The 230,686-nt window shown below is 67.6% G+C and carries 185 protein-coding genes and 1 tRNA gene (2 of these 186 only partly in view); 89 read left to right on the forward strand and 97 right to left on the reverse strand.

The window, feature by feature from the left end; all coding sequences use genetic code 11:
* From GJV26_RS00500 to GJV26_RS00510, 3 genes are all read right to left on the reverse strand, one after another.
* Positions 1-130, reverse strand: partial view of a beta-glucosidase gene (locus GJV26_RS00500; protein ID WP_155706701.1) — the beginning only. The gene continues 2,255 nt to the left of window position 1, outside the view; 130 of the gene's 2,385 nt are visible here — the first part of the coding sequence; the start codon lies at positions 128-130; its stop codon lies beyond the left edge, outside the window.
* 27 nt (positions 131-157) lie between these two features.
* Positions 158-1,252 (reverse strand): LLM class flavin-dependent oxidoreductase, encoded by a 1,095-nt coding sequence (locus GJV26_RS00505; protein ID WP_155706703.1) that lies wholly within the window; start codon positions 1,250-1,252, stop codon positions 158-160.
* A 214-nt stretch (positions 1,253-1,466) separates the two neighbouring features.
* Complete coding sequence (locus tag GJV26_RS00510; protein ID WP_229419122.1) at positions 1,467-2,375, reverse strand: FRG domain-containing protein; 909 nt, start codon at positions 2,373-2,375, stop codon at positions 1,467-1,469.
* Between the two features lie 129 nt (positions 2,376-2,504).
* On the opposite strand from GJV26_RS00510, the gene GJV26_RS00515 reads away from it, so the two are divergent.
* The 4 genes from GJV26_RS00515 (at position 2,505) to GJV26_RS00530 (ending at position 10,239) form a co-directional block, all read left to right on the forward strand.
* Positions 2,505-4,046: an MBOAT family O-acyltransferase gene (locus tag GJV26_RS00515; RefSeq protein ID WP_155706705.1), complete on the forward strand. Its 1,542-nt coding sequence runs from the start codon at positions 2,505-2,507 to the stop codon at positions 4,044-4,046.
* 1 nt (position 4,047) lies between these two features.
* Complete coding sequence (locus GJV26_RS00520; RefSeq protein ID WP_155706708.1) at positions 4,048-5,325, forward strand: hypothetical protein; 1,278 nt, start codon at positions 4,048-4,050, stop codon at positions 5,323-5,325.
* Positions 5,326-5,686: 361 nt separating this feature from the next.
* Entirely contained in the window at positions 5,687-8,596 is a 2,910-nt protein-coding gene (locus GJV26_RS00525; RefSeq protein ID WP_216643083.1) for a TonB-dependent receptor, read from the forward strand.
* Positions 8,597-8,628: 32 nt separating this feature from the next.
* The gene (locus GJV26_RS00530; RefSeq protein ID WP_216643084.1) at positions 8,629-10,239 is read left to right on the forward strand and encodes a family 43 glycosylhydrolase; all 1,611 of its coding nucleotides are present in this window, start codon (positions 8,629-8,631) and stop codon (positions 10,237-10,239) included.
* Between the two features lie 70 nt (positions 10,240-10,309).
* On the opposite strand, the gene GJV26_RS00535 is transcribed toward GJV26_RS00530, so the two are convergent.
* The 11 genes from GJV26_RS00535 to GJV26_RS00585 all read right to left on the reverse strand — a co-directional run bounded on the left by GJV26_RS00535 (position 10,310) and on the right by GJV26_RS00585 (position 22,310).
* Positions 10,310-12,532 (reverse strand): family 1 glycosylhydrolase, encoded by a 2,223-nt coding sequence (locus GJV26_RS00535; RefSeq protein ID WP_155706712.1) that lies wholly within the window; start codon positions 12,530-12,532, stop codon positions 10,310-10,312.
* 164 nt (positions 12,533-12,696) lie between these two features.
* Positions 12,697-14,055: an MFS transporter gene (locus GJV26_RS00540; protein WP_155706714.1), complete on the reverse strand. Its 1,359-nt coding sequence runs from the start codon at positions 14,053-14,055 to the stop codon at positions 12,697-12,699.
* Positions 14,056-14,109: 54 nt separating this feature from the next.
* Positions 14,110-15,330 (reverse strand): benzoate/H(+) symporter BenE family transporter, encoded by a 1,221-nt coding sequence (locus tag GJV26_RS00545; protein ID WP_155706716.1) that lies wholly within the window; start codon positions 15,328-15,330, stop codon positions 14,110-14,112.
* A gap of 7 nt (positions 15,331-15,337) precedes the next feature.
* Positions 15,338-16,132 carry a 3-oxoadipate enol-lactonase gene (pcaD, locus tag GJV26_RS00550; protein WP_155706718.1) on the reverse strand — a complete coding sequence of 265 codons (795 nt, stop codon included), beginning with the start codon at positions 16,130-16,132 and terminating at the stop codon, positions 15,338-15,340.
* On the reverse strand, positions 16,129-16,944 hold the full coding sequence (locus GJV26_RS00555) for a 1,6-dihydroxycyclohexa-2,4-diene-1-carboxylate dehydrogenase (RefSeq protein WP_155706720.1): 816 nt from the start codon (positions 16,942-16,944) through the stop codon (positions 16,129-16,131). Before GJV26_RS00555 ends, pcaD begins: the two co-directional genes overlap by 4 nt.
* Position 16,945: 1 nt before the next feature.
* Positions 16,946-17,959, reverse strand: a complete 1,014-nt coding sequence (benC, locus tag GJV26_RS00560; protein ID WP_155706722.1) for a benzoate 1,2-dioxygenase electron transfer component BenC — start codon at positions 17,957-17,959, stop codon at positions 16,946-16,948.
* Between the two features lie 89 nt (positions 17,960-18,048).
* Positions 18,049-18,540, reverse strand: a complete 492-nt coding sequence (benB, locus tag GJV26_RS00565; RefSeq protein WP_155706724.1) for a benzoate 1,2-dioxygenase small subunit — start codon at positions 18,538-18,540, stop codon at positions 18,049-18,051.
* Positions 18,537-19,916: a benzoate 1,2-dioxygenase large subunit gene (gene benA / locus GJV26_RS00570; protein WP_155706726.1), complete on the reverse strand. Its 1,380-nt coding sequence runs from the start codon at positions 19,914-19,916 to the stop codon at positions 18,537-18,539. The genes benB and benA overlap by 4 nt, the downstream gene beginning before the upstream one ends.
* Positions 19,917-19,928: 12 nt before the next feature.
* Positions 19,929-20,849, reverse strand: coding sequence for a catechol 1,2-dioxygenase (gene catA / locus GJV26_RS00575; RefSeq protein ID WP_155706727.1), 921 nt, complete (start codon positions 20,847-20,849; stop codon positions 19,929-19,931).
* A gap of 21 nt (positions 20,850-20,870) precedes the next feature.
* Positions 20,871-21,161, reverse strand: coding sequence for a muconolactone Delta-isomerase (gene catC / locus GJV26_RS00580; protein ID WP_155706729.1), 291 nt, complete (start codon positions 21,159-21,161; stop codon positions 20,871-20,873).
* Positions 21,162-21,200: 39 nt separating this feature from the next.
* The gene (locus GJV26_RS00585; RefSeq protein ID WP_155706731.1) at positions 21,201-22,310 is read right to left on the reverse strand and encodes a muconate/chloromuconate family cycloisomerase; all 1,110 of its coding nucleotides are present in this window, start codon (positions 22,308-22,310) and stop codon (positions 21,201-21,203) included.
* A 102-nt stretch (positions 22,311-22,412) separates the two neighbouring features.
* Here GJV26_RS00585 and GJV26_RS00590 point away from each other — a divergent pair, with 102 nt between their 5' ends.
* Entirely contained in the window at positions 22,413-23,327 is a 915-nt protein-coding gene (locus GJV26_RS00590; protein WP_155706733.1) for a LysR family transcriptional regulator, read from the forward strand.
* A 773-nt stretch (positions 23,328-24,100) separates the two neighbouring features.
* Here the strand turns inward: GJV26_RS00590 and GJV26_RS00595 are convergent.
* The gene (locus GJV26_RS00595; RefSeq protein ID WP_155706735.1) at positions 24,101-24,910 is read right to left on the reverse strand and encodes a cyclase family protein; all 810 of its coding nucleotides are present in this window, start codon (positions 24,908-24,910) and stop codon (positions 24,101-24,103) included.
* 157 nt (positions 24,911-25,067) lie between these two features.
* On the opposite strand from GJV26_RS00595, the gene GJV26_RS00600 reads away from it, so the two are divergent.
* Positions 25,068-26,030, forward strand: a complete 963-nt coding sequence (locus GJV26_RS00600; RefSeq protein ID WP_155706737.1) for a LysR family transcriptional regulator — start codon at positions 25,068-25,070, stop codon at positions 26,028-26,030.
* Between the two features lie 31 nt (positions 26,031-26,061).
* On the opposite strand, the gene GJV26_RS00605 is transcribed toward GJV26_RS00600, so the two are convergent.
* The 5 genes from GJV26_RS00605 to GJV26_RS00625 form a co-directional block, all read right to left on the reverse strand.
* Positions 26,062-28,497 (reverse strand): efflux RND transporter permease subunit, encoded by a 2,436-nt coding sequence (locus GJV26_RS00605; protein WP_155706739.1) that lies wholly within the window; start codon positions 28,495-28,497, stop codon positions 26,062-26,064.
* Entirely contained in the window at positions 28,494-29,582 is a 1,089-nt protein-coding gene (locus GJV26_RS00610) for a WD40/YVTN/BNR-like repeat-containing protein (RefSeq protein ID WP_155706741.1), read from the reverse strand. Before GJV26_RS00610 ends, GJV26_RS00605 begins: the two co-directional genes overlap by 4 nt.
* The gene (locus GJV26_RS00615) at positions 29,582-30,940 is read right to left on the reverse strand and encodes a DUF1329 domain-containing protein (RefSeq protein WP_155706743.1); all 1,359 of its coding nucleotides are present in this window, start codon (positions 30,938-30,940) and stop codon (positions 29,582-29,584) included. Before GJV26_RS00615 ends, GJV26_RS00610 begins: the two co-directional genes overlap by 1 nt.
* Before the next feature lie 17 nt (positions 30,941-30,957).
* Entirely contained in the window at positions 30,958-32,637 is a 1,680-nt protein-coding gene (locus GJV26_RS00620) for a DUF1302 domain-containing protein (RefSeq protein ID WP_155706745.1), read from the reverse strand.
* A 474-nt stretch (positions 32,638-33,111) separates the two neighbouring features.
* On the reverse strand, positions 33,112-34,449 hold the full coding sequence (locus GJV26_RS00625; RefSeq protein WP_155712157.1) for a transposase: 1,338 nt from the start codon (positions 34,447-34,449) through the stop codon (positions 33,112-33,114).
* Between the two features lie 167 nt (positions 34,450-34,616).
* Between GJV26_RS00625 and GJV26_RS00630 the strand changes: the two genes are divergently transcribed.
* The 9 genes from GJV26_RS00630 (at position 34,617) to GJV26_RS00670 (ending at position 41,063) form a co-directional block, all read left to right on the forward strand.
* Positions 34,617-35,039, forward strand: coding sequence for a hypothetical protein (locus GJV26_RS00630; RefSeq protein WP_155706747.1), 423 nt, complete (start codon positions 34,617-34,619; stop codon positions 35,037-35,039).
* Between the two features lie 139 nt (positions 35,040-35,178).
* Positions 35,179-35,580, forward strand: coding sequence for a hypothetical protein (locus GJV26_RS00635; RefSeq protein WP_155706749.1), 402 nt, complete (start codon positions 35,179-35,181; stop codon positions 35,578-35,580).
* Positions 35,581-35,715: 135 nt separating this feature from the next.
* The gene (locus GJV26_RS00640) at positions 35,716-35,937 is read left to right on the forward strand and encodes a hypothetical protein (protein ID WP_155706751.1); all 222 of its coding nucleotides are present in this window, start codon (positions 35,716-35,718) and stop codon (positions 35,935-35,937) included.
* Positions 35,938-36,074: 137 nt separating this feature from the next.
* Positions 36,075-36,371 (forward strand): hypothetical protein, encoded by a 297-nt coding sequence (locus tag GJV26_RS00645; protein ID WP_216643085.1) that lies wholly within the window; start codon positions 36,075-36,077, stop codon positions 36,369-36,371.
* A 152-nt stretch (positions 36,372-36,523) separates the two neighbouring features.
* A complete protein-coding gene (locus GJV26_RS00650; RefSeq protein WP_155706753.1) occupies positions 36,524-36,844 on the forward strand; it encodes a hypothetical protein in 321 nt (106 codons plus the stop codon).
* Between the two features lie 1,391 nt (positions 36,845-38,235).
* Complete coding sequence (locus GJV26_RS00655; RefSeq protein ID WP_155706755.1) at positions 38,236-38,610, forward strand: SMI1/KNR4 family protein; 375 nt, start codon at positions 38,236-38,238, stop codon at positions 38,608-38,610.
* Between the two features lie 110 nt (positions 38,611-38,720).
* Positions 38,721-39,122: a VOC family protein gene (locus GJV26_RS00660; protein WP_155706757.1), complete on the forward strand. Its 402-nt coding sequence runs from the start codon at positions 38,721-38,723 to the stop codon at positions 39,120-39,122.
* Positions 39,123-39,254: 132 nt separating this feature from the next.
* Entirely contained in the window at positions 39,255-39,839 is a 585-nt protein-coding gene (locus GJV26_RS00665; protein WP_155706759.1) for a DUF6624 domain-containing protein, read from the forward strand.
* 60 nt (positions 39,840-39,899) lie between these two features.
* The gene (locus GJV26_RS00670; RefSeq protein WP_216643086.1) at positions 39,900-41,063 is read left to right on the forward strand and encodes a DUF1176 domain-containing protein; all 1,164 of its coding nucleotides are present in this window, start codon (positions 39,900-39,902) and stop codon (positions 41,061-41,063) included.
* 30 nt (positions 41,064-41,093) lie between these two features.
* On the opposite strand, the gene GJV26_RS00675 is transcribed toward GJV26_RS00670, so the two are convergent.
* From GJV26_RS00675 to GJV26_RS00705, 7 genes are all read right to left on the reverse strand, one after another.
* Positions 41,094-42,032, reverse strand: coding sequence for an NAD-dependent epimerase/dehydratase family protein (locus tag GJV26_RS00675; RefSeq protein WP_155706761.1), 939 nt, complete (start codon positions 42,030-42,032; stop codon positions 41,094-41,096).
* A 10-nt stretch (positions 42,033-42,042) separates the two neighbouring features.
* The gene (locus tag GJV26_RS00680; protein WP_155706764.1) at positions 42,043-43,032 is read right to left on the reverse strand and encodes a fumarylacetoacetate hydrolase family protein; all 990 of its coding nucleotides are present in this window, start codon (positions 43,030-43,032) and stop codon (positions 42,043-42,045) included.
* Positions 43,029-43,622: a cupin domain-containing protein gene (locus GJV26_RS00685; RefSeq protein ID WP_229419123.1), complete on the reverse strand. Its 594-nt coding sequence runs from the start codon at positions 43,620-43,622 to the stop codon at positions 43,029-43,031. The genes GJV26_RS00680 and GJV26_RS00685 overlap by 4 nt, the downstream gene beginning before the upstream one ends.
* Positions 43,622-44,773, reverse strand: a complete 1,152-nt coding sequence (locus GJV26_RS00690) for an FAD-dependent oxidoreductase (RefSeq protein ID WP_155706766.1) — start codon at positions 44,771-44,773, stop codon at positions 43,622-43,624. Before GJV26_RS00690 ends, GJV26_RS00685 begins: the two co-directional genes overlap by 1 nt.
* Positions 44,770-45,129 carry a Rieske (2Fe-2S) protein gene (locus GJV26_RS00695; protein ID WP_155706768.1) on the reverse strand — a complete coding sequence of 120 codons (360 nt, stop codon included), beginning with the start codon at positions 45,127-45,129 and terminating at the stop codon, positions 44,770-44,772. Before GJV26_RS00695 ends, GJV26_RS00690 begins: the two co-directional genes overlap by 4 nt.
* A complete protein-coding gene (locus GJV26_RS00700) occupies positions 45,129-46,076 on the reverse strand; it encodes a VOC family protein (RefSeq protein ID WP_155706770.1) in 948 nt (315 codons plus the stop codon). The genes GJV26_RS00695 and GJV26_RS00700 overlap by 1 nt, the downstream gene beginning before the upstream one ends.
* Before the next feature lie 61 nt (positions 46,077-46,137).
* The gene (locus tag GJV26_RS00705) at positions 46,138-47,310 is read right to left on the reverse strand and encodes an alpha/beta hydrolase family protein (protein ID WP_155706772.1); all 1,173 of its coding nucleotides are present in this window, start codon (positions 47,308-47,310) and stop codon (positions 46,138-46,140) included.
* 326 nt (positions 47,311-47,636) lie between these two features.
* Here GJV26_RS00705 and GJV26_RS00710 point away from each other — a divergent pair, with 326 nt between their 5' ends.
* Both GJV26_RS00710 and GJV26_RS00715 read left to right on the forward strand, forming a co-directional pair.
* The gene (locus GJV26_RS00710) at positions 47,637-48,833 is read left to right on the forward strand and encodes a porin family protein (RefSeq protein WP_155706774.1); all 1,197 of its coding nucleotides are present in this window, start codon (positions 47,637-47,639) and stop codon (positions 48,831-48,833) included.
* A 9-nt stretch (positions 48,834-48,842) separates the two neighbouring features.
* Complete coding sequence (locus GJV26_RS00715; protein ID WP_155706776.1) at positions 48,843-49,250, forward strand: type 2 periplasmic-binding domain-containing protein; 408 nt, start codon at positions 48,843-48,845, stop codon at positions 49,248-49,250.
* A 188-nt stretch (positions 49,251-49,438) separates the two neighbouring features.
* Here GJV26_RS00715 and GJV26_RS00720 read toward each other — a convergent pair whose 3' ends face one another.
* Positions 49,439-50,338, reverse strand: a complete 900-nt coding sequence (locus tag GJV26_RS00720; protein WP_155706779.1) for a LysR family transcriptional regulator — start codon at positions 50,336-50,338, stop codon at positions 49,439-49,441.
* A gap of 169 nt (positions 50,339-50,507) precedes the next feature.
* On the opposite strand from GJV26_RS00720, the gene GJV26_RS00725 reads away from it, so the two are divergent.
* The 7 genes from GJV26_RS00725 to GJV26_RS00755 all read left to right on the forward strand — a co-directional run bounded on the left by GJV26_RS00725 (position 50,508) and on the right by GJV26_RS00755 (position 59,688).
* A complete protein-coding gene (locus GJV26_RS00725; protein ID WP_155706781.1) occupies positions 50,508-51,680 on the forward strand; it encodes an ABC transporter substrate-binding protein in 1,173 nt (390 codons plus the stop codon).
* An 11-nt stretch (positions 51,681-51,691) separates the two neighbouring features.
* Positions 51,692-52,792 carry a Rieske 2Fe-2S domain-containing protein gene (locus GJV26_RS00730; RefSeq protein WP_155706784.1) on the forward strand — a complete coding sequence of 367 codons (1,101 nt, stop codon included), beginning with the start codon at positions 51,692-51,694 and terminating at the stop codon, positions 52,790-52,792.
* Complete coding sequence (locus GJV26_RS00735; RefSeq protein ID WP_155706786.1) at positions 52,789-53,727, forward strand: PDR/VanB family oxidoreductase; 939 nt, start codon at positions 52,789-52,791, stop codon at positions 53,725-53,727. The genes GJV26_RS00730 and GJV26_RS00735 overlap by 4 nt, the downstream gene beginning before the upstream one ends.
* 277 nt (positions 53,728-54,004) lie before the next feature.
* Entirely contained in the window at positions 54,005-54,712 is a 708-nt protein-coding gene (locus GJV26_RS00740; RefSeq protein WP_229427993.1) for an ABC transporter ATP-binding protein, read from the forward strand.
* Positions 54,709-56,151 (forward strand): ABC transporter permease, encoded by a 1,443-nt coding sequence (locus GJV26_RS00745; protein WP_155706788.1) that lies wholly within the window; start codon positions 54,709-54,711, stop codon positions 56,149-56,151. Before GJV26_RS00740 ends, GJV26_RS00745 begins: the two co-directional genes overlap by 4 nt.
* Positions 56,148-57,512: a DUF3526 domain-containing protein gene (locus GJV26_RS00750; protein ID WP_155706790.1), complete on the forward strand. Its 1,365-nt coding sequence runs from the start codon at positions 56,148-56,150 to the stop codon at positions 57,510-57,512. The genes GJV26_RS00745 and GJV26_RS00750 overlap by 4 nt, the downstream gene beginning before the upstream one ends.
* Before the next feature lie 76 nt (positions 57,513-57,588).
* Positions 57,589-59,688: a TonB-dependent receptor gene (locus GJV26_RS00755; protein ID WP_229419125.1), complete on the forward strand. Its 2,100-nt coding sequence runs from the start codon at positions 57,589-57,591 to the stop codon at positions 59,686-59,688.
* Positions 59,689-59,742: 54 nt separating this feature from the next.
* Here the strand turns inward: GJV26_RS00755 and GJV26_RS00760 are convergent, their stop codons facing one another.
* Positions 59,743-59,940, reverse strand: a complete 198-nt coding sequence (locus tag GJV26_RS00760) for a hypothetical protein (RefSeq protein WP_155706794.1) — start codon at positions 59,938-59,940, stop codon at positions 59,743-59,745.
* 382 nt (positions 59,941-60,322) lie between these two features.
* Here GJV26_RS00760 and GJV26_RS00765 point away from each other — a divergent pair, with 382 nt between their 5' ends.
* The 4 genes from GJV26_RS00765 to GJV26_RS00780 all read left to right on the forward strand — a co-directional run bounded on the left by GJV26_RS00765 (position 60,323) and on the right by GJV26_RS00780 (position 62,828).
* Positions 60,323-60,925, forward strand: a complete 603-nt coding sequence (locus tag GJV26_RS00765; RefSeq protein WP_216643087.1) for a response regulator transcription factor — start codon at positions 60,323-60,325, stop codon at positions 60,923-60,925.
* 163 nt (positions 60,926-61,088) lie between these two features.
* On the forward strand, positions 61,089-61,703 hold the full coding sequence (locus tag GJV26_RS00770; RefSeq protein ID WP_155706797.1) for a response regulator transcription factor: 615 nt from the start codon (positions 61,089-61,091) through the stop codon (positions 61,701-61,703).
* Between the two features lie 382 nt (positions 61,704-62,085).
* Positions 62,086-62,466 (forward strand): TetR/AcrR family transcriptional regulator, encoded by a 381-nt coding sequence (locus GJV26_RS00775; protein WP_155706799.1) that lies wholly within the window; start codon positions 62,086-62,088, stop codon positions 62,464-62,466.
* A 2-nt stretch (positions 62,467-62,468) separates the two neighbouring features.
* The gene (locus GJV26_RS00780) at positions 62,469-62,828 is read left to right on the forward strand and encodes a hypothetical protein (RefSeq protein WP_155706800.1); all 360 of its coding nucleotides are present in this window, start codon (positions 62,469-62,471) and stop codon (positions 62,826-62,828) included.
* Positions 62,829-62,885: 57 nt separating this feature from the next.
* On the opposite strand, the gene GJV26_RS00785 is transcribed toward GJV26_RS00780, so the two are convergent.
* Positions 62,886-63,350 carry a hypothetical protein gene (locus GJV26_RS00785; protein ID WP_155706802.1) on the reverse strand — a complete coding sequence of 155 codons (465 nt, stop codon included), beginning with the start codon at positions 63,348-63,350 and terminating at the stop codon, positions 62,886-62,888.
* A 389-nt stretch (positions 63,351-63,739) separates the two neighbouring features.
* Between GJV26_RS00785 and GJV26_RS30420 the strand changes: the two genes are divergently transcribed.
* Positions 63,740-63,973, forward strand: coding sequence for an acyltransferase family protein (locus GJV26_RS30420; RefSeq protein ID WP_260114792.1), 234 nt, complete (start codon positions 63,740-63,742; stop codon positions 63,971-63,973).
* A gap of 20 nt (positions 63,974-63,993) precedes the next feature.
* The gene (locus GJV26_RS00790) at positions 63,994-64,899 is read left to right on the forward strand and encodes an acyltransferase family protein (protein ID WP_260117450.1); all 906 of its coding nucleotides are present in this window, start codon (positions 63,994-63,996) and stop codon (positions 64,897-64,899) included.
* A gap of 70 nt (positions 64,900-64,969) precedes the next feature.
* On the opposite strand, the gene GJV26_RS00795 is transcribed toward GJV26_RS00790, so the two are convergent.
* The 5 genes from GJV26_RS00795 to GJV26_RS00815 form a co-directional block, all read right to left on the reverse strand.
* Complete coding sequence (locus GJV26_RS00795) at positions 64,970-67,516, reverse strand: beta-glucosidase family protein (protein WP_173346106.1); 2,547 nt, start codon at positions 67,514-67,516, stop codon at positions 64,970-64,972.
* Positions 67,517-67,541: 25 nt separating this feature from the next.
* Positions 67,542-68,813, reverse strand: coding sequence for an MFS transporter (locus GJV26_RS00800; RefSeq protein ID WP_155706806.1), 1,272 nt, complete (start codon positions 68,811-68,813; stop codon positions 67,542-67,544).
* Positions 68,810-70,513 carry an alpha-L-rhamnosidase-related protein gene (locus GJV26_RS00805; RefSeq protein ID WP_216643088.1) on the reverse strand — a complete coding sequence of 568 codons (1,704 nt, stop codon included), beginning with the start codon at positions 70,511-70,513 and terminating at the stop codon, positions 68,810-68,812. The genes GJV26_RS00800 and GJV26_RS00805 overlap by 4 nt, the downstream gene beginning before the upstream one ends.
* 34 nt (positions 70,514-70,547) lie before the next feature.
* The gene (locus GJV26_RS00810; RefSeq protein ID WP_155706808.1) at positions 70,548-73,226 is read right to left on the reverse strand and encodes a TonB-dependent receptor plug domain-containing protein; all 2,679 of its coding nucleotides are present in this window, start codon (positions 73,224-73,226) and stop codon (positions 70,548-70,550) included.
* Between the two features lie 149 nt (positions 73,227-73,375).
* Entirely contained in the window at positions 73,376-74,224 is an 849-nt protein-coding gene (locus GJV26_RS00815; RefSeq protein WP_229419126.1) for a DeoR/GlpR family DNA-binding transcription regulator, read from the reverse strand.
* A gap of 273 nt (positions 74,225-74,497) precedes the next feature.
* Between GJV26_RS00815 and GJV26_RS00820 the strand changes: the two genes are divergently transcribed.
* From GJV26_RS00820 to ppk2, 7 genes are all read left to right on the forward strand, one after another.
* The gene (locus GJV26_RS00820) at positions 74,498-75,187 is read left to right on the forward strand and encodes a response regulator transcription factor (protein ID WP_155706811.1); all 690 of its coding nucleotides are present in this window, start codon (positions 74,498-74,500) and stop codon (positions 75,185-75,187) included.
* A 1-nt stretch (position 75,188) separates the two neighbouring features.
* Positions 75,189-76,604, forward strand: a complete 1,416-nt coding sequence (locus tag GJV26_RS00825; RefSeq protein WP_229419127.1) for a sensor histidine kinase — start codon at positions 75,189-75,191, stop codon at positions 76,602-76,604.
* 95 nt (positions 76,605-76,699) lie between these two features.
* On the forward strand, positions 76,700-77,977 hold the full coding sequence (locus tag GJV26_RS00830; RefSeq protein WP_308807609.1) for an ABC transporter substrate-binding protein: 1,278 nt from the start codon (positions 76,700-76,702) through the stop codon (positions 77,975-77,977).
* A gap of 304 nt (positions 77,978-78,281) precedes the next feature.
* On the forward strand, positions 78,282-80,189 hold the full coding sequence (locus GJV26_RS00835; protein ID WP_189442239.1) for a pectate lyase-like domain-containing protein: 1,908 nt from the start codon (positions 78,282-78,284) through the stop codon (positions 80,187-80,189).
* A 201-nt stretch (positions 80,190-80,390) separates the two neighbouring features.
* On the forward strand, positions 80,391-81,722 hold the full coding sequence (locus tag GJV26_RS00840; protein WP_155706815.1) for an MFS transporter: 1,332 nt from the start codon (positions 80,391-80,393) through the stop codon (positions 81,720-81,722).
* 129 nt (positions 81,723-81,851) lie between these two features.
* Positions 81,852-82,889: a patatin-like phospholipase family protein gene (locus GJV26_RS00845; RefSeq protein WP_229419128.1), complete on the forward strand. Its 1,038-nt coding sequence runs from the start codon at positions 81,852-81,854 to the stop codon at positions 82,887-82,889.
* 85 nt (positions 82,890-82,974) lie between these two features.
* Positions 82,975-83,895, forward strand: coding sequence for a polyphosphate kinase 2 (gene ppk2 / locus GJV26_RS00850; RefSeq protein WP_155706819.1), 921 nt, complete (start codon positions 82,975-82,977; stop codon positions 83,893-83,895).
* 172 nt (positions 83,896-84,067) lie between these two features.
* Here the strand turns inward: ppk2 and GJV26_RS00855 are convergent, their stop codons facing one another.
* Positions 84,068-84,616: a hypothetical protein gene (locus tag GJV26_RS00855; RefSeq protein WP_155706821.1), complete on the reverse strand. Its 549-nt coding sequence runs from the start codon at positions 84,614-84,616 to the stop codon at positions 84,068-84,070.
* Between the two features lie 331 nt (positions 84,617-84,947).
* Here GJV26_RS00855 and GJV26_RS00860 point away from each other — a divergent pair, with 331 nt between their 5' ends.
* A complete protein-coding gene (locus tag GJV26_RS00860; RefSeq protein WP_155706824.1) occupies positions 84,948-88,679 on the forward strand; it encodes an SdrD B-like domain-containing protein in 3,732 nt (1,243 codons plus the stop codon).
* Positions 88,680-88,747: 68 nt separating this feature from the next.
* Positions 88,748-89,434 (forward strand): PEP-CTERM sorting domain-containing protein, encoded by a 687-nt coding sequence (locus GJV26_RS30030; RefSeq protein WP_155706826.1) that lies wholly within the window; start codon positions 88,748-88,750, stop codon positions 89,432-89,434.
* A 140-nt stretch (positions 89,435-89,574) separates the two neighbouring features.
* On the opposite strand, the gene yghU is transcribed toward GJV26_RS30030, so the two are convergent.
* Entirely contained in the window at positions 89,575-90,417 is an 843-nt protein-coding gene (gene yghU / locus GJV26_RS00870; protein ID WP_155706828.1) for a glutathione-dependent disulfide-bond oxidoreductase, read from the reverse strand.
* A gap of 198 nt (positions 90,418-90,615) precedes the next feature.
* Entirely contained in the window at positions 90,616-91,842 is a 1,227-nt protein-coding gene (locus tag GJV26_RS00875) for an ROK family transcriptional regulator (RefSeq protein WP_155706830.1), read from the reverse strand.
* Between the two features lie 570 nt (positions 91,843-92,412).
* Between GJV26_RS00875 and GJV26_RS00880 the strand changes: the two genes are divergently transcribed.
* A complete protein-coding gene (locus GJV26_RS00880; protein ID WP_229427961.1) occupies positions 92,413-95,466 on the forward strand; it encodes a TonB-dependent receptor in 3,054 nt (1,017 codons plus the stop codon).
* A gap of 207 nt (positions 95,467-95,673) precedes the next feature.
* Positions 95,674-96,861 carry a GGDEF domain-containing protein gene (locus GJV26_RS30645; protein WP_173346107.1) on the forward strand — a complete coding sequence of 396 codons (1,188 nt, stop codon included), beginning with the start codon at positions 95,674-95,676 and terminating at the stop codon, positions 96,859-96,861.
* 7 nt (positions 96,862-96,868) lie between these two features.
* Here the strand turns inward: GJV26_RS30645 and GJV26_RS00890 are convergent, their stop codons facing one another.
* Complete coding sequence (locus GJV26_RS00890) at positions 96,869-97,792, reverse strand: sugar kinase (RefSeq protein ID WP_155706834.1); 924 nt, start codon at positions 97,790-97,792, stop codon at positions 96,869-96,871.
* Between the two features lie 173 nt (positions 97,793-97,965).
* Between GJV26_RS00890 and GJV26_RS00895 the strand changes: the two genes are divergently transcribed.
* On the forward strand, positions 97,966-99,591 hold the full coding sequence (locus tag GJV26_RS00895) for a methyl-accepting chemotaxis protein (RefSeq protein ID WP_371866433.1): 1,626 nt from the start codon (positions 97,966-97,968) through the stop codon (positions 99,589-99,591).
* A gap of 15 nt (positions 99,592-99,606) precedes the next feature.
* Here GJV26_RS00895 and GJV26_RS00900 read toward each other — a convergent pair whose 3' ends face one another.
* Genes GJV26_RS00900 through GJV26_RS00915 form a run of 4 tightly spaced genes read right to left on the reverse strand, consistent with a single transcriptional unit; the run spans position 99,607 to position 104,632 of the window.
* The gene (locus tag GJV26_RS00900; RefSeq protein WP_155706836.1) at positions 99,607-100,260 is read right to left on the reverse strand and encodes a MarR family winged helix-turn-helix transcriptional regulator; all 654 of its coding nucleotides are present in this window, start codon (positions 100,258-100,260) and stop codon (positions 99,607-99,609) included.
* 31 nt (positions 100,261-100,291) lie between these two features.
* Positions 100,292-102,163 (reverse strand): putative bifunctional diguanylate cyclase/phosphodiesterase, encoded by a 1,872-nt coding sequence (locus GJV26_RS00905; RefSeq protein ID WP_155706838.1) that lies wholly within the window; start codon positions 102,161-102,163, stop codon positions 100,292-100,294.
* Positions 102,160-102,654 (reverse strand): YfiR family protein, encoded by a 495-nt coding sequence (locus tag GJV26_RS00910; protein WP_173346108.1) that lies wholly within the window; start codon positions 102,652-102,654, stop codon positions 102,160-102,162. The genes GJV26_RS00905 and GJV26_RS00910 overlap by 4 nt, the downstream gene beginning before the upstream one ends.
* Positions 102,644-104,632, reverse strand: coding sequence for a TonB-dependent receptor plug domain-containing protein (locus GJV26_RS00915; protein WP_229419129.1), 1,989 nt, complete (start codon positions 104,630-104,632; stop codon positions 102,644-102,646). The genes GJV26_RS00910 and GJV26_RS00915 overlap by 11 nt, the downstream gene beginning before the upstream one ends.
* A 302-nt stretch (positions 104,633-104,934) precedes the next feature.
* Between GJV26_RS00915 and GJV26_RS00920 the strand changes: the two genes are divergently transcribed.
* Positions 104,935-108,258, forward strand: a complete 3,324-nt coding sequence (locus tag GJV26_RS00920) for a DUF8487 domain-containing protein (protein WP_155706842.1) — start codon at positions 104,935-104,937, stop codon at positions 108,256-108,258.
* A 316-nt stretch (positions 108,259-108,574) separates the two neighbouring features.
* Here GJV26_RS00920 and GJV26_RS00925 read toward each other — a convergent pair whose 3' ends face one another.
* The 7 genes from GJV26_RS00925 to GJV26_RS00955 form a co-directional block, all read right to left on the reverse strand.
* Positions 108,575-109,045 (reverse strand): hypothetical protein, encoded by a 471-nt coding sequence (locus GJV26_RS00925; protein WP_155706844.1) that lies wholly within the window; start codon positions 109,043-109,045, stop codon positions 108,575-108,577.
* A 344-nt stretch (positions 109,046-109,389) separates the two neighbouring features.
* Positions 109,390-110,013, reverse strand: a complete 624-nt coding sequence (locus GJV26_RS00930; protein ID WP_173346109.1) for a hypothetical protein — start codon at positions 110,011-110,013, stop codon at positions 109,390-109,392.
* A gap of 1,102 nt (positions 110,014-111,115) precedes the next feature.
* Positions 111,116-111,475: a hypothetical protein gene (locus GJV26_RS00935; RefSeq protein ID WP_155706847.1), complete on the reverse strand. Its 360-nt coding sequence runs from the start codon at positions 111,473-111,475 to the stop codon at positions 111,116-111,118.
* 315 nt (positions 111,476-111,790) lie between these two features.
* Positions 111,791-112,411, reverse strand: coding sequence for an XAC2610-related protein (locus tag GJV26_RS00940; RefSeq protein WP_155706849.1), 621 nt, complete (start codon positions 112,409-112,411; stop codon positions 111,791-111,793).
* A gap of 682 nt (positions 112,412-113,093) precedes the next feature.
* Positions 113,094-115,820 (reverse strand): glycoside hydrolase family 3 C-terminal domain-containing protein, encoded by a 2,727-nt coding sequence (locus GJV26_RS00945; RefSeq protein ID WP_216643089.1) that lies wholly within the window; start codon positions 115,818-115,820, stop codon positions 113,094-113,096.
* 183 nt (positions 115,821-116,003) lie between these two features.
* On the reverse strand, positions 116,004-116,366 hold the full coding sequence (locus GJV26_RS00950) for a DUF4406 domain-containing protein (protein ID WP_155706851.1): 363 nt from the start codon (positions 116,364-116,366) through the stop codon (positions 116,004-116,006).
* Positions 116,367-116,593: 227 nt separating this feature from the next.
* Positions 116,594-118,294 carry a sensor domain-containing diguanylate cyclase gene (locus GJV26_RS00955; protein WP_229427962.1) on the reverse strand — a complete coding sequence of 567 codons (1,701 nt, stop codon included), beginning with the start codon at positions 118,292-118,294 and terminating at the stop codon, positions 116,594-116,596.
* A 248-nt stretch (positions 118,295-118,542) separates the two neighbouring features.
* On the opposite strand from GJV26_RS00955, the gene GJV26_RS00960 reads away from it, so the two are divergent.
* Entirely contained in the window at positions 118,543-122,469 is a 3,927-nt protein-coding gene (locus GJV26_RS00960) for a CHASE domain-containing protein (protein ID WP_155706855.1), read from the forward strand.
* A gap of 92 nt (positions 122,470-122,561) precedes the next feature.
* Here the strand turns inward: GJV26_RS00960 and GJV26_RS00965 are convergent, their stop codons facing one another.
* Entirely contained in the window at positions 122,562-123,266 is a 705-nt protein-coding gene (locus tag GJV26_RS00965; RefSeq protein ID WP_155706857.1) for a GntR family transcriptional regulator, read from the reverse strand.
* 145 nt (positions 123,267-123,411) lie between these two features.
* Between GJV26_RS00965 and GJV26_RS00970 the strand changes: the two genes are divergently transcribed.
* From GJV26_RS00970 to GJV26_RS00980, 3 genes are all read left to right on the forward strand, one after another.
* Entirely contained in the window at positions 123,412-124,998 is a 1,587-nt protein-coding gene (locus GJV26_RS00970) for a sialate O-acetylesterase (protein WP_155706859.1), read from the forward strand.
* A gap of 113 nt (positions 124,999-125,111) precedes the next feature.
* Positions 125,112-128,105, forward strand: a complete 2,994-nt coding sequence (locus GJV26_RS00975; RefSeq protein WP_155706862.1) for a glycoside hydrolase family 2 protein — start codon at positions 125,112-125,114, stop codon at positions 128,103-128,105.
* Between the two features lie 77 nt (positions 128,106-128,182).
* Positions 128,183-129,421 carry a YbfB/YjiJ family MFS transporter gene (locus GJV26_RS00980; protein WP_155706864.1) on the forward strand — a complete coding sequence of 413 codons (1,239 nt, stop codon included), beginning with the start codon at positions 128,183-128,185 and terminating at the stop codon, positions 129,419-129,421.
* 18 nt (positions 129,422-129,439) lie between these two features.
* Here GJV26_RS00980 and GJV26_RS00985 read toward each other — a convergent pair whose 3' ends face one another.
* Together GJV26_RS00985 and GJV26_RS00990 are read right to left on the reverse strand one after the other, a co-directional pair.
* Positions 129,440-130,384 (reverse strand): LysR family transcriptional regulator, encoded by a 945-nt coding sequence (locus tag GJV26_RS00985; RefSeq protein ID WP_155706866.1) that lies wholly within the window; start codon positions 130,382-130,384, stop codon positions 129,440-129,442.
* A gap of 97 nt (positions 130,385-130,481) precedes the next feature.
* Positions 130,482-130,817 (reverse strand): hypothetical protein, encoded by a 336-nt coding sequence (locus GJV26_RS00990; RefSeq protein ID WP_155706867.1) that lies wholly within the window; start codon positions 130,815-130,817, stop codon positions 130,482-130,484.
* Positions 130,818-131,093: 276 nt separating this feature from the next.
* On the opposite strand from GJV26_RS00990, the gene GJV26_RS00995 reads away from it, so the two are divergent.
* Together GJV26_RS00995 and GJV26_RS01000 are read left to right on the forward strand one after the other, a co-directional pair.
* The gene (locus GJV26_RS00995) at positions 131,094-131,987 is read left to right on the forward strand and encodes a phosphate/phosphite/phosphonate ABC transporter substrate-binding protein (RefSeq protein WP_155706869.1); all 894 of its coding nucleotides are present in this window, start codon (positions 131,094-131,096) and stop codon (positions 131,985-131,987) included.
* 8 nt (positions 131,988-131,995) lie between these two features.
* Positions 131,996-134,851 carry a putative bifunctional diguanylate cyclase/phosphodiesterase gene (locus GJV26_RS01000; protein ID WP_155706871.1) on the forward strand — a complete coding sequence of 952 codons (2,856 nt, stop codon included), beginning with the start codon at positions 131,996-131,998 and terminating at the stop codon, positions 134,849-134,851.
* Between the two features lie 63 nt (positions 134,852-134,914).
* Here the strand turns inward: GJV26_RS01000 and GJV26_RS01005 are convergent, their stop codons facing one another.
* Entirely contained in the window at positions 134,915-135,622 is a 708-nt protein-coding gene (locus GJV26_RS01005; protein ID WP_155706873.1) for an SOS response-associated peptidase, read from the reverse strand.
* A gap of 145 nt (positions 135,623-135,767) precedes the next feature.
* On the opposite strand from GJV26_RS01005, the gene GJV26_RS01010 reads away from it, so the two are divergent.
* Complete coding sequence (locus tag GJV26_RS01010; RefSeq protein ID WP_155706875.1) at positions 135,768-137,732, forward strand: MHYT domain-containing protein; 1,965 nt, start codon at positions 135,768-135,770, stop codon at positions 137,730-137,732.
* A gap of 13 nt (positions 137,733-137,745) precedes the next feature.
* Here GJV26_RS01010 and GJV26_RS01015 read toward each other — a convergent pair whose 3' ends face one another.
* The 4 genes from GJV26_RS01015 to fdhD form a co-directional block, all read right to left on the reverse strand.
* Entirely contained in the window at positions 137,746-140,208 is a 2,463-nt protein-coding gene (locus GJV26_RS01015; RefSeq protein WP_155706877.1) for an ABC transporter permease, read from the reverse strand.
* Between the two features lie 200 nt (positions 140,209-140,408).
* Complete coding sequence (locus GJV26_RS01020) at positions 140,409-140,660, reverse strand: hypothetical protein (protein WP_155706879.1); 252 nt, start codon at positions 140,658-140,660, stop codon at positions 140,409-140,411.
* A gap of 88 nt (positions 140,661-140,748) precedes the next feature.
* The gene (locus tag GJV26_RS01025; RefSeq protein WP_155706881.1) at positions 140,749-142,791 is read right to left on the reverse strand and encodes a DUF4132 domain-containing protein; all 2,043 of its coding nucleotides are present in this window, start codon (positions 142,789-142,791) and stop codon (positions 140,749-140,751) included.
* Positions 142,792-142,857: 66 nt separating this feature from the next.
* On the reverse strand, positions 142,858-143,706 hold the full coding sequence (fdhD, locus tag GJV26_RS01030; RefSeq protein WP_155706883.1) for a formate dehydrogenase accessory sulfurtransferase FdhD: 849 nt from the start codon (positions 143,704-143,706) through the stop codon (positions 142,858-142,860).
* A 333-nt stretch (positions 143,707-144,039) separates the two neighbouring features.
* On the opposite strand from fdhD, the gene fdnG reads away from it, so the two are divergent.
* The 8 genes from fdnG (at position 144,040) to GJV26_RS01070 (ending at position 155,231) form a co-directional block, all read left to right on the forward strand.
* On the forward strand, positions 144,040-147,111 hold the full coding sequence (fdnG, locus tag GJV26_RS01035) for a formate dehydrogenase-N subunit alpha (protein ID WP_155706885.1): 3,072 nt from the start codon (positions 144,040-144,042) through the stop codon (positions 147,109-147,111).
* Between the two features lie 23 nt (positions 147,112-147,134).
* A complete protein-coding gene (gene fdxH / locus GJV26_RS01040) occupies positions 147,135-148,058 on the forward strand; it encodes a formate dehydrogenase subunit beta (RefSeq protein WP_155706887.1) in 924 nt (307 codons plus the stop codon).
* Positions 148,045-148,722: a formate dehydrogenase subunit gamma gene (locus GJV26_RS01045; RefSeq protein WP_155706889.1), complete on the forward strand. Its 678-nt coding sequence runs from the start codon at positions 148,045-148,047 to the stop codon at positions 148,720-148,722. Before fdxH ends, GJV26_RS01045 begins: the two co-directional genes overlap by 14 nt.
* A gap of 160 nt (positions 148,723-148,882) precedes the next feature.
* Positions 148,883-149,911 (forward strand): formate dehydrogenase accessory protein FdhE, encoded by a 1,029-nt coding sequence (gene fdhE, locus GJV26_RS01050; RefSeq protein ID WP_155706890.1) that lies wholly within the window; start codon positions 148,883-148,885, stop codon positions 149,909-149,911.
* Positions 149,908-151,320, forward strand: coding sequence for an L-seryl-tRNA(Sec) selenium transferase (gene selA / locus GJV26_RS01055; protein WP_155706892.1), 1,413 nt, complete (start codon positions 149,908-149,910; stop codon positions 151,318-151,320). Before fdhE ends, selA begins: the two co-directional genes overlap by 4 nt.
* Positions 151,317-153,218: a selenocysteine-specific translation elongation factor gene (selB, locus tag GJV26_RS01060; protein ID WP_155706894.1), complete on the forward strand. Its 1,902-nt coding sequence runs from the start codon at positions 151,317-151,319 to the stop codon at positions 153,216-153,218. Before selA ends, selB begins: the two co-directional genes overlap by 4 nt.
* Positions 153,219-153,239: 21 nt before the next feature.
* Positions 153,240-153,335 (forward strand) — tRNA-Sec (locus GJV26_RS01065).
* Positions 153,336-153,434: 99 nt separating this feature from the next.
* The gene (locus GJV26_RS01070) at positions 153,435-155,231 is read left to right on the forward strand and encodes a vWA domain-containing protein (protein ID WP_155706896.1); all 1,797 of its coding nucleotides are present in this window, start codon (positions 153,435-153,437) and stop codon (positions 155,229-155,231) included.
* A gap of 23 nt (positions 155,232-155,254) precedes the next feature.
* Here the strand turns inward: GJV26_RS01070 and GJV26_RS01075 are convergent, their stop codons facing one another.
* Positions 155,255-155,752, reverse strand: a complete 498-nt coding sequence (locus GJV26_RS01075) for a hypothetical protein (protein WP_155706898.1) — start codon at positions 155,750-155,752, stop codon at positions 155,255-155,257.
* A 126-nt stretch (positions 155,753-155,878) separates the two neighbouring features.
* Positions 155,879-156,928, reverse strand: coding sequence for an MBL fold metallo-hydrolase (locus tag GJV26_RS01080; protein WP_155706900.1), 1,050 nt, complete (start codon positions 156,926-156,928; stop codon positions 155,879-155,881).
* 180 nt (positions 156,929-157,108) lie between these two features.
* Here GJV26_RS01080 and GJV26_RS01085 point away from each other — a divergent pair, with 180 nt between their 5' ends.
* Positions 157,109-157,930, forward strand: a complete 822-nt coding sequence (locus tag GJV26_RS01085) for an alpha/beta fold hydrolase (RefSeq protein WP_229427963.1) — start codon at positions 157,109-157,111, stop codon at positions 157,928-157,930.
* Positions 157,930-158,622 (forward strand): YoaK family protein, encoded by a 693-nt coding sequence (locus tag GJV26_RS01090; RefSeq protein WP_155706904.1) that lies wholly within the window; start codon positions 157,930-157,932, stop codon positions 158,620-158,622. The genes GJV26_RS01085 and GJV26_RS01090 overlap by 1 nt, the downstream gene beginning before the upstream one ends.
* Before the next feature lie 154 nt (positions 158,623-158,776).
* Here the strand turns inward: GJV26_RS01090 and GJV26_RS01095 are convergent, their stop codons facing one another.
* Entirely contained in the window at positions 158,777-159,355 is a 579-nt protein-coding gene (locus GJV26_RS01095) for a TMEM175 family protein (protein WP_155712168.1), read from the reverse strand.
* Positions 159,356-159,690: 335 nt separating this feature from the next.
* On the reverse strand, positions 159,691-160,497 hold the full coding sequence (locus tag GJV26_RS01100; protein WP_155706906.1) for a PEP-CTERM sorting domain-containing protein: 807 nt from the start codon (positions 160,495-160,497) through the stop codon (positions 159,691-159,693).
* Between the two features lie 713 nt (positions 160,498-161,210).
* Between GJV26_RS01100 and GJV26_RS01105 the strand changes: the two genes are divergently transcribed.
* Entirely contained in the window at positions 161,211-163,028 is a 1,818-nt protein-coding gene (locus GJV26_RS01105; protein WP_155706909.1) for a putative bifunctional diguanylate cyclase/phosphodiesterase, read from the forward strand.
* 93 nt (positions 163,029-163,121) lie between these two features.
* Positions 163,122-164,048 carry a DUF72 domain-containing protein gene (locus GJV26_RS01110; RefSeq protein WP_155706911.1) on the forward strand — a complete coding sequence of 309 codons (927 nt, stop codon included), beginning with the start codon at positions 163,122-163,124 and terminating at the stop codon, positions 164,046-164,048.
* Here the strand turns inward: GJV26_RS01110 and GJV26_RS01115 are convergent.
* The 4 genes from GJV26_RS01115 to GJV26_RS01130 all read right to left on the reverse strand — a co-directional run bounded on the left by GJV26_RS01115 (position 164,008) and on the right by GJV26_RS01130 (position 168,833).
* The gene (locus GJV26_RS01115) at positions 164,008-165,282 is read right to left on the reverse strand and encodes a voltage-gated chloride channel family protein (RefSeq protein WP_229419130.1); all 1,275 of its coding nucleotides are present in this window, start codon (positions 165,280-165,282) and stop codon (positions 164,008-164,010) included. The two genes, GJV26_RS01110 and GJV26_RS01115, sit on opposite strands and share 41 nt — an antisense overlap.
* A gap of 51 nt (positions 165,283-165,333) precedes the next feature.
* Positions 165,334-166,710 (reverse strand): multicopper oxidase family protein, encoded by a 1,377-nt coding sequence (locus tag GJV26_RS01120; RefSeq protein WP_371866546.1) that lies wholly within the window; start codon positions 166,708-166,710, stop codon positions 165,334-165,336.
* Positions 166,711-166,718: 8 nt separating this feature from the next.
* Entirely contained in the window at positions 166,719-168,284 is a 1,566-nt protein-coding gene (locus GJV26_RS01125; protein WP_155706915.1) for a TolC family protein, read from the reverse strand.
* 63 nt (positions 168,285-168,347) lie between these two features.
* Positions 168,348-168,833, reverse strand: coding sequence for a hypothetical protein (locus GJV26_RS01130; protein ID WP_155706918.1), 486 nt, complete (start codon positions 168,831-168,833; stop codon positions 168,348-168,350).
* Positions 168,834-168,958: 125 nt separating this feature from the next.
* Between GJV26_RS01130 and GJV26_RS01135 the strand changes: the two genes are divergently transcribed.
* Complete coding sequence (locus GJV26_RS01135; protein ID WP_155706920.1) at positions 168,959-169,843, forward strand: EamA family transporter; 885 nt, start codon at positions 168,959-168,961, stop codon at positions 169,841-169,843.
* Between the two features lie 21 nt (positions 169,844-169,864).
* Here the strand turns inward: GJV26_RS01135 and trbK are convergent, their stop codons facing one another.
* Together trbK and GJV26_RS01145 are read right to left on the reverse strand one after the other, a co-directional pair.
* Positions 169,865-170,110, reverse strand: a complete 246-nt coding sequence (gene trbK / locus GJV26_RS01140; protein ID WP_173346110.1) for an entry exclusion lipoprotein TrbK — start codon at positions 170,108-170,110, stop codon at positions 169,865-169,867.
* A gap of 119 nt (positions 170,111-170,229) precedes the next feature.
* Positions 170,230-171,669, reverse strand: a complete 1,440-nt coding sequence (locus GJV26_RS01145; RefSeq protein ID WP_155706932.1) for a M20/M25/M40 family metallo-hydrolase — start codon at positions 171,667-171,669, stop codon at positions 170,230-170,232.
* 134 nt (positions 171,670-171,803) lie between these two features.
* On the opposite strand from GJV26_RS01145, the gene GJV26_RS01150 reads away from it, so the two are divergent.
* Both GJV26_RS01150 and GJV26_RS01155 read left to right on the forward strand, forming a co-directional pair.
* Positions 171,804-172,334, forward strand: a complete 531-nt coding sequence (locus GJV26_RS01150; RefSeq protein ID WP_155706933.1) for a GNAT family N-acetyltransferase — start codon at positions 171,804-171,806, stop codon at positions 172,332-172,334.
* 167 nt (positions 172,335-172,501) lie between these two features.
* Positions 172,502-172,933, forward strand: coding sequence for a glycine zipper 2TM domain-containing protein (locus tag GJV26_RS01155; protein ID WP_155706935.1), 432 nt, complete (start codon positions 172,502-172,504; stop codon positions 172,931-172,933).
* A gap of 63 nt (positions 172,934-172,996) precedes the next feature.
* Here the strand turns inward: GJV26_RS01155 and GJV26_RS01160 are convergent, their stop codons facing one another.
* On the reverse strand, positions 172,997-173,689 hold the full coding sequence (locus tag GJV26_RS01160; RefSeq protein ID WP_155706937.1) for a histidine phosphatase family protein: 693 nt from the start codon (positions 173,687-173,689) through the stop codon (positions 172,997-172,999).
* A 198-nt stretch (positions 173,690-173,887) separates the two neighbouring features.
* On the opposite strand from GJV26_RS01160, the gene GJV26_RS01165 reads away from it, so the two are divergent.
* From GJV26_RS01165 to GJV26_RS01185, 5 genes are all read left to right on the forward strand, one after another.
* A complete protein-coding gene (locus tag GJV26_RS01165) occupies positions 173,888-174,898 on the forward strand; it encodes a protein kinase domain-containing protein (protein ID WP_229419131.1) in 1,011 nt (336 codons plus the stop codon).
* Positions 174,895-177,300, forward strand: a complete 2,406-nt coding sequence (locus GJV26_RS01170; RefSeq protein ID WP_155706939.1) for an FtsW/RodA/SpoVE family cell cycle protein — start codon at positions 174,895-174,897, stop codon at positions 177,298-177,300. Before GJV26_RS01165 ends, GJV26_RS01170 begins: the two co-directional genes overlap by 4 nt.
* Positions 177,301-177,303: 3 nt before the next feature.
* Positions 177,304-178,947, forward strand: coding sequence for a hypothetical protein (locus tag GJV26_RS01175; protein WP_155706941.1), 1,644 nt, complete (start codon positions 177,304-177,306; stop codon positions 178,945-178,947).
* 12 nt (positions 178,948-178,959) lie between these two features.
* Positions 178,960-179,442 carry an SH3 domain-containing protein gene (locus GJV26_RS01180; protein WP_155706943.1) on the forward strand — a complete coding sequence of 161 codons (483 nt, stop codon included), beginning with the start codon at positions 178,960-178,962 and terminating at the stop codon, positions 179,440-179,442.
* A gap of 171 nt (positions 179,443-179,613) precedes the next feature.
* Positions 179,614-181,275 (forward strand): FHA domain-containing protein, encoded by a 1,662-nt coding sequence (locus GJV26_RS01185; RefSeq protein WP_155706945.1) that lies wholly within the window; start codon positions 179,614-179,616, stop codon positions 181,273-181,275.
* Between the two features lie 62 nt (positions 181,276-181,337).
* Here GJV26_RS01185 and GJV26_RS01190 read toward each other — a convergent pair whose 3' ends face one another.
* From GJV26_RS01190 to GJV26_RS01235, 10 genes are all read right to left on the reverse strand, one after another.
* Positions 181,338-181,655: a YdhR family protein gene (locus GJV26_RS01190; protein WP_155706947.1), complete on the reverse strand. Its 318-nt coding sequence runs from the start codon at positions 181,653-181,655 to the stop codon at positions 181,338-181,340.
* A 47-nt stretch (positions 181,656-181,702) separates the two neighbouring features.
* Entirely contained in the window at positions 181,703-182,596 is an 894-nt protein-coding gene (locus GJV26_RS01195) for a pirin family protein (protein ID WP_155706949.1), read from the reverse strand.
* A gap of 4 nt (positions 182,597-182,600) precedes the next feature.
* Positions 182,601-182,999 (reverse strand): OsmC family protein, encoded by a 399-nt coding sequence (locus tag GJV26_RS01200; protein WP_155706951.1) that lies wholly within the window; start codon positions 182,997-182,999, stop codon positions 182,601-182,603.
* A 129-nt stretch (positions 183,000-183,128) separates the two neighbouring features.
* Positions 183,129-185,573 carry an SUMF1/EgtB/PvdO family nonheme iron enzyme gene (locus GJV26_RS01205; protein WP_155706953.1) on the reverse strand — a complete coding sequence of 815 codons (2,445 nt, stop codon included), beginning with the start codon at positions 185,571-185,573 and terminating at the stop codon, positions 183,129-183,131.
* Positions 185,574-185,591: 18 nt separating this feature from the next.
* Positions 185,592-187,874: an SPFH domain-containing protein gene (locus tag GJV26_RS01210; RefSeq protein ID WP_155706955.1), complete on the reverse strand. Its 2,283-nt coding sequence runs from the start codon at positions 187,872-187,874 to the stop codon at positions 185,592-185,594.
* Positions 187,875-187,993: 119 nt separating this feature from the next.
* Positions 187,994-189,046 carry a hypothetical protein gene (locus tag GJV26_RS01215; RefSeq protein WP_155706957.1) on the reverse strand — a complete coding sequence of 351 codons (1,053 nt, stop codon included), beginning with the start codon at positions 189,044-189,046 and terminating at the stop codon, positions 187,994-187,996.
* Entirely contained in the window at positions 189,043-190,104 is a 1,062-nt protein-coding gene (locus tag GJV26_RS01220; protein WP_155706959.1) for a hypothetical protein, read from the reverse strand. Before GJV26_RS01220 ends, GJV26_RS01215 begins: the two co-directional genes overlap by 4 nt.
* Entirely contained in the window at positions 190,101-190,634 is a 534-nt protein-coding gene (locus GJV26_RS01225) for a hypothetical protein (RefSeq protein WP_229419132.1), read from the reverse strand. Before GJV26_RS01225 ends, GJV26_RS01220 begins: the two co-directional genes overlap by 4 nt.
* Complete coding sequence (locus GJV26_RS01230; RefSeq protein ID WP_155706963.1) at positions 190,621-191,856, reverse strand: hypothetical protein; 1,236 nt, start codon at positions 191,854-191,856, stop codon at positions 190,621-190,623. Before GJV26_RS01230 ends, GJV26_RS01225 begins: the two co-directional genes overlap by 14 nt.
* Before the next feature lie 170 nt (positions 191,857-192,026).
* Positions 192,027-195,107: a penicillin-binding transpeptidase domain-containing protein gene (locus tag GJV26_RS01235; protein ID WP_155706965.1), complete on the reverse strand. Its 3,081-nt coding sequence runs from the start codon at positions 195,105-195,107 to the stop codon at positions 192,027-192,029.
* Between the two features lie 253 nt (positions 195,108-195,360).
* Here GJV26_RS01235 and GJV26_RS01240 point away from each other — a divergent pair, with 253 nt between their 5' ends.
* Together GJV26_RS01240 and GJV26_RS01245 are read left to right on the forward strand one after the other, a co-directional pair.
* A complete protein-coding gene (locus GJV26_RS01240; RefSeq protein WP_155706967.1) occupies positions 195,361-195,999 on the forward strand; it encodes a YXWGXW repeat-containing protein in 639 nt (212 codons plus the stop codon).
* A gap of 94 nt (positions 196,000-196,093) precedes the next feature.
* Positions 196,094-196,630: a ribonuclease HI family protein gene (locus GJV26_RS01245; protein ID WP_155706969.1), complete on the forward strand. Its 537-nt coding sequence runs from the start codon at positions 196,094-196,096 to the stop codon at positions 196,628-196,630.
* Here GJV26_RS01245 and GJV26_RS01250 read toward each other — a convergent pair.
* Both GJV26_RS01250 and GJV26_RS01255 read right to left on the reverse strand, forming a co-directional pair.
* Positions 196,627-198,363 (reverse strand): methyl-accepting chemotaxis protein, encoded by a 1,737-nt coding sequence (locus tag GJV26_RS01250; RefSeq protein WP_155706971.1) that lies wholly within the window; start codon positions 198,361-198,363, stop codon positions 196,627-196,629. The genes GJV26_RS01245 and GJV26_RS01250 overlap by 4 nt on opposite strands.
* A 7-nt stretch (positions 198,364-198,370) precedes the next feature.
* Positions 198,371-198,847: a chemotaxis protein CheW gene (locus GJV26_RS01255; RefSeq protein WP_155706973.1), complete on the reverse strand. Its 477-nt coding sequence runs from the start codon at positions 198,845-198,847 to the stop codon at positions 198,371-198,373.
* A 181-nt stretch (positions 198,848-199,028) separates the two neighbouring features.
* Between GJV26_RS01255 and GJV26_RS01260 the strand changes: the two genes are divergently transcribed.
* From GJV26_RS01260 to GJV26_RS01270, 3 genes are read left to right on the forward strand one after another with little or no spacing between them, the layout of a single operon-like run.
* Positions 199,029-199,688: an HD domain-containing protein gene (locus tag GJV26_RS01260; protein ID WP_155706975.1), complete on the forward strand. Its 660-nt coding sequence runs from the start codon at positions 199,029-199,031 to the stop codon at positions 199,686-199,688.
* Positions 199,689-199,706: 18 nt separating this feature from the next.
* Entirely contained in the window at positions 199,707-201,620 is a 1,914-nt protein-coding gene (locus GJV26_RS01265) for a DUF3857 domain-containing transglutaminase family protein (RefSeq protein WP_155706976.1), read from the forward strand.
* Between the two features lie 32 nt (positions 201,621-201,652).
* Complete coding sequence (locus GJV26_RS01270; protein ID WP_371866434.1) at positions 201,653-202,927, forward strand: TCR/Tet family MFS transporter; 1,275 nt, start codon at positions 201,653-201,655, stop codon at positions 202,925-202,927.
* A 33-nt stretch (positions 202,928-202,960) separates the two neighbouring features.
* Here GJV26_RS01270 and GJV26_RS01275 read toward each other — a convergent pair whose 3' ends face one another.
* On the reverse strand, positions 202,961-203,581 hold the full coding sequence (locus GJV26_RS01275; RefSeq protein WP_173346111.1) for an SDR family oxidoreductase: 621 nt from the start codon (positions 203,579-203,581) through the stop codon (positions 202,961-202,963).
* Positions 203,582-203,784: 203 nt separating this feature from the next.
* Between GJV26_RS01275 and GJV26_RS01280 the strand changes: the two genes are divergently transcribed.
* Complete coding sequence (locus GJV26_RS01280) at positions 203,785-204,756, forward strand: AraC family transcriptional regulator (protein ID WP_155712171.1); 972 nt, start codon at positions 203,785-203,787, stop codon at positions 204,754-204,756.
* A gap of 13 nt (positions 204,757-204,769) precedes the next feature.
* Here GJV26_RS01280 and GJV26_RS01285 read toward each other — a convergent pair whose 3' ends face one another.
* Positions 204,770-206,731 carry a CocE/NonD family hydrolase gene (locus GJV26_RS01285; RefSeq protein WP_155706982.1) on the reverse strand — a complete coding sequence of 654 codons (1,962 nt, stop codon included), beginning with the start codon at positions 206,729-206,731 and terminating at the stop codon, positions 204,770-204,772.
* Between the two features lie 152 nt (positions 206,732-206,883).
* On the opposite strand from GJV26_RS01285, the gene GJV26_RS01290 reads away from it, so the two are divergent.
* The 3 genes from GJV26_RS01290 to GJV26_RS01300 all read left to right on the forward strand — a co-directional run bounded on the left by GJV26_RS01290 (position 206,884) and on the right by GJV26_RS01300 (position 208,949).
* Positions 206,884-207,342: a YXWGXW repeat-containing protein gene (locus tag GJV26_RS01290; RefSeq protein WP_155706984.1), complete on the forward strand. Its 459-nt coding sequence runs from the start codon at positions 206,884-206,886 to the stop codon at positions 207,340-207,342.
* Positions 207,343-207,582: 240 nt separating this feature from the next.
* Positions 207,583-208,635 carry a tryptophan--tRNA ligase gene (trpS, locus tag GJV26_RS01295; RefSeq protein WP_155706986.1) on the forward strand — a complete coding sequence of 351 codons (1,053 nt, stop codon included), beginning with the start codon at positions 207,583-207,585 and terminating at the stop codon, positions 208,633-208,635.
* An 80-nt stretch (positions 208,636-208,715) separates the two neighbouring features.
* Complete coding sequence (locus tag GJV26_RS01300) at positions 208,716-208,949, forward strand: DUF1294 domain-containing protein (RefSeq protein ID WP_371866547.1); 234 nt, start codon at positions 208,716-208,718, stop codon at positions 208,947-208,949.
* Here GJV26_RS01300 and GJV26_RS01305 read toward each other — a convergent pair.
* Positions 208,931-210,280 (reverse strand): erythromycin esterase family protein, encoded by a 1,350-nt coding sequence (locus GJV26_RS01305; RefSeq protein ID WP_155706988.1) that lies wholly within the window; start codon positions 210,278-210,280, stop codon positions 208,931-208,933. The two genes, GJV26_RS01300 and GJV26_RS01305, sit on opposite strands and share 19 nt — an antisense overlap.
* Before the next feature lie 85 nt (positions 210,281-210,365).
* Between GJV26_RS01305 and GJV26_RS01310 the strand changes: the two genes are divergently transcribed.
* Positions 210,366-211,319: a DMT family transporter gene (locus tag GJV26_RS01310; protein ID WP_155706990.1), complete on the forward strand. Its 954-nt coding sequence runs from the start codon at positions 210,366-210,368 to the stop codon at positions 211,317-211,319.
* 20 nt (positions 211,320-211,339) lie between these two features.
* Here GJV26_RS01310 and GJV26_RS01315 read toward each other — a convergent pair whose 3' ends face one another.
* A complete protein-coding gene (locus tag GJV26_RS01315; RefSeq protein ID WP_155706992.1) occupies positions 211,340-211,948 on the reverse strand; it encodes an LON peptidase substrate-binding domain-containing protein in 609 nt (202 codons plus the stop codon).
* Positions 211,949-212,090: 142 nt separating this feature from the next.
* Between GJV26_RS01315 and GJV26_RS01320 the strand changes: the two genes are divergently transcribed.
* Positions 212,091-212,477 (forward strand): VOC family protein, encoded by a 387-nt coding sequence (locus tag GJV26_RS01320; protein ID WP_155706994.1) that lies wholly within the window; start codon positions 212,091-212,093, stop codon positions 212,475-212,477.
* A 237-nt stretch (positions 212,478-212,714) separates the two neighbouring features.
* Here the strand turns inward: GJV26_RS01320 and GJV26_RS01325 are convergent, their stop codons facing one another.
* The 3 genes from GJV26_RS01325 to GJV26_RS01335 all read right to left on the reverse strand — a co-directional run bounded on the left by GJV26_RS01325 (position 212,715) and on the right by GJV26_RS01335 (position 216,285).
* Positions 212,715-212,966: a hypothetical protein gene (locus GJV26_RS01325; RefSeq protein ID WP_155706996.1), complete on the reverse strand. Its 252-nt coding sequence runs from the start codon at positions 212,964-212,966 to the stop codon at positions 212,715-212,717.
* A gap of 126 nt (positions 212,967-213,092) precedes the next feature.
* Complete coding sequence (locus tag GJV26_RS01330) at positions 213,093-213,389, reverse strand: H-NS histone family protein (RefSeq protein WP_155706998.1); 297 nt, start codon at positions 213,387-213,389, stop codon at positions 213,093-213,095.
* 655 nt (positions 213,390-214,044) lie between these two features.
* Positions 214,045-216,285: a TonB-dependent receptor plug domain-containing protein gene (locus GJV26_RS01335; RefSeq protein ID WP_155707000.1), complete on the reverse strand. Its 2,241-nt coding sequence runs from the start codon at positions 216,283-216,285 to the stop codon at positions 214,045-214,047.
* A gap of 174 nt (positions 216,286-216,459) precedes the next feature.
* Here GJV26_RS01335 and asd point away from each other — a divergent pair, with 174 nt between their 5' ends.
* Positions 216,460-217,305, forward strand: coding sequence for an archaetidylserine decarboxylase (gene asd, locus GJV26_RS01340; protein WP_189442150.1), 846 nt, complete (start codon positions 216,460-216,462; stop codon positions 217,303-217,305).
* Positions 217,306-217,412: 107 nt separating this feature from the next.
* Here asd and GJV26_RS01345 read toward each other — a convergent pair whose 3' ends face one another.
* On the reverse strand, positions 217,413-218,312 hold the full coding sequence (locus GJV26_RS01345) for a LysR family transcriptional regulator (RefSeq protein ID WP_155707002.1): 900 nt from the start codon (positions 218,310-218,312) through the stop codon (positions 217,413-217,415).
* Between the two features lie 110 nt (positions 218,313-218,422).
* On the opposite strand from GJV26_RS01345, the gene GJV26_RS01350 reads away from it, so the two are divergent.
* The 4 genes from GJV26_RS01350 (at position 218,423) to GJV26_RS01365 (ending at position 221,251) form a co-directional block, all read left to right on the forward strand.
* The gene (locus GJV26_RS01350; RefSeq protein ID WP_155707004.1) at positions 218,423-219,019 is read left to right on the forward strand and encodes an FMN-dependent NADH-azoreductase; all 597 of its coding nucleotides are present in this window, start codon (positions 218,423-218,425) and stop codon (positions 219,017-219,019) included.
* A gap of 54 nt (positions 219,020-219,073) precedes the next feature.
* Positions 219,074-219,958 carry a pirin family protein gene (locus tag GJV26_RS01355; protein ID WP_155707006.1) on the forward strand — a complete coding sequence of 295 codons (885 nt, stop codon included), beginning with the start codon at positions 219,074-219,076 and terminating at the stop codon, positions 219,956-219,958.
* 37 nt (positions 219,959-219,995) lie between these two features.
* Positions 219,996-220,460, forward strand: a complete 465-nt coding sequence (locus tag GJV26_RS01360) for a hypothetical protein (protein ID WP_155707008.1) — start codon at positions 219,996-219,998, stop codon at positions 220,458-220,460.
* 146 nt (positions 220,461-220,606) lie between these two features.
* On the forward strand, positions 220,607-221,251 hold the full coding sequence (locus GJV26_RS01365; RefSeq protein WP_229427981.1) for a PEPxxWA-CTERM sorting domain-containing protein: 645 nt from the start codon (positions 220,607-220,609) through the stop codon (positions 221,249-221,251).
* A gap of 12 nt (positions 221,252-221,263) precedes the next feature.
* On the opposite strand, the gene GJV26_RS01370 is transcribed toward GJV26_RS01365, so the two are convergent.
* Positions 221,264-222,403 (reverse strand): acyltransferase family protein, encoded by a 1,140-nt coding sequence (locus tag GJV26_RS01370; RefSeq protein WP_229419133.1) that lies wholly within the window; start codon positions 222,401-222,403, stop codon positions 221,264-221,266.
* Positions 222,404-222,487: 84 nt separating this feature from the next.
* Between GJV26_RS01370 and GJV26_RS01375 the strand changes: the two genes are divergently transcribed.
* The gene (locus GJV26_RS01375; protein ID WP_155707012.1) at positions 222,488-223,441 is read left to right on the forward strand and encodes a M14 family metallopeptidase; all 954 of its coding nucleotides are present in this window, start codon (positions 222,488-222,490) and stop codon (positions 223,439-223,441) included.
* A gap of 79 nt (positions 223,442-223,520) precedes the next feature.
* Here the strand turns inward: GJV26_RS01375 and sugE are convergent, their stop codons facing one another.
* The gene (gene sugE / locus GJV26_RS01380; protein WP_155707014.1) at positions 223,521-223,841 is read right to left on the reverse strand and encodes a quaternary ammonium compound efflux SMR transporter SugE; all 321 of its coding nucleotides are present in this window, start codon (positions 223,839-223,841) and stop codon (positions 223,521-223,523) included.
* A gap of 222 nt (positions 223,842-224,063) precedes the next feature.
* On the opposite strand from sugE, the gene GJV26_RS01385 reads away from it, so the two are divergent.
* Together GJV26_RS01385 and GJV26_RS01390 are read left to right on the forward strand one after the other, a co-directional pair.
* Complete coding sequence (locus GJV26_RS01385) at positions 224,064-224,369, forward strand: ArsR/SmtB family transcription factor (RefSeq protein WP_155707016.1); 306 nt, start codon at positions 224,064-224,066, stop codon at positions 224,367-224,369.
* A gap of 36 nt (positions 224,370-224,405) precedes the next feature.
* Complete coding sequence (locus tag GJV26_RS01390) at positions 224,406-225,461, forward strand: alkene reductase (protein WP_155707018.1); 1,056 nt, start codon at positions 224,406-224,408, stop codon at positions 225,459-225,461.
* 136 nt (positions 225,462-225,597) lie between these two features.
* Here the strand turns inward: GJV26_RS01390 and GJV26_RS01395 are convergent, their stop codons facing one another.
* The 6 genes from GJV26_RS01395 to GJV26_RS01420 form a co-directional block, all read right to left on the reverse strand.
* Positions 225,598-226,593, reverse strand: a complete 996-nt coding sequence (locus tag GJV26_RS01395) for an MBL fold metallo-hydrolase (protein ID WP_371866435.1) — start codon at positions 226,591-226,593, stop codon at positions 225,598-225,600.
* A gap of 121 nt (positions 226,594-226,714) precedes the next feature.
* A complete protein-coding gene (locus GJV26_RS01400; protein ID WP_155707020.1) occupies positions 226,715-228,193 on the reverse strand; it encodes an acetate kinase in 1,479 nt (492 codons plus the stop codon).
* A 27-nt stretch (positions 228,194-228,220) separates the two neighbouring features.
* Entirely contained in the window at positions 228,221-228,709 is a 489-nt protein-coding gene (locus GJV26_RS01405) for a hypothetical protein (protein ID WP_155707022.1), read from the reverse strand.
* Between the two features lie 111 nt (positions 228,710-228,820).
* A complete protein-coding gene (locus GJV26_RS01410) occupies positions 228,821-229,489 on the reverse strand; it encodes a C39 family peptidase (RefSeq protein ID WP_173346315.1) in 669 nt (222 codons plus the stop codon).
* A 119-nt stretch (positions 229,490-229,608) separates the two neighbouring features.
* Positions 229,609-230,097: a hypothetical protein gene (locus tag GJV26_RS01415; protein WP_155707024.1), complete on the reverse strand. Its 489-nt coding sequence runs from the start codon at positions 230,095-230,097 to the stop codon at positions 229,609-229,611.
* Positions 230,098-230,196: 99 nt separating this feature from the next.
* Positions 230,197-230,686 carry the final stretch of a hypothetical protein gene (locus tag GJV26_RS01420; RefSeq protein WP_155707025.1) on the reverse strand. It continues 1,469 nt past the right edge of the window, so only the last 490 of its 1,959 coding nucleotides appear in the window; its start codon lies beyond the right edge, outside the window; the stop codon is at positions 230,197-230,199.

A 230,686-nucleotide genomic window follows, 5' to 3' on the forward strand; every position in this document is an offset into this window, starting at 1 on the left:
CGGCCACGCCCATCGGGCCGTCGGCCATCGAAAGCGCCGGGATGCCGGCCTCCGGCACCGCGGCGGTCCGCCACATCGATGCGCCGGCGGTCAGCATCGCCAGGTCGGCCAGGCTCAGTTCAGTCGTCATTGTCGTCTCCTCCGCGCCGCGACGCCGTTACCGGAACGCCGGCAGGACCTGCGTGGCCAGCAGCCGCAGCGTCTGGTCCGCCCAGGCGAGGCGCTGCTCCGTCAGCGGACCGGTGACGGTGCCGCACAGGATGTTGCCGATGCCGACCTCCTGGTAGGCGCGCAGCTTGCCGATCACCGTCTCGGGGCTGCCGTACAGGCACCACGTTGCCATCCAGTCCTCGGTCAGCGCGTGGCCCGTGCGGTCGGTCTTCCTGTTGGCGTCGTCCGCCTCGGCCTTGGCATTGAACGCGCTTTCGCGGTCGATGGCTTCCTGGTACGAGGTCAGGATTTCCAGCACTTCCTTGTGCGCCTGCTCGTCGGTGGGCGCCAGGTGCACGCACTGGTAGCTGTGCGTGGTCCACGACAGCGCGTCGGCCACCGTTTCCTCCGGGTGGCCGGCGGCCAGCAGCTGCTCGTGGTAGCTGGCGAAATACTTCTTCACGTGGCTGAGCGGATCGGTGCCGCCGATCTTCGGCGGCGTGAAGGCCGGAATGAAGGCGGGCCAGCCGTTGACGGCGGCACGCGTGGTGCTGCTCTCCTTCATCGCCACCGGCATCAGGCGCGCATGCTTCGCGCCGTACGGCGCCGGCGCGATGCGCTGCAGCACGCGGCCCTTGTGGAAGCCGTCGAGTTCCACCGGCGCATCGTCGATCTTCTTGTTCCACAGCGTCTCGGCCGCCTGCAGGTTTTCCTCGGCGATCCGCCCCGCATCCTTGTAGTTGACGCCGAAACCGATCATTTCTTCCGGCGTGGTGCCCGAGCCGATACCGACCAGCAGCTTGCCTTTCGTCAGGTGATCGAGGATGTTGATGCGCTCGACGAATCGCACCGGGTGATGCAGCGGCACCGACGTGACCGAGAAGCCGAAATGCATGTCCGGCAGCTTCGCGGCCAGATAGGCGGCGAACATGTAGCTGTCGCTGGCCACCGGCATGTAGCCGTTGAAATGGTGGTCCGGCAGGAAGATGGCGTCGAAGCCCAGTTTCCCGGCCAGCAGCGCGTGCTGCTCCAGGTCGACGATCAACTGTTTGTCCGCGTCCGCGGTCATCGTGCGGGCGTTCAGGAAGACGGAGAAGCGCATGGTAAATCCCGTAGTGAGGGTTGAGGGCTGGCACCGGCCCACCCGGGACGGCCGCGCCGCCCGGTCGGATCGCTGATAAGAATCAGAATTCGGATTATGATATGGCGCGAAAGGGACGAAGTCAAACAAAAGCTGCTGGCGTTAAAAGCTGCGGGTCAAAAGCTGCGGGTCGAAGCTGCGGGTCAAAAGCTGTCGGTCAAAAGCTGTGCTCGTTTCAAAGGTCGCCGCCCGTGCCGCCGCCGGCGATGCCCGGCCACTCCATCTCGAGTTCCATGCCGATCGAGCGCGCCAGCCCGTCCAGGTCGGGGAACAGCGTGGCGTTCGTGATGTTCATCCGGTACAGCGCCTTCATCGCCTCCTCGCGCACGCCGATCGGCAGCACGATCTTCTTTAGCAGCGTGCCGCTGTCGGCGTAATGCCCCAGGATGTCGTCGAGCGGCTTGTCCACCATGCCCGGCACCACCAGCGTGCCCGACTGCGCCACCAGCCGCCGGTCCATCTCGGTGGGTTCGCCGATCCAGATGATCGCGTTGGTATTGGGCAGGAACAGGCGGGCGAAGTTGCCGGACAGCCGAGGATCGATGCCGTTGCGGTCCATGCCCGGTTGCCCGCGCGGCGCGGCCATCCACAGCCGCGGCGTGTTCAGCGCATGGATCGCCGCGTCGCGCGTGGCCCGCTCCAGCGCGAAGAACACGGCCACGAACGGCGACTTGGTGAAGTCCAGCAGCCGGGTGGGCGCGCCGTGGTGCTGCATCAGCGCCAGGCAGCGCAGGGCGTTATCGAGCACGGCCGGGTTGTCGAGATAGTTGTGCGCCTTGCGGCGGAAGATGCGGATCGCCCGTTCCTCGCGCAGCCGCCAGCTTGCCTTGTCCGGCACATAGGCGTGCAGGTAGCGCGACAGCGACGTCTGCAACGGCCACCGGGCGTCCTGCTGGCCGCGGAAGGCCCAGCCGTCGAGCGCGGCGCTCAGGGCAACGAATTCATTCCAGCTGGCGACGACGATTTCTTCCATGGCGACGGGCTCGTGGTGGGAAACGGTGCGAGTGTAGCCGAATGCCGCGTCCGGCAGCGAACCGCAGCGTGCGGCCGGAGTACCCACCCGGCCGTATCGCAAAGGCAACATTCACGACGCAAGCCGCGGCGAAATCCACTAAAAGCCGAGAACGGATAAGCAACCGACAAGTTGCCGAAGTTATAATTCCCCGCAGCGGGCACGCGGTGCCCGCCTCACATCGACGGCGGAACGAGACCGATGCTGTTCAATTCCCATGCATTCCTGTTCGGCTTCCTGCCGGTGGTGCTGCTGGCCTACTTCGCCGCGGCGCGGCGCGGGCGCGAATACGGCAACCTCGTGCTGGCCCTGGCCTCGCTGTTCTTCTATGCGTGGTGGGACGTGCGCTACCTGCCGCTGCTGCTGGCCTCGATCGCTGGCAATTACGCCTGCTCGCTGCGGATCCGCGCCGCGCAGGGGCCTGCCCGCCGGCGCTGGCTCGTGGCGGCGCTGGCCGCCAATCTTGCGCTGCTGGGCTGGTACAAATACGCCGGCTTCTTCGCCGCCGGCGTGGCACAGGCCACCGGCTGGCACTTGCCGGCCCTGCACATCGTGCTTCCGATCGGCATCTCGTTCTTCACGTTCACGCAGATCGCGTTCCTGGTGGACACCGCGCGCGGCCATGTCAGCGAGAGCCGCTTCCTGCACTACCTGCTGTTCGTCACCTATTTCCCGCACCTGATCGCCGGCCCGGTGCTGCACCACGGCGAGATGATGCCGCAGTTCGGCGACGACCGGAACCGCTGGCCGCGCGCCGTCAATTTCGCCGTCGGCGGCTCGGTCTTCTTCATCGGGCTGGCCAAGAAAGTGCTGGTCGCCGATAACCTGGCGCCGTACGCGAACGTACTGTTCGCCGACCCGCAGGAGGTCTCGCTGCTGGTGGCATGGGGCGGCGTGCTGGCGTATGCATTCCAGCTGTACTTCGATTTTTCCGGGTATTCCGACATGGCGATCGGCCTGTCGCGCCTGTTCGGCGTGCAGTTGCCGCTGAACTTCGCGTCGCCCTACAAGGCCGCGTCGATCATGGAGTTCTGGCGCCGCTGGCACATGACGCTGTCGCGCTTCCTGCGCGACTACCTGTACATTCCGCTGGGCGGCAACCGCAGGGGGCCGGCACGCCGGTCGGCCAACCTGATGGCGACGATGCTGCTGGGCGGCCTGTGGCACGGCGCCGGCTGGAACTACGTGATCTGGGGCGGGCTGCACGGCCTGTACCTGGTGACCGGCCAGGCGTGGCGCGGCCTCGCGCAGCGCATGGGCTGGCGCGGCGGGCCCGCCGGCCGGCTGGCCGGCTGGGCACTGACGTTCGCCGCGGTGTGCGTGGCCTGGGTATTCTTCCGCGCACCGGACCTCGATACGGCGCTGGCCATCCTGGCCGGCATGGCCGGCGAGCACGGCGTGCAGCTGCCGGCCACGATCGGCGCTCACCTGGGCGCGCATCTCGGCGGCCTGAAGGCGGCTCTGGACGGACTCGGCATCGGCTGGTACCAGGGCGGCACCGCGCGCTTCGTCGAGACATGGGGCTGGGTCGCGGCGGCCGCCGTGGTGGCCTTCGCCATGCCGAACACGCAGCAGATCATGCACCGCTTCGCACCGGCGCTCGATGCGGGCGGCCCGCGCGAGGCGGCGGTGCGCCTGGCGTGGCGGCCGGCGCGCCGCCACGCGGTGCTGATCGGCACGCTCGCCGTGCTGGGCGTGCTGTCGCTGAACCGGCCCACCGATTTCCTGTATTTCCAGTTCTGACATGAGCGCACACCGCAATTACCTCCGCTGGATGCTGGGAACGATCGCCGGCGCCAGCCTGGCCGTGGCCGGCTTCGTGCTGCTGGTCGACCCGTACGGTCTGTACACACTGGCCGACATGCCGGGCGTGAACCGGATAAAGCCGCCCGTCGAGCGCTACCGCAACGAGATCCGCCTGGCCCGCGCCGACCGGCTGCGGCCGCGCATCGTCATCACGGGCAATTCGCGGATGGAAGCCGGCGTCGACCCGGACGGCCCGCAACTGGCCGGAAAGAACGCCTTCAACCTCGGGCTGGCCGGTACCAGCGCGGCGATGGCGGTCGGCCAGCTGCGCCACCTGGCCGCGGGCGCCGCGCCCCCCGAACGCGTGATCGCCGGCCTCGAATTCGTCGATGCGCTCACCGAGCGGCCGGTGCATGCCGCCGCGCTGCCGCCGCCACTGCCGGCGCCGGATCGGGGCTGGCGCAGCCACCTGTGGCGCGCCGACGCGCTGTACTCGTTCGCGTCGCTGAAGGATGCTCTCGTCACGGTGGCGATCCAGCACGACCCGGATGCCGCGACGGCCACGCTGCGAGGCCACAATCCCCTGCAGCAGTATCACCAGGCGGCGCGCACGGAAGGCTATTCCGCGCTGTTCGGCCAGCGCGCCGCCGAGAACACCCGCAAGCTGGCCGCCGCGGCCGATGGCGGCCTGGATACGCCGGCCGTGCGCGCCCAGGTCGCCGCGCTGATCGACGGCGCCGCGGCAGGCAACCCCGGCGTGGCGGTCGACATGGTGATCTACCCGTATCACGCGCAACTGCTGGCCCTGTTCGAGGGAGCGAAACTGTGGCCCCGCTTCGAGGCATGGAAGGCGCTCCTGGTGGCCGAGGTCGAGGCGGGCCGGCAGCGCCATCCGCACGCCCGCATCGCGGTGCACGACTTCTCCGGCTACGGGCCGGTCCAGTGCGAGGCGATCCCCGCCCCCGGCAGCGCGGCGCGCACGCGCTGGTACTGGGAAGCCGGCCATTTCAAGCCCGCGCTCGGCGAACTGATCGTGGCGCGGGTGCTGGGGACGACAGACGACGGCATGCCGGCCGGCTTCGGCGTACGGCTCGAGCGCGACACGCTCGCCGCGAACCGCGCACGGATCGCCGGCGAGCGGGCCGACTGCATCGCGCGCCAGGCGAGCGTGTTCGACGGCGTGACACGCGACGTGGCACGCGAACATGCGCGGCGGACCGGATTGCGCGCGATGGCTGGTCACCATGCGGGCATCGCTCCCGCCGCGATCGAATAATCATTGCAAGCCGCAGCGGAGCTGACTTGCGGCGGCGGCCCCGCGACACGATCGGTCCTCATTACCAAGCTGGCCTGACCAATCGTTGCAAAAACACGTCACTGGTCTGACAGAATTGCACTTGGCCCGACCACATTCGAAATTACGCCGCACGTCTCAGCCGCGCTAGCGCGCAAATAAGCGCGCATTTGAGCGAAGTTAGCGACAGATGATCATTAGGTTATCGTTTTCCTTCGCACCTATACGTTTTTGTTATTTGTGTAAGCCAGGAGGCTCCGCAATGATGGAGCCCGCGCACGTTCGAGACCGTGCGCGCCACCAGGCGTAGAGATCCGGAACAAAATCAGACCAGGAGACTTGGATGCACAGCAGCAAAACCGCTTTGAAACTGACGGCGATCGCGTCGGCAGTACTGGCCATGGCCCACATCACCGCGCAGGCGCAGGAAGCCACCGAGCCGCAGACCGTGGTCGTCACCGGCCTGCGCGCATCGCTGGAGAGCGCGCTCAATGCCAAGCGCACCGAGAACAGCATCGTCGACGTCATCAAGGCCGAGGATATCGGCAAGTTCCCTGATACGAACCTGGCCGAATCGCTGCAGCGCGTGCCGGGCGTGGCGATCGACCGCGATGCCGGCGAAGGCCGCAGCATCACCGTGCGCGGCCTGGGCCAGGACTTCACCCGCGTGCGCATCAACGGCATCGAGGCGCTGGCCACCACCGGCGGCAGCGACAACAGCGGCGGCACCAACCGTGGCCGCGGCTTCGACTTCAACGTGTTCGCCTCCGAACTGTTCTCTTCGCTGACGGTGCGCAAGAGCTCCGCCGCCGACGTGGAAGAAGGCTCGCTGGGCGCCACCGTCGACCTGCAGACGATGCGTCCGTTCGACTTCGCCAAGCGCGGTTTCAACGCCACCGCGATGATCAAGGGCCGCTACAACGACCTTTCGAAGAAAACCGATCCGCGCGGCGCGTTCATGTTCTCGGACACGTTCAACAACAACACGATGGGTTACCTCGTGTCCGTCGCGTACAGCAAGCGCAACCTGTTCGAGGACGGTTTCTCCACCGGCCGCTGGGACAACGGCCCGTCCGTCGGCGGGTGGTGCGCGCCGATGGGCGTGGGCCCGTCGACGTCGCCGAACTGCAGCACGAGCGCGCCGGGCTTCCCGGTGGCCACGCGCCTGCCCGGCACGCCCGAGAACATCGCCGCCTACAATGCCGCCAGCAGCGCCGCCAACTATCACCCGCGCTTCCCCCGCTACGGCCGCATGGTGCACGACCAGGACCGCCTGGGCGTGACCGCGTCGTTCGAATGGAAGCCGCAGCGCGGCACGCGCCTGTCGCTGGACCTGCTGTACGCCGACCTCGATGCGACGCGCGAGGAAAACTATATCGAAGGCTTCTCGTTCTCGCGCAACCTCAGTTCCGGCGGCAAGCCGCAGACCTCGGTCGTCAACGCGCAGTACGACTCGCTGGGGCGCATGGTGTACGGCGTGTTCAACGGCGTCGACATCCGGTCCGAGTCGCGCTACGACGAGATGCAGACGAAATTCGTGCAGCCCACGCTGAACCTGTCGCACCAGATCAGCGAGGACCTGCGCCTGACCGCCGCGCTGGGCCACGCGAAATCCAAGTTCGACAACCCGATCCAGACCACGGTCACGCTCGATGCCCCGAACGTGAACGGCTACGTGGTCGACTTCCGCCAGAACGACCGGCTGCCCATCATCACCTACCCGTTCGACGTCACCCAGGCCGGCGTGCTGAACATCTATGGCGTGCCGGCCGGCGCGACGTCGGCGGCGAACGCGCTGCCGAGCGAAATCCGCATCCGCCCGGCGGGCACCGAGAACACCAACGACGTGTTCAGCAGCGACCTGGCATGGCGTGCCAGCGACACGTGGACCTTCAAGGGCGGCGTGAACGTGAAGCGCTACAAGTTCAACACGTGGGAATCGCGCCGCGCCAACACGGCCGAGACGATCTACGGCCTGCCGGCCGGCACCGCCATCGGCGGCCTGGCGACGCAGCTGACGGGCTTCGGCAGCGGCCAGGACATGCCGGCCGGGAACGCGACGGGCTGGGTGATGCCCAACATCGGCGCCATCACGGCACTGTACGATGCCTACTGCAACTGCCTGAAGTCCGGCCCCGCGGGCGGCCCGGGCGACTTCACGCTGACGTCGCTGTCGAACGCGAGCGCGCGCGGCAACAACCGCGCGATCAAGGAGCAGGACAACGGCGTCTACCTGCAGGGCGACTTCGATGCCGAACTGTGGGGCCTGCCGGTGCGAGGCAACGTGGGGGGCCGCTACGTGAAGACGAAGCTGACCGCCACCGGCTACGTGGCCACCGGCGGCGGCATCCCCGTCACCGTGGAAAACGAGTACAACGACTTCCTGCCGGCGCTCAACGTGACCGCCAACGTCACGCCGGACTTCCTGGTGCGCCTGGCCGCGGCCAAGGTGATGTCGCGGCCGCCGCTGGGCAACCTGAACCCGGGCGGCACCGTCAGCACCGTGGGCGCGCTGGGCATCTCGTCCGGCAACCCGCTGCTGGAACCGTTCCGCGCCAAGACGTTCGACGCGTCGTTCGAGTACTACTTCCCGAACAAGGCCTTCGTCGGCCTGGGCCTGTTCCAGAAGAACATCGCCAGCTACGTGCAGGGCGTGCGCGAATCGATGCCGTACAACCAGACCGGCCTGCCGCTGTCGCTGCTGCCGTCGAACTTCACCGGCACCGAGATGTTCGACGTGACGAGCTTCCGGAACACGCCGGGCGGCAAGCTGCGCGGCGTGGAACTGAACTACCAGCAGCCGTTCACGTTCCTGCCGGCGTGGGGCCGCAACTTCGGCCTGATCGCCAACTACACGAAGGTGTCGTCGAAGATCGACTACATCATCTCGGCCAACACCGCCAACAGCGGCACCGTGCGCAACGAGCTGGTGAACCTGTCGCCGAAGTCGTGGAACACCACGTTCTACTACGATGACGGCCGCTTCAGCGCACGCCTGACCGGCGCCTACCGCTCCGCCTACCTGCAGACGGTACCGGCGCAGAACAACAACGACGTGGCGGGCAAGAACGAAACCACGAACATCGACCTGTCGCTGTCCTACAAGATCAACGACAAGCTCGAACTCACGTTCGAGGGCGTCAACCTCACCAACGAGGCCAGCGACCAGTACGTGGGCAGCACGCGCAACAGCGTGAACGTGCTGAACGTGACGGGCCGCGAGTACCTGCTCGGCGCCCGCTACAAGTTCTGAACGGGACCACGATGGTATCGCGACGCGACGCAATGAGAACCGCCGGGTTCGGCACGCTGCTGCTGGGGGCCGGCGCGCCCTCCTCCGCGGCTGCCGCGCCCCCCTGTGCGAAGACCGCCGTTCCCCCATGGGGCACCGGCTTCGAAGGCCAGCGCAAGCCGGACCTGGGCAACGGCACGTTCCTGAACCCGATCGTGGCGGGCGACCGCCCCGATCCGTCGATCCTGAAGGACGGCGACGATTACTACATGACGTTCTCCACCTTCGACGCCTATCCCGGCCTGGTGATCTGGCATTCGAAGGACCTGGTGAACTGGCGGCCGGTGACGGCCACGCTGCACCGGAACATCGGCTCGGTGTGGGCGCCGGAGCTGTGCAGGCACAAGGGGCGGTACTACCTGTACATCCCGACCAAGAAGACGGCGGTGCCCGGGTCGAAGACCACGTCGTGGGTGATCTGGGCGGACAGGATCGAGGGCCCGTGGTCCGAACCGATCGACCTGGACCTGCCGCGGCACATCGATCCCGGCCATGCCGTGGGCGAGGACGGCTCGCGCTGGCTGTTCCTGTCCGGCGTGGACCGGGTACGGCTGGCCGACGACGGCCTGAGCACGGTCGGCAAGCCGGAGAAGGTGTACGAGCCGTGGCGCTACCCGGACGACTGGGAGGTGGAAGCCTTCTCGCCGGAAGGCCCGAAGGTGCTGCGCCACGACGGCTACTACTACCTGATCCTGGCCGTGGGCGGCACTTCCGGCCCGCCGACGGGGCACATGGTGATCGCGGCCCGCTCGAAGTCGATCAACGGGCCGTGGGTGCATCACCCGCGCAATCCGCTGGTGCGCACGGTCGACGTGGCCGAGAAATGGTGGTCGCGCGGCCATGCCACGCTGGTGCAGGGCCCGGCCGGCGACTGGTGGAGCGTCTACCACGGCTACGAGAACGGCTTCTGGACGCTGGGGCGGCAATGCCTGCTGGCGCCCGTCACCTGGTCGGCCGACGGCTGGCCCGATTTTGGCGGCGGCGACCTGTCGCAGCCGATCCGCAAGCCCGCCGCTGCTGCTGTTACCGCTTCCGCCAACGCGGTGCACGGCATGGCGCTGTCGGACGACTTTTCCACCGACAAGTATGGCGTGCAGTGGAACTTCTTCAATCCGGCGCCGGACGAGGCCAGGCGGCTGGCGCGACGCGACGGGGTGCTGCACCTGAAGGCCGCCGGAAAACAGCCGTCGGATTCGTCGCCGCTGGTGTTCGTGGTGCCGGACCAGGACTACGAAGTGGAATGCGAGATCGAAGTCGACCCCGGCACGCGCGCCGGCCTGCTGGTGTTCTACGACCACAAGCTGTATTGCGGCATCGGCTTCGACGACAGGAACCTCGTGCTGCACCGCTACGGCACCGAGCACGGCCAGCCGGCCAACCCGTACGGCAAGCGCATGTTCCTGCGGCTGCGCAACCGCAGGCACGTGGTCAGCATCCACCTGTCCGGCGACGGCAAGAACTGGGTGCGGGGGCCGCGGGGGTATGAAGTCTCCGGCTACCACCACAACGTGCGCGGCGGGTTCATGTCGCTGAAGCCGGCGCTGTACGCCACGGGCGACGGCGAAGCGCGGTTCCGCAACTTCCGGTACCGCGCCTTCGGCTAACACTACGGCCGAGCCCGTGTCACTCTGGTGCCAGGCACCAGAGTGACACGGGCTCGCCAATGCGCCAGATCTAGCCGCGTCCCTGGCGCGGCACGCTGCGCCGGTCCACGGCGGCGGCCTGGCTGGCGGCGGCGAAGCGCGCGAGCGCGTAGTCGAGGGCCGGCAGCAGCTTGCCGCGCCGCGTTTCCAGCGCGGGCTCGGTCCGCAGGTCGTCGACATCGTGCTGCACCAGCAGCGTGCCCAGGCCCAGCAGGGCCGCGGCACGGCCCACCAGGTCGATGGCGGGAATGCCGCCATCGTTGTACAGGTGCCAGATGCCCTGCTCGCCGTCGACGGCGAGGTCGAGGCAGGCGTCCACCAGGTCCGGCAGGTAGGTCGGCGCCAGCGTCAGCTCGGGCGGCAGCGCCACCGGCTCGCCGTCGCGCAGCGATGCCAGCGCCTGGCCGAGCAGGCCCATGTCGCCGTCGGCACTGAAGAACTGGCCGCTGCGCACGACCAGCGCATTCGGATTGGCGCGCAGCACGCGCCTCTCGGCCTCGGCCTGGCAGCGGCCGAATGCGTCCACCGGGGCCGGGGCAGCCGATTCGTCGCGCGGGCCGGTCGCGCCGGCCAGCACCGCCGCGCTGGAAAACACCAGGTACGGCAGGCCGTGGCGCGCGGCGGCCAGCGCCAGCACCGTGGCGCCGGCGATGTGGGCACGGTACTGCTCGTCCGTCTGGCGCACGTCCGATACGCCGGTCGACGGCGGCCGGGCACCGGCCGCGTTGACGATGGCCCACGGCCGGTGCTGGCGGATCATCCGCTCGACCGCTTCGGCATCCGTCGCATCCATCGTGTCGCGCCCGGCCAGCACGCAAGGCAGGTTGCGAGCCTTGCAGCGGGCCGCGAACGCCCGCGCCAGCGCACCGCTGGCGCCCGCCACGAGGATCGGCCGCATCGGCGCGCGGGCCAGCTGGCGCTCGGTCAGCGATACCGTCACGGCGGGCGCCGCGACGGGGCGGCACAGGAAGCGCCCCGGCCGGTGCCACCAGCCGGCGCCGCGCAGCACCGGGTGGTCGAGCTGGCGGCCGCTCGACAGCCGCTGCATCAGCTCCGCCACGGCCGTGGGCCGGGGCTGCGCGCCGCGCACGTCGAACGGTCCCGGCTCGTAATAACCGTGGCAGGCGGTCACCAGGCAGTTCCAGTCGTAGGAGCCCAGCAGCGCCCACACGGTGACGGCGCGGATGTCCGCTCCCGCATCGCGCTGGGCTTGCGCGGCCTGCCAGATCTCGCGCAGCCAGCGCAGCTGGTCTTCGCGGTGCGCGTCGATGTGCGCCTCGGTGATCGCCACCGGCAGCCTGTAGCGCTCCCACACTTCGGCCAGCAGCGGGCCGATGCCGCGCGTCGGGTTGGCCAGCACGCGCGCGGTTTCCATGTCGGCATGGCGGATGCCGTTGTACTCGTGCACGTGGCTGTCCGGGAACCGTCCGGTGCGGTGATCCAGCCAGCGCTCGCTGGTGACGTAGTAATTGACGCCGATAATGTCCGGCGGGCACGGATTATCCTGGAACCACTGCAGTTCGACGGGATCGGCGCCGGATTTCACCATGAAATCGTACAGCGCGTGCTCCGGACCGACCATGCCGCACAGCAAGTCCCACGACAGCCAGCGGCGCTCGTTGAAGAAGTCCACCAGTTCCGCCATCTCGGGCGTGCCGTAGGTGCGGCTCAGGTCGTCCGTCTGCACCAGTTTCGCATCCGGATTGACTTCGCGGATCGCCCGCATCGCCAGCACGGTGGCACGGCACTGGTTCAGCAGTGCGCGCACGAACGACGCTTCAGACTTCGCATGCGGATACCACACGCCGGACAGCGCGGAAAAGCGCGCCGTCGTCAGCGGTTCGTTGACCGGGGTGTAATACGTCAGCCACGGATACCGGCATGCCACGGCGCCGGCGTATTCCGCCAGCTTGTCCGCGAAGCACGGCGACAGCAGGTTGGTATGCTGCGGCCCGCTGCCGTGGTGCACCAGCCCCGCGATCGGTTCCACGCCCAGGTCGCGCAGGCGCGGCAGGCGCGCATCGGACCAGGACCAGTCCGCGTTGCCGACGCCGTCCGGCGCCGTGTGCTCCCACAATACGGGATAGCGCACGGCACGGATGCCCAGCGAGGCGAAGCGGTCGATATCGTCGAGGCGGTCGAGGTGCCCGTTGCGTTCTATCTGACTGAAATACTGGTCCGACACGCGGTTGATCGTGCATTCGAGGCCGCCCCACAACTCGAGCGTTGCGGAACCGTTCACGTCTTGACTCATGTTTTATCTCCAGTGTTGACCCGCCCCCAGCTTAGGACTTTATGGTCCAGGCCGCCGTGGGCGAAGGGACAACACGCTTGTCGGACAAAACCTCGTAATGACGGAAGAATAGTTCCCATTCTGCCTACAAAAACCGCCGCTTACCCGACGGCGGTGCCGGATGGTTACACCGATGCTTCGCGCGCTGCAGGCGTTACCCGCGCGTCGTCCGGGACGGCCGACGCGGATCTGCCATGCCGGATCAGCGACACGGCCACCGTGGCAATCACCGCCGGCACCGCGATCGCCGCGAAATTGTGCTGCAGCGGCAGCGCCATGCCCACCAGCGTGCCGATGACGATCGGCGCCAGGATCGCCCCGCTGCGGCCCACGCCCGACGCCCAGCCGATGCCGGTGGCACGCACCGCCGCCGGGTAGAACTGGCCGGCATAGGCATAGGTGACGATCTGGGTGCCGATCGTCGACGCCCCGGCCAGGCCCACCAGCAGGAACAGCACGGGCGCCGGCACCGGATAGCCCAGCAGCGTGATCGACACGGCGGCCAGCGCGTACATCCCCACCAGCACGTACTTGATATGGAAGCGGTCGGCCAGCCAGCCGCCGCCGACGGCACCGATCACCGCGCCGAAATTAAGCACCAGGACGAACGTCAGGGCCGAGCCGAGGCTGTACCCCGCCCCGGCCATCAGCTTGGCCAGCCAGGAGCTCAGCGCATAGACCATGAACAGGCACATGAAGAACGCGATCCAGAACATCGCGGTGGAAAAGCCGCGGCCGTCCCTGAACAGCTGGCTGATCGGCGTGCCGGCGGCGGCATCGGCCGATTGCAGCGCATAGCTGTCGCCCGGCCGCGGCACGAACGACGGTTCCAGCCTGCGCGCGATGGCCGCCACTTCATCGAGCCGGCCGGCGCGCGCCAGGAACGCCATCGATTCGGGCAGCGATTTCAGCACGAACGGGATCAGCAGCACCGGCACGCCGGCGGCCAGGAACACCGATTGCCAGCCCCATGCCTCCAGCATGCCCTTGCCCAGCAGCGCGGCCAGCATGCCGCCCACCGCGTAGCCGGAAAACATCAGCGTGACGAGCGTGGCGCGGATCTTCTTCGGCGAATACTCCGTCATCTGCGCCACCACGTTCGGCATCACGCCGCCGATGCCGAGGCCGGCCAGGAAGCGCATCGCACTGAACACATAAGGATCGTTCGTCATGCCGGCGGCGGCGGTGAAGCACGAGAACAGCGCCAGGCAGATCGCGATGGCGGCGCGGCGGCCGATCCGGTCGGCCACCGTGCCGAGGAAGATCGCGCCGAACATCATGCCGAACAGCGCCGAGCTGACCATGAAGCCGGCGCTCTGCGCTGTCACGCCCATCTCCTTCATGATGGACGGCAGCGCGATGCCGGCCACCGCGAGATCGTAGCCGTCGCAGATGATGATGACCGCGCACCACGCCAGGATGCCGGCGTGGAAGCGGTTGAACCTGGCGTTATCCGCCAGTTGTTGCAGGTCGATTTGCCGCATGATGCGTGTCTCCTTGATTTATGGATGGATGCTGTTTCGAATCCTGGTGCGGGTTTAGCCGGGCGTCGGTGCTCCTTGTTCGCGGGTGAGCAGACAATGCGCCGCGATACCGATCGCGATGCCCCAGAACGCCGACCCCAGCCCCAGGAACGTCATGCCGGATGCGGTGGCGATGAAGGTGATCAATGCCGCCTCGCGTTCCCGTGCGGCCATCATGGCGCCCAGGTTCGCTCCGATCGGTCCGAGCAGCGCGAGCCCGGCGACGGTGGCGACCAGCTCTTTCGGCAGGGCCGCGAACAGGGCGACGATCGAGCCGGCGCACAGCCCGGCCAGCAGGTAGAACACGCCGTTGGCCACCCCGGCCATGTAACGCTTGCCGGGATCTTCATGCGCGTCGGGCCCCGTGCACATCGCGGCCGTGATCGCGGCGATCGCGATCGTGATGCCGCCGGTGGCGGCAACGAGCAGCGATACGACACTGTTGGCGACCATCACCGGCCTCGCGGGCAGGCCGTAGCCGGACGCTTTGAGCAGCGCCATGCCGGGCAGGTACTGCCCGGTGAGCGTGACGAGCACCAGCGGCAGCGCCAGGCTGAACGTGCTGCCCACGGACCATTCCGGCGCGACGGGCCGCGGTATCGCCAGCGCGAAGGCCACGTGGCCGAAATCCGTCCGGCCCGTGCCGAGCGCCAGCGCGATGCCGGCAGCCAGCACGGCCACGACCGTGTACCGGGGAAGCATGCGCCGGCAAAACAGCCAGGCCGCGATCATCCCGATTGCCACCGCGGGCAGGCTGCCCACGCCCCGAAAGGCGTTCAGTCCGAACGGCAGCAGGATGCCGGCCATCATGCCGGCGGCCACGCCCTGCGGGATATGCCGCATGATGCGGTCGACGCCACCGGTCAGCCCGAGCACCAGCAGGATCGCCGCCGCCGTGATGTAGGCGCCGATCGCCTCGGCCACGGACAGCGCCGGGAACAGCGTGATCAGCAGCGCCGTGCCGGGCGCCGACCACGCGGTGATGACGGGCACGCGGTAGCGGACGCTGAGCCAGATCCCGGCAACCCCGGCGCCGATGGCGATGCTCCACACCCACGAGGCGAAGGTGGCGGCATCCACCCCGGCCGCCTGCGCGGCCTGGTAGAAGATCGCCAGCGGCCCGGCAAACGACACCAGCACCGCCAGGAAGCCCGCGACGATCGCGGGCAGCAGCGTCGTCAGCGGCGCGCCCGTGCCTGCCGGTTCCGTGACGACCGGCCGAAGCGTATCGGTCATGGTGGCCTCAGGAGTGGAGGAACGACTGCAATTCCCGCGTGAAGGCGGCGGGCACTTCGATGTTCGACAGGTGCGACGCCGGCAGCGTGACGAGCCTGGCGTCGCGGATGCGCGTGCACAGCGCCACGCCGTCCGCCACCGTCGTGACCGGGTCGGCATCGCCGGCCATCACCAGCACCGGCGCCGCGATCGACCGGATGTCGTCGCGCAGGTCGGCATCGGCCAGGGCGTCGCAACAGGCCGCGTAGCCTTCCGGCGATTGCGCAAGCAACCCGCGTTGCAGCGGCTCGATGACGGCCCGGTACTCCGCCGCGAACGCCGGCGTGAACCAGCGCGCGGGCGAACTGTCGGCGATATCGGCAAGGCCCTCTTGCCGCACGGTTTCGGCGCGGCCGCGCCAGGCCGCCGCGGTGCCGATGCGGGCCGCCGTGTTGGCCAGTACCATCCGGTTGACCCGGTGCGGCGCGTAAATGGCCAGGCATTGCGCGACCAGGCCGCCCATCGACAGGCCGACCACGTGCGCGCCGGCGATGCCGAGATGGTCCAGCAGCGCCAGCGCATCGCTGGCCAGCATCTCCAGGCTGTACGGTCCGGGCGGGCTGCCCGATTCGCCATGGCCGCGCGCGTCGTAGCGGACCACGTGGAAGCAACGAGACAGCATGTCGGCCTGCGCGTTCCACATCGTGTGGTCCGTGCCCAGCGAATTGCACAGCAATACCGCGGGGTTGCGCGGATCGCCATCGAGCCGGTAGCGGCACGCCGCGCCGTTGAGGGTCGCCGTGTCGATGTCCGGGCCGTTCATCCCTGGTCCCCTCCGCCGACGGGCAGTACGGTGCCGGTGATGTACGACGCCTCATCGGATGCCAGGAACAGGATCGCGCCCACCTGCTCGCCGATGGTGCCGTAGCGGTGCATCGGGCTGCTGGCGATGGTCTGGTCGACGATGCCCCGGTACCACGCCAGTTCCTGCTCGCTGAGCGGCTGCGGGTTGCGCGGTACCACGCGCGGCGGCGCCTCGGTGCCGCCGGTCGCCACGGCGTTGACGCGGATGCCGTCCTGCGCGTGTTCCAGCGCCAGGCTGGCCGTCAGCGCGTTGACGCCGCCCTTCGCCGCCGAATAGGGAATCCGGTAGATGCCGCGCGTGGCGATCGACGACACATTGACGATGGCGCCGCGGCCCCGTTCGATCATGGCCGGCAGCACGGCGCGGCAGCACCACAGCGTGGGGAACAGCGAGCGGCGGATCTCGGCCTCGATCTGCTCTTCCCCGTATTCCTGGAAGGGCTTGGCCCAGATCGTGCCGCCCACATTGTTGACCAGCACGTCGACGCGGCCGAAGTCCGCCAGCGCCGTGGCGATCACCGCCCGGGCGCCGGCATACGTTTCCAGGTCGGCCTGCGCCACCGCCACCTGCGCCTTCAGGTCGCGGCATTCGGCGGCCACCTGCTGCACGAGGTCGGCGCGGTCGGCCAGCACCAGGTGCGCACCTTCGCGCGCGGCGGCGAGCGCCACGCCGCGGCCGATGCCCTGGGCCGCGCCGGTCACCACCACTACCTTGTCGCGGAACCGGCCGCCTGCCGTCCGGGTTGCATGTTCCAGGGTTGCATGGTTCATTTCAAGCTCCGGTCGACGAGAATTTCTCGAAGTGGAAACCGGCCGGCGACACACCAGTTTCGGTAAACCAGCCGCGCACCGCGTCCACCATCGGCACGGGGCCGCACAGGTAGACGTCGACATCGCCGCCGTTCATCCAGGCCGGCTCCACGTGCGCCGTCGCATAGCCCTTGCGGTGGTGAGCGCTATCCGCCGCGGCCACCGTGGTGACGTAGCTGAACTGCGGATGCGCGGCGACGATGCGGTCCAGCTGTTCGATGCCGACCAGGTCGCGGTCGTTGGTGACCGCGTAGACCAGCCTTACCGGGTGCGGGAAACCGTTGGCGGCCAATACGTCCAGCATCGACAGGAACGGCGCGATGCCGGTGCCGCCGGCCAGCAGCAGCAGCGGACGCTCGACGGGACGCAGGTAGAAGCTGCCGTACGGGCCGCTGAAGGAGATCGCCTGCCCCGGCGCCGCGTTGCCGGCCAGGAATCCGCTCATCCGCCCGCCCGGCACGTTGCGCACCACGAAGCGCGCCTGCGCGGCGCCCGGCGCCGAGCTGAACGAATACGAGCGGGTCAGCGCCGTGCCGGGAATGGCCACGTTGACATACTGGCCGGGCAGGAAGTCCGGCGTATCGCCATCGAGGTCGATGGCGAACGCGATCGTCGATGCGGACAGGTGCTCGACGGCGGCGATCCTGCCGCCGAAGGTGGCGGGGCCGGACTTGCACGACTGCGACGTGGCGGGAATGCGCACCACGCAGTCGGACGTGGGCCGGCACTGGCACGCGAGGATGAAGCCGGCCGCCGCGTCTTCCGGCTCCAGCGCATCCTCGATATAGCCCGATTCCGGCATGTCGTAGCTGCCCGATTCGCAGAACGCGCGGCAGGTGCCGCAGGCGCCGTCGCGGCAGTCGAGCGGAATGTTGACCTTTTGCCGGTAAGCGGCATCGGACAGTTTTTCGTTGTCGTTGCAGGCGATGAAGCGGGTGATCCCGTCTTCGAACTGCAGGGCGATGCGATGGTTCATTACTGGTCTCCTTTGTTGTGCGGGTCGCCGGTCGGAAAAACCGGTGTCACCGGTGTCGGACACCGGTTTTCGCCGACCTTCCCCATCACCTAGATGTGATACACATCGATCACCTGGTTGATATAGTCGTTCTTCAGCACGACATACTTGTCCAGGATCCGCGGCTGCTCGCCGCCGAAATCGATCACGTAGCGCGACATGCCGAAGTACGCGAAGTCCGTCTGGTAGCGGTGGCTCAGCGTGTGCCAGTTGAAGCGCACGGTGGCCGTGCTGCCATCTTGCGATTCGATCTCGATGTTGGCGATGTTGTGGCTCGTGCGCGTATCGGGAATCGTGGCGCTCGAGCGTTCCGTCTTGATACGGAACACGCGGTCTTCCAGGCCCTGGCGGGACGGATAGAAGATCAGCGAAATCTCCCGCTGCGGGTCCGTTACCAGCCTGCCGTCGTCGTCCCAGGACGGCATCCAGAAACGCGCGTCCGGGTGATAGCATTCGAGCCAGTCGTCCCACCGCTCGTCGTCGAGCAGGCGCGCTTCGCGGTACAGGAACGCGGCAACGCCCTCCATCGTCACGTCGCTCATGGCTGCGCCTCCGTGGTCCTGATTGCCTTCTGCATCACGTCCAGCCAGTAGCGGTGCTGCACGGTATACAAACCTTCGTCCTCGGTGCGCACGCCGGACATCACGGGCGCCAGGCCGATCTCCTTTGCCGCGTCGTCCGGGCCGGCGATCCAATGCTTCGCGCCGCGGCACATGTCGTTCCATGCCATCGCCGCGCCGGCATAGCCGGCCTGGCAGGCGCGGAATTCCTCCAGGTCGTCCGGCGTGGCCATGCCGCTGACGTTGAAGAAGTCCTCGTACTGGCGGATGCGGCGGGCACGCGCCTCGTCCGATTCCCCTTTCGGCGCGATGCAGTAGATCGTCACCTCGGTCCTGTCCACCGAGATCGGGCGCAGCAGCCGGATCTGCGATCCGAACTGGTCCATCAGGTACACGTTCGGGTACAGGCACAGGTTGCGCGAACGCTCGATCATCCAGTTCGCCGTCGGCTTGCCGAATTTTTCCGCGTACTCGGCGTGCCGCGGGTAGTTGGGACGGTCCTGCGGATTCGACCACTGCGTCCACAGCAGCATGTGGCCGTGCTCGAACGCGTAGAAGCCCCCGCCCTGCCGGCCCCAGGTGCCCGCATCCATCGCGCGGATCTTGTCCTCGCGGCCGGGCTGCGCTTCCTGCTCCTTGCGGTGATTCGTCGTGGCCGCATAGTTCCAGTGCACGGCCGACACGTGGTAGCCGTCCGCGCCGTTCTCGGCCTGCAGCTTCCAGTTGCCGTTGAACGTGTAGGTGGACGAGCCGCGCAGCACTTCCAGGCCGTCGGCGGACTGGTCGACGATCATATCGATGATCTTGCCCGCTTCGCCGAGGAAGACTTCCAGCGGCACCACATCCGGATTCAGGCTGCCGAACAGGAAGCCGCGGTAGCTGGCGAACCTGGCCACCTTCTTCAGGTCGTGCGAGCCTTCCTTGTTGAAGCATTCCGGATAGCCCGCGCCTTCCGGGTCCTTCACCTTCAGCAGCTTGCCGTTGTTGTTGAACGTCCAGCCGTGGAACGGACACGTATAGGTGGCCTTGTTGCCGCGCTTGTGGCGGCACAGCTGCGCCCCGCGGTGGCTGCACGCGTTGATGAAGGCATTGAGCTCGCCCTGCCTGTTGCGCGCGATGAACACCGGCTGGCGGCCGATATGCGTGGTGTAGTAGTCGTTGTTGTTCGGCACCTGGCTCTCGTGGGCCAGGTAGATCCAGTTGCCTTCGAAGATGTGCTTCATCTCCAGTTCGAACAGCGCCGGGTCGGTGAAGGCGCTGCGGTGCAGGCGGTAATCGCCCTTCGCTTCGTCTTCGATCAGCAAGCCGTCGACGCTCGGCCTGGCGGGGTGGATCGGAATGGTCATGCTCGGATTCATGGCGACTCTCCTTCAGGCGGCAGCGCGGCTGCGTTCGACTTCGGTGGCCGGCGCGGCGGCGCTGTCCGCATGCAGGTGGAAATCGAAATCGATCGACGCGAACGGTTTTTGCAGGTCCCTTGCCGCGATGGCGGCAGGGTCTTCTACACGCACGACCGGCGGCACCAGGCCCTCGCGGCTGGCGAACGCGAAGTCGTCCCACAGGTATTCGTCGCCGTCGATGTTGATCTGCGTGGTCAGCTTGCGGTGGCAGTCCGCGGAAACAAAGAAGTGGATGTGCGCGGGGCGCTGGCCGTGGCGGCCCAGCAGGTCGAGCAGCGTCTGCGTGCTGCCGCCCGGAGGGCAGCCGTAGCCCTTCGGCATGATCGTGCGGAACCCGTAGCGGCCATCGGCATCGGCGATGATCGTGCGGCGCAGGTTGAACCGCGACTGCGTCTGGTCGAAGTGCGAGTAATTGCCGAGCAAATTGGCGTGCCACACTTCCACCTGCGCGCCGGGAACCGGCCGGCCGTCTTCGCCATACACGGTGCCCTGCATGAACAGCACTTCGGCCCGGTCGCTCTCGGTGCCGTCGTCGAGCCTGGCGGAGCCCTGGCAGACCGGCGCGCCGGCCACGTACAGCGGGCCCTCGATGGTGCGCGGCGTGCCGCCTTCCAGCCCGGCTTTCGCATCGGCTTCGTCGGCGCGGATGTCCATGAAGCGTTCCAGGCCCAGGCCCGGCGTCAGCAGGCCCAGTTCGTTGGCGGCGCCGGCGGCCGAGAAGTACTCGATGCCTTTCCAGAATTCGTTGGGCTGGATGTCCAGGTCCTCGATCGCCTTGCACAGGTCGCTCACCAGGCGCACGGTGATTGCCTGCACGCGCGGGTTGGCCGGGCGGATCGCCGATTCCACGATCCAGCTGTTGACCAGTTTGTCGATGTCGTTGTGCGTCATGATTGTCTCCTTGTGTTTTGCTTACAGATCGGTGGTGCGGATCGAGGACGGGTGCCGGCACAGCGGCGTGACATCGATCTTCATGTAGGGGAACAGCGGCAGCGACATCAGGAGCGCGTGCAGCTCTTCGTTGCCGCCCACGTCGAAGATGCTGACGTTGGCGTATTGCCCCGCGATGCGCCACAGGTGGCGCCACTTGCCCTCTTCCTGCAGGCGCCCTGCCAGCGCCTTCTCGTCGGCCTTCAGTCGTGCGGCCTGCTCGGCCGGCATGGCCGGCGGCAGCTGGACATCCATTCGGACATGGAACAGCATGGTCTCTCTCCTCGTTTGCTGGTTTTTATCTGCGCCGCATCACTTTCGGCACATGAAGCGCAGCCTGTCGGTATCGACGGCGACGCCCAGGCCAGGCCCGGTCGGCACCTGCAGCATGAAGTCGCGGTACACCAGCGGCTCGCGCAGCACTTCCTCCGTCAGCAGCAGCGGGCCAAACAGCTCGGTATCCCACGACAGGTCGGTGAACGTGGCGCACAGCTGAGCCGTGGCCGCGGTGCCGATGCCGCCTTCGAGCATCGTGCCGCCGTACAGGCCGATGCCGGCCAGCTGCGCCACCGCGGCCACCTGCTGCGCCGGTACCAGGCCACCGGACTGCGCGATCTTCACGGCGAACACGTCGGCGCCTTCGGTGCGGGCGATGTTGTACGCATCGACGGGGCCGTGCAGCGACTCGTCGGCCATGATCGCCACGTCGAAGCGGCGTGCCAGGCGGCGCATCGCGTCGCGGTTGTCGAAACGCACCGGCTGCTCGACCAGGTCCACGCCGCCATCCTGCAGCGCGGCGATGCCGCGCATCGCCTGCAGCTCGCTCCATGCCTGGTTGACGTCGACACGCACGCTGGCCGTGTCGCCCAGCGCGCGCTTGATGGCCAGCACGTGGGCCACGTCTTCATTGACGGAGCGGGCGCCGATCTTGAGCTTGAAGATGCGGTGGCGGCGCAGTTCCAGCATCTTTTCGGCTTCCGCGATATCTTTCGCCGTGTCGCCGGATGCGAGCGTCCAGGCCACCGGCAGGCTGTCGCGCACCCGGCCGCCCAGCAGTTCGCTGACGGGCACGCCGAGGCGGCGGCCCTGCGCGTCGAGCAGCGCGGTTTCGATCGCGCACTTGGCGAAGCGGTTGCCCTGGATGACCTTGCGCACCCTCGCCATCGCCTTCGCCACGGCGCTTGCGTCCATGCCGGCCAGCAGCGGCGCGATGTGCGTGTCGATGTTGGCCTTGATGCTTTCCGGGCTTTCCTCGCCGTAGGCCAAGCCGCCGATCGTGGTGGCTTCGCCCCAGCCCTCGATGCCGTCGGCGCAGCGGATGCGCACCAGTACCAGCGTCTGCGTGTTCATTGTGGCCACCGACAGCTTGTGCGGCCGGATCGTGGGCACGTCCACGAGGAAGGTTTCAATGTTCGAGATCATATGTATTCAGTATGGTTCGCGTCGATATGAGTACAATATTCCCCACAGAACCCGTCGTCCAACACTGAATTGGTATATTTTCGATACCTGAAAGGTATAGTTATGGAACTGCGCCACCTGCGCTATTTCGTCGCCGTCGCCGACGAGAAAAACTTCACGCGCGCCGCCGAGCGGCTCAGCATCGCGCAGCCGCCGCTCTCCCGGCAGATCCAGCAACTGGAGGAGGAACTGGGTGTGGTGCTGATCGAGAAAGGCTCGCGGCCGCTGCGGCTGACCGAGGCCGGCCGGTTCTTCCACGCCCACGCGCAGGAGCTGCTCGACAAGGCGCAGGACCTGAAGGCGATGACGCAGCGGGTGGGCAAGATCGAGCGCAAGCTGTCGATCGGTTTCGTGGCATCGACGCTTTATGGTTTATTGCCGGAGATCGTGCGGCGCTTTCGCGAGCGGTACCAGGCCGTGGAAATCAATTTCCACGAGCTGACGACGCTGGAGCAATTGAAAGCCCTCAAGGAAGGCCGGATCGACGTCGGCTTCGGCCGGCTGAAGGGCGAGGACGCCGCGATCCGCCGCATCGTGCTGCGCGAGGAACCGCTGATCGTGGCTTTGCCCGTTGGCCACCGGCTCACGCGCGTGCCGGGGCCGCGCAAGATGTCGGACCTGATGGACGACCCGCTGATCGTCTACCCGAAATCGCCCCGCCCCAGCTTCGCCGACCAGGTGCTGGCCACGTTCCGCGAGCGGATGCTGGTGCCGCGGCAGGTGATCGAAGTGCGCGAACTGCAGATCGCCATCGGCCTGGTCGGCGCCGGCCAGGGCATCGCCATCGTGCCGGACAGCCTGCAGGGCATGATCCGCACGGACGTCGTCTACCAGGGCATCGACGACCGGCAGGCCGTCTCGCCGATCATCTTCAGCACCCGGGCGATGGACCGCGCGCAGGAGCTGGCGGGCATGCTCGCGGTGATCTACGAGATTTATGACGAGCGGGGAATTGCGTACGTGGCGGAGAGTTTATAGATTACGGCTTGATGCCTGCGCCGCGGATGCTGCTGGTGTCGGACACTATTTTCCGAGCGGTTCATCCGGAAAATAGTGTCGGACACCGGTTTTCTCCTGCGCCACCGCTACGTTCCGACAGCATCAACAGAAAGCCGGTGTCCGACACCAGAATGCGAGCACTGCCGGGAACATCTGGCACAGGCTTATCGCGGTAGTGCATGCAAGGCAGCGTGATCTACCAAATTTATGACAAGCGGGGAATGCCTACGCGGCGGAAAGGTTGTAGCGCACTGATGGAGTTCACTTTGTACAGGAAAGCGGGTTTTTACGGACGTTGGGCAGGGCTCGATGTCTACCTGAATGACAGACATACAGGCAACATTCCGGCCGGTGGATGCTTGAAGATTTCCGATGCCAGCCCCGGAGATATATTGCAGGTCCGGATGCAAAACGTAGCGAGGAGCCCTGGATTCTTGATAACCAAGGAAGATGACAGGGCAACCCTGGTGTGCGGTTCGAATCTTTGGGCGGAATTGGACTTACTGAATTTGTCGTTTCTGCCGGTATTGCAAGACAAGGTTTTTTATATCAGACGCCCGATAAAAGACTGATGCTGGAAACCGGTTGATCGGAAGCAGTGCCATTCCGGATGATGCCGAGTGCAGTCCAGCGCCACGTAAGACTCTGGTGTCGGACACCGGTTTGCCGTTGATGGTGCCGGAACGTAGCGATAGCCGGGGAAAACCGGTGTCCGACACCAGATCGCCATTGCTGCGGGTTGCATCTGAACTTCAGCGCGGCAGCGCCAGCAACGCATCATCGACAATGGCGACCGCGCGCGTCCACCCCGCCGAGCCGCGCCGCACCTTGTGCGGGAAGCAGCTGATGTAGAAGCCGTGCGCAGGCAGCGTCTCCAGCGCGTGCAGCTTCTCCAGGTGGCAGTAGCCGATATCGCGTCCCGCCTTGTGTCCCTCCCAGATCAGCGCCTTGTTGCCCGTCTCGGCGATCTTCTTCGCCGTGTACGAGAACGGCGCATCCCAGCTCCAGGCGTCGGTGCCGGTCAGCCGCACGCCCCGCTCCAGCAGGTACATCGTGGCTTCGTAGCCCATGCCGCAGCCGGCGGACACGTAGTCGTTGTGGCCGTAGCGGCTGCCGGCACGGGTATTGACGACGACGATGTCGAGCGGCCGCAGGTCATGGCCGATGCGGTCGAGCTCGGCGGCCACGTCCTCGGCCGTGGCCACGTACCCGTCCGGGAAGTGGCGGAAGTCCAGCTTCACGCCCGGCTGGAAACACCATTCCAGCGGTACTTCGTCGATCGTGATCGATGCCTTCTTCTCGCCATTCTTCGCGTCCATCGTCGAATGAAAATGGTATGGCGCGTCGAGGTGCGTGCCGCTGTGCGTCGTCATCGTCACCCACTCGGCGGCGGCGGCCTCGCCGTCCGGGTAATCCTCGGCGGTGGTGCCCGGAATCATCGCCATGAATTCGTGCAGCGTGTCCGTGTGTTTTTGATAAGTGATCTTCGGCGCCAGCGGCGGCGGGTCGGACAGCACCTCGTTCTCGAGGAAGATGGACAGGTCGATGAAGCGTCGGGTCATGAAGGTCTCCAGTAATTGTCGCGTGAAGCGTACTGCCCCCGGACCCGGCCGCAAAATGGATTGTATCGATCACAGGTATCCACAAAACCGATGCCCCGGCCGACTTGCGGCGCCGGTGGATGTGGCATCATCCAAAAATAAAAATGAAGGAGACACCATGCGTTTCAACCGCCTCGACCTGAACCTGCTGGTCGCGCTCGACGCCCTGCTGAGCGAAAAAAGCATTACCCGGGCGGCAGGCCGCCTGAACCTGAGCCAGTCGGCCACCAGCGGCGTGATGGCCCGCCTGCGCGAGTATTTCAAGGACGAGCTGCTGGTGCCCGTCGGCCGCACGCTGATCCTCACCCCGCTGGCCGTCAGCCTGGCCGACCCGGTGCGCAAGGTGCTGCTGCAGATCCAGGCCACGATCGACATCCGCCCCGAATTCGATCCGCAGACCGCCACCCGCGCGTTCCGCATCCTCGCCTCCGACTACATCTCCACGGTGCTGCTGGGCGACCTGGGCCAGCGCTTCGCCTGCGACGCGCCGAACATCACGCTCGACGTGCTGCCCACCACGGTGAACCCGATCGACCTGCTGGAACGCGCCGAGGTGGACCTGATCGTGCTGCCCCGCAAATTCATCGCCGAGACGCACCCGGTGCAGGTGCTGTTCGAGGAAACCTATACCTGCATCGCCTGGACCGGCAACACGCTGGTGGGCGAGACCCTGAGCCTGGACCAGTACATGGGCCTGGGCCACGTGTCGTCCCGCTTCGGCAACGCGGTGACGAGCTTCGAGGAATGGTTCATGAAGGTGAGCGGGTACGACCGCCGCATCGAAGTGACCACCACCAATTTCACGAGCATGCCGCACTTCGTGATCGGCACCAACCGGATCGCCACGATGCACACGCGGCTGGCCCGCACGCTGGCGCGCTACTACCCGATCCGCCTGCTTCCGCCGCCGCTGGAAATCCCGGCCCTGGAAATGTGCATGCAGTGGAACCATTTCCTGGACCGGGATCCTTCGCACATCTGGCTGCGCTCCGTGCTGGCCGATATCGCCCGCGTCGACCCGTTTGGCTCGCCTCGCGGTGCCGGCGTGCCCACGCAGCACGCGGCCGTGCTGGCCGCGTGAGCTGACGACGTGGGTGACTGCCTGGCCTGACTCAGTCGGCCAGCACCGGCCGGGCGGCAATGCCCGCCGGCGCGGCCTGCCCCTGCCGCCGCGCCGACGGCATCAGGAAGCTTGCCAGCGCCGGCAGCAGCACCAGGGCACCCACCATATTCCACAGGAACATGAACGCCAGCAGGATGCCCATGTCGGCCTGGAACTTGATCGGCGACAGCGCCCAGGTGGCCACGGCGATCGCCAGTGTCACGCCGGTGAGCAGCACGACCTTGCCCGTGAAGCGCAATGCGTGACTGTAGGCTTCGCGCAGCGTGTCGCCGGCCTTTTGCCGTGCCAGCAGGATGCTCATCACATACAGCGCGTAGTCGATGCCGATGCCCACGCCGAGCGCGATCACGGGCAGCGTGGCCACCTTGATGCCGATGCCGAGCCACACCATCAGCGCCTCGCACAGCACCGAGGTCAGCACCAGCGGCACCACCGCGCAGACCACGGCGCGCCAGGAGCGGAACGTGACCAGGCACAGCACGATCACCGCCGCATACACCCAGTACAGCATCGCGCGGCTGGCGTCGCGCACGACGATGTTGGTGGCCGCCTCGATGCCCGCGTTGCCGGCCGCCAGCAGGAACTTCACGTCCTTCGTGTCGTTGTCGCGGGCGAAGTCCTCGACAACCTTCACCACGCCGGCCAGCGTGTCGGCCTTGTGGTCGGTCAGGTAGGCGTACAGCGTAAGCAGGTTGCAGGTGTCGTTGTACAGCCCCCGAGGCGCACCGGCCGTGACCATGTTCAGCGCGTCCTGGTTCTGCAGCAGTTCATACCATTTCAGGCTGCCCTCGTTCAGGCCCGTGATCACGCGGCGGTTCAGCAGCGCCAGCGAACCGGTCGTCTCCACCGCCGGGAGCTGCGACAGGCGGTACTCCAGCGCATCGACCCGCATCAGCGTGTCGTAGGCCGCGCAGGCATTGTCCGGCGTCTTGACCATCACGGCGAACACGTCGCTGCTGGCCGCGTAGTGGCCCACCACGTAGGCGTTGTCGCGGTTGTAGCGCGAATCCGGCCGCAGTTCCGGCGCGCCCGGATCGAGGTCGCCGATCTTCACGTGCAGGCTGGCGTAATAGCCGCCGGCGCCCAGCACCGCCGCGACGGCAATGGTCGCGGCCGCGGTGCGCCGTTCGGTGAAACGTTCCAGCAGGTGCCAGCCCCCTTCCCGGCCGCTTTCATTTGCACCTTCGGCTTCCTCGGCGCGCAGGCTGCGCCGCGCCGCGTCGCCATCGACGCCCAGCCACGACAGCAGGATCGGCAGCAGGATCAGGTTCGTCAGGATCAGCGCGGCCACGCCGATGCTGGCCACGGCGGCCAGGTCCTTGATCACCTTGATGTCGATGATCGCCAGCACGGCGAAGCCGACGGCATCGCACAGCAGCGCGGCCAGGCCGGCCAGGAACAGCCGCCGGAACGTGTAGCGCGCCGCCACCAGCCTGTGGGTGCCGCGGCCGATGTCCTGCATGATGCCGTTCATCTTTTGCGCGCCGTGACTCATGCCGATCGCGAACACGAGGAACGGCACCAGCATCGAGTACGGATCGAGGCCGTAGCCGAGCAGTGGCAGCAGACCCAGCTGCCATACCACGGCGACCAGCGAACAGGCCACCACCAGCAAGGTGCTGCGCGCGCAGCGCGTGTACCAGTACAGCATCGCCGCCGCGATCAATGTCGACGCGGCGAAGAACAGCAGCACCTGCCGCAGTCCCTCGATCAGGTCGCCTGCTACCTTGGCGAAGCCGACGATATGCAGGTCGACCTGGCCGCCGGCATACTTGGCGCGCAGCTGTTCCAGGCGGGCGCCGAGCGCCGCGTAGTCCAGCGCCTTGCCATCCGCGCCACGGTCCAGCAGCGGCACGTAAAGGATGCTGGAACGCCCGTCCACGGCCACCAGCTGGCCGATCTCGCCCGAGCGCGCCACGTTGTCGCGCACCTGGGCCACGCTGCGCGCCGAACCGTCGTAGTCGTTCGGGATCACGGGGCCGCCTTCCATGCCGTCCTCGGTGACCCCGACCCAGCGCGTGGATGGCGTCCACAGCGACTTCATGTAGGTGCGGTCGACGCCGGGGATCAGGAACAGCTCGTCGCTGATCTTCTGCAGCGTGGCGAGATACCGCGCGTCGTACACGGTGCCGTGCTTCGCTTCCACGGCGATGCGCACAGCGTTGCCGAGGCCGCTCAGCTGGTCGCGGTGCTGCAGGTAATTGGCGATGTACGGATGGCTGGACGGGATCATGTCCTCGAAGCTGGCGTTCAGCTTCAGGCGCGTGGCCTGCCAGCCCAGCACCAGCGTCGCCAGCAGGCACGCCAGTGCGACCAGCAGCCGGTGGTTGAACAGCAGCCGCTCCAGCGCGCTGCCCGAACGGGTATCGAACTGCGACAGGTCGCGGACCACGGCCTGTTCGCTTGCGGAAGCGCCGAAGCTCATGGCGCACCTCCTTCGATGACCGCGGCGGGAATGCGCGACACGCCCCGCACGCCGGCGACGAGCACATCGCCCCCGGCCGTCGTCGCCAGCGCCGCGATCGGTGCCGGCGGCATATCCAGTTTCACCATCCGCGCCGCCTGGCCGCCGATACCCGCGCGGTACAGGTGGCCGGCCTGGTCGGCCAGCAGCACACCGCCCCTGCCGGCGGCCGATGCGCTCAGCGATACGGGCGCGTAGCCGGGCAGCTGGTCGAAACCCTGCCCGTTCCACCTGAAGGCGTTGCCGCGCAGGCCTGCGAACAGCATGCCGCCATCCGGCAGCGGCCTGGCGGTGAACCACGTCCCACGATAAGGCGCGGGTACCCGCGTGAACGTGCGCCCGCCATCCAGCGAACGGGCGATATATCCCTGCTCGCCCGCCAGCCACGTCTCGTCGCCGCGGGCGGCGATGGCGTACACGTGCAGCCCGTCGGGGTTGTCGATCGCGCCATTGAGCACCTGCCACGTGGCGCCGCCATCGTCGGTGCGCAGGGCCAGGCCGTAGGCGCCGGCCACGATGCCACGCCTGGCGTCGTAGAAATGCAGGTCGAGCAGCGGCTTGTCCGGGCCGTCGGCCGCGAACTGCCGCGCGGTGGCGGCCAGCGCCTCGTTGCCGCCCGCCGCCGCTTCCAGCAGGCGGATGATGCCGCGTCCGTCCAGCTGCCGGCGCCAGGTGGCGCCGCCGTCCGCGCTGTGCAGGACCACGCCGCCATGGCCGATGGCCCAGGCCTGCTCCGGCGTGACGAAGCGCACCGCCGTCAGCGTGACGCTGACGGGCACCCGCGCCTGGCGCCATGCCTTGCCGCCGTCGTCCGACAGCAATACCAGGCCCCGTTCGCCCACGGCGATCGCGCGCCCGCCCATCCGGTCCAGGCCCAGCAGCACGCGGCGCGGCGCCTGCCGGTCCTGCGCGGCCGGGCGGTCCAGCACGTCCGGCACCGGCGCAACATCGGCAACTGCATCGGCCTCGGCAACCGCGCCCGCGGCGGCCATGCAGGCGACCAGCATCATGCCGGCGCCCTTCCATCGATCGAAACCGCGGGCCATCACCGCAGCCCCGAGCCGGACAGCGCTTCCTGGCTCCACGTGGCTTCGGGCCAGCGCGGCACCTGCTTGTACTGCACCGCTTTCTCGGTAACCAGGTCGCTGACGAACCACGTGCCGGACACCAGGTCGTAGAAGCCGAACGTCACGCTGGTGGTGGCCGGCAGGTCGGGCATCGTCACCGGCAGCGACCACAGCGTCTTCCACAGCTGGCCGTTGGCATCCCAGCGGTCCGCCAGGGCGCCGGTCCAGGAATCCTCGTCGATGTAATAGACGCTGCGCGGCGCCAGGTGGCGCTGGCCGGACTTCAGCTTCGCCTCCACCACCCACACGCGGTGCAGTTCCCAGCGCACGCCGTCCGGATTCAGGTGGTTCGCCTGCAGCAGGTCGGCATCCTTGCCCTTCAGCGAACGGTTGGTGTTGTAGGGGATGTATATTTCCTTCTTGCCGAGGATCTTCCAGTCGAAGCGGTCCAGCCGGCCGCCGAAGATGTCCACCTCGTCGAAGCTCATCACGCCCGCAGTGGCCGGCGTGGGCGTGTCGCAGCAGGCGTTCGGCAGCTTGCGGGTGCGGCGCTGGCCCGGCAGGTAGACGTAGCTGGCATCCTTTTCCGGATCGAGATTGAGCTTGCCGTTGATCGCCTCGCCGGCGCGGATCGGCGGTCCCGAATTGACGAGGCGGATGGTCCAGTAAGTGCCGCCGGATTTCTCCGGCGCCGCGTCCTTGTAGTAGTAAGGCATGCTGCCGTCGGCCGTGCCGTCCACCGTCATCACGGGCTTGCCGGCCGCCGTCGTCAGGTAGGAGCGGAACGGCTTTTGCCAGTCGGTGCCGCGCCAGCGCAGCAGGTGGTTCCACATCACTTCCGCGCCGCTTTTCGGAATCGGAAACGGAATGCCGGCATGCGCGCCTTCCGGCATGAGCCTGTCGCCCAGCTTCGCGCGGGTGGCGTTCTTCGCGGTATTGGCATACACCCAGTCCGGCGCAGCCGCGGTGCGGTGGGTCGGGTACACGTCGATGCGGTACGACGGGTATTTCTTCAGCATCGCCTTGCTGCCGTCGGACAGCTTGTCGGCATACTGCTCCATGTTCTTCGCGGTGATCGACACGACCGGCTTTTCCGCGGCGAACGGGTCCTGGTCGCGCCGGCCGCCATTCGTGAAGCCGGCGGCGGCCTTGGCGATGCCGCCATCCCATGCGGGAATCGTGCCATCCTTGTTGCCGGCCTTTTCGGCGCCCAGCGGCGTCAGGTTCTTGCCCAGTTGCGCAGCCTCTTCGGCGGTGACGGCGTGGACGGCGCCAGCGAATGCCAGCGTGCCGGCAAAGGCCGCGAACGTTGCGGCCAGGTGGTGTTTAGGTGTCATGCATGTCTCCGTTCTGATTAAAATGTGCGGCGCACGGACAGCGAGATGAAGTCTCGGTCCTTCATCGCCTGGCCGTAGGTGTAGCCGGTTTGCGGCAGTGTTTGCGCCGCGTGCGTGAGCACGGTCGGCGTATCCTCGCGGCCGAAGTAATGGGTGTAGTTCAGCGACAGGTACCACGCGCTTTCGTAGACGGCGTTCAGGCCGGCGCTGAGGTCGCCGCCGTGCTGCACGCCGAAGCTATTGCCCAGCGCCAGCGAGCGCCCGGCCGGCGCGTAGCCCAGGCCGATGGGCACGGAAAGATCGAGCCCGCTGCCTACCTGGCGGTAGCTGGGTTCATAGACCACGCGCACGGCGGTGCCCTCGCGGCGCGCGTTCGGATCGATCATCGAAGCGTTCTTCGTGATGCTGGTCACCCGGTTCCACGCGATCTCGCCGACCAGCGACGCTTCGCGGGCGATGAAGCTGGGGCCCAGCGACGCCAGCATCGATATGTTCAGGTGCGCGGTGCGGCCCACCGGGTAGACGGGGTTGCCGCTGTTGTCGGAAGCCGCGGCCGGGCCACCGAACGCGGCGGGCACGAGGCCGAACAGGTCGGCCGTGCCGGCGTTCGACAGCGGCGCGTTGTGCCGCACCGAAGCCTCGGCCGCGAAGTTGAACTCGCCCAGCGTGGTCGTCGCGCTCGCGCCGTAGGTGCGGATGCCTTCGTGGTAGTACAGCGAATACGTGTGCAGGCCCGGCGCGAGCACCACCTGCGGCGTCTTGTCGTGGTAGCGCGCCGCGTAGAAGCCGAAGTCGACGCCCAGACCTTCCGGACTCCATTTCAGCTGCACGCCGCCCTGCCCCGCATCCTTCGCGTGGCGATCGTGCGCACGCGCCAGTGCGACCGGGCGGCCAGTGGCATCGACGCCGGTGTACAGCCGCTCGCCCCCCTCGTCGAGGAAATCGACAGTCGAGAAATAGCTGCCGGCGGCCGGCAGCCGGCTCTTCTCCCAGCGGTACTGGTAATAGGCGCCCACGCTGGCGTTGGCGCCTGCCTGCACCTGGCCGGACACCTGGCCGACGGGGCGCAGCAGCTCCTTGAACTGCGTGCCCGGCACCGACAGGCCCTTCACCACGTCGATCGGCTGCTGGGCGCCGGCGATGCCGTTCATGCCGAAGAACAGGGTCTCGCCATACACCAGTGCGTGGCGGCCGGCCCGCACGGTGAACGGCATTTCCCCTACCGTGCCCTTGGCGAACACGAACGCGTCGAGCAGCTCGGCCTTCCTGCCGTGCAGCTTGCGGGTGGCTTCCGTGAATTCGCCGGCGGGCACGGAGGCGGCGTTGTAAGTCGGCTGGAATGCGTTGTCGGTAGCGCGGTTATATACGCCGTCGTACCAGGCCGCGCCACTGACCCTCACGCCGAAATTTCGATACGCCACATCGAGTTCGGACAGCAGGTCGGCGCGGTTCGAGACTGGCCCCTTGCCGAAGTTGCGGTCGCCATCATCCGTGTTGATCGTGTTCTCGCCGGGGGTGACCTGCATGGCGGATGGGTGCTTCAGCCGGTATGCCGCGCTGTACTTGACCGTGTTGTCCCAGCGGACCGTCAGGTCGGGGACTGGTGTGGCGATTTCGGCTGCCTGTGCGGAACCGGCGCACAAGGCCGCGGCGATGGCGGCTGACAGCGTGGCCATGCGGGGCATGGTTTGGTTCATGGTTGTCTCCTCTGGTTTTTATTGGGGCGAAACTCGGGGCGAACGGGCCCCCCGCGCATGGCGTGTGCGCGTCGGTGCTTGCTGCTCGGGTGGAGCGTTGCCCTGGATGGGCGGGAGGGGTCTCCGGTTTTTCTTGTTGGTCAAGAATAACCAGATGGGGGCTTGCCGAAAAATGGTTTATGGCGATTCGATGTATCGGCGAAAGCGATGGAGCGGGCCATCGATCGTCATGCGCAGGGCGCTGTCGATTCCTTTATTTGCCAAGACTGAGCATGGAAAGAGTGATTAGTTCATCAGTTGCCATGGCGATGGTCTTTGCCTGGCGAAACTTCGCTCGTGTACACTCGATCTGTCGAACTTCCGCTATCGGCCTATTGTGTTGAAAAACCCGTAGGCAAGAGAAGTGCTGGTGGAGTAACTGTACAGTAAAAATTGGCGATACAGTTACTGCTGGGTTCTTACCGATCACTGCTTTCATATTTGATATTTATAAAAACAGCTTTTTGCCATTCGCCGAAGATTTTGGGCGGTTGCCGCCAAAAGAAACTCGTCATGGGCACCGCTGGGACCACGCAGACGTAACTGGCCGAGTTTCAGGATGCGTTTGAGGTGGGCAAACAGCATTTCCACTTTCTTTCGTTCCCGCCGTGACTGGCGATATGCGTCGGTCTTGCCGATAGCACGAGCAACATCGCGTGCAGGTTCTTGAGGGCTTCGGTCGATCTTGCGGATAACCATGTTGGGGCAGCACTTCGGTTTTAACTCACAAAGCTGACAGTCGTACTGGCTGGCTCGATAACGAAACGGATTTTTCTGCTGACTACGTTGAGCCGGTTTCAGGTGTTTCCCGGCAGGGCAAACGTAGCGGTTGTTTTCAGCATCGAAGATGAAGTCGGCACGACTGAAAGTGCCGTCGTGATGCTCGGATTTATCCCATACCGGGACGTGAGGAGCAATGCTTTTTTCGTTGACCAGCCATCCCAGCATTGCAGCAACACCGTAGTTCGTGTCACCCACCAGACGACGCGGTTTGATGGCGAACTTTTCCTCGACACGATCAATCATGGTTTTGGTCGCTTCGACCTCTGCTGTTTTGTTCACCGCTGAAGCCTCGACATCGACAATCATTCCAGCCTTCAAATCGATGAGGTAATTGGTGCAATAGGCAAAAATCGCCGGTCCTGCAGCAGCAGTCCAGGTTGCGGCCGGGTCGGTTAGAGAAATTCTTTTCGGTGTTGGCGGCACCGGATTGGCCTGTTCCAAGGCTGTCAAATACTCGCGCACTGGCCGACTTGCCTGTGCTGGGTCCCCCCAATCGATTCCGGCATCGCCTGGACGAGATCGTTGACGCTGGGCGTCAGCCTTGATCATGCTGGCATCAGTCGCAAATCCCTCACCCTGCACTAAACCTTCAGCCATACAACGCCGAAGAACGGAATCGAACAGCTGGCGGAAAGCGTCGTGATCACGGAAACGGCCATGCCGGTTCTTGGAAAAACTCGAGTGATCCGGGACCTTGTCTTTCAGACCGAGCCGACAGAACCAGCGGTACGCCAGGTTCATGCTGACTTCTTCGCATAGCCGTCGTTCTGAACGGATACCGTAGGAGTAGCCAATAATCAGCATCCGTGCCATCAACTCAGGATCAATCGATGGCCGTCCGGTATGGCTGTACGAATCAGCCAGGCACAGCCGAAATTCGCTCAGGTCGAGATATCGGTCCACTGCTCTCAACAGATGGTCTTCAGGAACATATTCCTCTAGACTGATCGATACGAACAGTTCCCTCTTGGTTGCTTGACGTCCCATCATCGCAGCCTCCCGCTTTGAACCGTCTTCATAGACAACGGTAGGCCGCAACATGGCTGCAATCAAGGGGCGTTTTTCAACACAATAGGCCAGGAGCAGACGATCAGATATGCATTTCTGAGCACAGATAGAGGGATAAATAGATTGTGACGTCAAGAACGCTGACTGACATGGCTGACCTGCTGAACTCCGACGGCATCAACTATTCGGTGTTTCTCCGCGTGTACTCGGGCTTGCCGGAAAGTACCGATGACATCCATACTATCGTCACCAGATTAATTGGTCATGAAGCCGTGCTTGCTGGCGTGCGCGACGTGGGCGTGAGCGAGGTCGTAGAGACGCTGCTTCAAAGCCTCGGCTATGTTGGCGACGAAGGCGCCGGACCTGGTCCAAACGTCCTTAGGTCGCCAGATTTCTCCCGGCTGTTGGGAAACATTCGCGATAACGTCGTACAGTTGAGTCAAACAGTCTACGGAATCAAGTCGTTTGTATTTGCACGGGGGCATCCCGCCTACCCAGTGTTCTGGGATTTTGCATATCTTTTCCTTGGGAATCACCAGCATGTCTTATTACTCGGGTCCAGTTCGGATTAGGTCCGCTTCGGGCAAGAGCAGCCTGTCCTGGCAGTCCGTGTTTTTCCGGTTTCCGCGACCAAGTATGCTGCGTCGAACGGCCGAGTTCGACCGGGAGCGAACGCTGATGCATGACTGCCGTTTCGCAACAAGATGAGATATGGATAGCCTGAGCGAATTGCTGAACAAGTTGAAAACTGCGAACAGCAGCGTTGAAAGAAACGCTCTTGCGGTCAAGGCAGCGGAAACTAGTGATCCGGCAGTGCCGAAGATCTTGGTCGAACTAATTGACCGGCCCGAACTGGCGAATGAACGTGGCTCATTAGTCAATTGTCTCGGGAGCTTCGACTGTTCAGAGAAGTTTCTGTGGCTAGTGAAGCTTGTTTGCCATGGGAACTGGAAGGTTTCACACGAAGCAATGCGCATTCTGGAAAAGATTGACTATCTGGATGCGAGGGAAGTTAAACAAGGATACCACCTTATCCTAATGACCGCTGATGCCGGCATGAAAGAAGTGTGGCGGATTGACCTAATAAGCGATCTGTTAGCGATGTTTGACTGATGAATCTGTCGCGCTGGCTCGCTCTAAACGAAGCGTAATGGCGCAGTGAACACTCGCCCGCAAATGTCCGCTTCAGGGCGAAACCGGCCGGTCTCGACAGGCCGGTTGCCGCCGCTAAGCGGACATTACAGGAGAATGAAAATCAACGACGAGGACGTTATACAAGCACTGACGCAAAAAGGTATTCCTCTGAGCAGCTGGCTTGCACTTGGCAGTCATCTCGTAGGTTATATTGATGAGAGTGGGCGTCTTATGGCCCAGGTGTTCGAAGATGACGCTCTCGCCGCAGCTGCGTCAAAGCTGCTCCAAAAGCGCGGTCAGACCCTCCAAGCTAATGTGAGCGACAAGCTTGGTTAACTACGTCCGCTTCGGGGCGGGAGCTGCCCGTCGTGACAGTCTGTGGCTTTCCTGGTTCGGCAACCTGCTATGCTGCGGCGAACGGCCGAGTTCGGCCAGAAGCAGACATTATCGATAACGCGTTTCAGTTAAAACTTATGAACTTCAATACATATTTGATTTGCGCAGTGCTATCTGCGCAGCTTTTTCTTACTGGAGCTGCTGTGGCCGAACAAGTCGATTTCCGAAATCTGAAGCCCACACCAGAGTTGATTTCGGAAGCAAAAAAGCATCCGAATGGATGGGTGTACGTCATTACGGGTAACTACGGTCCCAAGGACGCCGTGCCTCCTGAAGCAATAGCCGGCGCTTGGAAGGTGGATTCAACCGGAAATATCGTTCCAGACAGCTTTCAACCTAATCCAAAGCATACGCCGAAGGAAGGCAACAGATAGCATCTGAACTTCCGCTATGGGCGGAAGCTGTCGTACACTGGACGTCATTAAACGGGCAGAAGCAGCCGAGGACAGTTTGTATGGCCGATTGCCGATTGAGTCTACAGAGCAGCTATACTGAGAAATAAAAGATTTCGTTTAGGATCACTAGAATGCGAAGCAATCGCGTAGCGAGTACTTTTGGGATTTTGATGCTCATCGGCAGTGCACCGTGGGTACTTGCCATTGCGACAGTCATCCAGATCATGATAGCCCACGATGAGGGAGAGTCTTCCGGTGGCAATGCGCTCGGACTGATGATGATGTCCCTTTCGGCATACGGAATAGCACTGGTGAGTTGTTTTGCAGGAATTATCTACTTTGCCTATGCGGCACTCAGGCAAAAGGCATTTCCCAAGATATGGCATTGGGTGGCCATTGGATATTCGATTTGTTTGCTGATAATTCCGATTATTTACTTCATTTTTCAATAATTTTCTGATACACCGAGTTTCATACGATCAGGCCGTAGTACTGATTGAGACGCTATGCGACGATTGATCTTCGCAGTCGCGAACGACCGCTTCGGGGCGACAGCTGCCTGTCGTGACAGTCTGTGACTTTTCCGCTTTGGCAACCTGCTATGCTGCGCCAAACAGCCGAGATCGGCCAAGAGCGGTTATTCGCGACCGGCTCAGATTTGCCAGGAGCGGCCAGTTGGATTCCTGAATCGCCATTAGATATTTGCGGACAATCCAAGTTCGGAAACAGAAAAATATGCCGAGTGTTCATCGATTCAATATTTTTGCAGACTACTTTCAATTTATTGTTCAAGACGAAAACTCTGAGGACGATTTCAGCTCAATTTGGACTGAGGAAGCTCTTCACTCCATGGTTGCAGTAGGCGAGACCGCGATATGCCCTGGAACGTTACGAAACGTGGATGTCCCTGTCGAAGTTCACGTGTTAGAAGCCGAACCGGCAGTCGTGCTTGAGAGATATGACCACATCGTGGAAGGGGCATTTAGGTCGCCGACTGGCAGACTAGTGGCTATGGGGTGCACGGAAAATTTTCTTGACGCGCCACGATTTCAGATCGCGCCCGGCAATTGCCGTTTCCTCTACTTAATAAGCGGTGCTCAGACAATTACGACTGAATGGGAATCTGCCGAAGACTTATACTGCCTCTACATATGGCCCGGAGAAGCGAGAGATCCACACCTCCTGAAACACTGGAAGGTACCGACTGACACTATTGGCGTATGACCGCGTTTGGCCAGTAGCGGTCATTTTCGACGCTACGCCGTCTTCCAAGTCGCACGATAGTTCCTACTCAAGCAGAAAACTGATGAAGAAACTCACTGTAATTTTAGTGGACCCGCCCAATGATGAAGCGGCGTCAGTCACGCTCCGAAGCGAACGAGGCGAGGTTATCGCGTTTTGCCACCCATGCAGTCTCAAGGTAGGGGATGTCATCGAAAATCGACTATGAGTGTTAGATGCAGATGTTCGTATGGCCTATTTTTCGGACTAGCCTGAGCATGAAAAAGAGGCGCTGTCCGTAGAGCACCTAGATAGGACTGGGCAGTACGCCTATCGCGGGCGAGGACACGTAATCGATTCGGAGGAAGGTCTAATCGAAGTGCAGGGCTTTTTGATCGAGTTGAGGAATGTTTATGATGGCTATGTCGATTTCGAAATCAGTCGGCTCGATATAGGCCCTTAGCGGCGCACGGCAAGGTCTGCTATGGGGCGACAGCTGCCTGTCGTGACAGTCTGTGACTTTTCAGGTTTGGCAACCTGCTATGCTGCGGCGAACGGCCGAGTTCGGCCAAAAGCGGTCACTCATCACTGAAAATCTGGCCACGCAACGTGAACACACGATATGACTTCAGAAATTGATTCTTTTCGTCCTCCAACCGATGAGGAAATTACCTCTGCGGAAGCCCAGTTAGGGGTCGTGTTCCATCCTGACTACCGGGCTTTTCTCAAAGGTGGAGGCGATGTCGGCAACGCCGTATTCGACCCAGCCGTAGTGTTGCCGGGATCAGGCTACTGCGACCTCTTTGAAATAGCCCAGTATGCGTGGGAAAACGCGGGAGTGCCTCGCGATCTCGTTCCCTTCATCGAAGACAATGGGGACTACTTCTGCATTTCTCCCTCAGGTGAGGTCTCCTATTGGTCTCATAATGGTGCAACGCCGGAACGTTGGCCGAGTCTGTCGAGCTGGTTCCAGCAGGTTTGCGTTGCGCGTCAATGAACATATAGCGACGCGAGTTCGACGAAAGTCAGCGTCTGCTTCGGGGCCAGAAGCAGACCTCCGCTGACGAATGTCCCAATCACAGCCCCACAACGAAAGCCCAATAGACGATGAGCTTGTCATTTCACATTGACTTCGACGGCGAGTGCGAAGAGGCATTCAACTTCTATGCAGCGTGCCTCGGAGGGAGGATTGGTACGATGCTCAGGATCGCAGACTTACCGATCCCAGCATCGACGACTCGTCCGGGACGTCACATTGTTCATGCCAATATCTGTATCGATGGGGTTGATCTGGCCGGTGCCGATGTTGAAGCACACAACTACAAAAGACCAACGGGCTTCTATGTGTTGCTCGGTGTCGATTCGGAAGAAAAGGTCGATTCTTGCTTCAGTGCGCTGCAGACCGATGGCCAGGTGATCCTGGCGCCGCAGCAGACTTTCTGGTCTTCCCGCTATGCCATTGTGATCGATAGGTTTGGCGTACCCTGGAAGATCAATTGCGGAACGTGACAAGGTTCGCTGTGGGGGCGAAAGTGGTCGTCTGAGTTGATCTATTGTGACGTCTACACAGTGCGGTAATCTCTATCGTGTTCAGACAACTTCTGGCAGACTTGCGCAATAAATTTCCAGAAAGCCACTTTCATGAAGAAAGCGTCGATATTATTTTCGGTTCTATGGCTTGCCACGCTCGCACATGCCGCTGACATGCCGGCCCGGCCCGACCTGCGGGACGAATTGCTGAGAATGCGCGTGGAAGACCAGCGCGCACGCGGCGAGGGAGGCACCATCGATCCGCAGGCAATGGGACGGGTCGATGCCGCGAATACGGCGCGGCTCAAGGAAATCGTTGCACAGGTTGGCTGGCCGACCATCTCGATGGTCGGTGGCGACGCCGCGGGAGCTGCCTGGCTGTTAGCCCAGCATGCAGACCGGGACCGGGCATTCCAACAGGATGTACTGGCGCGGATCGAGAAACTGCTCCCCTCTGGCGAAGCCACCCGCAAGGAATATGCTTACCTGTACGACCGTGTCAATGAACCGCAGCGTTACGGCACCCAAGGCACCTGCCTGGACTCGGCTCACTGGGCGCCACGCCCGATCGAGAACGAAGCCGACGTCGACAAACGTCGCGCCGAAGTCGGCCTGCCGACGATGGCCGAGTACATTGCCATTATCTCCAAAATGTGCGGGGAGGCCTTTTTGCCGACTGCGCGGCCGAGCAATTGAACCTCCAGATGGCCAGGTCGCGCCATCAGCGAACTCCATTCGATCAGATAATCGAGAATATTGAAAACAGCCGAAGCCGAATCAGTGGCACTTTTCAGCCCCCTGCCCCATTATTTTCGGACCATGAGCTCGCGCCTGTATGTGGCCATTGTCTTGCTCGCATCGGGCAGCACCGTCATGGCGGGCACTCCCCGCGGCATCGCTTTCACCCACCACGATTGGGAACTGGCCTGCGATAACACGCGCACCTGCCGCGCCGCCGGCTATCAACCCCTGTCGAACGACGGGGACGATGGTGACGACAGAGACGACAGCAACAACGGCCAAGAGGCATTGCCGGTCTCGGTCCAGCTGACCCGGCAAGCCGGACCGAACCAGCCTGTCCGCGGCGAGCTTCATATCGGCCACTACGGAGAGGAGACGACGGACACATTTCCCGCCAGGCGATCGTTGACGATGCTGATCGATTCCAGGCCAGTGGGAGACGTCGCGATCGCGCAGGGGCACTGGTTCGAAGGACTGACACCCGGACAAACGGATGCGTTGCTGGCCGCCCTTCCCCATCGCAGCAAGATCGAGTTCACGGATGGCAAGCGGACGTGGAAACTGTCGAACAGGGGCGCCGCCGCCGTGCTGCTGAAGATGGACGAATTCCAGGGGCGGCTGGACACGCCTGGAGCCCTCGTGAAAAAGGGCCGCAGGGACGAACGCGATGTGTTACCTGCCGTGCCGGCGCCCGTCGTCATCGCAGCCGGCGTGCCGGTTGACGATAGCGTCCAGTTGTCCACGCCCGCCATGGCGACTCTCCGGAAAGCCCTGGTCGCGTCCGTTGGCGACGAATGCCCCGCACTTTCCGAACCTGGAGAATCGCCTGATGCCATCCATGTGCGCAGGCTGTCCGGTACCAGGCTGCTGGCATCCACCACCTGCTGGAGGGGAGCATCCACCACCGCGGAAGCGTACTGGACGATCAACGCGGCTCCACCCTTCGCGCCCAGGATCGTGACGACCATGGGTGGAGAATATTCGAAAGGGCAAATCGACGCCTCGAGATGGGCCGGCGGGTTCGATTGCATGCATCTCGACGAATGGACTTGGGACGGCGAACGCTTCGTGCAGACCAAAAAGGGCACCACCGGCATGTGCCGGCAGATCGACATGGGCGGCGGCTGGTCGTTGCCGGTGATCGTGACCGACGTGCGGCGCTCCGCGGTCCGGCCTTAGCGGCGCAGCCGCTGCCCGCGTGGCTGCGCGCTACAGCGCCCGTTCGACCAGCAAATCGACGTTCCCGTCATGCGCAAAACCCAGCCGTTCCGCGATGCCGGGCACCAGCGCGGGCATGCGTCCGAACACCCGTTCGATGTCCGCATCCGGTTGCCAGCGGATGCCGGCGACCGCCTGCGCGCCGAAGCGCCGTGCCAGCGCGGCGACCACCTCTTCCACCGTCAAGCGCAATACCGGCAGCGTGACGGTGCGCGCTGCGGGCAGCAACGACGTGTCCAGCGCCGCCGCATGCGCCAGGTTGCCGACACAGCCCTGCAGGGACATCCACCAGCATGCCGCGGCCGGCGACACCGGGCACGTGTAGTGTTCCCCGGCCTGCGCCGCGCGCAGGATGGCGCTCATGAACGCCGAGCCATGTCCGGCCGAGAACCCCGGCCGCGCCACGATGCCGGGCAGCCGCAGCGAGATACCGTTCACCAGGCCGCGCCGGCTCAGGTCCGCCAGCACGATCTCCCCCACCTGCTTGTGCGCGCCGTAGCTGATGCCCGGTTTCGGCGGCGTGGCGTCGTCGACCGTTGCCGGCAATGCGCTGCCGTACACGGCGATGCTGCTGGCATACACGATGCGGGCGGTCCGCTCCTGCGACGCGGCGCGTTCGAACAGGGCCAGCGGCGCCATCAGGTTGACGCGGTAACCCAGCGCGCAATCGCGCTCGGCTTCGGCACCCGGTACGCTGGCCAGGTGGAACAGCACATCCACCGGCGGATCGAACATCGCATCGAGCACCTGCTCCACGCCGAAATCGCCATGCAGCAGGCGCACCCGCGCGTCGTCTGGTGGATCGTCGAACCGGCGGTCCACCAGGGTCAGGCGGGTAACGGCCGGTTGCCCCGGCAGGCCGCAGGCAACGATATGGCGCGCCAGCGCCGCGCCGACGAAACCGCCGGCGCCTGTGATCACGATATGCATGGCAATCCCCTTAGTCCGCCGCCGGTGCGCGCACCACGCGCTGGTCGATGGCGCCGAACGGCGTGTTGCCCTGCCCATCCTGCGCCGCCATCCACACGCGGTCGCCGAACTTCATGAAATCCGTGCGCGGCTCGCCATGGTCGATGATCTCGATCACGCGGCGCTCGGCGATGCAGGCGGAGCCGGCGGCCCGGCTTTCGTTCGATACGGTGCCGGAACCGATCACCGTGCCGGCGGACAGTCGCCGCGTACGTGCGGCATGGGCGATCAGCTCGCCGAAGCTGTAGTTCATCTCGGCGCCGTTCGGATGGCCGAACCAGGCGCCGTTCCACTGCACGTGCAGGTCCAGCTTCACGCGGCCATCGGCCCACGCGCCGCCCAGTTCGTCTGGCGTGACGGCCACCGGCGCAAAACTGGTGGACGGCTTGCACTGGAAGAAGCCGAAGCCCGTCTTCATCTCGCGCGGGCCCAGCTTGCGCAGGCTCCAGTCGTTGATCTGCACCAGCAAGAGTACCTGCTCCAGCGCGGCAGCGGCGCCCGTCCCCATCGGCACCGGGCCGGTGATCACGCCGAACTCGCCTTCGAAGTCGATGCCCAGGCTTTCGTCCGGCAGCGGCACATCGTCGCGCGGGCCGAGGAAATCGTCGGAACCGCCCTGGTACATCACGGGGATCGTGTCGAAGTCGGGAATCGGCTCCGTGTTGAAGGCCCGTTCCATCAGGCGGCCGTGGTTCAGGAACGCGGAGGCGTCGCACCACTGCCAGGTGCGGGGCAGCGGCGCCGCGCATGCGGCCGGGTCGAAGTCGAAGGCGTCTTGCGCGGTACCGGCATTCAATGCGTCGTACAGCGCCTGCAGCGGCGCCCGTACCTCGTCCCAGCGCTCGACGGCCTCGCGCAGGCTCGGCGCGATGGCGCCGGCATCGGCCGCGCGCGACAGATCGCGCGACACGACGACCAGCCGGCCATCCGGGTGGCCGGATTTCAGGGTTGCGAATTTCATCGGTTCTCCTCGCGTGTCGCCAGCGCGGCGCGCAGTTGCGGATCATATTCTCCGTCGAGCAGCACGAACAGCATCCGGCACACGGCACCGGAGCGGTTGGCCCACGCGTGGTTGGTGCCGCGCTGGATCACGATGTCGCCCTGGGCCAGCGTCACTTCGCTGTCGTCGAGCACCAGCGTCATCGCGCCTTCGAGCACGATGCCGTAGTCGACCGATTCGGTGCGGTGCATCAGCGGGTGCGGCGAGCCGGCCTTGACGGTGGACGCGGCGGCGTCGCCGATCTGCGTGAACGCATCCTTCATCCGCGCGGCGCCATGCGCCAGGAACTCGTCGGTATCGGGCGGGATGTCGACGATGCGGATGCGCGAGCCGTGGCGCGGCGGCGGCAGCACCAGCGGGCCCGGCGTGGGATCCGCGCCGTTGCCCACCGGTGCCGGCGTGGCGGCCGTCGACCAGATCTCGTGGAAGACGGTGCCGGGGATTTTCTCGATCGGTACCACGGTGGGCAGCGGGCCCGCTTCGATGACGATCGCCTTGCCGGCATCGTCGTGGCCGGTGACGATGCGGCGAACGGGTTTCATGTGGCTCATCAGATCTCTCCACTGAGCGCGACCAGCGTGTCGCGCATGATGCGGCCGTGTTCGGCCTTGTCGCCGCCGGCGATCTCGATCTCGCCCAGGCGTCCGGAGTTCTCGACCACCATGCGGCAGCGTTCCCAGCGGCGTTCCTCGAACGCGTCCAGTGCCGCCATGACGCCGGTGCCGGCGTGGCGCTCCACCTCTTCGGCCAGCACGATCGCATCCTCGATGCCGATACAGGCGCCGGACGCCATGTGCGGCGTGGTCGCGTGCACGGTGTCGCCGATCAGCACGATGCGGCCGCGATGCCATGGGCGCGGCAGCAGCAGGCCTTCCAGCGGCCGGTAGATGATCTGCGAATCCGCGCCCAGCCCGGCACGGATGTCCTGCAGCGCCGGCACGTTGAACGGCGCCAGCAGTTCCCGCAGCATCGGCACGAAGCGTGCGGGGTCCACATGGACGCGTTCGGCGCGGTCTTCCGTCACGTACAGGTACATCTCGGTATCGGATACCGGCGCCACGCCGGCCTTGATCTTCGGCCCCAGCCACATCATCGCGTGGTCGATCCCGGCCGGCCGCGGCAGCACCGCGCGCCACACGCCCTGTCCCGTATATCGCGGCGCCGGCGCGTCGGGGAACAGCGCCGTGCGCATCGTCGAATACAGGCCGTCCGCGCCGATCACGAGGTCATAGCGGCCGGTGCCGCCATCGGTGAACGTGACGTCCACGCCGCCGTCGTCCTGCGTGAACGAGGCGAAGGTGCACCCCAGGCGCACATTGGTCCCGGATGCGCGGGTGGCTTCGGCCAGGATCGCGGCCAGCACGGGACGCATGATGGCGCCGCCGCCCGGCACGTCCGGTCCCGCGATGCGAGGCGTGGGCAGGGTGGCGAGGTGGTGGCCGCCGGAGGTGTGCAGGTCCACGTCGTCATGGGCGGAACCGCGGCGCACGAACTCGTCGAGCACGCCCAGCGTACGGAAGGCGCGCAGCGTGGCGCCGCCCAGGCTGATGCCGGCGCCGTAGGAGCGCCAGCCCGCATCGATCTCGACGAGGTCGACGTCGATGCCGCGTTTTTTCAGTTCGATGGCGGCGGCCATGCCGGAAAAGCCGCCGCCGACGATCAGCGCGCGCCGTACGGCGGCGCGGTTGCCGGAATTACTCATGTTGGTCTCCCTCCGCCTGGCGGCGGCATATAAATATTGTTATCGGGTGTCAGCGCCAGCTCCACTCGCTGCAATCCCTGCCCCAGGCAGGGTCCCAGCGTGCAAATGCCGGTCGCGATGTCGAACTGGGCGCCGTGCGCCGCGCACACGATGCGCGTGCCGTCGGCATTCAGGTAGGCGTCCTTGCGCCAGGCCATCGGCGTGTCGCCGTAATGGGGGCACGCATCCCGCCAGCCGTGGACGGCGTCCCCCTGCCGAACCACCAGCACCGTGTCGCGCCCCGCGCCGCAGGGATCGAAACCGCGCGACGCGCCGTCCGGGATCTCTTCCAGGCGGCACAGGAACACGGCCGCCATCAGTGGCGTTCCGCGGCCCCCGCGGCGCCGGGCGGCGGGCCACCGGGCGCCCACTTGTCGCGCTTCTCGAACAGGAACATCTGCGATGCGTCGGCGCTCATCGTGGCTTCGCGCGCCACCCACTGTTCATCGTGCAGGTCCATGTCGGCGTCGTATTCGACGTGGCAACCCAGCGGGCTGTTGAAGTACCAGAACCAGTTCGAGCCCATCTTGTGCCGGCCGGGACCCCAGAACGACTGGTAGCCCTTCTCCACGAAGCGCGTGCCGGCCTGCATCACCTCGGTCGGACCGCCCATGTGGAACGTGAAGTGTTCGATGCCCTTCATGAACGGCGGCGTCTGGATCAGGAACAGCGTGTGGTGGTCGAGCGTGCCGGCCGGGCGCAGGAAGGGGCCGGCGCCCAGCAGGCGGTCGGTGCACCGGAAGCCCAGCCGCTCGACATAGAATTGTTCGGCGCGCGCCACGTCCGGCACGAAATACACGACGTGCGACAGCGTGCGCGGCAGGGCCGGCGCGTTTTCGTCGACGGCGACCGCGTTCGGCTTGCGCTGCGGCGGCGCGCCGGGCGCGTTGATTGGTTCTGCCGGCATGTCCAGCGTGCGGCGCACGGTGACCTGGAAGCCGAGCACGAAGCCCATGTCGTCCAACGCTTCGATGCTGCCGTCGGGCAGCCGCTTCACTTCGCGGTCGCGGCCCAGTTCCTCGGCAATGGCGCCGAGCGCGCGCTCGTCCGCCACGCCGTAGATGGTCTTGCGCAGCATGCTGGCCGTGCCCATCGGCGGCGGCAGGCCCGCGTCGTCCTTGTGGGCCAGCACGACGGCCGTGCCGTCGAGCGCTTCGAAGCGGCCGTTGCCGGCCGGTTTCAGGCCGTAGTCCGTCAGGTATTGCGCGCAGGCGGCGATGTCGTCCACGCCGAAGACCAGCGCGTCGGGTCCGATGATGTTCATGGTGTCTCCTGGTTTTTTCCGTGACATTTGATGTCACCGTGAGAGTTCTGGTATTTCGTCTTCAGACAGCGGTCCGCCCGCCCAGCGTCTCCGCCACCCAGTCCGCGATATACGCGCCGGCATTGGCCGAATTGTCGAAGCTGGAGTGCTGCACGCCGCCTTCGCGTTCCGTGAAGATCTTCAGCTCGCGCCGCGGGCTGTTGACCAGCTGGTCATACGTGCGCTGCGCCCAGTGCAGCGGGATCTGCGAATCCTTCTCGCCGTGCGTGACGAGGAACGGCACCCTGATGCGGTCCAGCACGCCATCGAGGTGCACGTTTTCGGCGATGCGCATGAAGTCGTCCTGGTCCTTCGCGCCCCACACCCAGCGCACGTGTTCCCAGTAATGGGGCACCGGGAAGCTGCCTTCCTTCGCCAGCCGCTTTTTCTGCACGTCGCGCCAGTCGTGGTTCGCGCCCCATACCACGCCGCAGGCGAAGCGTGGCTCGAACGCCACGGCGCGCGGGCAGTAATAGCCCCCCAGCGACACGCCTTCCAGGCCGATGCGCTTCGGGTCGAGTTCCGCACGGCGCTCCGACTCCGATTCCAGCCAGTCGACCACCTTGCTCGCCCACCGCTCGCTGTCGAACACCGCCGTCATGCCTTGCAGGCGCAGTGCCTCGCCGGTGCCCGGCTGGTCGATCACCAGCGACGACACGCCCCTCTGCGCCAGCCAGCGCGGCAGGCCAACGCGGTATTTCATTTCCTTGGTGGAGTCCAGGCCGTTGACCTGCACGAGGATCGGGGCCGGGCCATCCACGCCCTCGGCGCGCACGTAGAGCCCGGAGATGTGCGAATCGCCATACGGGATTTCCACGCGCTCGCAGTTTTCGCCGGCCAGGCGGATGCCGCGGGCGAACACGTCGAGGAAGCGCCTGTACAGCTCGGTGCGGCCCGGCGCGCCGTGCGCCTGCAGGCGTTCGGCCGTCAGGTAATAGGTGGCGGCGCGCCCGTACTTGTCGCCGGCGGAGATGAGCCGGCCGCGGCGCTCGTCTTCCTCGGCCAGGCCGCACAGCTTGTCCGCCATGTTCGCCCACGTGGCGCGGAAAGCCCGGGTGCCGTCGGCATCGGGCTGGCGGGCCGCTTCCTGCAGCGGCGCGCACATCTCTTCGATCTCGCCCATCTTCGCGCCCATTTCGATGGCCAGGTCGACCGACAGGTTCCAGACGTAGTTGGTCGGGAAGTACTTGAACATGCTGATTCCTTGTATTGATTGAGGTTGCGGCGCGGCTCGCGGATCGAGGCCGCGCCGGCAGAACGCCTGTCAGCAATATAAGGAAACGGCACCCTGCCGAAAAATGGATTATTTCCATGGCAGCCATCCGCCGGATCGATACCTGGCCCCGAATCCGGGCCAATTGTTGAAATAAGGCGACAGTAAATTGTTAAACGGCTACGCAAGAAAGAAATATATTTGATGCCTCATGGCAATCCGCCTATCGTTCATTCCGCAACGGCAGCCGCCACCCACTTCGCGGCAACATCGAACAACAACGGACAACACACAGAATGAAACTCAACTTGTTAGCTGCAGCCGCCATCGGCGCGCTTGGTATCTCCCATGCCGGCGCGGCGGATCTCGGCGGCGAAAACCTCAGCATCACGGGCTTCGGCACGCTGGCTGCGGCAAGGAGCAATACCGAAGAAGCACGCTACGTGCGCTCGAACCAGCGCGAAGGCACGGCCGGTACCACGACCATCGGTCTCGATTCCAACCTGGGCCTGCAGGCCACGTACAAGTTTTCGGACAAGCTGTCGGCCACCACGCAGATCCTGTCGCGCAAGTCGACCGGCGACAGCTTCACCACCGAACTGATGTGGGCATTCGCGAAGTACCAGGTCAACGACGATATCGCGGTGCGTGTCGGCCGCGTGGTGATGCCGACCTTCCTGATTTCCGATTACCAGAACGTTGGCTATGCCAACACGATGATTCGTCCGCCGACGGAGCTGTATGGCTCGAACTTCCTCGAAAACCTCGATGGCGCGGATGTGACGTGGCAGCACAGCGTGGGCGACACGACCTTCACGGTGCAGGGCGCCGCGGGCATCGTCCATGGCAAGGTCTACAGCCGGTCGGCCGGCAAGGCCGAACGCTTCCAGTCGCCGCACGCGGCGATCGCCTTCACCGCCGAGCACGGCCCCGTCACGTTGCGCGTGGCCCACGTGCGCGGCAAGCTGACGGTCAACGAGCCTGCGCTGGACGGGCTGGCGGATGCCGTGGCCCATGCCGGCTTCGGCCAGTTCGCAAGCGACTTCAGCATGCGTGAAGAGAAAGTGATTTCGTTCACGTCGGTCGGCCTGATGGCGGACTGGAACAACATCGTGGTGCAGTCCGAATACGGCATGCGCCGCGGCGTCGACAAGATGTTCCTGGCCGATGCGGACGCGTGGTACGTGATGGCGGGTTACCGCTTCGGCAAGGTGCTGCCTTACTACGCGCACGGCAGCTTCAAGTCGAAGCCGTCCGTCGGCATTCCGGCGGGTCTCGCCAATATTCCGGCGCTGTACGGCGCGATGTCGGGCGTGCTCGCGCGCACCGCCCAATCGTCGGACACGATCGGCGTGCGCTGGGACTTCGCCAAGTCGGCAGCCCTGAAGGTGCAGGTCGACCGCGTGAAGCCGGGCGTGAAGAACGCCCTGCTGCAGGACGTGACCGCTGCCGGTGTCGGCAAGAACGTCACCGTGTTCGCTGCCGGCGTCGACTTCGTCTTCTAAGGATCAGCCATGAAAAAAGTACTGCACATACTGACCGTTGCGGCGTTCGCGGCGGCCGCCACCCCCGCGGCCGCGGAGACGGTGGTGATCGTCAGCGCCAAGAACCCGGCCACCCGCATGTTCTCCGAACAGGCGGCCCAGTTCTTCCTCGGCAAATCGACGATGTTCACGCCGGTCGACCAGGCCGACGGCTCGGCGATCCGCAACGAGTTCTACAAGAAGGTGACCGACAAGGACGCCGCCCAGGTGAAAGCCATCTGGTCGAAACTGGTCTTTACCGGCAAGGCGCAGGCGCCGAAGGAATTCAAGACGAGCGCCGAGGTGAAGAAGGCCGTGGCCGACGATCCGAAAGCCATCGGCTACATCGAGAAATCGGCCGTCGACGATACCGTCAAGGTCATCCTTACGCTGCAGTAAATGGCTTGAACAGGCATCGGACGCCGATGCCTTTCAGTCAGCGGCGTTCGACGCAGTCGATGCCGGCAGCGGATTTCCCGGCCGGCAACGCAGGCGAAAACCGGTGTCCGCCCCCTGGCGGTGTCCGACACCGGCGGCGCTGGCGGTATTTCCAACGTCGATAACTGCCTGACCGCGCAGCGTCGGCATCAGGCGCCGAACAGCTCGACGAGCAGCGCGCGCAGCCAGGCATTGGCACCGTCCTTGTGGTATTTGCGGTGCCAGTGCTGCTTCAGGTCGAACGGCGGAATGTCCAGCGGCGGCTCCAGCAGCCGGATGTCCGCCAGCTTCGCGAACGATTCTCCCACTGCCCGCGGCACCGTCACCACCAGGTCGCTCGAAGCGATCAGGAACGGGATCGACATGAAGTGCGGCGTCGACAGCACCACCCTCCTCCCGATCTTTTGCCGGCCCAGGAACTGTTCGAACACTTCCTGGCTGCGCCCTTCCGCCTTGATCACGGCATGTCCCATGTCCAGGAACGCATCGAGCGTGAGCCGGCGCGCCCGGTAAGGGTGGCCTTGCCGCAGCAGGCAGATGAAATCGTGCGAGAACAGCCGCTGCTGGAACAGGTTGCGGTGGTGCAGGTCGGGAAAATAGCCGACCGCCAGGTCGACGTCGCCGCTTTCCAGTGCCCGAGCCAGGTCTTCCGGCGGCATGCTGACGGAGCTGATGGCCGCGTCCGGCGCATCGCGCTGCAGCCGGTCCAGCAGCTTCGGCAGGAACGTCATTTCGCCGATATCGGACAGCGCGAGCGTAAATCGCCTGCGCGTGGTGGCCGGATCGAAGTCGCGGCGGGCCAGCACGTCCGTCTCCAGCCGCTGCAGGATATCGCGCGTGGGCGCGATCAGGTCCAGCGCGCGCGGCGTGGGCTGCATGCCCTGCGTGGTGCGCACGAACAGCGGGTCGCCCAGTGCCGTACGCAGCTTGTTCAGCGCCACGCTGACGGCCGGCTGGCTCATGCCCAGCCGGCGGGCGGCCCCGCTGACGCTCTTTTCCTCGAATACCGCCAGCGCCACCGGCAGCAGGTTCATGTCGAAAGCCTTCATGCCCGCACTCCATTACATTTTCGAATACAGATTATGCGATAAATTCTATTTTCAGATACGCGGCGTTGCGTGAAGATCCTTCCACGACGGGCCGGTCCAGGCCCGCGACCACAAGGGAACGCCGCAAACCCGCATCGGGTCGACCGGCGTCCCCGCAAAGGAGACGATCTTGCGCAACCTTATTGCCGGCAGCGCGCTGCTTGCCCTGTCTTTCACGTTGTCCGCCGCCGAACCCGAAAAAGCCGCCGTGCGGATCGGCGTCATCACTTCCCTTTCCGGCCCCGCCGCGCACAGCGGCGCGCAGATGAAGGCCGGCATCGACACCTGGCTGCGGCTCAACAATGCGACCGCCGCCGGCCGCCGGATCGAAGTGCTGTACCGCGACGATACCGGCCCGCAGGCCGACGTTGCCAAGCGCCTGGCCACGGAACTGGTCAGCCGCGACAGGGCCGACATCCTTGCCGGCTTCATCTTCACGCCGAACGCGATGGCCGCCGCCAGCGTGGCCGACCGCGCGAAACGCCCGCTGGTGGTGATGAACGCCGCCGCCTCCGGCATCACGAAGCGTTCACCCTACGTTACCCGCACGTCGTACACGATCGCGCAATCGGTCGTGCCGCTGGCGCAGTGGGCGCACAAGACGGGCTCGCGCAGGGTGTACTCGATCGTGGCCGACTACGCGCCGGGCCTTGACGGCGAGGAATGGTTCGACAGGACGTTCAGGGCGGCCGGGGGCACGATCGCCGGCTCGGTGCGGGCGCCACTCGCCACCGTCGACTACAGCGCCTTCGTGCAGCGCATCAAGGATGCGAAACCGGACGCCGTGCACGTGTTCCTGCCGAACGGCCAGCCGATGGTGTCGTTCATGAAGGCGTGGCGTGACAAAGGAATGGACAGGGCCGGCATCCGCTTCCTGGGTGGCGAAGGCTGGGCCGACCAGGATGTGCTGGCGCAGGCCGGCGAGGGTTTGCAGGGCATCCATACGGCCGGCTTTTATACCTACTCGCGCCCGGGCGCCGACAACGCGCGCTTTCGCGAAGCGTTCGCGAAAACCGTGGGCGGCCGCTTCGAACCGAACTTCCTCGCCGCATCCGCCTACGACGGCATGGCGCTGATCGCCGCCACGCTGGAGAAGACACGCGGCAGCACGGACGGCCCGGCATTCATGCGCGCCGTGAAAGGCTACAGCGCGGCCAGCCCGCGCGGCACCGTGACCATCGACGCCGCCACCAACGACATCGTGCAGACGATCTACATCCGCCGCATCGACAAGGTGAACGGCGCGTTCGTGGCCAATGAAATCGACCGCTACGACGCGGTCAAGGACCCTGTCAAAAACTAAAGGAGACCATCATGACATTCGCGGACACTTCCCCCGGCATTTCCACTCCCGGCATTTCCACTCGCATCTTCCCGCTCGACCGCTGGTACGTCGCCGGCTTCGACTGGGAGGTGCAGGATGCGCCGCTCGGCCGCACGTTCCTCGACCGCCCCGTCGTGCTGTTCCGCGACGCCGCCGGCAAGGTCGCCGCGCTGGAAGACCGTTGCTGCCACCGCGCCCTGCCGCTTTCCTGCGGCCGCGTCGAGGACGGCGCGCTGCGCTGCGGCTACCACGGCCTGCTGTTCGCGGCGGACGGCCAGTGCATCGACGTGCCCGGCCAGGGCAAGATCCCGGCCAAGGCCCGCGTGGCATCGTACCCGGTGGCCGTGGTCGACCAGGTGATCTGGATCTGGATGGCCAAGGAACGGGGCGGCCAGCCGGACGGCGAACCGCCGCGCGTGCCGGCGCACGCCGATCCGCGCTACCGCTTCAGGGGCGGTGCCTTTCACTACCGGGCGCCGTATCAGCTGATCCACGACAACCTGCTCGACCTGAGCCATGTCGGCTACGTGCACACGAAAACCATCGGCGGCAATGCCCGCGTGCACATGGAAGCGCCGACCAATGTGGGCGCCGACGGCGAGCACGTGCGCGTGGTGCGCAAGATGATGGCGTCGCAGCCGCCGGCCACCTACACCGCGGCCTGGCCGTTCAAGGGCGCGATCGACCGCTGGCAGGAGATCGACTTTCACGTGAGCCACCTGCAGATCTTTACCGGCGCGGTCGACGCGGGGTCGGAATCCATCGACAACCCGGAGCGCGGCGGCTTCCACATGCGCGGCTTCCACGGCATCACGCCGGAAACGGCGACCACGTCGCACTACTTCTGGACAATGGCCGCGTCGAGCCACCCGGACCAGCCCGACAACCTGGACACGGTGCACAGGCAAACCGCCGACACATTCGAGGAAGACCGCGTGATCATCGAGGCGCAGTGGAACAACATGCAGCGCTTCCGCCAGCCGCCGGTGGTGGACATCCACGTGGACGTGGGCGCCAACCGCGCGCGCCGGATCATCGCGTCGCTCAATGCGTACACTGCCGGGAACAATGCCGAAGGCGCGCCGCGATGAAAGCCGTCATCCGCAGCATCGCCGATGCCACGCCAGAGGTGAGGATTCTCGAACTGGCGGCCGCCGATGGCAGTGCGCTGCCGCCCTACGAGCCGGGAGCGCACGTGGACGTGACGCTGCCGGACGGAATCACGCGCCAGTATTCGCTGTGCTGCGCGGCGCCGTCGCCGCAGCGGTACCGGATCGCCGTCAAGCGCGAGCCGCAGTCGCGCGGCGGCTCGGCGTGGCTGCATGACGTGGCCGGCGAAGGGAGCATGCTGGACATCGGCATGCCGCGCAATGCATTCGCCCTGGTGCGGGAAGCGCCGATGCACCTGCTGTTCGCGGGTGGCATCGGCATCACGCCGGTGCTGTCGATGGTCTACGCGCTTTCCCGGTCCGGCGCATCGTTCCGGCTGGCCGTGTTTGCCCGCGCGGCCGACCTCGTGCCGTTCGCCGGCGAACTGGAGGCGGCGCCGCTCGGGCCGTCCACCAGCATGCATTGCGCATTGAGCGCGGACGAAACGGGTGCGCGAATCGATGCGCTGCTGGCCGCGGCGCCCGACGGCACGCACGTGTATGCGTGCGGACCGGCGCCGTTCATGGCCGCCGTTACCGAACGGGCCGCCGCGCGGTTCGGCGCCGGCGCGGTGCATACCGAATCCTTCGGTGCCGCCGCGCCGGCGGCCGGCGACCGGCCGTTCGTGCTGCGACTGCTGCGAAGCGGCCGCGAAGTTGCGGTGCCGGCCGGCCGCAGCGCGCTGGCCTGCCTGCAGGAAGCCGGCGTGGACATCGAATCTTCCTGCGAAGTGGGCGTGTGCGGTACCTGCATGACGCGGGTGCGCGGCGGCGAAGCCGATCATCGCGACAGTTATCTCACCACCGCGGAGCGCGCGGCATGCTTCCTGCCGTGCGTGTCCCGGGCGGCGACCCCGGTGCTGTCGGTCGACCTGTAACAAATTCCATCGAAAACGCCTTCTCCCGTGCCGCGACACGATCCGGCCGGCGCACGCCGCCGGCCGGATCGTGTCTGAAGAATGGACAACAGCAGGCACATTGCGCTTTCTAATGATAATGCTCTATCATTACCAATTGAGAAAGCGTTGCCATGCCACGCGCCGTCGGCGTGCCGCTACCACCAGGGAGAATCGATTGAATAATGGAAGCAATGCCGGAAGCAATGCCGGAAGCAATCCCGCAAGCAGTCACGGCACCGGCGCGCACGCCGGCCATGTGCTGCAGGCCTCGGCAGTGGTTGCCGGCTATGGCGGCAAGACCATCCTGCAGCATCTCGACCTGCACATCGGGGCCGGCGAGATCTATGCGCTGCTTGGCGCGAACGGCGCGGGCAAGACCACCACGCTGAGCCTGTTCCTGGGCTTCGTCGCGCCTGCGGCCGGCCACGTGCGGGTCGATGGCATCGACCCGGTCGCACAGCCGGACGAAGCACGCCGGCGCCTGGCCTACATTCCCGAGAACGTGGCGCTGTACGAACACCTGACGGCGCGCGAGAACGTGGCCTACCTGCTCGACCTGGCCGGGCAGAACGACGGCCCCGCCGCGATCGACACGGCATTGGCGGCCGCCGGCCTGGCCGCCGCGGCATTCGACCGCCGCGTATCCGGCTTCTCGAAAGGCATGCGGCAGAAAGTGGCGATCGCGCTGGCGCTGGCGCGCAAGGTGCCGGCGCTGCTGCTCGACGAACCCACCTCCGGCCTGGACCCGCAGGCCACCACCGAATTCAACCGCCTGCTTGGCGTCCTGCGCGGACAGGGCGTGGCGATCCTGATGGTGACGCATGACCTGCTCAGCGCGGCCGACGCGGCCGACCGCATCGGTTTCATCGATGCCGGCCGCCTGCTCGAGGAAGTGGCCGCCGCCGGCGACGACCGCTTCGACGTGCGCGCGCTGCACCGGCGTTATGGCGGGCACGCGGCATGAGCGCCGTCCACGGGATTGTCGCGCGCATCGCGCGCGAGGAATGGCGCGCGCTGTTCCGCGACCGCGCCGCGGTGGCCGGCGTGCTGCTGCTCACGGTGCTGATGCTGGTGGCGGCGCTGACCGCCTATGAGCACCAGCGCAATGCCGCGGCCGAACGCGCCCGCTACCAGGCGCATGCGAACGGGGAATTCGAGGGGCAGCCGGACCGCCACCCGCACCGGATGGTGCACTACGGTCACTTCCTGTTCCGGCCCGCCAATCCGCTGGCCGCGTTCGATCCCGGCATCGACGGCTTCACCGGCCACACGCTGTTCCTCGAAGGGCACCGGCAGAACAGCGCCAATTTCGGCGACGTGCGCCAGACATCGCTGCTGCTGCGCTTCGGGCAGCTGACGCCGGCGTTCGTGCTGCAGGTGCTGGCGCCGCTGCTGCTGGTCTTCTTCGGCCATGCCGCCGTGGCGCGCGAGCGGGAATCGGGCACGCTGCGCGTGCTGCTGGCGCAGGGCGTGGGCAGCCGGCAGATCGTGCTCGGCAAGCTGCTGGCCCTGGCCGGGTTCGCCGGCCTGGCGCTGCTGCCGGCACTGGCCGCGCTGGCCTGGCTTGCCGCCGGCGGCCATGCGCCATGGCAGCCGGCCCTGCTGCTGGCCGCCGGCTACACCGGCTGGCTGCTGCTGTGGACGACGGGCGTGGTGCTGGTGTCGATGCTGGCGCGGCGGGGCCGCGACGCGCTGCTGCTGCTGCTCACGTGCTGGACCGTGCTGGCGATCCTGCTGCCGCGCTGGGTGCCCGCCATGGCCAACGGGGCGGTGGCGCTGCCGACCCGCTTCGAGGACGCGATCCATGTGCAGCGCGAATACCTGGCCCTGGGCGACTCGCACAACCCGGACGACCCGAAGTTCGTCGCGTTCCGCGACGGCCTGCTGAAGAAATACGGCGTGGCCCGCGTGGAAGACCTGCCGGTGAACTTCAAGGGCCTGGTCGGCATGGAAGGCGAGCGGCGCTCCACCGAACTGTTCAACCGCTACGCGGGCGAGGCGTTCGACCGCCAGGAACGCCAGGGCGAAATCATCGACGCGTTCGGCTGGATCAGCCCCGCGCTGGCGCTGCGCAGGCTGTCGATGGCGGCCGCCGGCACAGACCTGGCGAGCTACCGCGGCTTCCTCGAACAGGGCGAGCATTACCGCTACACGCTGATCCAGGGCCTGAACCGGCTGCAGGCCGAACGCCTCGCCTATGCCGACGACACCAACCCGGCCAGGGAAAACCGCGTGTCGCGCGAACACTGGCAGCGGTTCCCTGCCTTCCGCTACCGGCCGCCGCCGCTGGACGACACCCTGCGGCGCGCGGCGCCGGCCGGCGCCATCCTGGCGTTCTGGCTGGCCGGCCTGGGCACGCTGGCATGGCTGCTCGCCGGGCGCCTGGGGAGGATCGCGCGATGAACTGGCTGACCTTCGAACTGCGCCTGGTCGTACGCTCGCGGCTGTCCGTTGCCGCCCTGCTGCTGTTGCTCGCGCTGTCCGCGCTCGCCGTCTGGTCCGGCATCCACGAGGTGGAACGCCAGCGCCAGACCATCGCCAGGCTGGCGCCGCTGCACCAGCAGGACGTGGCGGCGCTGGCCGCCCGCTACCCGGACAGCCCGACCGCCGGCAGCGCCGCCTATTACACGTTCTACGACACGTGGGATCCGCCCACCGGCGCGGCGTTCCTGGCGCTCGGCCTGCGCGACGTGGCGCCCTACGTGTTGCGTATCCGCGCGCTGGGCCTGCAGGCCCAGCTGCACGACGGCGAGACGTTCAATCCGGAGATCGCCCTGCCCGGCCGTTTCGACTTCGCCTTCGTGCTGATCTACCTGGCGCCGCTGTTCGTCATCGCCCTGCTGCACGACCTCGTGTCGGGCGAGCGCCAGTCGGGCCGCCTGCGGCTGCTGCTGGCGATGCCCGATGCCGGGCGGCTGTGGCGCCGCCGCGCCGGCCTGCGCTGCGCCCTGCTGTTCGGCTGCCTGGCATTGCCGGCGGCGGCCGGGGCGGCGTATTCGGGCACCGGCTTCGGCGCGACCGCCATCGTGCTGGCCGTGATCGCGGCAAGCGTGGCCTTCTGGGCCGGGCTGTCGCTGCTGGTGGCCACGCGGCCCTGGCGGGCGGTGGCCCATGCGACGGCGCTGATGGGCGCCTGGGCGCTGCTGACGCTGGTGCTGCCGGCGCTGGCCAACGTGGCGCTGATCCGCGCGATCCCGGTGCACCAGGGCGTGGACCTGATGCTGGCGCAGCGCGAGGCGGTGCACGGCGCGTGGGAAGTCCCGCGCCAGCAAACGCTCGACAGGTTCCTTGCCAGCCATCCGGCGTGGCAGCACACGGCGCCGCTGCCGGCCGGCTTCCACTGGAAATGGTATTTCGCCTTCCACCAGCTGGGCGACGAAAGCGTGGCCGGCGAGGTACGAGAGTACCGCGCCGGACTGCTGGCACGGCAGGCGTGGACCGTGCGCCTCGGCTGGCTGCTGCCCGGCGTGGGCGCGCAGGGCGTGCTGCACCGGATTGCCAATACCGACCTGCCCGCGCAACTGGCCTACCAGGACGGCATCGCGGCGCACCACCGGGCAATCCGCGAGTTTTATTACGGCTACCTGTTCGACGAGCGCCGCTTCGGCACCGCCGATTTCGCCAGGCGGCCGGTCTTCGTGCCGGCCGCGGCGGACATGTCGCCACCGTGGCCCGCGACGCTGGCGCTGTTCGCGCTGGCCGCGGCGGCACTGCTGGCGGGCCTGTCCCGGCTGGGCCGGCTGCGGCCGCATGGCGCGGAATGACCGGCGCTCGGCAGGCGAAGCTCGCCGCGCGCCTACCAACCAAACCATCGTGTCATCTATTTTCTGGAGTCCCATCTTGGCCTCGCTTAACCGCCGTACCCCGCCTTCCCGCCCTGCGCGGGCCATTTCGCGCGCCGCGTTCGTCACCCTGGCGCTGGCGGGACACGCCACGGCCGGCGACGACCCCGCGGGCCCCGCGCCGGCACAGGTCGTTGAAATCCGGGGCACCCGGGCCGGGGACGAACGCATCGATCCGGGTGCCGGCGCACGGTCGCTGCCCGGCACGGTCACCACGATCACCGCCGACGACATCGCCACGCTGAACGTGGGCCGCGACATCTCGAACATCTTCCAGCGCGTGCCGGGCGTGGTCGCCAACAATATCGACCAGGGCGATACCGGCAACGGCTTCCGCATGCGCGGCTTCGCCACGCAGGGCACGCACGGCGCCGATACCGCCATCTACATCGACGGCGTGCCGCAGAACATTCCATCGAGCCAGGGCGGTGCGGGCCACGGTCCCGCCTTCCTGGAGTGGATGACCGCCGACATGATCGACACCGTCGAGGTCGTGAAGGGGCCGGTGTCGGCGCTGTACGGCGACCAGAACCGGGCCGGCGCGATCGCGATCGCCACGCGCGAAGGCGGCGCCGCCACGCCGTCGAGCGCGGCGGTCGCGCTGGCCAGCCACGGCAGCCGCCGCGCCTCGCTGACCCTGTCCGGCGATTACGGCGCCGTGCGTTCGCTGCTGGTGGCCGACCGCCACCGGATGGACGGATTCCGCCATGGTGCCGGCAATGACCGCGCCAACCTGTTCTGGAAGCTGTCCGCGACGATCGGCGACGGCATCTACAGCCTGCGGGCCAGCTACTACCGTTCCGAATACTCGGGCGCCGGCTACCTGTCGCTGCCTGCGATGGAGGCCGGGCTCGATCCGCACGCCACGCAATACGGCCTGCCCGGTTTCGGCGACGCGCATCGCAAGAGCCTGGTGTTCAACCGCCGCGCGACGGGCGATGCCGGCTGGTTCGCCACCGCCTATGCCGAGGACTTCGAACGCAGCCGGGCCATCGCCACCAGCACGACGCAGCACACGTTCGGCTACGACGACCGGCGCATTCATGGCGCGCGTGCCGGCAACACCTGGACGTTCGGCGAGCGCGCCGTGCTGACGGCCGGACTGGAAGGCCGGGTGGACCGGGGCGACGCGCTGCGCCAGCAATACCGCAACGGCCAGCCGACCGCCAGCTACGTCAACAGCCAGGACCTGGACCTCGTCACCTATGGCGCCTTCGCGCAGGGCCAGTATCGCGCAGCCAGGGAGCTGAAGCTGCACGCCGGCGCGCGCTACGACCGTTTCGACTACGACCTGGGCAACCGCAAGCTGCCGGCGGCGTCGACCGGCTACCGGGGCGCGGTGTTCACGCCGAAGTACGGCGCCATCTGGACCGCCCTGCCGGATATGGAAGTGTTCGCGAACGTGGCACAGGGCTTCCGCTCGCCGGCCGCCGAGCAGATCAGCCCGAGCGGGAACCCGGGACCGCTGGGCGCGCCGGGCGGCAGGATCAACCCCGGTATCGCCCCGAGCAAGGTGCGCTCGCACGACCTGGGGATCAACGCCCGCCCCGCGGCCGGCTGGAACGTGGCCGCAGCCGTGTATCACATCGAAAACGACGACGAAATCGTCAACACGGCGCCCGATGTCTTCCTGGCTTCCGGCCGGACCACGCGCCGCGGCTTCGAACTGGACTTGCGTTACCAGCCTGGGCGCGCTTTCAGTACCTACCTGAGCTACGGCCGCATCCTGCGTGCGCGGCTCGACAATCCGTTGCCGGGTAGCGGCGCGCTGCTGTCCGTGCCGGCGCACACCTGGAAGGCGGGCGCGCAGTACCGTGCCGCGGCGGGTCCGGGCAAGCTGACGCTGAATGGCGACGTGTACGTCACCGCCCGCAATCCGTACTACATGAGTGTGCCGCTGGCACGACGCGACATGCCGACCTTCGTGCGCTACAACGTGAAAGCCGGCTACGATGCCGGCAATGTGCAGGCTTCGCTGGCCGCCACGCTCCAGCCGCACCGGTTCGCCAGCGATATCGCCTACGGCACCGCCGCCGGGCTGGTCGTATCGACCGTGCCGAAGGCCCAGGTGGAAGCGGCGCTGCGGTACTTCTTCTGACATGCGCCGGGTTCGATGCGTGCGCGAACCCGGCGTCATTGCATCGCAAGGGCCTCAGGCCAGTGCTTCCTTGGCGGCTTCCTCCGGGGTCAGCGAGTCGTAGAACTGGTCCATGAACCATTCGACCTGCTCTTCGATATGGTCCTGCGCTTCCTGGACGGTAGCACCGCCGGCCACCAGGAAACCTTCCACTTCGATACACCACTGGATGAACGCCAGCGTCTCTTCATCCAGTTCTTCTTTCTTGGCCATAGCAGTTCCTGTCATGTTCATTACCGGCAGATCAACACGATGTGCCTGTGCCCATTTTACCGTAGCAGCCCGCCGCCGGTATCCGTCGGCGGCCCGGTCGCCGGTCAGTTCACGTGCCACGCCCTGGGGCGGTCCAGCAAGCCGAGCCTGGCTTCATGGGGGTCCTGGCGCACCTCGAAGCCGTCATCGCCGATGATCAGCAGGCGGTGCTGTCCGTTATCCGGGTCGGCAGGTAAGCGGCCATTCCCCCATTAGGGGAGCGGCACCGGGCAGGAGAACATCTTGCCCGTCGCGAGGTGTAGTATCCGCAGCCTTGCCGCATCGGCTTGCGAAAAAGAGATCGGAAATGCAAAGCACGGGAAACGACAATCGAGTGCGCGTCATGGTGGTCGACGACCATCCCCTGCTACGTGAAGGAATCATTACGGTTCTTTCACGAGACAGTCGATTCGCTGTCGTGGCACAGGCGGGAGACGGCCTGGAAGCCATCCGGCAATTCGTGCGGCACCGCCCGGACATCACGCTGATGGATTTGCACATGCCGGTCATGGGCGGACTCGATTCGATGGTGGAAATCCGCAAATCCTCACCGCATGCGCGCATCATCGTGATGGCTGCTCATCAAGGCGACGAGCAAGCATTGCGCTCACTGGAAGCCGGTGCGGAAGGCTGTCTGCCGAAAACCATGCTGCGCACGGAGCTGGCCACGGCGATCATGAACGTGCATGGCGGCGCAACGCACATTCCGCCCGGAGTGGCCTCGGAGCTCGCGGCGTACATCGTTGCGGATGCATTGACCCGCCGCGAAATCGAGGTTCTCCGCACTGTCGCCGCGGGAAACACGAACAGGCGCGCGGGCCAGCTCCTCGGCATCGGCGACGAAGCGATGCGGGCGCACATGAACAGCATCCTGGCAAAGCTGAAGGCGGCCGACCGCACACATGCCGTGACGATCGCCATTCGACGCGGCATTATCGAACCATGATGCCGGCACGGCGCCGGACGTTTCACCGGACACCCGCGCATTACCACTATCGGGGTAATCATCCGTCCCGTCATTCGCCTACTCGCCAGGCAATCCAATTCGTGATGCGCATGCACGGGCGGTGGCTCATCATGAGGCACCGAATCACTGGAGCAAACCAACCATGCATTGCAAACGTCCCCTGATCCATGTTGCGCACCCGGATATCGTCGTATCGGCCGGCCTCGTGTCCATCCTGTCTCGGCAATCCGGATTCGATATCACGACCGACGGCGGCGCGGCAGCCTGTTCCAGGGCCGACGTGGTGGTCACCGATCATGCGGGCGGCATCGAGCTGGCACGGCAACGCGCGGAGCAAGCCGGCCCCGGCCCGCACATACTCGTCGTTACCTCGTGCGACAAGGAAGCCCAGGTGCGGAATGCGCTGGACGCCGGTGTCTATGGATACCTGCTGCAGGATTGTTCCGCCGATGATCTGCACGACGCCGTGCAGCGGCTGTCCGAAGGGCTGCGCTACCTGTCCGACCGCGTATCGAAATCGATCGCGGACAGCCTGACCCGCGTATTGCTGACGCCCCGCGAGTCCGATGTCCTCCAGCTGCTCGCGGGCGGCCATTGCAACAAGCTCATCGCCCGGGAACTGGGGATCGGGGTCGGGACCGTGAAGACCCATATCAAGGGCCTGCTGACGAAACTGGATGCGAAGGCGCGCACCCATGCTGTCGTCATCGCGGCGCAGCGTGGCCTGGTCGACGCGGGCATGGCCGGCCTGGCATAGCTGCATCGCGCGTGCGGTCGCGATGAGCCCGGCACGGCACGGGCTGCCTGACCGCTGCGTTGAACTCATTACTGCAACACGTGTTGCGATCCTGTTGCTTCATGCAGCGCCTCCGTTCCTGACGCGCCGACAGGTGGTCAGCCACAATGCTGGAAGTTGCAACAGCATATTCCATCTTCGGTTAGTTGCAAATTTCAGGGTGAAATGCCTGGCTTACGCGAACGGCGCCTTTTCCTTGTGTCGCGATCGACGAGTGACGATAGCGTCGATATTGCACGATTGTGCGAGCCACCATGCACCTGATCCATTGTTGACTGTCCGTTCAAGAACCCCCACAATATAGTTATTGAACAATCGTTCCATAACAGATGGATGGTGTCGCATGGCCAGGCCAAGGACTTTCGATGAAGATGTCGTCATTACCCGTGCAGCGGAGGTTTTCAGCCGTCTCGGCTACAACGCCTGCTCGATCGACGACCTGGTGGAGGCAACGGCGCTGCAGCGCGGCAGTCTCTACAAGGCATTCGGTTCCAAGCGCGGCCTGTTCGAGAAGGTGCTGAACCGGTTCCTGGTCAGCGAGTGGCACGGCAGCCCGGCCGCGCTCGATCTCCTGATTACCGCCCTGAGGGAACTGGTCCCGGCGGATCTGCCGATCGCCGCCCTTTGCCGCACTGCCCTTGACGCCTACGAAGGGGACGCCGCCAAACTGATCGGCGGGCGTTTGCTCGATCACCTGCCCACTCACGAACTCAGCAAGGAGTAGCGATGCCTCGACTCGTATTGACCGACCGCGACCTCATCGTCCACCTGACGGCATGGGAATCGATCTGGTCGCTTCGCCGCAGCTTTCGCGTGCCGCTGGCGCATGTTCGCGGCGCAACCGAAGACAACGGTTTCGGCGGCGGAGCGCTGGGCCTGCGCATCCCGGGCACTTATATCCCCGGCCTGATCGCCGCCGGCACCTTCATCAAGGACGGCGACAAGCAGTTCGTGTACACCAGGCCCAAGCTGCAGACCATGGTGATCGAGCTGGCGGGAAATGACTGGGCGCGCCTGGTGATCGGGGTGCCGGACGTGCGCGCCGAAGTAGCGCGAATCAACGCCGCCGTGGCCCGCCACCACTAGAAACTCGCACCGGCGGCCAGCGCGGCTTCCGCGCTTACGCAGCCCCTTGCCGGATGTTCAAGCGGACGGCGGACGGGCCGACCGGCGCTCGCCGGCGGGATCGTGCGGCCGGCAATAGCCGGCCTGGCGCGCGATGCCATCGGCCCTGCCGTCCGCGCCGATGGTCACGGTCACCATGAATTGCTCGCCCCATTGCGGTTGGTAATAGCTGGCCCGGGGACAGGGCGGGGGTGCGAAATCCACCGTGATGCGCGCCGCCGTGATCTGCTCGAGCCGGGTACCGGAAAGGCGCGCCAGCTTCGCGAGAAGGCGGCAATAGCGCGCCAGCACCGGAGCGAACCCGGACGACGGCGGCTCCATCGATGGAGCCAGCAAGTCGAGCAGTACGGCGCCCCGCTCGTGCTGCCCTGCCAGCAAGCGCAGTTTGCCGATCGTCCAGTAACCATCCAGATCGTTGTTCCGGCTGATGAACGAGCCGCATAATCCGCTGGCGATGTTCGTCAGGTGGCCGCTTCGCGGCATACGTTCGCCTCCAGTCATTGAGCTGATAACACCGTGCCGACGATCGGTCCCGTGCATGGCTGCCTCGCCGAGGACAGACGATCGCATCCGTTTTTCCTGCTGAAAAATCTTCCCCTCATCACCGCTTCACCGCTTCACCGCAAGACATGCACGGATCGGCGCATTGCTCTGGACTGCCGTACAGCTCTCCCCCCAGCATATGAACTTTCCGTCCCCGTCGGATTCCGCGCCCGTCTTCCCCGGAGAAGCCGATTCCGTATCCGACGGGCGAGCCGGACGATAAAATCGCCAATGACGGTTCTGATAAACTCGCCCGCACTGCCGCGCCCTGGCCGGACCTGCATGCCCTTTCCGGCAGAAGCACTTCAATACAACAACAAGAAATCCGCATGATGCATATCGATACGAAACCTGTCCGGCTCGCCGGGCTGGATATCCTGCGCGCGCTTGCCATCGTGCTGGTCCTGATGTCCCACTATAACGGCTTCGTCAGCCAGGCGCCGACCTTCGGCGTCATCGGCAGCATCGGCTGGGCCGGTGTCGACCTGTTCTTCGTGCTGAGCGGCTACCTGATCGGCAACGGGCTGCTGGCACCCGCCGCGCGCGGCGAGAGCCTGCTCTGAAGACCTTTTTCGCGCGCCGCGTGCTGCGTACCCTGCCCAACTATTATGCCGTGCTGGCCGTGTACCTGCTGCTGCCGGATAGTCCGATCGCCGGCAAAAGCATGGCGCCGGTCTGGCGCTTTCTGACCTTCACCCAGAACTTCGGCCTGCATTACGGCGAGACCTTCACGCACTCGTGGTCGCTGTGCATCGAGGAACAGTTCTACCTGGTACTGCCGCTGGCGGTGCTGGCACTGGTCGGCAGCCGGCGCTCGCCGCGCCTGCTGTGGTGCGCGCTGCTGGCCGCCATTGGCGCCGGCATGACGGCGCGCGGCGCAGCGTTCATGGACGGCAAGGATGTCTTCGCCGCGCCCGTGTATTACTCGAGCCTGTGCCGCTTCGACGAACTGCTCCCGGGCGTGGCCATCGCGATGCTGAAGAACTTTCATCCGACGGCCTTCGCGCGCATTCTGCGCTACGGAAACACGCTGCTGGCGGCGGGCCTCGCGATGGCGGCGGCTGTCCTCTACGGGGTAATGAACGAGGCGCCGAATGCCTTCGCGGCATCCACCTTCGGATTCTCGCTGGTCGCCGCCAGTTTCGCGTTGCTGACGTGCTCCGCGCTCAGCCCCGGCTCGCTGCTGAACCGCCTGCGCATTCCCGGCGCGGCCAGTCTGGCCCTGTGGTCCTATGCGGTCTACCTGGTGCATAAGCCCGTGTTCATGGTGCTCCGTCCGGAGCTGGAACGCCGGAGCATCGATCCCGGCGCGCTGCCGACCATTGCAGCCGTCATGGCCGCCGGCATCCTGGGCGGCTGGCTGCTGTACCGGCTGGTGGAGACACCGTTCATGCAACTGCGGGAGCGCTGGTATCCAGCAGGCGCGTCGAAGACGGACCACCCGGCCGCTTCCGGCCCTGCGGGCAAGGCGATCGGCGGTCAGACGTAGCCATCGTTCTTCGCTCCCGGCCGCCGCAGGCAACGGGGCAACCTGCACCAGCACCGGCGCCGCCGCCCGCCTAACGCCCTGCGCCGGACAACTGCACTTCCTGCCGCTGCACGATCTCGGCCGAGTTCAGCCCCACGCCCAGCGACACCTTGCCGCCCGGCGTCACCCATTTGCCGCCCTTCTCGTCCCAGTACGACAGCAGCCGGCGCTCGACGGGAATCGTCACCACCTGCTCGCCCCCCGCCGGCAGCCGCACGCGGGCGAAGCCGACCAGTTTCACGGCCGGCGTTTCCACCAGCGCGGGGAGCGCGCCGCTGTATACCTGCACCACGGTCGAACCGGCGCGCGAACCCGTGTTCTTCACGCGCACGGACACCGTGGCCGCCGTGTCGCCCTGCGCGGGACGCACACCCAGCCCGTCCACGCTGAACGACGAGTACGACAGGCCATAGCCGAACGGGAACAGCGGCTTCTGCCCGTGTTTCTGCAGGTAGCGGTAGCCCACGAACACGCCTTCGTCGTAGCGCACGGTGCCGCCGCCGGCGTAGGGCCGCGGGCCCTGGCTCTCGTCGGCCACGAACGATACCGGCAGGCGGCCGCCCGGCTCGGCATCGCCGAACAGCACGTTCGCGATCGCCGTGCCGGAAGCGGCGCCGGGATACCACATCTGCACCACGCCTTTCACGCGCGGCAGCCACGGCATCCTGACGGCGCCGCCGGTGTTGAGCACCACCACCGTGTTCGGATTGGCGGCCGCCACGGCTTCGACCAGCGCATCCTGGTCGGCCGGCAGCGCGTAGTTGTCGCGGTCCATCTCCTCGCCGGTGACCTGGTTGACGAACACCACGGCCACGTCCGACTTCTTCGCCAGCGCCACGGCATCCGGGATCAGCGACACCGGCTGCCAGCCCAGCTGGATGCGCGCGCCGGTGAACGCGCCGCGCGACGAGAATTCGACCTCGATGCGCACCTTGCGGCCCTTCTCCAGCTGCGCCACGCCATGCAGCGGATACGTGAACGGGCCGGAGCCGGGGAAGCCGTCCGCCGTCGAGCGGGCGCCGTCGATGACGGCCTTGCCGTCGATTTTCACCTTGACCGCGCCGCTGACGGACGTGGCCAGCCGCACCGGGCCGTCCTTGTCCGGCGTGTATTCCGTCACCCACTTCGCCGACCATTTCGCCGGCGTCGACGTCGACGGCTTGCCCTTGATGTCGATCTCCTTCACGGTGTCCTCGGCCAGCGGCGCACCTGTGAAATCCTCGGTGCCGAAGTACTGCACGCGCCAGCCCGGCTTGCCGTCCGGCGCCACCAGCGCGACCGGCGGCGCGAAGATGCCGCCATCGCTGGAAATCGACGGCAGCACCACGTCGCCGAGCGAACCCTGCGCGTGGACCACCTTGGCCGCGGCGCCGGCCTTCGCGGCGATCGCTTCCAGCGGCGTGGCGAACTGGCCCGGATCGACGAAGGTCGACCACATCACGCCGGTGACGGCTTCCTTGCCGGCCGGGCCGATCACGGCGATCTGGCCGGCGCGGCGCAGCGGCAGCACGTTGCCTTCGTTCTTCAGCAGCACGGTGGCGCTTTCGGCCACCCGGACCGCCAGCGCCTGGTGTTCCGGCGTGGTGACCACGGCCGCCGGCGTATCGGTGACGGGCCGGTCGAACGTGCCGGTCGAGAACAGCGCCCACAGCATGCGGCGCGCCGCGTCGTTCAGGCGGCCGAGCGGAATGCGGCCATCCTTGAATCCTTCCGCCTTGCGCAGGAACGGCTGCAGCGACCAGGAATCGATGCCGGCGTTGAACTGCCTGATGCCGTCCGCGCCGCCCATGAAGTCGGTGGCCATGTAGCCGTTGAAGCCGTGGCGCTTGATCTGCGCCAGCAGCCCGGCGTTCTCCAGCATGAACGTGCCGTTCACCTTCGGGTAGGAACCCATCAGCGAGCCGATCCTCGTCTTTTCCACGAGATAGTGGAACGGCAGGTTGTACACCTCCTGCAGCGCGCGCGGCGCCACCTCCACGTTCATCGTCAGGCGTTCGCGTTCCGTGTGATAGACCGTGTAGTGCTTGGCCATCGCGATCACGTGCTCGCCCTGCATGCCCGAGGCCACCTCCGAGCCCAGCACGGCGTTCACCAGCGGGTCTTCGCCGAACGACTCCGTCAGGCGCCCCGAAAGGCCGTCCCGCGCCACGTCGACGGTGGGGCCGAGGATCACGTTCCAGCCCTTGCCGCGCGCCTCGACGGCGATCGCCTTGCCGTATTCGCGGGCCAGGGCCGCGTCGAACGTGGCGCCCAGCGCCAGCGGCACCGGGAAGGCGGTCACGCCCTTGTCGCCGCGCAGCCCCGCCGACGCGTCGACCCGGGTCAGCGCCGGCACGCCCAGGGGCGCGAGCGGCGCGTACTCGGCCGCGTCGACGGCGCTGACCAGCGCCACCTTCTGCTCGAAGCTCATCGCTTTCAGCAACTGGTCGGCGCGCACTTCCGGCTTTTGGGTAGCGTCGCGCCAGGGCTGCGTGGGAAGCGGCGCGGCGGCCGGGCCGGCGGCATGCGCCAGGCCCGCAATGCACAGGCTCGCCGGTATCATCATCGCGCCGCGGCGCAGCAGGTTTTTCCTTGTCATCTCGTCTCTCATGTTGTTGATATGATCACTGCAGCGCGGCCGTGGGCAGCCTGCGAATATAAAGCCATCCCAGTGCCGTCGTAAAGCTTACCGCCACCGCCAGCGCGGTGAACAGCGTGGCGGGGCCGCTCTCGATCAGCAGCGGCGTGCCGAGCGCCGCGACGGCGGCCAGCATGCGCGTGAAGAACGTGGTGGCGCCCTGCGCGGTGGAGCGCAGCAGCGTGGGGAACAGTTCCTGGCTCCACACCTTCCACATCGACTCGCCGGCGAACGCGCCGCCGATGCCCTGCAGGATCTGCCAGGCGGCCAGCGAGAACACGTTCACGCCGAACACGATCGGCATCAGCTGCCCGGCCACGGCCAGCACGCCGCCCAGCACGAACCACGTCATCCGCGACGGCAGGTCGACGGTGCGCATGAAGAGGATCGCCGCAGTAAAGGACACCACCAGCTGCGCCGTGTTCACCAGCCCGGCCGTGGAAACCGATGTTCGCGCCACCTCCGTGTAGAGCAGCGTGCCGAACTGCCCACCCGTGTTGGCGGCCAGGTTGAACACGCCGTAGAACAGCGCCAGCGCCACGAACGGGCCGATGAAGCGGCCGCCGAACAGTTGCCGGATGCCGCCCGCGTCGACGCGGTCCGCGTCCGGGCCCGTGTCCACCCGTGCATCGGCGTCGGCGCGGGCCCGCGTCCATTCCCCCGATTCGGGCAGCGTGGTCCGCAGCGCCAGCACCAGCAGCGCCACCGCCAGCACGTGCCCCCACATGATCCGCCCGCCCAGCTCGCCCAGTCCGCCGACGAAGATCTGCAGCACGTAGGTGGTGCCGATCGCCGCCATCCACAGCACGTGCGAAAAGGCGATCAGCCGGCCCTTGAAGCCCGGTGGCGCTTCCTCGGCGATCATCGCCATCGATACCGGCAAGTCCGCGCCGATGCAGAAGCCCACGACGACGGTTCCCGCCACCAGCACCGGCAGCGAGGGCGCGAACGCCAGCATGGCCGTGCCGAGCGCCAGGCCGATCATCGTGGTCGTGAATACGCGGCGGCGCCCGAAGCGGTCGCCCAGCCGGCCACCGACCAGCGCGCCAATGGCGAACAGCGCCGTGAGCACGGCCGACAGCTGGCCGATCCGTCCCAGCGACAGGCCGAAATGGTCCTTGTACAGCACCAGCGCGCCGCCGCTGGTGATGATCGCGGCGGCGTCCAGGTAGGAAGCCATGCCCGCCAGGATCGCCACACGCCAGGCGGCGCGCGGCAGGTCGCGCAGGCGCGGCACGGGTATCGTTTCGACCTTCATGCCGCCTCCCCCGGTACCTGCCCGATCGCCGGCAACTCGGCCTGCGATTCCGTCTGCAACTCCGCCTGCAGGCCCGCCGGCCGGCCCAGCCCGCGGGCCCGGAACAGCCACGCCGGCGAACAGCTCCACGCATGGCAATAGCTGTTGGCGTGGATGTCGCCGTACGGCGACGCCAGCGGGTCGGCCGGATCGAACGCTTCCCAGAAAGTATCGGCACCGGCATCGAGCATGGCGCCCCAGTACGAGCGGACCAGGTCGAGTGCCTCGTCATCCATGCCGCAGGCCAGCATCGCTTCGACGACGTAGTGATACGCGTAGGGCGTGATGGGCCGCAGTGCCCGCGGGTCCGCCAGCGCATTGCGCAATGCGGCCTGCGCCACGCCGGCCGACCCGGCAATCCCCGCCAGCACGAGCCACGCCTGGGCTGCAACCGACACCTGCTGTTCCGGGCCGCTGGTGAACACGCCGCGGCCGGCATCGAACAGCTGCGCCCGCGCGGCGGCGGCCATGCCGTCGACGAGCGGGCCGTAATGCCCGACCTCCTCCGTGCAGCCCAGCAGTGCAGCCAGCGCCAGCATGCGCCGCAGCGCGAACACGATCACGCCGTGGGTGGCGGCGCTCTTGTCGAGGCCGAAGGCCCAGTCGATGAAGCACCAGGTCTCCCCGCTGTCGTGGAACATCAGCGTGTCGTCGAGCCGGGCCAGCAGGCAGTCGACCTGGCGGCGTGCCACCGGCCACAGTTCGCGGCCGCAGGCCGTGTCGCCGGTCGCTTCCACGTATTCCTGGAGCGTCACGCAGAACAGTGCCGCGTAATCGAGCGTGGTCGTGTCGCCGTAGGTCGGCTCGGGGCGTTCGTACACGCAGCCGTTGACCAGCCCGTCCGAGCGCGGCAGGCCGGCGAACAGGTACAGGCAGCGCTTGACCACGTCGTCGGCCCGCAGCGTGGCGTAGCTGGCCAGCGCCTGCAGCCGCAGGTCGCCCACCCACAGGCGCCGGTCGCGACGCGGGCCGTCCTCGAAGGCGGTCTGCAGGCAATCGCGTAGCGTGCGCTGCGCTACCAGGTCGACCTGCCGTATCCATTCCGGATACGCATCCGGCAACGGTTCGGGTTCCGTGCGGGCCGACGTGACGGCATGGGCCGTCATGTCCTCGAAGCGCACGGCGAAGCGGCGCGAAGCGGCCAGCACTTCCACCTTCACGTAGCGGAACGCGTGGCGGCGCGGCAGCCGGAAGATCGCCGGCAGGTCGTCGATCGTCACGATTTCCTCCGGCAGCCACGCCGCGCTGATCCAGCCCGAGTAAGGGTACAGCGGTTCGGCCACGTCGGTGGGCACCTCGCCGAACGTGAGCCGCAGCCGGATCGGGCTGTCCGCCACGCAGCCGGCCGGCACGGCCCGGAACGACAGGTAGCCCGTCAGGTGCTCGCCGAAGTCGGCGATGAAGGCACTGCCTTCCGGCCAGTCGCGCCGCGCCAGGCCGGCGCCGTCGCCGACCGGCTGCATGGCATGGCGTAACGGGTGGTCCGGCCGTGCCTGCGGCTGCACCAGCGCGGCGGGCGGCAGGGAGCGTTCGTTCAGGACAGGTATCAGCGCCTGCGCGGTGCGCAGGAATGCCGCGACCGGCGGGCCGGCCGGCAGGTTGATCCGCCGCGCTTCTTCCGCCGCGTTGGCCTGGGCGATCTGTTCCGGACTTGGTTTCATTGGTCTCCTCGGTGGTTTCCGGTATGCGTGCGGCTTACCAGCGCTTGGTCAGGCTGGCCGAGATCACGCGGCCCAGCGGGTTCGCCGTGTTGCCGTCGAAGCCCAGGATCGAACCGCCGGTGTAGAACACGGGCGGGTTGCGGTCGAACAGGTTCGTCACGTCGATGGCCAGCGTGGTGTTGTCGAGCATGCCGCGGTCCTTGAAGTTCCAGGCGAAGTGCCCGTCCACGGTGTTGAAGCTGGAAACCCGCTGCACCGGGGTGACGCCGGTATTGCGGAACGTGCCCACGTGGTTGGCGAACAGCGACGCGCTGAAGCTGCCGCGCACCAGGCCGGCCTGCAGGCGCACCTTGTTGCGCACCGCGTAGTTCGTGTCCAGCAGCTCGATGGTCTCGGCCACGCCCGGCACGTTCTGGTCGAACTTCATCATGTGGCTGCCCGACAGGCCGAACTTCCACTGGCCGACCGTGCTCCTGAGCAGGTATTCGATGTTGTAGTCGATGCCCTGGATCTTCTCGTCGGCGAAGTTCTGGCGGCGCAGGTCGTACACGGCGTACGGCAGGCCCACGTCCGGATATACCAGGCCGTCGTGGCGCATGCCCGCCAGCAGCGGCTCGACGACCGAGCGCCATTGGGCATCGGTGGCGCCGGCCGGCCGCAGGATGCGGTACGGCGCGTAGGCGTCGATCGGGTTGGTCAGCACGCCGAACGTGGGGAACGTGATCACATCCTTGTAGTCGATGCGGAAGTACGTCAGGCCGACCTTGAAGCCGCCGAGCAGCTCGGGCCCCAGGTCGAGGCCGAGGTTGTACGTATTGGCCTTCTCAGGTTTCAGGTTGTTGCCCCCGGCGAGCCACACGGCATAGTCGGACGGCGCGGCGTTGGCGCAGCCGATGTGCTGGGCCGGATTGCAGTCGGCGCGGATCACGCGGGTATCGATCGCGCTCGGCGCGTCGGCCAGGCTGGGCGCGTGGAACGAGCGGCCGGCGGAAAGGCGCACCTTGACGCCGTCCGCCACCGTCCAGTTGGCGCCGAATTTCGGGTTGGTGGTGCTGCCCACGTCGCTGTACCTGTCGTAGCGCGCGGCCACCGAGACGTCGAGCTTGCGCACGCCGGCGAAGGCGTTGGCGTCGCCCACGACCGGGAAGTACAGTTCGCCGAACACGGAATCGTCGTCGCGCGTGCCCTTCGACGTGTACGGTGCGGACGTGAATTCGCCCCCGGCCGGGCCGGCCGAGGTCAGGCCTTCCATCGCCTCGCGCCGCGTGCCGGCGCCGAGCGCCGCCCGAGCCTTGCCGCCGCCCATCTGGAACAGCGGGCCGTCGAGCTTGACCTGGGCATCCTTCAGCGTGTGCCGGGCGTTGTAGCGGGTGACGAAGTTACCGATCTGCGCCAGCAGGCCGGCGCTCGTCTGCGCGCCGATGCCGGTCGGGTTGAACGTGCCGTTCGCCGCGCCGGCGATCGCCAGCGCCTGGTTGATGCCGTAGTTGTTGACGTCGTCCTTCTCGATGCCGTAGTTGAACTCCACCTTCGCGTTCCACTCGTTCGGCAGCTGCACGTTGGCGCCGGCCACGAGGCTGCGCGTGCTGGTGGTGATGCGGTTCGTGAACGCGCCGAAATCGCCGGACGGGTTGTAGGTCACCGTCTGCGGCGCGCCCGCCGCGGCGCCAGCCAGCGGCAGGTAGAACGGGCTGCTGGCCGGCACGGTCAGCGCCAGGCCGCCGCTGGTGACGCCGCCGCCGTCGACGCGCGAGTCGAGCGTGCGGCCGGAATACAGGAAGCTGGCATACAGCTCGGTCGATTCGCCCACATCCTGCCGCACGCTGAAGAAGGCCTGGTCGCGGCGCTGCGCCGGGTACAGGTCGTTGCCGCGGTTCGTTTCGCAGCGGCTGGTATCGCCCGGCACCAGCGCGCCGCCGCCCGTGATCGGGTAATTGACGCCGCCCACGCTGGCGGTGCCGGGCGTGCAGTTCGGCGAGCGCGTGTCCGGCCCGCCCCAGCGGCGCTGGTCGGCGATGGCGTAGGAGCGGGCGTAGCCGTCCAGCGCCGAATTCTCGGAACGCTCGATCGCGGCCAGTGCATGGCCGCCATCCCACTTGTGCCCGACCAGGTGGCTGAAATTCTTTGTCCGGTAGCCGTCGGCGCTGCCGAAGCGCACCTTGGTCTCGGCGCCGTTGAAGCTCTTGCGGGGCACGAAGTTGATGACGCCGGCGACGGCGTCCGAGCCGTAGATGGCCGAACCGCCGTCCGCCATCACTTCCACGCGCTCGAGGATCGACGTGGGAATGGCGCCGGCGTCCGGTGCGGTCTGGTTGATGCCCGCGCCGGGCAGGCGGTGGCCGTCGAGCAGCACCAGTGTCAGGCCGGCGCCGCCGTTGCCCACGCCGATGCCGTGGATGGCCGGCTGGTCGACGAAGTTGGCCTGGTTTTGTCCGTTGTTGATGCCCGAGGCGCTGAAGTTGTTCATTTCCGGCACCGAGCGCAGCAGTTCGGTGGACGTGGTGGCGCCGGTGGCCGCGATATCCTCGCGGCGAATGGTCGTCACATCCGACCCCACGGCGGCCACGCCGCGGATGCTGGTGCCGGTGACGGTCACCACGTTTTCCGCCTGCACCGGCTGCTGTGCCTGCTGGCCCGCGGCGCCCTGGCAGACGCCTGCGAGGGCGCAGACCGCCAGTGCGATCCGGGTCTTTTGTGTCGGTTGTCGTTGCATTGCCTGTCTCCTGTGATTGGTATGGTGGTTCGTGGCGGCTAGAGTGATGCAAGATGCAAGGTGCAGATTGCGAATCGCGGACGTGGCGCATCCCTCGCGCGGCCGTCGGCGCGCGTGCCTGCTGCATGGCGTTGCGTAAAGCGGATGAATCAGTGCGGCGGACTGGCGCCGGACCAGCCGCAGGGCTGCGGCGGCAAGCAGCCGGCGGGATCGGAGGCCGGTGTATCAGGCGCGACCAGTTCGACGGCGATGCCGGCACGCTCCAGCATCTGCACGCCCGCATCGGGTGCGCCGGTATCGGTGATGACGCGGGCGATGCGGTCGAGTGCGCACAGGAACATGCCGCCCCTGCCGTCGAACTTCGACGAATCGGCCAGCACCACGACCTGCCCGGCCTGGTGGATCAGCCGGCGGCCGGCCTGGATCAGCAGCGCATCGGCCTCCATCACGCCCAGCGCGCAAAGGCAATGGGCGCCCATGAACAGCCGGTCGGCATAGCAGTACTGCACCGCCTCGGTATCGAACGGGCTGAGGATGATGCCCTGCGCCGGGTACACCTTGCCGCCGCTGAGGATCACGTCGTTGTCGCTGGCGGCCAGCAGTTCGCGGGCCATCGCGAACGAGTTCGTCAGCACCCGCATGCGCCGCTCGCCGAGGAACGGCGCCATGTGGAAGGTGGTGGTGCCGCCGCCGATCAGCACGGTGTCGCCGTCGGCGCACAGCGCGGCGGCGCGGCGTGCGATAGCCCGCTTGCGGCCGGCATGCAGGCGTGCCGCCGCGTCGAACGTGCCGGGCCCGTGCGGCCGCGCCGGCCCGGACTCGATGCGGCGCGCGCCGCCATGCGTGCGGCGCAGCTGGCCGGCCGTATCGAGCAGCCGGATATCGCGCCGTACGGTGGCGGGGGAAACGCCGAGCCAGTCGGCCAGCTGGGGAATCGGCGCGGCGCCATGCTCGGCGAGCAGGCGCAGCAGGTGTTTGTGACGGTAGCGGTGGTCCATCGCGGTCTCCTGGTTGGCCATGGCCCAAGGGCCGGCCGTTTTTTATAAGAACCTTGCTGCGTGACGCCGTTGCTGTTCCTTCCTTGCCGGCTTCTCGTCGAGCCTCAAGAACTTTCTTTTTAATTCTTAACGTCTTGTAAGCAAATATAACCATTCATTAATGCCGCGTAAACCTATTAAGAAAACATGACATCAAATTGATCATTTCACCCGACAGCTTCCCGGCCGCTTGTGCAGGTGGTTGCTTTGTTCATTTATTGTTAAACTGATTGGATGCACATCCTGCTTGCCGAAGACGATCCGATCCTTGCCGACGCCCTGTGCGCGCACCTGCGCGGCACCGGCTACACGGTCGAACATGCCCCCAACGGCCCCGTGGCCGAGTACCTGTTGCAGCGCGAGACGTTCGACCTCGCAATCCTGGACCTGGGCCTGCCGATGGTCGATGGCCTGACCGTGCTGCGGCACGTGCGCGCCACCAACCAGCTGATGCCCGTCATCGTACTGACGGCGCAGGATGCGCTCGAGAGCCGCGTGGCCGGACTCGATGCCGGCGCCGACGACTACATGACCAAGCCTTTCGACTTCCCGGAGCTCGATGCGCGCGTGCGCGCCCTGCTCCGGCGGGTCAGCGCGGTCGGCGGCACGGCGGAGCTGGGGTTCGGCAAGCTGGGGTTCGATCCCCGCACCCGCCGGGCCACGATCGCCGGCGAGCAGATCGAACTGAGCCCGCGCGAATGGGCGCTGCTGGAACTGCTGCTGGTGAACCGCGACAACGTGGTCACCAAGGACCAGATCAACGAGAGCTGGGCCAGCGATGGCGCCGGCACCGGGGCCGGCAACGCGATCGAGGTCTATATCCACCGCCTGCGGCGCCGCCTGGAAGGCTCCGGCCTGGATATCCGCACGGTGCGCGGCCTTGGCTACCTGCTCGAGGCGGATGCCCGCACGGCCCGCGCCTGACATGGTTTCGCTGCACCGCAAGCTGCTGCTCTGGCTGTTGTTGCCGCAGCTGGTGCTGTGGGTGGCGGGCGGCTTCTTTACCTACCGGCTGGCGGCCGGCTATGCGAACCGCGCGATCGACGCCAGCCTGGCGCAGGCTTCCCGCGCGCTGCTGCGGCAGGTCAAGCCGATCGACCAGGGCCTGCTGATCGACTTTCCCCGCGCCGCCCAGGACGTGCTGGAAGCGGACCCGCGCGATCCGCTGATGTATACCGTGAGCACGCCGCCCGGTCACTTCATACTCGGCAACGAAAACCTGCCGCTGCCGCCGGCCGGCAGCGAGCGCAAGCTCGACACACCGACGTTCTATGACGGCGACGTGGTGCCGCAACCCGACCCCAGCGGCACGCCGAAGCACATGCGCATCGCCGCGCTGTACGTGGCGTTCGGCGACATCAGCGCGCCGCAGCAGACGATGCTGGTGCAGGTGGCGCGCAGCAGCGCCAACCGCGAGGAACTGGCGCGCGCGATCCTGGCCGACACGCTGTTACCCCTTTCGGGCCTGATGCTGCTGATGAGCGTGATCGTGTGGGCCGGCATCCGCGCCGGCCTGGCACCGCTGGCACGGCTGCGCCGCGAAGTGGAAAGCCGTGCGCCGGGCGACCTGACGCCGCTCAAGCTCGACCTCGCGCCGACCGAACTGCGCTCGCTGGCCGGCGCGCTGAACGACCTGCTGGCATCGGTGCGGCACCACGTGGGCGCCCAGCAGCGCTTCATCGCCGATGCGGCCCACCAGTTGCGCACGCCGCTGGCCGGCCTGAAAAGCCAGACCAGGCTGGCCCTGGAGGCGGCCGGCGACGACACCCAGCGCGCCCGGCTCGACATGGTGCACCAGAGCGCCACGCGCAGCGCCCACCTGGTGGCGCAGCTGCTGACGCTGGCCCGTGCCGAGCCGGGCGCGGCGGCCACGCTGGAACGCGCCCGCTTCGACCTGCACCGGTTCGTGCAAGAAGTGGCGGCGCACCTGGTGCCGCGCGCGTTGCGGGCCGGGGTGGATCTGGGCGTGGAAGTCCCGGCCGATATCGAACTGCCCGCGCATGCCAACGCCGCGCTGCTGCGCGAAGCGCTGACGAACCTGGTCGACAACGCGATCCGCTATGCCGGGCGCGGCGCCGAAGTCACGCTGCACGTGCGGCAGGAAGGCGCGGACGCGGTCATCGTCGTCGACGACAACGGCCCGGGCATCGCCGCCGCCGACCGCGAGCGCGTGTTCGAACGCTTCGTGCGCGCCACCGAGGGCGGCGACGGCTGCGGGCTCGGTCTCGCCATCGTGCGCGAGATCATCGAGCGGCACCACGGCACCGTCACACTGGGCGACGCCGAACCGCACGGGCTGCGCGTCACGATCCGGCTGCCGCGCGGCCCGGTGGCGGAATGATGCGCTGCCATCCGCCTGCGTGGTTCCTTCTGCGGCCCCTTCCGCGGTCCCCTTCCCGGCGCCTTTCGCGCCCGCCTTTACCAACGCCTTTACCGTTGCTTTCGCGGCCGTTCCTGCAATCGTTCCTGCGCCGCGCCACGGGCGTGCTGGCGGCCGCCCTGTTGTCCCATGCGCACGCCGGCGAAGTCGAGGTGCTGCACTTCTGGGCCAGCGGCGGCGAGGCGCACGCTGTCGCGCAGCTGAAGGCCACGCTGCGCGCCAACGGGCACACGTGGAAGGATTTCGCGATCGCCGATGGCGGCGGCGGGCTGGCGGTGGTCATGCTCGGTTCGCGCGTGCGGTCCGGCAACCCGCCCACCGCGGCGCAGATCAAGGGCGTGGCGATCCAGGAATGGGCGCGCACCGGCAAGCTGTCCGGCATCGAGGACGTGGCCAGCGCCGACGGCTGGAACGCGCTGCTGCCCAGGCTCGTCAGCGACACGATGAAGTACCGCGGCCATTACGTGGCGGCGCCGCTGAACGTGCACCGCGTGAACTGGCTGTGGATCAATGCCGACGTGCTGCGCCGCGCCGGCGCGAAGGTGCCGGCCACGTGGGACGAATTCTTCGCCACCGCGGAGGCGATCCGCAAGGCCGGCATCACGCCGGTAGCCTACGGCGGCCAGTCGTGGCTGGACATGGGCACGTTCGAAAGCGTGGCGATCGGCGTGGGCGGCGTGGAGTTCTACAAGAAGGCCTTCCTCCAGCTGGACCGTGCCGCGCTCACCAGCCCGGCGATGGAAAAGACGCTGGAAACGTACAAGCGGCTGAAGTCCTATACGGACCAGCGCAACATGGGCCGCGACTGGGTATCGGCCACGGCCATGCTGAACCGCGGCCAGGCCGGCATGCTGATCATGGGCGACTGGGCCAAGGCCGAGATGCTGGCCGCCGGCAAGCGGCCCGGCGTGGATATCCTGTGCACGTCGACGCCCGGCTCGCGCGAAGCATTCAGCTTCGACATCGATTCGATCGTGCTGTTCGACGTGAGCGACGAAAAGAAAGCGGCGCAGCGCGACCTGGCGCGTGCCGTGATGGGCCGCGAATTCCAGCAGGCCTTCAACCTCGCCAAGGGTTCGATACCGGCGCGGCTCGACGTGCCGCTGGACCGCTTCGATGCCTGCGCCCGGCGCGCGCGGCAGGATTTCCAGCACGGCGCGAAGCACGGCACCCTGCTGCCCAGCCTGGCCCACGGCATGGCACAGCCTTCGCACACCGTGGCGCCGATGTGGGATGTCATCCAGCAGTTCTGGAACCAGGACCGAATGACGGCCCGCGAAGCGATGAACCGGCTGGCCGCCGCCGCCCGGCCGCCACCGCCCCCGGGGCGCTGACGGCAGCGCGACGGCCTGGCGCCATGCCCGGTGTCGCCGACCAAAACCACGCCTGGTGTCGGACACCCTTTTCCGGACATTTCACCCGGAAAACGGTGTCCGACACCGGTTTTCGCCTGCCAATGCCGTCGCCCGACACCGGTTTTCACCGCCCGCCCCGCGCAGCCAGCTTCCCGGCAAATCTGCCGTTTAATTGATCATTAATCCCATTAACCCGGTGTTAATCTCATTCCACTCCCCGCGTGGTTCGGCGGCGGTCACGCCGGGTTCAACCAGCCGCAACATCCATAACAAGGAGATGGGAATGGAGATATCCACGGCAGCGACGATGTCCACCACGCGCTGGGCGGCCCGGTTGGCCACCGTCGCGCTCATCGCGGGAGCGGGCGTACCGGCGGCGGCCACGCCGGCACCGGCACCGGCCACCGCGCCCGATTTCGGCCCCAACGTGCTCGTCTTCGATCCGGCCACGCCATCGGCCACGATCCAGGCGGCGCTCGAGTCGATCGCCGGCGAAGCGGAGTTCGGTTCCGGACGCCACGCGGTGCTGTTCAAGCCGGGCGCCTACAACGTCGATGCGCAGATCGGCTATTACACGACGGCCGCGGGCCTCGGCCGCCATCCCGACGATGTCACCATCAACGGCGGCCTGCGCGTCGAGGGCCGCATCGACTGGAGCGCCGGCACCGACAGCGCGCTGATCAACTTCTGGCGCTCGGTCGAGAACCTGTCCATCACGCCCACCGGCGGCACCACGCGCTGGGCCGTGTCGCAGGCGTCGCCGATGCGGCGCGTGCACATCCGCGGCGGCCTGGAACTGATGCCGGCATGGTGGGGCTACTCCAGCGGCGGCTTCATCGCCGACAGCCGTATCGACGGGCAGGTCCAGTCCGGCTCGCAGCAGCAGTGGTACACCCGCGACAGCGCGATCGGCAACTGGGCCGGCTCGGTATGGAACATGGTGTTCTCCGGCGTGCAGGGCGCGCCCGCGCAAACCTTCCCCGCGCCACCGGTGACCGCCCTGGCCACCACGCCGCGCAGCCGCGAAAAACCGTTCCTGTACATCGACGCGGATGGCGCCTACCACGTGTTCAAGCCCGATCTCCGGGTTGCCGCGGCCGGTACCTCGTGGAGCGGCGACGGCACCGCCGCGGAGGCGGGCACCTCGATCCCGATCGGCGACTTCCTGATCGCCCGGCCCGCCACGCCGACGGCGGACATCAACGCGGCGCTGGCCCACGGCAGGCACGTGCTGTTCACGCCCGGCGTGTACCGGCTGACGGAGCAGCTCAACGTCACGCGCCGCAACACCGTGCTGCTGGGCCTGGGCATGGCGACACTGGTACCCGGGGCAGGCCAGGCGGCCATTGCAACGGGCAACGGCGACGGCATCGCCATCGCGGGGCTGATCGTGGATGCGGCGCCGGGCGGTTCGCCGGTGCTGGTGCAGGTCGGCCCGCGCCCCGGGACGAAAGGTTTCGCGGCACTGCCGGCCAAGGGCTGGCGAGCCAATCCGACCCTGCTCAGCGACGTGTTCTTCCGCATCGGCGGGCCGGCGGCGGGCAGCGCGGCCATCAGCCTGGAGGTGAACAGCCCGAACGTGATCATCGACCACCTGTGGGCCTGGCGGGCCGACCATGGCGCCGGCGCGGCGTGGGCGGTCAATCGCGCCGACACGGGCCTGGTCGTCAACGGCGACGACGTCACCGGACTGGGACTGTTCGTCGAGCACTACCAGAAGCACCAGCTGGTCTGGAACGGCGACAACGGGCAGACGATCTTCTACCAGAGCGAGCTGCCCTACGATCCGCCGTCGCAGGCCGAATGGATGGACGGCGAGATCGCCGGCTATGCGTCCTACAACGTGGGCGCCGGCGTCAAGAAGCAGCGCCATCGGGCTGGGCGTGTACTCGTTCTTCAACGCCGGGCAGGCGATCGTCGAGACCAGCGCGATCAGGGTGCCTGTTACGCCGGGCGTGAAGATCGGGCATGCGGTGGCCGTGTTCCTGTCGGGGTCCGGCGAGATCTCGCATGTCGTCAACGACCAGGGGGCGGCGGCCAACGGGTCGTCGTATATCAGCTACCTGCGCAGCTACCTGCACAGATACCCGCGCAGGTAGCCGTCTCCATCGTCTCGTCCGCCTGGCGCGCCTATTCGATGCCTGTGGCGAACTTGCAGGCGATGCATGCATCATCAAAAACCGTTCGCTAATCGAACAAACGGTTGCCTACCGAACGCCGGTTCAGTATAGTTGCTGCGCGACCCGTCCGCTGCCCGTCGGCTGGCCGGAGTGCATCGCAATTCAACCTGGCGCCGAATGGAATCCGCGTGCCCCGCATTCACCGGGGCATCCCGCCCAAGAAAGCGGTTCCACGCCGCCCGGCATCAGCAAGCACGCATCAAGGAGACTGCATGGAACACCAAGCGCTGGACGTTCGCGCCCACATCAACGGACGAAGCATGTCCCGCTACCAATGGCTGCTGCTCGGCCTTTGTTTCCTCATCGTGGCCACCGACGGCATGGACGTGGCGATCATGGGATTCCTGGCGCCGGACATCATTGCCGAATGGGGCATCTCGCGCACCGCGTTCGGCGTGGCGATGAGCGCCACGCCGGTCGGGCTGGCGATCGGCGCGCTGTTCGTCGGGCCGATGTCGGACCGCTGGGGCCGCAAGAAAATGCTGCTCGGCGCCGTCGCGCTGTTCGGCCTGTTCAACGTGCTCAGCGCGGCCGCCGACAGTATCGTGGTGCTGGGACTGCTGCGCTTCCTCACCGGCCTGGGCCTGGGCGCCGCGATGCCCTGCTGCACCACGCTGCTGTCGGAATACGTGCCGGAGCGCTCGCGCAGCACGCTGCTGGCCGTGATGTTCACCGGGTTCAACCTGGGTTCGGCGCTGATCGGCTTTGCCGCGGCGGCGCTGCTGCCGTCGTACGGCTGGCGCGCGATGCTGGTGATGGGAGGCGCGGTTCCGCTGCTGTGCCTGCCTTTCTACCTGTTCCTGCTGCCCGAATCGGCCCGCTTCATGGTGGTGCGCAAGATGCCTTCCGCCAGGATCGCGCAGACGCTGCGCCGCGTCTGCGGCGGCGATTTCGCCGACACCACCCGCTTCCATGTCAGCGAGCCGCCGGTCGCCACCGGCCACCCGGTGGCCACGCTGGTCTCGCCCACCTACAAGTCGATGACACTGTCGCTGTGGACCACGTATTTCATGGGCCTGCTGGTGATCTACCTGCTGGGCGGCTGGCTGCCCACGCTGATCCGCGACGCCGGCCTGCCGATCGAACGGGCCGCCAGCCTGACGGCGCTGTTCCAGCTGGGCGGCACCGTTGGCGCGCTCGTCGTGGGCTTCTACATGGACCGCTGGCGCGCCAACCGCGTGATCGGCCTGGCCTACGCCGGCGGCGCGGTGTTCATCCTGGCGCTGGCGGCCAGCGACATCCATTCCGCGATGTTCACCGCCTTCGTGATGCTGGCCGGCTTCTGCATGAACGGCGCGCAGACAGGCATGACCGCGTTCGCGCCGGCCTGCTACCCGACCGCGGTGCGCGCCACGGGCGTGAGCTGGATGCTGGGCATCGGCCGTTTCGGCAGCATCCTCGGCTCGCTGCTGGGCGGCGTGCTGCTGTCGATGGGCTGGGGCTTCTCCGCCGTGATCGCGATCCTCGGCATCCCGGCCGCCATCGCCGGGCTGGCGATCCTGCTGGTCAATGCAGGCGCACGCAACGCCGCCAAGCCTGCCTGATCCGCCTGCAGCCGGGCGGCGCACCCTCGCGCACCGCCCGGCTGATCCGTAGCGCCGCGTATTTGGGAAACGTCATACAGTATCGGGATGTGGCCACTTTCGGCCGTCCCCACTACTGGAGAATCGATCTTGCTGATCACGACACCCAAGACCGTCAGCCTCGCCCTGCAAGGCGGCGGCACCTACGGCGCCTTTACCTGGGGCGTACTGGACCGGCTGCTCGACGAAGAGCATCTTGCAATCGATTCGCTGACCGGCAGCAGTGCCGGCGCGATCAACGCCGTGGTTACCGCCGACGGCTTTGCCTATGGCGGCGGCCGGCGCGGTGCCCAGGCGGCGCTGCGCAAGTTCTGGACCACGCTGGGCAAGGTTTCACTGATGAGCCCGCTGCAACGTTCGCCGGTCGACCGCATCACGGGCAGCTGGGCCATGGATTACACGCCCGCCTACCACCTGATGGAAATGATGGGGGCGATCATGGGCCCGGTGACCAATGCGCCGCTCACGATCAACCCGTTGAAGCAGTTCCTGTCGACGATGGTGGACTTCAAGCGGGTGCGCGGTTGCGAGGAATTCGAGCTGTTCATCGGCGCCACCAATGTGCGCACCGGCACCGGCAAGATCTTCAAGCGCAGGGAACTCGACGTGCAGAAGGTGCTCGCATCGGCGTGCCTGCCGTCGGTATTCGCCGGCGTGGAAGTCGATGGCGAGCTTTACTGGGACGGCAGCTACGTCGCCAATCCGCCGCTGTTCCCCCTGCTCGAGCGGCCGGCGCGCGACGTGATCGTGGTGCAGATCAATCCGATCGCCCGCAAGGACCTGCCGCGCAGCCAGGCCGACATCTCCAACCGCTCCAACGAAATCGCCTTCAATATCGCTTTCGTGCGCGAAATCAGCTCGCTGTATCACTCGCAGCGGCTGGCCGAGGAAGAGCGCGCCGCGCGCGTGGCCGTCAACCCGACCCGGCTGCACCTGATCAGCGGCCTGGACGTGCTTTCCAGTAGCGGCCTGTCGAGCAAGTTCAATTCCGAGATGGGTTTCCTGGAGAAGCTGCACGGCGACGGCGTGGCCGCGGCGGAACAGTGGCTGCGCGAGCACGGCGACAGCCTCGGCCACCGGTCCACGCTCGACCCGGCATGGGTCTTCGCACCGGACCTGATGGCGTGACGGGGTGATGGGGGCCGGCCGGTCATCGGCCGGTCACTTTTACCGCGTATAGTCCGGCACAACGATCATTGGCACCGGAGCCTTCATGTTGAACAACCATCCGCAGGACGTCATCCACCGCATGCAGCGCGACATCGCCGACAGCTACGACGAGGAGCTGGAACTGGAGCTTGACGACCGCGACCTCGATCCGGACACGCTGCTGCCGCAGGGCGGGCGCAGCGACGCCGAACGGGAGGAACGCCGCGCCTACTTCCGCGAGCTGTTCCGCCTGCAGGCCGAACTGGTCAAGCTGCAGGACTGGGTGGTGCACACGGGCCACCGCGTGGTGATCCTGTTCGAAGGCCGCGACGCCGCCGGCAAGGGCGGCGTCATCAAGCGCATCGCCCAGCGCCTGAATCCCCGCGTGTGCCGCGTGACCGCCCTGCCCGCGCCCAACGACCGCGAGCGCACGCAATGGTATTTCCAGCGCTATGTGTGCCACCTGCCGGCCGCCGGCGAAATCGTGCTGTTCGACCGCAGCTGGTACAACCGCGCCGGTGTCGAGCGCGTGATGGGCTTTTGCACGGATGCCGAGTACGAGGAATTCTTCCAGACAGTGCCCGAGTTCGAGCGGATGCTGGCCCGTTCCGGCATCCAGCTGATCAAGTACTGGTTCTCGATCTCGGACGAGGAACAGAATGCCCGCTTCCTGAGCCGCATCCACGATCCGCTGAAGCAGTGGAAGCTGTCGCCGATGGACCTGGAATCGCGCCGCCGCTGGGAGGAATACACGAAGGCCAAGGAGATCATGCTGGAACGCACCCATATCCCCGAGGCGAAATGGTGGGTCGTGCAGGGCGTGGACAAGAAGAAGGCGCGGCTGAACTGCATCGCCCACCTGCTGGCGCAGATTCCGTACGAGGAAGTGGAACGACCGGCGATCGACCTGCCCGAGCGCGAATACCACGAGGACTACGTGCGGCGCCCGGTGCCGGGCGAGATCATCGTACCCGAGATTTACTGAGTTTCCCGGCTTGCCGGCGTATGCAGCTACTGGTGTCAGACACCTTTTCCGGGCGAGTTTTCCGGAAAAGGTGTCTGACACCGGTTTTCCCCTATCCAGCCAGGTACTTTACCCTGCGCATCCGTAAAAAAATCCCGGACAGTGCCTTTCCGGCCTGCCCCGATTTCCGGTCTCAGTTGATTGCCCGCTTTTCCAGCCCGTCCGCCGGCCGCCACGTAGGCCAGCCTTCCTCGCGCGGCTGAATCTGCGGCTGCGGCCGCACGAGCGTCAGCGCCTTGATCACTTCATCCTTGGCCTGCAGCCGTTCACGCCAGGTCACGTCCGCCGCCAGGCGCGCGGCCTTTTCCAGCCCGGCGATCCGCTCCAGCAACGCGATCCGCTGCTCGCTGGCCGCCAGACGCTCGCGCAGCGTGGCCAGTTCCATTGCGTCGTGGGGCATTGCGTCCGCGCCCCCGTCAGCCCTCCCTTCCCGCACGCCATCCACCTGGCGCAGCACGGCCTGGATCGCCTTGTCCGTCGCCGCCGGCGAAGCACCCGGCGCACCAGGCGCCTCGCGCCGGCCGATTTCGCCGTAAGCCCGCGCCAGCGCCGCCGAATCGATCTTCAGCGCGCCATCGGCCGTGAATACCTTGTCGAGCCGCCCCTTTTCCAGGTCGCGGTAAATCGATGCGCGGCTGCGGCGCGCCAGTCGCGCGGCTTCGGTAACAGTCAGGAGGGCCATGGAAGAGGTAGACGGAGAAAAAAGGCATGATGCCGCGACGATGACATTCCGTCAAGCACAGGCCCGTTTCCATCGCCGACTACGGTTGACCCGTCTTCCAATATCTATAATGAAACTTTCGTTGTAGCGACCAAACATTTATTGAATTTTGTTACCGTCAGGATCAAACTGCTGTAGAATAAACAACACTTAATTCTGATCGGCATCAAATAACTTCCCGATCAGCTTTCACCCAGGCAAAAGCCGTACCCAGCACTTGTACAGCGTCCCAGGGCAAACCCGTCCGTCCGTGCATCCAAGAAATGCAGCGGCGGGCACCGGAGCATAATGCATGAGCGATATATCACTTTTCAGCACGGTTCACGTCGACGAAGACACGTCGGTAACCCTCTCCCTGCGCGACGTCCTGGCGGAAGCCGGGTACACCAACGAGTCTGGCGTCATCATCGAAAGCCTGATCACCATCCTGCCCGATGGCGAGTATGTCGAGGGCGATACGGCCCTGCTCGGCCTGGCAGGCGGTGACAAGATCTACGTGCGTCCCGGTGCATGGCACAAGGATTACAACGGCGAATTCAGCACGTACCAGTTCCTGGTCGAGGACAAGACGAACGGCAATTACCTGTCGCTGGAACTGCGGGTCGTCATCGATCCGGTCAACGACGCGCCGACCGGTGCCGACAAGGCATTCGACCTGGCCAACCACGATGCCGTGGTGCTGGGTACCGCCGACTTCGGCTTCGTGGACGCCGTCGAAGGCGATGCCTTCAAGTCCGTCATCATCGAAACGCTGCCGGCCGCCGGCACGATCCTGCTGAACGGCAGCGCCGTGGCTGCCGGTACCGAGATCGCCGTGGCCGACATCGCCGCCGGCAAGCTGGCCTTCATGCCGAGCGGCACCTCGGGCGGCCTCGTCGAACTGGGCTTCCACGTGCGCGACAACGGCGGCCTGACGGGCACCGGCGCGCAGGACACCAGCATCGCTACCAACTACCTGACGTTCAAGGTGCCCGCACCGGAAGTCACGCCGGAAGAGCCGGGCAACCCGGGTACCGGCGCGCCGACACTGGCCAAGCTGGGCGACACGGTGTGGGAAGACAGCAACGCCAACGGCATTCAGGATGCCGGCGAGGCAGGCATTGCCAACGTGACCGTCGCGCTGCGCGACACGAACGGCAACGTGATCCAGACCACCACCACCGATGCGAGCGGGCACTACGGCTTCTCCGTCGGCACCGGCACCTACACGGTCGCGGTCACCGCGCCGCAAGGCTATGTCGCCACCACCAAGGGTGCCGGCACGGACAGCGCCGCCGACAGCGATATCGGCGCGGATGGCGTGACCGATGCGATCAGCATCACCAAGGGCGACGTCAACAATACCGCCGACGCCGGCCTGTACCGCAACGCCAGCATCGCCAGCACCGTCTGGAACGACGCCGACCGCGACGGCACGATCGACGCGAACGAACAGGGCATCGGCAACGTCAAGGTCTCGCTGCTGGATGTCAATGGCAATATCGTCACCACGGCCATCACCGATGCCGCCGGCCAGTACCAGTTCGGCGACCTGAAGCCTGGTACCTACAGCCTGAAATTCGATGCCGCCACGCTGCCGGCCGGCGTGACGTTCGCCGACGGCACCGGCACCACCGACAAGGTCACGCTGACTTCCGGCCAGCATGCCGCGTTCGAGGAAGCCGCGGTATCGCAGCTCGGCACGATCGCCAGCACGGTGTGGGAAGACAGGAACGCCAACGGCATCCAGGACAGCGGCGAGACCGGCGTTATCGGCGCCACCGTGAAGCTGGTCGACGCCAAGGGCGCCACCGTGGCCACCACGACCACCGATGCGAAAGGCAACTACGCCTTCACGACCGCGGTCGGCGAGTACTCGGTGCAGGTCGAGAAGCCGGCCGGCTACGTGTTCACCAGCCAGGACAAGGGCGGCAACGACGCCATCGACAGCGACGTGGACGCCACCGGCGCCTCCGCCACCTTCACGGTGAAAGCCGGCGCGACGGCCGACCCGGCCGACGCCGGCGTCTACCGCACGGCATCGCTGGGCAACAAGGTCTGGTACGACTGCGACGGCGACGGCATCCAGGACGCCGGCGAAAGCGGCATCAAGGGCGCCAAGGTTACGCTGCTCGACGAAAGCGGCAAGGCGGTCGCGGTTACCAGCACCGACAGCGCCGGCCAGTACGCGTTCACCGGCCTGAAACCGGGCGTCTACAGCGTGCAGTTCGACACCTCGGCCCTGCCTTCGGGCTACGTGGTCACGAAGCAGGACGCGGGCAGCAACGACGCCGTCGATTCCGACGTGGATGCCAACGGCCTGTCGCACAAGGTCACGCTGGTCTCCGGCGAAAACAACACCAGCATCGACGCCGGCATCGCAGACGCGGCGACGATCGGCGACCGCGTGTGGCTCGACACGGATGCCGACGGCATCCAGGACACCGGCGAAGCCGGCGTGGCCAACGTGGCCATGACGCTGACGGATGCCAAGGGCAACGTCGTGGCGACGACCACCACCGACGCAAGCGGCAACTACAAGTTCAGCGTGGCGGCCGGCACCTACAGCGTCAGCATGAAGACGCCCGACGGCTACAACATCACGAAACAGTATGCGACGACATCCGGCGCCGACAGCAACGCCGATGCCAAGGGCAACCTGGGCACCGTGACGGTCAAGGCGGGCGAAGTCGTGAAGACGCTCGACGCCGGCCTCGTGCAGAGCAGCATCGGCAGCACCGTGTGGGAAGACAGCGACTTCGACGGCGTGCAGGACAAGGGCGAATGCGGCATCGGCGGCGTGACCGTCAAGCTGTACGACGCGAACCACAAGCTGGTGGGCACTACCGTGACCACGGCCGACGGCAGCTACTCGTTCGGCAAGCTGACCGCCGGCTCGTACAGCGTGGAAGTGACGCGCCCGACCGGCTACTACACGACCAAGGCGAACGTGGGTTCCGATGCGCTGGACTCCGACTTCACCAACCTGACCGGCACCTCCACGGTCGCGGGCAGCGGCGTGTTCAAGCTGGCCGCCGGCGAGCAGAAGACCGACGTGGACGCGGGCCTGTACCGCAAGGCCAGCATCGGCGACAAGGTCTGGCGCGACGCCAACCACAACGGCGTGCAGGACAAGGGCGAGGAAGGCATCGGCAAGATCAAGGTCATGCTGTATGACGCCGTGACCAACAAGCTGCTGGAAACCACCTACACCGACAGCAAGGGCAGCTACCTGTTCGACGACCTCGATCCGGGCAGCTACTACCTGAAATTCGACAAGACCGGCGTGAAGTTCACCGACCTGAAGGGTAATACCTACGCGATGAACGACTGGAAATGGGGCGTGAAGAATACCGGCACCAACGACCAGATCGATACCGACGTCAACGGCGACGGCGTCAGCAAGGTCGGCCTGACGCAGACCGATGCCACGTTCCTCTCCTCCGGCGAGAACGACATGAGCTGGGACGCGGCGATCACGCCGATCGCGATCGACCTGAACGGCGACGGCATCCACACGATCGCCCGCGCCGATTTCACGGGCAGCTTCGACCTGCTGGGCACTGGCAGCGCGATCAAGTCGGGCTGGCTGTCCTCCGGCGACGCGTTCCTGGCGATCGACGCCAACGGCAACGGCCGCATCGACAGCATCGCCGAACTGTTCGGCGGCGCCAGCAAGGGCAGCGGCTTCGCCAAGCTGTCTTCGTTCGACAGCAACGGCGACGGCTTCGTGACCGCGGAAGATGCGCAGTTCTCGGCATTGACGCTGTGGCAGGACGCGAACAGCAACGGCATCACCGATGCGGGCGAACTGGTTTCGCTGGCGCAGGCGGGCGTGACGTCGCTGGCCGTGGCCTTCGAGGAACTGCCGTTCCTGGACGCGAACGGCAACCTGCACCTGGAGCGCAGCAGCGCCGTCGTCAACGGCAACGAAGTGTCGATGACCGACGTGTACTTCAATGTCGACGTGGCCGATGTGACGGCCGCCGGCCTGGAAGCCACCACCATGGCCCAGCTGATCGGCCAGGCCGCCATCGGCGCATAAAAGTCATCGAACAAAACAGCGTGCCGGCCGTGCCGGCACTTCAAAAACTAGAAAACAAAGACCAATACATGAAAACCATCGTTTCCAAGCTGTCCGTCGCCGTTATCGGTACCATCGTCATGGCCGGCGCACATGCCGCCACCACCACCGTGACCTCGATCGGGGAGCACGCCAGGCAGGGCGTGCTTGCCACGAACAATTTCAACCGTGCATCGAAAAACGTCACCGTGCAGTCGTACGATATCGGCACTTCCGACGGCGGCAAGTTCCTCGCCCTGTGCATCGAGCCGACGGTTGCCATGGACCGCGCACTCGCCACTACCTATTCCGTGTCGACCTATACCGGCTTCGCCAACAACGTCCAGATCCAGCGGCTGTTCTCGGAATACTACGACGACGCGCTTGCCAGCACGTCCGCCAGCCTCAGCTTCCAGCTGGCCCTGTGGGAACTGAACAATGATACCGGCGGCAAACTCGTCGGCACCGGCGCCGATGTGGGCGCGTTCAGCTTCGCCCAGGTGCCCAGCACCGGCAACAACAAGGTCCTGCTGACCGAAGCCAACAACATGGTGAACTATGCGCTGAGCAATGCGGCAATCACGCAGACGTACACCTACACGCTGTTCCAGTCGGCTTCCTCGCAATCGCTCGTCGCAGCGACCATTTCCGCCGTGCCGGAACCGTCGACCTACGCAATGCTGGGCCTGGGCCTGGCACTGGTGGGCTTCGCGGCACGCCGCCGCAAGCAGGGCTGATCGCTTCGACTCCCCCGCCGAACCGGCGGGGACATGAAAAACGGGCGCCGCGGCGCCCGTTTTTCATTGCCATGCCGGCTTCCCGGGCCCGATATTCCCGAGCCCGTCATTCCCGAGCCCATTGTTCTCGCGCCTGATATTCAATCGAGATCGGCCGCATCGTGCCGTTCCGGCACCTGCTGGTCCTCCGGCCCCTGCAGCCGGTTCACGCGGCGCCCGCGCTTGACCGCCGGACGCGCCGCGATCTCCTCGGCCCAGCGCCGCACGTGCGTGTATTCGTGCACCGACAGGAACTCGCCGGCGCCATACAGCTCGCCCAGCACCAAGTTGCCGTACCAGGGCCAGATCGCCATGTCGGCAATCGTGTACTCGTCGCCGGCCACGTAGCGCTGCGCCGCCAGCTGGCGGTCCAGCACGTCGAGCTGGCGCTTGCTTTCCATCGCATAGCGGTCGATCGGGTATTGCAGCTTTTCCGGCGCATACGCGTAGAAATGGCCGAAGCCGCCGCCGACGAACGGCGCGGAGCCCATTTGCCAGAACAGCCAGTTCAGCGTTTCGGCGCGGGCCCGTGCGCCGGCGGGCAGGAAGGCGCCGAATTTTTCCGCCAGGTAGACCAGGATCGAGCCGGATTCGAACACGCGCAGCGGCGCCTCGCCGCTGCGGTCGACGAGCGCCGGGATCTTCGAATTCGGGTTGATGTCCACGAAGCCGCTACCGAACTGCTCGCCGCTGCCGATGCGGATCAGCCAGGCGTCGTATTCGGCGCCGGCATGGCCCAGCGCCAGCAGTTCCTCCAGCAGGATCGTCACCTTCTGGCCGTTCGGCGTGCCCAGCGAATACAGCTGCAGCGGATGCTTCCCGACCGGCAGCTCCCTGTCGTGGGTGGTGCCGGCCACCGGGCGGTTGATGCTGGCGAAGGTGCCTTCCGCCGCGACAGGCGGCGTCCAGACGGCCGGGGGCACGTATTTCGGTGTTTCACTCATGCGTCATCTCTCCTGTTCAGGTAAGGGCCGCCACGGCCGGCAATGTCCGGACGGCCTTCGGGATGGATAGTTTGGCATGCCTGGAAAAAACGCGTACGAGCCCGGCCGGAAACGCCGGGCCCGGGCCGGTGCCGGGCGCGACGGACATTTCACCGATTCGCGCCGGGCGCAGCCGTGGCGCCCGGCGCCAGCCGGTCCTCACGTGGCGCGCGTGGCGCGCCGTTCCAGCGTCTGCAGGTCGAGCGGCCGGGTGAGCCGGTAGCGCGCCAGCGCGGCGGCGCCGACGGCGACGGCATTGGCGCCGAAGTGCGACGTGCGGATTTCCGGCGCGGTCAGCATGGCCGCCTCGGCATACGCCGCCAGCACCTGCCGTGCGGGGGCGATCAGCGCGTCGCCGAGCCGCAGCGCCGGGCCGCCGATCACGATGGCCATCGGGTCGAAGCCGGCCCACAGGTTGTTGAGCAGGATGCCCAGTTGCCGCCCCGCCGCCGCCGCCGCCGCGCAGGGCGCCGGCGCGCCGTCCGCCACGCGCTTGAACAGGCGCTCGAGCGCCGCGTAGCTCGGGCGCTCGTCGCCCAGCAGCGCGGCCAGGCCGATCAACGCGTCGGCGCAGCCGCGCCGGCCGCAGGAACACGGCGGCCCGTCGGCCTGCAGGATCGCATGCCCCACCTCGCCGCCGAAACCGTGCATGCCGGTCAGCAGCCGGTCGCTGACGATGATGCCCGACCCCACGCCATAGCCGATCGACAGGTAGATCAGCGGATCGACGGCGGTCTCGCGGGCAAACTCGAATTCGGCCAGCGCCGCCACGTTGGCTTCGTTCTGCATGTACAGCGGCAGGCCGTGCAGCGCGGTGCCGGCGAATTGCGCTTCGAGCTGGCCGCGCACGTCGACATTGCGCCAGCCCAGGTGCGGCGCATGCCGCAGCATGCCCGTATTCTCGTCGACCGCGCCGTGCAGGCCGATGCCGAGTCCCAGCACCCGCCGCGCGCCGCCGGGCGTGACGGCGCGCGCCAGCCGGCGCGCCTGGCGCACCATCGCCTGCGCCGCGAGCCGGATGCACGAGGCGGGATCGTGCGCGTCGTCGTAGTCGATGATGCGCGAATCGAGCACCTCGCCCAGCAGGTTGGTGGCCAGCACGCGGGCCTCGTCGACGCCGACCTCGGCGCCGATCAGCGCCAGCCGGCCCGGATCGAGGTGCAGCGGCGTGGCGCGGCGCCCCACCTCGCCCGTGACCAGGAGCTCGCTCTCGGCGAGCCAGCCTTCGTCCATCAGTTCGCGCACCAGCTGGCTCACGGTGGATTTCGTCAGCCGCAGCTCGTCGGCCAGGGCGGCGCGCGACAGGCCGGGCCGGGCATCGACCTGGCGCACCACGGCCATCCGGTTCAGTTGTTTCAGGAGTTGCTGGTCACCGGTGACGGGCATGGCGGATGGTCGATGTCATTGTGAGGACGGATTATGCAACATCGGCCGCGGCCGGACCAAGTCGGCGTCCGCCCGGCAGCATGGCAACGGCAAACCCGGCCATGAAAATGGAGACGTTTCCAGAAGCTGTTGTTTTTTCGGCGTGCAATGTGCTGATTTTGCAACATCGCCTTCACGCGGCAGTCGGCCACGCGGCAACCGGATGCATCGACGATCCATTTCGCCAGCGCGATGGACACGTTTCCAGAAGTCGTTGATTTTGTTGTGAAATCGATTTCTTGGAAACCGTTTTCCTTCTTTCTACGTTAATGAAGTATGACCGCACCATGACGTAAATACCTGCCGCAACAGGGTTTTTTCACGAAACAGAACTTTATTTAGTTTGTTCGCGCGATTGACCAATTACCCGGTTTTTCTTACTCTTGCGTAAATAACGCCCGGTTGGCAATGTTGCGTAGACAGCATGCGGCCAGGCGGTGTCCCGCGGTGATCGGACAACGGGACGATGAGTTGGCAATTCCATGACGCCTGCCCCGCGGGGCGTGGCGTTCCACACAGAGAGGAGACACCGTGCTGTACAGAAACAAGGACTCGACCCGGTCCAACGAATTCCCCAACACCCGGCACCACCTGATCGCCATCGCCGTCGCGGGCGCCTGCGCCACGCTGATGGCACCGGCATTCGGTCAGGATGGCGCCCAGGCGGCGGCGCAGTCCGCCGCGCAGGCCAGCACCGGCCCGGCGGCCCAGGATGCCGCCGGCAATGTCGCCGACCCCACCGCTCCCGCGACCGTCGTGGTCAAGGGCATCCGCGCTTCCATGCAGTCGACGCTGAACCTGAAGCGCAATTCCGACGGCATCGTCGACGGCATCGTGGCCGACGATATCGGCAAGTTCCCGGATACCAACCTGGCCGAATCGCTGCAGCGCATTTCCGGCGTGTCGATCGACCGCAACCGCGGCGAAGGCGCGCAGGTCACCGTGCGCGGCGTGGGTCCGGACCTGAACATGGTGCTGCTGAACGGCCGCCAGATGCCGACCTCGAACCTGGGCGACCTGGCCGGCCGCGCGTTCGACTTCTCCAACCTGGCGTCGGAAGCCGTATCCCAGATCCAGGTGTACAAGAGCTCGCGCGCCGACACGCCGCCGGGCGGCATCGGCGCCACGCTCAACATCATGACCGCGCGCCCGCTCGAACTGGGCAACATGGCCAGCATCGGCGGCAAGATGGTGTACGACACGTCGAACGACAACCTGCCGAAGGAAGACGCGGCCAAGCGTTCCTACACGCCGGAAGTCTCGGGCATCTACAGCACCACGTGGGCCGACGGCATGTTCGGCGTGTCGGTCAGCGCCAGCTACCAGGAACGCAACCTGGGCGTGAACCAGGCGCAGATCACTAATGGCTGGAAAGGCCCGTACACCGCGACGCAGACCGGCGTGACCGGCGTGATCCCCCTGCCCGGTGCGCCCGGCTCGCAGAACATCACGAACCGCCCGGACGGCAGCGACGTGTACTCGGTGCCGCAGAACATCTCGTACTTCATGCGCGGTTCGCAGCGCCAGCGCACCAACGGCCAGCTGACGTTCCAATTCCGCCCGAACAAGGACCTGACCACCACGCTCGACTACACCTACTCGCTGAACAAGGTGCAGACCAAGTACCACGAGCTGTCGGCATGGTTCAACCACGGTCCCTCGGTGAGCAGCTGGACCGACGGGCCGGTGGCGGCGCCGATCTTCTACCAGGAGAACGTGGCCAACCAGGATATCGCCATGAACGGCGGCGACTTCGCCACCAAGTCCGAGAACAAGTCGATCGGCTTCAACACGCAGTGGAAGGTGTCGAACGATCTGCGCCTGACGTTCGATGCGCACCACTCCACCGCGGTGTCTCAGAAGGACAGCCCGTTCGGCTCGAACAACGATCTGGCCACCGTGAGCTTCTCGCGCGGCAATACCCGTGTACTGTTCGATAACGAAATGCCCGTGCTGTCGATCGATGGCGCCGACTTCAACCGTGCGCCGATGCAGGTCACCGGTTCCTGGTTCCAGGATGGCTACCAGCGGATGGAGATCGACCAGGCCCAGGCCGGCGGCCGGCTGAAGCTGTGGGAAGCGTCGGAACTGAACTTCGGCCTGTCGCTGACGAACGTGAAGAACCGCTCCGCGTTCCAGCAGGTGCAGAGCGATTCCTGGGGCGGCGCCACGTCGCCGGCCGACTACCCGCAATCGATGTTCCGCGCCGATTCGCTGGGCCAGTACTTCGACAAGCTGGGCGGCCACGACAATCCGGCGCTGTTCCAGCAGATCCACACGTTCAACTTTGCCGAAATGCGCCAGCGCGTCTCCGATGCGACCGGCAAGCCGGCGCTGTACCTGCCGAGCCTGGCCAATCCGGATTACGACCGCCGCACGACCGAAAAGAGCCGCGCGCTGTATTTCCAGATCAATACCGAGTGGGATACGGCGATGCCGATGCACACGGGCCTGGGCGTGCGCTACGAAAAGACCGACGTGCTCTCCACCGCGCTGTCGCAGACCGTGGCCGGCGTGAACTGGGTGGCGCAGAACGAACTGCCATTCGTCTTCTCCGGCAAGGAATTCACGAGCCTGAAGGGCAAGTACCACCACTTCCTGCCAAGCCTCGACTGGGACATGAACGTGCGTGACGACTTCAAGGTACGCGCCAGCTACGGCTGGACCATCGGCCGGCCGCGCTACGACCAGATCCAGGGCGGCACCAACATCAACCCGACCGGCAATATCAACTACGGTACCGGCACGCGCGGCAACCCGGCGCTCGAACCGGTCAAGTCGAAGAACCTGGACCTGTCGGCCGAGTGGTACTACGGCAGGCAGAGCACGGTGTCGCTGGGCCTGTTCCACAAGTCCCTGTCGAACTACGCGGGCCAGAGCGTGAACATGGAATCGTCGCCGAGCGTGACGACGCCGGTGGGCGGCGCCTACTGGAACGCGGCGCTGGCATCGGGCTGCATCAATACCGACACGACGTGCATCCGCAACTACATCTTCCGCAACTTCAACGGCCAGCCGGGCGTGGTGCGCGGCGCACCGAATGCGGCGGGCAACGAAACCGGCACGATCGCGGGCATCGCCGGCAATCCGGCGGTGCAGTACCAGATCACGTCGTTCGTCAACGAAAAGTCGGCCAACGTGAAGGGCGCGGAAGTCAACTGGCAGCACATGTTCGGCGACACCGGCTTCGGCATCCAGGCCAACTACACGTACGTGAAGTCGAACCTGAGCTTCGACAACGCGGGCTCGGGCAACCAGTTCGCGCTGGTGGGCCTGTCCGATTCGGCCAACGTGATCGGTATCTACGAGAACGACAAATGGTCGATCCGCGCCGCGTACAACTGGCGCGACGAGTTCCTGACCTCGGTCACCGACCAGGCCGGACCGAATCCCCAGTACGTGGAGCCGTATGGCCAGGTCGACCTGTCGATCGGCTACAACCTGACCAAGAACCTGACGCTGCAGTTCGAAGGCATCAACCTCAACGACGAAACGCAGCGCGTGCACGGCCGCAACAAGATGATGGTGCTCAGCGCCACGCAGGGCGGGCCGCGCTACATGCTGGGCGCGCGGTACAAGTTCTGACCTGAAGTGCAACGAGGCGGCGCGGAACATCGCGCCGCGTTAGGACGGGCCGTCTTCGGACGGCCTTTTTCTTGGGCGCTGTTCGCGTCGAAGGACCGACAGCCCATACCAGGCCGATAGTTATTCGCTAACAATGCGTAAACGAATGTACAATCCCGTGGCGCACGGGAGAACCGTGTACACATGTCAAATGCCCGGAAAGTACCAGTGCCGCACCACGACCTGCCCTACCCCCGACTAGAGATCGACCGCCAGCGAGCGGAATTCGCGGACGCGGCCGTGGAAGACCGTTTCAACCGGCACCACCTGCCCGAAACCACCGCCCAACTGAAGATCAGCCTGCTGTTCTGCGCCGCGTTCTACGTGGCGTTCGGCGCCACCGACGTGGCCACGCTGGGCCCGACCGCCACGGCATGGGCGATGATCGCGCTGCGCTTGCTGGTGGCGCTGGTCGCGGCCGGCGGCCTGCTCGCCATCACGCGCCGGCCCGAGTCGGTCCGCATCGCCGTGGTGGCGGCGTGCGTGGTGGAGATCGTGGGCCTGGCGGTGTTCATGGTGCTGTGCTGGTACCAGCCCGCCGCCACGGCGTGGAACGTGATGTCGCAGGCGCTGATCCTGATGGCCATCTACATCAACATTCCGAACCGTTTCATCCACGCCGTGTGGATCGCCGCCGGGTCGAGCGCGGTGTTCTGCGCCATGCTGTTCGTGCAGGGTCACCTGAAAATGGACGACCTGGTGGCGCTGGTGCTGCTGCTCATGCTCGGCAACACGCTCGGCTACATCGGTGCGCGCCGCTTCCACCTGGCGCGGCGCGAGGAATTCCGCTCGACGATCCTGCTGCAGCAACTGGCCGACCGCGATCCGCTCACCGGCTGCTACAACCGCCGCGTGCTGCAGAAAGGCCTGCTCGATGCCGAACTGGCGCGGGCGCGCCGCTACGGCACCGCACTGAGCGTGATCCTGGGCGACATCGACCACTTCAAGCGCATCAACGACACGCACGGCCACGCGGCCGGCGACCATGTGTTGAGCGATTTCGGCGGCCTGCTGCTGGCAATGACGCGCGAAACGGTCGACAGCGTGGTGCGCTACGGCGGCGAGGAATTCCTCATCGTGCTGCCCGAGACGGACCTCGCCGGCGCCCATGCGCTGGCCGAACGCATCCGCCATGCGTTCGGCAGCACCGGCAGCGCCGTCGAATTCGGCGAGTTCGTGACCGCCACGGCCAGCTTCGGCATCGCCTCCGTGCCGGCGCTCGACCCGGATGCGCCGGAAACGCCGGCGGTGCTGATGGAAGCGGCCGACGCGCAGCTGTATGCGGCCAAGCGGGGCGGACGCAACTGTGTCCGCGGCGTGTCGGTGACCGCGGACAGGATGCGCTCCACGGCGTAACGGGACACTAGGGGCGGTCCGCCCGGCCCTTCGGCGGAATCGCCCCGCGGTGCGCGAGCTTGGCGGCGGCCGCGCGGTTGGCCAGCGAGGCCGCCGCCGCCGGGGCTTCGCCGCGCAGCAGGGCGGCCAGGTAGGTGCCGTTCCAGGCGTCGCCGGCGCCGGTCGTGTCGACCACGGCGGCGGCAGTGGCCGGCACCACGGTGCGCTCGCCCTTCAGCCACACCGCGCACCCCTCCTCGCCATGCTTGACCACCACGTGCCCCACCAGCGATTGCGGCGGGCAGGGAAAGATGTCGCCGTCGGCGGGCAGGCTGGGGAGCAGGATGTCGACATACGGCAGCAGCTCGGCGCAGGCCTCGCGGGCACTATCCGGCGCGCCCCACAGCCGCGGGCGGTAGTTCGGATCGTAGGCGACCAGCACGCCGTGCTGGCGGGCGTAACGGGCAGCGGCCAGCGTGGCCGCGCGCGCGCCCGGCGAAATCGCCTGCGTGATCCCGGACAGCAGGATGCAGCGGGCGGACGCGATGAACGCCTCGTCGACCTGGGCGGCGGCGAGCTGCGATGCGGCGCTGCCGGCCCGGCGGTAAGTGAACGACCGTTCGCCGAGCGCGTCGAGCGAGATGAAGTACACGCCGTTTTCGCCCGGCACCAGCGGCGCGTGGCTCACGTCGATGCCCTCCCCTTGCCACGCGGCGCGCAGCCCGGCGCCGAACGGATCGTCGCCGACGCGGCTGACGAACGCCGTGCGCGCGCCCTGCCGGGCCGCGGCGACCAGTGCATTGAGCACGTCGCCGCCGTAGGCCCTGTCGAACCGGACCGCGTGCGACAGCGGTTCCGTGGCGTTGAACTCGACCATGCATTCGCCAAGGCCGACCAGGTCGAAGGCGCGCACGGCATGCGGGTTTGCGGACGGGTTTGCAAGGACAGTCATTGGTGGATCCCCAGGAAAACGTGGCGGCTACGCTACCACCATTTGCCATTCGTGCAAAGCTTTTGCTGCGCCGCGGCAGCCGGGCCGTGCGCCAGCGCCCTTTTCACTCGGGTATAAATGTGACCGACTGCCTTGTACATTGCCGGCTGGCCGCCGGCGCCATCCAGGAGACCATGATGAATGTAGCGAACCTCAGTATCGGGAAGCGGCTTGCCTTCGGCTTTGCCATCGTATGCGTGATGCTGGTGGCGATGGTGCAGCTGTCCAATTCCATGCTGGCGCGGGTCAACCAGGGCACCCACGAGATCGTCAACAACAGGATGCCGAAGATCGACGCCACCGGCCGCATGCAGGCCGAGATCAACGATATCGCGATCGCGCTGCGCAACATGATGCTGAGCAGCGACACGGCCGACCGGCAGCGGCAACGCGAGGAAGTGGTGGCGTCGCGGCAGGCCATCGACGGCGTGCTGCGCGAGCTCGATGCCACGATCGAGCATCCGAAGGCCAAGGACCTGCTGCGGGAGATGCGCACGGACACCGAACGCTACGCCGCGGCGCAGGAAACGCTGATGGGCCACATCGGCAGCGGTGCCGACGATGCGGCCCGCGCGATGCTGGCCAACGAAATGCGGCCCCTGCTGGTACGGCTGAAGGCGACCGTCGGCGAACAGGCCGCGCTGCAGAAGGAAATCAGCAAGGCGGCCGCCGACCGGGCCGCGGACACCTACACGAGCACCCGCAACCTGATGTGGGCGCTCGGCATCGCCGCTGTGGCGCTGGCGGCGCTGGTGGCCTGGTGGATCACGCGCTCGATCACCGGCCCGGTGGGCCAGGCCCTCGGCGTGGCGAACACCGTGGCGGCCGGCGACCTTACCAGCCGCATCGAGGCGGACACCCGGGATGAAATGGGCGAGCTCCTGCGCGCGCTGCGCAGGATGAACGAAAGCCTGGCCGCCACCGTGGTCACCGTGCGGCGCGGCACCGACATCATCGCCACCGCCGCGACCGAGGTGGCCCTGGGCAGCCAGGATCTCTCTTCCCGTACCGAGCAGCAGGCCAGCGCGCTGGAGGAAACGGCGTCGTCGATGGAACAGCTGGCATCGACGGTGAAGCAGAATGCCGACAATGCGCGCCAGGCCAACTCGCTCGCCGCCACCGCCTCCGACGTCGCGGCGCGCGGTGGCGACGTGATCGCGCGCGTGGTCGGCACGATGGACGATATCCGCGCCTCGGCCGGCCGGATCGGCGACATCACCAGCGTGATCGACGGCATCGCGTTCCAGACCAATATCCTGGCGCTGAACGCCGCGGTGGAAGCGGCGCGTGCCGGCGAACAGGGCCGCGGCTTCGCCGTGGTGGCCTCCGAGGTGCGCGCGCTGGCGCAGCGCTCGGCCGCGGCGGCGAAGGAAATCAAGGAACTGATCGGCGAATCCACCGTGAAGGTCGAGGCGGGCAGCCAGCTGGTCGGCGAAGCCGGCGCCACGATGCGGGAAATCGTCGACAGCGTGCGGCGCGTGACCGACATCATGACCGAGATCTCGGCCGCCAGCGTCGAACAGTCGGCCGGCATCGAGCAGATCAACCGGGCCGTGGTGGAGATGGATGCCGTCACCCAGCAGAATGCCGCGCTGGTGGAACAGGCCGCGGCGGCCTCGGAATCGATGCGGGAAGAAGCGCGGCGGCTGAGCGAGGCGGTGGCGGTGTTTACGGTCGATGGTGCGGCGGTCGCTGGCGCAGCGGTCGCCGCCGCCCCCGGCGGACGGGCGGTACCACGCGCACTGACGTTGGCGCCTTAAGGCCGGAACGCCCGCCTATGCGAACGTTTCCCAGTTCCGCTTCGCCGCCACTGCCTCGGCCGGCTCGTGTTCGGCGCAGTCGATGCGCAGGAAGGCGATCGGCAGCGGCGCGCCGACCAGCGCGCAGTGGTGCGGCGCCGCGGCGCCGGGAAATTTGTTGGGTTCGAAGTGGCGGCATGACAGGCAGGCGCGCAGCTCGGGGAACCGCTCGGTCTTCTGCAGTTCGGCGATCGTCTTGAACAGGCCCGTCAGCATGGCGACCTGCAGCGCGTGTGGCAGCGCCGACACGGCTTCGTCGGCGAAACCCAGCGCCCCTTCGAGCCGCCCGGCCAGTTGTTCCCCCTCATGCGTCAGCAGCAGCGCGGTGGCGCGGCCGTCGTCGGCCGCGCGGGTCTTGCGCACATAGCCCTTGGCGACCAGCGCGGCGACCGAATCGCTGGCGCTGGCGGTGGAGATCGAGAGCTGCTGGGCCAGCCAGGAAAGGCGCATGCCGCGCGCGCGGCGGTGCAGCAGCTGGACGATTTCGGCCTGGGCCGGATTGAGCTGCTCTGCGGTGGAGGCGGCCCACATGCCGGCCCGCATCACGCTGGCCAGCCGGGCGATCGCGGTGACGACACGCGCCGACAGGTCCGGCGTCGCATCCCACGGCGTTTCGGGGGAGATATCCATGCCGGCAGCTTAGTGCGCAGGCGCAGCCATGTCAAGGAGTCCTAACCGTCAAGAAGCGTTCCGCGAAGTCTTCCGGCGCCATCGGCTTGCCCAGCAGGTAGCCCTGCACCACGTCGCAGCCGGCCCGGCGCAGCCATTCGAGCTGCGCCGGTTCCTCGACACCCTCGGCCACGACCGTCAGCCCGAAGCCCCGCGCCAGCGCCAGCACGGCGTGGATGATCGTCTCACCGCGCTCCGGCAGCAGCTGCACGAAGCTGCGGTCCACCTTCAGCTGGTTGATCGGGAAGGTCTGCAGGTATGCCAGCGACGAGTAGCCGGTGCCGAAATCGTCGATGGCGAGGCGCACGCCCGTCGCGCGTACCGCCTGCATGAACGCGACGGCGCCTTCCACGTCTTCCATCAGCAGGCTTTCCGTCAGCTCGAGCTCGAGCCGGCCTGGCGGCAGGCCGCTGCCGGCCAGCGCGCGCATCACATCCTCGATGAAGCCCGGTTCGCGCAGCTGGCGCGCCGACATGTTGACGGCCAGCGTCAGCGCCGGCCCGCCGGCGCGCTCCCAGCCCGCCACCTCGGCGCAAGCACGCTGCAGCACCCAGGCGCCCAACTGCACGATCAGGCCGCTTTCCTCGGCGATCGGGATGAACTCGGCCGGCGAAATCGGCCCATGCTCGGGGTGGCGCCAGCGCAGCAGCGCCTCGACGCCGACCAGCGCCTCGCTGGCGCAGTCGAACTGCGGCTGGTAATGCACGGCCAGCTGGCCGGCGCCGATCGCGCGCCGCAGCTCTCGTTCGAGCGCGGCGCGGCGCTGCGTGGCGGCCGTCATTTCCGGCACGAACTCGGCCAGGCGGTTGCGTCCCGACTGCTTGGCGTGGTACAGCGCCGTGTCGGCGCTCGATACCAGCTCGCTCATCGTGGCCGCGTCGTCCGGATACAGGCAGACGCCCACGCTGGCGGTGGCGAAGAATTCGCCGCCCGCCACCGCGAACGGATGGCGCAGCGCCTGCGTGACCTTGTCGCCGATGGCCACGGCGGCAGCGCGGCCGGGCACCGGCGCGACGACGATGGCGAATTCGTCGCCGCCGATGCGGCCCACCAGGTCCGACGCACGCACCGCGCCGGCCAGCGCGGCTGACACCTTCTGCAGCAGTTCGTCGCCGGCGGCGTGGCCGGCCGTGTCGTTGACGATCTTGAAATTGTCCAGGTCGACCAGCAGCAGCGCGACCTGGGTGCCGGCCGCGCCGGCCTGCGCCAGCTGCCGCTCCAGGTGCCCGTAGGTGGCGTGGCGGTTGGGCAGCTGCGTCACGTGGTCGGTGTGCGCCATGTAGTCGAGCTTCAGCTCGGCGGCGGCCACGCGGGCGCGGGTCGACCGGCCCAGCGTGGCGAACACCAGCATGGCGCCGAGCGACGCCACCGCCAGCAGCCCCACATAGCGCAGTATCGCCCCGTGCAACCGGTCGGTGCCGATATGCAGGACCGTGTGCCCCACCACTTCGCCGCGGTAGCGCACCGTGTCGGATACCACGATGCCGCCGTCGCGTTCCGCGCGGGCCGCCTGCAACGCCAGCGGCAGCCGGCTGTCCGGATAGGCGAACTCGGCAAAACGGCGGCCGTTGCGGTCATAGATGCCGACCGCCCTGAGCCCCGTGGCAAAGCGGAATGCGCGCAGCACTTCCTGCGCCGCTTCGCGGTCGCCGAACATCAGCGGCGCGGTCACGCTGTCGGCCACGATCGCGGCCTGCACGCGGGCGCCGTCCGTCAACGACTGCCGGATCTCGAGCAGCTGGTAGGCCACCAGCACGGCGCCGGCGATCACCAGGGCGGCCACCGCGGCGAGCAGCTGGCCGCTGCGCAGCGTCGCCGCGATCGGCATGCGCGTATCGGGCGCGACGGACTTGAACAATTTCATTGCACATTCCTTGCGAGCCGCAGCAGGCGCGAGCTGAACCGCAGCCCGGCGCGCGCCGCTTCCTTCGTGTCGATGTCGAAGCGCAGTTGCTGGGCTTCCTCGACCAGCGCGACCGCGCCGGCGTAGCCGTTCGCCGGTTCGTCGACGATGGCCAGCGTGCCGTTGCCCTCGGCAACCGGGCGCGCGGCACCGGTGCGCAGCACGGCCACGTCGCACGGCGCGGCGGCGCCCGGCTCGACAACGGCCAGCCTGCGCTCTCCCACCGGCTTGCCATGCAGGCCGCGCAGGCTCTGCCACAGCGGATGCCCGCTGCCGACGCACACGTTCAGTGGCCGCGCGCCCGCGTTCGCCGGCCACACCGTGAACTGCGCGATGTTGTAGATATAGGCGGCCTTCAGCGCGCCGTCATTGGTCTGGGCGTGGCTGGCCGGCACTGCCGTGATGCACAGCGACAGCGCCAGCAGCGCGGGAATTGCGCGCTCAGAACGCATAACCCGTCTTGACGAGCACCGTACGGCCCTCGCGCGGGACCGCTTCCTGCACGAAGGCGGGGCCGGCGGGGTCCGCATAGCGGCGCCCGGTAGCGTTGTAGACACTGACCGACCAGTCCAGCTTTCCTGTGCGGCGTGCCGGCAGCAGCGTAAGGTTCCACGTGCAGTAGCCGCCGGTGACCGCGTTTTCAGTGAGGCGGCGCGACGTGCACTGGCCTTCGGTGCCCAGGCGCAGCGCGTCGCCCGGCAGCGCCCAGGTGGCGTTCACCTTCAGCAGGTGGCGCGGCGAGTTGACCAGCCACCCGCCTTTCTCGTCTTCGGCATACTGGTACGTGTAGCTGCCGCGCACCCGCGTGCCGCCCGGGAACAGGCGTTCGCCGGACAGTTCGACGCCGCTGGCCGAGGCGCGTTCGGTGTTGTCGAACATGAGAATGCCGTCGGGACGCAGCGTTTCCGTGATCAGGTCGGTGATCCGGTAATGAAACGCGGCCGCCGACAGCTTGCTGTACGCGTCCGGCTGGCGTTCCCAGATCAGTTCGCCCGTGGCGATCTTCTCCGCCCGCAGGCCGGGATTGGCGACCGCATAGGCGTCGACGTCGTAATACAGTTCGTAGGCGTTCGGCGAGCGGTAGGCGGTGCCGTAGATCAGCTTGAGCGTATCCTTCGGCCCGGCGTGCCAGATCAGCGCGGCGCGCGGGTTGAAACGGCCGCCCGTGGTGCTGTCGTGGTCGTAGCGCAGGCCGGCATTGAGGATCAGGTCCGTCGCGATGGACGCTTCGTCCTCGATGAAGATGCCGGCGCGGTTGTCCGCGCGGCGGTCGTCCATCGTCAGTTCGTAGGGGTCCAGGTTGAAATTGTACTGGTCGCGGCGGGCGTTGCGCTGGACGTCGATGCCGGCCAGCAGCTTCTGGCCGGCCAGGCCGCTGTACGTGCCGGTGGCGTTCAGGCCGTACCAGGTGCCATGGGCGCCATCGACATTGATGCGCGGCCGGTCTTCGTCATCCGGATAGAGGCCCGCGCCGATATAGGCGACGCGCCCCCAGTCCAGCCGGGCCGAGAAGGACAGCTCGTCCGTCAGCGGCGCCGTATAGCCCACGCTGGCGAAGCTTTGCGCGTCGCGCGTCTGGTTCGGCGCGTTGAACACGGCGCCGAACGACGCGGTCGGGATGCCTTTCACCCGCGTCAGGTGGCCGGCGCTGAACGACAGCGGGCCGCGCGAGGCCTTGAAGAACGCGCTGCGCGAGCGGTCGAAGTCGAGACCCGCGGCAATGCCGTCGTTCTGCTCCGGCGTATCGAATTCCGCGGCATACAGGTCGCCGCCATCGCGCGTGAAGCCGCTGACCGAGAGCAGCACGTCGGTACCGTCCTGCGCATGGAAGCCGTAGCTGGCGCGGCCGCGGCGTTCGCCCCGGCTGCCCACCACCACCGCGGCCTGCGCGCCGGCCAGCGCGCTGCCGGACTTGGTGACCACGTTGATCACGCCGAACAGGGTGTTCGAGCCATACACGGCGGCGCCGGGGCCGGGCACGTATTCGATGCGTTCGACGAGATCCATGTCGAGCATGCCCTCGGTACCGATCGACGCCTGGTCGTACAGGTTGTCGTTGAGGCGCACGCCGTCGATCATCAGCAGGAAGCGGGCATTGTAGTCGCCGGGCCGCTGGAAGCCCCGCGCCCCGAGATAGGAATAATTGCGGTCGTCGGAAATGTACAGGCCCGGCAGGCTGGCCAGCGCTTCGGCCAGCGTGCGCCAGCCGTGCTCGCGGACGTCCTGCGATGTCAGCACCGAGACGGCGGCCGGCGCGTCGCTGATCCGCTGCGCGAAGCGCGACGCGGACGTGACGACGGTCACGCCCATCAGGCTTTCGAGCGGCAGCGCGGCAAGGTCGTCGGCCGGCTCGTCTTGCGGCGCGGCGTGGAGCGGCGTGACGCCAAGGGCGGCTTGCAGGGCCAGCGCCAGCACGAGGCGGCGGCGCATGGGGTGATGCATGAAATGGCGAGGAATTTTATGGTTGTTCACGGCTGGTTCGCCCGGTGGACCGCGGCATCAACATCCTGCCGCTGGATAATTTACGTATGGCAACATGTTACTGTGATTCGCTATCGAATGTGACGCAAAATATTTTATGGTTAACATTTTGTGCGTACATGCAACAATCTGGTGCAGTTGTGACCACGTCTGGTGCATCCTGCTCATGTTGTTGACTGCTTGGCACCGTCGGCCGCCACGTGCCGCGCGGCGCGCCATAATGCGGGCACCGTCCACCTGCCCTGTTCCCGATGCCACATTTCGCCTCGCTGCCGTACCGGCTCGCCCTCCCGTACGGCGCCGCGCTGCTGATCCTCGTCGCGCCGGCGCGGGCCGCCGAACCACTCGACCTTGCCGGCACGTGGCGCTTCGCCCTCGACCGCAGCGATGAAGGCATCGCGGCACGCTGGCATGGGCGCGTGCTGCCCGACAGCATCGCGCTGCCCGGCATCCTGAACGCGCAGGGCCACGGCGACGAGATTTCCACAACGACGCCCTGGGTGCTTTCGCTGTACGACAAGGACTGGCACCAGCGCGAGGACTACAAGGCCTACACGCAGCCGGGCAACGTGAAGGTGCCGTTCCTGTCGCAGCCGCCCCGCCATTACCTGGGCGCGGCGTGGTACCAGCGCGAAATCGACGTGCCGGCCGCGTGGCGCGGCAAGCGCGTGGTGCTGCGCATGGAACGCCCCCGGTGGGGTTCCACGCTATGGCTGGACGACCGGGAGATCGGCAGCAACCGCAGCCTGGTGGCCGAACATGCCTACGACCTGGGGATGCCGGCGCCGGGGCGGCATCGCATCACGGTGCGCGTGGACAGCCGGATGCTGATGAACTACCGGCCCGATTCGCACAGCGTATCGGACTCGCTGGGCATGAGCTGGAACGGCATCGTCGGCAAGGTGGAACTGCGCGCCACGTCGCCGGTGTGGATCGACGATGCCCAGGTATTCCCCGACGTCGCCGGGCGCACCGTGCGCGTGCGGCTGAAGATCGGCAACACCGGCGGCAAGGCCGGCAGCGGCACCGTGCGGGCGAACGGCCGGCGCATCGCCGTCGCCTGGACGGCCCGGGGCGGCGATGCCGCGTTCACCGTGCGCTATCCGCGCGATGCCGCGCTGTGGGACGAGTGGAATCCCGCCATCCACACGCTGAAGCTGGAACTGGACGGCCCGCTGGCCAACGACGCGCGCGACGTGAAATTCGGCTTCGTGCAGATCCGCGCCGAAGGCACGCAGATGCTCGTCAACGGGCGCCCGACGTTCATGCGCGGCACGCACCACGGCGGCGACTTCCCACTGACGGGCTACCCGCCCACCGACGTGGCCTACTGGAAGAAGATTTTTAAAATCAACAAGCAGTGGGGCATCAACCACGTGCGCTTCCATTCGTTCAATCCGCCGGAAGCGGCGTTCCAGGCCGCCGACGAAGTGGGCATTTACCTGCAGCCGGAGCCGGGCATGTGGAATACCGTGTCGCCCGGCACGCCGATGGAGGCGATGCTGTACGAGGAAACGGAACGGATGATCCGCGCCTACGGCAACCACCCGTCGTTCCTGCTGTTCAGTCCCAGCAACGAACCGAAGGGCAACTGGAAGGCGGCATTCGACAAGTGGATCGCGCATTACCGCCTGGCCGACCCACGCCGGCTCTACACGAACGGCACGGGCCACACGGAACCCGCGGTGCCCGATGTCGACAAGGGCACCGACTACCTGGCGATCCAGCGCATCGGTCCCAAGCCGCTGCGCAACAAGTCCGGCTGGTTCGGCCGCGACTACACTGCCTCCCTGGAAGGCATCGGCGTGCCGGTGCTGTCGCACGAGAACGGCCAGTGGGTGGCCTACCCCGACTACTCGGTGATCGACAAGTTCACCGGCTACCTGCGGCCGGGGAATTACGAGATCTTCCGCGATTCCGCCAGGGCGCACGGCGTGCTGGAAAAGAACCGCGAGTTCGCCCTCGCTTCCGGCAAATGGCAACTGGCCTGCTACAAGGAAGAGATCGAGGCGATCCTGCGCACGCCGGGCATGAGCGGCTACCAGCTGCTCGACCTGCACGACTACCTGGGCCAGGGTACCGCGCTCGTCGGCCTGCTCGACACGTTCTGGGAACCGAAGGGCTATGCCAGCGCCGAGGGGTTCCGCCGCTTCAACGGCGAAACGGTGCCGCTGGCGCGCGTGACGCGCCTGGTGCTCACCAGCGCCGACACGCTGGACGTGCCGGTGGAGATCGCGCACTACGGCCGTGCCATGCTGCGCGGCGCGCAGGCGTCATGGAAGATCGTCGACGCTGCAGGCGCCAGCGTGGCCGGCGGCAGCTTCGCCGCCACCGACCTGCCCGTCGGCCGCAATACGCAGCTGGGCCGCATCGCCCTGCCGCTGGCCGGCCTGAAGGCACCGGCGAAATACCGGCTGGTGGTCGGCCTGGCCGGCACGCATATCGAGAACGACTGGAATTTCTGGGTTTATCCCGAAAAGCTGGCGGCCGACGCGCCGGACGACGTGCTGGTCACCAGGACCTGGCCGCAAGCCGAGGCCCGGCTGGCGGCCGGCGGCAAGGTGCTGTACCTGCCGCGCAAGGCGGACCTGGACTGGACCTCGCCGCCGCTGGCGGACGTGCCGGTGTTCTGGAACCGCCTGATGAACCCCGGCTGGAGCCGCATGCTCGGTATGTGGATCGACAAGGCGCACCCTGCCCTCGCCGGCTTTCCCACCGACGACCACTACGACTGGCAATGGGCCGAGCTGGCGGCCGAGGCGCGCGCCATGAACCTGGCCCGCCTGCCACGCGGCCTGCAGCCTCTCGTGCAGCCGATCGACGACTGGAACCGCAACTACAAGCTCGGCCTGCTGTTCGAGGCGCGCGTGGGCAATGGCCGGCTGATGGTCTCCACCGCGGACCTGGACAGCGGCCTGGACGAGCGCGTGGTGGCGCGCCAGCTGCGCAAGTCCGTGCTCGACTACATGGGCAGCGCGGCGTTCGCGCCGCGTACCGCGGTCGCGGCGGAAGCGATCCGCGCTTCCCTGTTCGATACCCGCGTGATGAAGAAGCTCGGCGCCACCGCTAGCGGCTGGAAGGATGCCGGCAGGACGATCGACGGCGATCCGAACACCTATGCGCTGGAAACCGCGAAAGGCGACGGCCCGCGGCCGCAGCCGGCGCTGACAATCGCCTTCCCGTCCGCTGTGCCGTTCGACGGCCTGGTGCTGATGCCGCGCCAGAACCACCGCGACCATGAAGGCGACGTGCGCGAGTGGCTGGTGCAGGTGAGCGACGACGGCAGCCAGTGGCGCGACGTCACCCGCGCCACGCTCGGCTCTACGTTCGATCCGCAATCGGTCCGCTTCGACAACGTCAGCGCGCGCTGGCTGAAGCTGACCGCGCTGTCCGGCTTCGGTGCCGACCGCGCCAGCGCGCTGGCCGACGTGGCCGTGTCATACACCGGCGCTCCATTGCCGGACGAGGGCGGCGAGCTGCAGTACCAGCGGTCGCGCTCGACGTCCTCGGATGTGGACGAGGCGGGAATGGAGGACCGGAAACCGCCGCGGCCCGCCCACGCTGGCAAGCACTGAGGGCCGCGCCGCACGTGGAAGGGTGGAAGCGGCGCGGCGACCTTTTCGCGAAGCGCCAGCAGATGAGCGGGCGAGCGGAAGAAATCTCTGGTCGCCGTCATTGGGCGGCCCGGCATCAGTGATGCAGGGTCGAGGGCTTACTCCTAGGGAGACGGTGCCCCTTTTCGCCACACGGTCTAATTCGGTCCAAAACAGGCCGATATGGTCTAAAACGCGTGAAAGTCAGCCAGCGCATGCGGCAATGCAGACCGAAATAGACTTCACACCGTCAGGTTGAGAGTGGAATAGACTGTCACGCGATACCTTATCGACTGGCTTAGCCTGGCTCGGCCTCTTGCATAGACTGTTTTCGCGGCAGATTCCCGGCCCGCTCCCGGCATTCGTCAGCACGTACCCAGCAATCGTTGCCGGGAAACCGCAGCCAGACAAAACGCCAGGCATTGCGCCCGCTCGCGTGGCGATTGGCGAACGACGACGGCGTCAATGTTGCGTCGTCTGCCGACACGATGCGATGACCGCTTACCTTGGCAAATTCCACCTCATCGCGATGACTCGTTCGCAATATCGTGCCTTCGGGCAGAAACAAGGTTTTCCACTGGAAGCCTCGCAAGGCTGGACCATTCGTTCGCAACACCGCGCGTTCGATATCCCTTGCCAGCCAATGTCTTATCAGATCATTGATGAACGCATCCGGTTTCAGGCCGGGACGTGTTTCAAGCAGATGGAGTTCCAGTTCCGGGAAATCCACGATGGGAAGATAGACTGCCTGCTTTGTTTCGCATTCCATGATTCGGCCCTTTCTAGAAGCGTCTAGAATATTTGACCGTGATAATGGAGCAAGATTGTTTTAGACTTTGATTTCTTCGATATTGATCAAATTAGACGTGCGGCCATACTTTTTAGATGGGTTTAGTCGTGGCGTTGGCGAAAATCGACACACATAGACTCTTTCAGTTCAAATTAGACCAATTTAGATCATTGTGAACCGGTCATCCTGGAGTATGGTACTGGCTCCAAATGAAAACCCGCATTCTTGCCGATATTGATCAGAGCGTTCGGAAGTTTTCACTAATACATATAATTGCTTGTGTCCGTTTCCGCCCCGAAGCAGACGTTACGCGACCGGCAATCTTATTCTTCCATGCGGCTTTTTGCGCCCCAAATGTAGTAGGAAGGTAACTTACGTTGGATGCCTGATCGATAAATTCCGACACCGGTCGTGACCTTAATTTCGCGAAGATGTGGAGCTTGCAGTCGCGCTGCATGCCATAGCACTTCGTCAACAGTGAATCCCGTAGGATTTTCGGATTCCAGAAGTACGCCAGGCTTGACACTTCCTTTCGGTCCAAATGGATGTAGATAGAGTTTTTCCGTATGCAGAAGTGGATTGCTTGCTTCGACTCCTGCCATAAATGATGTATGGCCGGGGAAGTCGTCCTCGGCCACTGGCGGTATCGATGGCCATTCAAGATCAGCAAATCGGGCAAAGCCGAAAGGCAAATCCGGACGGTGAATACACAACTCAACTTCCGTGTACTCGTCTGTTCGCAAATATGTAGACTTCTTTAACAACAGCGAAAGCGGAAGCCGGTAATATGAAATAGTGCGGTTCAGCGAGTCGATTCCCCAGCCGGGGATGTGGGGCCACCAGCAATCGTACATGACTTGTTCGTCGTCAAACGCAATGACTCTGATCGGACAGCTGTCCCATTCCCGCTGAAAAACCGCGCCCACGTGCAAGTCGCTTGGGTTCATTGTCATTATGATCCGATTCGGGGGTTATTGATGCCGCTGGTAGCCGTTGGCCTTGCATCCAGATGCGTTACTAGGAATGGCCGCTTTTGGCCGAACCCGGCCATTCACCAGCATAGCAGGTTGGCAAGCGGGGAAAATCACACATTGTCACGACCGGCCGCTCAGGCCACGAAGCAGCCATAGATGAATCGCTGAAATCCGCAGCCCCCTTATCGTTGGGAACTATTCGTCGGAAGTCGATGCCTGGGATGAGTCCATAGCTCCTGTTCTGGATCGCGTGCTGAGTCGAGCCGAATGTTCTATGACGATGCTGGTCCATTCGCATTTTTTCGGGATCAGTTCAGGAAATTCCTGTACCGCAGGGTTGATGATGTATTCAATTATTTCCCCCATCACTCGGCCAAAGTATGCTTCAAGTCCTGCGCTTGCTCAGCAGGTAGCCCCGCCAGTGCGGTGGTCAAGGAAAAATCCAGCGCAGCCAGTGCATAAATTCCCCCATCTCGTGTAGCGCGAGAACTTGCAAGTGTTGGATGGACCATATCATCTCCGTCTGCATTCACCTAAAGCAGAGTACGCCAGCTGACCGGTGCTGCCCCATTGCAGACGTTCATTAGCAGCCGTGGAGACTGCAATTGGCCAGTGCATCAACTTGGCCACCACTTGTTTTTAGCCCGCTGCCGAACCTCGGGGTCACTTGGGCCAAACTGTTTTATTTCCCATGCCTCATCTACAGTCAACTTGCGGACACCACAGTGCAGGACACTGCAGCTTCGAGGTTGTGAACCGTCTATCAACGAGATACCCCAAATGTCGTCATTTTTATAGTCGACTTTGACACATAGAACCGGGTGGCAAGCACAGTCCTCGTAAATGTCGCCCGGCTTAATTTGTAAGCTCTTTTGGGCTTTGATGAGGCGCTTTTCAATTTCTCTCATGACAATGTATTTTGGTGAACTCGACTACGTACAAGACTGTCGTCTATGCGACCGTCCGCTTCAGGCCGATCTCGGCCGTTCGACCAGCATAGTAGCTTGCCAATCCGGAAAATTCACAGACTGTCACGACCGGCGGCTGCCGCCCCAAAGTGGACGGTCGAGAAGTCTCAACTGGGTGTAGTCGGTACGGTGTTTAGCAGAACAGTAACTCGTTTGGCCTCAGCGGTCAGTGCATGCTCTCGCAATACGTATAATAGATTGCGGAGGTAGACCGACTCCTCAACCAGAATTTCGTACCCTGGGGGGATGGCAATCGCATAGCCGTATAGTAGAACCGCCCCGTCGGGAACATGGACACCCTCTACCTCCGCCATGTATCCATCTACATCACCAGGGTAGATAGCACCGAATCCGCCATCGCTATTTCCGAATCCATGCCGTTGCTCAGCGAAGTCAACTAACTTAGCAAGGTTTGACCAAGCATCAATGACTTCTCTGCATGCAATCTTGGCATCTGGTGCGTCCATATATTCTTCAAATGTGCTGAACTTGAATGACTGCTTCTGACCGATAGCTGCCTGTCGCGTTAGGCTATCAGCTTACAAACCAGCAAGCCTACAGAATTTCATAGCGGCTGTTTTCCGAGCATTTCGACCTAAAGCTTCAGCAGAGTGAATTAACGGCGGGTAGTGGTCACCTAGTTTGAGGAGGCCGATGGGAATGCTGCCGGACTGCCAGGGCATGGTGACGGCAGTATATGTGCAGGCTGCCCTGCCAAGTTCAGAACTCCTTCGTGCATGCGCGCTTGACTTTTTTCCTGCCGCTGCCTGTGTAGGTGGTCGTCACGTGCTGGTAGCATCGGAATTTATCGTTCCGGTACACCGGCGACACCGAATACTCCTCGCGCTTGACCAGCTTTCCCTTGACCCAGCAGTGCTTCTCGGTGCCGACGTCGGCGGCGCCGCTTTCCAGAAGGCGGTTACGCAGTTTCTGTCGCGATCGTCAATATCCAGGCCGCCGATCGCTGACAGCCCTTCGTGCAGCACGAAGCGCCGCGTGGCGCGCTCATACAGGAACACTGCATGGCTTTCGTTGCCGATGCCCGCTTTGTCCTGGAGCACGGCCAGGTCGCGGCAGCCGTCGTTGTTGAAGTCGCGGGTGTCGATGCCGGGCGCGGTGGCGTCATCCGGGTCAAGCGCCTCGCTGTGCGCGTACCAGTTCTCCAGCTGGCCGATCTCATGCAGCACCTTGCCGGTGCGCACGTCGCGAACGCGCACGCTGCCCTTGAGCTCGAATTCTTCTTTCGTGGCCGGTACCCACTCGACCCGTAGCGCGCTGGCCCCTGACTTTCCGCTGTTCGGGCCGCACCAAGGATCTGCCTCCGGTGCCACGGCAGCTGCTGCTGCCGCCAGGTGGGCCATCATCCAGACAAGGAAAGCAAGGAAGTCCGGTAAACGCGCCACGGTATCACTCCACAAATGATCGGGACGCCAAGCTTACTATATGTGCAATTTTCCAGTAAAGCGTACTTCGTTCGACGGTGCTTCCAAATAACCAGTTTCCTGTCTGTTTCATGCGCAGCTGTCAGGCTGGCAGGCTGGCCGCTCTGAGCTTCAGGGCGCTCGCACTTCCGGTGCCGCCCCAAAGCGGACCCTTGCACCGGGGTCGCTGCAGATAAAATTTCATGCTTTCTCCCCGTGGCGAACGACGTTCACCCATAGCCGACGGTCATGGCTGCCACGTTTCGCAGAAGCAAAAACAGGCTACCCCCCGCTCGCCTAATTGACTATGCGTGCACAGTTTGCAAATCCAGCGCCCACAAGATCTTTCTCGATTACAGCCGTCGCCACGTCGCAGCCAATCAGATGAACCATTTTGCCGGACCTTCTAAATATCCTATGTAATAACGTTCAATTGAGTCATCAATGCGTCGATCTTGCGCTCAAGCCTCGGGTTCGATGCTCCGATAAAGAACCATATGCAGGCGAAATTCACCACGGGGATGAGGGCAAGAATCGTCCCCAGAGCGACGTTCCCTCCTGTTTCCATGGCCGGAAAGTAAGCGGAAACAGCCATGCGCCAACCGGTTCAAATCGGCCAACAATGCCGGCCATAGCCGCCGGCATCATGGCGAGCATCGCTTCCTCACTTCGGCAGCGCAAAATCCCCCTCCACCCGCAGCTTCGCCTCGCCCACCCGGGCGAACTTCGGCTGCCCGCCGCCGGCATACACGGTGTACTCGCCTGCCCGCACCGAACGGCCGCCCTTGGCATCGACCTGCGATTGCGCACGGGCGTCGATCTCCAGCGCGACAGTCCGGCTGGCGCCCGCCTTCACGTGCACGCGCCTGAAACCGGCCAGCACCGGGTTCGACCGGTCGCCCGGCTTGGCCAGGTAGACCTGCACGACCTCGTCGCTGTCGCGCTTGCCGGTATTGCGCACGGTGACCGTGGCCTTGACGTGCTGCCCGGCTTTCACGCGCGCGGCGGACAGCTTCGGCGCCGCGTAGCTGAAGCTGGTGTAGCTGAGGCCATGGCCGAACGGGTGCAGCACCGGGCCGTTGAAGTAGCGGTAGGTGCGGTTGCGCATCGTGTAGTCGGCGAACGGCGGCAGGTCCGCTTCCGAGCGATGGATCGTGTACGGCAGCCGGCCCGCCGGGCTGACCTGCCCGGCTAGCACGCGCGCGATCGCGGCACCGCCGCCCTCGCCCGGATACCAGGCGTGCACGATGGCGTCGGCGTTCGCTTCCACCCACGGGTCGGAGATCGGCCCGCCGGTGAGCAGCACCACCACCAGCGGCTTGCCTGTCGCCTTGACCGCCGCCAGCAGGCGCCGCTGCGCGTCCGGCAGCGCCAGCGTGAGGCGGTCGCCGCCGCGGAAGCCCGGGAAGTCCACCTTCATTTCCTCGCCTTCGAGGTCGGGCGACAGGCCGACCAGAGCCACCGCCACATCGCTGCTCCTGGCGGCGGCCACGGCGTCGTCGAGCAGCGCATCCTGCGGCGTCACCCATTCCAGCGTGCTGGCCCGGTCGTTCTCGGTGCGTGCGTAGTCGATGCGCACGCGGCGCGGCTTCGTGTCGTCGAACGTGAAGTGGATCTTGTTCATGCGCTGCTGGCAGTTGCCGGCCACGCATTCGGCCGTGTTGCCGGCGCCGATGCCGGCCTTCTCGGGGGAGACCACCAGTTCGTCGTCGATCCACACCTTGATGTTCGGCAGCGGCCGGTCGCGCGGCACGATCATGCGAAAGCCCAGCTCGTACTTGCCGGGCACCGGCGGCACGATCACCCCGGTCCAGCGCACCGAAAATTTCTTCGGTTCGAAGCCTTGCGGCGCGCTGTGCTCGAAATTGAAATTGATGACCGGGTCGGTGCGCGTCAGCTTCGGCGTGCCGGCGAAATCCAGGTTGTCGAAGTACTCGCCCTTCAGGCCGTGCTCGTCGCTGCCGGCCGCCACCCGCAGGAACGTCTCGGGAACCGGCATGCGCTTGCCGTCGATCAGCGGCGCGCCGGCCGCGTAGCGCACCTGCGCCGCGCCAAATGCCTTGCGCAGTTCGTCAACCGGCAGCGACGGGTGCAGGATGGTGCCGTTGTAGTTGCCTTCCAGGCTTTGCAGCAATGCCGCGTTCGGGCCGATGACGGCGATGCGCGCCTGGCTGGCGAGCGGCAGCGTCCCGCCCTCGTTCTTGAGCAGCACGATCGCCTCCTCGGCGGCCTGCTGCGCCAGCGCGCGGTGCCGCGCCGAGTTGATCTCGGCATACGGCACCTTGTCGTACGCGCTGCCGTCGAGAAGGCCCATGCGGATGCGGGCCGCCATCAGGCGTGCCAGCGAAGTGTCGATCTCGGCCTCGGTGATCAGGCCTTTCGCCACCGCGTCCGGCAGGCCCAGGTAGCTCTGGCCGCACACCAGGTCGGTGCCGGCCTTGACGGCCGTGGCAGCCGCATGGACGATGTCGGGCGAGGTCTTGTGGCCCGTGACCAGGTCGCGCACCGAGTCGCAGTCCGAGACGATGAAGCCCTTGAAGCCCCAGTCGCGGCGCACCAGGCCGTTCTGCAGCGGATGCGCGCACATCGGAATGCCGTCCACCGCGTTGTAGGCGCACATCAGCGAATACGCCCGGGCATCGACGATCGCGTTGCGGAACGCCGGCAGGTAGGTGTCTTCCAGGTCGAACGGCGACACGTCGACGTTGAAGCTGTGGCGCTCCGGTTCGGGGCCGGAATGCACCACGAAGTGCTTCGGCGTGGCCACGCCCTTGTACAGTTTCGGGTCGGTGCCCTGGATGCCGCGGATGAACGCCATGCCCAGCTGGCCGGTCAGGTGCGGGTCTTCGCCATAAGTTTCCTGGCCGCGGCCCCAGCGCGGGTCGCGGTAGATGTTGATGTTGGGCGTCCAGTAATTGACGCCGAAGTAGCGCGCCGTGCCGCCGGGATCGCGCCGCAGCGCCGCATTGAAGTTGGCGCGCCCTTCCAGCGCGATCGCATCGGCCAGGCGTTCCGTCAGCACGGTATCCCACGTGGCGGCCAGCCCGATCGCCTGCGGGAACACGGTCGCATGCCCGGCTCGCGCCACGCCGTGCAGCACCTCGTTCCACCAGCCGTAGCGCTTCAGGCCCAGCCGCTCGATGGCCGGCGCGCCGCTCTGCATCTGCTCGGCCTTTTCCTTCAGCGTCATGCGCGCCACCAGGTCGTTCGCGCGCGCTTCCGGCGACAGCGACGTGTCGCGGTACGCGGCATCGGCCTGCGCGCGGCTGCTGCCCGGTGCGCAGGCCAGCGCTACCGCGAGCGGCACGGCGGCAAGCATGCCGAGGCGCGGCGAGGTTCGGGATGGCGGGATGGACGGACGGCGGATGCCGGGGGTGGCTGCGGGGTGCATGGGTCTCCTGTGCGGTTTGATGACCGGCATCGTGGCGGACCGCCAGCCTGCCGGCGCGGCCGGATGCCGGTTCACTTGCCGGTTTATCCGCCAATTCTGCAGCCCCGCGGCAGCCGCCGCAATTTCGAAAATCGTCAAACGCGGAGCGTTTTTACGATCCGCCCGCCGTACCCGGGGCAGTCCTCATGCAGCCGGCACCTCGTCGATGCCGAAGTACACGGGCAGGCCGAGCTCGCGGGCCTGGCGCACGTCGCCGTCGGCACCGCGCGAGGCACCCGGGATCCGGCAGACGGCACCGCAGCGGGCGATCACGCGCCGTGCCACGTCGTACAGGAATTCGGCCGGCACATATTCCGCGACACGCCCGTGCCCGGCGTGCTGCGCCAGCGGCAGTGCGAGCCATTCGCCGATCAGCGGCACATGGCCCTTCGCGTAGACCTGCCAGGCCGCGCCTTCGAGCGCGCGCAGGTTGCGCGCGATGTGCAGCAGGTCGCCTTCAGTGCCGCTGCGGTAAGGGCCGGCAATCAGGATGGTCATCGGTTTCATGGTGTTTTTCATATCGTTAAGGAAACACGATATTACATGACGCTGCACGATATTGCACGATTCTGCACGTTAATTCACCATGCAAATGATGGATGACAACGCGCAGTTATTTGGACTGTTATGCACCGGATTGATAACGCGCATCAGAAATGGCAATTGGCCGCGGCGGCGGCGGCGCGCCATAATGCATCCGTCTCCTCCGATTGTTCGGATCACCGAATCGGACTTCAGCCCGCTCCCTGCAGCGGGCTTTCTTTTGCCCGCGCCGGTTCGCTCATGGCATGAGGCGGCCCGGGGTGGCCCGCGCCATTGGCGTGCACGATGGCGAGCCGCTCGGCGCCCACCGCGGTGACCGCATAGCCGTTGCGGCCGGCGGCCTTCACGCCGTACAGCGCATAGTCGGCCGACTGCATGATCGCTTCGGCGCTCGTGTGGTGGCGCGTGACGGAGATGCCGATGCTGGCCGTGACGCACAGCGTCGCGCCGCCGGCGCGGAACGGTTCGGCCATCGCCGCCAGGATCTTGCCGCCCAGCTGGTGCGCCTCGTCGAAGCCGCGCACCTGTTCATAGACGATCACGAACTCGTCGCCGGCCAGCCGGGCCACGGTGTCGGTGCAGCGCACGGCGCCCTGCAGCCGCCGGGCGAATTCCACCAGCACGGCATCGCCCACCGCGTGGCCGTGGGTGTCGTTGATGCTCTTGAACCGGTCGATATCGAGGAATGCCACCGCCACCGAGTCGCCCGAGCGCCGCGCGCGCGCCAGCGCGGCCGGCAGGAACTGGTCGAACATGCGGCGGTTGTGGGTGCCGGTCAGCACGTCGGTGGTGGCCATCCGGTGCAGGTCGTCCGCCGCCTGCTTGCGGGTGTGCGACAGCCGGTACAGCGCGCGGCTCAGCACGCCGAATTCATCCTGGTTGTCCACGTTGAACGCGCTGATGTCCGTGGCGCCCGCATCGATGCCTTCGACGCTGCGCTGCAACTGGTCCAGCGGCTCCATCAGCACCTTCACCAGGCCCCAGCCGAACACGCCCGCCATCACCGTGAACAGGCCGGCCGCGCCCAGCGCGTTGAACCACACCGAGGCCATCGGCGCGAAGGCGTCGGCCAGCGGATACGATACCGCCACCGTCCAGTCAACGTGGCGCAGGCGCTTCCACGCCACCAGCGACGGCTCCTTCTGGTCGAGGATATCGGCGCGCCAGCCTTCCGCGCCCTCCATCGCGGCGGCGATGGCCGGGCGCTCGTCGGCCGACGGGCGGGTCAGGATCAGGTCCTTTTGCGGATGGTGCACGACGGTGCCCTCGGTGTCGACGATGAACAGGTAGCCCTGTTCGCGCGTGCGCAGCGCCTCGATCTGGGCGGCGAACGCCGGCCGCAGCAGGTCCATGCCGCCGACCAGGATCGCATACACGTCGCCGCGCGCATCGATGAGCGGCTGCGTCACGGAGACCACCGGGCGGCCCGACAGCGCGCTGCGGAACGGCGCCGTGATCACGCTTTCGCGCGAGCGCAGCGTTTCCTGGAAATACGGCCGCGCGCTGACGTTGATCATCTTGTCGTTGCGGTTCCTCAGGCTGGCCACCCGGTCGCCGCGCGCGTCGAACGCGGCCACGTTGACGAAGCCGTCACGCAGGGTCGTGTGCGATTCCAGCAAGGCCTGCACGTCGGCGGGGCCCAGATTGCGCGACAGCGCTTCCTCGGCGACGCTGCGCAGCAGTTCCTGCCTGGCACGCAAGTCGCTGTCGAGGTAGGCGGCGGCCCCCGACAGGGCCGAGATCTCCTGGCGCGCGATCATGCGCTGGATCTGCGCTTCCGCGATCAGCAGCGAAATGCCGCACACGCCCACGGCGGCGATCAGCACCATCGCCGCGACCAGGGCGGACACCTTGAACTTGAAGCTGGTGAAATGTGAGGCGGCCGATGGCACGGCATCTCCTGGCGCACGATGACGCATCGATTCGGTGATCCGGCGGGAGATGGGCCAGGAAAGCGGCCGGCACGTTGGCAAGGGGCGGGTCCGCGTGTGCACGATTATAACGGGAGCGCATTCCCACCGCTTCATCCATGCAAGTCTTGTTGCCCCATAACAACATCATTCCGCACAGCTACAGCGTGCAACTTTAAACCGACTCAGGCATTATCGAACCCGACACCGGGAAGGAGAACAAGAACTGCATGGAGACGCGTTCCGGTCCGACCATCACCCCCACCCTCGCCACCGCCGGCAGGATCGTGCTGTGCACGCTCGCCTACCTGCTGGGCGCCGCCGTGTGCATTGCCGCCTCGGTCCCCACGGGGAACAACAGCCCGGTCTGGATTCCGACCGGCATCGCGCTCGCGGCGGTGCTGCGCTTCGGGAACCCGATGCTGGCCGCGGTAGCCGCCGGCGCCTTCATCGTCAACCTGTACCTGCTGCTGCACGAGCACGGCGTGGGCACCATGGCGGTCCCCGCGGCCCTCGTCATCAGCGCCGGCAACACGCTGGCCGCCGCCGCGGCCAGCTGGCTGATCCGCCACGGCGCGCGCCTGCTCCGGCCCGACAGCCCGCTGGTCGTCTATGGGTACGTGGCCGTGGCGGCGCTCACCGCGACGATCGGCGCGACGCCCGGCGGCTACGCGCTGGTCTTCGCGGGGCAGGTGCCGTGGAGCGGCGTGGGTCCCGTGATCACGCTGTGGTGGCAAGGCAACGTGATGGCGATGCTGCTGGTGACGCCGCTGCTGTGGGCGTGGCGCCCGGGCCCCGCGTTGCGCCGGCTGCGGCCGCCACGCGTGGCGGCCGGGCTGGCATTGCTGCTCGTGTCGACGGGGCTCGCGAGCGCGTGGGGCTTCCGGCTGGCGCCGGCGGCGCTGCAGGCATGGATGCCGCTGCTGATGCTGGGCCCGGTCATCGGCGCCGCCTGCCGGTTCGGTGCGCCGGGCGGGTCGGCGGCCGCGGCCATCGTCGCGGCCGGAGCCGTCGACGCCACGCTGGCCGGCGCCGGCCCGTTCGCCACCCGCGACCAGTTCCAGTCGCTGCTCGGCCTGGACATCTACCTGGCGCTGGTGGCCATCGCCGCCATGGTCGTCACCAATACCGCCGCCGGGCACTGGCGGCCAGCAGCCCGCCAGGGGCCGGGCCGCTGGCCGGCCGCCACGCTGGCGCTGTGCCTGGCCGTCACCGTGCCGGCATGGCGGATCGTCAACGCGCATACCGAACACCGCGTCCGCGAGCAGTTCGACGCCATCATCGACCTGACGTGGCAGCAGATGGATTACCGCATCGCCAACTATCGCCGCCTGCTGACGGCAGGCCGCGCGTTTTTCGACGCTTCGGAAGAAGTCGGCGCCGCCGAGTGGCATGCCTACGTGGCGGACTTCGACGTGGAACGGGCCTTTCCAGGCACGCTGGGGCTGGGCTACGCCAGCTGGCTGCGCACCCCCGGCGAGGCCGATGCGTTCGTGCTGCGCCAGCGTGCCCGGCGCCCGGCATACCGCATCTGGCCGGAGCCGGTCGGTTGGCCGGCGGCGGCGGTGACCTACCTGGCGCCGTCGAACAAGGCCAACGAGCGCCCGCTCGGCTACAGCATGACGTCCGAAGCCAACCGGCGCCAGGCCCTGGCCGCGGCGGTCGCCAGCGGCGGCATCGGCAGCACGGGCACCCTGCTGCTGGTGCACGACTTCGAACAGCGCACGCGGCGCGGCTTCCTGATGTTCCTGCCGGTGTTTCGACCCGGTGCGCCCACGGCGACGGCCGACGAACGTCGCGCCGCGCTGCGCGGCTTCATCTTCAGCCCGTTCCGCATCGACAACATGGTGGGCAGCATGATCGGCAAGCGCGATGCGTTCACGCTGCGGATCGTCGACCTGCATGCCGACATGGCCAGTGGCGAGATCTACAGCAACGCCGCGGGCGAGCCGCGCGGCCCGCGCTATGTGCGGCCGCTGTCGGCGGTGCGCACGGTGGCGATCGACGAGGCCGGGCATCGCTGGCGGCTGGAATTCACCGCCACGGCCAGTTTCGAAGCGGGCGTCGACCGGCAGGGACCGCCGCTCACGCTCGGCCTGGGGTCCATGATCAGCTTCCTGCTGTTCAGCATCGTGCGCGGACTGGCTTCCACGCGGGAGTGCGCGCTGGCGATGGCGCAGGAGATCACGCGCGAACTGCGGCTGCAGCAGCGGGCCGTGCGCCAGAGCGAGGAGCGCTTCCGCCTGTTTACGGCGAGCGTGCGCAGCCACGCCATTATCTTCCTGGACGAGACGGGCCGGGTGGAAGCCTGGAACGACGGCGCCGCGAACCTGTTCGGCCACGCGGACGGCGAGGCGGTCGGCTGCGCCCTCGACCTGTGGACCGAACCCGGGCGCGGCACGGCATTGCTGGCCGAGGCGCAGGCCGGCGGCAGCGCGACGGCCGTCACGGAACTGGTGTGCAAGGATGGCGCGCGCTTTCTCGGCGAGCTGCAGCTGACCGCGGTGCGCCGCGACGGCGTGCTGACCGGCTTTGCCTGCATCGTGCGCGACGTGACCGCCGCCCGGCAAACGGAAGAACAGATGCGGCAGGCGGTCGCGATCGCGGAGAGCGCCAGCCGTGCCAAGAGCGCGTTCGTGGCCAACATGAGCCACGAATTGCGCACCCCGATGAACGGCGTGCTGGGCATCGCGGCGCTGCTCGAACGCGGCGCGCTCGACAAGGAACAGCGCGGCCTGCTGCAGATGATCCGCAGCTCCGGCGAAACGCTGCTGGCGGTGCTGAACGACATCCTCGATTTTTCCAAGATCGAGGCCGGCAAGGTCGAGCTGAACCCCGAACCGGTGGCGCTGGACGACGTGGCCCTGGCCTGCGCGCGGCTGATGGCCGTGCACGGCGGTGGACGGTTGCGCATGCTGGTCGACGTGGCGCCGGCGCTGCCCGCCACGATCGTGGCGGACGCGCTGCGGCTGGAACAGATCCTCACCAACCTGATCGGCAATGCGCTGAAATTCACGGACCGCGGCGCGGTCGAATGCCGCTTCGTGCCAGCCCCGGCGGCCGGCGGCCGGCGCGTGTTGCGGGTGGAAGTGGCCGACACCGGCATCGGCATCGACCCGGAACAGCAGAAGCGCCTGTTCTCCGCGTTTGCCCAGGCCGACGCGTCGACCACCCGGCGCTTCGGCGGCACGGGCCTGGGACTGACGATCGCGCGCACGCTGGCAGAACTGATGGGTGGCACGCTGACCTTGGACAGCATGGCCGGCGCGGGCAGCACCTTCACGCTGACGGTGCCGCTGCAGGACGCCGCCCGGCCCGACCGCTACGCACTGCCGCCCGAGCACATGCACCTGCCCGTGCTGCTGTGCGAACCGGAAACACGCACTGTCTCGGCACTGGCGAACGCCACCGCGCACTGGGGCTGGCACCTGCATATCGCGCACGACGCGGCGCGCGTGGGCCTGCTGCTTGCCGTGCCCGGGGCCCTGCCGTACGAACTGGCGATCGTCGGCCCCGGCATCGACGCCGCGCAGGTCGTGGCCGCGCTGGCGGCGCGGCGCGCGCAGTTGCCCGCCCGCTTCGCGCTGATCCGCATCCTGGCCGGCTTCGAGGCGCCGGCCGCAGATCCGCCCGCGCCCTTCCCGGCCGCCGTGGTGCATGCGCCGGCTACCCGCGCCGCGCTGCATGCCGCGCTGCTGGAAGCGCGGCGCATGCCGGCCGAGGCGATGCCCGCGCCGGTACCCGACGACGCCGGGGCGCCGCTGGCGGGCCTGCGCGTGCTGCTGGCCGAGGACAACGCGATCAACCAGACCGTCGCCGTCGCCCTGCTCGACTACGCCGGCGCGGCCGTGACCGTTGCCGGCGACGGCGCCCAGGCGGTCGCCCTGCTCGAGCGCGATCCGCATGGCTTCGATATCGTGCTGATGGACGTGCAGATGCCGGTGATGGACGGCCTCGCCGCGACGCAGGCGATCCGCGCCACGCTGCGCCTCGACCTGCCGGTGGTGGCGATGACGGCCGGGGTCACGCAGGAAGAACGCGATGCCTGCACCGTGGCCGGCATGGACGATTTCATCGCCAAGCCGATCGAGGAGGCCGAGCTGGTACAGGTGCTGCGCAAGTATCGGGCCTCGCATCGGGCCTCGCATCGGGCCTGACATCGAACCTGGTATCGCGCCTGGCATCGAGCCCGACGTCAAGCCTGAAGTCGGGCCTGAAATCGCGCGGCCGAGCCGGCCGGCGCGAATCTTCAGTGCACCGGCAGCACGAAATCCGGATACCGCTCGCGCAGCGCATCGAGCTCCGACAGGGTGCCGGACAGGTGCTGGCGCACCCACGACTGCGCGCGCGCGGCATCGCCGGCGCCGATCGCGCGGGCGATCTGGGCGTGCTGTTCGAGGATCGAGCGGGCCTTGCCGTTCAGCGGCAGGTGCAGCCGGCGCAGCCGGTCCAGGTTGCCACTGCCGTCGCGCAGCCGGTGCCACAGGCCCGTCAGCAGCGCGGCATCGTACATGGTGCGGTGGAATTCCATGTCCGCGGCGCTGAAACTGGCCAGGTCGCCCCGCTCCAGGCAAGCCTGCTGCCGGGCGACAAGGTCGAGCAGCCGCGCGGCCAGCTGCGCGTCGCGCCGTTGCGCCAGCGTGTGCACCAGTTCGAGCTCCACCGACAGCCGCAGGAAGTGCGCCTCGCGCGCCGACGACAGGTCGACAGCGCGCACTCGCGTGGCGTGCTGCGGGAAGACTTCGACGAGCCTTTCGTCGTCCAGCCGCGCCAGCGCATCGCGCACCGGCGTCACCGACACGTCGAAATAGCCGGCCAGCTCGGCGCGCGACAGCACGGCGCCGGGCGCCAGCGCCAGCGTGACGATCAGTTCGCGCAGGTGTTCGTACACCTGCAAGGCCGCGCTGCGGGACCGGTCGAGCCGGAAAGTGCCTGGCAACGTGTGTTCGCTCATGTCCTGAATTCTCCATGCCCGGCCGGCCGCGGCGCGTGCGACCGGAATCAACTTCGTGAGCGATTGACGGCGGCGGCCGCCGATCGCTGGACAGTGCGGCGCGGCCCCGGATAATCGCCCGGATCGACCGAACCGAGCCACAGCAATGTCCCTGCCGCCGACCCGTGCCATTTCTGCCGCCAGTGCCGCCCGTGCCGGCAGCCATGCCCTCGCGGCGGCCCTCGTGCCGGCCGTGCTGGCCCTGCTGCTGACCGCGCTGCCGGCCGGCGCCGCCGTGCGGCTGCCGGCCATCCTCTCCGACCACATGGTACTGCAACGTTCGGCCACCACGCCAGTGTGGGGCTGGGCCGACGCTGGCGAAACGGTGACGGTGCGCTTCGGCGCGGCCGTCGCCGCGACCCGCGCGGGAGCCGACGGCCGCTGGCGCGTCGACCTCGACGTGGCCGGCGCAGGCGCCGGCGCAGCGGGCGGAAACGAGCTCGTCGTGCGCGGCGCGGCCGGCGAGGTCGTCGTGCGCGACGTCCTGGTGGGCGACGTCTGGCTCGCCTCCGGCCAGTCGAACATGCAAAAACCGCTGGGCGAGCGAAAGGGCGAGCGCCCCACGTTCAACCACCGCGACGAAATCGCGGCGGCCGAAGCGCCAGGCGTGCGCCTGTTCAAGGTGGCCCGCGGGCGGGCGCAGCGGCCGGCGGACGACGTGGCCGGCGAATGGGTGCGCTGCAGCCCGGAATCGGTGAAGCGCACGGCCTTTTCCGCGGCGGCCTACTTCTTCGGCCGCCGCCTGCACCGCGAACTCGGCGTGCCTGTCGGCCTGATCGATGCGAGCGTGGGCGGCACCCGGATCGAACTGTGGACGCCCTCCGCCGCGCTGGCCGCCTCGCCGGGCCGCGCGCCCGCCGCCGACGACGCCGTGCTGTACAACGCCATGGTGGCCGGGCTGGCGCCGTTCGGGCTGAAGGGCATGCTGTGGTACCAGGGCGAATCGAACCTGATCGACGACGGCGACGGGGCCGCGTACACCGCCAAGATGGCCGCGCTGGTCGGCAGCTGGCGCGGCGCGTTCGGAAACGACCTGCCTTTCTACTATGTGCAGATCGCGCCGCACCTGTACCACGTGGTGCGCAGCGCGAAAGTCGCCGATGCCGAAGCGGCGGCCCGGCTGCGCGCGGCGCAGGCCGCGGCGCTGGCGATTCCCGGCACCGGCATGGTCGTGACGACCGACCTGGCCGACGACCTGGCCGATATCCACCCGCGCGACAAGCGCCAGGTGGGCCTGCGCCTGGCGAACCTGGCGCTGGCCGGCACGTACGGCCGCAAGGATATCGAAGCCTGGGGCCCGCGCCTGCGCGCCATGCAGGTCGACGGCGGCCGCGCGCTGCTGTTGTTCGACCATGCGGACGGGCTGTTCGCCAGCGACCGCAAGCCGCTGTCGTGGTTCCAGGTCGCCGGCGCCGATGGCCGCTGGCATCCCGCCAGGGCGGAAATCGAGCGCGGCCGCGTGGCCGTGCACAGCGACAGGGTGCCGCAACCGGCGGCGGTGCGCTTCGCCTGGGACGAAGCGGCGCAACCGAACCTCGTCAACGGTGCCGGCCTGCCGGCCATGCCGTTCAGCACCGCCGAACCGGGGACGGTTCTTTCCGATACATCGGTTGCTGTCCCTGCCCATATGCCGCCTGCGGCGCCTGCCGCCGGAACGCAGGCGGCCCGCTTTTCGGAGCCTGCTCACCATTGAGATTTTTTGCCCCACAGTCAGCGCGGTGGAGCCTGCCGCCTCTAATATATTAGTATTTTTGGTCCACTCGACCCAACCGTGCAACCCGTTGTTCCAACCGATGGACGCCCCCGATGACAGCCTGCCTCACTGCCTCCCGCCGCCTCGGCGCCATCCTGCTGGTTTGCGCCGCCGCCGGCTGCGCGCTGCCGGTCCAGGCCGCGCGTACCGTATACAACTTCAATCCCGACTGGCGGCTGGCCGTGGCCGACCCCGCGGATGCCGCAGGCGTGGCGTTCGACGACAGCACATGGCAACGCGTGACGCTGCCCCGGGCGTGGAACGAGGACGATGCCTACGGCAAGGACATCGTCGATCACCGAACCGGTATCGCCTGGTACCGCAAGCACTTTACGCTGCCGGCGGCGGCGAAGGACCGCAAGGTGTTCCTCGAATTCGAAGGCGCGCGCCAGGCGGCCGAGGTGTACGTCAACGGCAGGCGCGTCGGCCTGCACGAGAACGGCATCACGGCGTTCGGTTTCGACATCACCGGCGCGCTGGTGCCCGGCCGGAACGTCGTGGCCGTGCGCACCGACAACAGCTGGGAATACAGGGAAGCGGCCACGGGCCAGAAGTACCAGTGGGCCGACCGCAACTTCAACGCCAACTACGGCGGCCTGCCGAAGAACGTGAAACTGCACGTGACGGACCGGCTGTACCAGACCCTGCCGCTGTACTCCACGCTCGGCACCACGGGCGTCTATGTCTACGCGCGCGATTTCGACATCCCCGGCCGCCGCGCCACCGTGTGGGCCGAGTCGGAAGTGAAGAACGAGCACGGCCGGCCCCGCACGTTCGCGTACGAAGTGCGGCTGCGCGACCGCGACGGCAAGGAAGTGGCGCGCTTCGCCGCCCCGCCGCTGACGTTGGCGCCGGGCGCCACCGCCACCGTCAGCGCCCATGCGCCGGTGGCCGGCCTGCACTTCTGGAGCTGGGGCTACGGCTACCTGTACGACGTCGAAACCACGCTGAAGGTGGATGGCAAGGCGGTCGATACCGTTGTCACGCGTACCGGTTTCCGCAAGACGCAATTCTCGGACGGCATGGTGAAACTGAACGATCGCGTGATCCAGCTGAAGGGCTACGCGCAGCGCACGTCGAACGAATGGCCGGCCGTCGGCATGTCGGTACCGGCGTGGCTGAGCGACTACAGCAACGGCCTGGCGCTGGCCAGCAACGCGAACCTGATCCGCTGGATGCATATCGCGCCATGGCGGCAGGACACGGAATCGCTGGACCGCATCGGCCTGATGCACGCGATGCCGGCCGGGGACTCGGAAAAGGACGTGACGGGCCGCCGCTGGGAACAGCGCGTCGAGGTGATGAAGGATGCCATCATCTACAACCGCAACAGCCCCAGCATCGTGTTCTATGAAAGCGGCAACCGCGGCGTCAGTGCGGAGCACATGCGCGAGATGAAGGCGCTGCGCGACAAATACGACCCGCACGGCGGCCGCGCCTCGGGCAGCCGCGAAATGCTGTCCGCCGAATTGCAGGGCATCGCGGAATACGGCGGCGAGATGCTGTACATCAACAAGAGCGCCCGCATCCCGCTGTGGGCGACGGAATACTCGCGCGACGAGGGCGCCCGCAAGTTCTGGGACGAATTCACGCCGCCGTTCCACAAGGACGGCGACGGCCCGCAGCACAAGGGCCAGCCCGCACCCACCTACAACCGCAACATGGATACGCACGCGATCGAGAACGTGAAGCGCTGGGTCGACTACTGGCGCGAGCGGCCGGGCACCGGCACCCGTGTATCATCCGGCGGCGTCAATATCGTGTTCTCCGATTCGAACACGCACCACCGCGGCGCGGAGAACTACCGCCGCAGCGGCGAAGTCGATGCGATGCGGATCCCGAAGGACGGCTTCCATGCGCACCAGGTGATGTGGGACGGCTGGGTGGACGTGGAGCGCCCGCGCGCCCATATCGTCGGCCACTGGAACTACGCGCCCGGCACCGTCAAGCCGGTGACCGTGATCTCGAGCGCGGACAGGGTGGCGCTGTACCTGAACGGCACCCGCCTCGGCGAAGGGAAACAGAGCGAACGCTTCCTGTTCACGTTCGACGATGTGGCCTGGCGGCCGGGCGAGCTGAAGGCCGTCGGTTTCGATGCCGCCGGCCGGAAGGTCTGCGAGACGGCACTGGAAACGGCCGGCGCGCCCGCCGCGCTGAAGCTGACCGCGATGACGGCTCCGCAAGGCCTGCATGCGGACGGCGCCGACCTGGCGCTGGTGCAGGTCGAAGTGGTCGACGCCCGGGGCCGCCGCAACCCGGTCGCGCTGGACACGGTGAAATTCGACCTGCAGGGCCCGGCCGAGTGGCGCGGCGGCATCGCCCAGGGCCCGGGCAACCATGTGCTGGACCGCGAGCTGCCGGTCGAGGGCGGCGTCAACCGGGTACTGGTGCGCGGCACGCGCGAGGCGGGCCGCGTCGTATTGCGCGCCACCGCCCCGGGCCTGGCCGCCGCGCAGGTCGCGCTGGACACCGTGCCGGTGACGGTGACGGGCGGACTGGCGCGGCGCTTCCCGGCCGATGCACTGCCGCTCCACCTCGACCGCGGGCCGACGCCGGCCACGCCGTCTTTCAGGGTCTCGCGCGTGGCCGTACCGGTCGCCTCCGTCGAAACCGCCGGCAATGCGGCCGATGCCGCGCTGACCTTCGACGACGACGAAACGACGAAGTGGTCCAGCCAGGGTGCCGCGGCCATCACCTATGAACTGGCGCAGCCGGCCGCGCTGACGGAAATCTCGTTGAAACTTTCCGGCTGGCGCGAGCGCAGCTACCCGCTGCGCGTGTTCGTCGACGGCGAACAAGCCTGGAGCGGCATGACGCCGAAGAGCCTGGGTTACGTGACCCTGCCCCTGCGGCCGATTCAGGGCAAGCCGGGCCGGGGCAAGGGCGGCGGCAGCGTCGTGCGGGTGGAACTCGATGGCGAAGCCGACGAAAACAACGCCATCAGGCTGACCGAGGTGGCCGACCAGGCGATCACCGACACCGGCGCCAACCGGACGCCGAAGGGCGTGCTGTCGATCGTCGAAATCGAATTCTACCGGGCGCCCTGAGCGGCGCGGCGGCCCGGCGGACACACCCATAAGCCCGCGCTTATCGGTCGCCCTGCCGTTTCCGATTGGCCTTTCCATTGCCCCGCCCCTACCATGGTGGCAACGAAAGGAGTCACCATGACCACCCGCCCCCCGCCACCACTGCCGCCTCCGGCGCCGCGCAGGACGCACTGCCGGCTTCGGTTGCGATCTTTGCCGGCCTGTCGGCCAGCCTGGTCGCCATCGGCCTCGCCCGCTTCGCCTATACCCCGCTGATCCCGCCGCTGATCGAGGCGCACTGGTTCGGCGCCAGCGACGTCGTGTATCTGGGCGCCGCCAATTTCGCCGGTTATTTCGCCGGCGCGCTCTCCGGCCGCCGCCTCGGCGCGCGTTTTTCCAACCGCACGATGCTGCGGCTGATGATGGCGCTGGCGGCGCTGTCGTTCGCCGCCTGCGCGGTACCCGTCTCGCTGGCATGGTACTTCGGCTGGCGGCTGCTGTCCGGTTTCGCCGGCGCCGTGGTGATGGTGCTGGTGGCGCAGACCATCCTGCCGACCGTGGCGCCGGCCCGCCGCGGGCTTGCCAGCGGCGCCATCTTCATGGGCATCGGCGCCGGCATCGTGGCTTCCGGCACGCTGGTGCCGCTGCTGCTCGGGTCTGGACTGGCGGCGGCCTGGCTCGGGCTGGCGGCCGTGTCCGCGCTGCTGACCGTGCTGACCTGGCGCGCCTGGCCGGCCCACGCGCATGTGCCGCCCGCCGGCGACGGCGAACAGCGCATGCCGGCATCCGTGCGGCTGCTGTACGCGGCTTACGCGGCGGTGGCGGTGGGCCTGCTCGGCGCGGCCGTCTTCCTCGTCGACTACGTGGCGCGCGGGCTGGCGCGCGGCACCGGGGCCGGGGCCGTCTACTGGATCGTGTATGGTGCCGGTGCGCTGTCCGGCCCCCTGCTGTATGGCCTGGTGGCCGACCGGATCGGCTTCGGGCGGGCGTTGCGGCTCGGGCTCGTGCTGTCCGGCGCCGCGGCGCTGCTGCTCGCGTTCGTGCCGCACCCGGCGGCGCTGGGGGCGGCCAGCGTGCTGCTGGGCGCCTTCACGCCGGGCGTGGTGACGCTGATGATCGGCCGGCTGCACGAACTGCTGCCGGGCGACACCCATGCGCAGCATGCCGCCTGGGGCCATTCGACCACGATGTTCGCGCTGTGCCAGGCACTGGCCGGCTACGCGTTCTCGTTCCTGTTCGCGCACAGCGGCGGCCGGCACCACGTGGTGTTCGTCGCCTCCGCGCTGGCGTTAGGGGCCGCGCTGCTGCTGGAAGCGGCCAGCGCCACCCGCCGCTGACGCGGCAGCCCAGGGATACTAAGTCCCGCGCCGGGCCTGCGCGACCTCGTGGCGGCGGGTCTCCTCGACCGTGATCTCGAGAAAATCCCGCACCACCGGCTGCGTTTCCCGTGTGCGCCAGAACGCGTGCATTGCCAGCGGCGGCAGCCCGGGTACCGGCAGCGCGATCATGCCCGGCAGCGGCTCGGGCAGCGCGAACGCGGTGCCCAGCATGCAGCCGAGCCCTTCGCGGGCCAGCTGCACGCCGGTCTGCACCTGGCTGGTTTCATAGACGATGTCCGGCGCGGCGCCGGCCTGGCGGCACGTGGCCAGGACGCGGTCGTACACCGAAGGATTGACGTCGCGCCCGAACATCACGATGCGCTCCAGCGCCAGCCGTTCCAGGCTCACCTGGCCGCCGGCCGCCAGCGGATGGTCGTCGCGCACCAGCAGCTTCCAGCCGGCGGACAGCAGCGGCTCGACGCTCACCGCGCCATCGGCCGGCAGCCATTGCGAAGGGTCGTCGAGGATCACCGCGATGCCGAGGTCGATGCCGCCGCGCTGCAGCGCCTCGACCTGGGCCGCCGCATCCATCTCGCGGCGCGAAACCCTGACTTCCGGGTAGAGCGCGCGCAGCCGCTTCAGCGCGGCGGGCAGCATCGGCACGCTGGCATATTCCACGAGGCCGATCGACAGCCGCATGTCCTGCAGGCCGCCGGCCGCGCGCGCGAGGCGCGTGGTGTCCTCGATCAGCCGGAACAGCTGCTGCACCCCATCGCGAAACACTTCGCCGGCCGGTGTCAGCGCGACCGCGCGCTGCCCGCGCGCGAACAGGCGCACCCCCACCGCTTCCTCGAGCCGGGCGATCTGCTGGCTCAGTGCCGGCTGCGTGATGAAGCACAGCTGCGCCGCGCGGCCGAAGTGCAGTTCCTGCGCCAGGGTCAGGAAGTAATGGTATTGCCGCAGCTCGCCGGTTCTCGTCATCGGCCGATTGTAGACGTGCACCGGCACCCGGGCAATGCGCCGGACGGCGCATCTCCCATCGGGGCGACGCCTCCTTCCGGTGGCCGCAGGATGCCGCTCAGCGGCTCAGCTGCTGCTCGCCCGGCTGCTGCTCCGACTTGGGCCGGAATTCCTGCGGGCTCATGCGCATGCGGCCGCGCCGGTCGCCCATCAGGTCGCGCAGCTCGCGGATTGGGATGCCGCTCGCTTCGTGCATGCGCAGCAGGATCGTGGCACCGACCGGCAGCCGGCCGTGGCGGATCTTGCTGAGCACCGGCGGCGCCACTTCCAGCGCGCGCGACAACGCGGCATCGTTCTTCGCCGCGAGCCGCTCGGCAAGCGCGTCGAGCAGGCGGCCCGGGTTGTAGTTGCTGCCTTCCTGATCGGCGCCGGTATTGTTGAGTACTGGTTCCATCACGTTCTCCTTGTCAATCGCTACCTGCTCGATATGCAGACGACAACGACACATATCAACAGGGTGATGACGAAAAATCAGGGGTTTTTGAGTAACGATATAAAAGATTTACACTTATCATTTCGCTAATTGGCGCAAAAGCTGTCGTGCTGCGTTTGTATCCGCCGGTAGCAATCCATTGCTCAGTCGACATCGATTTGCGCTAGAATGCCGGGCTTCGCCGGCTGCGGCGGCCCTTCCCCGCGTCCGCCCCGACGCGCCACCGATGGAGTCCGGATGTACCGAACCCGTTTTGCCGGCCCCTGGCTGGCCGCCTGCCTGCTGGCCGCGCTGCTGGTCGCGTCCCATGGCGCGTGCAGCGCCGCGCGCGCCGAACCCGGTGCGGGCACGGCGGACCCGCGCCCGGCATACATGTTCTCGCCGGTCAACCAGCACAATGTGCAGATCACGGCGGGCTACTGGAATCCCATCATGGATTACGTATCGCGGGCCAGCGGCGTGACGGTGCGGCTGAAACTGGGCCGCACCTCCGCCGATACCACCAGCTTCGTGCTCGCCCAGGAAGTGGATTTCGCCTTCACCAACCACCTGTTCGCGCCGGAACGCGAGCACATGGGCTGGCGCGTGCTGGCACGGCGCAGCGGCGCGCCCGTGCGCTCGCAGATCGTCACGCTGGCCGATTCGAAGGTGACCACCCTCGACGCGCTGGCGGGCGGCGACGTGGCATTCCCCGGCCCCGAGGCGACGATCGCCTACCAGGTCAGCCATGCCGAACTGGTGCGGCGCGCGGTGCGGGTCGACGTGGTCTTCGCCGGCAACATGGATGGCGCGTTCGCCCAGCTGGTCAGCGGCAAGGCCCGCGCGGTGGGCGCCAACTCGCAGCTGGCCGCCTCGTTCACCGCGCGCACCGGGCAACCCTTGCGCGTGCTGTGGCAATCGGAACGTTTCAACGACCTGGCCCTGATGGTATCGCCGCGCGTGCCGGCCGCCGCCGCCGAAGCCGTGGCGCGCGCCTTCACCGGCATGGCGGACGATCCGCAGGGGAGGCGCGTGCTGGACAGGGCCGCGGCGCTGGTGAAGAGCGCGCCGTTCGCATTCGTCCCCGCGACCGGGGCGGACTACGCCGCCTACCGCGACTTCCACGGCCGCGCACCGGCCGGACCGCGCTGACAATGGCCATGCCGACCATCGCCGCCCTGCGCCGCTTCACTCCCCGCACGCTGTGGGGCCGCATGCTCGCGCTCTACAGCATCACGCTGCTGTGCTTCCTCGTGCTCGGCCTGGGCGCCTATTACCGCCTGCAGTTCGTGCGCGAGATCGAGGACGTGCAGGACATGGCCGGCATGCTGGCCGAAGTGGCGTCGCAGGCCGTGGAGGACAGCGTCGTCGTCGGCGACTACGACACGGTGCAGCGCACGCTGGCCAAGACGCTGCATTACTCGCCGTTCCGCTCCGCCGCCTTTATCGACGTGGGCGGACATGCGCTGCGCATTGCCGCCCCGCTCCGCGCCGACGACGCGCCGCCCGGCTTCATCGTGGCCATGGTGTCCGCCCGCCTGTTCGACGTCAACCGGCCGATCAGCGTGGGCGGCCGCGATTACGGCGTGATGCGGCTCACGTTCGACGACGCGGCGATCGCACAACGGCTGTGGCAACTGATGCGCGATGCCGCCTGGCTGGCCGCCGGCTGCGTGCTGCTGTCGCTGTTCGCGATGCACCGGCTGCTGCGCCGCTGGCTCGGCCAGCTTACCCGGCTGCAGCGCTTCGAGGCGGACCTGTCGGCCGGCCTGGCCGATGCCGCGGCCCGTTCCGGCGACGCGCCGCTGGAAATCGAGCAGGCGATGCGCGCGGTGGATCGCATCACGAACAGCATCCGCAGCAGCTTCGACCAGCGCATCGATACGCTGGTCGATACGCTGATCCAGCACAAGAGCGCGCTCGACGAAGCCTGCAGCGTGTGCGAGCTCGATCCGGCAGGCCGCATCGTGGCCGCGAATGACCGCTACGTGGCCGCCTCGGGCTTCACCCGCGAGGCGCTGCTGGCGATGCCGATCGACCAGATCGGCGAACTGATCGAGCCGCGGCGCCAGGGCCCCGGCGCCGCCTCGACGCTGACCTGCGAGGTGCGGCTGGCCGACCGGGCCAGCCGCCCGCGCTGGCACCGCCGTACGGTGGTACCGATCTTCAATGCGTTGCGCCAGGTCGAGAAGTACATCTGCATCGAGATCGACATCACCGACCGCCGCCGCAGCGAACAGCTGGCGCTCGCCCATGCCCGCAAGCACGAGCAGGCCGCGGCGTTCGCGCGCTGCGCGTTGGTCGAAGCCGATTTCGATACCTTGTGCCGGCTGCTGGTGCGCGCCGCCGCGGTCGGCCTGCAGGCCCAATGCGCCACCCTGCGGCGGCACGGCGCCGGTGGCACGGCATGCGTGGCCGCCTGGCCGCCCGTACACTCCGCCCGCGCGGTACCGGACACCTGGATGGCCGGCACCGCGGGCGGCAACGCGGGCGATCGCGGGGGCAGCCACGCGGATGGCAACCCGAATTGCGCCGAGGTGGCGCTGCGATGGGGCGACGCGCGCGGCGTGCTGGCCGTGCGGGGAGCCGGCGGCGATGGGTTCAGCGACCACGACCGCTATTTCCTCGACAGCCTGGGGGGCACCTTCGCCAATGCGGTCGAGCGGCACGACAGCAGCGCGCGGCTGCGCTACCTGGCCACGCACGACCCGCTGACGGCATTGCCGAACCGCGCGGCATTCGGCACCCGGCTGGCCGAGACGATCGCCGCCGGCGGCACCGTGCAATTGCTGGTCATCGACCTGGATCACTTCAAGAACGTCAACGACACGCTCGGCCACGCGGCAGGCGACGGCCTGCTGGTCGAAGCGGCGCGGCGCCTGCAAGGCGCGTTGCCGCCGCGCGCCTTCGTGGCGCGACTGGGCGGCGACGAGTTCGCGGTGATCTGCCCGCCCGGCTACCCGGACGACGCGGCAGACGCCTGCGCCGGGGCGCTGGTGGCCAGCCTGCACCGGCCGTTCCTGCTGGAGGGCCAGCAGATCTTCATCGGCGCCAGCATCGGCATCGCCGCCGCCCCGCGCGACGGCGCCGCGGCCGACGACCTGGTACGCAATGCGGACACCGCGATGTACGCCGCCAAGCAGCACGGCCGCGCGCGCGGCTGCCGCTTCCAGGCCGCCATGAACGAACGCGTGGCGCGCCGCGTGGCCCTCGAATCGGGGTTGCGCGAGGCGCTGGAACGGGGCGAATTCTCGCTGGCCTACCAGCCCAAGCAGAACATCGTTTCCGGCCTGCTGACCGGCTTCGAGGCGCTGCTGCGCTGGCACGGGCCTGCGGGTGTCCATGGGGCGGCGGAAACTTGCGCGCAGCCCTCCGCGCATCCCTCCGAATTCGTTCCCGTGCTGGAAGACACGGGCCTGATCCTGCCGGTGGGCGCGTGGGTCATCCGCTCCGTCTGCGCCCAGGTGCGGGCCTGGCGCGACGCCGGCATGCCGCCGGTGCCGGTGGCGGTCAACCTGTCGGCGCGCCAGTTCCAGCAGGAGAACCTGGTGGACATGATCCTGGCGGCGACGCGCGAGGCGGGCATCGCCCCGGCCGCGCTGGAATTCGAGCTGACCGAATCGATGCTGATGAGCGACCCGGCCGTTTCCGAAGGCATCCTGCTGCGGCTGAAGGCGGCCGGCATCGGGCTGTCGATCGACGATTTCGGCACCGGCTACTCCAGCCTGTCGTACCTGAAGCGTTTCCCGCTGGACGCGCTGAAGATCGACCGCGCTTTCGTGCGCGACCTGCCGGCCGACAGCGAAGACCTGGCCATCACGCGCGCGGTGATCGCGCTGGCGCACAGCCTGGGGCTGCGGGTGATCGCCGAAGGCGTCGAGGATGCGGCCCAGCTGGCATCGCTGCGCGCCAACGGCTGCGACGAAATCCAGGGCTACCTGTACGGCGAACCGGTTTCCGCGGCCGAGTGCCTGGCCATCTTCGGTGCGTGCCCGCTGGCCGGGTCGGTGGCTTGACAGGTACGGCGGCAGCCCGGCTCGCCGCCTGTTTCAGAATGGCGCTGTCCGCCCGACAGCGCCTCAGAACAGCGCGGGCTGTACTTCCACGGTCCCGGCCAGCGGCTCCGGCCCGGCCACCAGCAGCGCCGGATCGGGCAGCACCAGCATCCGGCGCGCCGCCTCGGGATCGCGGCAGTGCAGCCAGGCGTCCCACTGCGACGGTTCGAACGGCACCAGCGCGCGCTTTTCGTCGCCGGGACGGTGGAAGCGCGACAGCAACGGGTGCGCATCGGCATTGACGGTCAGTTGCGTGAAGGAGCAGACGCGGCGGCCGTCCGGCTCTTCCCAGGCCCGCCACAGGCCGGCGACCGCCAGCGGCCGGCCGTCGGCACGGGCGATCGACCAGCGCTGGTGCCGGCCGCTTTCATAGTTCGGCTCGAACCAGCGTTCCATCGGTATGAGGCAGAATCGGCCCCGGGTCCACGCGTCGCGATAACTCGGCAGTTCGGCGACGGTTTCGATCCGCGCGTTCATCGTCGAATAGGCGCGGCTGCCCGGCGCCAGGCGGTGCTGCGGCACCATGCCGTAGCTGCCCACCAGGCAACGCCGCTCCGGCACCGCCGCCCTGCCCTGCGCCCGCGCGCCGCGCGCCGCCACGATGACCGGCGCCGCGTAATCCTGCCACACCTCGTGCTCCCACTCGCCGCGCGGGGCGAACGGCACCCGCTGGTCCAGCGCGGCGAAACGCGCCAGGCTGTCCCGCTTGACCGTCACATAATTGACGCACATGCTGCCGATTCCTCCATTTTTCCGTCCAACGGGCGCATGGTAGCAGCCCGGCGGCGCGTCCGCGCCGTGGCGTTCGCGCCACCCGCGTCGCGTCCGGCGCCCGACTCCGGTATAGTGACGGCAGCCCATCGGCAAACTCGGAATCATGCTTAGCGGTAACTACCACCCCATCCTCGTCGCGGTCTCCATCCTCGTCGCGATCTTCGCGTCCTATACGGGATTGAGCCTGGCCGACCGCGTGCGCAGCTCGCAGGGGATCGCCGCCGTCGTGTGGACCGCCGGCGGCGCGCTGGCGCTCGGCACCGGCATCTGGGCGATGCATTTCATCGGCATGCTGGCATTCCACCTGCCGATCCCGCTGGGCTACGACCTGGCGATCACGGGGCTGTCGCTGCTGCTGCCGGTGCTGGTTACCGGCCTGGCGCTGTGGCAGCTGCGCCACCGGGTGGTGCCGGCGCCCCGGCTGGCCGCCGCGGCGCTGCTGATGGGTCTGGGCATCAACGGCATGCACTACACCGGCATGGCGGCGATGCGGATGGAGCCGGGCATCGTCTACGATGCGGTCGCGTTCGCGGCCTCGCTGCTGCTGGCGATCGCGGCCGCCGCCGGCTCGCTGTGGATCGCCTACCGGCTGCGGCTGCGCACGCCGCGCGCGAGCTTGATCCAGGCCGCCGCCGCGACCGTGATGGGGCTGGCGATCGCGGGCATGCATTACACCGGCATGGCCGCCGCCAGTTTCCCGCTGGGCAGCGTGTGCCTGGCGGCCACGCAGGGCATGGACCAGGTCAACCTTGCCATTCTCGTTACCCTCGGCACGGCCGGCATCCTCACGATGGCGCTGGTGGTTTCCGTCTACGATGCCCGCCTCGAGTCGCGCACCCACGTGCTGGCAGCATCGCTCGCCACGGCCGAGGAGCGCCGCTCGCAGTTCCAGACCGAGCACGAGGCGCGGCTGCAGGTCGAGCGCCTGTCGCACCTGAAGGATGAATTCCTCGCCACGCTGTCGCACGAACTGCGCACGCCGCTGAACGCGGTGCTGGGCTGGGCCCAGCTGCTGCAGCAGGGGGGCAAGGATGACGCGACGCTGCAGCGCGGACTGGCGGCGATCGAGCGCAACGCGCGCGCCCAGGTGCAGATGATCGACGACCTCCTCGACATGAGCGGCATCGTGTCCGGCAAGGTGCAGATCGAGCCGGCGCCGGTGTGGCCGGCCGACTTCGTGACCGCGGCGGTGGATGCGATCCGCCCTACCGCGCTGGCCCGCCGTATCGCGGTCGCCACCGACATCGACCGCGACGCCGGCCCGGTGCTGGCCGACGCGGCGCGGATGCAGCAGGTGATGGGCAACCTGCTGTCGAACGCCGCCAAGTTCACCGAGCCGGGCGGGCACATCACCGTCACGCTGGCCGGCTCCACCGGGCACGCCGGCCATGCGACGATCCAGGTGGCCGATACCGGCGCCGGCATCGACCCCGCCTTCCTGCCGCACGTATTCGAGCGCTTCCGCCAGGCCGATTCGTCGACCACGCGGCTGCACGGCGGACTGGGCCTGGGCCTGTCGATCGCGCGCCAGCTGGTGGAACTGCAGGGTGGCACGATCCGCGCCGACAGCGCCGGCGCGGGGCGCGGGGCCGTGTTCTCGATCACGCTGCCCTTGTCGACCTACGCGGCACCGGCGCGCGGGGCCGGCGGCGGGACTGCCGCCGGCACGGCCCTGCCGCCGGACCTGGGCGGCGCCGTGATCGTGGCTGTCGACGACCAGCCCGATTCGCTCGACGTGCTCAAGCGCACGCTGGTCGCCGCCAATGCGCGCGTCTACACGGCCGGCAGCGGCATCGGCGCGCTGAACCTGATCGCCAGCGTGCGCCCGGCCCTGCTGATCAGCGATATCAGCATGCCCGGCATGGACGGCTTCGAACTGTTGCGCAAGGTGCGCGCGCTGCCCAATTGCCGCACCCTGCCCGCGCTGGCGCTGACCGCGCTGGCCGGGGCGCGCGAACGCGAACGGGCACTGGCCGCGGGCTACTCGGACCACCTGCCGAAACCGGTCGGCCCCGCCCTGCTGGTGCGTGCCGCCGCCGCGCTGCTGACCCAGCGCGAGCGGGTCTGAACGCTGTGGAGCTTTACACCCGCAGCGCCTGGGCCGGCGCGGCCCGCATGGCCAGCCACGCGTGGCGCGCGGCCGCGGCCAGCGCCACCGCCACCGTTGCCGCCAGCGCGCAGGGCAGCGCCCATTGCCCGGCCGGCGCCCGCTCCACGTAACCCGCCAGGTAGCGTTCGATCACGAGCGCGGCCACCGGCAGGCCGGCAATGGCCGCAAGCAATGCCAGCATGCCCGTTTCCCGCAGCACCAGCAGGCCGATCGCCCCGCCGGGGGCGCCATGCAGCTTGCGCAGCACGATTTCCTTCGCGCGCCGCTGCACGGTGTGCGCCGCCAGCGTGTAGCACCCCGCAGCGGCCAGCAGCAGCGCCACGCCGGCCGCGACGGCGAGCAGCCGCGCCAGGCGCGCATCGTCGGCGTAGTTACGAACGAGTACGTCGCCGGCACGGTGGATGCGCGGCAGCGCGTCCGGGAAGAAGCGCGGCCAGAGCCGGCGCACCAGCGCATCCACCTGCGCCGCAGGCAATGCCGAGCGCACGGTCAGCGTGGCGCCCGCGGTGGACAGCTCGAATGCGACGGGCCGCGGCTGCTCGCGCAACGACTGGAAGCGCAGCGGCGGAGCAATGCCGATCACGCGGCGCGGCGATGTCTTGCCGTCCCAGTCGCGGAACAGCACCGTCTGGCCCAGCGCCTGCGCCGGATCGGCGAAGCCGAGCGCGCGCGCGGCCACTTCGTTCAGCACCAGCGGGCCGGGATCGTCGTCGCGGTCCAGGCGCGCGTCGAACAGGCGCCCGGACCGGGCACGGATGCCGTACAGCGTGAAGAAGTTCGCCCCCACCCACCGCACGTCGAGCGACGCGCTGCCGCCGCCCGGTCGTTGAAACGCGCGGTCGACCTTGTCTTCGCTGCGGCCGACGGCATCCAGCGACACGGCAACGCCGTCGATATCCCGTTGCGCCGCCAGCGCCGCCATCAGGCCGCGCGCCTTGTCGCTGAAGCGGGCCTGTTCCGGCATGTCGACCAGCGTCAGGTGCGACGGGTCGAAGCCGGGCGCCGCCTGCGCGGCGTAGCGCGTCTGCCAGGCGATCGCCAGCGCCACGCCGGCCACGCCCATCGCCACCGCCAGCTGCAGCACGGCGAGCACGCGGCGGGCACGGGCGGCGCCCGGCGATTCCGTGTCCGGCTTGCCGGACAGCACGCTGTCGGGGCGCACGCGCAACGCCAGCCAGGCCGGATAGACGGCGGCGGCGCAGCCGAGCGCGATGGCGGTTGCCAGCATGCCCGCGATGTGGCCGGCCGACAGCATGCCGGGCAATTCACGTCCGGCCAGCGCCACGAAGGCCGGCTGCGCCAGCCATGCCAGCAGCAGGCCAAGCACCGTGGCGGCCAGCACGACCGTCATCGCTTCGGCGGCGCATTGCGCGGCGATATCGCGGGCACGGGCGCCCAGCACCTTGCGAACGGCCAGTTCGCGCTGTCGGCGCAGCACGCGCACGGCCGCCAGGTTCACGTAATTGGCGCCGGCCAGCGCCAGGATCAGCAGCGCCACCGCACTCAGGCCGCCCACCAGTGCCGGGTTGGCGCGCTCGCCCGCGCGCCAATGGAAATTGCTGCCCAGTGCATGGTCGAAGTAAGCGGCGCGCAGCGACGCCAGCCCAACTTCCAGCGGCTCGCGGCCGGCCAGCCGTGCCAGTACGTCCGGACTGTGCCGCTGCATCCCGGGCAGGTGGCCGACGGCCGCCTGCAGCGCGGCGGCAACCGCTTCGGGCCGGCCGTCCGGCCGCAGCCGCACCAGCACCTTGCCGGGCCAACCCTGCCGGCCGGTCAGCATCTCTTCGCGGATCGCCGGGTCGACGATGGCGCTGGCCACGCCGGCCAGCGCGTCGAACGGCAGCGTGGTCGGCCCCGGCTGCGGCGCCAGGACGGCCGCCACGCGCAGCACCTGCCCTTCCGCGCGCAGCGTGCGGCCGACGGCATCGACCGTGTCGAACAGACGCATCGCGGTGGCCTGGGTGAGCACGATGCCGTCCGGACGCGCCAGGGCGGCTTCCACATCGCCATCGATGGCGCGCAAGCCCAGCATGCCGGCAAAACCCGGCAACACAGCCAGGCCCTGCAGCGGCACCAGCCTGTTGCCGGCCCGCACGGTCAAGCCCGTCAGTTCCGGCCGCAACCCGACCACCACGGTTGCGCCGGCAACACCGGGCAGCGACGCCGCCGTGCGCGCAAGCGCCATCGGCGCCTGGTCGAACCACTGCGCCCGGGTGGCGGTGTTGTCGCGTTGCTTGATGATATACAGGCCGTTGGGGAGGTGGGCGTTGACGCTCCACGCATGCCACACGAAACCGCTCAGCAGCGTGAACACGGCCAGGCCGAGCGCGAGCCCGCCCACGGCCAGCACGGTTTGCCAGCGGCCGCCCGGCAACGCGCGCCGCACGGCCGGGATCAGCAGGGAGAGCAGATGTGGATTGTCCTGGCGGGTCATCGGCACCGCCGCAGGCCGGTTGCTGTCATCGTTCCCATCCCTTCACTGTAGCAATGAAATGAGAGAAACAGTGCAACTTGCGTGCCATGGCTGGCGCGGCCGCGGGGATGCGTACCGCGCGGCGCCGGCCGGCCGGAACCGGTCAGGTCGCTGTCCGGTTCCGGACAGTGCCGCGGGCGCCGGCGCAGGCCGGCATGTCCTTACGACGCGCCGCGCCGCTGCAGCGCGCGCGCTACCTCCACGAGGATCGATCGCGTCAGCGGTTCGTCGTGGTATTCGTTGCGCGTGGCCTCGCTCAGCAACCTGGCGGCCGAACGGACATTGAGCTCCGGCTCGGCGGCCTGCAGCACGCGCCCGACCAGCTCGCATGCTTCCAGCACCGCGTCCATCTCGACCTTGTCGAGCCCGAGCTTGTAGTGCGGCGTGCCGCCGCTGGCGTAATGTTTGTCCATGGTGGGATTCCTTGACGCCATTAAACCAAGATTGGCACCCCGGCCACGTCAGCACACATCCCACAAGCGTGTCAGCCTACGCCCCATGTCAACCGCAAGCCGGCGCATGGTCGTCATCGAGCAAGGCGGCCACGCTGTGCACCACCCGCTCGAGCAGCGCTTCGTCGTACGGCAGCCAGGGCACCGCGCCGAGCTTCTTCGATGCCGGCTTCAGCGCCAGGTCGACGGGCGCGCCGTCGCGCATCACGCGCCCGGTGCGCATGCTGACCCGTGCCCCGCCGGCATGCACATGAAATCCTTCGATGGCAACCCTGCCCGCCGCGATCTGGGCGTGCAGCAGGCGTTCCAGCACCTGGCGGCGCACCGCATGAACGCCGGACCCGTTCGAAAGCAGCCGCAGCCGCGGCCACTCCAGTTCTTCCGATTCCAGCGCGACGGCCGCCACGCTGACCAGCAGGTCGGCGGCGCGGCATGCCTCGGACAGCACGCGCGGCGGCACATCGCGCACCGGCAACGCCATCGGGCCGCGCGTGAAGTCGATGGTTTCCGTCGCCACCGTGCCGTCGCAGCCGGGATACAGCGCCCAGGACATGCGGAATGCGGCGCGCACGTCGCCGAAGCGCCGTGTCAGGGTGCCGCCGTCCAGCTTCCACCCTTCGCGCCTTGCCAGGCCGAGCAACCGTACCGTGCCCAGTTCGTAGCCGGCGAAATGGCCGCAGGCGTCGTCCTCGTCCGGCCGCGGCGTGTAGAACTCGCGGAAGACCTGGCGCACGGGCTGGTGCAGGCGATGCCGCAGCACGTGGGCGCGCCATGCTTCGCGCTCCGCTTCGCCGGACTCGACGGGGTGCCACAGCGTGACGGGCGCATCGTCCGGCAAAACCAGCGGGCGTCCGCCGGCATCCACCGGCACGTCGCCGTCGCCCAGCATGAATGCCGCGCCGGCCGACCAGACCAGGGCGCGCGCATGGTCCGTCATCACGGCGCCGGCCAGCAGCCGCGCGCGCCACTCGCCGTACGGCAGCGTGAACGGCCGGCACAGCGCCGTGTCGAAGAATGCGGCCAGCAGCGCGCGCTGCTGCTTCGGCGGCAGGCCCACGTCGCCCAGGCGCAGCGCCACCTCGGGGCGTGCCGCCAGGCCCCGTTCGGCCGGCTTGACGTTGCGGGCCAGCTTTTTCTTCAGGCCCGCATGCCGCACCACCCGCGACGCCTCGCGCAGCGCGGCAACGCTTTCCGGCGTCGGCACGGCTTCGATGGCGTGCCCGAGCGCCGTGGTCAGCGCCTGGGAGGGCACCGTCTTCGCGGCGGTGGGCGCCACGCAGACTGCCGGCAGGAGGCGCGTGATGGCGTCGCCGTACCACGGCGCATCGGCCGCCGCCGCCGCCCGCGCCGCCAGGCCCAGCACCCGGGCGTCGTCCGGCGTGAAGGCGGCGTCCGGCTTGTAGGGCACGGCGCCGGACTGCACGCGTTGCGCCGCGTCCCCGGCCGCCTCCAGCGCGTCGCGGGCGAATTCCATGTAGGCGGGTTCCTGGCCGAGTTCGCCGGCCAGTTCGAGCCAGCGGCGTGCCGCGACATCGTCCGGGCTGAATTCTTCCACCGCCGCCAGGGCCACGAGGGCGCGCCGCCCCAGCGTCGCCAGGACCGCGAATTCGCGCGCAGTGAGCGAAGAGCCATAGGCGCCCTCGATGACCTGCGCCAGGCCGGCCAGCGCCTCGTCCGCGCCGGCAAGGATCAGCAGTGCCGCCCGCTGGCGGCTTCCCCGTGCCCATCCGGCCTCGTTCGACAGCATCGGAACCAGTGCCTGTGCAAGCTCCGCCGTGGGCGCGCCGGCGAAGCAGGCAAATTGTTCCGCCAGGCTCACGCCCCAATGTCCGGCACCGTGTAATACCCGCAGCGTGGCCGCCAGCGTCGCACTGTCGAGCGCCGGCGCCATCCCGGCCTGCGCCACCTGCCGGAACACGTCGTCGGCCAGCGGCTGCAGCGTCTTTTCGCGCCGCGCCGCATGCAGCAGCGGCCACAACGTGCCCAGTTCCTCTGGGGTGATGCCGGCAATGTCGATCGCGGGCCCGGTAAAGCGGACGTGATCGGGGGCGGGACTGGTCAGGCGGGCGTGCAGCGCGGCGTAGGTCGACATCGGTTGGTCCGGTGGGGAGATCCGGCGATTGTGCCGCATCGGGGTTCCGCACAAACTCACGCAATGTCACGGGGACAGCTTTTCCCGCCCCGTGTAGCAGACGAACTTTTCGCCGCGGGCAAATGCCAGCAGCACCAGCCCCGCCCCGGCCGCCATGCGCACCGCCGCGGCCGTCGGCGCCGACACGCCGACGATGCCGGCGGCACCGGCCATGGCGGCCTTCTGCACCATCTCCACGCTGACACGGCTCGTGACGAGGACGAAGCCGTCGCCCGTGCGCAGCGCGCGATCGCGCGCCAGCGCGCCGACGACCTTGTCCAGCGCATTATGGCGCCCCACGTCCTCCCGCACGACCGCGAGCCCGCCCGCCAGGTCGCACCAGGCCGCCGCGTGCGTGGCCCCGGTGAGCTGGTTCAGCGCCTGCCGCTCGGGCAAAGCGGCCAGCGCGGCGCGCACGGCGTGGCCAGCCAGGATCGCCGTGCCCGCCGGCTGCGGCAGCGTGCGGTACACCTGGTCCAGGCTGTCCACGCCGCACAGGCCGCAGCCGGTGCGCCCGGCCAGCGAGCGGCGGCGTTCCTTCAAGGCGGCGAAGGCGCGGCTGGCGATGTCCAGGTGCACCGCCACGCCGGCCGGGCCGGCTTCTATCTCGATGCCATAGCACTCGCCGGCGTGATCGATCAGGTCTTCGGTGAGCGAAAAACCCAGCGCGAAGTCTTCCAGGTCGCACGGGGTGGCCATCATCACCGCATGGGAGATGCCGTTGTAGACCAGCGCCACCGGCACCTCGTCGGCCAGCACGTCTTCCGCGGGCGTGATGTCGTCGCCCCGCACGCGCAGCACGTTGCGCCGTTCGGTGGCGGGTGGCGGCTCCCCGCCGGACGGGGCGGGACAGGCGGTGGCGGAATCGTCGATCATGGCGCAACTCGTTCAGGAGGGACGGCAATGATGCCACACGGCGAACGGCCCTGCCGGTTACCGTCCGTTTCTCCGTGAAACCATACAGGCGGTTTTAAAAACATTTGACAGCCAATCCGGCTATCCCATCAATGAAAGTGATTCTCATTTAATTTAATGATATTTTGAGCAAGATCATGCTTTCTATTCAAATATTCCGTCGTTTTTTGATAAGGGATAACACGTAGTCCCCTATCTGAACGCTCGTTCTATTGAGTTTCACTGTGAAAATATATTCTGCGCGGTGATAACATCTATGTGCTGCTGAAATAAACTCCTTACAAAGGATTATCAATGAACCAGATGTCAAGGCGCCAGTTCCTTCGGGTAACTGGTGCGACCATCGCGGGTTCGAGCATCGCGGCGCTGGGCTTCATGCCGGCTACGGCCATGGCCGAAGTCAGGCAATACAAGCTCGCGCGCACGACCGAAACCCGCAATACCTGCCCCTACTGCTCCGTCGGTTGCGGCCTGCTGATGTACGGCCTGGGCGATGGCTCGAAGAACGCCGCCGCCAGCATCATCCACATCGAGGGCGACGCCGACCACCCGGTCAACCGCGGCACGCTGTGCCCGAAAGGCGCCAGCCTGATCGACTTCATCCATTCGCCGAACCGCCTGAAGGTGCCGGAATACCGCGCACCGGGCGGCACCGAATGGCAGGCGATCTCGTGGAACGACGCGCTCGACCGCATCGCCCGGCTGATGAAGGCCGACCGCGACGCGAACTTCATCGAGAAGAACGCCGATGGTGTGACCGTCAACCGCTGGCTCACCACCGGCTTCCTGGCCGCTTCGGCCGCCAGCAACGAAGTCGGCTATATCACCCACAAGACTGTGCGCAGTCTCGGGATGCTCGCATTCGATAACCAGGCGCGTGTTTGACACGGTCCGACGGTGGCAGGTCTTGCCCCGACGTTTGGCCGTGGAGCGATGACGAATCACTGGGTCGACATTAAAAATGCCGATGTGATTCTGGTTATGGGCGGCAATGCCGCCGAAGCGCACCCCTGTGGTTTCAAGTGGGTCACCGAAGCGAAGGCACACAACAAGGCCAAGCTCGTGGTGGTGGACCCGAGGTTTACCCGTACTGCGTCCGTGGCGGACTACTATGTTGCCACGCGTACCGGCACGGATATCGTGTTCCTGGGCGCGATCGCCAACTGGCTGATCACGAACGACAAGATCCAGCACGAATACGTCCGCAACTACACGGACATGTCGTTCATCGTCCGCGAAGACTACGCGTTCGACGACGGCATCTACTCCGGCTACGACGCCACCGCCGGCAAGTACACCGACAAGTCGAGCTGGAACTACGAGATCGGCGAGGATGGTTTTGCCAAGGTCGACCCGACCCTGCAGCATCCGCGTTGCGTGTACCAGCTGATGAAGGCCCACTACGCCCGCTACACGCCCGAAATGGTGGAACGCGTGTGCGGCGTGTCGTCCGAACAGTTCCACAAGGTCGCCGAGACGCTCGCGTCCACGGCCGTGCCCGGCCGCGCCGGCACGATCCTGTACGCACTGGGCTGGACGCACCACTCGACCGGCGCGCAGACGATCCGCATGGGCGCGATGGTCCAGCTGCTGCTGGGTAACATCGGTATCGCCGGCGGCGGCATGAACGCGCTGCGCGGCCACTCGAACATCCAGGGCCTGACCGACCTGGGCCTGATGTCGAACCTGCTGCCGGGCTACATGACGCTGCCGTTCGACGCCGAGCAGGATTTCGACAAGTACATCGACGCGCGGGCACCGAAGCCGCTGCGCCCGAACCAGCTGTCTTACTGGAGCAACTACAAGAAGTTCCACGTGAGCTTCATGAAGACCTGGTGGGGCGATGCCGCCACCGAGGAAAACAACTGGGCCTTCGACTACCTGCCGAAGCTGGACAAGCCGTACGACCTGCTGCAGACGATCGAACTGATGCACCAGGGCAAGATGACCGGCTACTTCTGCCAGGGCTTCAACGTGCTGGCGTCCGCGCCGAACAAGCAGAAGGTCACCGAGGCGCTGTCGAAGCTGAAGTACCTGGTGATCATGGACCCGCTGGCCATCGAGACGGGCGAATTCTGGAAACCGCACGGCGAGTTCCATGACGTGGACCCGACCAAGATCCAGACCGAGGTGTTCCGCCTGCCGACCGCGATCTTCGCCGAGGAACGCGGTTCGCTGGTGAGCTCGTCGCGCGTGCTGCAGTGGCACTGGCAGGGCGCCGAACCGCCGGGCCAGGCCAAGGGCGACATCGAGATCATGTCCGGCCTGTTCCTGCGCCTGCGCAAGATGTACCAGACCGAAGGCGGCAAGTTCCCCGACCCGATCCTGAACCTGACGTGGCCGTATGCGCAGCCGGCGCACCCGACGCCGGAAGAACTGGCGATGGAATTCAACGGCAAGGCGCTGAAGGAAATCACCGATCCGAAGGACCCGACCAGGGTGCTGCTGAAGAAGGGCGAACAGCTGGCCAGCTTCTCGCAGCTGAAGGACGACGGCTCGACGTCGTCGGGCTGCTGGATCTTCGCCGGCAGCTGGACGGCCGCGGGCAACCAGATGGGTCGCCGCGACAACTCCGACCCGACCGGCATCGGCAACACGCTGGGCTGGGCCTGGGCATGGCCGGCGAACCGCCGCGTGCTGTACAACCGCGCCTCGTGCGACGTGAACGGCAAGCCGTTCGACCCGACCCGCAAGCTGGTGGGCTGGAACGGCACCACGTGGAGCGGCGCGGACGTGCCGGACTTCAAGCTGGACGAGGACCCGGCCAATGGCATGAACCCGTTCATCATGAATGCCGAAGGCGTGGCGCGTTTCTTCGCCCGCGGCCAGATGAACGAAGGTCCGTTCCCCGAGCACTACGAGCCGTTCGAGAATCCACTGGGCTACAACCCGATGCACCCGAAGAATCCGAAGGCGACCAGCAATCCCGGCGCCCGCGTGTTCCCGGGCGACCGGGCCCAGATGGGCACGCACAAGGAATTCCCGCACGTGGCGACGACCTATCGCCTGACCGAGCACTTCCACTTCTGGACCAAGCACGCCCGCCTGAACGCGATCGCGCAGCCGGAACAGTTCGTGGAAATCGGCGAGGCGCTGGCGAAGGAAATCGGCGTGGTGGCCGGCCAGAAGGTGAAAGTGTCGTCGAAACGCGGCGTGATCGTGGCCAAAGCCGTGGTCACGAAGCGGATCAAGGCGCTGACCATCGAAGGCAAGGTCACGCACACGGTCGGCATTCCGCTGCACTTCGGGTTCAAGGGCCTGACCAAGCCGGGCTATCTCACCAACACGCTGACCCCTGTCGTGGGCGACGGCAATTCCCAGACACCGGAATTCAAGTCGTTCCTGGTGAAGGTCGAGAAGGCTTAAGGCGGGTTAAAGGACTATCACTCATGGCATTACAATCTCTAGACATCAAGCGGATCTCCGCCACCACGGTGCAGCCCCCGGTTGCCCGCGAGCCCGTCACCGGCACCGTCGCCAAGCTGATCGACGTATCGAAGTGCATCGGCTGCAAGGCATGCCAGACGGCGTGCTCGGAATGGAACGACCTGCGCGACGACGTCGGCGAGAACATCGGCGTGTACGACAACCCGATCGACCTGACGCCGCAATCGTGGACCGTGATGAAGTTCGCGGAACACGAGAACAACGACGGCAACCTGGAATGGCTGATCCGCAAGGACGGCTGCATGCACTGCGAGGAACCGGGCTGCCTGAAGGCCTGCCCGGCGCCGGGAGCGATCGTGCAGTACACCAACGGCATCGTCGACTTCCACCAGGAAAACTGCATCGGCTGCGGCTACTGCGTGACCGGCTGCCCGTTCGACGTGCCGCGCATCTCGAAGAAGGACAACCGCGCCTACAAGTGCACGCTGTGCTCGGACCGCGTGGGCGTGGGCCAGGAACCGGCCTGCGTAAAAACTTGCCCGACCGGTGCGATCGTCTTCGGCACGAAGGAAGACATGAAGACGCACGCGGCCGAGCGGATCGAGGACCTGAAATCGCGCGGCTACGAGAACGCCGGCCTGTACGACCCGGCCGGCGTGGGCGGCACGCACGTGATGTACGTGCTGCACCATGCCGACCGTCCGGCGCTGTACAGCGGTCTGCGCAACAATCCTTCCATCAGCCCCGTCGTGGGCGCGTGGAAAGGGCTGACCAAGCCGCTGGCCCTGGCCGGCATGGCGGCGGCGGCGCTGGCCGGCTTCTTCCACTACACCCGCGTCGGCCCTAACGAGGTCAGCCGCAAGGAAGAAGAGGAAGCGGTACACGACGCGCAGCGCATAGCGGAGGAACGTCATGAAACACGATGAGAGCCTGAAGCACGACGAGATCCTGAAGGACAAGGACGGCCACCCGCTGATCCAGCGGTACAAGCCGAACGAGCGTACCAACCACTGGATCACGGCGATCACGTTCGTGCTGCTGGCGGTGTCCGGCCTGGCCCTGTTCCACCCCGCCATGTCGTGGATGGCGGTGTTCCTGGGCGGCGGCCAGTGGACGCGGATCCTGCATCCGTTCATCGGCCTCGTGATGTTCGCATCGTTCCTGATCCTCGTGATCCGGTTCTGGCATCACAACTTCCTGGACGCGTCGGACCGCCAGTGGCTGCGCCAGATGCCGGACGTGCTGGCCAACCGCGAGGAAAAGCTGCCACGGATCGGCAAGTACAACGCCGGCCAGAAGCTGCTGTTCTGGGCCCTGATCGTCTCGATGCTGGGCCTGCTGCTGACCGGCTTCGTGATGTGGCGCGCGTATTTCTCGCACCTGTTCCCGATCGGCCTGATCCGCGTGGCCTCGCTGCTGCATGCGTTCTTCGCGTTCGTGATCATCATGTCGATCATCGTGCACGTGTACGCCGGCATCTGGATCAAGGGCTCGATGGGCGCGATGGTACGCGGCACCGTCACCTGGGGCTGGGCGCGCAAGCACCACCCGCGCTGGTTCGAGGACGAAGTGCGCAAGCGTAACCGCTGAGCAAGGAGGCGAATGACGCGCCTTTGCGTATTCGTCTAAAATTGGCCGGGCCCGCGTGGCCCGGCTTTTTATTGCTTAAAACCGGGGTCAGACCCCAGGATTTGGAAATATTTCCTTGAATTGGGGTCCGCCCCCGGTGTTTGGAAACACTGGAGTTATCTTGGTACAGAGACTGTTAGAACCGGGCGAGATCGAGTCGCTCGACCACACCGCCATTCCCCGCCTGCTGCTGCCGCGGCCGGCCGAACTGTATGCGGCGCGCGCGGAGCGGCTGCGCCAGCTGGCGACGAACAGCATCAAGGGCATTCCCGTCGACGAGGCCCTGGCCAGCTACGTCGGGTTGATGGCCGAGCTGGTGCAGGCGCAGGCCGATGTCGTGAAGACGCTGCCGCCGGCCGGCGTGCCGCTGCCGGGGCAGGAACTGATGCGCGTGGCGCACGAACACAACATGCCGCCGCTGCCGGTGACGGGCGCGCGCCCGGCCGAGTGGCGCGCCGTGTTCGCGGCGATCCTGGACCGGCTGGAAGCCCGGGTCGCCGGTCAGCCGCAACTGCTGACCGCCCTGGACGCCCTGCGCGGCCTGACCGAGGCGCAGCTGGAAGGCGCGGCCGACGCGGTGCTCGGCGAATTCGCCGAAGGCATCGAACCGGCGCAGGCGCCGTTCGTGGCCGCCGCGCTGCAGGTGACATGGAGCGTGATGGCCGCGCAGCTCGACGAGCGCTGGGCCCAGCCGCTCGTCACCGGCACGCTGTGCCCCGTCTGCGGCTCGCACCCGGTGGCCAGTGTGATCCGCATCGGCGGCCAGTCGCAGGGCTACCGCTACCTGCACTGCGCGGTCTGCGCCAGCGAATGGCACATGGTGCGCGTGAAGTGCTCGTGCTGCGAGGCGAACTCGAAGGTTGCCTACCAGGGCCTGACCGCCGCGGATGCCGACCCGGTGGCCGAGAACGTGGCCGCGGCAAAAGAAGGCAAGATGCTGAACAAGGCCAACGACCCCACCCGCGTGGCGCGCGCCGAAACGTGCGACGAGTGCCACTCGTACCGCAAGATCTTCAACCAGGAACACGACTACAACGTGGACCCGCTGGCCGACGATCTGGCCAGTCTGGTGCTGGACGTGCTGGTTTCCGAGCTGGGCTACGCGCGCGCCAGCGGCAACCCGCTGTTGCGGCTGGGCACGCCGGCATGACGGGAGCGGTCCGGAACGTGAGGCTGCCGGCCGTGCACGCGCTGCTGGCGGCGCCGGCCTGCGAGCCGCTGGTGGCCGAATACGGCCGCGAACAGACCGTCGGTGCGCTGCGCGACGTGCTGGCCAGCCTGCGCGGCACGCTGCTCGAAGGCGGCGCGGCCGATGCGTCGGAACCGGCCGTGCTGGCCGCCCTGGCCGCGCGGCTCGCGGCGGCCAACCGCTCGCCGCTGCGCCGGCTGTTCAACCTGACCGGCACGGTGCTGCACACGAACCTGGGCCGCGCCCTGCTCCCCGACGTCGCCGTGCAGGCGGTGGCCGATGCGTTGCGCTGGCCGATGAACCTCGAGTGGGACCTTGAAACGGGCAAGCGCGGCGATCGCGATTCGCTCGTCGAGGAGCACCTGCTGAAACTGACCGGGGCCGAAGCCGTCACGGTCGTCAACAACAACGCCGCCGCCGTGCTGCTGATGCTGAACACGCTGGCGCCCGGCCGCGAAGTGATCGTCTCGCGCGGCGAGCTGGTGGAAATCGGCGGCGCCTTCCGCATCCCGGACGTGATGACGCGTGCCGGCGCCCTGCTCCGCGAAGTGGGCGCCACCAACCGCACGCACCTGAAGGATTACGCGGATGGCATCAACGGCGCCACCGCGCTGCTGATGAAGGTGCACTGCAGCAACTACGCGATCACCGGCTTTACCAAGGAAGTGACGTTGCCCGAACTGGTGCCGCTGGCGCGCGAACGCAATCTCCCAGTGGCGGTGGACCTGGGCAGCGGCACGCTGGTGGACCTGGAAAAATACGGCCTGCCCCATGAGACCACGGTGCGGGAAACCATCGAAGGCGGCGCCGATCTCGTCACCTTCAGCGGCGACAAGCTGCTGGGCGGCCCCCAGTGCGGCATCATCGCCGGGCGCCGCGACCTGGTCGCGGCGATCAAGAAAAATCCGCTGAAGCGCGCGCTGCGCGTCGGCAAGCTCACGCTCGCCGCGCTGGAGCCGGTGCTGGCGCTGTACCACGCGCCGGACCTGCTGGCGGAGCGCCTGACCACGCTGCGCCTGCTGACCCGCCCCGCGCAGGCGATGCGCGCGCTGGCCGCGAGGCTGCAGGTGCCGTTCCAGGAAGCGCTGGGCGACAGCTACACGGTGGCCGCCGAACCCGTGACGAGCCAGATCGGCAGCGGCGCCCTGCCCGTGGACGTGCTGCCCAGCTTCGGCCTGGCGGTGCGGGCCGCGCCCGGCACGCGCGGCAATCCCCTCGGCGTGCTGGAACGCCGGCTGCGCGGCCTGCCTGTCCCGGTGATCGGCCGCATCGCCGACGATACGCTGTGGCTGGACCTGCGCTGCCTCGAAGAGGCGCATGCGGAGGAGTTCGCCGGGCAGTTGCCGCTGCTGAAAGGCGCGGCCGCATGATCGTCGGTACCGCGGGCCATATCGACCATGGCAAGACCACGCTGACCCGGGCGCTGACGGGCGTCGACACCGACCGCCTGAAAGAGGAAAAGGCGCGCGGCATCTCGATCGAGCTGGGCTATGCCTACCTGCCGCTGGCGGGCGGCGACATACTCGGCGTGATCGACGTGCCGGGCCACGAGAAATTCATCCGCACGATGGCCTCCGGCGTGACCGGCATCGACTGCGCGCTGCTGGTGATCGCCGCCGACGACGGCATCATGCCGCAAACCGTCGAGCATCTCGCCATCCTGCAGTTGCTGGGCGTGCGCCGCGGCGCCGTGGCGCTGACGAAAACCGATCGCGCCGATGCGCAGCGCATCGCCGCCGTGGAGCGTGACATCGCCGCGCTGCTGGCCGGCACGCCGTTCTCGGGCGCCCCCATGTTCCGCACCGCCGCCACGCAGCCGGGCGACCCCGGCGTGGCCGCCCTGCTCCGGCATCTGTCCGATGTGGCACGCGCGCTGCCGTCGCGCGACGACCGCCGCCTGTTCCGGCTCGGCGTCGACCGCGTGTTTACGCTGTCCGGCCAGGGCACGGTGGTCACCGGCACGGCGCTGTCCGGCCGCGTGGCGGTCGGCGACGTGCTGGCGCTGGCCCCGGGCGGCGGGCAGGCGCGCGTGCGCGGCATGCATGCGCAAAGCCGCAGCGCCACCGAGGGCCATGGCGGCCAGCGGCTGGCGCTGAACCTGGCCGGCGTGGCGAAGGAAGACATCGAACGGGGCACGTGGATCGTCGCCCCGGCCCTTGCCGCCTGTTCGGAAAGGCTCGACGCGCGGCTCACGCTGGCGGGTGGCGCGAAAAGCGGCGTGCTGAAAGCATGGTCGCCGGTGCACGTGCACCTTGGCGCTTCCCACCACACCGCGCACATCGTGCCGCTGGACGCCGATACCGTGCAGCCGGGCCTGCCCGCGCGCGCGCAACTGGTGTTCGACGTGCCGGTGCACGCGATGCCGGGCGACCGCTTCGTCGTGCGCAATGCGCAGGCCACGCACACGATCGGCGGCGGCATCGTGCTCGACCCGTTCGGCGCCGCGCGCAAGCGCCGCAGTCCCGCGCGGCTGGCGTGGCTCGATGCGCTGCAGGCCTACGTGGACAGCGGCGACGTGTCGGCACTGCTGGCGCAAAGCCCGCAGGGTGCGCGCGCGGCCACGCTGGTACGCCTGACACAGCTGCCGGTCGACGCGATGCCGTTGCCGCCGGGTTGCCTGCGGTTGCCGCTGTCCGGCGGCGACGAACTGTGGATCGCCGAAGCGGCACTGGCGGGGCTGGAACGATCGGTACTCGAAGCGCTGGCCGGCTTCCACGCGAAGCAGCCGGACGACGCCGGCCCCGAGCTGTGGCGCCTGAAACGGATGGCGCAGCCGGATGCGGAAGACGCGCTGTGGTCCGCGCTGGCGGCGCGGATGCTGGCGGCCGGCACGATCGCGCAGCGCGGCCACAGCCTGCACCTGCCGGGCCACAGCGTGGCGCTGACGCAGGAAGAGGAGGCGCTGGCCGCGCCGCTGCTGGCGGCGATCGGCCAGGGCCGGTTCGACCCGCCGTGGGTGCGCGACCTGGCGAAGGACTGCCGCGTGCCGGAAGACGAGGTGCGGCGGCTGCTGCGCAAGCTGGCCCGCGCCGGCCAGCTGTCGCAGGTGGTGCCGGACCTGTTCTATCACCCGCGTGCGCTGGCGGAGATGGCGCGTATCGTCGCCACGCTGCCGGACACGCAGGCCGCCAGCTTCCGCGACGCCACGAACCTGGGCCGCAAGCGCGCGATCCAGGTGTTGGAGTATTTCGACCGCGTCGGCTATACTCGCCGCGTCCGCAACAGCCACCTGGTGCGGCCCAACGCGCACTGGCCCGACCCCGGTTGATGCCGTGGCGTTGCACACCGAGGAAGGCATTCTCATCCGGTGATGGGGCCGGGCTTCAAACCCGGTGAGGGGCGTCAGACGTTCCTCTGTAAGTTCGACTCTTTCTGCCTTCCGCCAGTCTTTCGCGGCCCGCACCCGTTGCGAGTTGTAACGCCGGTTGACCGGGCAATGCCTTTTTGGCATGTTGGCCGGAGTTCCCACTCCGTGAGGCCCGCCATGAAATTCCCCGTCCCCACCGCTGCCGCACTCGGCAGTATCATGCTGTTGCTTTCCGCCTGCAGTACCGATACCAGCCGCCAGGCCGACGTTGCCGCGCCGGCGCCGTCGCCGGGGCCGGACATGACCCATCCCGCCGCTCCCGCCGCCCCCGTCACGCCTCCCGCCCCGCCCGCTCCCCCGGCTCCCGCGCCTTCGTTCGGCGGCATGGCGGGCGTGGCGCCCGGCACGGCGCGGCCGATGATCGCCTTGCGGGCACCACACGCGCCGTACATCGTGCCCGGCCCCGTTTTCCTGCCCGGAGGCACGGACAAATTCCCCGACAAGGAGGCCGGCAAGGCCGTGCTGGTCGCCGAGCAGCCGGTATCGACGTTCAGCGCCGACGTGGACACGGCGTCGTATGCCTTCGTGCGGCGCATGCTGTCGGCCGGCCAGCAGCCGCCCCTGGCGGCCGTGCGGGTCGAAGAGATGGTCAACTATTTCCCTTACCGCTACACGGCGCCCCGCGACCGCGCGAGGCCTTTCGCCATCAGCACGGAAGTGGTGCCGAGTCCGTGGAAAGCGGGCAACCAGCTGATGCACATCGCCGTGCGGGGGTACGACATCGACGTGGCGGAGCGGCCCCGTGCCAACGTGGTACTGCTGGTCGACGTGTCGGGCTCGATGATGCCGCCGGACCGCCTGCCGCTGCTGCAGCAGGCCTTCCGCCTGTTCGCGCAACAGTTGCGCGACGAAGACCGGGTGGCCATCGTCACGTATGCCAACGGCACGCACGTGGTGCTGGAGCCGACCGCGGGCAAGGAGCGGGGCAAGATTGCCGATGCCATCGCGGCGCTGCACGGCGGCGGCGGAACGGCCGGCGAGGCGGGCCTGCAGCGTGCCTATGAACTGGCTGAAAGGCACTTCGACCCGAAGGCCGTGAACCGCGTGATCCTGGCCACCGACGGCGACTTCAACCTCGGCATGACGGATCCCCGGCAACTGGAAAAATTCATCGTGGACAAGCGCAAGACCGGCGTCTACCTGTCGATCCTGGGCGTGGGGGCGGGCAACCTGAACGATGCGCTGATGCAGCGCCTGGCGCAGTCGGGCAACGGCAACGCCGCCTATGTCGATTCGCTGCTGGAAGCGCGCAAGGCAATGGGCGAGGAGCTGGGCTCGACGATGTTCCCGATCGCCAACGACGTCAAGTTGCAGGTCGAATTCAATCCCGCGCAGGTTGCCGCCTATCGGCTGATCGGCTATGAAACGCGGATGCTGCAGCGCCAGGATTTCAAGGACGACAAGGTGGATGCCGGCGACATCGGCGCGGGCCACACGGTGACCGCGATCTACGAGATCACGCCGGCCGGTGCCGCGGCCGGACTGGTGGATCCGCCGCGGTATGGCGGCAACCGGCCCGCCGACGGAAAGAACAGGGAAAGCGGCAAAGGAAAAGGCGGCGACGAGCTGTGCTTCGTGAAGCTGCGCTACAAGCTGCCCGGCGAATCGGCCAGCCGGCAACTCGAACACCCGGTGCGCGCCGCTTCCGCGCGCGTGCGTTTCGATGCGGCGCCGGAAGACCAGCGCTTCGCCATCGCCGTGGCCGCATTCGGCCAGCGGCTGCGGGGCGAGCCGCAACTGGCGGACATGGGGTATGAAGACATTGCCGCGCTCGCCAACGGGGCCCGCGGCCAGGACCCGCAGGGTTATCGTGCCGAATTCGTCAAGCTGGTGCGCATGGCGGAGTCGCTCGACAAGGCGGGCCCGCAAGTGAGCCAGGGCGCGCCGGGCATGATCGTCCCGCTGCGGCGCTGAGCCCGCGGTTCCGAAACGCCGGGTTACTTCTTGCCGCTCTTCGGTGCCTCGTCCAGCGCGCGGCGCTCGACCGGGTTCGTATAGGCCTCGGAAGGCTTGATTTCCATCGCGCCTTCCGCGCCCTGGTCGCCGTTGCCGGCGCCGATCCCGGTCGTGGCCGTTGCGCTGGAACCGGCTCCGGTGCGTTCGCCGGTCATCGAATCGCCGCTGGTCTCGACCTTGCCGCCGCCGTCGGCATTGCGCTTGGCATTGCCCGTGGCATCGTTGCCGGCACCGGTCTTTGCTGAACCCGACGGATTGCCGCGGTTGCCGCCATCCTTGCCGGCGTTCTTGTTCGGCTGCTTGTTCGTGTTCTTGTGCGCCGTGGCCGACCTGCCCGGCGTTGCTTCGGTGGCGGCCTTGCTGTCCGACTGCGTTTGCGGCGGATTGGCCATGTTGGTGACGGAATGGCTCTGCGCGGACGCGGCGCCGGCATAGGCCAGGGCCGCCAGGGTGGCGGCGGCGATCAGTTTGGTATGCATGGTGTTCTCCTCTTGGGTTCTCGTAACGCGCCGGCACGCTGCCGGTATGGTGGTGTCATTGTGTCACCCCGCCCAGTTTTAGTGCGTAGGAGAAAGCCTTGTGCGCCGGTCGGCGCAAGCCGCCTGTCAGAGCGGCCGCGCGCACGGGTGGGGCAACGGCACGCCCCCCGGCACTGGTGCGCGCGCCACATGGTTCAGCGGCAGCCAGCGATACCCGTCCGCTCCCGGCACGATATGGCCGAGGCCGGGGAACGAGATGTGGGCCGCCGCCACGCAGTCGCCCCGTTGCGCCGCTTCGGCGAACCAGCGGCGCCGGTTCGCCTCGGCCTGCGCGGCATCGCTGTCGTACTTCACCGTCACGCCGGGATCGGGAAACTGCACCGGCGCCACGTGCACCGTATCGCCCCATACCAGCAACCGCTCGCCGTCGCTTTCGACCAGGTAGGCCGTGTGCCCCGGCGTGTGGCCGGGCGACGGCTGCGCCGTGATGCCCTGCTCCAGCCGGTCCGCGGCATCGAAGGGCTTGAAGCGCCCGGCGGCGATGTAGGGTTTCAGCGATGCGATCGCGCCGTCGAACATGCCGCGCAGGAAAGCCGGCGCTTTCGCCTGCTCGCCGGTGCTCAGCCAGTACGCGGCGTCGCGCGCGTTCACGCGCACCACGGCATTCGGGAATGCGGCGGCCGCTCCCAGCGCCACGCCCCCCACGTGGTCGGCGTGCAGGTGCGTCAGCAGTACTTCGTCGACCTGACCCGGCGCATAGCCGGCCGCGCGCAGATTGTCCAGCAGGTGGCCGCCGTCCGCGCCGTACAGCGCGCCCGCGCCGCTGTCGATCAGGATCAGCTTCGTGCCGGTGTTGACGAGGAAAGCGTTGATCGAGCCTTCCACCGGCGCCTTCAGCCACGCCGCGGCCAGCAGCTTGTCCGCCAGGCCCGGATCGGTGCTGTCCAAGCTGGCCGCGCCGCGCGTCAGCACCTCGTGGGCGGGAAACGGGTGGGTGCCGTCGAGCAGCGCCGTCACTTCGTAGCGGCCCAGCGCCACGCGGTACCAGCCGGGCGCCTGCGCAGCGGCGAACGGCGCGGCGGCATGCACCTGCGCCACGGTGGCGACGGCCAGGCCGGCGGCGGCAAGCAGTGCGCACAGGGCGCGCACCGCGACGGTACGGGAAAGAGCGGACATGGCGAAGCCTCTTGGAAATGGTCGGTGCCGGCAGTGTGCTGTACCGGCGGCGCCGCCAGAACCCCCTGCCGTGGCGCCCTTCCCTCTCCCTTAGTGCAGTGTTGCGCAAGCCGTAAATTGCCGACAATGCCCAGCATCACAACCAACGTTCAAGAGGACGCCATGACCGCACAACGCACCATCAACACCGTGACCACCCGCGACGGCACGATCATCCGCTACACCGACTGGGGCGACGGCCCGGCGGTCGTGTTCAGCCACGGCTGGCCGCTGCAGGGCGACGCCTGGGAAGACCAGATGCTGTTCCTGGCCGAACACGGCTACCGCGTGGTTGCCCATGACCGCCGCGGCCACGGCCTGTCCAGCAAACCCTGGCACGGCAACGACATGGATCACTACGCCGACGACCTGGCGGCCGTGATCGAGGCGCTGGACCTGCACGGCATCACGCTCGTTGGCCACTCGACCGGCGGCGGCGAAGTCGCCCGCTACATCGGCCGCCACGGCACCGACCGCGTCAAGCGCGCCGTGCTGGTGGGTGCCGTGACGCCGCGCATGCTGGTGGGCGCCGACAACCCGCACGGCGTGCCGCTGGACGTGTTCGACGGCATCCGCGCCGGCGTGAAGAACGACCGTGCGCAATTCTTCAAGGACCTGACCCTGCCGTTCTACGGCTACAACCGCGACGGCGCCAAGGAATCGTCCGGCGTGCGCGACACGTTCTGGCTGCAGGGCATGCAGGCCAGCATCCGCGCCGCCTACGCGTGCATCAAGCAGTTCTCGGAAACGGACTTCACCGAGGACCTGAAGAAGATGACGATCCCCACGCTGGTGATCCACGGCGACGACGACCAGATCGTGCCGATCGCCGCCACCGCGCGCCGCGCCGTCGAGATCCTGCCGCAGGGCCGCCTGGAAGTGTACGAGGGCGCGCCGCACGGCCTGCCGACCACCCACAAGGACCGCCTGAACGCGGACCTGCTGGCCTTCCTGCGTTCCTGATGCGGGTAACGCCCAGCGACCTGTTCCTCGGCATCTGCCTGGGCGCCCTGGCCGGCTATGTCGATACCGCCGGCTTCGTCGCGCTGTATGGCCTGTTCACGGCGCACGTGACGGGGAACTTCGTGCTGATCGGCGCCACGCTGACCCATCCCTCGCATACCACGCTGCTGCTGAAATGCCTCGCCTTCCCCGCCTTCGGCGCGGGGGTGGTGGCGACCCGGCTGCTCGGCAACGCCTGCGAGCGGAAGGGCACGGTGCCGATCCGTCCCATGCTGTCGATGCAGCTGGTGCTGCTGGCCGCCTTCATGGCGACGGCCTTGCTGGCCGCGCCGATCGACAGCCCCGATGCGCCGCTGGTGCTCGTCACCGGCATGCTCGGCGCCGCCGCGATGGGCGTGCACAATGCCGCCGGCAAGCTGCAGTTCTCCCGCATCGCGCCGACCACGGTCATGACCGGCAACGTGACGGAACTGCTGATCGACATGACGGACCTGGCCACCGGCCATGCCACGCCGGCCGCGCGCGAGAAATTCATCCGCTTCGTGTGGCCCGTGCTGGCGTTCGCCGTCGGCTGCATTCTCGGCGGCGCCGGCTACGTGCATTTCGGCTTCTGGTGCCTGCTGGCGCCGATCGCCGCCATCGCGCTGCTGATGACGTTCCGGTGGCCGGTGCCGAACCCGGCGCATGCCTGATCAGTCTCCTTTCCGATGACCGGGCCGCGGCAGTGCCGCGGCCTTTCAGCATCTGGTGTCGGACACCGGTTTTCCCATGCATTGGACGGGCTGCCGAAAAGCGGTGTCAGACACCTGCCCCCTATCCGTGCCCCCCGCCTTCGATCATCTCCCTTCAATCCCGGCCCACGGTACGCTCCACCCGCGGATCGGGCCTGATCCACACCAGCGCCAGCCCCACGTAGAACGCCGCACCGACCAGCGGCTGCCACAGCGACAGCGGCACGCCCGCGGCGTACAGCGCGACCGAAACCCACCCCTTGGTGTCGCGGCCTATCGCATGGGCCAGCGCCGACTGCGGGCCATGCAGCCGCACCAGGCTGCGCACCAGCAGGTCGTAGGCGATGGCGCTCATGAGCAATACCACGCCGTACAGCGCCATCGGCCACGCCGCCATGTGCTGCTCGCCGAGCCAGTTCGTCATGAACGGAATCAGCGACAGCCAGAACAGCAGGTGCAGGTTGGCCCACAATGCGCGCCCGTCGACCTTGCGCGCCAGCTGCAGCAGGTGGTGGTGGTTGTTCCAGTAGATGCCCACGTAGACGAAACTGAGCACGTAGCTGAAGAACAGGGGCCACATCGGCAGCAGTGCTTCCAGCGTGGGGTCGTGCGGCACCTTCAGTTCGAGCACCATGATGGTGATGATGATCGCGATGACGCCGTCGCTGAACGCTTCCAGGCGCGACTTGCCCATCGGCGGCGTACTGCCACCCGTTGCCAAGTGATTTTCCTTACTTCCTTCCAGCATGCTTACTCCAATGTCGATCCAGTTAAATCGGAGTAACCATCTTAGTGCCGCACCGGGATGCGGCACAACGCCCGGAAGGCAGAGCCGCCATTGCAGGCTTGCGATCGCATGGCCCCTTGCGCTTCCCCCGCGTCCCTGGGAACCACTGATTTATTTATGGAAGGGGCATGGCCCCGAGAATAAGCGCCATGCTGGGCAGCAAATCATCGCCAATATCCCGGTATTGACAATGATTTATGTCTTGCCTGGCACATTTTCGGGACCATTCGCTCCCACCAGGATTAAATCAGTGCTTCCCTGAGTCGCGTCACGCGAGCTTGACCCCATCCACGGCCTGCAAGAACAAGCACACCGACCCCCAGCATCAGCCAGCTACCCGGTTCCGGTACGGCCGAAACGGTGGCTCCTTCATATGCAGTGGATACATTGAAGGACAATGCTATTTCAATGTCGTAATCATTGTTATTGACTGCAGAAAATGAGAACTCCTGGATGGAGTTATCGCCGCGTTCGTCCACTGCCAGAGCGAATTCTTGTTGAAAATGCTGCCGGGGCGCCGCCAGTGAAATGAAGTCCAGGCTGGCGCCGATTCGCGAACTGAAATCCGTGGTATGTTCTCTGAACGTGACATTCGAGCGATTCAGAAAGCTGTAGGCATTACCGCCCACGGTCAATGCGGTGTGCGCCTTCAACAGGATGGTCTGGACTTGCGAGGCAGTCGACGCCAAGTCGTACGATTCATCAAGTTCGGGGTCAACGCCAAATGACGAAGCAAGGCTACCGGCTCCGTCACTATAAAATTCCACGACTGCACCCTGGCTTTGCAGCGCCCGATGCACGGGCACCGGCAGTACTGGATCAACCACAACGGAATCCGTGTTGCCCCATCCTATGTGGTAGCTGGCAGTGTAATGGCTGGTTCTGGGACCGAATTCGAATCCTGCGATCCGGTCGTCCGCCGGTGTCAGGTCCTGCACGCTGAACTGAATATCCGAAAAGCCCGAGTGTCCTGTGATCTGGGCTGTCGCCGGTGTCAGGATCGAGAGCGCCAATGCAGCGGCAAAGGCAGGTTTGACTAGATGGAACACTATTATTTCTCCGGTTTATCGCAGATCGACAACGAGTCGAGTAAGCAGGGTTAAATTAACAAAATTACCATTTTTTATTCTAAAGCGCCGTACTTGATGAAGCAACGGATGGATGTACCTAAGTGCGATAAACGAGCGTATATGCAACGAAATGACGCCCATTTACTCGATGGGCATGTTTGGCGCCGCGGTACGGATATTTCCTAATAATCTGCATTCGCTTGAACCATGCGTGCCGCGAATGTGGCCCTAGCCCTGTTCGCGCCGCTCGGCCCGAAGTACGTTGACCGCAGAGTCTTGCCGGAATGCGCGCGAACTCTTGTGCAGATAGTCGATGCTCCCGGACAGGATGCTTCCTCCACGCCGTTACCCCGATGCATGCGGGCCGAGTCGAGGGTCGCCAGCCCGGACTGAAATCCCGGATTACCCGACCTTCGTCCGCGCGCATCCCCGGCCCGGCCTCCTTCGCCGCATCGATCGTCGGCAACGAATTCCCATACGTTGCCTGCCGGCCGCGGGTATCACCTGGTGGGCGATGCCCGCGGCCGGTGCGTCTTGCCGGTGCAGATCACAACGCGGAAGAACAGCGAAGTCCGGCGCAGCTGCAACCCGTCGGCATCGGCACGTTTGCTTGCATGAACAGGACGCCGGTTGCGCCACCGGCGAAACCTCCGTAAGCTACGCCACATCGGATCGAGGGAGCATCAGTAGAAATGGATACGCGGATCGAGGGGAACGAGTCGGAGCAGCGGCGGGTGCAGGAGCTGTCGCGCTATGAGCTCGCGCTGGACAAGCCCGATCCGCAGCTGCGCTTCATCGTGGAGCTTGCCGTGCAGACGATGGGCGCGGACATCGGCGGCATCAGCCTCGTTTACCATTCGCACATCTGGCTGCCGGTCACGGTGGGCATCGCGCTGCGCGAAATACCGCGCGACGAATCGTTCTGCAGCGACCTGGTGGCATGCGAGAGCGACTTTTCCGAAGTGGAGGATGCGCTGGTCGAGGACTGGTCGGCGGCCAAGCCGATCGTGCGGCGCGCCCCGCACTATCGCCATTACGCCGGCGTCGCGCTGTACGGCAACCGCGGCTACCAGCTCGGCACGCTGTGGGTAATGTGGCTGCAACCGGGCCAGGTCGATGCCGCGCAGCGCACGATGCTGCAGGGCCTGGCCCGGCTGGTCACCGACACGCTCGAACTGCGCTACTGCGATGCGGTGACCGGCATGTACAACCGCGGCGCGTTCGTGCAGCACCTGCAGCATGCCAAGGGCGAGGCCGGGCGGCGGGAACTCACGGTCGGCTACATCGACCTCACCGGTTTCCACCAGATCAACGAAGTGTATGGCCGCGGCGCCGGCGATGCCACGCTGGCCGAGATCGCGGCGCGCGTCGTCGGCTGGGCCGGTGCCGACAGCCTGGTGGCCCACCTGGGCGGCGACCGCTTCGCGTTCGCGCTGCTGGGCCTCTCGGGCATGGACCGCCTGCAAGCGCTGTGCCACGCGATCGATGTGCCGGTAACGCTGCCGTCGGACCGCACGCAGGCACTGCATGCCCGCATCGGCATCGTGCGCGAACGCCTGCCCTCGCCCGTAGCGGCGGCGGCGCTGCTCGACATGGCCGAAACGGCCGCGGCCAGCATCGGCGACATGGCCAGCTTCTCGGTGATCCGCGAATACGGCAGCGAAATGCGCGAACGTTCGGGTTTCCTGCACGACCTGCTCGGCGTGCTGGAGGGCCAGCCCGAGGCCGGACGGCTGTCGATGCATTACCAGCCGCAGGTGAATTTCGCCAAGCAGAACCTGATCGGGCTCGAGGCGCTGGTGCGCTGGGAGCATCCGCAGCGCGGTACGGTGTCGCCGTCGGTGTTCGTCCCGCTGGCAGAAAGCTCGGGCAACAGCTATGCCCTGGACATGCTGGTGATGGGCCAGGTCTGCCGCGACATGCGCGGCTGGATGGACGCCGGCCTGCCGCAGGTGCCCGTGTCGCTGAACTTTTCACGCTCGTCGCTGCTGCATCCCGGCCTGCCCGAGGAGATCAAGGCCCTGATGGCCCAATACCGGCTGCCCGGCGCCCTGCTCGAGGTGGAGGTGACGGAAAGCCAGCTGCTGGAAGCCCCCGAGGCGCTGGGCGAACGCGTGGCGGCGCTGCGCGATCTCGGCCTGCGCATCGCGATCGACGACTTCGGCATCGGCTACTCGAACCTGGATGCGATCGGCTCGCTGCCGTTCGACCGGCTGAAGGTGGACCGCCGCTTCGTGCACGGCGTGGCCGACAGCGCCGTCACGGCCAGCCTGTTCCGCCTGATCCAGGGCGTGGCCGAGGTCTCCGATGCGGAACTGCTGTGCGAAGGCCTGGAACGGCAGGTCGACCTGGACTGGCTGCGCCACGAGCATGCCTACTGCGTGCAGGGCTGGTATTTCTGTTCCGCGCTGCCGCCGCGGGGCGTGGAAGACCTGCTGCGCGCCTGGGGCCAGCGTACCCGGCAGCCGGCGCTGCATGGCGACGTGCGCGAGCTGTTCGCGAGCAGCTGAGCGGCGGGCCGTTGCCGCCAGCCCGGCCGGCCCCGACCGCCACGTTGCCGAAATCATGCGCCGCCTCCCGCCGAGCTCTCCTATACTCGGGCCATGGCACATCTGCGCATCGGCATCTCCGGCTGGCGTTACGAACCCTGGCGCAAGGTCTTTTACCCGGCGGGCATGGCCCAGGCGCGCGAGCTCGATTTCGCTTCGCGCGCGCTGCCCACGATCGAGATCAACGGCTCGTTCTATTCGCTGCAGCGGCTGGAAAGCTATCGGGCGTGGTACGACGCCCCCCCCGAGGATTTCATTTTTTCGCACAAGGGCAACCGCTTCATCACGCATATGCGCCGGCTGCGCGATCCCGCCCCGTCGCTATCGAATGTCTTCGCTTCCGGCGTACTGGCGCTGCGTGAAAAACTCGGACCGTTCCTGTGGCAACTGCCGCCCAATTTCCAGTTCGATGCCGAAGTGCTCGAAGCTTTCCTCGGCGCGCTGCCGCACGATACGGAAGCGGCGCTGGAAATGGCGCGGCGCCACGAACCGCGCATGGCGGGCCGTGCATACCTGGAGATCGATGAAAAGCGCAGGCTGCGGCACGCCCTCGAGATCCGCCACGAAAGCTTCGGCGACCCCGCATTCGTGAAGCTGCTGCGCAAATACAAGGTGGCGCTCGTGGTGGCCGACACGGCCGGCAAGTGGCCGGGCTACGAGGATGTGACGGCCGACTTCATGTACATACGGCTGCACGGCGAGAAAGAGCTGTACGCGGGCGGCTATACGGATGGGGCGCTCGACCACTGGGCGCGCAGGATAAAGACATGGAGCACCGGAGGCCAGCCCGACGACGCCAGGCTGATCGCATCGGCGGCCCCGCCGAGGCGGGCCGGCCGCGACGTCTTCTGCTACTTCGACAACGACATCAAGGTGCATGCGCCGTTCGACGCGCGCCGGCTGATGTCGCGCCTCGGCGCGGATGCCGGACTCGCCCCGCTCATCGATCCCCGGCGCGGTCCTCCCTCCGATCCCGGGTGAACGGCGCCTTCGCGCCACGTTGCGCCTTGTAGATGCCGGCATGGCCGGAGCACAGGTAGGCCACCACGCAGCCCATCGCCGCATACGGCCCGATCGCGGGACCGAACAGCTCCAGCGCCATCACCGTGGAGGCCAGCGGGGTGTTGGCGGCACCGGCGAACACCGCGACAAAGCCCACGCCGGCCAGCAGCGGGAACGGCAGGTGCAGCAGCGGCGCCAGCGCGTTGCCCAGCGTGGCGCCGATATAGAACAGCGGCGTCACTTCGCCGCCCTTGAAGCCGGTGCCCAGCGAAACCACCGTGAACGCCAGCTTGCCCAGCGCATCCCATGCGGGCAATGGCTGCGCGAATGCCTCGACGATCACCGGAATGCCGAGGCCGACATAACGCTGCGTGCCGACGGCCCACACGGCGCCGGCGATGACGGCGCCGCCGATCAGCGGCCGCAACGGCGCATAGGCCACGTGCCGCTTCAAGAAGGCGGACAGCCGGTGCGTGGCGCCGGCGAATAGCCTGCCCGCCAGGCCGAAGACGATGCCCGCCACGGCGACCGCGACGATCGTCCACGCCGTGAGGGCCGGTACCGCGGCAACCGCATAATGGGTGTGATGCACGCCCCAGGCCAGGCCAACCTGGTCGGCGAGGATCGCCGCCGCCACGCAAGGGAAGATGGCGTCGTGGCGCAGGCGGCCGATCACCAGCACTTCGAGGCCGAAAATGGCACCCGCCAGCGGTGTGCCGAACACGGAGGCGAAGCCGGCGCTGATGCCGGCCATCAGCAGGATGCGGCGGTCCTGCGTCTGCAGCTTCAGGGCATTCGTCAGCTGGTCGGCCAGCGTGCCGCCCATCTGCACGGCCGTCCCTTCCCGGCCCACCGACGCGCCGAACAGGTGCGAGATCACCGTGCCGGCCAGCACCAGCGGGGCCATCCGCAACGGAACCACGCTTTTCGGATCGTGGATTTCGTCGATCAGCAGGTTGTTGCCCGCCTCCACGGTGCTGCCCCAGCGCAGGTAGACCCAGCCCACCGCGAAGCCGGCCAGGGGCAGCAGCCAGATGATCCCTGGATGGTTTTCACGGTACGCCGTCGCCGCGTCGAGCGAGAGCAGGAACAGGGCCGAGGCGGTGCCGGCCAGGGCGGCGATCAGCAGGGAGACCAGCAACCACTTGGCGAGGTAGCGCAAGGGGTGGGTGAAGGAGTCGAGGTGGGCTGGCATCGGCAGGGAATATAGCATGCGGGCCGGGGCCGCTGCGCCCTCTGGTGTCCACCACCGATGCTGCACACGTCAGTGGTGGTCGTGCCCGCCGCCGCGCCGCAGGTCGACCGGCTTGCCTTGCGCCGGCGCGAGCGCCGGCATGCCGGGCGCCTGCGTTGCAGGCGGCGGCTCGCCGGTCCATTCGTAGGCGACCGTGCCTTTCGGATGCCTGTAGTGCCCGGGGTCGCGGTAGTCGCCGCGCGCCAGGTCTTCGCGCACCTTGATCAGCGTGAACATGCCGCCCATTTCGATCTCGCCGTACTGGCCGGTGCCGGTCATCATCGGCAAGGTATTCTCGGGCAGCGGCATGCGCATGCTGCCCATCGAGCCGCCCTTGTCGCCCATCACCATGTAGCCCGGCACGAGCCTGTTGATCTTCTCGGCCACGCCCTGGTGATCCACGCCGATCAGCGTTGGCACGTCATGCCCCATCGCATTCATCGTGTGGTGCGATTTATGGCAGTGGAAAGCCCAGTCGCCCGGGTTGTCCGCCACGAATTCGATGGCGCGCATCTGGCCGACGCCGATGTCGGCCGTCACTTCCGGCCAGCGCGCCGAAGGCTTCACCCAGCCGCCATCCGTGCCCGTCACTTCGAACGTGTGGCCGTGCAGGTGGATCGGATGGTTCGTCATCGTCAGGTTGCCGGCGCGGATCCGCACCCGGTCGCCCTGCCGCACCACGAACGGGTCGATCGCCGGGAACACGCGGCTGTTGAAGGTCCACAGGTTGAAGTCCAGCATCGTGTTGACCTTCGGCGTGTAGCTGCCCGGTTCGATGTCGTAGGCGCCCAGCAGGAACACGAAGTCGCGGTCGACCGCGTGCCGCCGGATATCCTTCGGGTGCGTGACCCAGAAGCCCATCATGCCCATCGCCATCTGCACCATCTCGTCCGCATGCGGGTGGTACATGAACGTGCCGGCATGCTTCGCCACGAATTCGTAGACGAACGTCTTGCCGGGCTGGATCGACGGCTGCGTCACGCCGCTGACGCCGTCCATGCCGTTCGGCAGGATCTGCCCGTGCCAGTGGATGCTGGTGTGCTCGGGCAGCCGGTTGGTGACGAAGATGCGCACCCGGTCGCCCTCCACCACCTCGATCGTCGGTCCCGGGCTCTGCCCGTTGTAGCCCCACAGGTTGGCCAGCATGCCGGGCGCCACTTCGCGCACCACAGGTTCGGCCACGAGGTGGAATTCCTTGACGCCGTCCTTCATCCGCCATGGCAGGCTCCAGCCGTTCAGCGTGACGACAGGATTGTACGGCCGGCCGTTCGGCGGCGGCGGCGGCACGGCGGTCGCGGCGGATGATCCCACCGGCGCCTCGGGCAGCGATGCGGCGCCGGCGCGGCTGACCATGCCGGCACCCAGCAGGGTGGTGGCGCCGGCCAGGAACGAGCGGCGCGATTTGATTGGCGTATTCATTGGTGTGCTCCGTGTTTCTGCGCGCTTTCCTGGCCCTGGCCGTGGTCGCGCTGGTGATCGTGCTGGTGGTCGTGTTGCTGCATCGGCGCTGGTGCCGGTGCTGGTGCCGGTGCTGGTGCCGGTGCTGGTGCCGGTGCTGGTGCCGGTACTGGTGCCGGTGCGGGTACTGGTTCGGGTGCAGCCGCCGGTGCGGCCGGGGCCGCCGGCAGCCGGCCGCCCAGCGCGGCTTCGAGGTCGGCGTCGGCGAGCCAGTATTCCTTCAGCGCCTCGATCGCGGCCGCAACCGCCACCGTCTGCTCGCGCGCATCGGCCAGCAGTTCGAAGGTGCTGAGCAGCATGCCGTTGTAGCGCAGCAGCGTCTCGTCCGACAGTTGCTTGCGCAGCGGGATGACGACGTCCCGGTAATGCCTCGCCAGGTCGTACGACGCGCGGTAGGCGAAATACGCTTCGCGCGCCTCGCCGCGCGCATTGACGGCCGTTTCGGCCAGCCGGTTCACCGACTGCATGTAGACCGCCTCGGCGCGCCGCGTGCGGGCGCCGCCCCAGTCGAACAGCGGGATTTCCAGCGTGAGCTCATACCCGCGCCGCACCGGCTCGCCGCCGTCGCGCTCGCGCACCGCGCCCAGCTCCAGCACGTTGATGAAGCGGGTCGCGCGCGTCAGGCCCAGCGAAGCCGCCGTATGTTCGGTGTCCTGCGTGGCGGCCTGCACATCGAGGCGTTCGCGCAGCGCGGTGCCTTCCACGTCCGCCAGGTCGCGCGGCGCGGGGGGCAGGTCCGGCAGCCGGTCGGGCAGCCGGTAGCCGGCATCGTCGCCCCACAGGCCGAGGAGCCGCGTCAGCCGCTCGCGTGCCGCGGCGGCATGCTTCGAAGCGCGCGCCGCGTCCGCCATCGCATCGGCATGGAATGCGCCCTCGCGGGCCTGGTCGTAGGCGCTCCAGTTGCCGGCATTGCGCATGCGTGCGGCCAGGTCCGCACTGGCATCGGCGGCACCGGCCACCTGCCTTGCGTAGTCGACGGACTGGGCGCCGGCCACCGCTTCGTACCAGGCGCGCCGCGTGTCCGATGCCACCCTGAACGCTTCCGCGGCGACTCGCAGCTTCGTCTGCTCGAACAGTCGCCCTTCGATGCGCGACGCCAGCGGCGCCGTGATCAGCCCAGCCAGGTTGAACGCCAGCGAGCGTTCGATCGAGGTCGCTCCGCCGCCCTGCTTGTGCTGGTAGCCGAAGGCGGGGTTCTGCAGGCGGCCGGCCTGTACCAGGTCGGCCTCGGCGATGCCGAGCTCCCAGTAGGTGGCCTGCAGGGCGCGGTTGTTCAGCAGCGCGATGCGTACCGCGTCGTCAGCGGTCAGCGGGTGCGCCAGCATGGGCCTGATCTGCTCCGCCAGCGCGCGGCGGTCCGCGTCGTTGCGCAGCAGTTTCGCCGGGGCGCCGGCCCTGGCCTGCAGTGAACGGTCGACGGCATCCATGCCGCCATCGGGGGAAAACGCGGCGCAGCCGGAGAGCGCCAGCGCCAGCGTCGGGGCAGCCAGCCGCCTGGCGGCGGCCATTGTCGGTGATTTCATTGTGATCCTCGTGCGTGAACGGCCCGCGCGACGCGGGCCCGGGAACGGCCATGGGCCGCTGCTTCAGGCAGTCGGGAACTTCGGGGGCCGTTCGAGGCCTGCCAGGTCGACGGCGGCCGGGGCCGCGGCAACGAAGGGAACCGTGGCGCAGCGGCCTTTCTGCAGCGGCGGCGCGGCCGGCAACGACGGCGCCAGCGGCGCTCCCGTGCAGCAGGCGCCGGCACTGGCGCACTTGACGTGATCGCCATGCGAAGCGTCGGGCTGGGGATGCGGGGGATAGTCGTGCCCTGGGTAGTCATGCGCGGGCCGGTCGTGCGAGACCTGCCGCTCCACGGAATCGTGCTGCGCGGCCGGCATCGCCGCGCGATCGTGATCATGCTCGTGATGGCTGTCCATCTGCATGGCGGCCGGCAGCTTTGGCGCAATCGCGGAAGGCGCGGCGGCTGGCAATCCCGGCCCGCACAACAGCATCGTGGCAGCGGCGAAACCCTGCAACGGCACGCCGGCCAGCAGGAACCACAGCAGCAATGTACGAAGCAGCGCTTTCATGGCCGCCATGGTAGCACGGGCGCGGCCATGGCCGCGAGGTTGCGGGGAGGTGCGCGCGGCACCGCGCGGCAGGTATACTGGGCGATTCCCGCATCGTGCCGGGCCGCAGTCCACAACAGGAACCCATGCCGCACTCCGCCTCCCTGCCCCGTTCCGACGCCATCCCGTTCGCCGCGCTGCTGCTCTCGCTGATTTCGCTGACCGCCGGCGCTTCGCTGGCCAAGCAGCTGTTCCCCGTGATCGGCCCTGCCGGGGCGACGGCGTTGCGGCTCACGTTCGCGGCGCTGATCCTGTCGGCGGTGTTCAAGCCGTGGCGCGTCCGGCTCAAGGGGCAGTGGCATGCGCTGGCGGTGTACGGCGTGGCGCTGGGGATCATGAACCTGACGTTTTACTCGTCACTGGCATACGTCCCGCTCGGCGTGGCGATCGCCGTCGAATTCATCGGCCCGCTGGCGGTGGCCGTGTTCACGTCGCGCCGCCGCAGCGATTTCCTGTGGATCGTGCTGGCCATCGGCGGGCTGGCGATGCTGCTGCCGCTGGACCGCCACGCGGCGGCGCTGGACTGGCGCGGCATCGCGCTGGCGCTGTGCGCCGGCGCCTGCTGGGCCGTGTATATCCTGGCCGGCAAGCGGGCCGCCATGGTGCACGGGCCGGCCGCTTCGGCGTGCGGCATCTGGATCGGCGTGGTGGTGGTGGCGCCGCTCGGCTTCGCGTATGCGGGTGCGGCGATCCTGCAGCCCCACGTGCTGGCGCTGGGCCTCGGGGTGGCCATCGTTTCGAGCGCGATTCCCTATTCGCTGGAAATGGTGGCGCTGCGCCGCCTGCCGGCCAACACGTTCAGCATCCTGCTCAGCGCGGAGCCGGCGATCGGCGCGCTGATGGGCCTGGTGTTGCTGGGCGAACGGCTCACGCCGAACCAGTGGGGCGCGATCGGCGCGATCATCGCCGCCTCCGCGGGCGCGGCGATGAGCAGCCGTGGCAGAAGAGAAAAAACCAGCGCGGGGAAATAACGGCGAAAATGACGGTCGAACTCAGTTCGCCGGCCCGGCCGGCTTGAACTGCTCGCGCCGGTCGCAGCGTTCCTGGAACGCCTTGCGCACGTCGCCATCCCCGATCCGGGCGATCTCGGCGGGGGTGCAGGCGGCGTCGGTCATCGTCATCTGCTGCGCCGTCAGTTGCGGGTCCACCTTGCCGCAGCCGGCCAGGGCCGCGGCAAGGAAAACAGCCGAAACAAGGGCCGGCACGATCGGGCGGCCGAGCGGTTTCACGTGGTTCATCATGCTTCCTTTGGCAGTTGGTCGGCGGGCATTCTTACATGGGTGCACGCCGGCGGCAAGCAGCGGACGGTTGTGCCCGGCAAGGCGGGCGTCCGCGTGCAGCAGGCAAGCATGTCGCGTCAGCGGAACTGCTCGGGCGCGCGGCCGATCGGCTGTTCCATGTTCGCCAGGTACCACGTGAGCGCCGCCATCACGGCCACGTGCCGCTTCAGGTAGTCCGGATTGACCTTGTCGAACGTGTCGGCCGGGGTGTGATGGTAATCGAAGTAGACGCTCGAATCGATCAGCGGCGTGAACGACGGCACGCCATCGCTTTCCAGCGCGTGCAGGTCGCCGGCGCCGATCACGTCGCGGCGCTGCAGCACGCTGGCGCCGATCGGCGCCAGCGACGCCTGCAGCGGCGCGAACAGCTTTTCGTATTGCGGGCGGATGCCGGCCTGCACGCCGAACGTGCGGCCCGCCACGCCGCCATCGCTTTCGATCGCGGCGAACTGCTTGTCGAGCGCGCCGCGATTCGCCTTATGGTACGTGTCGCCGCCGCGGCCGCCGTTTTCCTCGTTCATCCACGCCACCATCCGGATCGTTCGGCGCGGTTTCAGGTTCAGCTTCTTCAGCGTTTCCAGCACGCCCATCGACGCGGTCACGCCGGTGGCGTCGTCGTGCGCGCCGGTGGCCAGGTCCCACGAATCGAGGTGGCCGGATACGATCACCACCTCGTCGGCCTTATCGGTGCCCGGCAGGTCGGCGATCACGTTGAAGCTGTCCGCGTCCGGCAGGGTCTGCGGCGTGAGCACGAGCTCCATCGTGACGGGGCCGCGCCTGGCCAGCCGGGCGATCAGCATGGCATCCTCCGCCGTGATGGCCGCGGCCGGGATGCGCTTGCCATCCTCCAGGCGGGTGGTGCCGGTATGCGTGAGGCGGTAGTCGGCGCCGCCGACCGAACGCACCAGCGCGGCGGCGGCGCCCAGGTCCGCCGCCAGCGCCGGGCCGCGCGTCCGGAACGCCGAGCCCTGGCGGTAGGCCGGGCCGCCCAGGCCGGCATCGGCCATGCCCTGGTCGAACGCCACGTCGAACAGCACGATCTTCCCCTTGACCTCGGCGGCGCGCGCCTTCAGCTCGTCGAAGTCGCGCACGATGACGACCGGCGCCGTGAGGCCCGCGGCCGGCGTGGCGCCGGAACCGCCCAGCGCCGTCAGCACCAGGTTCTGCACCACGCCCTGCGGCCGGCCCGTGTACCCGACCAGCTGGCCTTTTTCCTCGCCGCGCACCCAGTGCGGCACCTTGACCGGCTGCAGCGTGACCTTCGCGCCCAGCTTGCGCATCGCATCGGCCACCTGCTGCACGGCCGCCGCCGCCCCGGGCGAGCCGGAAAGGCGCGGGCCGACCAGGTCCGTCATGTCTTCCAGGCGCTGGTAAGCCCAGTCGCTGCCCATCGCCGTATCGCGGATACTGGCGAGCGTGGCGGCGTCGTTGGCGTCGGCGGCGTGGGTGACGTGGGCCGGGCCCATGGCGAACAGGCTGGCGGCGATGGCGGACAGGACTGGCTTGCGAAGCTTCATGCGATATTCCCTGGAGTGTCGTGTTCAAGAAGCCACGACGATATCACCCAATAATGTTGCGCAGCAACCAATTACGCCATTATTGAATAAAGGCCTTGTTTGACGTCCGGATAGCCATCGCATAGCATGTGGCCATGCTGAAAGGACCACTCTGCACCGTGCGGCACCTGCTGAACACGGACCTGAACACGTTCATCGCACTGGTGAACGACCTGCCCTCGCGCGGGGATTATTTTTCCAGCCATTTCAAGTCGCCCGAGGCGATGCGCAAGGAGTTCGTGCAGCATGGTTTCGTGACCGACGACAGCGAACTGTTCGTCGTCGAAGACCAGTACCGCCACATCGTCGGCGTCATCACCCACTTCAAGAGCCGCACGCCGACCAGCCGCGAGATCGGCTACCGCCTGTTCGACCTCGAGCTCGCCGGCCAGGGTTACACCACCGAGGCGCTGCGGCTGGTGACCGATCACCTGTTCCGCGTGCATACGTGGCACCGGCTCGAAGTACTGGTCGCGCCGCGCAATGTCCCCTCGGTGCGCGTGGCGCAGAAGTGCGGCTTCAGCGGCGAAGGCGTGCTGCGCGAGGCGTTCTTCATCAACGGCCGGTACCAGGACGTGCAGGTCATGAGCCTGTTGCGGCCGGAATGGGAACGGCTGCGGGGGTGATCCCGGCCGCCGCGCGGTGCCTGCACCTGTAACAGGACTGTTACCGCCTGCGCTCCGTTTGTAATAATCTGTGTAATAGCTGGCTCTTCCGCGCCAAAACGGTAAAGTGGACCCATACCAAACGGCCGACACCATCCCGGTGTGCCGCGCAGAACAGGGGAAATATTATGCAGATCAAGAAAATCATCGGTGTGGTGCTGCTCGGTGCCGCAGTGACGACGTCTTCCGCCGCCCTTGCCGCCGGCGACCGTGCATTCAATACCGCCGCCGGCGCCGTGATCGGTGCGGCACTTGGCAGCCAGACCGGCAACGGCACCACCGGCACCGTGGTCGGCGGCGTGGTCGGCGGCGTTCTCGGCAACGCGATCAGCTCCAGCGACCGCGATCGCCACCATGACCGCGGCTACCGGCAGGAGCGCGTGTATGCGCAGCCGCAGCCGGTGTACTACGAAGCGCCGCGGCCGCGCTACGTGCGCCAGGCTCCGGTGTATGTGGACCGCCGCCCCGTGGTGCGCGAGTATTACTACGAGGCGCCGCGCGGCCATGGCCGCGGCCACGGCAAAGGCCACAACAAGCACCGTCACCACCACGACGACTGATCTTCCTCGTCGCGATCGAAAAGCCCGGCAACGCCGGGCTTTTTTGCGTGGGCGCCGGCTCGCTCAGGGCGTTGCGGGCGGGCCGCCGCGCCAGGGGGATCCGGCGATCGCTTCCCGTGTCAGCGCGTACAGTTCCACCTGCCCGTTCTTCAGCGAATAACGGAAGAACTCCTGCCAGGACATGCCGGTGACGATCGCGCGGATGACCTTGGCGACGAAACCGTGCGCGACCAGCACGACATTGCGCCCCGCGTGGTCGCGGTGCAGCAGCGCCAGCCCCTCGGAAACCCGTGCGAAAACGGCCTCGATGCTTTCGCCGCCGGTGGGGGCGCGGTCCCACTGGCGCGTGATGTCCTGTTCCCATAGCGCGGGATAGGCCGCCTGCGCTTCCTCCCTGGTCAATCCTTCGTACACGCCGACATGGCGCTCCGCGAACTGGCCGATCGAATGGACCGGAATGCCCCATGCGGCCGCCATCGCCGCCGCGGTCTGCCGGGCGCGCAGCCGGGGCGAACAGGCCAGTATGTCGGCCTGGCCGTGAAGCAGCCGCGCCAGCTCCGCTGCCTGGCGCAGGCCATGCTCGTCCAGCGGCGGGTCGAGGGCGCCCAGGTAGCGGTCTTCGGCATTCAGGGCGGTGCGCCCGTGCCGCACGACGAACAGCGATGTTTTGCCGGGACCGGGGGCGGCCTTCGGCGCCGACGGCGGCGCTTGCGTCGCGCCGGACGTTTCGAGGGAACTGGAAATTTCTGCCGGCATGGAAGTGCGCCACCAGGTAAGTAGAACGGCAAGCATCGGCCGGACCGGGTGCCGCCGTCAATGCATTCACGGTCGAAGATTTTCGCATTTGCTCAGCAGGCGGGCACATGTGGCGCGGCGGCGGGCATGCCGCCCGGCGCCGCGCTTTCCACCGCCCCCCGCTAACCGGCATCACGGAGCGCCGCCGTGAGCGCCCCCATGAACCGAAAGGGAGCGATGCCAGCCCGCGATACCACCGTCGCCCTCGCCAGGGGCCACTACCGGCTGCGCGAGCAGGTCGCCGAGTCCGTCTACGGCACGATCTGGCGTGCCGCCGGGCCGGCCGGCGCGGCAGACGTGGCGCTCAAGCTCGTGAATGCCGACCGGATGGCGCGCGCCTTGCCCGGCCAGCGCGAGCGCTGGATCGCCAGCGCGTGCAACGAGATCGCGTTCCTCGAGGCGTTGCAGCCATGGGATGGGCGGCACATCGTGCGCCTCGTCGACAGCGGCTGGCATGACGGCCTGCCGGTACTGGCGCTCGAGCTGTTGAGCGGCGACCTGGGACGCCACGTGGCCCGCCGCCGGGCCCGGGACGACGCGCCCGGCCTGCCCCAGGTACTGGACTGGATCGGCCAGCTGAACGGAGCGCTGGCGAAGGTGCACCAGCATGGCTGGCGCTACCTCGACCTGAAACCGGCCAACGTGCTGGTGGACGCGGCAGGCGGCACGGTGAAGCTGGCCGACTTCGGCACCAACCGGCTGCTCGAAGCGGCGCAGGCGCACAGCTATTGCGGCACCGCGAACTGGCAGGCGCCCGAGCAGTTCTTCCCGGCGCCCGGTGGCGGCTATGCGACGGGCCGCCACAGCGACTATTTCGCGCTGGGCGCGCTGTACTATTTCCTGGTGACGGGCACGCAGCTGCGCTGGTGCGCGGCCTGCGGCGAAGCCTACCGCGAACACCTGGCCGACGGCGCCCGCGTCATGCTGGACAACGGCCCGCTGCCGCCCGTGCTGGCCGACGGCGAAGCGGCATCGTTCGCCGGCGCGCTGCCGTTCGTCGCGCGCCAGCCGGCGCTCGCCCTGTTGCAGGCGCTGCTGGCCCGCGAGCCCGCCGACCGCCCGCGCAACGCGCTGCACATCAGCCGGATGCTGGACAGGGTCCGCGCCGGCCTGGGCGGACGTGCGGCGCTGGTGCGCAGCAGCGCGGCGGCGCTGGAGGGACGCGCATGAGCCGGCGGCTGCTGCTGGCACTGCTGGCCGGGCTGTTCGGGCTGCAGCTGTTCGCATTGTCGCGCGCGCCGGCGCTGTGGCTGCCGGGCGCCGTCATCGTTTCGCTCGACCGGCCCGGCGCCGTCACGCTCGATGCCGCGCAGCTCGGCGCCGTGGGGGCCGGCGGTACGCGGCTCGTCATCGGCCGGGGCGTGGACGGCGCCTGGCGCCTGGGCGCCGCCGGCCCGGCCCGGCCGCTGCTGCGGCGCGGCGGCGCCGACGAACGGCTCGGCAGCATCGATGCGGCAACCCTGCGCCGTTTCAGCATCGGCAGCGTAACGTTCGACAGCGATGCAGTGAGCAGTGAAACAGTGAGCAGTGAGTCAGTGAGCAGTGAGACAGCGGGCACCGAAACAGCCGGCGTGCGACCGGATGGCGGCGGCGCGCCGGCCGGTACGCTGGCATTTACCGATGGGCGCGCGCACTGGCGTTTCGATGGCGCGACCCTGTACCGCGACGGCCGCGCGCAGCCGCCCTGCCCCGAAGCGCCGTGGTCCGCGCATGCCGTGTCGCTGTGGAACCGCGTGGCACCGCAGGCGCTGACGATCGCGCGGGCGCTGGTCTTCGGTGGAAACCTGCATTGCGGTAACCGCATCGGCGTGCCCGGTGTCGATGGCGGCGGCGCCCAGGTCGCGCGGCGCGGCAAGGCTCTGGCATTGACGGCCGGCTCGGCCGCCGTGCTGGCGAACGGCACCAGCCTGCGGGATGACGAACGAACCCTCGATGGCGTGCAGGCCCTCACGCTCGGCCGCACCCGCTACGGCGTCGCGCTCGATGACGGCAGGTTGACTCTGGCGCCGGCCGGCAGGGTAGCGCTGCACGCGGTGCCCGAAACCACGTTGTCGCCGCACGTGGCCTGGCAATGGCGGCGGCGCGCGCTGTGGCAGGGCGGCGCCGCGGCATGGGTGCTCGCCACCGCGGCGGCGCTTGCCGTGCTTGCCGTGCTTGCCGTGGCGCGGCCGGTGCACGAGGGTGTGCAGCGCCGCGGCAATATCCTCGGTCCGCTGGCCGGCGCGCGCCGCCATTCCCTCCTGGCGGCGGCCGGCCGCGGGCTGCACTGCCCCGCCGCCGCGCTGGTGCTGGCCGCCGGGTGTGCCGCGCTGGCGCTCCAGCGCGGCGGCGATCCGCCGCCCGCCGCCTGCTCGCTGCTGCTGGCCGCCGGCGCGATGGGCACCTGGCTGCTGCAACCCGGCCGCGTACCGGGGGCCACCGCGGCCGCGCTGCTGCTGGCCGGCGCCGGCCTGCTCAGCCAGCTGAACATGGGCCTGGCCGGCATGGATACCGGCTGGCTGCGCCACCACGGCAAGACGGCCGCGCTGCTGGCGATCGGCAGCGGCGCCATCGCGCTGTGGCGCCGTTATCCGCCCGCCGCCTCGCAGCGCCGCATCGAGTGGCTGCTGGCCGGGGCCGCGGGCGGCGCGCTGCTGCTGCTCGCTGCCCAGGTATTGTGGGGCGACGAGACCGGTGTGTTCGACATGCAGCCGGTCGAGGCGGCCAAGCTCGTGCTCACGCTGCTCGCCGCGCACTGCCTGGCATTGCGGATGGGCTGGCGCGCCGATCACCGCGCGCAGCCGGGCCATGCCGCCCGGTGGCTGCGGCTGATCGCCCCCGTCCTGCTGTTTTTCGCGCTGCTCGGCTGCGCGCTGGTGCAGGTGGACGACTATTCGCCGCTGATCCTGCTGCTGCTGTGGGCGGGCGCCATGGCGTTCGCCTATGCGCTGGCGGCGCGGCGCTGGGTGGCTGCCGGCGTGCTGGGCTGCGTTGCCCTGGCCGCCGTCGCCGGCGTCGCCACGCTGCGCACGGGCGGCCCCGATCACGTGCCGGCATCGTTCTATGGCGACCGGTTCCAGGTATGGCTGGAACCGGCGCGCCACCCCCACACGGGCCGCCAGGTACAGCAAGGCGCGGCCGCGATCGCCGCCGGCGGCTGGCTGGGGGCCGACGGCCTGCTCGGCCTGGCCTCGCTCGGCCAAGCCGGCGGCGGCGTAATGGCGCTGCCCGCCGTGCAGGACGATTTCGCGCCGTCGTTCCTGCTGCATCGCCATGGCCTGCTGGCGGCGCTGCTGCTGTGGTGCGCCCAGGCCGCCCTCGTCGCGGGCCTCGTCCAGGCGGCGGTGCGTCGCGGCCGCGCCGGCGCCGCGGCGCGCGGTTTCCGGCAGGCATGGCTGCTGCGGCTGCAGGCGTTTACGTTGTGCGGCGGGGCGGCGTTCGTGGCCGGCCACCTGCTGCTGTCGTGGGGCACCAACCTGGCGATCCTGCCGGTGATGGGGCAGCCGATGAGCTTCCTGTCCGCGGGCGGCAGCCACCTGCTGTTTTTCCTGCTCCCCCTGCTAAGTGCCGTTGCCGGACCACCACAGGAGTAAACCATGCCGATCTATGTCCAACACGAAGTCCTGGGCCGCATTGCCGACGTATTCAACGCCGAGGCGATCTGGCAGGCGCCGGGGCTGGCGCTGTTCGCGCGCCGCCCGCTGCTGCGCGACCTGCTGGAACGCTGTCCGCGCGAGCAGCGCGGCCGCGCCGCCACGCGCTGCTTCTCGCACATCACGCTGCGCCTGCCGCAGGAAGACGTCGACGACGACTACCACCTCACCCGCGGCAACCGGGCCCGCGACCTGGCGCAGTCGTTGGCGGCCCTGCACCAGAAGGATTTCGGCGACCTGCTCGGCGCCGACCAGGTGCGCTACCACGTGACCGGCGCCGAAGACCTGCGGGCCGGCGAGATCGAGGTGCGCTTCGGCCACGCCGTCTACCTGCCGGGGCCGGACGAGAAGGTGCTCTTCAACGTTGGCGCATCGGCCGATTCGGCGGTGTGGAAACCCGTCTGCCCCGTTTACCCGGGCCAGCGGCTCGCCGTGATCGACGAAGGCAGCGTGCCGGGCTGGCCGTTCGGCGCCGTCGGCAAGCTGTTGCTGATCAATGACGGTCCGGATGCCCGGCCGGAACTGCAGGTGCGGCCCAAGGATGCGCTGGAATACCGGCTCGACGAGCACCAGGGATATTACGTTGTCACGCGCAAGGGCGATCCGCAGGGCGCGCGGCTGCTGCTGAAGGTGACCCGTGCCGGCGGGATGCAGGGTGTTCAGCCGACGGTTCAGCCGATAAGCCGGCCGGCGACGCAATCGGCGGCGCAGTTGGAGACGCGGCCGGCACCGCCCGCCGTATGGCAACCGCGTGCGATGCCGCCGGTGCGGCCGGGAACGCCGTCCGGCATGCCCGCGAACGGCCGTCAGGCCGGGCCGGTGCTCACCGGGCCCGCCGCGGACGACCAGGGCACGGCCCTGCCGCAGCCGGCCGCCGGCCGTGCGGGGTCACACGCGGGCCAGACGGATGCCACGTTCGCCCCGGGCGCCCGCCAGCGCCTGACGCTGGCCGCGCTCGCCCTGCCCCGCCTGAGCCGCTATCGCGGCACGGGCGCCGCGTCGCTGTCGATACCGTTCGACCGCACGCTGGCCGTAGGCGCTGTGGCCGGCAGCGTGCTGACGCTGGTCGTCGAGGCCGACGATACGCTGCACGCCGCCACTCCGGCGGGCCGCGAGCGCATCGCGCTGCCCGCCAGCTTCGCGCCGGCCGGGGAGCGCAGCATCCGCGTGCTGCCGGCGCCGCCGCGGATGGCGGAGCGCTACAGCGCCATCGTGGCGCTGCCGGTGCCGGTGGCGGTGCCGGTCACGCAAGGCACTTTCGGCCGCGGCACGCCCGCGCTGGCCGCGCTGCGCGTGCTCGACGTGCCGCAATTGCTGGCACGGGACGGTTCGCCGGCACGGGACGGCGCCGCCGCGCCGGCCAGCCCGGACCGCATCGGCCTGTCGCGTACCGCGTTCACGTTCGATGCCATGGCGCAGGGCCTGTCCATCACGCGACAGTCCGCCACGCAGGCGCTGTATCACCTCGATGCCGAGCTGCGCTTCGTGGGCGCGATCGAAAGCGGCACGGACGGAGGAGCGCCGTTCCTGCTGCCGCCGGGCCATCACGTGGTCGCCGGCCATTACGTGCTGCGCTTCGACGCCTGAGCGGAGCGGGCGATGTCTTTCTCCGACTTCCAGCTGGCCGACCACCATGGCGCCCTCGCCTACGCGCTCGGGCTGGGGCTGACGCTGGTGCTGGCCTCGCTCCTTACCCCGGCGCGCTGGTGGCGCCGGCCGACGGCGCGCGGCCTTGTCATCCTTGGCAGCGGCGCATGGGCATTCGGCGCGCTGCTGCTGCATTTCCTCGCGGCCGCGCCGCAGCCGATCGCCGCCGCATCCCGGCTGGCCGACGCGCCGGCGCAACAGGCATCCATACTTTTGCCGGTGGCGGGGCGGCGCTACCGGGTCCATCGCGACCTGAATGTGCGCGACGCGGCGGGCGTCGCTTCGGCCCGGCGGGCGGTCGTGCCGGCCGGGTCGCTCGTCACGACGACCGGTATCCGCGACGGCGACTGGTGGCAGATCCGCTATGACGGCGCCGGCGCGGCCGGCGTGGGCTGGGCGAGCAGCCTGTGGCTGCGCCGCGCCGCGGAGCAGTAAGGAACGGCACGCAGGCGGCGGAAAGGGTTTTCGGACAAGGTTGAACGATCGCTACGGGTCGCACGAAGGGGCCGAATACGGGCCGAAAAGCCCTGCTGTTCGGGGCACCGCAGAGTTGCCAAGAGGATGCAAAAGCGCGTACAGTCTGCCTTGTCCCGTCCCTGGCCCGTCATGAATACTTGCCGCAACACCGATCACCCGCACTGCACCTTCTGGGTCGCGCCGGGCCAGCACGCCTGCGAGGGCGGCCACGGCCAGCCGTCCGCGGGCCGCGAGCCTGCATCGGAGACTGTTACGTCGGAGATTGTTGCAGCGGCGGGTGTACCGGCAAATGCGGGTGCCGGTTCAGGTACGGATGGCAGCGCGGGTGACAGTGCGGCGTCGAGCTATGCGCTGCTGGCCGCCGTGCGCAACGCGCGGACACCCCATGCCGTCGTGCAGGACGTGCGCAAGGACGGCGACAACGGCACCAGGACGGGCATGGAACGGCCTGTCGGCGCGGGCGGCTACGCCAGGCCGATCCGGGTGCGGCCGCAGCTGCACATCAGCGGCTTCGACCCCCGCGCGGCGGGCGGCCGCCAGACCCTGAAGATGGAACTGCGCGGCATGCCCGATGGCTGCGCGCCGCAGCTCGCCATCCGCCTTTCTTCCGAACTGATCGGGCAAGGCGCGACGGACCAGCGATTCGTCCGCTGCGTGGATGGCGACTGGCGCCCGGTTTTCGTCGAGTTCTCGTCGCGCGACCGCGAACACGGGCAATACCAGATCCACACCGAGGTGCTGAGCCGGCAGCCGGGCCAGCCGGTGCGCAAATGGGAATGCACGTTCGTCATCCTGGTGCCCCGCCTCGATGCCACGCTGACCGAGATCCACCGTATCTTCCTCTCGACGCACAAGAACGTGCGCGTGATGGCGGACGACGCGTCGATCGCCAGGGTGTCCGACCACGGCGGGCATGGCGGCGGCAGCATGGATATCGACGTCACTGCCCGCAATGCCGGGATCGCGCACCTGGACGTGGGCGCGCCGCAGGGCAAGGTCGACCTGGGCTTCTCCACCATCGCGTGGGATGAAGACCTGATCGAGATCGACATGCCGCACACCGGCCCCGCCCACCCGCACCCCAGCCGCGCCGCCACGTTCGTGAACGCGGCGCCGGAAGCGGGCGCGCAGCGCCATATCCGCCTGTTCGCGCACGGCGAGTGCGTGTTCGGCCGTATGGAAATCGTGGATCCGGAAGCGGACGTGCTGCTGAATCATTACGGCCCGGACGGCATCGACGCCGCCGGGCTGACGCGCCGCCTGTCCGGCCGGCATGCCGTCGTCCGCCGCGGCTCGCACGGCTTTGAAATCGAGGACGTGTCGCGCTACGGCCTGCTGCTCGACGGCGTCTGGCCCGGCAAGCACAAGCCGGTCCCGCTGCGGCTCGGCATGAGGATCGAACTGTCCGCCAGCATCAAGGGCATCGTCGTGCTGGAAGTGACGGCGCTGATGCCGCACGGCGTGATCCTGCATCGCATCGACGAGGGCGCATGCGCCGAATGCTTCGTGGTGCTGGCGCCCGATACGCATCCGGGCTACCCTATCCGGCGCACGCAGGCCGCGCCCGTTGCCGCCGCGCTGCCGCTGCTGTTCCATCACGACGGCGGGTTCTGGCACCTCGATGCCGTGACGGGCAAGGAAACCGCGCTGGGCCCGCACGCGCAGCTCGACAAGCTGAGCCGGATGCCATCGCACACGCGGTTCGCCGCCGATCCCTATCCGGAGAGCTATGTCATCCGAGCCGGGGGCGTGGCGATGCGGACGGTGGCCGGAGAAATGCACACCGCCTGAGGAAATCGGGGAGCTTGGCAGCCCGGCAGCCGGACGGGTGACTGCCGAAGGGAGGGCCGGGGCTACCGCTCGTCCGCGACGATCCGCTGCGCCACGTTATCGACCGTGACCGGGCTGTCGAAGTACGTGACCACCGGTTCGATGCCGTACTTTTCCCGCACGAACGTGCGCCAGGCTTCGGTATACAGCGCTTCCGCCTCCGCCCGCGAATTCCACAGGTAGACACCGCCGGCCGTCAGGCCATCCTCGGAAAGCACGTAGTACTTCTTGAACAGGCCGGGCACGCCCTGGTATGTCGGGGCGGTACCCAGGAAGATCCGCCGTGCTTCGTCAGGGCTGATCGGCTCGGGCAATCTGAACGCGGTGATGGCGATGATCATTCCAGCCTCCAGGTTTCAGGTCTCGGGTCTATTGCACGCTTCGGTTGTTACAGGTACGTTCCCTGCGGCTTCGGCTTGTTCGGCAGCGGAATGCGCTCGGTTTCCCCCGGCACCTGGGCAAAGCGCTCCGCTTCCCAGTCTTCGGCCGCCTGCGCCAGGCGCTCCTTCGACGACGACACGAAATTCCAGAACATGTAGCGCTGCCCGTCCAGCGGCGCGCCGCCGATGACGACGAAACGCGCCGGTGCCGCCGCCGTGATGCGCGGCGCGGTGGACGTATCGAGCAGGGCCATCGCATTCTGCGGCACGGCGATGCCGTCGACTTCCACGCTGCCGGTCACGGGATAGATCGCCGCCTCGGCGGGCAGCCCGTGCAACGTAAGCTCCTGGCCCGGCTCCGGCACCACGTCGAGATACAGCGTTTCCATGTAGGTGGGCACCGGCGACGTGAGCCCGAACGCCGTGCCGATCAGCACGCGCACGGCGGCGCCGTCGACCGTGAGCTCCGGAATATCGGCTGCGGGCGTGTGCGAGAAATTGGGCTCATCCTCTTCGTGCGCCTTCGGCAGCGCGGCCCACAGCTGCAGGCCGTGCATGCGGTGGGGCTTGCCCTTCAGGTCGGTCGGCGCGCGCTCGGAATGCACGATGCCGCGCCCCGCCGTCATCCAGTTGATCGCGCCGGGTTCGATGCGCTGGTACGTGCCGATGCTGTCGCGGTGGTCCATCGCCCCTTCGAACAGGTAGGTCACGGTGGCCAGGCCGATGTGCGGGTGCGGCCGCACGTCATGGTTCGCGTCCAGCGGCACGTCGAGCGGGCCGAAGTGGTCGAAGAAGATGAACGGCCCCACGGCCTGCTTAACGACCGAAGGGAGGTAGCGGCGCACGATGAAGCCGCCGCCCAGATCCTTGTCGTGGCCCTTGATCAGGTGCGCGATGTTCATGGCCTTACCCCAGCGTGGTGGTGACTTCGGTGGTCACGGCGGTCATCAGCTTGTGCACCGGGCACTTCTCGGCCACCGACAGCAGTTCGGCCCGTTGCGCCTCGGACAGGTCGCCGACCAGGTGCAGCGCCACGGCCAGGCGGTACACGCCCTTGCGTTCCTCGCTGTCGTCGCGCGTGGTCGTGACCTGGATATCGTCCACCGGGATGTTCTTGCGCTTCGCGTACCACAGCACCGTCAGCGCCTTGCATGACGACAGCGCGGCGTCGTACAGGTCGTGCGGCGACGGGCCGGCATCCGCGCCGCCTTCTTCCAGCGACACGTCGGCCGGGATCAGGTGGTTGCGTACATGAACGATATGGCGCATCGGCTGGGTGGTGTCGCGGCGAACGGTAATGGGCATGGTGGTCCTTGCAGGATGGATAGGTACGGGATGAACAAGCTTTGCGGAATGGTCACCTTTCCGGAATGTACACCTCTCCTGCCATTTCGCCTACTGCCCAAAGGATTACCCTGAAGATCACCTTGAAAATCACCCCAGGCGCCGCGCCACCCTGAAACCCACGACGTCGTTGGACAGCACCGCCGAAAAGGCGTTCCGCACGGCCGAGCGCAGGTAGCGCGGCGGGTACAGCCAGGCACCGCCGCGCACCATGCGCCGTGCCGGGTCGCCGCCCTCTTCCCAGGCGGTGCCATCGGCCGGGGCGCCGTCGTAATCGTCGTGCGCAGGGTCCTGGGTCCACTCCCACACGTTGCCGTGCATGTCGTACAGGCCCCACCCGTTCGGCTGGAAACTGCCGACCTTCGAGGTGCCGCCGCGCGATTCGCCCCGCACTCCGTTGCCATACGTAAAATGAGCGTCGTAGTTCGCGTATTCGGCGCCGATCTCGTCGCCGACCGAGAACGTGGTGCGAGTGCCCGCGCGGCAGGCGTATTCCCATTCCGCTTCGCTCGGCAGCCGGTAAGGCGCTCCCGTCATCACCGACAGCCAGCGCACATACTGCTGCGCGTCGTGCCAGCTGACGTTGACGACCGGGTGCCAGTCATCCTGTTCGAAGCCGGGTTGCGCCCAGTCGGTGTCGAGCTTCGACTCCCATGCGGTGGCGCGCACGAAGCGGCGCCATTCGCCCACGGTGACCGGGTAGCGGCCCAGCGCGAACGAGCGTTCGACGGCCACCCAGTGGGTGGGCAGCTCGCGAGCGAGCCATGCGGCCTGCGCGCCGGCCTTGCGCGCCACCACGTGCTCGTGCTCGGTGCCGCCCATCTGGAAGCGGCCGGTCGGAATCAGCACCAGGTCGGGGCCCACGGCCGTGCCGTCCAGGAAGCGGTCGCGCAGCACGCCGCTCGGATCGGCCACGGGGCTGGCCGCGAAGGGCATCAAGGCCGCCAGCTCGGCGGCGTTGCGCGCGGCCTGGTCGCGGCGGGCACGTTCCTGTTCCGCCCGGTAGGCCGCCTGCGCCTTCAGCAGCGCCGCCTTGCGCTGCTGTTCCTCCTCGATCGCGCGGGCCTTCGCGGCATCGGCCTCCCGGCGCGCGATCAGCTGCTGGCGCAGCTGCTCCTTGCGCGCCTGCGCCGCCGCCTCCGCTTCCACGCGGCGCTGTTTCTCGCGCTGCCGCTCCAGGTCTTTCTCGCGCTGCTTCTCCAGCTCGCGCCGCACCTGGTCTTCCCGCACCTTCTTCAGCGCCGCGGCCTGGGCCTCGGCCTGGCGCCGCGCCGTCGTTTCCACCTGGCGCTGGATGCCCAGCCGGCGCTGCTCTTCCGCCTCCTGCACCCTGGCCTGCTCCAGCGCCCGCTGCTCCGCGTGCAGGCGTTCCTGCGCTTCCTTCAGCTGGGCGCGCTGGCGTTCGTGCTCGCGGCGCTCCGCCTCCAGTTCCGCCGCTGCCACCTGCGCCGCCAGCTCCTCGGGCGATGGACCGGCCGCGCGCCGCAACGCATCGAGCAGCGCGGTGACCGAATCGAACCGGGCACCGCTTTCGAACGCGAAGCCCTTTTGCAGCACCTGCCACTGCGCCTCGTTCAGGCCGGGCGGCGCCGGCGGCGGCGACCGGGCCGGCGGCTGGCTCGATGCCTGATCCGGTGGCTGGCCCGGCGCCTGCGCCGGCACGCCCCGGAGCGGGTCGAAAGGGATCGCCCCGGCCAGCATCTGGTACACCATCACGGCCACCGCGTACACGTCCAGTTTCGGCGTGGGCCTGGCCTGCTGCGTGCCCGTTTCCGGGGCGCGGTAGCCCGCCGTGCCGGCATTCGGCACCTGCGGCAGGCCGGCATCGGCGTCGCGCGAGCGCGCGGCGATGCCGAAGTCCAGCAGCTTGATGTCGCCCTGCGCGGTCAGGAACACGTTGCCCGGCTTGAGGTCGCGATGCACCAGGCGGTGCCGGTCCCACGCGTATTGCAGCGCGCTGGCGACCGGCCGCAGGATGCGCTCCACCTCGCCGAACGGCACCGGGCCGTGGATTGCCAGCCAGGCATCGAGGTCCTGCCCGTCCAGGCATTCCATGATGATGAAGTAGCTGGCCGTGGCCGGGTCCTGCGCCCATTCATAGACGCGCACGATGTTGTCGTGCGCGAGCCGGCGCGCCTGCGTGGCTTCCTCGACCAGCAGGCGGGCATGGGCCGGGCTTTGCGTGAGCTGCGGCGGCAGGATCTTCACGGCCACCTGTTCGCTGTGCCCGAGCTCGGCGTGGGTGGCCAGGTCGGTGGCCTGCCATACCTGGCCCATGCCCCCCATGCCGATCAGCCGTTCGAGCCGGTAGCGCCGGTGCTGCGGGCCGATCTCCTGTCCGGCCATCAGCCCCAGTTCGGTGCCCTGGCGGGCCGGCACCGCCGCATGGGCATGGGCCGGCGGCGGCGCGGTGGCGCCGGGCGTGTATTCGGCGTCCAGGATCGCGTTCTTGCGCCGCTCGAACTCTTCCGCCGACAGCAGCCCGTCGTCGTGAAGGGCGCGCAGTTCGCGGATTTTTTCCCTTGCCGTCTGCATCGATATGCTGCCGTTCCTTCAGCGCCGTAGCGGCACGCCGCATTCCGCACAGAATTTCGCCTCGGCCTTGTCGGCCGGGACCGGGTGGCCGTTGACGCACGCACGCGGGCCCGCCTGCGCCAGGGCGTGATGATGGTGCACCGGCGCGCCGGCCTGCGCCACGCCGACACCGAGCTGCATCTGCGACGCCAGCGCGTTCGCATGGCCGGCGTTCTGCAGCTTCAGCAGTTCCAGCTGGTGCTGGCGGTCCTTGTCCTGCTGCGTGTCGGCACGCGTGCGCTCATCGGCCAGGCCCTGCTGCGCCATCCGCATCGCTTCCAGCGGGCTGACACTGTTCTCGGCGCCCACCACCAGCGCCAGTGCCTGCAACCCGTCGGCGCTCATCGCCGACTGCGCCTGCACCTGCAGCAGCCGGGCCAGCGCCTGCGCGTTGGCCGTGGGCGCCAGCGCGACCTTGCCGGTATCGGACAGGTTGCCGATCGCGCCGATCCGCTCGATCTCGATGCGCGCCAGCTCGGCGGCATGGTTCTGCTGCGCCACCAGCGTCTCGTAGGCGGAACGTGCGCGCGCATAACGCTCCTCGCGCTCCAGCTCCAGCTGGCGCAACTGCTGCTGCCACTGCGCCTCGTGCTCGCGCAGCTTCAGGGCAAGGCGGTTTTCCTCGGCCTCGTGCGCGATGGCGTGCACCTGGCGCTGGGCGATGCCGTCGGCCTCGATCGTGCGCAGCAGCTTTTCATGCTGCGCCACGGCTTCGGCACTGGCGCCGGTGCGGCGCAGTTCCTCCAGCCGCGCCGCGATGCCGGCCACTTCGACCTGCGACGAAACCTCCTTGACAGACTCGCCACGCGCCAGCTCGCGCCGTTTCGCCACGTGCAGTTCCTCTTCCCAGTCGCGGATGCGCTCGGCCTCGCGCTTGCGGGCCAGGTTGGCCAGCGCCACCGCCTCCAGGCGGCCCTGGTGGTGCCCGGACTCGATCTCCGCCTCGCGGCGCTGTGCCTCCAGGTACGCCTGCTGCAGCCGCAGCGATTCGGCACGGCGCCGGGATTCGTCCTCGATCCCCAGCGCCTGTTCCATCTGGTTGCGGATCTGCTGCACGTGCAGCTGGTGGGTGAACCGCTGCCGGGCCAGCGCACGCTGCTCCACCGCCTCCTGCTGCGCCACTTCCAGCTCGGTACGCATGCGGATCTGGGCCAGTTGCCGCACGTGTTCCCAGTCGGCGGCCTCCCCCGCCTGCGTGGCCGCCGTTTTCGCCAACTCGTGTTCCAGTTCGGCGGCCGCGGCGCCGGCCCCCCGGTCGAACGCGGCCTTGCGGGTGCGCGATTCGACGATGCGCGCATACAGGTCGATTTCGCGCGCGCGCAGCGCCTGCATGCGCTCGGCCTCGCGCAGCGACAGCTCGGCCTTGTCCACGGCGGCATCCTGCCGCAGTTCGGCGCGGCGGTACTGGCTGCGCGCGTTCTGCTCTTCGCGCGCCAGCGCCAGCCATTCTTCCTCGTCGTACAGTTCATCGAGCTGCTTCGCATGCTCGAGCTCCACGTGCCGCTCGTCGGCCACCAGCCACAGGCTGCCGACCCGCTCGCGATTGGCATCGTACTTGTCGTGGCGGAGCTGCAGCGTTTCCACCTGCACCGCGGCCAGCCCGAATTCGGCCAGGCGCAGCTTCAGCGACGATTGCAGCCGCTCGTCGAGCTGCAGGCGCAGGTCGGGGTTCGCGCTCATTTCGCGGATCGAGCGGGCGCCGACGAATTCGGCGGCGACCTGCCATACCGACTGCTGCAGCAGCGCCTGCAGGTGGCGGGTCGTGACGGTGCCCGGCGCCGTCATGAAATGCTGGGCGAATGCGGGCACGTGTTCGACCCTGATGCCGACGGTGAAGCTGGCGTTCACCGCCAGGTGCTCGGCGGTATGCAGGTCCGACAGGTTGAACGCGACCGGTAGCGGGGTGGTGCGGGTGATCAGGATTTCAGCATGCTCGTGACGCAGCAGGTTGTTCAGGCGCTGGAAAAAACCTTCCAGTTCGTATTCGCCCTGCGGCACCTCGGTGGCGCTGCTGCCCTGCAGGATATAGGCCCGCGTGGTGGCCGGCACCCGCAGCGTCTTCGTGAAGATGCCCGACAGTTCGCGCACGCCGAAGTACACCGCCAGCTCGTCCGCGGCGGGCACCCAGCGGTTCTCGACCAGTACCGGCTCGCTGCGCGGCGCGCCCAGCGACAGGCCGCACTGCGCGCAGTAGCCGGCAGCCCCGCCGCGCTGGCCGCAACGGGGACATTTGACACCACCGATACCGAACATCTTGAACATGTCAGCTTCCTCCATTTTCAGCATGAGCCGCCCGGCAATTTTAACAGGCGCGACATGTTTGTTCCGCTTCCGTTGCCAATGCGCATCGCGCATCACGCATCGCATAATCGTTGCAAGTTTCATATCACGCCGATGCGCTCGACGCAGGCGCACGACGCGCCTTTGGCACGCAATGCATCGATCCATCCCGGCGGCAGTGCGGCCCCCCAGGCGGCCGGCAACAGCACGCGGTCGCCGGCGCGCGCTTCGGCCAGGATCAGCGCCGCCTTGGCATCGAGCCCGGCCACGGCATCGACCTGCCCGGCATGCCAGGCGGCCGAGCTGCCCGTGGCGATCAGCCGGCCGCGCGGCACGAATTCGCGGCCGCGCGCAAGGCGGTCGGCCATCACCAGCGCGAGCTGGTACGAGTCGCCGGCAAAGCGCGGTTCGCCGAACCGCACGACCGTGCGCCACCGCCCCAGCCCGCGTCCGTCGAAATGGCGGGCGCCGGCCAGCGCCTGGCGAACGGCCTGCTGCACGGCCGCATCCACGCCTACGCCCACGGCCGCGATCGTGTCCTCTTCGCCGGCCTCCGCGCCGTCCAGCGGGCTCACGCTGACCTCGACCCATGCCAGCGCATCGTTGATGCCGCCGCTGTGCAACGGGAACCAGGCGCGCACGGCCGACACGGCGGCACCCGGATCGGCATGCCCCGTCAGCGCGCCGAGATGCGGCAGGTCCGCACCGCCGAGCAGCAGCACGGCGCCGGGCGGCGCCGCGGGCAGCGCGGGCGGCGCGTCGTAGCCGTCCACGCGGCCCAGCTGCCACGCCTCGGACCAGCCGAGCGCCGACACCTCTTCCAGCCCGGCGGCGGGCCGCCACACGTCGCGCGCCATCCGGTCCGCCAGCACGGCGGCCAGCTCCCAGTTGCGTTCGCCCTGCGCGGGCACGCCGTCCATGCCGAGCACCACCTGCACGCGGCTGTCGAAGCGTGGCTCCGTCAACCGGGCCAGGCGCACCACTTCCGCCATCCGCTCGCCGAGCGCGGGCGCCCCCGGCACCACGCACTTGACATCGGCCCGGTCCGCACGGGGGCGCACGGTGGCCGTCACCGTCAGCACGCGGCCGTCGCGCAGCGTCGTGCGGCAAACAGCCGGCATCGGCAGCCCGGCGGGGTAGCGGTGCCCGTTCATGGCGCGATCTCCCGCCGCTCGCCGGTGCCGGCCGCGGCATCGGCACGGCGGCCGGCCAGGTGGAATGCCAGGTTGGCCACGATCCGCTCCAGTTCCGTATCGTCGCCGCTGGTCCGCTTCATGGCGGCAAACTGGGCCCACAGTTCGTCGAGTGCGCGCGCGGCGGCCGCGCTGGCGCCGCCCAGGCGCCGCTGTTCGTCGCGCCCGCGCGCATGCCCCGGCGCCGACCAGGCCAGCGCCGGCATCGTGTTGACGTCCAGCGCGGCCAGCGCGAGCCGCTGCAACAGCGCCTGGCGGAGCGCGAAGGCGGGCGCCGGCAGGCTTCGCAACGCGCGCGCCGCATCGGGCAGTTCCAGGAACAGGCGGCGCAGCGCGGCTGCGTCGTCCGGGTCCGGCGGCCGTGCCGCCACGGGCGGCGGCAGCGGTTCCGGCGGCTCCGCTGGCCGGGGTGGCATGCTCTCGGCCGCCCGCCCGCGCAGCATGCCGGCGAAATCGACATCGTCCAGCTCGACGGGCACGCAATCGTCGACCGTGATGCCGAAGCGCATGTACAGCAGTTCGTCCAGGCCGGCGCGGAACGCGTTCCATTCCGCCAGCGACGTGCAGGGCGGCAGGTCCAGCGTGCCCTGGTCCAGCGCGGCGCGCAGCGCGAGCTCGATGCGCCCGGCGAGATCGCCCAGCGGCAGGCGGTCGCACTGTCCGGCCACCTCGCTGAACAGGAACAGGTCGAAGCGCTGGCGGGCCAGGCGCGGGTCGGCGGCGTCGACGACGAATGCCAGCCGCAGGCCGAGTTCCGGCGCGCCGGCGAACGGTACCAGCCCGATCGTGTGCGGGCCGCTGTCGAACCACCATGCGGTTTCGCCCTTGCCGGCCATGGTCGCCCTGGCGCCGAAGGCCGCCGGGCGGCGCGCCTGGCCGTCCGCGCCGAACACGACGACGGTGGCGCCGGCCGGCGGCGCAGCGTCGCCGCAGCATGCCGCGACGGGCGCGCCGCCCGCCTCCCCGCCATGCAGCGACGGTTCGCGCCGGCGGGGCCCCGGCTCGTGCCCGACGGTCATGCCAGCGCCGTCACGGCGAAGACGGCGCCGTGGCGCTGGAAGTGTTCGGCCGGCGCGGTGCCGAACGGCCAGCGGCGCTCGCACTCCCCGTCCGCATCGAGCCGGCCCTGCAGCACGATGCCCCCGGCGCCGTCCGTCACGCGCAACAAGGCGGCCTCGCGCAGCAGGCCGCCGGCGGGCGGCGCGGCGGCATCGAGCTTCAGCACGACCTGCCAGCCGCCGCCGGAAGCCAGGAAATGCAGCGTCCACAGGCCGTCGTCGGTCGTCAGCGACGGCAGTTCGCCGGTATCGGCGGCGCGCAGCATGCCGGCACTCGATTGCCACGCGCCGCGGCGGCGTGCCAGCGCCAGGTGGCGGAAGCGGCGCAGCGTAACGGGCGACGCATGCAACGCTGCCAGCTCGCCGGGCGTCAACGGGCGCGTGCCTTCCAGCGCCGCCAGCAGCGTGGCGTCCGCCAGCATGGGGCGGTCTCCGGGGGCCGGGCGCGCCAGCAGCAGACGTTCGCGCAGTTTGGCATCAGGGTTCATCATGTTCTCCAGCGGGATTGCCCGCATACAGGCGGTCGAGCACCGCATTGCGCCGCTTGCGCAGCGTGGGCACGGACATGCCGCCCCGCTGCGCCAGCCGCTGCAGCGTGGGCAGCTCGCCCGTGTCCTCGTCCAGCCAGTCGTCCGGATAGCTGTCGTCCGACGGGCCCAGCAGCTTCAGGAAAACCGCCAGCCGCACCGGCAACGCCTCGTCGCGCAATACCGCCAGCGCGGCCGCGCGACCGGGCAAGCCATCATAGCCGGGGGCGGCGCAAAGATCTTCTTCCTGCCCTGCCTCGGCATCCTGATCCGGCGGCGGCAGGATGCGGTCGGGCATGCCGTCAGGGCCTGCCCGGGCATGGGCTTGCGCCGCCACGCGGTCGAGGTCTTCCAGCCAGGCGGCGGCATCGTCGCCGTCCTGGCGCCATTCGCCGCCGTCCCGGTTGCCGGACAACTCTTCGTAATCGCCGATCTCGGCCAGCATGGCGGCGATCTTTTCCGGGCTGTTGCGCAGGCTGGAAAAGCGTTTCGATTTCGTGTGCAACGGGCCGGGCGCGCCGCCGAAACGCTCCAGGGTCGCGCTCCAGTTGATCACCCACGCGGCCTTGCATTGCGCGATCGACTTCATCTGGCGCACTTCGATCGGGATACCATCCGCCTCGCGGCCGAGGATCGCCGCCACCTGCCCGGCGGTGCCCGGCCAGCCGGCGAACACCTGCGCGATCGCGGCGCAGGCGGTGTCGAGCATGCGGTAGGTGTAGATGCGGTTCGGCGTGCAGGCCTGGCCGGTGGCGGCCTGGTAATTGTCGGCATCGACCTTGTCGCGCAGCGTGGCGAACATGTCGTTGACCTTCTTGCGCAACAGCGCGTCGCCGGCGCTGTGCAGCCAGAACGGGCCGCTCTTCGCATGTTCGGCCGTGACAGCGGCGGCGAACGCCGCGAAGAACGCCGGCTGCGCCTGCAGTTCGAACAGCAGCGCGAGCGCCAGGTCGCCGGCGCCGTCGCCATAGCTGTTGCCCGCGGCCGTGCCCCGCGACGACCGGGCGGCGCCGCGCAGCGCGTGAGCCACCACGTCGGTGTACCAGTCCAGCATGGCCGCCCCCTGCGCGGGATCGAGCAGGTGCACCAGCTCGCACTGGCGAAACGCGACGAGCGACGCATGGCCGAGCAGCTTCCTCACCTGTTCCCAGCCGGGTTCCTGGTAGCGCGTTCCTGGCAGCCTCATGACTTCATGCGATGGTTCATGCAATTCCAGGCCGCCGGGTCGCCGGGTGTCGGCGGGCCGGCGGCGGCCAGTCGTCATCATGCCATGGACGAGCGCCATTCAATCGGCCGTGGACGGCGCCCTTTTCACCGCTGTTCCCCGTTAGCCGGGCCGGTTCTGCCGCCTTCGCCCTACCGGCCCGCCATGCCGCCCAGCAGCGCCGCCACGGCGGGTGCCGCGTGATCGCCGCCGGTGCCCTCCGAATGGCTGGCATGGACGGCGAACGCGAGCCGGTGGCGCTGGCCCGGCAGGCTGCCCGGTTCCAGCCAGCCGGTAAACCATACCGTGGCGCTGTCGCCTGCCGTGCCCGTGGGCGCCGTGCCCGTCTTGCCGTACAGGCCGGCGCGCACCTGGCGCGGCAGGCCGTGGAAGGCGCCTGCCGCCGTGCCGGCGTCGATCACGCCTTTCATGCCGGCGCGGATGCGATCGAGCCGGATATCGAGCCTGGCGGGTGCCGGCTGCGCGGCGGTCCGCTCATCCAGTTCCAGCAGCAGGCGCGGCGCGGCCGTGGCGCCCTGCCCGATCGCGGCGGCGGCCAGCGCCATCTGCAGCGGCGTGGCCTGCATCCGCAGGCCGATGCTCATCTGCCGCAGTTCGTGGCGCGTATGGACCGGGTCGACGTGCGCGGGCGTGGCCTGCAGGGCGTCGTAGGCGCCCCAGCGGAAATCCGGCGCAAGCAGGCCGCCGTCGAGCCGCAGCCGGCGCTCGAACCCGAGGCGGCGCGCGGCCGCCAGGATCGGGCGGGCGTCGTCGAGCGCGCCGGCTTCCAGCGGTTGCAGGTCGGGCGCGCCGCCATCGGCATCGCCGAACAGCGTGCGGTCGGACAGCTCGCCGGTCCACGCGAACCAGGTGTTCAGGCTGTACGCGAGCGCCTGGGCCAGGCCGAGGCGCCCTTCCCGCGCGCGGCGGTCGATGCCCTGTTCGCGGTAGTTCGTCACATACGCGCCGCGCGCCGCGGCCGGATACGTGGGTGCGGCGGTGGCGAAATCGAAACCGCGTTCACGCGCCAGCGCGTTGATGGCGGGCAGCGGCTCGCCGGCCAGGAGCCGGTCCAGCCGGCGGTCGTTTTTCGCCGCCAGTTCGAGGCCCAGCGCGCTGACGATCTTGAACGTGGAACCGGGGCTGTGGTGCGCGCCGCCGTCGTGCTGCAGCGCCGGCAGCCGCAACGCGCTGCCGGCCGGGCTGGCACGGTCCAGCGCGCGCGCCTCGGCCCAGTTGCCGGCGTCCACGCGGGGCTGGCCGGCGCCGGCGGCGGCGAGGATGTCGCCGTTTTCCGCGTCGAGCACCACGATGCCGACCCGGCGCTGTGCCGGCGGCGCGGTGCCGCCGTCGCAGCGGCCGTCCTGCCACCGGCCCCGGCGCAGCGCCACGCAGTCGAGCACCCGCTGCGCCAGTGCCTGCAGCGGCAGGTCCAGCGACAGGCGCGCGCCGCCGCTACCGGCACGGGCCAGCATGCCGGCGATGCCGGATTCGTGCCCGGGGCCGAGGCCGAGCAGCGGCGCCAGCCCGGCGCGCGTTGCCGCGGCGGTGGCACCGTCGCCGGTCCATAGCGGTGTGCCGTTGCGGTCGGCGACCCGCATCGGTCCATCGGGGCCGCCGCGCCGCGCTGCTTCCGCCGGCCCGGATGCGGAATAAGCGAGGGGCTGCCAGACGATCCGGTTTGCCACCACGCGCAAATGCCGGTAGCGGTATTCGCCGGGCTGCGCGGCCTGCCGCGCGTCGAGCGGCGCCACTGTCAGCACGATGCGGCGCGCGCCGGCGCGGGGTTGCAGGCGCAACAGCTGCACATCGTCCGGCGCCGCGCAGGCGCGGCCGTCGCACGCGGGGCGGGCTTGTACCAGTGCGCCTTCCACCTGCAGCAGGCGCCCGGCCAGCAGCAGCGTCGGCGAGTCGCCGGCGCCGGCCTGCGCGGAGGGCTGCGGCAAGTCCAGCGTCAGGCGCGATGACCCGCTACCCGCCGGCGGCGATGCCAGCCGGGTCCACGGCTGCCAGCCCTGGGGCAGCGCCGCGAACAGGCGGGCCGCGAGCGGCGCCAGGGCGTCCGTCACCGGACCGTCGGCCCGCCAGCGGGAGGTTTCGCCCGTCCGTACACGCCACGCCAGCAATGCGCGCTCGCTGTTGTACAGCGCGACCTGCTGGCGCACGTAGCTGCCGTCCGCCTGGCGGTACAGGCGGCGCAGCAGCCTGACGGCGGCGGCGTCGATGCGCACGTGGCGCCAGGCATCGAGGTCGGTGGCGCGCTGCTCCACCGGCGCGGCACGCCAAGCCGGCAGGTCTTGTGGTGCGAGCTCGATGGCGCCGTCGTCGGCAAGCCTTGCCAGGCCGCGCGCCTGCAAGGCCGCGAACAGGGCTTCGTCTTCCAGTTCGGGTGCCGCCTGCACGGGAACGGCATAGCTGCCCGGTGCGAGCCATGCCGTCGCGCTGGCGCCGTGCGCCGCGAAGGCCGTCACTTGCGCCCTGCCCGATCGCGCTGGATCCGGGCCATGGATGCGCGCCACCAGTTCGCCGGCCCGTGGGCAGGCGGCGCTCGGCCGGCGTACCATGTGCAGCGCACCGCCTTCCCATGCCAGCCAGCCTTCGCTGTTCAGCGTTGCCTTGCCGGTGGCGGCGCGGACGATGCCATCGCCGCCGTCGCCGAGCCAGCGGGCCGGCGCACCTGTCCACGCCAGTTGCAGCGGCAGGCCGGCATGGCCGGTCAGCGTCAGCCGGGGCATCGACGCCGTCGACTTCGATCCTTGCGCCACCAGCAGCACGTTGCGCGCCGCTGCCCGGGCACCCGCGCCATGCCACCGTTCGACATCGGCAAAGCGGTAACCCAGCCGCAGAGACATCGACTGTGCGCCTGCGCCGGCCAGGTCGCGGCACAGGTCGATCCGCACCGGATCTTCCGCGCGCAGGCCGCTGGCCACGACCAGCGCGCCGCCGGGCTGCGGGAGCATCGCCGTACCCGGCGTTCCCGGCACGTCGAACCGCGCCCCCGGCAGTACCGGCTGGAACACCGCCGCCGCGCGCGGCGCATCGCCGCCCGCTTCCGTCGCCGCCGCCGTGGTCCCGATGCGCAAGGCATTTGCGCCGAGCAGACTTCCTCCCAGCAGCACGAACGCCGACGCGGCCAGCAAGCCCCACGGCACCGCGCGCGGCCCGCGCAGGTTCCTTTCCCGGCGCCAGGCGCGGCGGCGATGCTCGACATGATCAGCAAGAAGTTGGGCCATGCCGCCCGCTAGCGGGGGGAGGAAGAAAACAGCACGTTAATGTTGCTGAAAACCGGGGTCGGACCCCGAAAACAGGAAATATTTCCAAAAATCGGGGTCTGACCCCGGTTTCGGGAAACATCGCTGATACATGCCGTAGCAAACCCTGCACCATTTGTAAGAATCTGAAATCGCTTTATGTCGCCGGAACCTGGCGGGCTATAGTGGTTTCAACGGGGCGCTCGACGCCCGGGGCAGACAACGGAGAGATACCATGATCAGGAATGCATTCATCGCGGCGGCGGCCATCGCCATCGGTTCAGCGGCCTTCGTGCCGACGCAGGCACTGGCGCAGGTCGGCGTGAACGTCGTCATCGGCACGGCACCGCCGCCGGTGCGCTGGGAAGCACCGCCGCAACCGCGCCGGGGACATGTATGGGCGCCTGGTTACTGGGACTGGAACGGCCACCGCCACGTGTGGGTCGGCGGGCAATACCTGGCCGAACGCCCCGGCTATGTCTACGCGCCGCCGCGCTGGGTCGAATACGGCGGACGCTGGCGGCATGAACAGGCCCGCTGGAATCCCTACGGCCCCCGTGGCGACCTGGACCGTGACGGGGTACCGAACCGCTACGACCGCGACCGCGACGGCGACGGCAAGCCGAACTGGGCGGACCGCAACGCCAGCCATTACGACCGCGGCTACCGCGACCGGAACCATTACGACCGGGGCCACGACGATCGTGGCCACGGCTACCGGAACGACGGCTACCGGAACGACGGCTACCGGGGCGACGGCCCGCGCCGCGACCAGGATCGCGACGGCATACCGAACCGCCACGACCGCGACCGCGATGGCGACGGCGTGCCGAACCGCTACGATCACCGGCCGGAAAATCCGTATCGCCGCTGAGCGGACCGATACGAAAAATGCCATCCCGTGCGGATGGCATTTTTTTGGCGGTCGTTCGCGGCAGCGGTAAAATCGGCGCTTTGCCTTGCGCCCGATGCCGCCTTCATCTTCCACCCCACGCACCGTGGCACTCGCCCGCGCCGCCGCCGAAAAACTGGCGCGCCGGCCGGTGCCGCCCTCGCCTTCCGCGTGGCGCGGCTGGTTCGACGGCTCCGCCACGCCGAATCCCGGCCGCATCGGCATCGGCGCGCTGCTGCTGGGACCTGGCGGCGAACGGGTCGAGATCAGCCGCCATGCCGGCGACGGCACCAGCGGCGATGCCGAATACCTGGCGCTGATCGCGCTGCTGGAAGCGGCGATCGAGCTGGGCGCACGCGAACTGGCCGTGTACGGCGACAGCCAGGTGGTGGTGCAGGATGTGCTGATGGCCGGGGTACCCGGCGCGAAGGGGCTGGAAGAGCACCGCGCCCGCGCGCTGGGGCTGATGGCGCGGCTGGACGGGGTGGCGTTGCGCTGGCTGCCGCGCCACCGCAACGGCGAGGCTGACAGGCTGTCGCAGCGCGCCATCGCCGGCACCCGCCAGGCCGGCGACGGCCCGGCTGCCCGGGCACCGGCGCCCGAACCGGGTTAGAACTCTTCCCAGTCCGATTCGACCGACCTGGCCGCCGCGACCGGCTTGCGCGCGGCCGGCGCGGGCTGTGCCGCCGGCTGGCGCTTCACCGGCCGGGCCGGCGCAGCAACCATTTTCGGCTTCGCCGCCGCGGTCGCAGGAGCACGTGCGGAGGCGCGTGCGGAAGCCTGTACGTGTTCCGCGCCGCTACCGGTGCGGAACACACTGACCACGTCGGCCAGCGCTTTCGCCTGCTGCTGCATCGACTCGGCGGCCGCGGCCGACTGCTCGACCAGCGCGGCGTTCTGCTGCGTCACCGCGTCCATCTGCACGATGGCGCCGTTCACTTCCTCGATGCCGGTGCTCTGCTCGACGCTGGCGGCGGCGATTTCGCCGATCACGTCGCTGACACGGCGCACGCTGGCCACGATGTCGTCCATCGTGCTGCCGGCTTCCGTCACCAGGCGACTCCCCTCGGCCACCTCCGACACCGAAGCGCCGATCAACTCCTTGATCTCCCTCGCCGCGGCGGCGCTGCGCTGGGCCAGGTTGCGCACTTCGCTGGCCACGACCGCGAAACCGCGGCCCTGCTCGCCCGCCCGCGCCGCTTCCACGGCCGCGTTCAGCGCCAGGATATTGGTCTGGAACGCGATGCCGTCGATCGTGCCGATGATGTCCACGATCTTCTTCGACGCGGCGTCGATCGACGTCATGCGGCCCACCACCTGCTGCACCACGTCGCCGCCCTTGGCGGCGGCCGCCGCGGCGGTGGCAGCCAGCCCGTTGGCCTGCCGCGCATTGTCCGCATTGGTGCGCACGGTGGACGTCAGTTCCTCCATCGTCGACGCGGTCTCTTCCAGCGCCCCGGCCTGCTGTTCGGTGCGTCCCGACAGGTCATGGTTGCCGGCCGCGATCTCGCTGGACGCCAAGGCGATGCAGTCGGTACCGCCACGCACCTCGGTCACGATATTCAGCAGCGCCGCATTCATGTCGCCCAGCGCGCGCAGCAGCGTGCCCGTTTCGTCGGTGCCGGCGGCCTCGATGCGGCCGGTCAGGTCGCCTTCCGCCACGCGCCGCGCGGTGGCCACGGCCAGGCGCAGTGGCCGCGTGATGCCGACGGTCAGCCACCACGCGCTGGCTGAGCCGAACACCAGCGCCAGCAACGCCAGCGTGCCGACGAGCGCGCGGCTGCGCTCGTTGATGGCATCGATCTCCGCGCCAGTCTCGTCGATCCGCGCCCGCTCCAGCGCCAGCAGATCCTTCACCAGCTCCTGGTATCTGGCGGCGCCCGGCACGAACACGGATTCGAAAATCCTCGCTCCTTCCTCGAGCTGGCCGGCGGCCTTCAGCTTCGCCACCTGGTCGCGCGAACTGAGGTACACCTTGCGCTGGTCCATGATCTTCGCGAACAACGCCTTCTCTTCGTCCGTGACGAGCAGCGCCTCGATCTTCTTCTGCAGCTCCGAGGACCGCGACGAGGAGCCTTTGCTCTCGTCCGCGAAGTAGGCTGCCAGCGACGGGTCCGCCGACTTGGCGATCGCCGTGGTGCGGCGAACGGCGCTGTCGATGTTGGTATACCAGTCGCTGATCATCCGCTCCTTGGCCAGCGGCGAAGCCATCATGTTCCTGGTGGCCTGGGCCACGTCGTCCAGGCGCCACAGCGCGATGGCGGCGATGACGAGCGCCAGCGCGATCGTGACGGCAAAGCCCAGTCCGAGCCGCCTGCCGATGGCGAGATTGCGGAAGAAGTTCATGGCGTCCTCAGGCGGCGAGCCGTTCGATCAGGCCCATGTCGTCGCTCGACATCAGGCGATCGATGTCGACCAGGATCAGCATCCGTTCATCGATGGTGCCCAGGCCCGTGATGTACTCGGTGTTCAGGGTCGAGCCCAGGTCCGGGGTGGCCTTGATCTGGTCCGGCGTCAGCGTCGTCACGTCCGACACGGCGTCCACCACCATGCCCACCACGCGGGTGCCGATATTGAGGATGATGACGACGGTGAACGGGCCGTATTCGGGCGTGCCGAGGGAAAAGCGGATGCGCATGTCGACGATCGGCACGATGATGCCGCGCAGGTTGAGCACGCCCTTGACGAAGTCCGGCGCGCTGGCGATCCGCGTCGGCGCTTCGTAGTTGCGGATCTCGCTCACTTTCTGGATGTCGATGCCGTATTCCTCCTTGCCCAGGGTGAAGGCAAGGTATTCGGCCGGGTTGATGCGCGTAGCGGTATCGGTCATGGTGGTCCTGTCAGCGGTAACGTCTATGAGATGCGGAATGTTACCGCAGGCCAAGTTTTAGCGCATCAAAAATTCCGCACAGCAACGGCATTTAACCGAAAAACTTGCCCGAATTACAGCTAAAGCGTTTCATTCGTGGCACAATGCCCAGGCTTCGCATGCCTGACACTACGACCCGCACATGACAACAACGATTACGCCGCCGGCCGGCTGGCACCAAAAGCTGGTCGCGATAGCGGCCGCCATGCCGGGAGACGACGGCGCCCACGACACCAGCCACCTGCACCGCGTATGGCGCAATGCCGGCGAACTGCTGCCCGACCATCCCGAGGCCGATGCGCTGGTGGTGATGGCGGCTTGCTACCTGCACGACATCGTGAACCTGCCGAAGAACCACCCCGAACGGCACCTGGCGTCGCGCCAGGCGGCCAGGGAGGCCGTACGGGAACTGGCGGCGGCGGGCTTTCCCGCCGCGCTGCTGCCGGGTGTGGCGCATGCGATCGAGACGCACAGCTTTTCCGCCGCGCTCAAGCCGCGGACGATCGAGGCGAAGATCGTGCAGGATGCGGATCGGCTGGATGCGCTGGGCGCCGTCGGCCTGGCGCGCATGTTCTACACGGCCGGCCGCATGGGATCGCGCCTGGCGCACGCCGCCGACCCGGCGGGCCTCGACCGCCCGCTGGACGACAAGACCTATTCGCTCGATCACATCGCCGTCAAGCTGGCCACGCTGCCGGGCACGATGCAGACCGCCGCCGGCCGCCGCCTCGGCGAAGCGCGCGTGCGCGCGCTGACGGCGTTCCGCGACCAGTTCGTGGCCGAATGGGCCGCCCCGGCCTGACTTGACGGCCACGGCACGATGACCTCCCGAACCGTGCGACCCCTGCTCGCCGCCCTGCTCCGCGCCTCGTTGGTCCTGACGGCGCAGGCCGCGTACGCCGACGGCGAAGGACACGTGCGCGCGTTGCGCGAACGCACCGACATCGTCATCCGCGCCGATCACACGATGGAGCAGACGGTCGACTACACGTGGCGGGCCGTGGACGCCACCGGCGCCGGCACGCTCGGCCAGCAATATGTGAACTGGGATTCGCGCCGGCAGACCCTCGAACTGCTGGCCGCCGAGACGATTCCCGCCAACGGCGCGCCGATCCCGGTGGAACCCGCCGCGATCCAGGTCCAGGACGGCATCCTTGGCGGCGTGTCGTTCCCCGAGAAACGCCTGCTGCAGGTGACGTTCCCGCAGCTGGCCGCCGGCGACGCGATCCGCATCCGCTACCGGCTCGTGCAGAACGTGCCCGAGCTGCCGGGCGGCATGTCGCACGTGATGTTCCTGCAGGACGACGTGATCCGCGACGACAGCGAGATCACGGTGCGCCATCCGCGCGCGCTGTCCCTGAAGGTCGCCCAGTACGGCCTGGCGCAGCGGGCAGCCGCCACCGTGGACGGCGACGGCCAGCTGCTGCGCTGGCACTACCGCAGCACCGGCACCGGCAGCGCGGAGCCGAATGCCGCTAACGGCTGGCGCCGCACGCCGCACCTGATGCTGTCCACCTTCGCCGGCTGGCAATCGATCGCCGATGCGTACGAACGCGGCGCGGCACCGAAATCGGCCGCCACGCCGGCGATCCGCGCGCTGGCCGAACAGGTGGCCGGACGGACGCCGGACGGGCGCGCCGCGGCGCGCCTGCTGTACGACTGGGTGCGGGCGAACGTGCGCTACGTGGCCAGCTACGTGGGCGACGGCGGCTGGGTGCCGAACGATGCCGCCACCGTGCTGCAGCGGCGCTACGGCGACTGCAAGGATCACGTCGCGCTGCTCCAGGCGCTGCTGGCGGCGCGCGGCATCGAGGCGTCGCCCGCGCTGCTGCGCGCCGATGGCGAGAACTTCACGCTGCCGGAAATTCCCGTGATGTGGTTCGACCACGCCATCAGCTACCTGCCGGCGCTCGACGTCTACCTCGACTCCACCGACGATGCGATGCCGTTCGGCCTGCTGCCCGACAACGACGCCGGCAAGCCGGTGCTGGCCACGCGCCTGCGGCCGGCGCTGCGCCAGTCGCCGCTGCCGCACCCGGACGGCCATCGTGTCGAGCGCAGGGTCGCGCTGAAGGTCGCGCCGGACGGCTCGGCCGAACGCGTCACCGATATCGTCGGCCACGGCCGCAGCGCCGTCTCGGTGCGGCAGTTTATCGACGGCGTGACCGCCGCGGGCACGGCCGACTGGGTGCGCCGCACGATGGCGTCAAGCGGCTACGAAGGCGACGGCAGCCTGGAACCGCTGCCGCAGGCGGGGGCCGATATGCTGGGCGTGCGCTACACGGAACGGATCCGCAACTATGTGAGCCAGCCGGAGGCCGGCGTGCTGTCGTTCCTGCCCGGCATGAACGGACCGGTGCCGCTGGCCGGCTTCGCCGGGCGCTTCACGGAGCGCGAGCGGCATTACGATGCGCGCTGCGAACCGTTCGCCGTGCAAGACAGCATGACGATCGAGCTGCCCGCCGCGATGCAGGTGCTGTACGTGCCGAAGAACCTGTCGATCCGGCAGGAAGGCCTCGACTACGCGGCGACCTATTCGCGCGACGACACGCCGGGGGCCACGCGCTACCGGCTGACGCGCCGGGTGGTGGCCGGCAATCCGCGCGGCTGGTGCACGCCGCAGGAATACCAGGCGCTGCGCCCCGCCATGAACCGCATCAGCCGCGCCATGAACGGACGGCTGGTGTTCGTCCTCAACGATACCGACATGGCGACTGCCACGACTGAACGATGAAAGACGACTCGAAGCCCGCATTGGAGCACGCATTGGAGCACCTACCCGAGCCCGCATCGGAGGACGATCCGTCGCAGGCAGGCTCCGGGCCGGCCAGTGCTCCGCAGGTGAACCTGAATTTCGTACTGCTGTGCGTGTTCATCGACATGCTCGGCGTGGGGCTGATCATCCCGGTGCTGCCGGTGCTGGTGGGCGAATTCGTCGCCGCGCGCGAGCAGCAGTCGATGTGGTACGGACTGCTGGGAGCCACGTTCGGGCTGATGCAGTTCTTCTGCATGCCGATGCTGGGGGCGCTCAGCGACAGGATCGGCCGCCGCCCCGTGCTGCTGTATTCGATGGTGGGCATGTCGCTCAATTTCCTGGTCACCGCGCTGGCGCAGAACCTGGCCTGGCTGGTGGTCAGCCGTGTGATCGGCGGCATGTCCGCGGCCAGCATGTCGGTGGCATCGGCCTATGCGTCGGACATCTCGACGGCCGACAACCGCGCGAAAAGCTTCGGCAAGATCGGCGCCGCGTTCGGCATGGGCTTCATCGCCGGGCCGATGCTGGGCGGCATCCTCGGCGGCATCGACCTGCACCTGCCGTTCTACGTGGCGGCGGGCCTGTCGGCGGCCAATTTCGTCTACGGCTGGTTCTGCCTGCCAGAATCGCTGCCGCCGGCCCGGCGCGGCGCCTTCGCGCTGCACAAGCTGAACCCCGTGGCGGGCCTGCTGAAGCTGTGGCGGCGCCGCGAGACGCGCGGCCTGGTGACGGTGTTCACGCTGGTCGCGCTGGCGCAGACGATGCTGCACACGACCTGGGTGCTGTACACCACGTTCCGCTTCGGCTGGTCCACCACGCAGAACGGCATCGCCCTGTTCTGCGTGGGCGTGGCGTCGGTGATCGTGCAGGCCGGACTGCTGGGCGTGCTGATGAAGCGTTTCGGCGAAGTGCGGCTGTCGCTGCTGGGGCTCGGCTCCGGCACCATCACGTTCCTGCTGTACGGACTGGCCACGCAGGGCTGGATGATGTATGGGCTGATCCTGTGCAACCTGCTGGCGTTCGCCGCCGGGCCGGCGCTGCAGGGCATCATCTCGAAGGCCACGCCGGCCAGCGAGCAGGGGGAGCTGATGGGTTCGCTACATGCGATCAACAGCGTCGGCGTGGTCGTCATGCCGCTGCTGGGCGGCTTCCTGCTGGCCCGTGTCAGCCACCTGCCCTCATCGGACTGGCGGATCGGCGTGACGTTCTTCGTCAGCGCCGCGATGCAGGCGGTGGCGATCTTCTTTGCACGGCGCTGGTTCCGCGACCATCACGTGGCGCGGTAGGTCTTGACCGGTTTCGAACGGTTCGGCGCGCTTTCAGCACGCCATGCAGGCTTCCGGTTCCCGCGCCAGCGCGTCGCCGATCGCATCCGCCACGGCCGCCGTGCCGCCCGGCAGGTCCGGCGCGATCACGCTGACCCGGATAGCCCTTTCTTCATGGCGCAGCGCTTCCGATATGGCATGCAGCGCGCGGGCGCTGGCGCCCGGCACGGCCTGCGCCGGGCCCACGCACCCCGCCGCCGCCAGGTTGACGACGTGGCCGCCGCCGGCACGCTGCATCAGCGGCAGCACGGCGGCGATAGCGTACAGGGCGCCGCGCACGTTCACGTCGAGCATGCGGTCCCACTCCAGCAATTTCAGCGCACCCAGGCGCGACGGCAGCGTCACGCCGGCGGCGTTGACGAGCGCGTCGACCCGGCCGTGCCGCCGGAAGGCCGCGAGCACGAAGGTCTGCGCATCGTCGGCGTCGGTCACGTCCAGGACGTGACACTCGGCGCTGCCGCCGGCGGCGCGGATGTCGGCGGCGAGCTGCACCAGTCGGCCGATGCGGCGCGCGCCCAGCACCACGTGGTGCCCGCGCGACGCCAGCAGGCGCGCCGCGGCCGCGCCGATACGGCCGGTGGCGCCGGTGATCAGGATGATTTCTTTCTCGACCATGTCTGCTTCCCCTGGATGGCATTGCGATGTTGCCAGTGTAGGGATCGCGCGCCGCGCAGGGTTGCGCGAAGGTTTCGAATCATTGCCCGATCCTCCAGCAACGTTCGCGAAGGCATGCGGGAGAGGCATAATCGATGCCGGAATCCACGGAAGCAATGGAGGGAAACATGGATGCAGGCATGGAGCAACGGATGCAGGGCGATATGAAGGGAAGTAAAAGCGAAGACATGAGCGCGGACGCGCGGCGCCAGGCGCGGATGGTTGAATTGATGGGCGTGCTCGCGCCGGCCCAGGGCTACACGCTGTGCGGCCTGCCCGGCGTGAAGTTCATGCGCACGCACGCGGTGCATCCACGCGGACCGGTGCTGTACGAGCCTTGCATCGTGATCGTCTGCCAGGGCCACAAGCGGGGTTACCTGGGCGGCCAGGCATTCGACTATCACGCGCAGCAGTTCCTCGTGCTGTCGGTGCCGCTGCCGTTCGAGGGCGAAACCGTGCGCGCCTCCGAAGCCGAGCCGATGCTGGCGATCTCGATCCCGATCGACCTGCAGCTGGCGGCAGAACTGGCCCTCGCCGTCGACGACGCGGGAGCGGGCACCACGCCGCCGCCGGCGCCGCGCGGCATGATGGCATCGAAACTGGACGACGCGTTGGGCGATGCCGTGCTGCGGCTGCTGGGCGCCCTCGTTTCGCCCGTCGAGACGCGGCTGCTGGGCCCGGGCATCCTGCGCGAGATCCTGTTTCGCGTGCTGACCGGCGAACAGGGCGGCGCGTTGCGCGCCGGCCTGGCCCACCAGACCCAGTTCGCCAAGATCGGCAAGGCGCTGCGCCGCATCCACGCCGATTACCACCGCCAGATCGACGTGGCCACGCTTGCCGAGGAAGCCGGCATGAGCCAGGCCGCGTTCCACGCCGGCTTCAAGGCGGTGACGATGACGTCGCCCATCCAGTACCTGAAGACGACGCGGCTGCACAAGGCCCGCCTCCTGATGGTGCAGGACGGGCTGACGGCCGCCACCGCCTGCGGGCGCGTCGGCTATGAAAGCACATCGCAGTTCTCGCGCGAATTCAAGCGCTTCTTCGGGCGCACGCCGGTGGCCGAAGCCCGCGAGATGCGCGGCCTGCTCGCCCAGGCGCCGGGCGGACGCGAATCGCCCTACGTCAGCGCGCCGTAGCTTCCGCCAGGGTTCAGCGCCCCGCCGGCACGATCGGCAATTCGATCGCGCTTGGCAGCTCCGGCGTGTGGTACACGCGCTGCGTGGCCTTCACGTAATCGGCCGGCTGCGCATGGAAGATGTTGGGCACGTAGCGCTGCGGGTTGCGGTCGTACAGCGGGAACCAGCTGGACTGGATCTGCACCATCAGCCGGTGGCCCGGCAGTAGCACGTGATTCACGTTCGGCAGCGCGAAGCGGTAGCGTTCCGGTTTGCCGGCGGCGATGGCGGCCGGCGCCGACAGGCTGTCGCGGTAGCGCCCGCGGAAGATGTCCATCGACAGCGGCAGCTGGTACCCGCCCAGTTCAGGCTGCGACGGCACTTCGTCCGGGTAGACGTCGATCACCTTGACCACCCAGTCGGCATCGGTGCCGCTGGTCGAGGCGAACAGGTTCACCACCGGCGCACCGCCCAGCGTCAGCGGCGCCTTCAGCGGTTCCGAAACGTAGGTCAGCACATCCGGCCGGTCGGACACGAAGCGCTGGTCGCTCACCAGCCATGGCCGCCATACCTCCGGATCGCCCATCCGCACCGGGCGCGGCACGAACGGCACCGGCTTGGCCGGGTCGGATACATACTCGTCGAAGGCATTGCCCGCACCCGGCGTGTTGAACGACAGCTTGAAGCCGTCCTGCAGGTAGACGGCCTGCGCGGGCGCGGGGCAGCTGGCGGCGCACGCGAGCGGCCAGCGCTGCAGCCGTTGCCAGCGGTTGGTGCCGGTCTGGTACGACAGCACCGGCGGCGTGTCCGCGCGCGGCGCGCCGTCCTTCAGGTGCTGGTCCAGGAACGGCTGCATCACGTCGCGCCGGAATTCGAGCGCCGTGTCGCCGGTGAATTTCAGCGCGCCCAGCGACGCCCCTTCGTAATTGACGCCGCTGTGCCGCCAAGGCCCCACCACCAGGTAGTTGAGGTCGTTGTTCCGGTCCTGCGGTTCGAGCGCTTCGTAGACGGCGTAGGCGCCGTAGATGTCTTCCTGGTCCCACTGCCCCACCACCGTCATCGTCGGCACCTTCAGCTTGCGCTCGCCGAGAAGGCGGTCCAGCGCCTGGTGCTGCCAGTAGCTGTCGTAGGCCGGATGCTCGAACAGCTTCTTCGTGTAGGTCAGCTTGTCGAGGCCGAACTGGCGCGCATAGCCGGCCGCCGAGCCGGCGCGCAGCATGCCTTCGTAGTCGTCGTGGACGCCCGTGGCGAGCGGATCGCCGCGGCCGCGCACCGTGGTCTGGCTGCCGATGTACGGCAAGGTGGGCATGCGGAACGCGCCGTTGTGGAACCAGTCGTCGCCGCGCCAGCCGTCGACCATCGGGCTCATCGGCACGGCGGCTTTCAGCGCCGGGTGCGGGTCGGCCAGCGCCATCAGCACGGTGAAGCCTTCGTACGACGAACCGAGCATGCCGACCTTGCCGTTCGTTTCCGGCACGTGCCTGACGAGCCATTCGATGGTGTCCCACGCGTCGGTGGCGTGATCCGTCTTCGTGGCGTTCAGTGGGCCGCGCAGCGGGCGCGTCATCACGTAGTCGCCTTCGGAACCGTACTTGCCGCGCACATCCTGGAACACGCGGATGTAGCCGCCCTGGACGAAGGTCTCGTCGCCCTGCGGCAGCGTGGCCAGCATGCTCGGGCTCCTGCCGCGCTGCGCGCGGCCGGCCGCGTTGTACGGCGTGCGCGTGAGCAGGATCGGGGCCTTGCCCGCACCGGTCGCGCCGAGCGCGGCCTTCGGCACCACGATCACCGTGTACAGCCTGACGCCGTCGCGCATCGGGATCATCGCCACGCGCTTGACGTAGTCGGCGCCCGCCGTGGGCGCCTCGAATTTGCCGCCGATATCGGCGGCCATCGGCGCTGTCTGCGCGAGCGCGCCCGACGACAACTGGGCCAGGGCCAGGGACAGGGTCAGCAACAAGGTGGGGGGCAAAACGGGGGCAAGGCGGGGGTGCATCGGTTCCTCCGGGCGGGCAATCGCCAGATGGTACCGTGTCATTTCATGATCGGCAACGAAACAATTGCTTACAGAGTAATAGCGTGCGGGCACACGGCTGTTACATCTTGCGGTCAGAATGGAATCATACCGTTCACCACAAGGAGTACATCATGAAAAAACTGCTGATCGCCGCGATGTTCGCAACGTCGATGGGTTCGATCGCCGCGCCGGCCATGGCCGCCACGGAGGTGATCGTCGTGCGCAAGGCGCCGCCGCCGCTGCGCCACGAAGCAACGCCGCATGCCCGCCAGGGTTACGTATGGGCGCCGGGCTACTGGAAATGGACCGGCCACCGCTACTCGTGGGTCAAGGGCAGCTACGTGAAGGCGCGCAAGGGCTATCACTGGTCGGCACCGGCGTGGCAGGAACGGGATGGCCGCTGGCAGTTCGCCCGTGGCGAATGGCGCCCCGGCGACCGTGACGGCGACGGCATCCCGAACCGCTACGACCGCGATCGCCGCAACGATTCGGATCGCGACGGCGTGCCGAACGGCCGGGACCGCGACCGCGACAACGACGGCGTGCCGAACCGGCACGACGAGCGGCCCGACAATCCACGCCGCAACTGATTCGCGCGGCCGGTGGCTGCGGCCGGCCTGTCTTGACAGGCCGGCATGAACCTGCAACCATAGCGGGATGATTTTTCAGCCATCACATCCGTCGTTCCGCACTAGCCATGCTCCCTGGTGGCGCCGCTCCATGCCGTGCGGCCCCCTTTTGAAGTGATGTGATTTCAATATGACGCCGCCTCTGCCAAGGTGGCGTTTTTCATGGCGCATCCGGGCAGGGGCCAACCCCGAAGGTATGCAATGAGCCAACCGCAGAACGAAACCTCCTCCGCCGCCCCGGCAGCCCCGGCAGCCACGCCCGCCGTGATCCTGACGGGCGACCGCCCGACCGGCCCGCTGCACCTGGGTCACTTTGTCGGCAGCCTGCGCAGCCGCGTCGCTTACCAGCACGAGTATAGGCAGTTCATCATGCTGGCCGATTCGCAGGCGCTGACGGACAATATGGACGACATCAACAAGGTGCACCGCAACGTCGTCGAAGTGGCGCTCGATTACCTGGCGGTGGGCATCGACCCGTCGAAATCGACGATCCTGATCCAGTCGCAGATCCCCGAACTGGCCGAGCTGACGTTCTATTACCTGAACCTGGTCACCGTGGCGCGCCTGGAACGCAACCCGACGGTGAAAGCGGAAATCGTGCTGCGCGGCTTCGAGCGCGACATCCCGGCCGGCTTCCTCACCTACCCCGCTTCGCAGGCGGCGGACATCTCGGCGTTCAAGGCGTCGATCGTGCCGGTGGGCGAAGACCAGATCCCGATGATCGAGCAGACCAACGAGATCGTGCGCCGCTTCAACCGCATCGCGAACCGCGACGTGCTCGTCGAGTGCAAGGCGCTGGTGCCGGAAATCGGCCGCCTGCCGGGCATCGACGGCAAGGCGAAGATGAGCAAGTCGCTGGGCAACACGATCAACCTGGGCGCCTCGGCCGACGAGATCACCGCCGCGGTGAAGAAGGTCTACACCGATCCGCTGCACCTGCGCGTGCAGGACCCGGGCCACCTGGAAGGCAACGTGGCGTTCATCTACCTGGACGCGTTCGATACCGACAAGGCCGCGCTGGAAGAAATGAAGGCGCACTACGTGCGCGGCGGCCTGGGCGATTCGATCGTCAAGAAGCGGCTCGAAGTGGTGCTGCAGGAACTGCTCGGCCCGATCCGCGCCCGCCGCGAGGAATTCGCCAAGGACAAGGGCTACGTGATGCAGATGCTGAAGGAAGGCACGCAGCGCGCCCGCGAGGTGGCCGCGCAGACGGCCGACGAAGTGAAGGCGGCGCTGGGCCTGACGTACTTCTGAGCAGCCTGATACCCCCGCCCATCATCGCGCTGGCAGGCTGGCACCTGTGTGCCAGCCTGGTCGCGTTCATCGCCTACGCGATCGACAAGCGTGCCGCCCGCGCGGGCCGGCGCCGCACGTCCGAACGCACGCTGCTGCTGATCGGCCTCGCCGGCGGCTGGCCGGGCGCCCTGCTGGCGCAGCGGCTGGTGCGGCACAAGTCTTCGAAGAAGTCGTTCCAGGTCAGGTTCCGGATCAGCGTCGCGGCCAGCGTCGCGTTCACGCTGGCCCTCCTCCACGCCGCTTCGCGTTACGCCTACAGCCCGCTCGGGTAAGTCTCCGGCACCTCGTCCTGCCGCCAGAGCGCGGAGCGCTCGAGCGGCCGCAGCGCCGTGCTCCGGTCGACGTGGACCAGCGCGTCGAACTGCCGGGCCGCATCGGCATGGAAGTAATGGCTGTGGCGCTCCGTGTCCGGCCGGTAGATCACGCCGATCGCCCGTTCCAGGTAGCGTGACGGCAGCCGAGCCAGCATGCTGTCGCGCCCGCGCAGCGGCAGCAGGAACTGGCCCATGCCGGTGGCGGCCGCTGTCTCGTGCAGCAGCCGCTCCACGCTGCCCGGCCGCGACGCCACCACCTGTTTCAGTTCCGCCGGCCCGTCCCATTCGGTGGCGGCCGTGACGGTGCCCGTGTGCGTCGTGAACCCGAGCAGGAACGTGTCTTCGGGGCGGTAGCGTTCGCGCACCAGCTGGCCCAGGTTCAGCTGGCCGTGCTCGCCCATCTCGGTGGCGCGCGCGTCGCCCAGGTGCGAGTTGTGCGCCCACACCACGATCTTGCCGGGCCGCCCCACGCGCTGGCTGATGTGCTCGCGCAGCGCCTCCAGTGTTTCGGCCATGTGCGAGTCGCGCACGTTCCACGACTCGTCGCGGCCCCGGAACATCGAGCGGTAATAGGTTTCGGCATTGCGCGCCACGCGGGCGTTCTGCTGCGCGTAGAACAGTTCGTCCGGCACCTGCCCGCCCGGCTCGCGCGCATGCAGGTCGGCATCGCGCGTCAGCTCCACCAGTTGCCGCATCACCTCGTCCTCGCAATGCGGTTGCATGCCGAACGAGGCTGCGTAGCCGTAGCGCTGCGGGTCGTCGGCCATGTGGTCGATGCAGGCGTAGCGCTGGCGTGCGCGCTCGGCCGCTTCCGGGTCTTCCCTGTCGAGATACGCGATCACGGCGTGCATCGATTGCCGCAGGCTGTACAGGTCGAGACCGTGGAAGCCCACGCGACGCACGGTGCTGGCCACGTGCGCGTTGTGCACGCGCAGCCAGTTCACCAGGTCGACGATCTCGTGGTTCCGCCACATCCATTGCGGGAACCGCTTGAAGCCGGACAGCGCGCCCTCCGCCGTCATGTCGTCGCCGCCGTGCTGCACGTAGCGGCTCACGCGCAATGCATCCGGCCAGTCCGCCTCGACGGCGATCGCGTCGAACCCTTTTGCCACGATCAGCCGCTTGCTGATTTCGGCGCGCAGCCGGTAGAACTCGCGCGTGCCGTGCGTGGCTTCGCCGAGCAGCACGATCGAAGAGTCGCCGATGCTGTCGAGCAGCTCGTCACAATCCGTGCCGTCGAACGGCCGCGCTTCGCGCGCCAGCGCGTCGATGATGTTCCGGTCCGTCATGATGGTCTCCCGCCGGTTGCCTGGCTGGTCACGATAGCGCAGTCCGTGCGACACTGTCGCAGCTTTAACCTGAGGAAATGCGTGAATGTGGACTGGTGTATTGTGCGGCCTGCTGGCGGGCGCGATGTGGGGCATGGTGTTCATCGTGCCGGCGATGCTGGCGGCGTTCTCGCCGCTGGAACTGGCCCTGGGCCGCTACACGGCATACGGCGCGATGGCGTTCCTGCTGCTGCTGCCGAAGCTTGCGACGCTGGCGCCCCGGATCGACCGCCGTGACGGCATCGCGCTGCTGCGGCATGCGCTGAGCGGGAACATCGTCTACTACATGCTGCTGGCGACGGGGGTGAAGCTGGCCGGCGTGGCGCCCACGTCGCTGATCATCGGTGTGCTGCCCATCACCGTCACGCTGCTGGGCCGCCACGATCATGGCGCCGTGCCGCTCGCGCGGCTGGCCCTGCCGCTGGCCATCGTCGCCGCCGGCATCGCCTGCATCAACGTCGACGTGTTCCTGCACGCGCACGAATCGGGGCGACCGCCGTGGCAGACGGCCGCCGGCCTGGCATGCGCGGCCGGCGCGCTGCTGTGCTGGACCTGGTATGCCGTCGACAATGCACGGTACCTGAAGGCCAACGCGCATTTCACCAGCGCCGAATGGTCCGCGCTGTATGGGCTGTCGAGCGGCATCATCGCGCTGCTCATCGCCGTCGTGGCACTGGCGTTCCGCCACGACGAGGTGACAGGCGCCAGCGCCGCGGCGAGCGGCCGCGACTGGGGCCTGTTCTGGACCTGCAATGCGCTGCTGGCGCTGGGCGCCTCGGTGATCGGCAACGGCCTGTGGAACGTGGCCAGCCGGCGCGTGCCGGTCACGCTGTCCGGCCAGCTGATCCTGTTCGAGACGCTGTTCGCGCTGTTGTATGGCTTTGTTTACCGGCAGGCCTGGCCGCGGGCGCTGGAGGCGGCGGCGATCGCGCTGCTGGTGGCCGGCGTGCTGTGGTCGGTGCGGGTGCATGCGGCCGAGGAAGACCTCACGCCGCCGTAGTCCAGGGCCGGAACGAACCGTCAGGTCAGGTAACCGCTGTCCGCCAGCGCATCCTGTACCAGCTCGAGCCGCAGAACCGGGTTGTCCTGCGCCAGCAGCAGCTGCTTTTGCGGCAGGTCGAGTTCGAGCAGTTCGCACCAGCGGTTCGCCACCCAGCCGCTTTCGTCGAGCCGGTATGGCAACCCCATCGGCATCTGCGATTCGCTCACCCCGCGCTGTTGCAGCGAGCGGATCAGCGTGCCGAGCGCATTGGCCACATCCTGCTGCTCGCCCGGTACCGGCACCGCCATGTCGTCCGGCATGCATTCGATGTCGGCCATCCACAATCCATGCTTCAGCTGCTCGGCCGATGCGATGCGGAAGCGCCGTGTGCCGAGGCAGGTGACATGCATCAGCCCCGGCAGCGGCGCCGTCCAGTCGACGATGCGGGCCAGCGTGCCGATCGTGGCGATGGCTTCCTGCTGGCCGGGCTTGCGCACCTCGTCGCCCTGGGCCAGCACCACCACGCCGAATTCCTCATCGCCGGCGATGCATTTCTTGATCATGTCGAGATAACGCACCTCGAACACCTGCAACCCGAGACGCCCGTCGGGGAACAGCACTGTGTTAAGTGGAAACAATGGAATCATGTACCCGATCTTTGCACAGTTTGCCCGCGCACGGCGCGCCGATGCCATCCGGCAGACAACGTCACGTTATTGAGGTCAACAGCGCGCTGCCCCGGTCCCAGGCGCGCTACGCTGGCCGCGTCAATTTCCCATGGAGGTCATCATGCTGGCAAACACGGAAGCCATGGCAACGATCGCCGTGCGCGATATCGCGGCGGCGCGGGAGTTTTATGGCACTGTACTGGGACTTCAGGAAAGCGTCGTCGGGGGCGATGCGGAAGGCGAGGTGCTGTCGTATTTGAGCGGAAGCTCACGGATTATGGTGTACCGGTCGGAATTCGCCGGCACCAATCGGGCGACTTCAGCGACCTGGACAGTTGGCGATGAGATCGAGGAGATTGTCGCCACACTGAAAGAAAAGGGGGTAACGTTCGAACACTATCAGATGCCCGGATTGCAATTGGCAGGCGATATCCACGTGGGCGACGAGATGAAAGTTGCGTGGTTCACGGACCCGGATGGAAATGTTCTCAGCATCGCGGGTAATTGAGAAGCATTCCCGAAACATTGACGAGAATGTCCGGAAAACGATTGCAATTACTGGCGTCAGCAATACAGTCAACGATGGCATAAGCAATGTCGCCTGGAAGCGACATTGCTGTGTCCGGCAAACCCCAACCTGATCGGCTGCCACGCCTGGCAATGAGGAAGTGAAAACCATTTCCTCGAAATTACTTTCATAATAACGCACCTGAAACTGCCGATGTATGCAACAGCGTGTACCGCGTTACTTTGCCGGGGTGAGGGAGGCCAATTCGAGGCGATCGGGAAGGCAAGCCAACCCAATCGAACCTGAGCCAAACCAATCGAACTCGCGCCCGGCTAAACCAATGAACCTGAGCGACGCCAGCCCAGGCAAAGTAATCACGGCCGGGCTTTGCCCTTGCGCGTTCAGCGCCATCGCCGGATTGGGCACCGGATTTTCGCGATTAGGCATCGCCGGGTACGCCCGGGACCATGACGCCAGGATGGCTGTCATCGCATTATTGCTGCGCCTGCCTGCAAGCACGCCTTCGACTTGCTGCCCGCGCGGATTACCGATTATCCGACTGCCCGATTACATCTTGCCCGGCTTACTGCCTGGTCAGCTTACTGCTCCATCAGCTTACTGCTTGATCAGGAAGTCTTCCTTCTTGCGGCCATCGAGCCATTTCGGCGCGCGGCCGCGGCCGGTCCAGGTCTGGCCCGTCGCATCGTCGCGGTATTTCATCGGCACGGGTGCGCGCGCCTTTACGGGCTTGGCCGTTTTGACGGCCGGACCGAGATCGGCCAGCGTCAGGTTGTGTTCACGCATGATCGTGGCGATACGCTCTTTTGCCTCGGAGATCTCGTTCCGGCGGGCCAATTCAGCCTGCTTCTGCAGTTCGGCGATCTTGGTCTGGTATTCCTGGTAAGTCGTCATCTCTTATCCTTCAAAGGTGAAAAAGTGCGTGTGACAATGTGTGAGAATTCAATGTCCCGTCAATTTACCATAAGATCCCGGCGGCATTCCACACTTATTCGAATAAATGTCGCGTAAACTTACGCGAGAATAAAACCCGTGCACTTAAACTCGCAACCCTGAATACCGCCTCACCAGCCAGCCATGTACCCGATGCATCTCCGCGATGCAAGTCATCGTTGCCGGCTTTGCCGGGCCGGGAAATGACACTGCCGCGGGAAGCGGCTGCTGGACGATTTATTCGGACTGTAGAATTTCGGTGCAAACCGGTGCCGGACTGCACCGGGAGTATCTTCGAACCGCTGTCCAAGACACTGTGCAGGACGTATTCAATTACCGGCTGGCGCAGCCGCGCTGGCTGGGAGGAATGGGGCGGTGCGGGTTCCACGGATTGCGGGGAATTCCGGGCCGGGATGCCGGTTTGCAGCGGGAGGGCGCGGCCGGGAGAACATGGATGGCTTGCCAAATCATGTCGATGCCCGGCGGCCCGGCCAATGGCAATTGGTCCCGCCAATTCGGCACCGCATTAATACATCGCGCTTTGCCCAACGGCCGGCCTGCCAGCAGGCAGCTGCAACTTTGGCTCACCCCGGCAACTGCCCCATGGCGCAGCAGCTCAGAAACGCATTTCCAGCGTCGCCCTGCCCTGCGTATAACCGGGATAAATGCTGGTACGCCGCAATGTACCGTTCTCGTCCAGATACGCCGAGTCGGATACCGAATCCTGGCTCAACAGGTTCGATACCGCCACCCGCAGCTGGTATTGCGGCGTGAATTTCCACAGCGCGTACACGTCGAGGTCGCGCCGGATGCTCTGGTAACCGGTCTGGTTGACATCGATACGCACCGGGCCGCCGTCGCGGAACGCGAAGCTGGCCCCGGTCGTCAGCCGGCCGTCGCGCGAGCGATAGTCGGCGCCAAACGTGGCGGACAGAGGCGTCTGCTGATCCAGGCGGTTGTCCGGGCCCGGCACCACGTCCACCCGCGACCAGTTGCGCGCCACGCTGGCGCGAACGTCGATGCCCGGCGCGTCGGCGATCACGGCCGCCAGCGGGAACTTGGCCTCCAGCTCGATGCTGCGGGTCACGGCATTGCCGTTGTTGACGGGCGTGGCGATCCAGCGGCCGTTTTCCAGGAACAGGCCCTGCCGCGTGTACCCGCTGATGCGGCGCATCGACGCCGCCGCCGACAGCAGTGCGCTCTCGCCCCAGTAGTGCTCGTACGACGCGTCGATGCCGGACGCCAGCTCCGGCTGCAGGTCCGGGTTGCCGCGGCGGTCGGGCTCCGTCTGGCTGTTATTGGTGGAGGTGAAGCGGCGCGGCACCAGGTTGTTCGGGCTCGGCGCCTTGTAGGTGCGGGTCAGCGCCAGGCGCACCTGGTCGCGGCTGTCCGGCAGCTTGTACAGTGTCTGCGCCAGCGGGCTCCATACGCTGTTGGCCTGGCTCGCGGTGTCGAATCCGTCCCCCTCGCTGGTGGTCTCGATGCCTTCCCAGCGCAGGCCGGCATAGACCGACCAGCGCGGCGTGAGGTTCCACTCGTCCTGGGCATACAGCGCCAGCCTGGTGACCTTCGCTTCATAGCCTTCGTCCGAATCCACGGCCGTGCGGCCCGGCAGGTCCGCTTCATCCTCGGTGCGCGAATCGTCGCGCAGCATGACGCCGGCATCCCAGCCCATCGACAGCGCATGGTCGTCGAACAGCGGCCGCGAATACTTGCCCTGCGTGGAAAAACCCTGTTCCGTCGTCTCGCTGAGCACGACCGCATCGCGCCCCAGGGCCGCGGCGCGGTAGTCGAACTCGTGCCACGTGCCTTTCGAGCGCATGCCGCTGATGCCGGCCTTGGCGTCCAGCTTGGCGCCCTCGCCCAGCCGGTGCACCCAGTTCAGGTCGGTACGGGCGAACACGCTGCGATTGTCGTTGTACATGTCGCGCGTGTCGAACCGGGGCGGCGTGCCCAGCTCGGTATCGCGCACTTCATAGCCGTGGTAGACGTTGCGGTTGACGTTGACGAAGGTTTGCGATGTGAGCGTGTCGCCGCCCGCCAGGTTCCAGTTGACGCGCGGCGACAGGTTGATGCCTTCCCAGCGGCCGCTGTCCTGCTGGCGGGTATGCCGTGCCATGCGCAGTTCGCCGGCCGGATCGACCAGCGTTTCTTCCACGGGCGACGCGCGGTCATAGGTGCCGCGCCAGAAGTTGCCGCTCAGCGAATACGACATTGCGCCGTTCTTGTCGGACAGCTGCACGCTGCCGCTAGGGCTGTTCTGGTCGGCGCTCTTCGCCGCGCCGAGCTTCACTTCGCGCTGGGCGGTTTTCACCGCCCGTTTCAGCACGATATTGATCGTGCCGGCGATCGACTGCGTGGAAAATTCCGCGCTGGCGGCGCGCACGATTTCGATGCGTTCGATGACGTCCGGCGACAGCGTGTCGATCGAAAAACCGGCCGGGGCCCGTTCGCCGTTCAGCAGGATCTGCGTATAGCCGCTGCCCAGGCCGCGTATGCGGATATCGCCGCCGCCGCGGCCGGAGCCGCCGACCGTCACGCCGGGAATCCGCTTGAACACGTCCGTCACCGAGGTATCGCCGTAGCGCCTGATTTCCTCGTCGGAGACGACGACCTTGCTGGCGGTATCGTCTCGGCGCGGATCGTACGTCGCCGCCGAACCCTTGATTTCCACGGTCTGTACCGGCTCCGGCCGCTGTGGCAGTTGCGCCTGCTCCTGTTTTTTCGGCTCGGCCGATTCGAGCAGCGTTTGAACGGTATCGGCATGCGCGGCTGGCACAGGCAATACGGCGGTGGACAGCACCGCCACCGTCAGCGTGGCCAGTTGGAGCGGGTAAAGGGAATTGGACGGACGCATGGAAAACGTTTAATTTAAAGTAAATGAGCGAAAAATGAAGCGTGGTAGCGCTATTTTGCCCAAGTTTCAATTGCGCGGGTTAATAGCCCAGAAATATTTCCACCGGATTGCAGCGCCATCGCCCTGGCATGCACGGCTATAATGCCCGATTGACCATATCTGGAAAACATTATCGTGTCCGACCGCCTTGCCGTGCTGCCGCAGTACCTGCTTCCGAAGGGAGCATTGACCAATTTCGCCGGGCGCGTGGCGGGAGCAAAAGGCGGCGCGATGACGACCCGGTTGATCCGCTGGTTCGTCGGCAAGTACGACGTCAACATGGACGAAGCCGCGAACTCCGATATCGCCAGCTATCACAGCTTCAATGAATTCTTCACGCGCGCGCTGAAACCGGGCGTGCGCCCGATCGCCGACGTGCCGTTCGTCTGCCCTGTCGACGGTCGCATCAGCCAGTTCGGCGCGATCGAGGACGACCAGATCTTCCAGGCCAAGGGCCACAGCTTCACGACGACGGCGCTGGTGGGGGGCGACCGCGCGCTGGCGGACCGGTTCCGGCATGGCAGCTTCGCCAACCTGTACCTGTCGCCGCGCGACTACCATCGGATCCACATGCCGTGCGACGGCAAGCTGACGCGGATGATCTACGTTCCGGGCAGCCTGTTCTCCGTGAACCCGACGACCGCCCGCGGCATTCCCGGCCTGTTCGCCCGCAACGAGCGCGTGGTGTGCGTGTTCGACACCGCGCACGGCCCGTTCGTGATGACACTGGTCGGCGCGACGATCGTCGGCAGCATGGCCACGGTATGGCACGGTGTGGTCAACCCGCCGCGGCAGCCGAACATCTGCGACTGGACCTACATGGACCGCGACATCGTGCTGAAGAAAGGCGAAGAACTGGGCCGCTTCCTGCTCGGCTCCACCGTCGTCATGCTGTTCCCGAAGGACACCCTCGCTTTCAACCCCGGCTGGCAACCGGCCGGCGCCGTGCGGCTGGGCGAGCCGATGGCCACGTCGAGATAAGGCGTAGCGGCAAACCCGCGCCGGCGTGTCTGATTCTGACAGGCGGGCGGCGCTACAATGAGTGATGCGGCTGACGACGCATGCGGTCTGGTGTCCGACAGCATCCCTCAGCCGGTCGCCTCGTAATGCCCTTCGAGCATATCCAGAAACGCCCGCGTCTTGGCCGGCATCAGCCGCCGGCCGGGAAACACGGCATATCCCGTCACCGAAGGAAAGCGCCACTCCGGCAACACCCTGACCAGCGCACCGGCGGCCAGCAGCGGCGCCGCATAGCGGTCGGTACAGCTGGCGATGCCGGCACCGGTGGTGGCCAGCCGGGCAAGCAGCTCCGGTGAATTGCCGGTCATCCGCACCGGCAGCTCGCGTTCCCAGGTCATCTTGCCCCGCAACAGCGTCCAGTGCGCCATGCCGGACGCGGTGCGCGACAGGCCGAGCAGGTCGTGGCGGAACAGCTCGTCCGGGTGCGACGGCAGCCCGCGCAGTACCGTATACGACGGCGACGCATACAACGACCACGTGCTCAGCACCACCGGCCGCGCGGCAAGCGTGGCATCGTCCGGCAGCGCTCCCATTCGTACGGCAAGGTCGAACCCCTCCGCCACCAGGTCCACGCGCCGGGGCGACAGGTCGAACTGCAGCGAGATCGCCGGATACTTCGCCATGAACGCCGGCAACAGCGTGCCCATCACCTCGTTGGCGAAGTCGGCCGGCATCGATACCTTCAGCAACCCGTTCGGCGCCGCCTGCCGGTGCTGCGCCAGCGCCCCCGCCGCCGCCGTTTCCTCCGCCACCTTGCGGGCGTGCTCCAGCAGGCTGCCGCCGAACTCGGTCAGCACCAGCCGGCGCGTGGTCCGTTGCAGCAGCCGCTCGCCCAGCCGCGCCTCCAGCTGCGACAGGCGACGCGATACCGTCGACTTCGGCAATTGCAGGCGCTCGGCGGCCTGGCTGAAGCTGCCCAGTTCGACGATGCGGGCAAACAGCAGCAGGTCGCCGGGATCAAGTTCCATGATTGTTCCACTGGTGGATGAATGTTATCCATTTTAACCGCTTTATCAGCACCAGTGGAACGAGTAAAGTACACCCATCGCAGCAACAACCCCATTCAACGGAGCACACCATGAACATCCTGCAAATCAATTCCAGCGCCCGCAGCAACGGTTCCGAATCCACCCGCCTGGCCGACAGCATCGTCGCCCGGCTCAATGCGGACGGCAACGCCACCGTGGTACGCCGCGACCTGGCAGCCCAGCCGCATCCGGTGCTCGATGAAACCGCCCTGCAGGCCCTGTTCACCCCGGCCGAGGCGCGCACCCCGGAACAGGCGGCCCGCGTGGCGCTCGACGATGCGCTGATCGCCCAGGCACAGGCGGCGGACGTGATCGTGATCGGCGCGCCGATGTACAACTTCGGCATCACCGTGCAACTGAAAAGCTGGTTCGACGCGATCGCCCGCGCCGGCGTCACGTTCAAGTACGGTCCGACCGGCCCCGTCGGCCTGTTGACCGGCAAGAAGGTCTACGTGGCGCTGACCCGCGGCGGCATGCACAAGGATGCGCCGTCCGATGTTCAGCTGCCGCACCTGAAGACCTTCCTCGGTTTCGTCGGCCTGACCGATGTGCAGTTCGTGTATTCCGAAGGCCACGGCATGGGCGCCGACGCCGTGGCGCGTGCCCGCGCCGAAGCGGACGAGCAGATCAACGCCGTCCTCGTGTAAGCAGGCCAGGCAGGCAAAAGCAGGCAAACCACCACCAGCAACAGGAGAACAGTCATGAGCATCACCGCAGATAACGTCACCCGCGCCCGCACCGTGGAGCGCGTGATCCAGGGCCAGGCCGTGATGGACGGCGCGGGCGTGAAGATCAACCGCGTGCTGACCCAGCCGCTGCAGCGCCGCCTCGACCCGTTCCTGATGCTGGACAATTTCGGTTCGGAAGAAGCCAGCGACTACCTCGCCGGCTTCCCGAACCATCCGCACCGCGGCTTCGAGACCGTGACCTACATGCTCGAAGGCCGCATGCGCCACCGCGACAGCGCCGGCAACGAAGGCTTGCTGGAGAACGGCGGCGTGCAATGGATGACGGCCGGCCGTGGCGTGATCCACTCCGAAATGCCGGAGCAGGAAGAAGGCTTGATGGAAGGGTTCCAGCTGTGGCTGAACCTGCCCGCGAAGGACAAGCTGATGCAGCCCTGGTACAAGGATTTCAAGGCGGCCGAGATCCCGTCGTTCACCACGGCCGAAGGCGCGGTGGTGCGCGTGATCGCCGGCAGCAGCCATGGCATCGCCGGGGCCGTGCAGCGCGAAGGCACGGAACCGCTGTACCTGGACATCGAACTGTCCGCCGGCGCCACGTTCACCCAGGCGCTGCCGGCCGGGCACAATGCGTTCCTGTACCCGTACCGCGGCAGCGTGACGGTTGCCGGCAAGACGGTGGCCGAGCGCAGCATGGCGATCCTGGCCAATGACGCACAGGCGGACGGGATCGCCGTCAGCACGGCGGACGCGGCGCGCTTCATCCTGATCGCCGGCCGCCCGCTGAACGAACCGATCGCGCAATACGGGCCGTTCGTGATGAACACGCAGCAGGAAATCGTCCAGGCGGTGGAGGATTTCCGCGCCGGCCGCCTGGGCGAGGAAGCCCACGGCGCCCGCTGACCGTCATCGATCGGCGCGGTCGCGCTAGAATGCGCGCATGACCACGCTGATCGACCTGTTCAAACGGCTGAGCCGGGCCCTGGGGCTCGACACGGCCGATTCCTTCCCTCCCGGCCACGCCTACGCGCGCACGCGCTGGAACGCGGCCTATTTCGACATCGCCTCCGACGTCAAGCCGGACGACATCGAGCGCCGCATCTGCGACGCCATCGCCAACACGCCGCTGGTATTTGCCCACATCACCAACCCAACGCCGCGGATGCAGCGCGCGCTGTTCGGCGTGCTGGAGCAGCGCCTGCGCCTGCGTCACGAGCGCGAGGCGGCGCAACTGGCGGCACTGCTGATCGGCGCATACCGCAGCCCCCATATCGTGGAGGCGATGCCGGGCCTGAAAGCGGTCATCGCGGCCACCGTGCATGACGAGGCGCCGGTGCGCGTCCGCGCCGTGCTCGATTTCATGGCGCAGCGCGATGCGCCGTTCGACGTGATCGACATGCACTGAACGGCGCCGGCCGCCCGGCCAGCTCTTGCGCGGCCGCCGGCGGGAAGGAATGCATTCATTGCAAGTGGCACGAGGCTCGACTAGAGTGCAATGGCCACCATGACACGCGAACATTGCTTTCCCAACCCCGATCGAGGAGTTCCACCGTGCGTATCCCTCCTTACCTGCTGACCGCGGCCGCCTCGGCCGCGATGCTGCTCGCCGCCGGCCCCGCCTGGGCGGACATCGCCACCTACACCAGCCAGTCGGCCCATCTCGGTGCCGTGGGCGCCACCGGCGTCGACACGTTCGACGACCTGGTCGTCGACGAATTCGCGTCGCCGCTGAACCGCGCGGCCGGCGCGTTTTCATACACCGCCGCGATTACCGGCGGCACCGGGTTCGGCGCGAGCGACGACGATGTCGACGTGTGGTTGACGAGCGGCAGCATGGACGACACCATCACGTTCTCCGGCTTCGGCACCGGTGCGGCCGGCGCGGGCGGCTACTTCTTCGGCAGCGACCGGTTCGGTTTTTCGCAAGCGATCGACCACATCACGATCTCGGCAACGGACAGCACCGGCGCCACCGTCACGCATGTCATCGACGCGCCGGGCCCCGATTCGTTCGCCGGCTTTGTCTCGACGGCTTACCTGACCTCGCTGTCGGTATCGATCGGCGGCGCGGCCGATGGCTGGCCCACCATCGACGACCTGCACATCTCGGCACCGGTGCCGGAACCGGCGGCTTACGCGTTGATGCTGGCCGGCCTGGGGCTGCTCGGATGCGCGGCGCGGCGGCGGCAGGCCTGACCCGCCGCCCCGTCAGCCCGAAGCCGCGGCGGGCGTCGGCGTCGGGAGCCCGCTCCCGGCGCGCGCCGGCACATAGCGCTCGCGCAGCGCCATGAAAGGCGTTTCCACAACCCTGTACAGCAGCCACCCGGCGGCCAGGCTGGCCAGCACCAGCAGCGCGATGCCGGCCGGCCCGGCGGGATCGATGCCGCCCGCGCGCAGCATCCTGGCCAGCACCACGCACAACTGCTTGTGCGTCAGGTAAATCGCATACGACCACACGGCCACGCTGCCGGCGCCCGGCACCCGCACGCGCGCCAGCAGTGACGCCGGGCTCAGCGCCGCGAGCACCAGCAGCGCGAAACCCAGCGCCAGCAGCGGATAGCCGAACACGGTGACCGCATGGCCGAAGTGATCGTCCAGGAACAGCTTCAGCGCCAGCGCCGTGACGGCGGCGCCTGCCGCCAGCGTCCAGTTGCCGAACGACGTGATGCGCGCCCACAGCGGGCCGTGGCATTGCCGGATCATCGCCAGCGCAACGCCGGCCAGCAACTCGTCGAAGCGGCACAGCGTGGCGTAGTACACGGTCGTGTAGAACGCCGCGTTGCCCGCATGCGGCGGCCGCGCGGCCTGCCAGCCCAGGTCGCGGAACAGCATGCCGGCCGCGAGCCCGCAGGCCAGCGCGAACCAGCCGAGCGCAACCGCGCCGCGGCAGCGCGCGATCAGCAGCGCCGCCGCCGGCAGCACGAAATAGAACTGTTCTTCCACGCACAGCGACCACGAATGCGAAAATCGCGTGCCTGGCACCAGGCCCAGGTTCACCGTGAACGTCAGGTATTCCCACCACGGCGCATGGCGCGTGCCGTCGATGAAAGGCGGCCAGAACGCATACAGCGCCAGCACCACGTAGTAGTTGGGCAGCGTGCGCAGCAGCCGGCGTGCGGCGAACCGGCCCATCGAAAACGCGCCGGTGCGCAGCCCGGCCAGGATCTGGTTGCCGATCAGGTAGCCGGACAGCGTGAAGAACAGGTCCACCCCGGTCCAGCCGATCCTGCTGGCGAAGCCGAACGTGGCCTCGTCCGTGACGAAGCTCATGTAGTGGTTGGCGAACACGAGCACGATCGCAAGCGCGCGCAGCGTGTCCAGGCCGGGCTGGCGGGTCGAGGAATGCATGGGCGGCATTGTACCGCCGGCGATGCATCGTTCCATCGCCAACGCGGCTAAAATGACGGCCACCATCCATTCCCGAGGAACAGCATGAGCCGTACCCTGCACTTCCGATCCGTCAACTACACCGGCCAGGGCCCCGGCCCCAGGCTGATCGTCACGGGTGCCGTGCACGGCAATGAAACGGCCGGCACGCAAGGCATCGAGCGGGTCATGGCGCGGCTCGACAGCGGCGAACAGTCGCTTGTCAACGGCAGCGTCACGTTCGTTCCCGTCGTCAATCCGCTCGCTTATGCGAAAGGCGAACGGGCCGGGGAGCGCAACCTGAACCGCAACCTGTTCCCGAAGGCCGATCCGAAGGATTTCGAAGACCGCGTCGCCAACTGGCTGTGCCCGCTGCTGGCGGCGCACGACGTGCTGCTCGACCTGCACTCGTTCAATTCGCCCGGCGAACCGTTCGTGATGGTGGGCCCGCGCGACAACGACGGGCCGCTGGAACCTTTCCGGCATGAACTGGAAGAACGCGCACTGGCGCGGGTGCTGGGCGTGCGGCGCTTTGTCGACGGCTGGCTGCGCACCTATGGCGCCGGCGTGCGGCGCCGTCTCCGTGACGATAGCCAACTGGAAACGGTACTGCGCTACGGCGTCGGCACCACCGAGTTCATGCGCACCACCGGCGGCTACGCGCTGACGCTGGAATGCGGCCGGCACGACGACCCGCAGGCGCCGGACGTGGCGTACCGCGCCATCATGCATACGCTGGCACACCTGGGCATGGTCGACGCGCCCCGGCCGAAACCGGTACCCCGCGAGGAAATGGAAGTGCTGTCGATGTGCGAAGTGCACGACCGGCAGGGCGACGCGGACACGTTCAGCCGGCCCTGGGCCAGCTTCGACCGTGTTGCCCGCGGCGACGAAATCGGCCGCCGCGCCGATGGCACGCCGGTGCTGGCCGGGATGGATGCCGTGATCCTGTTTCCCGACAGCGCCGCTCCGGCAAACAGCGAGTGGTATTACCTGGCACGCGTGAACGAAGAGTTTTGAGGGACCGTTAGCGGTAAATCGGAAAACCATATCAGCCCGGTTCCAGCGCGAGCACTTTCCGCGGCCGGCGGTCTGAACGTTACTGCGGCGCCAGGATCTTCAGGCCCAGGATGCCGGACACGATCAGCGCGATGCATACGAGCCGCGCCGCTTCGGACGGTTCGCCCAGCACGGCGATGCCGTAGATGGCGGTGCCGACGGTGCCGATGCCCGTCCACACGGCATACGCGGTGCCCAGCGGCAGGTCGCGCAGTGCCAGGCCGAGCAGGCCGACGCTGCCGGCCATCGCGGTGAGGGTCAGCACGCTGGGCACGAGACGGGTGAAACCGGCCGTATATTTCAGGCCGACGGCCCAGGCGACCTCGAGCAGGCCGGCCACCAACAGGACGATCCAGGACATGGATGTTCTCCAGAGCTTGGCAAGGTCGTCCCCGCCGACGATGAAGCCCGCCGCGGCGTGCGCGGGAAGGGGTCGTCCCCTCAGGCAGGGCCGGAGTATATCATTGCAATATTTCATTCGCAGAGCATCATTTTTATCCTTGCAAACAGGGCTTGAACTTATATCGTACAATCTCGATATACGTATCGGAGTTACTCGATATTCGCATCGAAGAAACAAACCATGACCGAACTCGACATCGACGCCATCCACAAGGCACTGGCCAACCCGGTCCGCCGCGAGATCCTCGCGTGGCTGAAGGACCCGGAAACGCACTTCGCCGACCAGCTCCATCCGCTCAGCCTGGGCGTGTGCGCGGGCAAGATCGACGAGCGCTGCGGCCTGTCGCAATCGACGGTGTCGGGTCACCTGGCGATCCTGCAAAAGGCGGGACTCGTCACGGTGACGCGGCTTGGACAGTGGAACATGTTCAAGCGTAACGACGAGGTCATCGGGGCTTTCCTCGATCACATCAACGGCGGCCTGTAAAGGCGCCCATCAAGCTGACCATCTCAAGGAAACGATATGACCACTCTGTTCGACCCCATCACCATCGGCGGCCTGACGCTGAAAAACCGCGTCATCATGGCGCCCCTGACCCGTGCCCGCGCCGCCGGCGGTGCCCGCGTGCCCAACGCGCTGATGGCCGAGTACTATGCCCAGCGCGCCAGTGCCGGGCTGATCCTGTCGGAAGCAACGTCGGTGACACCGCAGGGCGTCGGCTACGAAAACACGCCGGGCATCTGGTCCGACGAACAGGTGGAAGGCTGGAAGCTCGTCACCGACGCGGTGCACGCGAAAGGCGGCAAGATCGTCATGCAGCTGTGGCACGTGGGCCGCATCTCGGACCCCAGCCTGCTGAACGGTGAAGCACCGGTGGCGCCGAGCGCGATCGCGCCGCAGGGCCATGTCAGCCTGCTGCGCCCGATGCGCCCGTATGCCGTGCCGCGGGCGCTGGAAACGGATGAGATCCCGGGTGTGATCGCGGCTTACCGCCTGGGCGCGGAAAACGCGAAGAAAGCCGGTTTCGACGGCGTGGAAATCCACGGCGCCAACGGCTACCTGCTCGACCAGTTCCTGCAGGACAGCACCAACCAGCGCACCGATGCGTACGGCGGCCCGATCGAGAACCGCGCCCGGCTGCTGCTCGACGTGACCGATGCCGCGATCGATGTGTGGGGCGCCGACCTGGTCGGCGTGCACCTCGCGCCGCGCCGCGACTCGCACGACATGGGCGATTCGGATCCGGCCGGCACGTTCGGCTATGTGGCGCGCGAGCTGGGCAAGCGCAAGATCGCGTTTATCTTCGCGCGCGAAGCCATCGGCGAGGACAGCCTGGGGCCACTGCTGAAAAAGGAATTCGGCGGCGTGTATATCGCCAACGAGAATTTCACCATCGACAGCGCGCAGCAGGCACTGAACAACGGCACCGCCGACGCGATCGCCTGGGGCAAGGATTTCATCTCCAACCCGGACCTGCCGGAACGCCTGCGCGCCGGGGCTCCGCTCAATCCACTGCGGCCGGAAGTGATCTACGGCCCATCGGCCGAGGGTTATACGGACTACCCCGCACTGGCGTAAATCGCCGATGTTTCCGGGCACCCGGGCGCCACCGCCGGGTGCATGACCGCCGCAACGCTTCGCATGTTCAGGAGCGCCCGCCCCTTCAGGAATTCCCTGAAGGGGCGGGCGTTCCTGTTTTACTTGCGGAAAACCTTCAGCGTGGCACGCTGTAGTTGACCGGCACGAACTGGTAACCCTTGCCGTTGCCGCGCAGGTGGCCCAGCGCGGGGAACGGCAAGTGCGCGGCGCCGATCAGGTAGGCACCTTTCGCCGCATTCGCAAACGCGGCTTTCCGGGAGGCCAGCGCGGCCTTCGTATCGCTGTCGAACTCGATCGTCACCGAAGGGTCGTCGAACTGGATGAATTGCGCATGCATCAGGTCGCCCATCAACACCAGCTTCTCGCCACGGCTTTCGACCACATAGCTCGTGTGTCCCGGCGTGTGGCCATAGCTGGACGTGGCGCGGATGCCGGGTGCCAGTTCGGCATTGCCTTCGAACGGCTGGAACCGGTCCGCACCGGCATAGGCGGCCAGTGCCCCCTGGGCGCCCTGGAAATAGCCTTTCTTGTCTTCCGGCGCGGAATCGAGCTGCGCCTTGCTCAGCCAGAAATCGGCATCGCGCTTGTCGGCGCGCACCACCGCGTTCGGGAATGCCGCCTTGTCCGCGCCCCCCAGGCCGCCCACGTGGTCAGGATGCATGTGCGTGATGTAGATCTCGTCGACCTGCTCCGGCTGGTAGCCGGCTGCCTTCAGGCTGCCCAGCAGCTTGCCCAGCGTGGGGCCGAACAGCGTGCCGGCGCCCGTGTCCACCAGCACCAGTTTGCTGCCCGTGTTGATCAGGAATGTATTGACCGACGTTTCGACCGGCGTCTTCAGGAAGTGCTTCGACAGCGCGCCCTGCACTTTCGCGGGCTTTTCATGCAGCAGCTTGTCCATCGGCAGGTCGACGGTGCCGTCGGACAGCACGGTCACTTCGAAGTCGCCGACCATCGTGCGGTAGAAGCCGGGCGCCTGGGTCTTGACGATCGGCGCGGCGGCAAGCGCGGTACCGGCGGCGGTCAGCAACACGGCCGCCATCACGGCACGGGAGCGGAAAGGAATACGGGAAGCAATGCGCGGTGCGCCGCGGTGAGCGATGTATGGTGTCATGTTGGTGCTTTTCTTGTGTGTTGCGGGATCGCCAGATTACCTGAAACGTCACCATTCTGCCGGCGCCTCCCTCCTCAGGCAGGGACGAAGGCTGCCGGCAGCCGCGGCCGGCAATCAAGGACTAGAAATTGAGCGGCATGCGCACCGACAGCGATACGTCCGGCGTATCGCGCGTCAACCCCGCTCCCACGGTGACGTTGACGGTGCGCTTGTCGTTCAACCGGTATGAAAAGCCCATCAGCAACGTGCCGAGCTGCGTGCGTACCGACCCCGGCACGTTGCTGCCGTTCTGTTTCGTGCGCCCCATCGAGCTGTGGTCGTAGCCGAGGCTGAGCGACGCCTTTTCGTTCAGCGCCAGCCCGATGCCGAAATTGAAGCCAATGACGGCGCCCGGTTTCACCTCGCCCAGCGGCTCGATTTCCCCGTTCAGAACACGGCGCGAAACATTGCTGCGCTTGATGTTGTGCAGGTAGCTGATGCTGCCGAAAAAGATCGCCGGGTCGCTGGGGAACAGCCATGTCACGCTCGGCTGCACGCCGTAGAAGCCGGAGCCCGTGGGCAGGTCGAGCGGCAGGCCGGTGCCGGTGGCGTTCTCGCCGACGCAGCGCCGCGTGCAGTCGGTCACGACCTCGAACGGATCGCGGCCGGTGCGCGTCTTGACCCGCACGCCTGCCACGTAATACGGCTTGTCGATGCCGCCCGCGTTCAGCTGGTGGCGCAGCGACAGTTCCACATCGCCGAGCGCACGGCCGCTCGTGTCGAACACGCGCTCGACGGCGGTGCCGGTGAACAGCTCGCGGCTGACGGTGGAATCCGAACGGTACACATACGGCACGCGCAGCTCGACCTCGGTGCGGTTGGTCAGGCCATGCCGGGCCGCCAGCGCGCCCGTGAACGTGTTGCGCTTGACCTCGCGCACGTCGATCAGCCCGATCAGCAGCGCCGGGATGATCGTGTAGCCCACCAGCGCAACCCGGTTGCTCGATGAATAGCCGAACTGGAACGACGGCTCCAGCACGGTGGCCCCGCGCGCCGTCAGTACGCCGGGCGCCTCGAACAGCGGCGCCACTTCGGGTGGGCGCACCTCGCGCGCGGCGGCCCGCCCGGCCACCGGCCCCGCCGGCGCGGCACCCGGGGCCGGCGGGGCCGGTGCCACCGGCGGCGCCGGCGCGCCAGGTTGCGGACCGGGCGGCTGCAGCGTGGGCTGCGGCTGCGACTGCGGCGCGGCCGGGCCGGCGCCACGCATCGCGGCGAGCACGGTGGATTGGAGGGGGCGCGGTGCCGGGCCGTTCGCGTCCGCCGAAGCGGCTTCCCAGCCTTCGACATCGGGCAGCGGCGCGGCGTCCTGTGCTCCCGGAGGCGACAGCGCGGGCGAGCCCGGCATCGGTGCGGGCCGTGCCGCCAGTTGCTCGCGCAGTTCGCGCAGCAGTTCGCGCTGTTCCACCAGCTCCTGCCGCAGCCGGTGCAGCTCGGCGGAGAGCTCGGCGGCGGTGGGCCCCTGGCCCGGCATGGCCGGCGGCCCCTCCTGCTGCGCCAGCGCGCTCATCATGAACAGGGACAGGCCGGCGGAACCGGCAAGCAGGGTCTGGGCGAACCGCATGCGAAACTCCTTTTGGGTGGCAGCCGCTCAGCGCGGCACGATGGCGGTGGACAGCGACTGGCGCAGGCTGTCGCCGAAATTCATGTCCTTCAGGATCGACAGGCTGTTGACGGTGGCGTCGATCGTGGTCTGGCTGCGGATCACCTGATCGTCGGCGCTGTTCTGCAGCAGCAGGCCCGCCAGCGGTTGCGCCGCCTGCAGCAGCGCGTTGCCCTCGCCGATCCGGGCGATCTGGAATGCCGGCCGCGACGCGTCGGCGGTCGACAGCTGGCCGCTGGCGATCACATTGCCGTTCAGGCTCAGCACCCGGTCGACGGACAGGGACACCAGCAGGCCATTGCCACCGTCGAAGCCGCCCCTGGCGTCGGCCAGCACTTCTTCGTCGACCGGTACCCAATCCGCGGTTCCGCCGGCGCCGGATGCGCAAGCCGGGACCGATGCCAGTACGGCCCAGCAAAGGGTGGCCAACAGGCACGGCACGCCGGAATGGGGCAGCGGAAACCATGGCATCTTCATGTCGTTTCTCCTTCATTCGTTCGGAACACCCGCCGGCTGTCGTCCGGTCGTACGGACATCCGGCCGCCCGCTCAGTCGTTCGGTGGTTCGGTGATCCGGTGATTCATCGCACTAGAAATCACCAGCGTCCAGCTTGGGCAGCGTCACGCGTCCGAGGCCTTCGCGGGCAAGCGCATCGCCGGGCTGCATGCGCGGTGCCACAGCCCAGTCGGAACCTTCATTGAAACGCGGTTTCCGGTTGCGGTCATGGATCACGAACAAGAGTTGGTTCAGCCAGATCGCTTCGAAGGCCGTGCGCGACAATGCGCGCGTGCCGCCGGACGGATCGCCGAACAGCACACGCCCGTCCCGCATTCCCTTGACGACGACGAAATGCCGGTAACCGTGCTCGACCACGAGCACGATCGCCGGGAAGCCGGCCTTGGCAAGACTGTCCAGAGGCTGCTGGAAGCCATCCGCCCTGAAGCCATGGGCGGCCAGGAACCGCTTCATGTCAAGCAACGAAAAGCCCTCCTGGCGGATACGCGCCTGGTCGCCGCCGACGAACATTTGCGCAAAGGCCTGCTGTTCGCTGACGGGGTAGCCGTAGTGGTGTGTCAGCAGCGTGGCCAACGCGGCCGAGCCGCAGCTGAAGTCATATTGCTGGCGTATGGTGGACAGGTAGCGGACCTCTTTCAGGCTCGTCACCCGCATCGAAACCGGACCACCGCCCGCGAAAGGCAGGTCGGCGGCCCGCGCAGGTACCATCGCGGACGGGCACAGCATGCACGCCCACAGCATGCAAACCCACGGCACGGACGCCAGCGAAAACAGGCACGCGAGCGGCCGCGGCAGGGACGAAGCCCTTCGCCCCGCCGGGCGGTGCGCCCGCATGGTTGCTCCCCTTCCCTCGCGTGCGTTCATCGGATCTGCACATTGACAATGGTGGCATTCTGGATCAGCACGTTGGCACCGGAATTCTGGATCACCATCGGCAACCCCGACGCATTCGCGAACGCGCCATCCGTGATGGTGTTCGCCCCCGTGACGACGTGGGTCGCCGCATTGTTGCCGACAGTGCCGCTCAGGCGCATGTCGCTCCACGGCGTTTCGGTGCCGCCGCGCAGGTTCTCGAGGCGAGCGTCGCCCAGCGCATCGTCCGCGCCGGGCGTGCGCGCAACGGCCGACGTACCGCGCGTCGGCAATTCGTGCACCGCGGCAGGCAGCGGCAACGCGCCCGCCGCAACCTCGAACGTCCGCATGCCGTCGCCGGCGGTACCGCTTTCTTGCGCCCCTGCCGATGCCGCGCACGCCACCAGCGACACGGCGCCGAAGACTTGCAGGCAGCGGCGCATCGCCAGCGGCACGCAGCCGCCCTTCCTTTCCCTTCCCGTATTTCGGTCTTGCATGTGGCCTCCACGAAGATGCATTGGGCGCGCGGACATGCGGGCAGCAGGTCGCTGCCCGTGGCCGGCGAACTGCCGCCGGCCATCCGCGCGCGAGGCCGATCAGCGGCCGACCCCCAGGTTCGCCTGCACGTTGACGCTTTGCTGCACCAGCGAGCTGATACCGCTGTTCTGGCTGATCACGGAAATGCCCGCGGCCGATTGCGCCACACCGCTCATCGTGTTGGACATGTTGAACGTGCCGGCATTGACGGTGTTTGTGCCGCCGGCACCACCGGTGCCGCCCTCGCCCGTCCCGCCGGTTGCCGCGCCGGCAGTGGTCGCGCCTGTGGCGCCGCCTGCACCGCCGGTGCCCGCGCCGCCCGAGCCGCCGGCGCCGCCGTCACCGGCAGTGGCATCGCCGTTGGTCGCAGCGCCACCGGTACCGTCGCCGCCCGTGCCGGCACCCGCCGTGGCCGTGCCGCCCGTACCCGAGCCACCCGCCGCGCCGGCACCCGCCGTGTTCGACGAGTCGCCGCTGGCGGCACCCGCGCCGCCGGCCGCACCCGCCGCGCCGTTGCCCGCCGTGCTCGAGCCGCTGCCGCCGCTTGCA

This window comes from Pseudoduganella dura (assembly GCF_009727155.1).
GTDB classification, from domain to species: Bacteria; Pseudomonadota; Gammaproteobacteria; order Burkholderiales; family Burkholderiaceae_D; genus Rugamonas; species Rugamonas dura.

Bases quoted from the DNA above. Each gene is read 5' to 3' on its own strand.
- GJV26_RS01195 (WP_155706949.1), bottom strand. From the start codon at position 182,596: ATGAACATCGCGCACCTGATCAAGGGCCACGACAAGGATCTGGGCGGC.
- GJV26_RS00675 (WP_155706761.1), bottom strand. From the start codon at position 42,032: ATGCATATCGTGATCACAGGCGCCGGCGGTTTCGTCGGCGCGGCGCTG.
- GJV26_RS01290 (WP_155706984.1), top strand. From the start codon at position 206,884: ATGAAAAAACTGCTGATCGCCGCGATGTTCGCAACGTCGATGGGTTCG.
- yghU (WP_155706828.1), bottom strand. From the start codon at position 90,417: ATGAGTGAAACACCGAAATACGTGCCCCCGGCCGTCTGGACGCCGCCT.
- GJV26_RS01105 (WP_155706909.1), top strand. From the start codon at position 161,211: ATGGATACGCGGATCGAGGGGAACGAGTCGGAGCAGCGGCGGGTGCAG.
- GJV26_RS00640 (WP_155706751.1), top strand. From the start codon at position 35,716: ATGAAAATCAACGACGAGGACGTTATACAAGCACTGACGCAAAAAGGT.
- GJV26_RS00990 (WP_155706867.1), bottom strand. From the start codon at position 130,817: ATGGAACCAGTACTCAACAATACCGGCGCCGATCAGGAAGGCAGCAAC.
- GJV26_RS00715 (WP_155706776.1), top strand. From the start codon at position 48,843: ATGAAAAAAGTACTGCACATACTGACCGTTGCGGCGTTCGCGGCGGCC.
- GJV26_RS00840 (WP_155706815.1), top strand. From the start codon at position 80,391: ATGGAACACCAAGCGCTGGACGTTCGCGCCCACATCAACGGACGAAGC.
- GJV26_RS01180 (WP_155706943.1), top strand. From the start codon at position 178,960: ATGTCTTTCTCCGACTTCCAGCTGGCCGACCACCATGGCGCCCTCGCC.
- GJV26_RS00510 (WP_229419122.1), bottom strand. From the start codon at position 2,375: ATGTTGCCTTTGCGATACGGCCGGGTGGGTACTCCGGCCGCACGCTGC.
- GJV26_RS01225 (WP_229419132.1), bottom strand. From the start codon at position 190,634: ATGATGAACCCTGATGCCAAACTGCGCGAACGTCTGCTGCTGGCGCGC.
- GJV26_RS30420 (WP_260114792.1), top strand. From the start codon at position 63,740: ATGATGCATATCGATACGAAACCTGTCCGGCTCGCCGGGCTGGATATC.
- GJV26_RS01200 (WP_155706951.1), bottom strand. From the start codon at position 182,999: ATGCCCATTACCGTTCGCCGCGACACCACCCAGCCGATGCGCCATATC.
- GJV26_RS00535 (WP_155706712.1), bottom strand. From the start codon at position 12,532: ATGAGTCAAGACGTGAACGGTTCCGCAACGCTCGAGTTGTGGGGCGGC.
- GJV26_RS01320 (WP_155706994.1), top strand. From the start codon at position 212,091: ATGCTGGCAAACACGGAAGCCATGGCAACGATCGCCGTGCGCGATATC.
- GJV26_RS00895 (WP_371866433.1), top strand. From the start codon at position 97,966: ATGATGAATGTAGCGAACCTCAGTATCGGGAAGCGGCTTGCCTTCGGC.
- GJV26_RS00660 (WP_155706757.1), top strand. From the start codon at position 38,721: ATGAGCTTGTCATTTCACATTGACTTCGACGGCGAGTGCGAAGAGGCA.
- GJV26_RS00720 (WP_155706779.1), bottom strand. From the start codon at position 50,338: ATGAAGGCTTTCGACATGAACCTGCTGCCGGTGGCGCTGGCGGTATTC.
- GJV26_RS00805 (WP_216643088.1), bottom strand. From the start codon at position 70,513: ATGAAACCAAGTCCGGAACAGATCGCCCAGGCCAACGCGGCGGAAGAA.
- GJV26_RS01400 (WP_155707020.1), bottom strand. From the start codon at position 228,193: ATGCGGTTCGCCCAGACCCTGCTTGCCGGTTCCGCCGGCCTGTCCCTG.
- ppk2 (WP_155706819.1), top strand. From the start codon at position 82,975: ATGTTGAACAACCATCCGCAGGACGTCATCCACCGCATGCAGCGCGAC.
- GJV26_RS01345 (WP_155707002.1), bottom strand. From the start codon at position 218,312: ATGGAACTTGATCCCGGCGACCTGCTGCTGTTTGCCCGCATCGTCGAA.
- GJV26_RS01335 (WP_155707000.1), bottom strand. From the start codon at position 216,285: ATGCGTCCGTCCAATTCCCTTTACCCGCTCCAACTGGCCACGCTGACG.
- GJV26_RS00700 (WP_155706770.1), bottom strand. From the start codon at position 46,076: ATGAACATCATCGGACCCGACGCGCTGGTCTTCGGCGTGGACGACATC.
- GJV26_RS01115 (WP_229419130.1), bottom strand. From the start codon at position 165,282: ATGCTATATTCCCTGCCGATGCCAGCCCACCTCGACTCCTTCACCCAC.
- GJV26_RS01010 (WP_155706875.1), top strand. From the start codon at position 135,768: ATGCTTAGCGGTAACTACCACCCCATCCTCGTCGCGGTCTCCATCCTC.
- GJV26_RS01255 (WP_155706973.1), bottom strand. From the start codon at position 198,847: ATGACCGATACCGCTACGCGCATCAACCCGGCCGAATACCTTGCCTTC.
- GJV26_RS00645 (WP_216643085.1), top strand. From the start codon at position 36,075: ATGAACTTCAATACATATTTGATTTGCGCAGTGCTATCTGCGCAGCTT.
- GJV26_RS01405 (WP_155707022.1), bottom strand. From the start codon at position 228,709: ATGAAGATGCCATGGTTTCCGCTGCCCCATTCCGGCGTGCCGTGCCTG.
- GJV26_RS00605 (WP_155706739.1), bottom strand. From the start codon at position 28,497: ATGAGCTTCGGCGCTTCCGCAAGCGAACAGGCCGTGGTCCGCGACCTG.
- GJV26_RS00820 (WP_155706811.1), top strand. From the start codon at position 74,498: ATGCACATCCTGCTTGCCGAAGACGATCCGATCCTTGCCGACGCCCTG.
- GJV26_RS01260 (WP_155706975.1), top strand. From the start codon at position 199,029: ATGACAACAACGATTACGCCGCCGGCCGGCTGGCACCAAAAGCTGGTC.
- GJV26_RS01310 (WP_155706990.1), top strand. From the start codon at position 210,366: ATGTGGACTGGTGTATTGTGCGGCCTGCTGGCGGGCGCGATGTGGGGC.
- sugE (WP_155707014.1), bottom strand. From the start codon at position 223,841: ATGTCCTGGATCGTCCTGTTGGTGGCCGGCCTGCTCGAGGTCGCCTGG.
- GJV26_RS00950 (WP_155706851.1), bottom strand. From the start codon at position 116,366: ATGAAACCGATGACCATCCTGATTGCCGGCCCTTACCGCAGCGGCACT.
- GJV26_RS01170 (WP_155706939.1), top strand. From the start codon at position 174,895: ATGAGCCGGCGGCTGCTGCTGGCACTGCTGGCCGGGCTGTTCGGGCTG.
- GJV26_RS00875 (WP_155706830.1), bottom strand. From the start codon at position 91,842: ATGCCCGTCACCGGTGACCAGCAACTCCTGAAACAACTGAACCGGATG.
- GJV26_RS00515 (WP_155706705.1), top strand. From the start codon at position 2,505: ATGCTGTTCAATTCCCATGCATTCCTGTTCGGCTTCCTGCCGGTGGTG.
- GJV26_RS01145 (WP_155706932.1), bottom strand. From the start codon at position 171,669: ATGAAGCTTCGCAAGCCAGTCCTGTCCGCCATCGCCGCCAGCCTGTTC.
- GJV26_RS00860 (WP_155706824.1), top strand. From the start codon at position 84,948: ATGAGCGATATATCACTTTTCAGCACGGTTCACGTCGACGAAGACACG.
- GJV26_RS01045 (WP_155706889.1), top strand. From the start codon at position 148,045: ATGAAACACGATGAGAGCCTGAAGCACGACGAGATCCTGAAGGACAAG.
- GJV26_RS01390 (WP_155707018.1), top strand. From the start codon at position 224,406: ATGACCACTCTGTTCGACCCCATCACCATCGGCGGCCTGACGCTGAAA.
- GJV26_RS01150 (WP_155706933.1), top strand. From the start codon at position 171,804: ATGCTGAAAGGACCACTCTGCACCGTGCGGCACCTGCTGAACACGGAC.
- GJV26_RS01350 (WP_155707004.1), top strand. From the start codon at position 218,423: ATGAACATCCTGCAAATCAATTCCAGCGCCCGCAGCAACGGTTCCGAA.
- GJV26_RS00935 (WP_155706847.1), bottom strand. From the start codon at position 111,475: ATGGACGCACCAGATGCCAAGATTGCATGCAGAGAAGTCATTGATGCT.
- GJV26_RS00600 (WP_155706737.1), top strand. From the start codon at position 25,068: ATGCGTTTCAACCGCCTCGACCTGAACCTGCTGGTCGCGCTCGACGCC.
- GJV26_RS00760 (WP_155706794.1), bottom strand. From the start codon at position 59,940: ATGGCCAAGAAAGAAGAACTGGATGAAGAGACGCTGGCGTTCATCCAG.
- selA (WP_155706892.1), top strand. From the start codon at position 149,908: ATGACGGGAGCGGTCCGGAACGTGAGGCTGCCGGCCGTGCACGCGCTG.
- GJV26_RS01185 (WP_155706945.1), top strand. From the start codon at position 179,614: ATGAATACTTGCCGCAACACCGATCACCCGCACTGCACCTTCTGGGTC.
- GJV26_RS00630 (WP_155706747.1), top strand. From the start codon at position 34,617: ATGGCTGACCTGCTGAACTCCGACGGCATCAACTATTCGGTGTTTCTC.
- GJV26_RS01305 (WP_155706988.1), bottom strand. From the start codon at position 210,280: ATGACGGACCGGAACATCATCGACGCGCTGGCGCGCGAAGCGCGGCCG.
- GJV26_RS00745 (WP_155706788.1), top strand. From the start codon at position 54,709: ATGAGCGCCGTCCACGGGATTGTCGCGCGCATCGCGCGCGAGGAATGG.
- GJV26_RS01215 (WP_155706957.1), bottom strand. From the start codon at position 189,046: ATGAACGGGCACCGCTACCCCGCCGGGCTGCCGATGCCGGCTGTTTGC.
- GJV26_RS00530 (WP_216643084.1), top strand. From the start codon at position 8,629: ATGAGAACCGCCGGGTTCGGCACGCTGCTGCTGGGGGCCGGCGCGCCC.
- GJV26_RS00620 (WP_155706745.1), bottom strand. From the start codon at position 32,637: ATGAACCAAACCATGCCCCGCATGGCCACGCTGTCAGCCGCCATCGCC.
- GJV26_RS00770 (WP_155706797.1), top strand. From the start codon at position 61,089: ATGCATTGCAAACGTCCCCTGATCCATGTTGCGCACCCGGATATCGTC.
- GJV26_RS00945 (WP_216643089.1), bottom strand. From the start codon at position 115,820: ATGCACCCCGCAGCCACCCCCGGCATCCGCCGTCCGTCCATCCCGCCA.
- GJV26_RS01000 (WP_155706871.1), top strand. From the start codon at position 131,996: ATGCCGACCATCGCCGCCCTGCGCCGCTTCACTCCCCGCACGCTGTGG.
- benB (WP_155706724.1), bottom strand. From the start codon at position 18,540: ATGAGCGACGTGACGATGGAGGGCGTTGCCGCGTTCCTGTACCGCGAA.
- GJV26_RS01370 (WP_229419133.1), bottom strand. From the start codon at position 222,403: ATGCATTCCTCGACCCGCCAGCCCGGCCTGGACACGCTGCGCGCGCTT.
- GJV26_RS00835 (WP_189442239.1), top strand. From the start codon at position 78,282: ATGGAGATATCCACGGCAGCGACGATGTCCACCACGCGCTGGGCGGCC.
- GJV26_RS01165 (WP_229419131.1), top strand. From the start codon at position 173,888: ATGAACCGAAAGGGAGCGATGCCAGCCCGCGATACCACCGTCGCCCTC.
- GJV26_RS30030 (WP_155706826.1), top strand. From the start codon at position 88,748: ATGAAAACCATCGTTTCCAAGCTGTCCGTCGCCGTTATCGGTACCATC.
- GJV26_RS01190 (WP_155706947.1), bottom strand. From the start codon at position 181,655: ATGATCATCGCCATCACCGCGTTCAGATTGCCCGAGCCGATCAGCCCT.
- GJV26_RS00795 (WP_173346106.1), bottom strand. From the start codon at position 67,516: ATGACAAGGAAAAACCTGCTGCGCCGCGGCGCGATGATGATACCGGCG.
- GJV26_RS00750 (WP_155706790.1), top strand. From the start codon at position 56,148: ATGAACTGGCTGACCTTCGAACTGCGCCTGGTCGTACGCTCGCGGCTG.
- GJV26_RS01005 (WP_155706873.1), bottom strand. From the start codon at position 135,622: ATGTGCGTCAATTATGTGACGGTCAAGCGGGACAGCCTGGCGCGTTTC.
- GJV26_RS00995 (WP_155706869.1), top strand. From the start codon at position 131,094: ATGTACCGAACCCGTTTTGCCGGCCCCTGGCTGGCCGCCTGCCTGCTG.
- GJV26_RS00800 (WP_155706806.1), bottom strand. From the start codon at position 68,813: ATGAAGGTCGAAACGATACCCGTGCCGCGCCTGCGCGACCTGCCGCGC.
- GJV26_RS01205 (WP_155706953.1), bottom strand. From the start codon at position 185,573: ATGCAGACGGCAAGGGAAAAAATCCGCGAACTGCGCGCCCTTCACGAC.
- GJV26_RS01245 (WP_155706969.1), top strand. From the start codon at position 196,094: ATGCCGCCTTCATCTTCCACCCCACGCACCGTGGCACTCGCCCGCGCC.
- benA (WP_155706726.1), bottom strand. From the start codon at position 19,916: ATGAATCCGAGCATGACCATTCCGATCCACCCCGCCAGGCCGAGCGTC.
- GJV26_RS01130 (WP_155706918.1), bottom strand. From the start codon at position 168,833: ATGAAAGCGCTGCTTCGTACATTGCTGCTGTGGTTCCTGCTGGCCGGC.
- GJV26_RS00690 (WP_155706766.1), bottom strand. From the start codon at position 44,773: ATGAGTAATTCCGGCAACCGCGCCGCCGTACGGCGCGCGCTGATCGTC.
- GJV26_RS00625 (WP_155712157.1), bottom strand. From the start codon at position 34,449: ATGATGGGACGTCAAGCAACCAAGAGGGAACTGTTCGTATCGATCAGT.
- GJV26_RS00970 (WP_155706859.1), top strand. From the start codon at position 123,412: ATGTCCCTGCCGCCGACCCGTGCCATTTCTGCCGCCAGTGCCGCCCGT.
- GJV26_RS00855 (WP_155706821.1), bottom strand. From the start codon at position 84,616: ATGGCCCTCCTGACTGTTACCGAAGCCGCGCGACTGGCGCGCCGCAGC.
- GJV26_RS01210 (WP_155706955.1), bottom strand. From the start codon at position 187,874: ATGTTCAAGATGTTCGGTATCGGTGGTGTCAAATGTCCCCGTTGCGGC.
- GJV26_RS00585 (WP_155706731.1), bottom strand. From the start codon at position 22,310: ATGATCTCGAACATTGAAACCTTCCTCGTGGACGTGCCCACGATCCGG.
- GJV26_RS01125 (WP_155706915.1), bottom strand. From the start codon at position 168,284: ATGAAATCACCGACAATGGCCGCCGCCAGGCGGCTGGCTGCCCCGACG.
- GJV26_RS00655 (WP_155706755.1), top strand. From the start codon at position 38,236: ATGACTTCAGAAATTGATTCTTTTCGTCCTCCAACCGATGAGGAAATT.
- GJV26_RS00595 (WP_155706735.1), bottom strand. From the start codon at position 24,910: ATGACCCGACGCTTCATCGACCTGTCCATCTTCCTCGAGAACGAGGTG.
- catA (WP_155706727.1), bottom strand. From the start codon at position 20,849: ATGACGCACAACGACATCGACAAACTGGTCAACAGCTGGATCGTGGAA.
- GJV26_RS01135 (WP_155706920.1), top strand. From the start codon at position 168,959: ATGCCGCACTCCGCCTCCCTGCCCCGTTCCGACGCCATCCCGTTCGCC.
- GJV26_RS00650 (WP_155706753.1), top strand. From the start codon at position 36,524: ATGCGAAGCAATCGCGTAGCGAGTACTTTTGGGATTTTGATGCTCATC.
- GJV26_RS00520 (WP_155706708.1), top strand. From the start codon at position 4,048: ATGAGCGCACACCGCAATTACCTCCGCTGGATGCTGGGAACGATCGCC.
- GJV26_RS01025 (WP_155706881.1), bottom strand. From the start codon at position 142,791: ATGTCGACCTACGCCGCGCTGCACGCCCGCCTGACCAGTCCCGCCCCC.
- GJV26_RS00975 (WP_155706862.1), top strand. From the start codon at position 125,112: ATGACAGCCTGCCTCACTGCCTCCCGCCGCCTCGGCGCCATCCTGCTG.
- GJV26_RS01090 (WP_155706904.1), top strand. From the start codon at position 157,930: ATGCGGGTAACGCCCAGCGACCTGTTCCTCGGCATCTGCCTGGGCGCC.
- GJV26_RS00665 (WP_155706759.1), top strand. From the start codon at position 39,255: ATGAAGAAAGCGTCGATATTATTTTCGGTTCTATGGCTTGCCACGCTC.
- GJV26_RS00730 (WP_155706784.1), top strand. From the start codon at position 51,692: ATGACATTCGCGGACACTTCCCCCGGCATTTCCACTCCCGGCATTTCC.
- GJV26_RS01325 (WP_155706996.1), bottom strand. From the start codon at position 212,966: ATGACAGCCATCCTGGCGTCATGGTCCCGGGCGTACCCGGCGATGCCT.
- GJV26_RS01160 (WP_155706937.1), bottom strand. From the start codon at position 173,689: ATGCCGGCAGAAATTTCCAGTTCCCTCGAAACGTCCGGCGCGACGCAA.
- GJV26_RS00680 (WP_155706764.1), bottom strand. From the start codon at position 43,032: ATGAAATTCGCAACCCTGAAATCCGGCCACCCGGATGGCCGGCTGGTC.
- GJV26_RS01410 (WP_173346315.1), bottom strand. From the start codon at position 229,489: ATGCTGTGGGCGTGCATGCTGTGCCCGTCCGCGATGGTACCTGCGCGG.
- GJV26_RS00735 (WP_155706786.1), top strand. From the start codon at position 52,789: ATGAAAGCCGTCATCCGCAGCATCGCCGATGCCACGCCAGAGGTGAGG.
- GJV26_RS00905 (WP_155706838.1), bottom strand. From the start codon at position 102,163: ATGAAATTGTTCAAGTCCGTCGCGCCCGATACGCGCATGCCGATCGCG.
- GJV26_RS01235 (WP_155706965.1), bottom strand. From the start codon at position 195,107: ATGGCCCAACTTCTTGCTGATCATGTCGAGCATCGCCGCCGCGCCTGG.
- GJV26_RS00925 (WP_155706844.1), bottom strand. From the start codon at position 109,045: ATGGAATGCGAAACAAAGCAGGCAGTCTATCTTCCCATCGTGGATTTC.
- GJV26_RS00635 (WP_155706749.1), top strand. From the start codon at position 35,179: ATGGATAGCCTGAGCGAATTGCTGAACAAGTTGAAAACTGCGAACAGC.
- catC (WP_155706729.1), bottom strand. From the start codon at position 21,161: ATGCTGTTCCATGTCCGAATGGATGTCCAGCTGCCGCCGGCCATGCCG.
- GJV26_RS00505 (WP_155706703.1), bottom strand. From the start codon at position 1,252: ATGCGCTTCTCCGTCTTCCTGAACGCCCGCACGATGACCGCGGACGCG.
- GJV26_RS00540 (WP_155706714.1), bottom strand. From the start codon at position 14,055: ATGCGGCAAATCGACCTGCAACAACTGGCGGATAACGCCAGGTTCAAC.
- GJV26_RS00960 (WP_155706855.1), top strand. From the start codon at position 118,543: ATGGAGACGCGTTCCGGTCCGACCATCACCCCCACCCTCGCCACCGCC.
- selB (WP_155706894.1), top strand. From the start codon at position 151,317: ATGATCGTCGGTACCGCGGGCCATATCGACCATGGCAAGACCACGCTG.
- GJV26_RS01285 (WP_155706982.1), bottom strand. From the start codon at position 206,731: ATGCACCCCCGCCTTGCCCCCGTTTTGCCCCCCACCTTGTTGCTGACC.
- GJV26_RS01080 (WP_155706900.1), bottom strand. From the start codon at position 156,928: ATGTCCGCTCTTTCCCGTACCGTCGCGGTGCGCGCCCTGTGCGCACTG.
- GJV26_RS01355 (WP_155707006.1), top strand. From the start codon at position 219,074: ATGAGCATCACCGCAGATAACGTCACCCGCGCCCGCACCGTGGAGCGC.
- fdxH (WP_155706887.1), top strand. From the start codon at position 147,135: ATGGCATTACAATCTCTAGACATCAAGCGGATCTCCGCCACCACGGTG.
- GJV26_RS01075 (WP_155706898.1), bottom strand. From the start codon at position 155,752: ATGCATACCAAACTGATCGCCGCCGCCACCCTGGCGGCCCTGGCCTAT.
- GJV26_RS00810 (WP_155706808.1), bottom strand. From the start codon at position 73,226: ATGCAACGACAACCGACACAAAAGACCCGGATCGCACTGGCGGTCTGC.
- GJV26_RS00525 (WP_216643083.1), top strand. From the start codon at position 5,687: ATGCACAGCAGCAAAACCGCTTTGAAACTGACGGCGATCGCGTCGGCA.
- GJV26_RS00985 (WP_155706866.1), bottom strand. From the start codon at position 130,384: ATGACGAGAACCGGCGAGCTGCGGCAATACCATTACTTCCTGACCCTG.
- GJV26_RS00775 (WP_155706799.1), top strand. From the start codon at position 62,086: ATGGCCAGGCCAAGGACTTTCGATGAAGATGTCGTCATTACCCGTGCA.
- GJV26_RS01275 (WP_173346111.1), bottom strand. From the start codon at position 203,581: ATGGTCGAGAAAGAAATCATCCTGATCACCGGCGCCACCGGCCGTATC.
- GJV26_RS01250 (WP_155706971.1), bottom strand. From the start codon at position 198,363: ATGAACTTCTTCCGCAATCTCGCCATCGGCAGGCGGCTCGGACTGGGC.
- GJV26_RS00610 (WP_155706741.1), bottom strand. From the start codon at position 29,582: ATGGCCCGCGGTTTCGATCGATGGAAGGGCGCCGGCATGATGCTGGTC.
- GJV26_RS01395 (WP_371866435.1), bottom strand. From the start codon at position 226,593: ATGACACCATACATCGCTCACCGCGGCGCACCGCGCATTGCTTCCCGT.
- GJV26_RS00930 (WP_173346109.1), bottom strand. From the start codon at position 110,013: ATGAACCCAAGCGACTTGCACGTGGGCGCGGTTTTTCAGCGGGAATGG.
- GJV26_RS01360 (WP_155707008.1), top strand. From the start codon at position 219,996: ATGACCACGCTGATCGACCTGTTCAAACGGCTGAGCCGGGCCCTGGGG.
- GJV26_RS01375 (WP_155707012.1), top strand. From the start codon at position 222,488: ATGAGCCGTACCCTGCACTTCCGATCCGTCAACTACACCGGCCAGGGC.
- GJV26_RS01070 (WP_155706896.1), top strand. From the start codon at position 153,435: ATGAAATTCCCCGTCCCCACCGCTGCCGCACTCGGCAGTATCATGCTG.
- GJV26_RS00555 (WP_155706720.1), bottom strand. From the start codon at position 16,944: ATGAACCATGCAACCCTGGAACATGCAACCCGGACGGCAGGCGGCCGG.
- trpS (WP_155706986.1), top strand. From the start codon at position 207,583: ATGAGCCAACCGCAGAACGAAACCTCCTCCGCCGCCCCGGCAGCCCCG.
- GJV26_RS01240 (WP_155706967.1), top strand. From the start codon at position 195,361: ATGATCAGGAATGCATTCATCGCGGCGGCGGCCATCGCCATCGGTTCA.
- GJV26_RS01015 (WP_155706877.1), bottom strand. From the start codon at position 140,208: ATGACCCGCCAGGACAATCCACATCTGCTCTCCCTGCTGATCCCGGCC.
- GJV26_RS00780 (WP_155706800.1), top strand. From the start codon at position 62,469: ATGCCTCGACTCGTATTGACCGACCGCGACCTCATCGTCCACCTGACG.
- GJV26_RS00890 (WP_155706834.1), bottom strand. From the start codon at position 97,792: ATGACTGTCCTTGCAAACCCGTCCGCAAACCCGCATGCCGTGCGCGCC.
- GJV26_RS00965 (WP_155706857.1), bottom strand. From the start codon at position 123,266: ATGAGCGAACACACGTTGCCAGGCACTTTCCGGCTCGACCGGTCCCGC.
- GJV26_RS01280 (WP_155712171.1), top strand. From the start codon at position 203,785: ATGAAGGGAAGTAAAAGCGAAGACATGAGCGCGGACGCGCGGCGCCAG.
- GJV26_RS00915 (WP_229419129.1), bottom strand. From the start codon at position 104,632: ATGCGCCGCCGCCTCGTGCTGGCGCTGGCCCTGCAAGCCGCCCTTGGC.
- GJV26_RS01265 (WP_155706976.1), top strand. From the start codon at position 199,707: ATGACCTCCCGAACCGTGCGACCCCTGCTCGCCGCCCTGCTCCGCGCC.
- GJV26_RS01020 (WP_155706879.1), bottom strand. From the start codon at position 140,660: ATGGACAAACATTACGCCAGCGGCGGCACGCCGCACTACAAGCTCGGG.
- GJV26_RS00695 (WP_155706768.1), bottom strand. From the start codon at position 45,129: ATGGCGGCCGTGTTCCTGTGCCGCCTGGAAGAGATCCCGGACGGCGCG.
- GJV26_RS01095 (WP_155712168.1), bottom strand. From the start codon at position 159,355: ATGGGCAAGTCGCGCCTGGAAGCGTTCAGCGACGGCGTCATCGCGATC.
- GJV26_RS01110 (WP_155706911.1), top strand. From the start codon at position 163,122: ATGGCACATCTGCGCATCGGCATCTCCGGCTGGCGTTACGAACCCTGG.
- fdhD (WP_155706883.1), bottom strand. From the start codon at position 143,706: ATGATCGACGATTCCGCCACCGCCTGTCCCGCCCCGTCCGGCGGGGAG.
- GJV26_RS01175 (WP_155706941.1), top strand. From the start codon at position 177,304: ATGCCGATCTATGTCCAACACGAAGTCCTGGGCCGCATTGCCGACGTA.
- GJV26_RS00685 (WP_229419123.1), bottom strand. From the start codon at position 43,622: ATGAGCCACATGAAACCCGTTCGCCGCATCGTCACCGGCCACGACGAT.
- GJV26_RS00705 (WP_155706772.1), bottom strand. From the start codon at position 47,310: ATGTTCAAGTACTTCCCGACCAACTACGTCTGGAACCTGTCGGTCGAC.
- GJV26_RS00615 (WP_155706743.1), bottom strand. From the start codon at position 30,940: ATGACACCTAAACACCACCTGGCCGCAACGTTCGCGGCCTTTGCCGGC.
- GJV26_RS01315 (WP_155706992.1), bottom strand. From the start codon at position 211,948: ATGATTCCATTGTTTCCACTTAACACAGTGCTGTTCCCCGACGGGCGT.
- GJV26_RS01385 (WP_155707016.1), top strand. From the start codon at position 224,064: ATGACCGAACTCGACATCGACGCCATCCACAAGGCACTGGCCAACCCG.
- GJV26_RS00785 (WP_155706802.1), bottom strand. From the start codon at position 63,350: ATGCCGCGAAGCGGCCACCTGACGAACATCGCCAGCGGATTATGCGGC.
- GJV26_RS00545 (WP_155706716.1), bottom strand. From the start codon at position 15,330: ATGACCGATACGCTTCGGCCGGTCGTCACGGAACCGGCAGGCACGGGC.
- GJV26_RS00590 (WP_155706733.1), top strand. From the start codon at position 22,413: ATGGAACTGCGCCACCTGCGCTATTTCGTCGCCGTCGCCGACGAGAAA.
- GJV26_RS00825 (WP_229419127.1), top strand. From the start codon at position 75,189: ATGGTTTCGCTGCACCGCAAGCTGCTGCTCTGGCTGTTGTTGCCGCAG.
- GJV26_RS00815 (WP_229419126.1), bottom strand. From the start codon at position 74,224: ATGGACCACCGCTACCGTCACAAACACCTGCTGCGCCTGCTCGCCGAG.
- benC (WP_155706722.1), bottom strand. From the start codon at position 17,959: ATGAACCATCGCATCGCCCTGCAGTTCGAAGACGGGATCACCCGCTTC.
- GJV26_RS00765 (WP_216643087.1), top strand. From the start codon at position 60,323: ATGGTGGTCGACGACCATCCCCTGCTACGTGAAGGAATCATTACGGTT.
- GJV26_RS00910 (WP_173346108.1), bottom strand. From the start codon at position 102,654: ATGCGTTCTGAGCGCGCAATTCCCGCGCTGCTGGCGCTGTCGCTGTGC.
- GJV26_RS00920 (WP_155706842.1), top strand. From the start codon at position 104,935: ATGCCACATTTCGCCTCGCTGCCGTACCGGCTCGCCCTCCCGTACGGC.
- trbK (WP_173346110.1), bottom strand. From the start codon at position 170,110: ATGAACCACGTGAAACCGCTCGGCCGCCCGATCGTGCCGGCCCTTGTT.
- GJV26_RS01415 (WP_155707024.1), bottom strand. From the start codon at position 230,097: ATGCAAGACCGAAATACGGGAAGGGAAAGGAAGGGCGGCTGCGTGCCG.
- GJV26_RS01330 (WP_155706998.1), bottom strand. From the start codon at position 213,389: ATGACGACTTACCAGGAATACCAGACCAAGATCGCCGAACTGCAGAAG.
- GJV26_RS01230 (WP_155706963.1), bottom strand. From the start codon at position 191,856: ATGAGGCTGCCAGGAACGCGCTACCAGGAACCCGGCTGGGAACAGGTG.
- GJV26_RS01155 (WP_155706935.1), top strand. From the start codon at position 172,502: ATGCAGATCAAGAAAATCATCGGTGTGGTGCTGCTCGGTGCCGCAGTG.
- pcaD (WP_155706718.1), bottom strand. From the start codon at position 16,132: ATGAACGGCCCGGACATCGACACGGCGACCCTCAACGGCGCGGCGTGC.
- GJV26_RS01220 (WP_155706959.1), bottom strand. From the start codon at position 190,104: ATGACCGTCGGGCACGAGCCGGGGCCCCGCCGGCGCGAACCGTCGCTG.
- GJV26_RS00900 (WP_155706836.1), bottom strand. From the start codon at position 100,260: ATGGATATCTCCCCCGAAACGCCGTGGGATGCGACGCCGGACCTGTCG.